This is a genomic window from Vibrio sp. AK197, assembly GCF_053903115.1.
Window position 1 is genome coordinate 2,766,220 of the sequence record NZ_CP096430.1, and the last position, 230,686, is coordinate 2,996,905.

General features: G+C 45.7%; 208 protein-coding genes, 10 tRNA genes and 1 riboswitch (1 of these 219 cut by a window edge). Of the genes, 88 read left to right on the top strand and 130 right to left on the bottom strand.

What is annotated here, in order from left to right:
• The 4 genes from thiP to mpl all read right to left on the bottom strand — a co-directional run.
• Positions 1–513, bottom strand: partial view of a thiamine/thiamine pyrophosphate ABC transporter permease ThiP gene (gene thiP / locus M1D72_RS19930; protein WP_456296291.1) — the beginning only. Its footprint begins 1,113 nt before the window's first position; 513 of the gene's 1,626 nt are visible here — the first part of the coding sequence; the start codon lies at positions 511–513; the stop codon falls past the left edge of the window.
• Between the two features lie 8 nt (positions 514–521).
• A complete protein-coding gene (gene thiB, locus M1D72_RS19935; protein ID WP_456296292.1) occupies positions 522–1,529 on the bottom strand; it encodes a thiamine ABC transporter substrate binding subunit in 1,008 nt (335 codons plus the stop codon).
• 53 nt (positions 1,530–1,582) lie between these two features.
• A riboswitch (TPP riboswitch) is annotated at positions 1,583–1,700 on the bottom strand.
• 46 nt (positions 1,701–1,746) lie between these two features.
• A complete protein-coding gene (locus tag M1D72_RS19940) occupies positions 1,747–2,367 on the bottom strand; it encodes a flavin prenyltransferase UbiX (RefSeq protein ID WP_456296293.1) in 621 nt (206 codons plus the stop codon).
• Between the two features lie 5 nt (positions 2,368–2,372).
• Entirely contained in the window at positions 2,373–3,734 is a 1,362-nt protein-coding gene (mpl, locus tag M1D72_RS19945) for a UDP-N-acetylmuramate:L-alanyl-gamma-D-glutamyl-meso-diaminopimelate ligase (RefSeq protein ID WP_456296294.1), read from the bottom strand.
• A 322-nt stretch (positions 3,735–4,056) separates the two neighbouring features.
• On the opposite strand from mpl, the gene fbp reads away from it, so the two are divergent.
• Together fbp and ppa are read left to right on the top strand one after the other, a co-directional pair.
• Complete coding sequence (fbp, locus tag M1D72_RS19950; protein WP_390197411.1) at positions 4,057–5,076, top strand: class 1 fructose-bisphosphatase; 1,020 nt, start codon at positions 4,057–4,059, stop codon at positions 5,074–5,076.
• Positions 5,077–5,257: 181 nt separating this feature from the next.
• The gene (ppa, locus tag M1D72_RS19955) at positions 5,258–5,785 is read left to right on the top strand and encodes an inorganic diphosphatase (protein ID WP_390197413.1); all 528 of its coding nucleotides are present in this window, start codon (positions 5,258–5,260) and stop codon (positions 5,783–5,785) included.
• Between the two features lie 76 nt (positions 5,786–5,861).
• Here ppa and M1D72_RS19960 read toward each other — a convergent pair whose 3' ends face one another.
• The 4 genes from M1D72_RS19960 to tamA all read right to left on the bottom strand — a co-directional run bounded on the left by M1D72_RS19960 (position 5,862) and on the right by tamA (position 12,186).
• Positions 5,862–6,197, bottom strand: a complete 336-nt coding sequence (locus M1D72_RS19960) for a DUF2799 domain-containing protein (protein ID WP_390197416.1) — start codon at positions 6,195–6,197, stop codon at positions 5,862–5,864.
• A gap of 108 nt (positions 6,198–6,305) precedes the next feature.
• Positions 6,306–6,653, bottom strand: a complete 348-nt coding sequence (locus tag M1D72_RS19965) for a gamma-glutamylcyclotransferase family protein (protein ID WP_456296295.1) — start codon at positions 6,651–6,653, stop codon at positions 6,306–6,308.
• 44 nt (positions 6,654–6,697) lie between these two features.
• Positions 6,698–10,474: an autotransporter assembly complex protein TamB gene (gene tamB / locus M1D72_RS19970; protein ID WP_456296296.1), complete on the bottom strand. Its 3,777-nt coding sequence runs from the start codon at positions 10,472–10,474 to the stop codon at positions 6,698–6,700.
• A complete protein-coding gene (gene tamA / locus M1D72_RS19975; RefSeq protein WP_456296297.1) occupies positions 10,471–12,186 on the bottom strand; it encodes an autotransporter assembly complex protein TamA in 1,716 nt (571 codons plus the stop codon). The genes tamB and tamA overlap by 4 nt, the downstream gene beginning before the upstream one ends.
• Before the next feature lie 119 nt (positions 12,187–12,305).
• Here tamA and msrA point away from each other — a divergent pair, with 119 nt between their 5' ends.
• The 8 genes from msrA to M1D72_RS20015 all read left to right on the top strand — a co-directional run bounded on the left by msrA (position 12,306) and on the right by M1D72_RS20015 (position 18,414).
• Positions 12,306–12,932 carry a peptide-methionine (S)-S-oxide reductase MsrA gene (gene msrA, locus M1D72_RS19980; RefSeq protein WP_456296298.1) on the top strand — a complete coding sequence of 209 codons (627 nt, stop codon included), beginning with the start codon at positions 12,306–12,308 and terminating at the stop codon, positions 12,930–12,932.
• Positions 12,933–13,077: 145 nt separating this feature from the next.
• Complete coding sequence (locus tag M1D72_RS19985) at positions 13,078–13,623, top strand: YtfJ family protein (protein ID WP_456296299.1); 546 nt, start codon at positions 13,078–13,080, stop codon at positions 13,621–13,623.
• An 82-nt stretch (positions 13,624–13,705) separates the two neighbouring features.
• Entirely contained in the window at positions 13,706–13,984 is a 279-nt protein-coding gene (locus tag M1D72_RS19990) for a DUF2607 family protein (protein WP_456296300.1), read from the top strand.
• 51 nt (positions 13,985–14,035) lie between these two features.
• Entirely contained in the window at positions 14,036–14,692 is a 657-nt protein-coding gene (gene zrgA, locus M1D72_RS19995; RefSeq protein ID WP_456296301.1) for a zinc uptake protein ZrgA, read from the top strand.
• Positions 14,693–14,748: 56 nt separating this feature from the next.
• Positions 14,749–15,456, top strand: a complete 708-nt coding sequence (locus M1D72_RS20000; RefSeq protein WP_456296302.1) for an ABC transporter ATP-binding protein — start codon at positions 14,749–14,751, stop codon at positions 15,454–15,456.
• Complete coding sequence (locus tag M1D72_RS20005; RefSeq protein ID WP_456296303.1) at positions 15,453–16,712, top strand: ABC transporter permease; 1,260 nt, start codon at positions 15,453–15,455, stop codon at positions 16,710–16,712. The genes M1D72_RS20000 and M1D72_RS20005 overlap by 4 nt, the downstream gene beginning before the upstream one ends.
• Positions 16,713–16,744: 32 nt before the next feature.
• The gene (locus M1D72_RS20010) at positions 16,745–17,218 is read left to right on the top strand and encodes a DUF3299 domain-containing protein (protein WP_456297437.1); all 474 of its coding nucleotides are present in this window, start codon (positions 16,745–16,747) and stop codon (positions 17,216–17,218) included.
• A gap of 299 nt (positions 17,219–17,517) precedes the next feature.
• Complete coding sequence (locus M1D72_RS20015; RefSeq protein WP_390197446.1) at positions 17,518–18,414, top strand: TIGR03899 family protein; 897 nt, start codon at positions 17,518–17,520, stop codon at positions 18,412–18,414.
• 73 nt (positions 18,415–18,487) lie between these two features.
• Here M1D72_RS20015 and pgi read toward each other — a convergent pair whose 3' ends face one another.
• Positions 18,488–20,143: a glucose-6-phosphate isomerase gene (pgi, locus tag M1D72_RS20020; RefSeq protein WP_456296304.1), complete on the bottom strand. Its 1,656-nt coding sequence runs from the start codon at positions 20,141–20,143 to the stop codon at positions 18,488–18,490.
• Positions 20,144–20,446: 303 nt separating this feature from the next.
• On the opposite strand from pgi, the gene M1D72_RS20025 reads away from it, so the two are divergent.
• Positions 20,447–20,866: a secondary thiamine-phosphate synthase enzyme YjbQ gene (locus M1D72_RS20025; RefSeq protein WP_390197454.1), complete on the top strand. Its 420-nt coding sequence runs from the start codon at positions 20,447–20,449 to the stop codon at positions 20,864–20,866.
• 41 nt (positions 20,867–20,907) lie between these two features.
• Here M1D72_RS20025 and alr read toward each other — a convergent pair whose 3' ends face one another.
• Together alr and M1D72_RS20035 are read right to left on the bottom strand one after the other, a co-directional pair.
• Positions 20,908–21,990, bottom strand: coding sequence for an alanine racemase (gene alr / locus M1D72_RS20030; RefSeq protein WP_456296305.1), 1,083 nt, complete (start codon positions 21,988–21,990; stop codon positions 20,908–20,910).
• A 5-nt stretch (positions 21,991–21,995) separates the two neighbouring features.
• A complete protein-coding gene (locus M1D72_RS20035) occupies positions 21,996–23,417 on the bottom strand; it encodes a replicative DNA helicase (RefSeq protein WP_456296306.1) in 1,422 nt (473 codons plus the stop codon).
• A 173-nt stretch (positions 23,418–23,590) separates the two neighbouring features.
• On the opposite strand from M1D72_RS20035, the gene M1D72_RS20040 reads away from it, so the two are divergent.
• Positions 23,591–24,358, top strand: a complete 768-nt coding sequence (locus M1D72_RS20040; protein WP_390197462.1) for a DUF481 domain-containing protein — start codon at positions 23,591–23,593, stop codon at positions 24,356–24,358.
• A 92-nt stretch (positions 24,359–24,450) separates the two neighbouring features.
• Here M1D72_RS20040 and rplI read toward each other — a convergent pair whose 3' ends face one another.
• The 15 genes from rplI to fkpA all read right to left on the bottom strand — a co-directional run bounded on the left by rplI (position 24,451) and on the right by fkpA (position 34,562).
• Positions 24,451–24,903: a 50S ribosomal protein L9 gene (rplI, locus tag M1D72_RS20045; RefSeq protein ID WP_456296307.1), complete on the bottom strand. Its 453-nt coding sequence runs from the start codon at positions 24,901–24,903 to the stop codon at positions 24,451–24,453.
• A gap of 33 nt (positions 24,904–24,936) precedes the next feature.
• Positions 24,937–25,164 (bottom strand): 30S ribosomal protein S18, encoded by a 228-nt coding sequence (gene rpsR, locus M1D72_RS20050; RefSeq protein WP_000090472.1) that lies wholly within the window; start codon positions 25,162–25,164, stop codon positions 24,937–24,939.
• 14 nt (positions 25,165–25,178) lie between these two features.
• Positions 25,179–25,481, bottom strand: coding sequence for a primosomal replication protein N (gene priB / locus M1D72_RS20055; protein WP_390197468.1), 303 nt, complete (start codon positions 25,479–25,481; stop codon positions 25,179–25,181).
• An 8-nt stretch (positions 25,482–25,489) separates the two neighbouring features.
• Positions 25,490–25,879 carry a 30S ribosomal protein S6 gene (gene rpsF, locus M1D72_RS20060; protein WP_390197472.1) on the bottom strand — a complete coding sequence of 130 codons (390 nt, stop codon included), beginning with the start codon at positions 25,877–25,879 and terminating at the stop codon, positions 25,490–25,492.
• A 197-nt stretch (positions 25,880–26,076) separates the two neighbouring features.
• Positions 26,077–26,553, bottom strand: coding sequence for a bacterioferritin (gene bfr, locus M1D72_RS20065; protein WP_390197474.1), 477 nt, complete (start codon positions 26,551–26,553; stop codon positions 26,077–26,079).
• 85 nt (positions 26,554–26,638) lie between these two features.
• The gene (locus tag M1D72_RS20070; protein WP_456296308.1) at positions 26,639–26,827 is read right to left on the bottom strand and encodes a (2Fe-2S)-binding protein; all 189 of its coding nucleotides are present in this window, start codon (positions 26,825–26,827) and stop codon (positions 26,639–26,641) included.
• A gap of 329 nt (positions 26,828–27,156) precedes the next feature.
• Complete coding sequence (tuf, locus tag M1D72_RS20075; RefSeq protein ID WP_456296309.1) at positions 27,157–28,341, bottom strand: elongation factor Tu; 1,185 nt, start codon at positions 28,339–28,341, stop codon at positions 27,157–27,159.
• A 153-nt stretch (positions 28,342–28,494) separates the two neighbouring features.
• Positions 28,495–30,594 (bottom strand): elongation factor G, encoded by a 2,100-nt coding sequence (gene fusA, locus M1D72_RS20080; RefSeq protein WP_390197796.1) that lies wholly within the window; start codon positions 30,592–30,594, stop codon positions 28,495–28,497.
• A gap of 77 nt (positions 30,595–30,671) precedes the next feature.
• Positions 30,672–31,142, bottom strand: coding sequence for a 30S ribosomal protein S7 (rpsG, locus tag M1D72_RS20085; protein WP_390197793.1), 471 nt, complete (start codon positions 31,140–31,142; stop codon positions 30,672–30,674).
• A gap of 97 nt (positions 31,143–31,239) precedes the next feature.
• The gene (gene rpsL, locus M1D72_RS20090; RefSeq protein WP_004399892.1) at positions 31,240–31,614 is read right to left on the bottom strand and encodes a 30S ribosomal protein S12; all 375 of its coding nucleotides are present in this window, start codon (positions 31,612–31,614) and stop codon (positions 31,240–31,242) included.
• Positions 31,615–31,819: 205 nt separating this feature from the next.
• A complete protein-coding gene (tusB, locus tag M1D72_RS20095; RefSeq protein WP_456296310.1) occupies positions 31,820–32,107 on the bottom strand; it encodes a sulfurtransferase complex subunit TusB in 288 nt (95 codons plus the stop codon).
• Between the two features lie 11 nt (positions 32,108–32,118).
• Entirely contained in the window at positions 32,119–32,475 is a 357-nt protein-coding gene (gene tusC, locus M1D72_RS20100) for a sulfurtransferase complex subunit TusC (protein WP_390197786.1), read from the bottom strand.
• Complete coding sequence (gene tusD / locus M1D72_RS20105) at positions 32,472–32,867, bottom strand: sulfurtransferase complex subunit TusD (protein WP_390197783.1); 396 nt, start codon at positions 32,865–32,867, stop codon at positions 32,472–32,474. The genes tusC and tusD overlap by 4 nt, the downstream gene beginning before the upstream one ends.
• Positions 32,864–33,586, bottom strand: a complete 723-nt coding sequence (locus M1D72_RS20110) for a helix-turn-helix transcriptional regulator (protein ID WP_390197781.1) — start codon at positions 33,584–33,586, stop codon at positions 32,864–32,866. The genes tusD and M1D72_RS20110 overlap by 4 nt, the downstream gene beginning before the upstream one ends.
• A 178-nt stretch (positions 33,587–33,764) precedes the next feature.
• A complete protein-coding gene (gene fkpA, locus M1D72_RS20115; protein ID WP_456296311.1) occupies positions 33,765–34,562 on the bottom strand; it encodes an FKBP-type peptidyl-prolyl cis-trans isomerase in 798 nt (265 codons plus the stop codon).
• A gap of 142 nt (positions 34,563–34,704) precedes the next feature.
• Between fkpA and M1D72_RS20120 the strand changes: the two genes are divergently transcribed.
• Entirely contained in the window at positions 34,705–35,685 is a 981-nt protein-coding gene (locus M1D72_RS20120; protein WP_390197776.1) for a WD40 repeat domain-containing protein, read from the top strand.
• A 2-nt stretch (positions 35,686–35,687) separates the two neighbouring features.
• Entirely contained in the window at positions 35,688–35,915 is a 228-nt protein-coding gene (locus M1D72_RS20125) for a SlyX family protein (protein WP_390197773.1), read from the top strand.
• Positions 35,916–35,972: 57 nt separating this feature from the next.
• Here M1D72_RS20125 and M1D72_RS20130 read toward each other — a convergent pair whose 3' ends face one another.
• The 9 genes from M1D72_RS20130 to tsaE all read right to left on the bottom strand — a co-directional run bounded on the left by M1D72_RS20130 (position 35,973) and on the right by tsaE (position 45,516).
• Positions 35,973–36,158: a DUF2065 domain-containing protein gene (locus M1D72_RS20130; RefSeq protein WP_390197771.1), complete on the bottom strand. Its 186-nt coding sequence runs from the start codon at positions 36,156–36,158 to the stop codon at positions 35,973–35,975.
• Between the two features lie 85 nt (positions 36,159–36,243).
• Positions 36,244–37,224, bottom strand: coding sequence for a protease modulator HflC (gene hflC / locus M1D72_RS20135; protein WP_390197768.1), 981 nt, complete (start codon positions 37,222–37,224; stop codon positions 36,244–36,246).
• Between the two features lie 2 nt (positions 37,225–37,226).
• Positions 37,227–38,420: an FtsH protease activity modulator HflK gene (gene hflK / locus M1D72_RS20140; protein WP_390197765.1), complete on the bottom strand. Its 1,194-nt coding sequence runs from the start codon at positions 38,418–38,420 to the stop codon at positions 37,227–37,229.
• 44 nt (positions 38,421–38,464) lie between these two features.
• Positions 38,465–39,754, bottom strand: a complete 1,290-nt coding sequence (gene hflX / locus M1D72_RS20145; RefSeq protein WP_390197761.1) for a ribosome rescue GTPase HflX — start codon at positions 39,752–39,754, stop codon at positions 38,465–38,467.
• A 44-nt stretch (positions 39,755–39,798) separates the two neighbouring features.
• A complete protein-coding gene (gene hfq, locus M1D72_RS20150) occupies positions 39,799–40,062 on the bottom strand; it encodes an RNA chaperone Hfq (RefSeq protein WP_390197758.1) in 264 nt (87 codons plus the stop codon).
• Between the two features lie 184 nt (positions 40,063–40,246).
• Positions 40,247–41,194, bottom strand: coding sequence for a tRNA (adenosine(37)-N6)-dimethylallyltransferase MiaA (miaA, locus tag M1D72_RS20155; RefSeq protein ID WP_456296312.1), 948 nt, complete (start codon positions 41,192–41,194; stop codon positions 40,247–40,249).
• Positions 41,187–43,214, bottom strand: coding sequence for a DNA mismatch repair endonuclease MutL (gene mutL, locus M1D72_RS20160; protein ID WP_456296313.1), 2,028 nt, complete (start codon positions 43,212–43,214; stop codon positions 41,187–41,189). The genes miaA and mutL overlap by 8 nt, the downstream gene beginning before the upstream one ends.
• Before the next feature lie 116 nt (positions 43,215–43,330).
• Positions 43,331–45,058, bottom strand: coding sequence for a LysM peptidoglycan-binding domain-containing protein (locus M1D72_RS20165; protein ID WP_390197748.1), 1,728 nt, complete (start codon positions 45,056–45,058; stop codon positions 43,331–43,333).
• Positions 45,052–45,516 carry a tRNA (adenosine(37)-N6)-threonylcarbamoyltransferase complex ATPase subunit type 1 TsaE gene (gene tsaE, locus M1D72_RS20170; RefSeq protein WP_390197744.1) on the bottom strand — a complete coding sequence of 155 codons (465 nt, stop codon included), beginning with the start codon at positions 45,514–45,516 and terminating at the stop codon, positions 45,052–45,054. Before tsaE ends, M1D72_RS20165 begins: the two co-directional genes overlap by 7 nt.
• Before the next feature lie 205 nt (positions 45,517–45,721).
• Here tsaE and queG point away from each other — a divergent pair, with 205 nt between their 5' ends.
• Positions 45,722–46,843, top strand: coding sequence for a tRNA epoxyqueuosine(34) reductase QueG (gene queG, locus M1D72_RS20175; RefSeq protein ID WP_390197740.1), 1,122 nt, complete (start codon positions 45,722–45,724; stop codon positions 46,841–46,843).
• A gap of 731 nt (positions 46,844–47,574) precedes the next feature.
• Here queG and M1D72_RS20180 read toward each other — a convergent pair.
• The 7 genes from M1D72_RS20180 to orn form a co-directional block, all read right to left on the bottom strand.
• Positions 47,575–47,651: transfer RNA gene (locus M1D72_RS20180), tRNA-Met, on the bottom strand.
• Positions 47,652–47,814: 163 nt separating this feature from the next.
• Positions 47,815–47,890, bottom strand: a tRNA-Gly gene (locus tag M1D72_RS20185).
• Between the two features lie 34 nt (positions 47,891–47,924).
• Positions 47,925–48,001: transfer RNA gene (locus M1D72_RS20190), tRNA-Met, on the bottom strand.
• A gap of 163 nt (positions 48,002–48,164) precedes the next feature.
• Positions 48,165–48,240, bottom strand: a tRNA-Gly gene (locus M1D72_RS20195).
• Between the two features lie 33 nt (positions 48,241–48,273).
• Positions 48,274–48,350 (bottom strand) — tRNA-Met (locus M1D72_RS20200).
• A gap of 55 nt (positions 48,351–48,405) precedes the next feature.
• Positions 48,406–48,481, bottom strand: a tRNA-Gly gene (locus M1D72_RS20205).
• Between the two features lie 161 nt (positions 48,482–48,642).
• Entirely contained in the window at positions 48,643–49,188 is a 546-nt protein-coding gene (orn, locus tag M1D72_RS20210) for an oligoribonuclease (protein WP_456296314.1), read from the bottom strand.
• Positions 49,189–49,318: 130 nt separating this feature from the next.
• On the opposite strand from orn, the gene rsgA reads away from it, so the two are divergent.
• The 5 genes from rsgA (at position 49,319) to M1D72_RS20235 (ending at position 55,500) form a co-directional block, all read left to right on the top strand.
• Complete coding sequence (rsgA, locus tag M1D72_RS20215; protein WP_456296315.1) at positions 49,319–50,374, top strand: small ribosomal subunit biogenesis GTPase RsgA; 1,056 nt, start codon at positions 49,319–49,321, stop codon at positions 50,372–50,374.
• 107 nt (positions 50,375–50,481) lie between these two features.
• Positions 50,482–51,339, top strand: a complete 858-nt coding sequence (gene asd / locus M1D72_RS20220) for an archaetidylserine decarboxylase (RefSeq protein ID WP_390197730.1) — start codon at positions 50,482–50,484, stop codon at positions 51,337–51,339.
• Positions 51,340–51,490: 151 nt separating this feature from the next.
• Positions 51,491–52,378 (top strand): DMT family transporter, encoded by an 888-nt coding sequence (locus M1D72_RS20225; RefSeq protein ID WP_390197727.1) that lies wholly within the window; start codon positions 51,491–51,493, stop codon positions 52,376–52,378.
• Between the two features lie 297 nt (positions 52,379–52,675).
• Positions 52,676–54,208 carry a 2,3-bisphosphoglycerate-independent phosphoglycerate mutase gene (gpmM, locus tag M1D72_RS20230; RefSeq protein WP_456296316.1) on the top strand — a complete coding sequence of 511 codons (1,533 nt, stop codon included), beginning with the start codon at positions 52,676–52,678 and terminating at the stop codon, positions 54,206–54,208.
• A 149-nt stretch (positions 54,209–54,357) separates the two neighbouring features.
• Positions 54,358–55,500 (top strand): murein hydrolase activator EnvC family protein, encoded by a 1,143-nt coding sequence (locus M1D72_RS20235; RefSeq protein ID WP_456296317.1) that lies wholly within the window; start codon positions 54,358–54,360, stop codon positions 55,498–55,500.
• Between the two features lie 4 nt (positions 55,501–55,504).
• Here the strand turns inward: M1D72_RS20235 and M1D72_RS20240 are convergent, their stop codons facing one another.
• The 4 genes from M1D72_RS20240 to nudC form a co-directional block, all read right to left on the bottom strand.
• On the bottom strand, positions 55,505–56,461 hold the full coding sequence (locus M1D72_RS20240) for a DHH family phosphoesterase (RefSeq protein ID WP_456296318.1): 957 nt from the start codon (positions 56,459–56,461) through the stop codon (positions 55,505–55,507).
• An 80-nt stretch (positions 56,462–56,541) separates the two neighbouring features.
• Positions 56,542–57,177, bottom strand: a complete 636-nt coding sequence (locus M1D72_RS20245) for a TetR/AcrR family transcriptional regulator (RefSeq protein WP_456296319.1) — start codon at positions 57,175–57,177, stop codon at positions 56,542–56,544.
• 102 nt (positions 57,178–57,279) lie between these two features.
• Complete coding sequence (hemE, locus tag M1D72_RS20250) at positions 57,280–58,347, bottom strand: uroporphyrinogen decarboxylase (protein ID WP_456296320.1); 1,068 nt, start codon at positions 58,345–58,347, stop codon at positions 57,280–57,282.
• Positions 58,348–58,597: 250 nt separating this feature from the next.
• Complete coding sequence (gene nudC, locus M1D72_RS20255) at positions 58,598–59,401, bottom strand: NAD(+) diphosphatase (RefSeq protein ID WP_456296321.1); 804 nt, start codon at positions 59,399–59,401, stop codon at positions 58,598–58,600.
• Between the two features lie 179 nt (positions 59,402–59,580).
• On the opposite strand from nudC, the gene rsd reads away from it, so the two are divergent.
• Positions 59,581–60,075 (top strand): sigma D regulator, encoded by a 495-nt coding sequence (gene rsd / locus M1D72_RS20260; RefSeq protein ID WP_390197705.1) that lies wholly within the window; start codon positions 59,581–59,583, stop codon positions 60,073–60,075.
• 114 nt (positions 60,076–60,189) lie between these two features.
• On the opposite strand, the gene rpoC is transcribed toward rsd, so the two are convergent.
• The 13 genes from rpoC to M1D72_RS20325 form a co-directional block, all read right to left on the bottom strand.
• Positions 60,190–64,392 (bottom strand): DNA-directed RNA polymerase subunit beta', encoded by a 4,203-nt coding sequence (gene rpoC / locus M1D72_RS20265; RefSeq protein WP_456296322.1) that lies wholly within the window; start codon positions 64,390–64,392, stop codon positions 60,190–60,192.
• A 76-nt stretch (positions 64,393–64,468) separates the two neighbouring features.
• On the bottom strand, positions 64,469–68,497 hold the full coding sequence (gene rpoB / locus M1D72_RS20270; protein ID WP_456296323.1) for a DNA-directed RNA polymerase subunit beta: 4,029 nt from the start codon (positions 68,495–68,497) through the stop codon (positions 64,469–64,471).
• A 231-nt stretch (positions 68,498–68,728) separates the two neighbouring features.
• A complete protein-coding gene (gene rplL / locus M1D72_RS20275) occupies positions 68,729–69,097 on the bottom strand; it encodes a 50S ribosomal protein L7/L12 (RefSeq protein ID WP_390197696.1) in 369 nt (122 codons plus the stop codon).
• 60 nt (positions 69,098–69,157) lie between these two features.
• A complete protein-coding gene (gene rplJ, locus M1D72_RS20280; RefSeq protein ID WP_390197693.1) occupies positions 69,158–69,649 on the bottom strand; it encodes a 50S ribosomal protein L10 in 492 nt (163 codons plus the stop codon).
• A 296-nt stretch (positions 69,650–69,945) separates the two neighbouring features.
• Entirely contained in the window at positions 69,946–70,647 is a 702-nt protein-coding gene (gene rplA / locus M1D72_RS20285; protein WP_390197690.1) for a 50S ribosomal protein L1, read from the bottom strand.
• Between the two features lie 4 nt (positions 70,648–70,651).
• Positions 70,652–71,080 carry a 50S ribosomal protein L11 gene (gene rplK / locus M1D72_RS20290; protein ID WP_334555692.1) on the bottom strand — a complete coding sequence of 143 codons (429 nt, stop codon included), beginning with the start codon at positions 71,078–71,080 and terminating at the stop codon, positions 70,652–70,654.
• A gap of 167 nt (positions 71,081–71,247) precedes the next feature.
• Positions 71,248–71,796 (bottom strand): transcription termination/antitermination protein NusG, encoded by a 549-nt coding sequence (gene nusG / locus M1D72_RS20295; protein WP_390197686.1) that lies wholly within the window; start codon positions 71,794–71,796, stop codon positions 71,248–71,250.
• A gap of 13 nt (positions 71,797–71,809) precedes the next feature.
• Positions 71,810–72,223, bottom strand: coding sequence for a preprotein translocase subunit SecE (gene secE / locus M1D72_RS20300; RefSeq protein WP_390197683.1), 414 nt, complete (start codon positions 72,221–72,223; stop codon positions 71,810–71,812).
• Between the two features lie 234 nt (positions 72,224–72,457).
• Positions 72,458–73,642, bottom strand: coding sequence for an elongation factor Tu (tuf, locus tag M1D72_RS20305; protein WP_456296324.1), 1,185 nt, complete (start codon positions 73,640–73,642; stop codon positions 72,458–72,460).
• A 136-nt stretch (positions 73,643–73,778) separates the two neighbouring features.
• A tRNA-Thr gene (locus tag M1D72_RS20310) sits at positions 73,779–73,854 on the bottom strand.
• 12 nt (positions 73,855–73,866) lie between these two features.
• A tRNA-Gly gene (locus M1D72_RS20315) sits at positions 73,867–73,941 on the bottom strand.
• Between the two features lie 34 nt (positions 73,942–73,975).
• Positions 73,976–74,060 (bottom strand) — tRNA-Tyr (locus M1D72_RS20320).
• 55 nt (positions 74,061–74,115) lie between these two features.
• Positions 74,116–74,191 (bottom strand) — tRNA-Thr (locus M1D72_RS20325).
• Between the two features lie 208 nt (positions 74,192–74,399).
• Here M1D72_RS20325 and coaA point away from each other — a divergent pair.
• The gene (gene coaA / locus M1D72_RS20330) at positions 74,400–75,323 is read left to right on the top strand and encodes a type I pantothenate kinase (protein WP_390194686.1); all 924 of its coding nucleotides are present in this window, start codon (positions 74,400–74,402) and stop codon (positions 75,321–75,323) included.
• A gap of 9 nt (positions 75,324–75,332) precedes the next feature.
• Here coaA and M1D72_RS20335 read toward each other — a convergent pair whose 3' ends face one another.
• Both M1D72_RS20335 and M1D72_RS20340 read right to left on the bottom strand, forming a co-directional pair.
• The gene (locus M1D72_RS20335; RefSeq protein WP_456296325.1) at positions 75,333–75,767 is read right to left on the bottom strand and encodes a DUF805 domain-containing protein; all 435 of its coding nucleotides are present in this window, start codon (positions 75,765–75,767) and stop codon (positions 75,333–75,335) included.
• Positions 75,768–75,804: 37 nt separating this feature from the next.
• Positions 75,805–76,152, bottom strand: a complete 348-nt coding sequence (locus M1D72_RS20340) for a 5-carboxymethyl-2-hydroxymuconate Delta-isomerase (protein WP_456296326.1) — start codon at positions 76,150–76,152, stop codon at positions 75,805–75,807.
• A gap of 231 nt (positions 76,153–76,383) precedes the next feature.
• Here M1D72_RS20340 and tpiA point away from each other — a divergent pair, with 231 nt between their 5' ends.
• Together tpiA and M1D72_RS20350 are read left to right on the top strand one after the other, a co-directional pair.
• On the top strand, positions 76,384–77,154 hold the full coding sequence (gene tpiA, locus M1D72_RS20345; RefSeq protein ID WP_456296327.1) for a triose-phosphate isomerase: 771 nt from the start codon (positions 76,384–76,386) through the stop codon (positions 77,152–77,154).
• Positions 77,155–77,268: 114 nt separating this feature from the next.
• Positions 77,269–78,615: an MATE family efflux transporter gene (locus M1D72_RS20350; RefSeq protein ID WP_456296328.1), complete on the top strand. Its 1,347-nt coding sequence runs from the start codon at positions 77,269–77,271 to the stop codon at positions 78,613–78,615.
• Positions 78,616–78,672: 57 nt separating this feature from the next.
• Here the strand turns inward: M1D72_RS20350 and rraA are convergent, their stop codons facing one another.
• From rraA to efp, 3 genes are all read right to left on the bottom strand, one after another.
• Positions 78,673–79,209 (bottom strand): ribonuclease E activity regulator RraA, encoded by a 537-nt coding sequence (gene rraA / locus M1D72_RS20355; RefSeq protein ID WP_456296329.1) that lies wholly within the window; start codon positions 79,207–79,209, stop codon positions 78,673–78,675.
• Positions 79,210–79,288: 79 nt separating this feature from the next.
• On the bottom strand, positions 79,289–80,206 hold the full coding sequence (locus M1D72_RS20360; protein WP_456296330.1) for a 1,4-dihydroxy-2-naphthoate polyprenyltransferase: 918 nt from the start codon (positions 80,204–80,206) through the stop codon (positions 79,289–79,291).
• Between the two features lie 108 nt (positions 80,207–80,314).
• On the bottom strand, positions 80,315–80,881 hold the full coding sequence (gene efp, locus M1D72_RS20365) for an elongation factor P (RefSeq protein ID WP_390194669.1): 567 nt from the start codon (positions 80,879–80,881) through the stop codon (positions 80,315–80,317).
• A 33-nt stretch (positions 80,882–80,914) separates the two neighbouring features.
• On the opposite strand from efp, the gene epmB reads away from it, so the two are divergent.
• Positions 80,915–81,937, top strand: coding sequence for an EF-P beta-lysylation protein EpmB (gene epmB / locus M1D72_RS20370; protein WP_456296331.1), 1,023 nt, complete (start codon positions 80,915–80,917; stop codon positions 81,935–81,937).
• 82 nt (positions 81,938–82,019) lie between these two features.
• Complete coding sequence (locus tag M1D72_RS20375; protein WP_456296332.1) at positions 82,020–82,538, top strand: MgtC/SapB family protein; 519 nt, start codon at positions 82,020–82,022, stop codon at positions 82,536–82,538.
• A 56-nt stretch (positions 82,539–82,594) separates the two neighbouring features.
• Here M1D72_RS20375 and pfkA read toward each other — a convergent pair whose 3' ends face one another.
• The 3 genes from pfkA to M1D72_RS20390 all read right to left on the bottom strand — a co-directional run bounded on the left by pfkA (position 82,595) and on the right by M1D72_RS20390 (position 85,394).
• On the bottom strand, positions 82,595–83,557 hold the full coding sequence (pfkA, locus tag M1D72_RS20380) for a 6-phosphofructokinase (protein ID WP_456296333.1): 963 nt from the start codon (positions 83,555–83,557) through the stop codon (positions 82,595–82,597).
• 256 nt (positions 83,558–83,813) lie between these two features.
• Complete coding sequence (gene fieF, locus M1D72_RS20385) at positions 83,814–84,734, bottom strand: CDF family cation-efflux transporter FieF (RefSeq protein ID WP_456296334.1); 921 nt, start codon at positions 84,732–84,734, stop codon at positions 83,814–83,816.
• Positions 84,735–84,854: 120 nt separating this feature from the next.
• Positions 84,855–85,394 carry a CpxP family protein gene (locus tag M1D72_RS20390; protein WP_456296335.1) on the bottom strand — a complete coding sequence of 180 codons (540 nt, stop codon included), beginning with the start codon at positions 85,392–85,394 and terminating at the stop codon, positions 84,855–84,857.
• A gap of 171 nt (positions 85,395–85,565) precedes the next feature.
• Here M1D72_RS20390 and M1D72_RS20395 point away from each other — a divergent pair, with 171 nt between their 5' ends.
• The 4 genes from M1D72_RS20395 (at position 85,566) to M1D72_RS20410 (ending at position 88,929) form a co-directional block, all read left to right on the top strand.
• Positions 85,566–86,261: a response regulator gene (locus tag M1D72_RS20395; RefSeq protein ID WP_456296336.1), complete on the top strand. Its 696-nt coding sequence runs from the start codon at positions 85,566–85,568 to the stop codon at positions 86,259–86,261.
• Positions 86,261–87,643, top strand: coding sequence for an envelope stress sensor histidine kinase CpxA (gene cpxA / locus M1D72_RS20400; protein ID WP_456296337.1), 1,383 nt, complete (start codon positions 86,261–86,263; stop codon positions 87,641–87,643). Before M1D72_RS20395 ends, cpxA begins: the two co-directional genes overlap by 1 nt.
• A gap of 113 nt (positions 87,644–87,756) precedes the next feature.
• Positions 87,757–88,362, top strand: coding sequence for a superoxide dismutase (locus M1D72_RS20405; protein WP_456296338.1), 606 nt, complete (start codon positions 87,757–87,759; stop codon positions 88,360–88,362).
• A 90-nt stretch (positions 88,363–88,452) separates the two neighbouring features.
• The gene (locus tag M1D72_RS20410) at positions 88,453–88,929 is read left to right on the top strand and encodes a tRNA (cytidine(34)-2'-O)-methyltransferase (protein WP_456297438.1); all 477 of its coding nucleotides are present in this window, start codon (positions 88,453–88,455) and stop codon (positions 88,927–88,929) included.
• 43 nt (positions 88,930–88,972) lie between these two features.
• On the opposite strand, the gene M1D72_RS20415 is transcribed toward M1D72_RS20410, so the two are convergent.
• A complete protein-coding gene (locus tag M1D72_RS20415) occupies positions 88,973–89,491 on the bottom strand; it encodes an FxsA family protein (protein ID WP_456296339.1) in 519 nt (172 codons plus the stop codon).
• A 209-nt stretch (positions 89,492–89,700) separates the two neighbouring features.
• Between M1D72_RS20415 and M1D72_RS20420 the strand changes: the two genes are divergently transcribed.
• From M1D72_RS20420 to M1D72_RS20460, 9 genes are all read left to right on the top strand, one after another.
• Positions 89,701–91,620 carry a diguanylate cyclase gene (locus M1D72_RS20420; protein ID WP_456296340.1) on the top strand — a complete coding sequence of 640 codons (1,920 nt, stop codon included), beginning with the start codon at positions 89,701–89,703 and terminating at the stop codon, positions 91,618–91,620.
• A 180-nt stretch (positions 91,621–91,800) separates the two neighbouring features.
• Positions 91,801–93,249 (top strand): aspartate ammonia-lyase, encoded by a 1,449-nt coding sequence (aspA, locus tag M1D72_RS20425; protein WP_456296341.1) that lies wholly within the window; start codon positions 91,801–91,803, stop codon positions 93,247–93,249.
• A gap of 119 nt (positions 93,250–93,368) precedes the next feature.
• Positions 93,369–94,676: an anaerobic C4-dicarboxylate transporter gene (locus tag M1D72_RS20430; RefSeq protein ID WP_456296342.1), complete on the top strand. Its 1,308-nt coding sequence runs from the start codon at positions 93,369–93,371 to the stop codon at positions 94,674–94,676.
• A gap of 163 nt (positions 94,677–94,839) precedes the next feature.
• The gene (locus M1D72_RS20435) at positions 94,840–96,636 is read left to right on the top strand and encodes a protein-disulfide reductase DsbD (protein WP_456296343.1); all 1,797 of its coding nucleotides are present in this window, start codon (positions 94,840–94,842) and stop codon (positions 96,634–96,636) included.
• A gap of 155 nt (positions 96,637–96,791) precedes the next feature.
• On the top strand, positions 96,792–97,427 hold the full coding sequence (locus M1D72_RS20440; protein ID WP_390194634.1) for a response regulator: 636 nt from the start codon (positions 96,792–96,794) through the stop codon (positions 97,425–97,427).
• A gap of 186 nt (positions 97,428–97,613) precedes the next feature.
• Positions 97,614–98,243: a MarC family protein gene (locus M1D72_RS20445; RefSeq protein ID WP_456297439.1), complete on the top strand. Its 630-nt coding sequence runs from the start codon at positions 97,614–97,616 to the stop codon at positions 98,241–98,243.
• 201 nt (positions 98,244–98,444) lie between these two features.
• Positions 98,445–98,708, top strand: coding sequence for a DUF4212 domain-containing protein (locus M1D72_RS20450; protein ID WP_390194632.1), 264 nt, complete (start codon positions 98,445–98,447; stop codon positions 98,706–98,708).
• A 12-nt stretch (positions 98,709–98,720) separates the two neighbouring features.
• On the top strand, positions 98,721–100,448 hold the full coding sequence (locus M1D72_RS20455) for a sodium:solute symporter family protein (RefSeq protein ID WP_390194629.1): 1,728 nt from the start codon (positions 98,721–98,723) through the stop codon (positions 100,446–100,448).
• 98 nt (positions 100,449–100,546) lie between these two features.
• Positions 100,547–101,029: a hypothetical protein gene (locus M1D72_RS20460; RefSeq protein ID WP_456296344.1), complete on the top strand. Its 483-nt coding sequence runs from the start codon at positions 100,547–100,549 to the stop codon at positions 101,027–101,029.
• A gap of 27 nt (positions 101,030–101,056) precedes the next feature.
• On the opposite strand, the gene M1D72_RS20465 is transcribed toward M1D72_RS20460, so the two are convergent.
• Both M1D72_RS20465 and M1D72_RS20470 read right to left on the bottom strand, forming a co-directional pair.
• On the bottom strand, positions 101,057–104,500 hold the full coding sequence (locus M1D72_RS20465; RefSeq protein WP_456296345.1) for a hybrid sensor histidine kinase/response regulator: 3,444 nt from the start codon (positions 104,498–104,500) through the stop codon (positions 101,057–101,059).
• Positions 104,501–104,589: 89 nt separating this feature from the next.
• Positions 104,590–105,783 carry a 3-phenylpropionate MFS transporter gene (locus tag M1D72_RS20470; protein ID WP_390194622.1) on the bottom strand — a complete coding sequence of 398 codons (1,194 nt, stop codon included), beginning with the start codon at positions 105,781–105,783 and terminating at the stop codon, positions 104,590–104,592.
• A 184-nt stretch (positions 105,784–105,967) separates the two neighbouring features.
• Between M1D72_RS20470 and M1D72_RS20475 the strand changes: the two genes are divergently transcribed.
• The 3 genes from M1D72_RS20475 to acs all read left to right on the top strand — a co-directional run bounded on the left by M1D72_RS20475 (position 105,968) and on the right by acs (position 110,596).
• Positions 105,968–107,794 carry a DUF294 nucleotidyltransferase-like domain-containing protein gene (locus tag M1D72_RS20475; RefSeq protein ID WP_456296346.1) on the top strand — a complete coding sequence of 609 codons (1,827 nt, stop codon included), beginning with the start codon at positions 105,968–105,970 and terminating at the stop codon, positions 107,792–107,794.
• 10 nt (positions 107,795–107,804) lie between these two features.
• Positions 107,805–108,440, top strand: a complete 636-nt coding sequence (locus M1D72_RS20480) for a 3'-5' exonuclease (protein WP_390194617.1) — start codon at positions 107,805–107,807, stop codon at positions 108,438–108,440.
• A gap of 206 nt (positions 108,441–108,646) precedes the next feature.
• Positions 108,647–110,596: an acetate--CoA ligase gene (gene acs / locus M1D72_RS20485; RefSeq protein ID WP_456296347.1), complete on the top strand. Its 1,950-nt coding sequence runs from the start codon at positions 108,647–108,649 to the stop codon at positions 110,594–110,596.
• A 91-nt stretch (positions 110,597–110,687) separates the two neighbouring features.
• Here acs and M1D72_RS20490 read toward each other — a convergent pair whose 3' ends face one another.
• On the bottom strand, positions 110,688–111,473 hold the full coding sequence (locus M1D72_RS20490; protein WP_456296348.1) for a hypothetical protein: 786 nt from the start codon (positions 111,471–111,473) through the stop codon (positions 110,688–110,690).
• Between the two features lie 459 nt (positions 111,474–111,932).
• Here M1D72_RS20490 and aroQ point away from each other — a divergent pair, with 459 nt between their 5' ends.
• The 11 genes from aroQ (at position 111,933) to M1D72_RS20545 (ending at position 122,853) form a co-directional block, all read left to right on the top strand.
• Entirely contained in the window at positions 111,933–112,385 is a 453-nt protein-coding gene (aroQ, locus tag M1D72_RS20495) for a type II 3-dehydroquinate dehydratase (RefSeq protein WP_390194611.1), read from the top strand.
• 62 nt (positions 112,386–112,447) lie between these two features.
• Positions 112,448–112,906 carry an acetyl-CoA carboxylase biotin carboxyl carrier protein gene (gene accB, locus M1D72_RS20500; protein ID WP_390194609.1) on the top strand — a complete coding sequence of 153 codons (459 nt, stop codon included), beginning with the start codon at positions 112,448–112,450 and terminating at the stop codon, positions 112,904–112,906.
• Positions 112,907–112,920: 14 nt separating this feature from the next.
• Entirely contained in the window at positions 112,921–114,264 is a 1,344-nt protein-coding gene (gene accC, locus M1D72_RS20505; RefSeq protein ID WP_456296349.1) for an acetyl-CoA carboxylase biotin carboxylase subunit, read from the top strand.
• Between the two features lie 145 nt (positions 114,265–114,409).
• Positions 114,410–115,297 (top strand): 50S ribosomal protein L11 methyltransferase, encoded by an 888-nt coding sequence (gene prmA, locus M1D72_RS20510; RefSeq protein WP_456296350.1) that lies wholly within the window; start codon positions 114,410–114,412, stop codon positions 115,295–115,297.
• A 139-nt stretch (positions 115,298–115,436) separates the two neighbouring features.
• Positions 115,437–116,405: a tRNA dihydrouridine synthase DusB gene (dusB, locus tag M1D72_RS20515; RefSeq protein ID WP_390194604.1), complete on the top strand. Its 969-nt coding sequence runs from the start codon at positions 115,437–115,439 to the stop codon at positions 116,403–116,405.
• Positions 116,406–116,428: 23 nt separating this feature from the next.
• Positions 116,429–116,725: a DNA-binding transcriptional regulator Fis gene (fis, locus tag M1D72_RS20520; RefSeq protein WP_000462885.1), complete on the top strand. Its 297-nt coding sequence runs from the start codon at positions 116,429–116,431 to the stop codon at positions 116,723–116,725.
• 164 nt (positions 116,726–116,889) lie between these two features.
• The gene (locus tag M1D72_RS20525; protein ID WP_456296351.1) at positions 116,890–117,738 is read left to right on the top strand and encodes a GNAT family N-acetyltransferase; all 849 of its coding nucleotides are present in this window, start codon (positions 116,890–116,892) and stop codon (positions 117,736–117,738) included.
• Positions 117,739–117,882: 144 nt separating this feature from the next.
• The gene (locus tag M1D72_RS20530) at positions 117,883–118,725 is read left to right on the top strand and encodes an ATP-binding cassette domain-containing protein (RefSeq protein WP_456296352.1); all 843 of its coding nucleotides are present in this window, start codon (positions 117,883–117,885) and stop codon (positions 118,723–118,725) included.
• 8 nt (positions 118,726–118,733) lie between these two features.
• The gene (locus tag M1D72_RS20535) at positions 118,734–119,510 is read left to right on the top strand and encodes an ABC transporter ATP-binding protein (protein ID WP_456296353.1); all 777 of its coding nucleotides are present in this window, start codon (positions 118,734–118,736) and stop codon (positions 119,508–119,510) included.
• A gap of 24 nt (positions 119,511–119,534) precedes the next feature.
• Positions 119,535–121,061 carry an ABC transporter substrate-binding protein gene (locus tag M1D72_RS20540; protein WP_456296354.1) on the top strand — a complete coding sequence of 509 codons (1,527 nt, stop codon included), beginning with the start codon at positions 119,535–119,537 and terminating at the stop codon, positions 121,059–121,061.
• 13 nt (positions 121,062–121,074) lie between these two features.
• The gene (locus M1D72_RS20545) at positions 121,075–122,853 is read left to right on the top strand and encodes an ABC transporter permease subunit (RefSeq protein ID WP_456296355.1); all 1,779 of its coding nucleotides are present in this window, start codon (positions 121,075–121,077) and stop codon (positions 122,851–122,853) included.
• A 73-nt stretch (positions 122,854–122,926) separates the two neighbouring features.
• Here M1D72_RS20545 and nhaA read toward each other — a convergent pair whose 3' ends face one another.
• The 7 genes from nhaA to M1D72_RS20580 form a co-directional block, all read right to left on the bottom strand.
• Positions 122,927–124,339, bottom strand: a complete 1,413-nt coding sequence (gene nhaA, locus M1D72_RS20550; protein WP_390194598.1) for a Na+/H+ antiporter NhaA — start codon at positions 124,337–124,339, stop codon at positions 122,927–122,929.
• A gap of 245 nt (positions 124,340–124,584) precedes the next feature.
• A complete protein-coding gene (locus M1D72_RS20555) occupies positions 124,585–125,727 on the bottom strand; it encodes an iron-containing alcohol dehydrogenase (RefSeq protein WP_456296356.1) in 1,143 nt (380 codons plus the stop codon).
• A 10-nt stretch (positions 125,728–125,737) separates the two neighbouring features.
• Positions 125,738–126,538, bottom strand: coding sequence for a rhamnulose-1-phosphate aldolase (gene rhaD / locus M1D72_RS20560; RefSeq protein ID WP_456296357.1), 801 nt, complete (start codon positions 126,536–126,538; stop codon positions 125,738–125,740).
• 103 nt (positions 126,539–126,641) lie between these two features.
• Positions 126,642–127,901, bottom strand: a complete 1,260-nt coding sequence (locus M1D72_RS20565; protein WP_456296358.1) for an L-rhamnose isomerase — start codon at positions 127,899–127,901, stop codon at positions 126,642–126,644.
• 9 nt (positions 127,902–127,910) lie between these two features.
• Complete coding sequence (gene rhaB, locus M1D72_RS20570) at positions 127,911–129,353, bottom strand: rhamnulokinase (protein WP_456296359.1); 1,443 nt, start codon at positions 129,351–129,353, stop codon at positions 127,911–127,913.
• Positions 129,354–129,573: 220 nt separating this feature from the next.
• Positions 129,574–129,897, bottom strand: a complete 324-nt coding sequence (rhaM, locus tag M1D72_RS20575) for an L-rhamnose mutarotase (protein WP_390194593.1) — start codon at positions 129,895–129,897, stop codon at positions 129,574–129,576.
• 13 nt (positions 129,898–129,910) lie between these two features.
• A complete protein-coding gene (locus tag M1D72_RS20580) occupies positions 129,911–131,632 on the bottom strand; it encodes a purine-cytosine permease family protein (RefSeq protein ID WP_456296360.1) in 1,722 nt (573 codons plus the stop codon).
• A gap of 353 nt (positions 131,633–131,985) precedes the next feature.
• On the opposite strand from M1D72_RS20580, the gene M1D72_RS20585 reads away from it, so the two are divergent.
• Positions 131,986–132,792: a helix-turn-helix domain-containing protein gene (locus tag M1D72_RS20585; protein WP_456296361.1), complete on the top strand. Its 807-nt coding sequence runs from the start codon at positions 131,986–131,988 to the stop codon at positions 132,790–132,792.
• Positions 132,793–132,841: 49 nt separating this feature from the next.
• Here M1D72_RS20585 and M1D72_RS20590 read toward each other — a convergent pair whose 3' ends face one another.
• The 13 genes from M1D72_RS20590 to pilM all read right to left on the bottom strand — a co-directional run bounded on the left by M1D72_RS20590 (position 132,842) and on the right by pilM (position 147,055).
• Positions 132,842–135,484, bottom strand: coding sequence for an ExeM/NucH family extracellular endonuclease (locus M1D72_RS20590; protein WP_456296362.1), 2,643 nt, complete (start codon positions 135,482–135,484; stop codon positions 132,842–132,844).
• A gap of 336 nt (positions 135,485–135,820) precedes the next feature.
• Positions 135,821–136,837 (bottom strand): tryptophan--tRNA ligase, encoded by a 1,017-nt coding sequence (gene trpS / locus M1D72_RS20595; protein ID WP_456296363.1) that lies wholly within the window; start codon positions 136,835–136,837, stop codon positions 135,821–135,823.
• A gap of 108 nt (positions 136,838–136,945) precedes the next feature.
• Positions 136,946–137,638, bottom strand: a complete 693-nt coding sequence (locus M1D72_RS20600; RefSeq protein ID WP_390194588.1) for a phosphoglycolate phosphatase — start codon at positions 137,636–137,638, stop codon at positions 136,946–136,948.
• Between the two features lie 27 nt (positions 137,639–137,665).
• Entirely contained in the window at positions 137,666–138,337 is a 672-nt protein-coding gene (gene rpe, locus M1D72_RS20605; protein ID WP_456296364.1) for a ribulose-phosphate 3-epimerase, read from the bottom strand.
• A 93-nt stretch (positions 138,338–138,430) separates the two neighbouring features.
• Entirely contained in the window at positions 138,431–139,285 is an 855-nt protein-coding gene (locus M1D72_RS20610) for a Dam family site-specific DNA-(adenine-N6)-methyltransferase (RefSeq protein ID WP_390194586.1), read from the bottom strand.
• A gap of 70 nt (positions 139,286–139,355) precedes the next feature.
• Positions 139,356–140,903 carry an SPOR domain-containing protein gene (locus M1D72_RS20615; protein WP_456296365.1) on the bottom strand — a complete coding sequence of 516 codons (1,548 nt, stop codon included), beginning with the start codon at positions 140,901–140,903 and terminating at the stop codon, positions 139,356–139,358.
• Positions 140,904–140,942: 39 nt separating this feature from the next.
• Positions 140,943–142,031, bottom strand: a complete 1,089-nt coding sequence (gene aroB / locus M1D72_RS20620) for a 3-dehydroquinate synthase (RefSeq protein ID WP_456296366.1) — start codon at positions 142,029–142,031, stop codon at positions 140,943–140,945.
• Positions 142,032–142,063: 32 nt separating this feature from the next.
• The gene (gene aroK / locus M1D72_RS20625; RefSeq protein WP_390194583.1) at positions 142,064–142,582 is read right to left on the bottom strand and encodes a shikimate kinase AroK; all 519 of its coding nucleotides are present in this window, start codon (positions 142,580–142,582) and stop codon (positions 142,064–142,066) included.
• A gap of 173 nt (positions 142,583–142,755) precedes the next feature.
• On the bottom strand, positions 142,756–144,399 hold the full coding sequence (locus M1D72_RS20630) for a type IV pilus secretin PilQ (RefSeq protein WP_456296367.1): 1,644 nt from the start codon (positions 144,397–144,399) through the stop codon (positions 142,756–142,758).
• A complete protein-coding gene (locus M1D72_RS20635) occupies positions 144,389–144,919 on the bottom strand; it encodes a pilus assembly protein PilP (protein WP_456296368.1) in 531 nt (176 codons plus the stop codon). Before M1D72_RS20635 ends, M1D72_RS20630 begins: the two co-directional genes overlap by 11 nt.
• The gene (locus M1D72_RS20640; RefSeq protein ID WP_456296369.1) at positions 144,906–145,508 is read right to left on the bottom strand and encodes a type 4a pilus biogenesis protein PilO; all 603 of its coding nucleotides are present in this window, start codon (positions 145,506–145,508) and stop codon (positions 144,906–144,908) included. Before M1D72_RS20640 ends, M1D72_RS20635 begins: the two co-directional genes overlap by 14 nt.
• The gene (locus M1D72_RS20645) at positions 145,498–146,073 is read right to left on the bottom strand and encodes a PilN domain-containing protein (protein WP_456296370.1); all 576 of its coding nucleotides are present in this window, start codon (positions 146,071–146,073) and stop codon (positions 145,498–145,500) included. The genes M1D72_RS20640 and M1D72_RS20645 overlap by 11 nt, the downstream gene beginning before the upstream one ends.
• Positions 146,063–147,055 (bottom strand): type IV pilus assembly protein PilM, encoded by a 993-nt coding sequence (pilM, locus tag M1D72_RS20650; protein WP_456296371.1) that lies wholly within the window; start codon positions 147,053–147,055, stop codon positions 146,063–146,065. Before pilM ends, M1D72_RS20645 begins: the two co-directional genes overlap by 11 nt.
• Positions 147,056–147,196: 141 nt before the next feature.
• Here pilM and M1D72_RS20655 point away from each other — a divergent pair, with 141 nt between their 5' ends.
• A complete protein-coding gene (locus M1D72_RS20655) occupies positions 147,197–149,779 on the top strand; it encodes a penicillin-binding protein 1A (protein WP_456296372.1) in 2,583 nt (860 codons plus the stop codon).
• Positions 149,780–149,833: 54 nt separating this feature from the next.
• On the opposite strand, the gene oxyR is transcribed toward M1D72_RS20655, so the two are convergent.
• Positions 149,834–150,721 carry a DNA-binding transcriptional regulator OxyR gene (gene oxyR / locus M1D72_RS20660; RefSeq protein ID WP_390194576.1) on the bottom strand — a complete coding sequence of 296 codons (888 nt, stop codon included), beginning with the start codon at positions 150,719–150,721 and terminating at the stop codon, positions 149,834–149,836.
• 167 nt (positions 150,722–150,888) lie between these two features.
• Here oxyR and M1D72_RS20665 point away from each other — a divergent pair, with 167 nt between their 5' ends.
• Positions 150,889–151,620, top strand: coding sequence for a glutathione peroxidase (locus M1D72_RS20665; RefSeq protein ID WP_390194575.1), 732 nt, complete (start codon positions 150,889–150,891; stop codon positions 151,618–151,620).
• A 313-nt stretch (positions 151,621–151,933) separates the two neighbouring features.
• Positions 151,934–152,203 (top strand): DUF3624 domain-containing protein, encoded by a 270-nt coding sequence (locus M1D72_RS20670; protein WP_390194574.1) that lies wholly within the window; start codon positions 151,934–151,936, stop codon positions 152,201–152,203.
• Between the two features lie 170 nt (positions 152,204–152,373).
• Here M1D72_RS20670 and argH read toward each other — a convergent pair whose 3' ends face one another.
• The 4 genes from argH to argC form a co-directional block, all read right to left on the bottom strand.
• Positions 152,374–154,248: an argininosuccinate lyase gene (gene argH / locus M1D72_RS20675; RefSeq protein ID WP_390194573.1), complete on the bottom strand. Its 1,875-nt coding sequence runs from the start codon at positions 154,246–154,248 to the stop codon at positions 152,374–152,376.
• A 150-nt stretch (positions 154,249–154,398) separates the two neighbouring features.
• Positions 154,399–155,613: an argininosuccinate synthase gene (locus M1D72_RS20680; protein ID WP_456296373.1), complete on the bottom strand. Its 1,215-nt coding sequence runs from the start codon at positions 155,611–155,613 to the stop codon at positions 154,399–154,401.
• Between the two features lie 90 nt (positions 155,614–155,703).
• On the bottom strand, positions 155,704–156,492 hold the full coding sequence (gene argB / locus M1D72_RS20685; protein WP_456296374.1) for an acetylglutamate kinase: 789 nt from the start codon (positions 156,490–156,492) through the stop codon (positions 155,704–155,706).
• A gap of 29 nt (positions 156,493–156,521) precedes the next feature.
• Positions 156,522–157,523 carry an N-acetyl-gamma-glutamyl-phosphate reductase gene (gene argC, locus M1D72_RS20690; protein ID WP_390194570.1) on the bottom strand — a complete coding sequence of 334 codons (1,002 nt, stop codon included), beginning with the start codon at positions 157,521–157,523 and terminating at the stop codon, positions 156,522–156,524.
• 156 nt (positions 157,524–157,679) lie between these two features.
• Here argC and argE point away from each other — a divergent pair, with 156 nt between their 5' ends.
• From argE to M1D72_RS20705, 3 genes are all read left to right on the top strand, one after another.
• Entirely contained in the window at positions 157,680–158,819 is a 1,140-nt protein-coding gene (gene argE, locus M1D72_RS20695) for an acetylornithine deacetylase (protein ID WP_456296375.1), read from the top strand.
• Positions 158,820–159,056: 237 nt separating this feature from the next.
• Positions 159,057–161,690 (top strand): phosphoenolpyruvate carboxylase, encoded by a 2,634-nt coding sequence (gene ppc, locus M1D72_RS20700; protein WP_390194568.1) that lies wholly within the window; start codon positions 159,057–159,059, stop codon positions 161,688–161,690.
• A gap of 415 nt (positions 161,691–162,105) precedes the next feature.
• Positions 162,106–162,648 carry a PadR family transcriptional regulator gene (locus M1D72_RS20705; RefSeq protein ID WP_390194567.1) on the top strand — a complete coding sequence of 181 codons (543 nt, stop codon included), beginning with the start codon at positions 162,106–162,108 and terminating at the stop codon, positions 162,646–162,648.
• Positions 162,649–162,730: 82 nt separating this feature from the next.
• Here M1D72_RS20705 and cysE read toward each other — a convergent pair whose 3' ends face one another.
• From cysE to M1D72_RS20740, 7 genes are all read right to left on the bottom strand, one after another.
• On the bottom strand, positions 162,731–163,552 hold the full coding sequence (gene cysE / locus M1D72_RS20710; protein WP_390194566.1) for a serine O-acetyltransferase: 822 nt from the start codon (positions 163,550–163,552) through the stop codon (positions 162,731–162,733).
• A gap of 85 nt (positions 163,553–163,637) precedes the next feature.
• Entirely contained in the window at positions 163,638–164,675 is a 1,038-nt protein-coding gene (gene gpsA / locus M1D72_RS20715; RefSeq protein ID WP_456296376.1) for an NAD(P)H-dependent glycerol-3-phosphate dehydrogenase, read from the bottom strand.
• 117 nt (positions 164,676–164,792) lie between these two features.
• Positions 164,793–165,263 carry a protein-export chaperone SecB gene (gene secB, locus M1D72_RS20720; protein WP_390194564.1) on the bottom strand — a complete coding sequence of 157 codons (471 nt, stop codon included), beginning with the start codon at positions 165,261–165,263 and terminating at the stop codon, positions 164,793–164,795.
• 153 nt (positions 165,264–165,416) lie between these two features.
• Entirely contained in the window at positions 165,417–165,851 is a 435-nt protein-coding gene (locus tag M1D72_RS20725; RefSeq protein ID WP_390194563.1) for a rhodanese-like domain-containing protein, read from the bottom strand.
• A 125-nt stretch (positions 165,852–165,976) separates the two neighbouring features.
• Entirely contained in the window at positions 165,977–166,936 is a 960-nt protein-coding gene (locus M1D72_RS20730; RefSeq protein WP_456296377.1) for a Wzz/FepE/Etk N-terminal domain-containing protein, read from the bottom strand.
• A gap of 58 nt (positions 166,937–166,994) precedes the next feature.
• A complete protein-coding gene (locus M1D72_RS20735; RefSeq protein WP_456296378.1) occupies positions 166,995–169,607 on the bottom strand; it encodes an SLBB domain-containing protein in 2,613 nt (870 codons plus the stop codon).
• A 24-nt stretch (positions 169,608–169,631) separates the two neighbouring features.
• On the bottom strand, positions 169,632–170,834 hold the full coding sequence (locus tag M1D72_RS20740) for a hypothetical protein (protein ID WP_456296379.1): 1,203 nt from the start codon (positions 170,832–170,834) through the stop codon (positions 169,632–169,634).
• Between the two features lie 397 nt (positions 170,835–171,231).
• Between M1D72_RS20740 and M1D72_RS20745 the strand changes: the two genes are divergently transcribed.
• From M1D72_RS20745 to M1D72_RS20760, 4 genes are all read left to right on the top strand, one after another.
• On the top strand, positions 171,232–171,480 hold the full coding sequence (locus tag M1D72_RS20745; protein WP_390194559.1) for a hypothetical protein: 249 nt from the start codon (positions 171,232–171,234) through the stop codon (positions 171,478–171,480).
• Between the two features lie 70 nt (positions 171,481–171,550).
• Positions 171,551–172,219: a YjbF family lipoprotein gene (locus tag M1D72_RS20750; protein ID WP_456296380.1), complete on the top strand. Its 669-nt coding sequence runs from the start codon at positions 171,551–171,553 to the stop codon at positions 172,217–172,219.
• 13 nt (positions 172,220–172,232) lie between these two features.
• Positions 172,233–172,982, top strand: coding sequence for a capsule biosynthesis GfcC family protein (locus tag M1D72_RS20755; RefSeq protein ID WP_456296381.1), 750 nt, complete (start codon positions 172,233–172,235; stop codon positions 172,980–172,982).
• Positions 172,979–175,162: a YjbH domain-containing protein gene (locus M1D72_RS20760; RefSeq protein ID WP_456296382.1), complete on the top strand. Its 2,184-nt coding sequence runs from the start codon at positions 172,979–172,981 to the stop codon at positions 175,160–175,162. The genes M1D72_RS20755 and M1D72_RS20760 overlap by 4 nt, the downstream gene beginning before the upstream one ends.
• A 49-nt stretch (positions 175,163–175,211) precedes the next feature.
• Here M1D72_RS20760 and epmA read toward each other — a convergent pair whose 3' ends face one another.
• Complete coding sequence (gene epmA / locus M1D72_RS20765; RefSeq protein WP_456296383.1) at positions 175,212–176,183, bottom strand: elongation factor P--(R)-beta-lysine ligase; 972 nt, start codon at positions 176,181–176,183, stop codon at positions 175,212–175,214.
• Between the two features lie 348 nt (positions 176,184–176,531).
• On the opposite strand from epmA, the gene frdA reads away from it, so the two are divergent.
• Genes frdA through frdD form a run of 4 tightly spaced genes read left to right on the top strand, consistent with a single transcriptional unit; the run spans position 176,532 to position 179,877 of the window.
• Positions 176,532–178,334, top strand: a complete 1,803-nt coding sequence (frdA, locus tag M1D72_RS20770; RefSeq protein ID WP_456296384.1) for a fumarate reductase (quinol) flavoprotein subunit — start codon at positions 176,532–176,534, stop codon at positions 178,332–178,334.
• Positions 178,335–178,339: 5 nt separating this feature from the next.
• Positions 178,340–179,098: a succinate dehydrogenase/fumarate reductase iron-sulfur subunit gene (locus M1D72_RS20775; RefSeq protein ID WP_456296385.1), complete on the top strand. Its 759-nt coding sequence runs from the start codon at positions 178,340–178,342 to the stop codon at positions 179,096–179,098.
• 1 nt (position 179,099) lies between these two features.
• Positions 179,100–179,483 (top strand): fumarate reductase subunit FrdC, encoded by a 384-nt coding sequence (gene frdC / locus M1D72_RS20780; protein WP_456296386.1) that lies wholly within the window; start codon positions 179,100–179,102, stop codon positions 179,481–179,483.
• A gap of 10 nt (positions 179,484–179,493) precedes the next feature.
• Positions 179,494–179,877, top strand: a complete 384-nt coding sequence (frdD, locus tag M1D72_RS20785; RefSeq protein ID WP_456296387.1) for a fumarate reductase subunit FrdD — start codon at positions 179,494–179,496, stop codon at positions 179,875–179,877.
• 71 nt (positions 179,878–179,948) lie between these two features.
• Here the strand turns inward: frdD and hslU are convergent, their stop codons facing one another.
• From hslU to priA, 5 genes are all read right to left on the bottom strand, one after another.
• A complete protein-coding gene (hslU, locus tag M1D72_RS20790; RefSeq protein ID WP_456296388.1) occupies positions 179,949–181,280 on the bottom strand; it encodes an HslU--HslV peptidase ATPase subunit in 1,332 nt (443 codons plus the stop codon).
• A gap of 56 nt (positions 181,281–181,336) precedes the next feature.
• A complete protein-coding gene (hslV, locus tag M1D72_RS20795; protein WP_390194550.1) occupies positions 181,337–181,882 on the bottom strand; it encodes an ATP-dependent protease subunit HslV in 546 nt (181 codons plus the stop codon).
• A 131-nt stretch (positions 181,883–182,013) separates the two neighbouring features.
• Positions 182,014–182,571, bottom strand: a complete 558-nt coding sequence (gene ftsN / locus M1D72_RS20800) for a cell division protein FtsN (protein ID WP_456296389.1) — start codon at positions 182,569–182,571, stop codon at positions 182,014–182,016.
• Between the two features lie 113 nt (positions 182,572–182,684).
• A complete protein-coding gene (cytR, locus tag M1D72_RS20805; protein WP_456296390.1) occupies positions 182,685–183,692 on the bottom strand; it encodes a DNA-binding transcriptional regulator CytR in 1,008 nt (335 codons plus the stop codon).
• A 307-nt stretch (positions 183,693–183,999) separates the two neighbouring features.
• Positions 184,000–186,201 carry a primosomal protein N' gene (gene priA, locus M1D72_RS20810; protein ID WP_456296391.1) on the bottom strand — a complete coding sequence of 734 codons (2,202 nt, stop codon included), beginning with the start codon at positions 186,199–186,201 and terminating at the stop codon, positions 184,000–184,002.
• A 304-nt stretch (positions 186,202–186,505) separates the two neighbouring features.
• Between priA and rpmE the strand changes: the two genes are divergently transcribed.
• Together rpmE and M1D72_RS20820 are read left to right on the top strand one after the other, a co-directional pair.
• On the top strand, positions 186,506–186,721 hold the full coding sequence (gene rpmE / locus M1D72_RS20815) for a 50S ribosomal protein L31 (protein WP_390194546.1): 216 nt from the start codon (positions 186,506–186,508) through the stop codon (positions 186,719–186,721).
• Positions 186,722–186,959: 238 nt separating this feature from the next.
• Positions 186,960–188,234, top strand: coding sequence for a malic enzyme-like NAD(P)-binding protein (locus M1D72_RS20820; protein ID WP_390194545.1), 1,275 nt, complete (start codon positions 186,960–186,962; stop codon positions 188,232–188,234).
• Positions 188,235–188,413: 179 nt separating this feature from the next.
• Here the strand turns inward: M1D72_RS20820 and metJ are convergent, their stop codons facing one another.
• Positions 188,414–188,734, bottom strand: coding sequence for a met regulon transcriptional regulator MetJ (metJ, locus tag M1D72_RS20825; protein ID WP_390194544.1), 321 nt, complete (start codon positions 188,732–188,734; stop codon positions 188,414–188,416).
• A gap of 250 nt (positions 188,735–188,984) precedes the next feature.
• Here metJ and M1D72_RS20830 point away from each other — a divergent pair, with 250 nt between their 5' ends.
• From M1D72_RS20830 to metF, 3 genes are all read left to right on the top strand, one after another.
• Positions 188,985–190,139 carry an O-succinylhomoserine (thiol)-lyase gene (locus M1D72_RS20830; RefSeq protein ID WP_390194543.1) on the top strand — a complete coding sequence of 385 codons (1,155 nt, stop codon included), beginning with the start codon at positions 188,985–188,987 and terminating at the stop codon, positions 190,137–190,139.
• Positions 190,140–190,151: 12 nt separating this feature from the next.
• Positions 190,152–192,563 carry a bifunctional aspartate kinase/homoserine dehydrogenase II gene (locus M1D72_RS20835; protein WP_456296392.1) on the top strand — a complete coding sequence of 804 codons (2,412 nt, stop codon included), beginning with the start codon at positions 190,152–190,154 and terminating at the stop codon, positions 192,561–192,563.
• 305 nt (positions 192,564–192,868) lie between these two features.
• Positions 192,869–193,759 carry a methylenetetrahydrofolate reductase gene (gene metF, locus M1D72_RS20840; protein ID WP_456296393.1) on the top strand — a complete coding sequence of 297 codons (891 nt, stop codon included), beginning with the start codon at positions 192,869–192,871 and terminating at the stop codon, positions 193,757–193,759.
• Between the two features lie 105 nt (positions 193,760–193,864).
• Here the strand turns inward: metF and zapB are convergent, their stop codons facing one another.
• Positions 193,865–194,107 (bottom strand): cell division protein ZapB, encoded by a 243-nt coding sequence (zapB, locus tag M1D72_RS20845; protein WP_390194540.1) that lies wholly within the window; start codon positions 194,105–194,107, stop codon positions 193,865–193,867.
• 297 nt (positions 194,108–194,404) lie between these two features.
• Here zapB and glpX point away from each other — a divergent pair, with 297 nt between their 5' ends.
• Entirely contained in the window at positions 194,405–195,412 is a 1,008-nt protein-coding gene (gene glpX / locus M1D72_RS20850) for a class II fructose-bisphosphatase (RefSeq protein WP_390194539.1), read from the top strand.
• Positions 195,413–195,631: 219 nt separating this feature from the next.
• On the opposite strand, the gene M1D72_RS20855 is transcribed toward glpX, so the two are convergent.
• Entirely contained in the window at positions 195,632–197,068 is a 1,437-nt protein-coding gene (locus M1D72_RS20855; RefSeq protein ID WP_456296394.1) for an ATP-binding cassette domain-containing protein, read from the bottom strand.
• Between the two features lie 208 nt (positions 197,069–197,276).
• Between M1D72_RS20855 and M1D72_RS20860 the strand changes: the two genes are divergently transcribed.
• Positions 197,277–197,720, top strand: a complete 444-nt coding sequence (locus M1D72_RS20860; RefSeq protein WP_390194537.1) for a hypothetical protein — start codon at positions 197,277–197,279, stop codon at positions 197,718–197,720.
• A 74-nt stretch (positions 197,721–197,794) separates the two neighbouring features.
• On the opposite strand, the gene groL is transcribed toward M1D72_RS20860, so the two are convergent.
• The 4 genes from groL to M1D72_RS20880 form a co-directional block, all read right to left on the bottom strand.
• On the bottom strand, positions 197,795–199,441 hold the full coding sequence (groL, locus tag M1D72_RS20865) for a chaperonin GroEL (RefSeq protein WP_390194536.1): 1,647 nt from the start codon (positions 199,439–199,441) through the stop codon (positions 197,795–197,797).
• A gap of 71 nt (positions 199,442–199,512) precedes the next feature.
• A complete protein-coding gene (locus tag M1D72_RS20870; protein ID WP_390194535.1) occupies positions 199,513–199,803 on the bottom strand; it encodes a co-chaperone GroES in 291 nt (96 codons plus the stop codon).
• Positions 199,804–200,046: 243 nt separating this feature from the next.
• Entirely contained in the window at positions 200,047–201,174 is a 1,128-nt protein-coding gene (locus M1D72_RS20875; protein WP_456297440.1) for an LPS O-antigen chain length determinant protein WzzB, read from the bottom strand.
• 297 nt (positions 201,175–201,471) lie between these two features.
• Positions 201,472–202,527 (bottom strand): Wzz/FepE/Etk N-terminal domain-containing protein, encoded by a 1,056-nt coding sequence (locus M1D72_RS20880; protein WP_456296395.1) that lies wholly within the window; start codon positions 202,525–202,527, stop codon positions 201,472–201,474.
• Between the two features lie 286 nt (positions 202,528–202,813).
• On the opposite strand from M1D72_RS20880, the gene M1D72_RS20885 reads away from it, so the two are divergent.
• Together M1D72_RS20885 and M1D72_RS20890 are read left to right on the top strand one after the other, a co-directional pair.
• Positions 202,814–203,431 carry a helix-turn-helix transcriptional regulator gene (locus M1D72_RS20885; RefSeq protein WP_456296396.1) on the top strand — a complete coding sequence of 206 codons (618 nt, stop codon included), beginning with the start codon at positions 202,814–202,816 and terminating at the stop codon, positions 203,429–203,431.
• Positions 203,432–203,660: 229 nt separating this feature from the next.
• Positions 203,661–204,005: a DUF3135 domain-containing protein gene (locus M1D72_RS20890; protein WP_390194532.1), complete on the top strand. Its 345-nt coding sequence runs from the start codon at positions 203,661–203,663 to the stop codon at positions 204,003–204,005.
• A 63-nt stretch (positions 204,006–204,068) separates the two neighbouring features.
• Here the strand turns inward: M1D72_RS20890 and birA are convergent, their stop codons facing one another.
• Positions 204,069–205,031 (bottom strand): bifunctional biotin--[acetyl-CoA-carboxylase] ligase/biotin operon repressor BirA, encoded by a 963-nt coding sequence (gene birA, locus M1D72_RS20895; protein ID WP_456296397.1) that lies wholly within the window; start codon positions 205,029–205,031, stop codon positions 204,069–204,071.
• Entirely contained in the window at positions 205,028–206,074 is a 1,047-nt protein-coding gene (gene murB, locus M1D72_RS20900) for a UDP-N-acetylmuramate dehydrogenase (protein ID WP_456297441.1), read from the bottom strand. The genes birA and murB overlap by 4 nt, the downstream gene beginning before the upstream one ends.
• 16 nt (positions 206,075–206,090) lie before the next feature.
• On the opposite strand from murB, the gene M1D72_RS20905 reads away from it, so the two are divergent.
• The 3 genes from M1D72_RS20905 to pssA all read left to right on the top strand — a co-directional run bounded on the left by M1D72_RS20905 (position 206,091) and on the right by pssA (position 208,148).
• Positions 206,091–206,273 carry a hypothetical protein gene (locus M1D72_RS20905; protein WP_390194530.1) on the top strand — a complete coding sequence of 61 codons (183 nt, stop codon included), beginning with the start codon at positions 206,091–206,093 and terminating at the stop codon, positions 206,271–206,273.
• Positions 206,274–206,283: 10 nt separating this feature from the next.
• Positions 206,284–206,718 (top strand): GNAT family N-acetyltransferase, encoded by a 435-nt coding sequence (locus M1D72_RS20910; RefSeq protein ID WP_456296398.1) that lies wholly within the window; start codon positions 206,284–206,286, stop codon positions 206,716–206,718.
• Positions 206,719–206,807: 89 nt separating this feature from the next.
• Positions 206,808–208,148, top strand: a complete 1,341-nt coding sequence (gene pssA / locus M1D72_RS20915; protein WP_456296399.1) for a CDP-diacylglycerol--serine O-phosphatidyltransferase — start codon at positions 206,808–206,810, stop codon at positions 208,146–208,148.
• Between the two features lie 198 nt (positions 208,149–208,346).
• Here pssA and M1D72_RS20920 read toward each other — a convergent pair whose 3' ends face one another.
• A complete protein-coding gene (locus M1D72_RS20920; RefSeq protein ID WP_456296400.1) occupies positions 208,347–209,663 on the bottom strand; it encodes an MBL fold metallo-hydrolase RNA specificity domain-containing protein in 1,317 nt (438 codons plus the stop codon).
• 146 nt (positions 209,664–209,809) lie between these two features.
• Between M1D72_RS20920 and rfbB the strand changes: the two genes are divergently transcribed.
• Together rfbB and M1D72_RS20930 are read left to right on the top strand one after the other, a co-directional pair.
• Positions 209,810–210,808: a dTDP-glucose 4,6-dehydratase gene (rfbB, locus tag M1D72_RS20925; protein ID WP_456296401.1), complete on the top strand. Its 999-nt coding sequence runs from the start codon at positions 209,810–209,812 to the stop codon at positions 210,806–210,808.
• A gap of 99 nt (positions 210,809–210,907) precedes the next feature.
• Positions 210,908–212,140: an exopolysaccharide biosynthesis polyprenyl glycosylphosphotransferase gene (locus M1D72_RS20930; protein WP_456296402.1), complete on the top strand. Its 1,233-nt coding sequence runs from the start codon at positions 210,908–210,910 to the stop codon at positions 212,138–212,140.
• 4 nt (positions 212,141–212,144) lie between these two features.
• Here M1D72_RS20930 and M1D72_RS20935 read toward each other — a convergent pair whose 3' ends face one another.
• The 11 genes from M1D72_RS20935 to M1D72_RS20985 all read right to left on the bottom strand — a co-directional run bounded on the left by M1D72_RS20935 (position 212,145) and on the right by M1D72_RS20985 (position 222,729).
• Complete coding sequence (locus M1D72_RS20935) at positions 212,145–212,888, bottom strand: glycosyltransferase family 2 protein (RefSeq protein ID WP_456296403.1); 744 nt, start codon at positions 212,886–212,888, stop codon at positions 212,145–212,147.
• 8 nt (positions 212,889–212,896) lie between these two features.
• The gene (locus M1D72_RS20940; RefSeq protein WP_456296404.1) at positions 212,897–213,754 is read right to left on the bottom strand and encodes a hypothetical protein; all 858 of its coding nucleotides are present in this window, start codon (positions 213,752–213,754) and stop codon (positions 212,897–212,899) included.
• Complete coding sequence (locus M1D72_RS20945) at positions 213,738–214,535, bottom strand: glycosyltransferase (protein WP_456296405.1); 798 nt, start codon at positions 214,533–214,535, stop codon at positions 213,738–213,740. The genes M1D72_RS20940 and M1D72_RS20945 overlap by 17 nt, the downstream gene beginning before the upstream one ends.
• Positions 214,510–215,289, bottom strand: a complete 780-nt coding sequence (locus M1D72_RS20950; protein ID WP_456296406.1) for a hypothetical protein — start codon at positions 215,287–215,289, stop codon at positions 214,510–214,512. Before M1D72_RS20950 ends, M1D72_RS20945 begins: the two co-directional genes overlap by 26 nt.
• A complete protein-coding gene (locus M1D72_RS20955) occupies positions 215,286–216,305 on the bottom strand; it encodes a glycosyltransferase (RefSeq protein ID WP_456296407.1) in 1,020 nt (339 codons plus the stop codon). Before M1D72_RS20955 ends, M1D72_RS20950 begins: the two co-directional genes overlap by 4 nt.
• 1,125 nt (positions 216,306–217,430) lie before the next feature.
• Complete coding sequence (locus tag M1D72_RS20960; RefSeq protein ID WP_456296408.1) at positions 217,431–218,537, bottom strand: hypothetical protein; 1,107 nt, start codon at positions 218,535–218,537, stop codon at positions 217,431–217,433.
• A gap of 71 nt (positions 218,538–218,608) precedes the next feature.
• Positions 218,609–219,541, bottom strand: coding sequence for a phosphoglycerate dehydrogenase (locus tag M1D72_RS20965; protein WP_456296409.1), 933 nt, complete (start codon positions 219,539–219,541; stop codon positions 218,609–218,611).
• 3 nt (positions 219,542–219,544) lie between these two features.
• Positions 219,545–220,222 (bottom strand): acylneuraminate cytidylyltransferase family protein, encoded by a 678-nt coding sequence (locus M1D72_RS20970; protein WP_456296410.1) that lies wholly within the window; start codon positions 220,220–220,222, stop codon positions 219,545–219,547.
• Between the two features lie 3 nt (positions 220,223–220,225).
• Positions 220,226–221,155 carry a glycosyltransferase gene (locus M1D72_RS20975; RefSeq protein ID WP_456296411.1) on the bottom strand — a complete coding sequence of 310 codons (930 nt, stop codon included), beginning with the start codon at positions 221,153–221,155 and terminating at the stop codon, positions 220,226–220,228.
• Complete coding sequence (locus M1D72_RS20980; protein WP_456296412.1) at positions 221,145–221,963, bottom strand: SMP-30/gluconolactonase/LRE family protein; 819 nt, start codon at positions 221,961–221,963, stop codon at positions 221,145–221,147. The genes M1D72_RS20975 and M1D72_RS20980 overlap by 11 nt, the downstream gene beginning before the upstream one ends.
• A 16-nt stretch (positions 221,964–221,979) precedes the next feature.
• Positions 221,980–222,729 carry an SDR family NAD(P)-dependent oxidoreductase gene (locus M1D72_RS20985; protein WP_456296413.1) on the bottom strand — a complete coding sequence of 250 codons (750 nt, stop codon included), beginning with the start codon at positions 222,727–222,729 and terminating at the stop codon, positions 221,980–221,982.
• Positions 222,730–222,969: 240 nt separating this feature from the next.
• Between M1D72_RS20985 and rfaD the strand changes: the two genes are divergently transcribed.
• The 6 genes from rfaD to waaA all read left to right on the top strand — a co-directional run bounded on the left by rfaD (position 222,970) and on the right by waaA (position 230,336).
• Positions 222,970–223,911: an ADP-glyceromanno-heptose 6-epimerase gene (gene rfaD / locus M1D72_RS20990; RefSeq protein WP_456296414.1), complete on the top strand. Its 942-nt coding sequence runs from the start codon at positions 222,970–222,972 to the stop codon at positions 223,909–223,911.
• A gap of 337 nt (positions 223,912–224,248) precedes the next feature.
• Entirely contained in the window at positions 224,249–225,415 is a 1,167-nt protein-coding gene (locus tag M1D72_RS20995; RefSeq protein ID WP_390194510.1) for a nucleotide sugar dehydrogenase, read from the top strand.
• 213 nt (positions 225,416–225,628) lie between these two features.
• Positions 225,629–226,609, top strand: coding sequence for a lauroyl-Kdo(2)-lipid IV(A) myristoyltransferase (gene lpxM / locus M1D72_RS21000; RefSeq protein ID WP_456296415.1), 981 nt, complete (start codon positions 225,629–225,631; stop codon positions 226,607–226,609).
• Between the two features lie 147 nt (positions 226,610–226,756).
• Positions 226,757–228,034, top strand: coding sequence for an O-antigen ligase family protein (locus M1D72_RS21005; protein WP_456296416.1), 1,278 nt, complete (start codon positions 226,757–226,759; stop codon positions 228,032–228,034).
• The gene (gene waaF, locus M1D72_RS21010; RefSeq protein WP_456296417.1) at positions 228,031–229,071 is read left to right on the top strand and encodes a lipopolysaccharide heptosyltransferase II; all 1,041 of its coding nucleotides are present in this window, start codon (positions 228,031–228,033) and stop codon (positions 229,069–229,071) included. The genes M1D72_RS21005 and waaF overlap by 4 nt, the downstream gene beginning before the upstream one ends.
• 8 nt (positions 229,072–229,079) lie before the next feature.
• The gene (gene waaA, locus M1D72_RS21015) at positions 229,080–230,336 is read left to right on the top strand and encodes a lipid IV(A) 3-deoxy-D-manno-octulosonic acid transferase (protein WP_456297442.1); all 1,257 of its coding nucleotides are present in this window, start codon (positions 229,080–229,082) and stop codon (positions 230,334–230,336) included.
• Positions 230,337–230,686: the final 350 nt, after the last annotated feature.

Below are 230,686 nucleotides of genomic sequence, written 5' to 3' on the forward strand. Positions count from 1 at the left end.
TGACATGCCCAAATGCGCGCATAACTTATGCTGTTCACCGGGTATGGTTTCCAACGATTGATATAACAGGCGCGTCGCGTAGGGCAAATTAAAAAACACATGGGCGAGTAGAATCCCACCGAGGCCATAAATAGAAAAAGGCAGAGTGAAATCGAAACGCTCAAGCCACTTGGCCACAAGACCACTATTGCCGTAAATCGCTAATAGACCAAAAACGCCAACCAACACAGGCATGACCAACGTGGTGCCGAATATTTTTATGATCCAGCTCTTCGCCGCGAAGTGACGCCGTGATAACGCCAAAGCAACAGGCAAGGCCCCGCCCACACTAAGTAGCATCGAGAGGAAAGCTTGATAGAAACTGAATTGCGTCACGTGGCGATAATAGCTGTCTTGCCATAAGAAGCTAATATCGCCGAGCGGTGCGTGCATTAACAGCGCACTAAGCGCAGCGATCACCAGCGCTGCAATGACAAAAGCAACGCCGATACCGGTTTTAGGTGTTGAGTTCAAAGCGACGCCTATTGAGTGAGCGCATTACGCCATTCACGAATCCAAGCTTTACGTTTTTCTGCAACTTGCTGATCACTGAAACTCAGCGCTTTGCTCGGTATCGTTAAGCTCGAAAATCCTTCGGGTAACGCAACATCCATCGCGGGATACATCCAGTTGGTCGTAGGAATCACATCTTGAAATTCAGGGCTGAGAATAAACGCCATAAATTGATCGGCAAGCTGTGGATGTGCACTGCTCGCCACCTTCGCTGCCACTTCAACTTGAATGTAATGTCCTTCACTAAAATTTGCGGCAGCGTAATGATCATCTTGCTCAGCGATTAGATGATAAGCTGGTGAGGTGGTATAGGAAAGCACCATATCCGCCTCGCCCTCTAAAAACATAGAGTAAGCTTCAGACCAGCCTTTGGTTACTGTTACGGTTTTTTGAGCAAGTTGCTGCCAAGCCGCCGGGGCTTGATCTCCATAAACCGATTTCATCCATAAAAGCAGCCCCTGTCCTGGTGTTGACGTTCGCGGATCTTGATAAATGATCTTGAGATCATCACGCTTTTCGACCAATTCTTTGAGGCTAGTAGGCGGATTGGAGAGCTGAGTTTTATTGTACACAAACGCGAAGTAACCATAATCATAGGGAACGAACACCTCGTCATTCCAACCATTTGGAACCGTAACAGCTTGAGTATCAACTGAGTGTTTAGCTAGCAATCCTGTCGATTTGGCTTCACTCATTAAATTATTATCGAGCCCCAACACAATATCCGCTTTAGTACTGCTACCTTCAAGGCGTAATCGGTTGAGAATCGAGACCCCATCATCCAGCGTGACAAAGTTAACATCACACCCGCATTTAGCCTCAAATGCTTGTTCGATTTTAGGCCCTGGTCCCCAATCTGAAGCAAAGGAATCATAGGTATAAATGGTTAATGTGTTATCCGCTGCGTTCGCAGAATTAGACACGGCAGCAGTCGCCACCAAGATACTAGTAAGAAGGGTATATTTTGCGTGTTTCACGGCTCGCTCTCTTGTTTGAGCGGCACAGGCTTGAGGTTGGCTTGCGTTACTTGCAGGTATCCAGACTCAATTCCTACGCCAGCATTATCTGGTTCAGGTTTACGGGTCCCAAAGCAAGCTTTGATCTCAGCGTCATTCATCTTTGAATGATGAGCCCCCCGATGAGTTGAAACGGCATTGTAAAGGTTAATATCTGAAATGGCTATAAGTGCAGCCATTAACTGCGTTGATCATACCCCCAACGTGGTACGAGACCTTGCTCAATACCAAGATGGTCCAGCACTCGAGCCACCATAAAATCAACCAAGTCTTCGATACTGGTTGGCTGATGATAAAAACCAGGGGCGGCCGGCATAATGGTGACGCCAAGCTTTGCGAGTGTCAGCATGTTTTCAAGGTGAATCGCTGAAAATGGCGTTTCGCGCACAACCAGCACCAGCTGACCTTTCTCTTTAATCACGACATCAGCGGCGCGTTCAATCAAGTTATCGGACATGCCATGGGCGATTGAGGCCACACTACCCGCCGAACATGGGCATACCACCATCCGTTTTGGCGCCGCAGAGCCGGACGCTACAGGGGAGAACCAATCCTCTTTGCCACAAACCACCAATTGCTGAGCATCACACTGAAAATGGTCGACCAACAACTTTTGCGCGGCTTCAGGGTTAGCTGGCAATTGCAACTGATGCTCGGTGGCGAGCACGACTCGCGCAGCAGATGAAATCAGCAAGTAGACGGTATAATCAGCAGCGAGTAAGCTTTCAAGCAAGCGCAGACCATAAGGCGCACCGGATGCGCCTGTCCATGCCAAAGTGATGTGTTTTGAATCTGTCATAGAACTCATCCGTGTGCGGTTGCTAATTGCGTTAACAGCTTGTCATGAATACCTTCAAAACCACCGTTACTCATTACCAGTATTTGGTCCCCCGGATGAGCATGACGCACAATATCTGCAACAAAATCATCAATCTGGTGACCAACGAAGGCGGGCTGTAAGCAACTTTCAGCCACATCTTTCACAGACCACTCAATGTTATTAGGCTGGAATAAAAATACGCTATCCGCTTTAGCGAGCGAAGCGGCCAGCGTGTCTTTATGAACTCCACGCTTCATCGTTGCTGAGCGAGGCTCAACCACAGCAATGATTTTTTTATCTCCCACCTTGTTACGTAAACCATCCAAAGTCAGTTCAATGGCGGTTGGGTGATGGGCGAAATCATCGTACAAGGTAACCCCATTGACTTCCCCTTTCAGCTCAAGACGACGTTTAGTATTGATAAAGCGTCCAAGTGCGTCACACGCGAGTTCTGGCGTCACACCAACATGACGCGCCGCAGCGATCGCCATCAGCGCATTATCCACGTTATGATCCCCCACCAAATACCAATTCACCTGTCCCACTTTCTCATTACTGAGATAAACATCAAACTGCGAACCCTCTTTGGTGATCTTCTCGGCTCGCCAATCCCCTTGCTCACCACTGGTTTCGGTTTCACTCCAGCAACCACGACTTAAAACATCTTGCAACGCCACGTCTTTTTGCGGCATGAGAATGCGACCATTACCAGGAACAGTTCGAATTAAGTGGTGGAATTGCCGCTTGATCGCTTCAAGATCATCAAAAATGTCGGCATGATCGAACTCAAGGTTATTTGTCACAAGAGTGCGAGGGTGGTAGTGCACAAACTTAGACCGCTTATCGAAAAAAGCACTGTCATATTCATCCGCTTCCACCACAAAAAACATACTTTCGCCAAGACGCGCCGATACACCGAAGTTACCCAGTACCCCCCCGACTAAGAAACCGGGTTGATAACCGCAATCTTCTAAAATCCAAGCCAACATACTCGAGGTGGTGGTTTTACCATGGGTGCCTGCCACAGCCAGTACCCAGCGGTCATGGAGTAAAAATTCCTGCAGCCACTGCGGGCCAGAGGTGTAACGAATATTGGTATTGAGAACATGCTCAACACACGGATTTCCTCGGCTCATCGCATTACCAATGACGACAAGGTCCGGTTGAGGGTCGAGCTGAGAAGGATCAAACCCTTCAATAATTTCAATACCTTGAGACTCTAAAAGGGTACTCATGGGTGGATAAACATTGGCATCTGACCCTGTGACTTTATGCCCAAGCTGACGTGCTAGTACCGCCGCGCCCCCCATAAAAGTGCCACAAATACCCAAGATATGAATATGCATAGATTTAACCCTGTGAAAAGTCTCAATAACCTGCCCATTATCCCCATACACATCAGAAAAGCGAGTCGCTTTGATCACTCTATTGGCATTCCATGGAGCCATTGCACATTTCGTCAACATGGTGATAACAGCGACTTTTTTATGGCTCATTTTTACTGAAACGTATTTTCAAAAAAAATCAAAAACTGAGATCTCAGTCAGTTACTTCATTACCAATAAAAAGATTCGCCGCTTAAAATCGAATAGGAGGCCGAGCATAACATCCAGTAAGAGATGAGATTACGCCCCACTACCCCCACAATTGTTAATGAAAGGAAAAAACATGTCAGGATTGCGCACCCTTGGCGAGTTCATTGTCGAAAAGCAAGCGGACTTCCCCCACGCAAGCGGTGATCTTTCGTCTCTGTTAGCCTCCATTCGTTTGGCAGCCAAAATCGTCAACCGTGAAATCAATAAAGCAGGTTTGGTTGATGATATTACTGGCGCCGTCGGTACGGAGAATGTACAAGGCGAAGCTCAGCAAAAGCTCGATGTTTATGCAAACGACAAATTTAAATCCGCTTTAGAAGCTCGAGACCAAGTTTGTGGCGTTGCCAGTGAAGAGGAAGATGAAGCCGTTACGTTTAGTAAACAGCTCAACAAAAACGCCAAATACGTGGTATTGATGGATCCACTTGATGGCTCTTCCAACATTGATGTCAATGTCTCAGTTGGTACTATTTTCTCTATCTACCGCCGAGTGTCACCCATTGGAACTCCGCCAACGGAAGAAGACTTTCTTCAGCCAGGTAACAAGCAAGTCGCCGCGGGTTATGTCATTTATGGTTCGTCCACTATGTTGGTTTACACGACAGGAAATGGCGTGAATGGCTTTACTTACGACCCTTCAATGGGGACTTTCTGTTTATCTCATGAGAATATGATGGTGCCAGATGACGGCTACATCTATTCGATCAACGAAGGCAACTACATTCGTTTCCCTCAAGGCGTCAAAAAGTACATTAAGTATTGCCAAGAAAGCCAACCGGATGAGGGGCGTCCATACACTTCTCGCTATATCGGCTCGCTGGTTGCTGACTTCCATCGTAACCTTCTCAAAGGGGGTATCTACCTATACCCGAGCACCCAAAGCCATCCGCAAGGAAAGTTACGTCTGTTGTATGAATGTAACCCAATGGCATTTTTAATCGAGCAAGCAGGCGGTATTGCCTCAGACGGCAATATGCGCATTATGGACATCGACCCACAAGAGCTACACCAACGTGTGCCGTTTTTTGTCGGTTCGAAAAACATGGTTCGAAAAGTCGAAGAATTCTTGGTTAACTACCCAGATTCGGAATAAGTTCTGATTTTCTTAATACAATTCAAGTTGATCACTTGCAGCGCTTAGCTTCGTCTAAGCGCTTTTTACATAAAACTTGAAACAATTCTCGACATCGTTTATTTACACATCCTACTATTTACGGCTAAAGTGTGCGGTTGTAATTTCAGCCCAAAATAAATTTTCTAAAAGGAAACCTTCGATGAGCTTAAATAACGTACCTGCGGGTAAATCTCTGCCAGATGATATCTACGTTGTAATCGAAATCCCAGCAAACGCTGATCCAATCAAATATGAAGTCGATAAAGATTCTGGTGCGGTATTCGTAGACCGTTTCATGTCTGCTCCTATGTTCTACCCATGTAACTACGGTTACGTGAACCACACGTTATCACTTGATGGCGACCCAGTAGACGTATTAGTCCCTACTCCGCACCCATTGATGCCAGGCTCAGTGATCCGCTGCCGCCCTGTTGGCGTTCTTAAGATGACGGATGAATCAGGTGAAGATGCGAAAGTTGTTGCGGTTCCTCACACTAAGCTGTCTAAAGAATACGATCACATCAATGACGTTGATGATTTGCCAGAGCTACTGAAAGCGCAAATCAAGCACTTCTTCGAGCGCTACAAAGAGCTTGAATCCGGTAAGTGGGTGAAAGTTGACGGTTGGGAAAATGCAGAGTCTGCACGCCAAGAAATCCTAACTTCATACGAGCGTGCGCAAAAATAATTTGCTTCTCGCTTAACGATCAAAAAAGCCAGTCTTCAACGGACTGGCTTTTTTCATTGCGCTCAAAACGCGACGTTCAATCGAGACTCGCACCATCATCCCACCATAAGCCTTCTTGATATTCATCGTGGAACGCGGGATCACTGGCGCAAATGCCTTGATAACGATGACCTATCAAACCAAGATGGAAAGCATCCTGCTGGCAAAACTCGCTGCGTCCGAGCTCATAACCATCGCTGTATTCACCATAGGTTGATTGATCAACATCTAACGTGGCATTGATTTGCTTCGCCATGCCATCCATCGCTTGTTGGTAACCGAAGTCATGCCAGCTTTGCTGTGCCATTGGCATAGTCGCTTGAGTGCTACAGCCAGCAAGTACGAGTGCCGCTGCAATTAGTAATCCTTTCATTTTGTGTTCTCCCATTGATTAGACTTATACAGTATAGGTCTCGACATGTAAGAGATCACAAAACAAATGTAAATGTAATGAAAGGTAACGTAAATTAAGATAAGCAGATTACACTTTTTGCCGCCAATCTCCTGAATCAATGAGAGATTCCAGATTACTCGCATCTTGATAAAGATAAACCCATGCCAGCCCAAACGGTGTCTCTATCTGCTCACGTCGGTATTCAACCGGCACATCTTCAAGCTTATCAAGCTCAGAAAGCGTCTGATTATCGATAAGATAAACTTCGCCACGAATGGTTTGATGACCAGGAATCACCGCCGGATATGCCCCCAAATCATACAATGCGTATTCAGGGAGAGTTTGATGTGAACCAAGCAGTTCACTGTGCTCGAGTAAATGGTGATTGCTCTCTCCTTGACGCAATGTCCCATACACAAAAACCAAATGTTGCATAGCTATCCTTAAGAGCCGACTTGGCTTACTACTTGTTCTACACGTTAATCAAATTCAAACTGATATAGCAGGTCAACAGCACTGTCCAGCCCGGACACCGCTTCGACGTATAAATCTTGCATTAGACGATAACGTACCGTGAATTCACCGACGGAATCAAAAATGCCAACGCCATATTTGACCTGTAATCCCGGAAGAATATAACCGCTCACCGTCACTTGTGAATCGTCACCCGCGCCTTCAGTATCCAATTGTAAGTCTTGAACTCCAAAGGCTTCGCCGATTTCACCAACGACTTTACCACTTTGCGCCAAACTCAAACCAATCAATGCGGTTGTCATCGCGCTGCCGCCAGACTCGCTGTCGATATCCTGCCCCCGTAATAGATAAGATAGCGCATTCGCTTGCGGCATGGCGGGATCCGAGAAAATTGTCATCTGCGGTTCATCAGCAGGCCCAGTCACTTTGACGCCGGCAACCACATCATCTTGCGTTGTTTCAGGGTTACGCACCGCAGTGATGTCCACATAAGGCTGATCGACCGGACCATTCATCAAAATTTTCCCCTCACGAATCAACAAATCTTGCCCAAATGAGGTGTAGGACCCATCGACAATGTTGATTTCACCATTGACCAGCGGTCCACGATCTTTTTGCGCGACCTTAAGTGATCCTTTCAAACCGCTGTTGAGCCCAAACGCAGACAATTTAAAATCATCACCAATATTAATATCAATATTCGTTTCAATATCAAACGGCAGCTTGTCACTATCATTAATTGGCTGCAGTGACTCATCCAGCAAAACTTGATCTTTCGAGACACCTATTGCACTAGGCGGCAATTCTTCAACCGTAATCCGCCCCCAAGGAAGGTTGATTTTACCGTCAATCTTGGCATGTTGTGGCGTTACAGCAATCGTCATATCCGGTTGGACTTGTACTTTCACCATCGGCGGGTAGTCGACTTTAAGGTCATCAGCAAACACGTGAACTTGCGTATCCCAGTCGTTTAAATTTTGCCAATCGGCATCACCATCGACATTCAACTGACCGTCTGGTGTATTAATTTTAGCGCTTAGCTTGGCTTGATAGCCGCTTAAGTCTAAGACGATATCACCCGATTTCACTTCGACGGGAGCGACATCCCCTTCAAACAACAGATCTTCAATTTTGATTTGGCCGAGTACTTTGGGCTGCATCATCGGGCCGCTGATATCGACGTCCGCACTGAGCACCGAGTCCAATTGACTATACGGGCCCAATAATGGGCTGAGAAACGCCAAACTAAACCGCGATAGATTGAGTTCACCATCTAACTGCTTATTCTCAACTTTTAAGTCTGGAATAGTCAGTTTTCCGTTTAAATCCCCATTATCTGTCACTTGAATGTCCCAATCCGCCATCAGTTTGTTATTTTGGATTTGGGCATTAAATGCCATGCTATCCCAACCCAAGGTCACCGGTTTATCGGCTTTTTGGGTCACCTTTCCTTGTGGCAAGGTCACTTGCGCTTTAAGCTGCGGTGGATTTTGCGGCGTCCACTTAGCCCAAAGATTGGCATCGACACTGCCTTCAATCTTCGTGGTATCGGGAATGAACATCGCTAACTGATTAAAGTTAAACTGCTCAACGCGCAGAGTGGCTTGCCCTGAACTCCCTGCGGTTAAGTCTTTATCGAGACACAGCGCAGAATCGTCTTGACGCCAGCAGTGATGACCAACACTGACTTCAACTTTTTCGCCGTTATACGCCAGTGGCGTTGCGTGGTTTAAACGCCATTCTCCCTGTTTAGATTCGATTGTGGCGCGCTCTAATTCGCCTGACCACACTAAGTTCGGATCGAGTTGCAACTTACCGTTGAGTGCCAAGCTGGTCGACACTAAATTCGAAGCAAGGTCGAATCTCACTTGATGTTGACTCTGGCCTCCGTTGAAATCAAGGGTCGCCTCACTGACATCAATGTCTTCATACTTTGCGTTATCAATGGTTAGCGCTAACTTACCTTGTGGCGTTGGCATTGTTTTAACTAGACCGTTAAGCGTGATTTTTTCAACACTTGCTTGATTTTGCCAAGTAACGCTTTCAACCGCTAAGTTCAGCCCGACATCGGGCTCCTGCATTGCGCCTTCAAGCTTAATATCACCGGCCACTTGACCGGTTAAATCCGGAACTGTTTTTGCGAGATCGGGGAAATTCACATTCACATCCATTTGCCACTGATGATCTAATTTCCCTTTGGCTATCAACTGGTTTGGGCCGTGAGCGAGCACTAACTTCGGAGTGTCGATCTCAATGTTACCGTTGCCTTTAAGGTCTTGAGCGTGTGCTTCTCCTTGAATCGTCAAGGGGTAATCACGAAGCACACCTTGAATATTCAGTTCAGGTAAAGACACCTGCCACCCATTGTCCGCTGTAAGATGCCCTTGGGTGCGCAGTTGACCACTGATTGAACCTTCGGCTTGAGGCCACTGTAATCCTGGCTGAATATCGGTTAACTCAAGTTGCGCTTGCCAATTGACCAACTTGGCCCAATCCGCTTTTGCGCTGCCTTTAAGATGCCCCCCTAGGCTATCCACATTCAGTTCAGAAAGCGCAATATGCTGGTCATCGCCCTGTCCATTTAATTTGGCCTTGATGGCTGGAATAGCGGCGCCATCAATCTCACTGTTAAGCGAGAGTTGGTAACCATCCAAATTGCCTTGAATCTGAGCTTGAGTCCGTTGGAGTTGATACTCGCTTTCGCCAACAAGCGGCCATTGAGCATTTACATCACGCAGCGATAACTCAAAGGGTACATTCGCTTTCAGTGCTTCAACATGCCCATTGAGTTTAGCGTGAGCAGGACCCAAAAGATCAGCATTAAGCGTTAAGTCCGCGACACTTCCTGTTGCACTCACAGCAAGCTTTTGACCTTTGGCCATCGGATCTTCAATCTTTGCATTTATCTGTAGGTTGAGTGGGTAATCGCCCTTGAGGGTCGCGTTACCTTTCACTGACGCTGTCCCTTGCGGCATAGTGACATCGAGCTGTTTGAGATTGATCGATTGCTGTTTCGCGCTGACGGCTAACTTCAGCTGATTAATCTCAAGCGGCGAAGGGTCTTGCTCCAAACGGAATGACTCAATCACAAAACTAGGTACTTCAACTTGTAGCGGTAACGTCACCTCCGGCAGTACGAGAGGTTGGCGTGGCGACGTCGAAGTTGGAGGATTTACCGCAGGCGTCTCCTTGCTCTCGGCGTCACTAGGTGCCAAGCGTAATGCAATATCCCGCCACTCTGTCGGTTTTAAGCGCAGTAAGTTTCCGGAGAATTCAGCTCCTGTGACCAATTGCTTCCAACTCACCTGATTGCCCAGTAGATTAAGATTAATGTTGGCTAGGGCTAAACGTTGAACCCGCACAGGCAATGGTGCCGTAATCGAACCCAGAGGTTCATCACTTTGCGCCTGATCACTGTCTTCATCAATCACCGGCAGCTCGGGTAAATTTACGTCAAGACCACGTAGTGAAAGATTATCCACACACAGTGACGGTTCGGTAAGACAGGACAGATTAAGCGCCAGAGATAAGCGCTCAACCTTGGCATCTAAGTTTAGATCTGAGTTGTGATATTCGACGTTATGCAGCGAAAATCTTGGTAGTAGAGCGCCTTGCGCCTCACCAATCGAGAGTTCTGGTAACGCTTTATGGGCACCCCACACCGCCAGCTTTAAGCCGGGAGAAGTAAATATCAGTATCGCGACCAACACCACCAGCACAACGCACAGTGATAATAGACAAAGCGATAGCCACTTCGACCATTTGAGAACCACTTTGGTCATAGTTCAGGCCCTAAAGAGAAGTGAATTTGAAACTCGTCGCCTGAGTCAGCATCCAGCCCCCAGGCAAAGTCTAAAGCAATCGGCCCGACGGGTGAGCCCCAGCGAATCCCCATACCAACGCCATCTTTCAAAATCGGCTCATCATTAAATGCGTCACCCGTGTCATAAAATAGCGCCGCCCACCAGTTTCCTCCGAGACAATATTGATACTCTAAGGAGTTAGTTAGTAAGTACTTCGCCCCTGTCAACGCGCCACTTGAGTCTCTTGGTGAAATCGATTCGTAACCGTAACCTCGTAAGCTATTGTCACCACCAGCGAAAAAACGCAGCGATGGGGGCAGCTTATCAAACTCTTCAGTTAAGTTTACCCCACCACTAATACGCCATAATCCGCGATGATTTTCGTTCAAACTGCGAATCCACGAACTGCTACCAATAATACGCAATACTGATGTTTCCGATAATGCATAGCGGTCACCGTATTCAAAAGTGACACTCTGTTTATCCCCCCAATACGGCATGGCACTACCACGGGTTCTTGTTCGGCTAAAAGAGAGCCCCGGCATAACAAATTGCCCGGCATCATCTTGCAAACCTTGCTCATAGTTTTCGACCAAGTACCGAATATAAGCGGTCGTGTGCCAACCGGTCTCTTTCACCCAATGACGTTCAAACTGGAGATTCGACTCCAAGCTATTGGTGTCGCGATTATCGACTTTTTTCATTCCGTATTGAATGCGATAGTACTGATGAAGCACGTCATCAAGCGGAATACGATACCCTGCGGTAATGGTCTGCTCTGGCTTGGACAGTGAAAAGCTACTATCAAAACTATGCCCACGTGAATTAACCCAAGGTTTGTTCCACTTCAGGGAACCTCTTACCCCAACATCGGTGGAATAACCAATACCCGTTTCCAGTTGATTGCGGGATTGCGGTGCAAGCGAGACATTGATGGGTAATTCACGATCATCGCCGAGATCACTGAGATCGGGTTCAACCACTATCGACGAGAACCAGTCGGTGTTGGAAAGGTTTGAGTTAAATTTCCCCACTTTGGAGACCAAATAGGGTTCACCCCGTTTGTAGGGTTGTAGAGAGTGCACTCGATCCAATTCAATTTGGCTACCATCGATATGCGTTTGCCCAAAGTGATAGCGCATGCCGCTGTCAAAATGAAGACGCACAAAAGCTTGGTTACGCTGCGGAGAGACCTCCAAGCGACTGGCTGTATATTTGGCGTTAAAATAGCCCTTTTTCAACGCCATATTACGCAGTTGTGACTTCAAAGAATCATACTGGCTGTGGTTAAGCACCTCTCCCACTTGGAGTGGACTCCGTTCTATCGCCTGCGTAAAATCTTTGTCTGTTTGGGCTTCGCCAGTCAGTTCAATGTCCAACTCAGCAATACGCGTTGGCTCACCTAAGTCGATATTAACCGTCAGCGTTTGCTCGGCTTTAGAAAAAACAAAACTGAACGTCGCGTTGTAGTAACCCACAGCGTTGAGTGCTTCGTTAATGCTATCTTGAACTCGAGATTGAAAGCGCAAATCGGCCGAATAGTCTTTTTGCGGAATGGAGGACAGATATACGTCGACATTGCGCTGTACGCTGCCATCTAACCCGTTAACAACAAGGTCAATATCTTTCGCATGAGCCATAGTCGACAGACATGAAATCGCGATAAAAACTGGCAATGACTTTGTGAACATGCTTAATTAACGGCTATCCATAGTACGTACCCAAATGATAACGTTAGTCTAATGATAAGTCTGTACGAAAACAGTCAATTAACGTTGTAGATGTAAGAATTAAGAGTAAGGACAGTCACATGCACAAAAAACAAACAATGGTTTCGGCTGAAGAAGCCCTTCCTGGACGCACTACGCCTTTAGTTGTCGATGATACGCATTTTATTAACCAAAGTAGTTTAAGCGCACAGCATCAAGGTGAACAGCAACAAATCTTACTTGGCATGGGTTGCTTTTGGGGGGCAGAGCGTCTCTTTTGGCAACTTGATGGGGTGGTTAGCACCTCGGTTGGCTACGCTGGCGGTTACACACCAAACCCGACTTATGAAGAAGTATGTACAGGTCAAACTGGTCATGCTGAGGTTGTTCGGGTTGTTTTTGATCCTAAGACCATCTCTCTAGAGCAACTGCTGCATCACTTCTGGGAGCGTCACGATCCCACTCAAGGCATGCAGCAAGGCAACGATCTCGGTACTCAATATCGCTCAATCATCTTTACTTACAGCGAAGCGCAACACGAACAAGCACTGGCTTCAAAACAACAATATCAAACGCTACTGGGCGCAGATAAACCGATTACAACAGAAATCCTTCCCGCTGGGGACTATTACTACGCTGAAACCTACCACCAACAATATCTGGCTAAGAATCCAGAAGGCTATTGTGGTTTAGGTGGCACTGGTGTGTGTTTCCCACCAAACCTATAAGCGGCGAGAAGTAATGAAAAAGGAGCGCTTTGTGTGCTCCTTTTTTGATCCTCCTAGCAATCTGCCGGATTAAGCAGCCTGACAAAAACCGCTGTAATTCTTTTGTGGTTATACTTTGTGCGCTTATTCAAAAGGAAGCAACATAATGAAAATTAAAACACTACTCTCTCTTTTATTTATCTGCTCTCCCGTCCTAGCGCATAACATCGAACTTGGCCACAACGTACCAAGTGTTAATGTTGACCGCTATGGTGAAGTCATTTTGAAGGGAAAAGACACGGCTTATCAAACTTGGCAAAGCCAGCAGATGACAGGCAAAGTCCGCGTCATTCAGGCAATTGCTGGTCGCAGCAGTGCCAAAGAAATGAATGCACCACTCATGTCCGCGATTACCGACGCTGATTTTCCTAAGCAGGACTATCAAACCACCACCATAATCAATCAAGATGACGCAATGTGGGGGACTGGTTCATTTGTAAAGTCCTCGGCTGAAGACAGTAAACAAGAGTTTTCTTGGTCATCCATTGTGTTGGATGAAGATGGTATTGTTGCAAGTACTTGGCAACTCAAACCGGAATCATCAGCGATTGTCGTGCAGGACAAAAAGGGCCAAGTGTTATTTGTCAAAGAAGGTCCATTAAGCGATGCAGAGATTGAACACGTCATCAAACTAGTAAGGCAAAGCTTGTAATTTTATAGAAGTTTTTGCGGCAACCACTAAGCTGTTATAGTATAACAGCTTAGTGTCTAGCGTATGGCGATGGTTTGATAAAGTGAAATTAAAAACAGTAAAGCTGCTTAGCGTTTGTGCAGTACTACTTACACTGTGGCTTAATTTCGCTGCTATTGAGCATAACTTAGACCTCGTGGCTGAGCATCATCTTCACCACGATTGTCAGCTGTTTGCTAACGCGCAACATGCCACCTGTAACGGCAGTTTCATCTGGCATGACAACTCTGTTCCCGAGCGTCACTCCCATACACAAGAAACCCTCTCAGCATTTGCCACCTACTTTAACTACCAACCCCGCTCTCCTCCGTTATCTGTTTGACATCTTAACTTGCTATAACCACTTTAAAATACAAACAAATAAGGAAATGATATGTCTTCGTACACATCACTAGCACTGGCAATTGGGCTGGTAGTAAGCACCAGCGCCCTGGCCAACGAAGAATACCGCCAGCATGAAGCTCATGTACATGGTCACGTCGAATTGAACATTGCGCAAGATGGCAACGAACTTTTAGTTGAAATTACCGCGCCGGGTGCTGATGTTGTTGGGTTTGAACACCAGCCAAACACCGATGAGCAACAGCAGCAACTCGAGCAAGCCATTGCGCTGTTAAATAAACCGAACAATGTCTTGCAACTGAGCCAGCAAGCTGACTGCCAGCTTGAACATCACGAAGTAAGGCATACACTTGGTGGTGAAGCACATCACGACGAAGACCATGATCATGATGAGCACCATGACCATGATGAGCACCATGACCATGATGAGCTCCATGAAGAAGAGCATGATTCTCATCATCACGATGACGCACATGAGCATGAGCATGAGCATGAGCATCATGGTAGTCACGGTTCATTTAGTGTGGAATACCATTATCAATGTGGTGATTTTAATCAACTCAAACAGATTAATACTTCATGGTTTACGCACTTCACACACACAGAAAAACTTGACGTTAATCTGCTCACCGATTCGCTACAAACAGCCCTGTCTCTAACCCCAGACAATACGGTGATTAAGTTGTAATTGGATAAACACCAACCTCTTCTGAGGTTGGTGTGTTGTGAAGGACCCCACTTGTTATGAGTATTTCAACTAACGCCAAGGTGATTGAACTCGAAAACGTACGTTTTGCATGGCAAGCCAATAGTGAACCGACCCTAATCATTGATGAACTGGCTATCGAACGAGGTGAGCACGTGTTTATCAAAGGACCTAGCGGCTGCGGTAAATCGACACTACTGAGCTTGCTGACGGGCATCAACCACACACAAAGCGGAAACGTAACCGTTCTTGGTCACGATCTCACTGGTTTAAATGGCCGTCAGCGCGATCTGTTTCGTGCTGAACATATTGGCTATATCTTTCAGCAATTCAATTTGCTGCCATACCTCAACGTGCTTGAAAACGTTACGCTACCTTGTCAATTTTCGGCAAAGCGCAGACAACGAGTCGATGGCGACCTCAATCACCAAGCCAGGCAGTTGCTTAAGCGCTTACATCTGCCTGAAACTTGTATTGATAAACCCGTGGTGACACTCAGTATTGGTCAGCAGCAACGTGTGGCAGCAGCGCGTGCCTTGATTGGTCAGCCACCGCTGATTATCGCCGATGAACCCACGTCATCACTCGATTACGACAACCGCAGTGCATTTATTGAATTACTGCAAGAGCAGGTCTCGCAAGCCGACGCCACTTTGCTCTTTGTTAGCCATGATCCAACGCTCGAACCTCTCTTTGATCGCACGATTGCCCTTGCCGATATCAACCAAGCAGGGAGAGTGTCATGAAAACGACGTTAAACTTGGCATGGAAAAGCGTGGCTAACCGTAAAGCCACTGCAATGCTCACCATCTTGACCGTGGCGATCTCCGTGGTCTTACTGATGGGGGTTGAACGAATTCGTACGCAAGCGAAAAGCAGTTTTGCCAATACGATTTCAAGCACTGACTTAATTGTTGGCGGGCGTTCAGGACAAGTAAACTTGCTGCTTTACTCGGTATTTCGCATTGGTAATGCCACCAATAACATCGACTGGAAAAGCTACCAAGAGTTCGCACAAAACCCAGCCGTCAAATGGGCAATTCCAATTTCATTGGGCGACTCCCACCGTGGCTTTCGCGTCATGGGTACCAATCATAGCTATTTCGAGCATTACCGTTATGGTCAAAAACAGCCATTAGAATTCACTCAAGGTCATGAGTTTAATGGTTTATTTGATACGGTTATTGGCTCTGATGTCGCTAAATCTTTGGGCTATCATGTAGGCAGTGAAATCATCATTGCTCACGGTATTAGTGACGTCGCCTTTAGTCGTCACGATACATTACCGTTTAAAGTGGTGGGAATTCTGGCACCAACCGGAACCCCGGTAGACAAAACTGTGCATGTCTCGCTTGAAGCCATTGAAGCCATTCATGTTGGCTGGGAATCTGGGGCGCACTTAGGCAACACGCCAGATGCCAAGACCTTGCGTGAGCGCGACTTTACACCCAATCAGATTACCGCCATGTTATTGGGACTTAAATCGAAAATTCAGACATTTTCACTGCAGCGACAAATTAATACCTATCCCAAAGAACCGCTCAGTGCGATTATTCCAGGCGTAGCTCTTCAGGAGTTATGGGGCATGATGTCAGTAGCTGAACAGGCGTTGATGGCGGTTTCCATCTTTGTGGTGGTCTCCGGCCTACTTGGCATGCTAAGTAGCCTCTTAACCAGTCTCCAAGAGCGACGCCGAGAGATGGCAATTCTGCGAGCCATGGGGGCTCGACCAAGGCATGTCTTTACTCTATTAGTTCTGGAAGCAAGTGTTCTCACCAGCATTGGTATTGTCGTTGGCATTGCCCTGCTCTACGCACTGTTGGCGGTTGCACATCCGTTAATTCAGCATCAATACGGAATTAACGTCGCCATGACCTCTATTACCTCACATGAGTGGCTGCTTATCGGCTGCGTTCAATTGGCAGGTATGGTTATTGGCTTTATTCCGGCTTTTCGAGCCTATCGCCAATCACTCAGTGATGGCATGACAATTAGGATTTAATCATTATGCTCAAACCGTTTTTTACTCGGCTTATGACCATCATCAGCTTAACCATGGTCACGACATTTGCCCAAGCTGAGGTTCTAGACCTCAACTGGATCGATTTGATTCCACAAAATGAACGCAACCAATTTGACGCTAACGGAATGCCTATGCCCAACCATGACGGTGGCGCGGCGAAACAGTCTCAAATCGGTGGGACGCGCTCTGAACTCAATGGTAGCCAAATCAAAATACCTGGATTTGTGATTCCGCTAGAAGGGGATGAAAACACAGTCACTGAATTCTTGTTAGTCCCTTACTTTGGTGCCTGTATTCATGTTCCGCCACCGCCACCGAACCAAATTATCTATGTTAAGTTCCCACAGGGCGCTCCCGTTCAGCAACTTTGGGATGTTATTTATTTGGTGGGAACATTGAAAACAGAATCCATCAGTACCGACTTGGCAACAACCGCTTATGTGGTTGAAGGCCAACGTATTGAAGTCTATGAGGATGGCGAATAAGGTTTTCGTTCAAAAGTGTGCAATAAGCGCCTGTTGAGCGCCTGAGTTATTGAATATAATCTGAGAGGTAAGCTAATGCCCCAACATAGATTGAAAATACTAGGGCAATCGACAGGTGTTTTTTTATTTTACTCATAGTCGTATTTCATCGATTACTAAAATAATAATAACAATTTTAACAAGTTATTATCATTTATGGTAGCGTATTTTTCGAAACAACATCACACGCTTTCGATGGCGAGTTACTCAATGACTCGCTAGAGTAAAATTTCTCATAGCCAGCAAACTGAGTAGAGTGCATGACAGATCCCAAACAACCGGTGATCATCGATCATCAAGCCGATGAATCCCCTCGTTACGAAAAAAAATCCAATTACATCAAAGAGAGTGGAGACCGGATTGAAAGCATCGCACGTCATCACGGCTTAGACGCCCTGCTCTCGTCGCAGAAACCAGAAAAAACGACGCTCGAACGGGCGCTCGTTCGCGAACGCAAACGGAAAGAACAGCAACAAAAAAACCTCGAAAAGATTCTGAAAGTCGCTTATGCCTCGTGCAAAAAAGAAACCGCTGGTGATCCCGACCAAGATTGGCTCCAGCGTTTTTTTGACATGGCAAAAGACATTCACAACACCTCAATGCAAAAGTTGTGGGCGCAAGTGCTCAAACGCGAAGTGACCAATCCTGGCTCAACCTCAATGAAGGCGCTGCAGATTCTCAAAGACATGACGCCAAAAGAAGCACAAATTCTTCAACGCGTCGCCTCTCTTTCGTGTCATTTTGGCGCCGATAGCAGCTTAAAGTTCCTCATTGGTTTACGTGCGCAAGGCGGTATTTTCAGCTTTGGTAAACGCAACTTAACCAATAACCTCAATCTTGGTCATTTTCAGTTGAATTACTCCAGCCTGTTGGTGTTGTTTGAACTTGGTATCATGCATGCTACAGAACTCGAGTCAGGTGAAATTGGGCTTGAAACACCCCTCTCCCTAGGTTACCAAGGAAAAAATCTATCACTGCAGGCGCAAAACCGTGGCGTTCATCTGCTGTATTATCGCTTTACACCCACGGGAAACGAGCTGTGTAAACTGCTGGGTAACAAACCCAACATGCAATACTACGATGAAATGGTGGCTCTACTGAGCCAGAAATTCTCCGTACATACCGATGTGCAATCCACGATTCACCACACCGTTTAGTCACGGCACATCGTGATTTACACCGATAAAAAAAGAGCGCTCATGGAGCGCTCTTTTCTATACAAACGTCAACTTATTGCGCTTTATACGCTTTAAATGCGTTGATAAGGCCGTTGGTTGAACTATCGTGGCTCGTCACTTTCGCATCATCAGCCAGTTCAGGAAGAATTTGGTTTGCTAGCTGCTTACCAAGTTCAACACCCCATTGGTCAAAAGTGAAGATATTCCAAATCACACCTTGAACAAAGATTTTATGCTCATACATAGCAATCAAGTTACCTAGTGTGCGAGGCGTAATCTCTTTAACCAAAATTGAGTTGGTTGGACGGTTACCTTCAAATACTTTAAATGGAACCAGCTCTGCCACTTCTTCAGCCGATTTACCTGCCGCTTCCAATTCAGCTTTTACGGTTTCAGCCGATTTACCAAACGCTAATGCTTCGGTTTGAGCAAAGAAGTTAGACATCAGTTTTTGATGATGATCGCCCGTTGGGTTGTGGCTGATAGCCGGTGCGATAAAGTCACAAGGAATCAGTTTTGTACCTTGGTGAATTAACTGATAGAACGCATGTTGGCCATTGGTGCCTGGCTCACCCCAGATAATTGGGCCAGTTTGATAAGTCACTGGGTTACCATCACGGTCCATAAACTTACCATTCGATTCCATATTGCCTTGTTGGAAGTAGGCAGCAAAGCGATGCATGTATTGGTCGTAAGGAAGAATCGCTTCTGACTCAGCACCGTGGAAGTTATTGTACCAAATACCAATCAACGCCAGAATCACCGGAATGTTGCTTTCAAGCTCAGTGGTCGCGAAATGCTTATCCATCTGATGAGCGCCATCAAGTAACTCAACGAAGTTATCAAAGCCAATAGAAAGCGCAATAGAAAGACCGATTGCAGACCATAGAGAATAGCGACCACCAACCCAGTCCCAGAATTCAAACATGTTGTCAGTATCGATGCCAAATTCAGATACCGCAGTGGCGTTAGTTGAAAGCGCAGCAAAGTGCTTAGCCACGTGTGCTTGGTCACCTGCGGTGGCCAAGAACCAATCACGAGCCGTGTGGGCATTCGTCATCGTTTCTTGAGTAGTAAATGTTTTAGAGGCGATCAAAAACAGGGTTGTTTCCGGGTTTAATGGCTTCAATGTTTCAACAATATGAGTACCATCAACGTTAGACACAAAATGCATGTTCAGATGGTTGGTGTAAGGAGCAAGCGCTTCAGTCACCATATATGGGCCAAGGTCAGAACCACCGATACCAATATTCACAACGTCAGTAATTGCTTTACCTGTATACCCCTTCCATTCACCGCCGATCACGCGATCTGTAAACGATTTGATTTTATCCAACACAGCGTTAACTGCTGGCATAACATCTTCACTATCAACCACGATTGGCGTGTTGCTGCGATTGCGAAGCGCCGTATGCAGCACAGCACGACCTTCCGTACGGTTGATTTTCTCACCGCTGAACATCGCTTCAATGGCTGACTTTAGCTCTGACTCTTTTGCCAAAGCAAAAAGGTGAGTCAAGGTCTCTTCATTGATTAGGTTCTTAGAGTAATCAACTAGAATGTCAGAACCAAACTGAGCAGAATACTGCTCAAAACGCTGTGGGTTTTGGGCAAACAGGTCTTGTAAATCCATGTCCTGTGCCGATTCAAAGTGGGCAGTCAGCGCTTTCCAAGCTTGAGTCTGAGTTGGATTGATGTTTTTCAGCATAATATGCGTCCCGAAGTTACAGTGGTCTCATTCTAAGCCAAGCATAAATCATCGCTACACTTGGTAGAACTCCCGATTTTTAGAATAGAAAAAAGTTTGGTCTCTGCGACGTTAAGTGTCAGCAAAAACTTTGTAATTAATTTTCAATGTGCAATTATGACCCAGCTATGTTGCACCATCATTGAGATATATCACGATAACTTAGATAGGCGTTACTAAGCAATGTCACTGAGTAATATAGGCAAGTGGACTCAACATAGCGTCTAACGATTGATTTGCCAAATGAATTATCAAGGATTCAATATGTGGAAACAGAAAAGCATTCAACTTAGGGCTCGTTCTCGCGGTTTTCACCTAGTCACTGATGAAATTGAACAACAAATTCCCGAGATTTCTGACTACTCTGTCGGAATATTACACCTATTCATTCAGCACACATCCGCCAGTTTGACCATCAATGAAAACGCCGATCCCACGGTACGCTCGGATATGGAAAAACACTTCAACCATTCGGTTCCAGAACGTGCACCTTATTACCAACACACTTATGAAGGCGACGATGATATGCCGGCCCATATAAAGACGTCGACCCTTGGCTGCAGTCTCACGATTCCTATAGCCAATGGACGTCTCGCTTTAGGTACTTGGCAAGGGATCTACTTAGGTGAGCATCGCGACTACGGTGGTCAGCGCCGCTTAATCGCGACGTTACAAGGGGAATAACCGTCGTCAAAAAAGAGGCTTGAAGCCTCTTTTTATCGAATCTAACTATATTGCATCTCAACGCGCGGCGTTAGCTTAGTCACTAACTCATAAGCGATCGTACCGATGTGCTGAGCCACCTCTTCAACAGGAAGAGCCTCTCCCCATAAAATCGCTTCATCACCCACCACGTCGCTGGCATTCGGGCCTAAATCGACCGTCAACATATCCATCGAAACACGCCCAGCAATCGGCACCTTACGACCATTGACCATCACTGGTGTGCCATTCGGAGCCATTCTCGGGTAACCATCACCATAACCTATCGCGATGACACCCACTTTGGTATCACGTTGACTGGTCCACGCTGCGCCGTAACCGACGCTTTCTCCCGTTTTCACTTCTCGAACTGCGATGAGATGTGATTTCAGGGTCATGACGGGCTTATAACCCAGCTCACCAGCAGTTTTATCACCAAACGGCGATACACCATACATGATAATGCCCGGCCTCACCCATTCAAGGTGACTATCCGGCCACGCTAACAAGCCTGCAGAAGCGGCTAAAGAACGTTCACCTTGCGAGCCTTGAGTTAACGATAAGAACTGGTCAATCTGCTGGGGAGTGGTCGAGCTCTCGAGTTCATCGGCGCAGCCAAAGTGACTAATATACCGCAATGGCTTTGCCACATTTTCACACGCGTCTAAACGCGCAGCAAAAGAGGAAAACTGTTCAGGACGCACACCAAGACGATGCATACCACTATCAATTTTGAGCCAAACCACAACTGGCGCATCCAACGATGCTTGCTCTAAGGCCGCCAACTGCTCCTCGCAATGGACAACTGTTTGAATATTATTGGTCACCAGCACCGGCAGATCAGAGGCGTTATAGAACCCTTCCAACAATAAGATAGGTTTAACCACACCGCAGGCTCTAAGCTGAAGAGCTTCTTCAATACGCGCTACACCAAAACTATCTGCGTTGGGGACATGAGTCGCGACATGTCGTAGCCCGTGCCCATACCCGTTCGCTTTCACCACCGCCATGAGTTTGCTATTGGGCGCTTTAGCCTGAAGTAATTGAAAATTATGTTGCAATGCACTCAAGTCAACACAAGCGGTTGCAGCTTTCATATAACTCATACGGCTTACTCATCGTCATCAAACGCAGGTCCTGCGTAATTATCAAAGCGGGAATATTGTCCTTGGAAGGTTAAACGTACTGAGCCGATAGGACCGTTACGTTGTTTACCTAAGATGATCTCGGCGGTGCCTTTCATCGTGCTGTCTGGGTGATAAACTTCATCACGGTAAATGAACATGATCAAGTCGGCATCTTGCTCGATAGAGCCAGACTCACGTAAGTCAGAGTTTACTGGGCGTTTGTCCGCACGTTGCTCCAACGAGCGGTTAAGCTGAGAAAGCGCAACAACAGGAACGTTTAACTCTTTCGCCAAAGCTTTTAGTGAGCGAGAAATTTCCGCAATCTCTAGCGTTCGGTTGTCAGACATTGACGGCACACGCATAAGCTGCAGATAGTCGACCATGATCAAGGATAACCCACCGTGATCGCGCGCGATACGTCGAGCACGTGAACGCACTTCCGTTGGAGTCAGGCCGGAGCTGTCATCGATATACATATTTTTCTTCTCCATGAGGATCCCCATGGTCGAAGAGATACGCGCCCAATCTTCGTCATCAAGCTGACCGGTACGGATTTTTGTTTGGTCAACGCGTGATAAAGAGGCCAACATCCTCATCATGATCTGCTCTGCTGGCATCTCCAGCGAGAAAATCAAAACTGGCTTTTCTTGCTCCATCGCCGCGTTTTCACACAAGTTCATCGCAAAGGTGGTTTTACCCATCGACGGACGCGCAGCAACAATCACCAAATCGGAACCTTGTAATCCCGCCGTTTTCTTATTGAGATCGGTAAACCCAGTGCTCACCCCTGTCACACCGTCTTGCGGTGTTTTATACAATAACTCTATGCGTTCGAGCGTCTTCTCAAGAATATTATCAACATTCTGCGGGCCCTCATTCTCGTTAGTGCGAGATTCGGCAATGGCGAACACTTTACTCTCGGCAAGGTCAAGCAGATCTTCTGAGTCGCGCCCCTGCGGATCATACCCAGCATCGGCAATCTCATTGGCAACACCGATTAACTGACGAACCAATGCACGCTCAGCAACGATATCGGCGTAAGCATTAATGTTGGCCGCACTCGGCGTATTTTTCACTAAGTCAGCCAGGTAGGCGAAGCCGCCAACATCATCCAACTGCTCGCGCTGCTCTAAGAACTCAGAGAGAGTGATAAGGTCAAGAGGCTTACTATCTTCAAGAATCGATTGAACCGCTTCAAAAACTAAGCGATGAGGACGGCTATAAAAATCGCTTGAACGAACACGCTCAGCAACCGTATCCCAACGTTCGTTATCCAGTAACAGGCCCCCGATCACTGACTGCTCAGCCTCCAAAGAATGTGGTGGCACTTTGATAGCTTCAACTTGCGCATCTTTATATTGGCGCTGTCGATTGTCTTTTTTAAAATCTGATCTGCTGTCTGGCATCTTGTTACTCAATCACGTCTCAATAACGCACCATTATAACCAGAATATAAGATTTGTAATTATCTCTGGCGGCTTTGTTTTTTCTCATGCAGAATTAACCGTCTGTTGACGGTTCTGCGAACTGAGTTCTTTATTATTCGCCCATTCATCTTATCAATACCATGAGGATTTTCGTGTCGAAACTTTGGCTAGTTGGAACAAGTCTATTATTTGTTTCACTTGCGCACGCTCAAGAAACCGAACAAAGTAAACCCAACGACATCGAAGTCCCATCACCTTGGGAAAGTGAGGTTGAATTCGGCTACCAGTCTCACAGCGGTAACTCCGATTCCGAATCACTGAACGCGCGCTTAAACGCAGAATATGTTTCTGGTCGCCACCGAACCAGCGGTGAGTGGAAGTTTTACTTACTGTATAAAAATGGTAAGGAGAACAAACGCCAGTCGACTTATACCTTACAAAGCGACTACAAGCTCGGCGCGAAAACCTACTTCTATACTAGCTTTAAAGGCATTGACTCTCGCTACAGTGCTTATTTCAAAGATTACACGCTCTCTGGTGGTTTAGGTTATCAGGTGACGAATACTGAGAAGTTCTTGTTAGAAGTGGAGGCAGGCCCAGGTTTCCGTTATCAGGAACCAAACCTTGATGAAATTGATGATGATGACATTATCTTCCCTGAAACCGTTCAGGAAGGGATTTTTCGAGGTAACATCAACGCTCGCTGGAAACCGCTCAAGGTACTGACATTAACCGGTAACCTGACGGTGGTAACAGGTAACAGCAACACACGTACAGACATCGACCTGAGCACCATCAATAACATCACTGAAGATATTGCCTTGAAGTTAACCTACTCTCGTACTTCGCATGATAAGGTCCCTGATGGACTGTATGATTCAGATTCGGTGTTTTCAGCCAACTTGTTGTTCGTTTTCTAACTGCTGTTCGCGTTTCCTTAAGACATAAAAAAACACCAGCCGAAGCTGGTGTTTTTCATTTCTTCAAAGAAGAATTCGTCTGATACTGAGTATTAGTCAGCAGCAACAACCTGTAGGTTTACAGTTGCGAATACTTCAGAGTGTAGCTGAACGCTCACTTCGAACTCACCAGTAGTACGTAGAGCACCTTCTGGAAGACGAACTTCACTTTTCGCTACTTCAACGCCAGCTGCAGTAATTGCATCAGCGATGTCACGAGTACCGATAGAACCGAACAGTTTACCTTCATCACCCGCTTTAGATGCGACAACAACCGCTTCTAGTGCTTCAACTTTTTCAGCACGAGCTTGAGCAGCTTGAAGCTGTTCAGCAACTTTTGCTTCAAGTTCAGCGCGACGAGCTTCGAACATTTCAACGTTAGCTTTGGTTGCCATAACCGCTTTACCCTGAGGGATAAGGAAGTTACGAGCGTAACCAGATTTAACAGTTACTGAATCGCCAAGACCACCTAGGTTACCGATTTTATCAAGTAGAATAACTTGCATTGTTTAATCCTCTTTCTTAATAAACCGAACCGATTACTGATGCTTGTCAGTGTACGGAAGTAGAGCTAGGTAGCGAGAACGTTTGATCGCGCGAGCTAGTTGACGCTGGTATTTAGCACTTGTGCCAGTGATACGGCTAGGTACGATTTTACCAGCTTCAGTGATGTAGTTTTTAAGAGTTGCTACGTCTTTGTAATCAATCTCTTGTACGCCTTCTGCAGTAAAACGGCAGAATTTACGACGACGGAAGAAACGAGCCATGGGCTATCTCCTGATTAAATATGAGTAATGTTGTCAGCATGAAGCACTAATTTTCCCACACCATTTCGGCCGGTCTGGTAAGTAACAAAGCCACTTACCTTAATGCTACTGCCTTGCACTAATTCTTGAGTTAACAATGATGACCCTTTACCACTAACCACGACTGGCATACGACAATAAACTTGTCTTAGAAGCTCTGCCTCCATCATCGTTGAGCGATGCTCAAGCCAGAATCGGCAGTGCTCTATACCGCTAGGGCTTTGGCTTCGAATCGGAGGCTTAGCAACAACGCCACTCAGCTCCATTCGATTGGTCATTTAATTGATTACTCAGCTGCTTCTGAGTTAGCTTCTGGCTTAGCTTCAGAACGCTCTTCACGACGTGGCGCGCGCTCTTCTTTTTGCTTAAGCATGATAGAAGGTTCAGTGATTGCAGCTTTAGTACGCATGATCATGTTACGTAGAACTGCATCGTTGAAACGGAAAGCAGTTTCCAGTTCATCGATTACAGCTTGGTCAGCTTCAACGTTCATTAGAACGTAGTGCGCTTTGTGAAGCTTGTTGATTGGGTAAGCCAGTTGACGACGACCCCAGTCTTCTAGACGGTGTACAGTACCGCCAGCTTCAGTGATAGAACCAGTGTAACGCTCGATCATGCCAGCAACTTGCTCGCTTTGATCAGGGTGCACCATGAATACGATTTCGTAATGACGCATTGGTTGCTCCTTACGGATTATTCAGCTTCCACAGTTGGCTCGGTCGTCCAGAGGAAGCAAGGAACGATTAAAATAGACCGAGAATTAAGGAGCCCGAATAGTACAGAAAGGGAGCAGATTAAGCAAGGGGAATTATTGTGCGGGAGAGCGAAAGGGGCCAAAAAGAAAACTGGACAGTTTACCCCCTAGAAATTCGATTATTCTTCGTCGACAAACTGCGCTTGGAGATAATTTTCGATACCGGTTTTTTCAATCAAGCCAAGTTGGGTTTCCAACCAGTCAACATGGTCTTCTTCGTCTTCGAGGATCTCTTGAAACAAGTCTCGAGAGACATAGTCGCGAATATCTTCCGCATAAGCAATGGCGTCTTTTAAATCCGGAATCGCTGCCATTTCCAATTTAAGATCGCATTCGAGCATCTCTTTGGTGTCTTCACCGATCATCAGTTTACCGAGATCTTGAAGATTTGGAGTTCCTTCAAGAAACAGGACTCGCTCGATAAGATGATCCGCGTGTTTCATCTCGTCGATAGACTCGTGATATTCTTTGTCTGCTAGGTGCTTTAGACCCCAGTCTTTATACATCCTTGCATGAAGGAAATATTGGTTTATCGCAACCAGCTCATTGCCTAAAATTTTATTCAAATGTTGAATTATTATTGGATCGCCTTTCATGACAAAACCCTCCTCATTGGTTCTCCCTTAATATGAGAGATAAATGAGAAGGTGTCAAAATTTGGCGATAAATTAATCGCTTTAATTAACTCGCTTGTTGATATTGAACTTCAATCGTTTCGTTAATAATACTCTTCGCTTGCTTGACACATTTGCCGCATTGAGAACCTAACGCTGTACACTTCTTGATACCTCGAACATCAGTGATACCCTCGTTTAGAACGAGCTTTTTGATCTTCTTATCCGAGACACCATGACATAAACAGACATACATAAAAGCAACCTACTCAATACAACTTTAACCAACAACGTTTACTCGAATATAAACAAGAATTATTCTTGTTACCAGTTAAGTTTGGGTGAAATTTAGAAGAATTGGTTATAAAAAACAGCTAAAAAGCGGAAGATTTAGAAAAATTATCGCGAGGCTTTAGAAAGGTCTAAGCTAACAGGTTGTTTTATTAATGAAACTTATTTTCAGCTAAAAAGATAAGGCATGCTATCTCTTATAACCAAAATCAACTCTACTTAGAATAACACCAATAAAAAAGGGAAGCCGAAGCTTCCCTTTTACATAGCTAACAAAGATTAATTCATTAAGAATTAAGCGATGATTTTAGCTACAACACCAGCGCCTACTGTACGGCCACCTTCGCGGATTGCGAAACGTAGACCTTCATCCATTGCGATTGGAGCGATTAGCTCTACAGTCATTTGGATGTTGTCGCCTGGCATTACCATTTCTACGCCTTCTGGTAGTGAGATATCACCAGTTACGTCAGTTGTACGGAAGTAGAACTGTGGACGGTAGCCTTTGAAGAATGGTGTGTGACGACCACCTTCATCTTTAGACAGTACGTAGACTTCTGATTCGAATTTAGTGTGTGGAGTGATTGAACCTGGTTTCGCTAGTACTTGACCACGTTCAACTTCATCACGCTTAGTACCACGTAGAAGTGCACCAACGTTCTCACCCGCACGACCTTCGTCTAGAAGCTTACGGAACATTTCAACACCAGTACAAGTAGTAGTGATGGTGTCTTTGATACCTACGATAGCAACTTCGTCACCAACGGTTAGGATACCTTGCTCGATACGACCAGTTACTACTGTACCACGACCTTGGATCGAGAACACGTCTTCGATTGGCATGATGAACGGTAGGTCTACTGCACGCTCTGGCTCTGGGATGTAGCTATCTAGCGCTTCTGCTAGTTCTACAATTTTCGCTTCCCATTGCTCTTCGCCGTTTAGGGCACCTAGCGCTGAACCTTGGATTACTGGTAGGTCATCACCTGGGAAATCGTACTCAGATAGAAGTTCACGTACTTCCATTTCTACTAGTTCTAGTAGCTCTTCATCATCTACCATGTCACATTTGTTCATGAATACGATGATGTATGGGATACCAACCTGACGACCTAGAAGGATGTGCTCACGAGTTTGTGGCATTGGGCCATCTGTCGCAGCTACTACTAGGATACCACCGTCCATTTGCGCAGCACCAGTGATCATGTTTTTAACATAGTCAGCGTGTCCTGGGCAGTCTACGTGTGCGTAGTGACGAGTTGGAGTGTCGTACTCAACGTGTGAAGTCGCGATAGTGATACCACGTTCACGTTCTTCTGGAGCGTTATCGATAGATGCGAAGTCTTTAGCTACACCGCCGTAAACTTTCGCAAGAGTAGTACAGATAGCTGCAGTTAGAGTTGTTTTACCGTGGTCAACGTGGCCGATAGTACCAACGTTTACGTGCGGTTTCGTACGTTCAAATTTTTCTTTAGACACGATCGTGTTCCTTCCTAGTTATGATTCGCCGCAGCCTTTATTGACCACGACGCGCCAGAAATTGCTATTTTATGCGCCAACGCTTGTCAGCGCAATATTTCAGCGTATCGATCTCGCAAAAACTCAAAGGTTTTTACCGAACGATACAGATGATCAATACCCTCGAGCAGCAATGATTTTATCTGCAAAGTTTTTCGGTACTTCTGCGTACTCATGGAACTCCATTGAGTAAGAAGCACGACCTTGCGTTGCTGAACGAAGATCGGTTGCATAACCGAACATCTCTGAAAGTGGTACCAAAGCACGGATGATTTTCAGGCCAACAACGCCTTCATCCATACCTTCGATCATGCCGCGGCGACGGTTCAGATCACCAACAACATCACCCATCCAATCTTCCGGAGTGGTTACTTCAACCTTCATCATTGGTTCAAGAATGACAGGCTGAGCTTCAAGAGCGCCTTTCTTAAACGCCATCGAACCGGCAATCTTAAACGCCATTTCGCTGGAGTCAACATCATGGTAAGAGCCGTCAAACAAGGTTGCTTTGATATCCATAACAGGGAAACCAGCAAGCACACCGCTGTTCATTTGCTCTTCGATACCTTTCGATACCGAATTGATGTATTCCTTAGGAACCACACCACCCACGATTTCATCGACAAAAACAAAGCCTTCGCCAGGTTCTGAAGGTTCCAGTTTGATCCAGACATGACCGTATTGACCACGACCGCCTGATTGGCGAACAAACTTACCTTCTACCTCAGCTTTACCACGAATGGTTTCACGGTACGCTACTTGAGGTTTACCAACGTTACAATCAACGCTGAATTCACGCTTCATACGGTCAACGATAATGTCGAGGTGAAGCTCACCCATACCAGAAATTAGAGTCTGGCCACTTTCGTCATCCGTCTCAACGCGAAACGATGGATCTTCCGCTGCGAGTTTACCCAGCGCAATACCCATTTTCTCTTGGTCAGCCTTAGAACGAGGCTCTACCGCAATTTGAATCACAGGAGCCGGGAATTCCATGCGTTCAAGAACCACTTTGTGGTTTGGATCGCACAGGGTATCCCCAGTGGTAACGTCTTTAAGACCTACCGCTGCAGCAATGTCTCCTGCGTAAATTTCTTTTAACTCTTCACGCTTGTTTGAGTGCATCTGAACGATACGCCCAAAACGCTCTTTCTTCTGTTTTACTGAGTTGAAAACAGCATCACCGGATTTTACAACACCGGAATAAACGCGCATAAAGGTTAGCGTACCAACAAATGGGTCTGTCGCAATTTTGAACGCCAATGCAGCAAAGGGTTCATTGTCATCCGCGTGGCGTTCGATTTCGTTTTCGTCTTCGTCCACACCTTTGATTGACATAACATCCGTTGGTGAAGGCAAGAAATCAATTACCGCATCCAACACTGCTTGTACACCTTTGTTTTTGAATGCACTACCACAAGTGGCCAGAACAATTTCGTTTTTCAGTGTACGAGCACGAAGACCCGCTTTGATGTCTTGTTCGGACAGTTCCCCTTCTTCAAGGTACTTATCCATTAACTCTTCATTGGCTTCTGCTGCTGACTCAACCATGTGGTTACGCCATTCTTCAGCAAGTTCCTGCATATCAGCTGGAATATCTTCATAAGTGAAGGTCATGCCCATATCGGCTTCATTCCAGTTGATCGCTTTCATCTTGATAAGGTCGATGACACCTTTGAACTCATCTTCCGCACCAATGTTTAATTGGATAGGAACAGGAGTCGCACCAAGACGATTTTTAATTTGGTCCACAACGCGTAGGAAGTCTGCGCCTGCACGGTCCATCTTATTCACAAATACCATACGAGGAACGTGATATTTGTCAGCTTGACGCCATACAGTCTCAGACTGAGGTTCAACACCAGATGATCCACAGAATACGACCACAGCACCATCAAGCACACGAAGAGAACGCTCTACTTCGATCGTAAAGTCAACGTGTCCAGGGGTATCAATGATGTTGATGCGATGATCTTGGAATTGCGCTTCCATACCACGCCAGAAGGTAGTCGTAGCAGCTGAGGTGATAGTGATACCACGCTCCTGCTCTTGCTCCATCCAGTCCATGGTGGCAGCACCATCGTGAACTTCGCCGATTTTGTGAGAGAGGCCAGTGTAGAACAGAATACGCTCAGTTGTGGTTGTTTTTCCTGCATCTACGTGAGCACAGATACCGATGTTACGGTAGCGCTCAATAGGAGTTTTACGAGCCACGATTGTATCCTCTTACTAAGGTGTACCTTAGAGTAAAGAAAAGTGCTGCGAGAGAAACTCGCAGCACTGAAGGTCCATTACCAGCGGTAATGAGCAAACGCTTTGTTTGCATCTGCCATACGGTGAACGTCTTCACGTTTCTTAACAGCAGTACCTTTGTTTTCTGATGCGTCTAGCATTTCTGCAGCTAGACGACCAGCCATAGATTTTTCACCACGCTTACGCGCAGCTTCAACTAACCAACGCATAGCAAGTGCGTTACGGCGAACCGGACGAACTTCTACAGGCACTTGGTAAGTAGAACCACCTACACGGCGAGATTTAACCTCTACCGCTGGGCGAACATTTTCAAGAGCTTCTTCAAAAATAGCCAAGTGATCTTTACCAGATTTCTCAGCCATAGTGTCTAGTGCAGTGTAAACAATTTTCTCTGCAGTAGATTTTTTACCGTCAACCATTAGGATGTTGACAAATTTTGCCAGCAGCTCAGATTTGAACTTAGGATCTGGAAGGATCTTACGCTGACCAATTACGCGACGACGTGGCATGGATATTCTCCGTTGTCTTCTTCAGGTTATCCAAAACTTTTCAGTTTCTTCAAAAATTAAAAATAATTTAGTGTTTGGCCTTACTTAACGGAATCCATTAAGACTTAGGACGCTTCACACCGTACTTAGAACGACCTTGTTTACGGTCATTTACGCCTGCACAGTCAAGTGCACCGCGAACAGTGTGGTAACGCACACCTGGAAGGTCTTTAACACGACCACCACGGATTAGAACAACTGAGTGCTCTTGAAGGTTGTGACCTTCACCGCCGATGTACGAAGTTACTTCGAAACCGTTCGTTAGACGAACACGGCAAACCTTACGAAGTGCTGAGTTAGGTTTTTTAGGTGTAGTAGTGTAAACACGAGTACATACACCACGTTTTTGTGGGCACGCTTCTAGTGCTGGCACGTTGCTTTTAACAACTTGCTTTGCACGTGGTTTGCGTACCAACTGGTTAATAGTTGCCATTAACTAGCTCCTGATTTACTTGAAAGTAAGCTTTGTGAAAAATCTAGTCCCAATAAGCAAATGCAAATTGGGGACGCAAAATTCTATGCAGCAGTGGGATGTGTGTCAAGAAATATACAGATCTTTTTTCAACCGTTCCTGAGAGTGGCGGCATTTATTCCGCCTGTATGGGATTGAACGGTGGGGCAGCGGGGTTTGTCGGGCGTTAATCCCATGTCATCGAGTGAGTGTGCTCTGCGGTCAAATCAACAAATCCGGCATAATCGACTAAATGAGTAGTATCGTCTATAACGCCGCTCACCCCACGAGCGAGGACGTCTTCTTTTAGTACATACACCCTCGTTTGTGATAGGGCGGTATTCATCAAAGTGTAAGCAAAATGCTGAGGATTGGCAGCATACACCGCATCTTCGACCAACAGTAAGCTATCACTTGCGGCCATGTATCGCTGTACATCGTGTAGCGCGGACGGAGTTTTAATAATGTGAAGCATGAACCCTTACTCTAAAAGGACAAGATTTTATCGGCTTGCTGAAGGCGGCGCTGAATATCTTCATGTTCCACCAGTTGAACCTCTGTTATCAACGCTTGCTCAGTAATCCCCCGTTCAATTAAGGATTGCTGACAAACCAAGACTTGCTCGATATCGTAAAGATCAAACAACTTAAACATTGGTGCATAATCCTTACTTAAAATACTACTTGGCTGTTGCTCAGGCAAAAGTTGCAAGACGCCATCACCAACAAAAAGTACGTGCAGATTTTCGCAATAGGCAGAGGCCGCAAGAAGTGCATCGAGCCCCTCTCGACCTGACGCGCTGCCGTGGGGTGCATGGCGGAAGACAAAAGTAAGTTGACTCAAAATTGCACCACTCGATCTTGACTGAGCAGCGCTTCGGCTAAACGACCAAGCCCTGCTTGCTCAAACCCTGTCGCCAAGTTACTGCTTGGCAAGTCATGTTGCTGAGCTTCCTGCTCACTCACGATGCCTCGGCGCAGCGCCGCGGCTACACAAGTTTCGAGAGCGATGTCATGCTCACTTGCTAATGCTTGCCAAGCTTTGGTGATATCAAACTCATCATTGGCAGGAACCGCAAGCTGGCTGCCATTAGTAACCCCATCGCGATAAAAGAACACGCTATTAAGCTGATGCCCTTTGGCAAGCAATGCACAAGCAAATAGATACGCCGATCGTGAAGACTGCTGGCCATAGTTGGCACCATTCACTACCAAGGTGTAGCTCAACGCATTCACTTCTCATCTTCCTCAGTTTTACGCTGACGAATATAGAGATAAACCGTGTGCTTGGAGATATTCAGTCGATCAGCGACACGGTTGATGGCATCCTTAATATCAAAAATGCCTTTATCAAACAGTTCCATGACGATCTGACGATTCTTGGTATTATTGGATACCGACTTATTGGCATTGATCTCTTCAATGGTGCGTTCTACCGTTTGATCCACCAGCTCTTCGACATCACTTGCGAAGTTAACCGACGAAGCCGCTTGTTTCGCTTCTTCATTGGGCATAAACGACTGTAAAACTTGCGAGAAAGGCGCATCAAGATTGACGTTGATACACAACAGTCCAATCACACGATTATCACCATTTCGAATCGCCACAGTGATTGACTTCATCAACACGCCACCCTTGGCACGCGTGAAATAAGAACGCGAAAAATTGCGCTCAGAACCTTCGATATCTTTCAGCATCTTCAATGCCATATCGGTGATCGGCGACCCCACTTGGCGTCCGGTGTTTTCACCATTGGCAATTTTTATCGCTGAGGTATTAAGGTCTTCAAGCGAGTGCAGAACAATTTCACAAAACGGACCGATCAGACTGGCTATCCCGTCGACTACCGCTTCATAAGATTTGAGAATAATTTTGTCGTGCTCGCTAAATGGCATCACATGGATGGATTCCATTTCGAGCAACTCATCGATATTAACCGTCTCTGTAGTCGTCACTTCTTTCGCCTTCGAGTGAAAAATCAACAAATTGACGTAAGTTTATCAGAAAATTTGAAATGAACCCTCAACTAACTGACGTTCTAGTGATTTAAAACAAATAATAGTGCACAAAATCAGCATAAAAAAAGGCCTGACAAAGTCAGACCTTTCAGGTTATCGATTTAAAATCAGTCAATTAACCTTGCGTATCTTGCGCTTCATCCCCATTGTCAATTTTTAGTAATTCTACTTCAAAGACAAGGGTCGAGTTAGCAGGGATGGTTGGCGTATCTTGCTCACCATAGGCCAACTCTGGCGGAATCACAAACTTGAATTTAGAACCAACTGGCATTAATTGAACACCTTCGGTCCAGCCAGGAATCACACGATTAAGAGGGAAAGTGGCAGGCTCACCACGGTCGTATGAGCTGTCAAATTGCGTACCATCGATCAAAGTACCTTTATAGTGAACTTGAACGGTATCGGTTTCTTGTGGTTTTTCACCATCACCTTCCGTCATCACTTGGTACATTAAGCCCGATTCTGTTTTCTCTACGCCATCTTGCTTTTCAAACTCAGCACGGAATTCATCACCCGCTTTTTTGTTTGTCGCCGCTTTCTCTGCGGTTTGCTTTTGCATAGTCTCAGCTACGCGCTTATCTAAGCTTTCAAGCGCCGCTCGAGTTTCTTCTTCACTCAATTCTGGGTTACCAGAGAAAACATGTTCAATGCCTTTTAGCACTAAATCTTTGTTAAGATGGATACCAATCTCACTTGGTTTATCCAGACTGGTGTTTAGATAGTTCGCGAAAGATACACCAATCGCGTACGCGGCTTTTTCATCTTCGTTTTTAAAGTTAACTGCTTTTCCAGTTTCAGCTTGAACCTGTTCGGCAGCAGGCTGAGTGTCCGCTTTTGGCTCTTCTTCTTTCTGACAGCCAACTGCTAACATAACGGTTGCGGCAAGCAGTGACACTTTAAACATTGATTTCATTGAATTCTCCACGTTTTGATGGATTTACTGTTTTGGGGTTGTGCACAAAAATATTCGAAATACTGGTATGCACAAATATGTTGTACCAATATAGCTAATATGTGTTCCTATTGTCGGAAAACCAAGTGGATAGTTAGACTTAATGCGGATAATTTTTCATACAGCCCTACTTTTACTTACCACATTACTGCTCAGTGGTTGCTTCTTTACTTCGCACGAAGTAAAGCGCTGGCCACTTGAGCCGCAAGGTGCAACCAGTTTTGCACTTAGCCGTGATGCACGCTTTGCTCTACTGTATTCGAAACAAAGCCAACTCAGATTATGGGATCTGGAAGAAAGCAAAGAATTAGCCGCACTCGGTGAACATGACGCACAAGGCAGCACCGTATCTCACATTCGAATTTCTGACAATGGTCGCTACGCAGTCACCGCCAGTCAGATGCATTTCGCTGTCTGGGATCTGGCTTGGACCCAATCAAATGGGCTTTGGTCGATCTCCGATGGATTAATCCGTGACGTCGATATTGCCAGCAACGGCGAACAAGTCGTGCTTGGTCTTTCCAATGGCAAAGCCATTTACGTCAATTTAGTCACTGGAAGACGCTTAGAGTTCCTCGCACACCAAGAAAAAGTCAATTCTGTTGCAATTTCACCGAATGGACGCTTCGCGCTTACGGGCGGAAACGACTATCACGCATTTTTGTGGGATACCTCTAGCGGACAAATTCTTCATGATTTTGAACTAGAACAACGTGTTAATCGTGTTGCTCTGCAGCGGGATGGGCTATACGCCTTTACATCAGATGGGGGAAACCAAGCGGTAATATGGGACTTATCGAATGGTGAAAAAATAAGTGAGTTACGCAGCTACTATCGCCAATTGATCTTCTCGAGTGCTCGCTTTTCTGACGATGGCAACCGCTTAATTACTGGCACACCGTCAGGAAGAGTTAGCGTTTGGAATACCGAGAACGGGAAAAAAATTGATCAATTTGAAGCCGAGCCCTTAAAAGATACTCGCCCACCTAGCGCGGTAGTGTATGATGCGGCTTTTGATAAACACCAACGAGTGATTTCCGTAACCTCAGCCGGGATCGCTCAAGCTTGGAAGCTGGAGCCGTAACTATGACTGACAAAACGAACGAGCAGCTAGAACAGCGCATTAACGATTTAGAGTGCCAAATTGCTTTTCAAGAGCAAACCATTGATGCATTGAACGAAGCACTGAGTGAACAACAATTAATGATCACTAAAATGCAAGATCAGATGAAGTATGTGGTCGGTAAAGTAAAAAATATCGATTCATCAAACATGGCGAGTGAAAAAGAAGAAACGCCACCACCCCATTATTGATACCAAGTAGGAGCCCCCTCCTACTTCCACCTGTCATTTCGAAGCAATAACACGCAATCAGCTAAACACCCACGCCATCACCACACCGGCTACCACGAGGCATCCCCCGATACGACGCAGTTGGTTATCAGGTTGAGCACTAAGCTGCGCCACCATTTGCCTCCACCCCTTAGGGGTAATTAACGGCCCAATGCCCTCAGCAATTAAAACTAAACCTAAAGCCAACCATAGCGCGTTTGACATTGTGTGCTCCGATAAATCGTTACAAAAAAGAAAAGCTCCTCAAAGAGGAGCCTTTATATCATGTTACACCGTCAACAATAATCACTTATTGCGCGGGGGCACCCTTTGAGTCTTTCATGTATTTGAAGAACTCGCTGTTTGGATCCAGCACAAGAATGTCACTCTTATCGCTAAACGATTTTTCGTAAGCTTTTAATGAGCGTAAGAAGCCAAAGAATTCAGGCTCTTTGCTGTAAGCATCAGAATAGATTTTCGCTGCGCGAGCATCTGCTTCACCACGCGTGACACGTGCGGTTTTATCCGCTTCAGCGAGAATCGTTGCCACTTCTAGCTCAGCTTGAGCTTTGATGACTTCTGCTTTTTCACGACCTTGCGAGCGGTGCTTACGAGCAACTGACTCACGTTCTGCACGCATACGACGATAAATTGATTCACTAATTTCATCAGGTAGGTTGATTTTCTTCATACGGAAATCGACCACATACACACCGATATCTTTCGCTGCACTTTCGCGAGTATCGTTAAGTACGTTTTCCATGATTTGGTCACGCTGCCCATCCACTTCGAGCGCTTCTTTTGCCGCTTCAGTGGTAACCACTTCAGCATCGGCGCTGTCTGGCAGGATGTCTTGGTTGCGAGGGCCTGAAACAATTTGCTTGATTTCGCGAGAACCGATCTCTGAGCGCAGCACGTCCGTTACTTTACGTTCAAGCAGATTTTCTGCTGTCAACGTGTTACCACCACCTGTTGCCAGATAGTATTGACCGAAATCTTTGATACGCCATTTCACGTAAGAGTCAATGATGACGTCTTTTTTCTCCGACGTGACGAAACGGTCAGAACGACCATCCATCGTTTGGATACGTGCATCGAGCGTTTTCACGCGATCAAACAATGGTAATTTGAAATGCAAACCTGGCTCGTAGATACGAGAAACATTCGTGTCATCTTTCAATACTCGACCAAAGCGAATCACAATGCCTCGTTCACCTTCAGGGATCACGAACAAGCTCATTAGCAAGATCACCAATAGAACAATCAGTAGAGGGATCGTTAACTTACGCATTCTTAGTATCTCCCTTGACGTGAGTCATTGGTGCGAGTTTGAGAGTCTGAACTGGAGTCATCACGTTGTGATTCAAGCTCGATTTGGTCATAGCTCGCAGACGATTTTTGGCTACGTTTCGTCGGGGCACCTTCTTGTCCTGCCAACTTATCAATCGGTAGGTACAGCAAGTTGCCACTGGATTTCGAATCGATCAGCACTTTAGACGATTTTGAATACACTTCTTGCATTGAATCCAAGTACAAACGGTCACGCGTTACTTTTGGTGCAGCTAAGTATTCAGGAAGTAGCTTTTCAAACTGCGCAACTTGACCGAGAGCTTCGTTTACTGTGCGCTCAGTGTAACCTTGTGCTTCTTTCTTCAAGCGTTCAGCACGACCCGTTGCTTTCGGCAAAATTTCGTTTTTGTACGCTTCCGCTTCGCGGATGAAACGCTCTTCATCTTCTCGTGCAGCAATGGCGTCATCAAACGCATCTTTCACTTGCTCTGGCGGACGAGCTGATTGGAAGTTCACATCAACGACGTAAATACCCATGTCGTAGCTGTCGATAATGTCATTTAGCGTCTCTTGAGTGCTTTGACGAATCTGTTGACGACCACTGGTCAAAATGCTGTCCATCAATGAGTCACCCACAACAGCACGTAACGCAGAGTCGGTCGCTTGACGTAAGCTGTCGTCGGCATTCGTTACCACATACAAATATTTGTATGGGTCAGAAACGCGATACTGGACATCCATGCTCACGGTGACGACATTTTCGTCTTTAGTTAGCATAAGACCAGAGGCACGCAGTGAGCGAATCGCTTGTACGTTAACCGGAGTGACTTCATCAATAAATTGAGGCCGCCAGTTCAGACCAGGCTCAACAATACGGTCATATTTGCCTAAACGAAGTACGACGCCTCGCTCGGCTTCGCCAATGGTGTAAAAACCAGCGAAAAACCAGACTGCAATCGCGATGACAGCGATGATACCGAACCCGATAGCGCTACCGCCACCAAATGAAGGTCCTTTACCACCTTTGCCTTTACCACCAAACTTTCCACCCAGCTTCTGACTCAGTTTGTTGAAGACTTCGTCTAAGTCTGGCGGACCTTGATCACGGCCACCTTTATTACCACGATTATTATTACCCCATGGGTCATTGTCGCGGCCATTGTCGCCGTTGTTATTTCCAGGCTCATTCCACGCCATTAGAAAGCTCCATCATTGATATGACGTTATACTGTAGCAGTCATTTAAGTAACTATAAAGTCACGTAAAACTGCCCCTTCTCTTTTTTCAAGTCTAGACCAATCTACCTGCTGCATACGAACATTAATCAGTAAACAGCCCTCTTGGTCATATTCTTCTTGTTGAATACAATTCATTCGAAAGAATATACTGCGAATACGCCCCTGATACTGTGGTGGTATCCGCAAACGGTGATCGACCATCTGACTCGCTAACCGAGCAGTTAACGCTTCAAATAGTAGGTCAATCCCTTCTCCTTCCATGGCTGATACCCAAACCATTCTGGGCATGCCTTCCTCATCATATTCAATACGAGGTTTCTGTCCTTCGAGGTTATCGATCTTGTTCATGACCAACAAAGTTGGAACTTCGTGTGCGTCAATCTCTTCAAGAACATCGTTCACCGCTTGAATATTCTCACGAAAACGGTCATCACTGGCATCAACAACATGTAACAAAATGTCAGCTTCTTGTGTTTCTTGTAAGGTCGCTTTAAACGCGGCGACAAGATCATGAGGTAAATGGCGTATAAAACCAACCGTATCCGCGAGAATCGCTGACCCCACATCAGCAAGCTCAATCTTTCTTAACGTCGGATCCAAGGTTGCAAATAATTGGTCTGCGGCGTATACCCCAGCTTCCGTAATACGGTTAAACAAGGTTGATTTACCCGCATTGGTATAACCAACAAGTGAAATAGTAGGAATTTCAGCACGATGACGAGCACGGCGCCCTTGTTCACGTTGCTTAGCGACTTTTTCAAGACGTCGCAGAATCGCTTTAATACGGTCACGCAATAAACGTCGGTCAGTTTCTAACTGTGTTTCCCCTGGTCCGCGTAGACCGATACCACCTTTTTGTCGTTCAAGGTGAGTCCAGCCTCGGATTAAGCGAGTTGAGATATGGCGTAGCTGCGCAAGTTCAACTTGCAGCTTACCTTCGTGAGTTCGTGCTCTTTGCGCAAAAATATCCAGAATCAGACCTGTGCGATCTAATACGCGACATTTGCAAAGAGTTTCGAGATTTCGCTCTTGGGCAGGAGAAAGGGCGTGATTAAAAATCACAATATCAGCGCCATTTAATTGCACCGCTTGGGCAATCTCCTGGGCTTTACCCTCTCCGACATAATATTTAGGGTGTGGAGATTGACGACTACCAGTAACGACTTGTAGCGTCGATACTCCAGCGGAGGAGACCAGCATTTCAAACTCGCTTAAGTCTTCCCACTCACCCTCTTGCGTGAAGTTGATATGAACAAGTACGGCTCGCTCACCGGCTTCATAACGGTCAAACAAGCAATCAACTCCTTAGTGTATTGCCGATAGAAATGTTCAGAGGATTACTCTTCTGATTTCTCTGGACGATCAGATTGTTGAGGACGATCGTTACTGTGATGGCTCACTGGACGAGCCGGAACCACAGTCGAAATCGCATGTTTATAAACCATTTGATTGACTGTGTTTTTCAATAGAATAACGAACTGGTCAAAAGATTCGATCTGGCCTTGTAACTTAATACCATTAACAAGGTAGATAGACACTGGAATACGTTCACGACGTAGTGCATTTAAGAACGGGTCTTGTAAAGATTGCCCCTTAGCCATTTTATTTTCCTTATTTGTAATTTTGTTTTAGTTAGTTAGCTAGCGGTGCACTGCAAAAGTAAGTGCCTTTGCATCAGAGCTAAACGAATAAAAAACACCCTACCGCTTCTTGTTATGACGGCTTTACACCAAAATATCAAGTCACAGTTCCTTGACAGGGCAAATTCACGCAAAAGCGATCACATTATACACAGCTATAACCCTCTGATGCTAATGCATTTGAAACGGTTTCTAGTGCTTGATCAATGTGTTCGCTATCCAACCAAGTTAAATTATCCCAGCTGCGCAACCAGGTAATTTGTCGCTTGGCCAATTGACGAGTTGCACAGATTCCGCGAAAAATCGCGTCATCAAGCGTGCAGTTCCCATCCAAGTAGTCCCACATCTGCCGATAACCGACACATCGAATTGATGGAAGATCAGAGTGAAGATCATCTCGGGCGTACAATCGTTTCATCTCTTGCTCAAAACCCATCTCGATCATTTTGTCGAATCGCAGTTCGATACGGCGATGGAGCTCAGCCCTTTCCTTGGGAGCGATCGCAAACTGTTTCACTCTAAACGGAAGATCTTCACCTTTGGTTTGAGTTAGCTCTGTTAGAGTTTTACCTGAAATTCGATAAACTTCCAATGCCCGCGATAAACGCTGCGGATCATTTGGGTGAATTCTTGCCGCTGAAACAGGGTCGATCACTTTTAACTGATCGTGCAGTACCTCCCAGCCATTAGTCAATGATTCTTCTTCAATTTGTTTACGAATTTCGGCATTGGCAGCAGGAAGTGGCGACAATCCTTCTAGTAGAGCCTTGTAATACAACATAGTTCCGCCCACCAGCAAAGGAATTTTTCCTTGAGAAACAATGTCGTTCATCTCATTAATTGCGTCTCGGCGAAAATCCGCGGCGGAATAAGCTTCACTGGGATCTAAAATATCGATCAAACGATGAGGCGCCAGAGCTTGCTCGGTCGCATCGGGTTTGGCCGTGCCAATGTCCATTCCCCGATAAATCAAAGCAGAATCGACAGAAATGATCTCTACCGGGTATTTCTGGCGGAGGCGAATAGCCAGATCAGTTTTGCCGGATGCGGTCGGCCCCATCAAAAACAGGGCTAAAGGTAATGGTTTATTCATAACGGTTTAATGCTGCGATCGTCGCTGTAAAATCGATGGGACGAACCAAAGCGTGATCGTCCAAAGGTAATGCTCCCTGCCAAACTTGTTCCGCTTCAGCCACAAGTTGAATGGCGTCTGATAAAGTGTAGTCGCTTTTGTATTTGACCACTTGATTGGCCAGCCAATCGGCTAAAATAGAAACGGTGGTCTCCTCAGCTTTCTGCACCTGTTGTAAATAAACCAGCATGTCAGGGATTAAGACTTGTAAATTGTGTTGTCTGAGCGGCTGCGGTACCCCCATGACCATCACGGCGTGCTGCCCACGAGCCTTTAGCTCAATCCCAAATTGCGCCAATAAGTTCTCCTGTTGCTGGGCAACCTCAATCAGCGCGTGATCAAGCTTCAATCCCAGTGGTACCAACAAAGGTTGGCTTTTTAAAGGTTGATCGTGAAGCTGTAATTGCCCTCGAGTGCGGTACCACTCTGCTCGGAGCAGCGAGACTAACACACACCCTTGCTTATCTGCCATCATCAAATATTGCGAGTCGACGACACAAATCGCTTTGCCCAACGTTTCAACGGGAACAGTGAATTGGGTACTTGGAGCCGTGAATGCTCTTTCTTCAAGCGTCACCGGTGTATTGGGTTTTGATATCCTCTGAGTTTCAGATGTAGGCACTTCCGCGGTTTCGGGCGTTTCGAGTAACGCTTGATATGCTTTTAATTCTGCCGAAGTTGGCGAACCCTCGACATGACGAGCTTTACCATAGCCACCACTTTTTCCACCGGAATTCGCATTTTTAGTGGCTGGTTGCCAAGGTTGTGACTGTTCTTGAACTTGGTAGCTACCGTCGTGTTGCCGAGTCGATTTGCTTGGATAAGCAGGAGTTTGCTCAACAGCTTGATAAACGTGCTCTGGCACGCTCGGTGAAACGACGTCTTCGGGTGTTGGCTCTGTATCGACCGCGGGCTGATCACTATATGCTGCCGATTGAGGATGGTGAAAAGCAGAAGCAGTATGAGCCACTTTATCAATGTGTTCACCTTGCGCCAAAGCATCACTCAAGGCTTGGTAGATAAAATCATGCACCAAGCGACCTTGATGGAAACGAACTTCATGCTTCGCTGGGTGAACATTTACATCAACTTGATGGGGATCGACATCAATATACAATACATAGGCAGCATATTGATCGGCTTTTAGGCTGGCCTCATAACTCTGTCGAATCGCATGATTAATCAATTTGTCACGCATCATTCGACCATTAACGTAACAGTACTGAAGATCGTTTTGCGCACGAGCGCCTTGAGGCGTGGTTATCCAACCATGCAGTGTCAGCCCTTGATGCTCTAACTCGATATTGAGCATATGGCGAACAAACGGTGCACCACATACCGCTGCAATACGTTTTTCTCGCTGCATCTGATTTTGTGCTGCGCGATATTGACGCACTACTTTACCGTTATGTTTGAGCTGAATCGTCACATCAAATCGACTTAAGGCGATGCGTTTAATTAACTCATCAATATGCGTAAACTCTGTCTTTTCGGTACGCAGAAACTTACGGCGGGCGGGGGTATTGAAAAATAAATCGAGCACTTCGATGGACGTACCAATCGGATGGGCAGCGGGTTGAAGCTTCACCTCCATTTCGCGCCCTTCAGCATGCGCAGACCAAGCTTGCTCTTGTGTCGCCGTTCTAGAAGTCAGTGTCAGCCTTGAAACTGCGCTGATACTCGCCAATGCCTCCCCTCGAAACCCTAAACTCATGATCGCTTCCAGATCATCGAGGCTATGAATCTTAGAGGTGGCATGTCGGCTTAAGGCTAAACCCAGCTGATCTTTTTCGATCCCTTTACCGTTATCTCGAACACGAATCAGTTTGGCGCCACCTTTATCAATATCGATATCAATACGGGTTGATCCAGCATCAAGACTGTTTTCCACCAACTCTTTCACCACAGAGGCCGGTCTTTCTACCACCTCTCCAGCAGCAATTTGGTTGGCAAGACGCGCTGGCAGGATTTTAATAGTCATGGCTCGATTTAACTCCGTTTAGAACGCGGGCGACTTCAACGACAAATCGCCCGACTTAACCATAAATCGGGCGATTGTTGATAGATAATTGGGGATAACTCTTCGTTCTTCAACGGTCAGTTATTGGGAATAATCAGTTCTTGCCCTATGGCCAAACTATCTGAACGCAGTTTATTTGCACTGCGCAGACTACTCACCGAGACCCCATATTGACTGGCTATCTTACCTAAAAACTCCCCACGCTTCACGGTATGTTTTCTCACCGGACGATCTTTCATGCTCACCGTGATTTTCAGTTTTTGGCCAAGTTTCAGGGTGTCAGACCTTAAATTATTCTCTCGCTTAATACTGGATACTGACACTTTGTATTTATTGGCAATAAGGCCTAGATACTCGCCTCGTTGAACAGCATGCGTAATTACACGTGTTTCAACAGGGTTATTGATAACAGGCACCGGAATATCTTTTGAGCCCCCCGCCGGAATCGTTAACTGTTGACCAATACGCAATGATGAACTTGAGAGATTATTGGCGCTCATTATCGCTTTCATAGACACGCCATAGCGCTGAGCAAGGCGAGATAACGATTCGCCACTGCTGACTTTATGTTTAATCGCTTTACCACGATTGGCAAACAGCGTTCCTTCTGGTGGATTTTCTTCAAAATACTGTACAACGGCTTTTGTCAGAGCGCGCGCCAGTTTGTCTTGGTGGCTACGCTGAAACAATAAACGCTCTTCCGTTGGGTTAGAAATGAACCCCGTCTCTACGAGTACCGAGGGAATATCTGGCGACTTTAGTACCGCCAAACTGGCATTCACTGGTTTTTTCTTATGCAAATACGCCACTTTCCCCATTTCACCGAGAATCTTGGTGGCCACTTTATAACCTTCTTTTTGCGAATGGCTAAATTGTAGATCCAGCAGCGTTTGACTGATGTTTTTATCGCTGTTGTTTTTAGCCAAGACTTCACCCGCACCGCCCAACAGCTGAGATTGCTGCTCATGATTTTCTACCCAGCGACCAATCTCGGTATTCGCACGGCGAGTATTAAGAACAAACACTGACGCTCCACGAGGTTTAGGAGACGAAAAGGCATCCGCATGAATCGACACTAACAAGTGGGCTTTATTCTTACGCGCAATTTCAGAACGTTTATTAAGATTGACGTAGTAGTCTCCACCGCGAGTAAGGACCGCTTTCATACCAGGGACCGCATCAATTTGCGCGGCTATCTTTTTCGCAATGGCTAACGTTGCCCGTTTTTCGTATTTACGCGTTGGGCCGATCGAACCAGGATCTTCACCGCCATGGCCAGCATCAATGGCAACTACAATATCCGCATTGCCATGCAGAGAAGATGCGTCTCGACTGACTTGCGTGCTGCTCGATGACGAGGAGGTAGCAGAACTATCACTACTTTGCGTTCCGTGGGATAAATCAATCACCAAACGATGCCCGTACTGGCCGCCAGGTGTGGGCGCGAGAGTAAACAAATTGGCAGAAACACGCTTGGAGAGTTCAAACACTAAGCGATAAGTGCCCTTCTCTGGTGGTGAGCTTTTGCGTACTTTTTTTAATACCGGACTGTCAGTAACAGAAACAGGTAGCTTAGTTGCCAAGGAAGTGTCTTTAAGATCGACCACCAAACGGTCAGGACCTGTCAGGCTGAAATAACTGTATGTTGCCTGCTGTTTTAAATCGATCACTACTCGGGTTTCATCTGGCGAAGGCCAAACACGAATCCCTTCTAACGCGTTTGCCCAAACCAGTTTGGGCAACAAAACAAGCGTTAATAAGCAGGAAAAAAAAGCGGCTTTAAACGACAAAGGACTTTTTAACATAGTTCCAATTTACTTAATAAGGTCGATCCATATTCGCTGTTTGCAGTGAACTCAGCAATGCGTTGTTCTCCCTGATAACGTAATACCAGATCCAGATCCGCTTGAGGAAGAAGCCCTTGGCCTTTCTCTGGCCATTCAACAAGACAGATCGCATCCGCAGAGAAATAATCTCGAATACCCATGAATTCGAGTTCTTCAGGATCTGCAAGGCGATAAAGATCAAAGTGGTAGACTTGCCATTGGTCTAGTTGATAAGGCTCAACCAAGGTGTAAGTTGGGCTTTTAACATTACCGTTATGGCCAAGAGCGCGAATAAAGCCACGACTGAATGTCGTTTTTCCTGCACCGAGATCACCGTGGAGATAGATCGTGGTTTGCTCAGAGCAACATTGAGCCAATGCGCTCCCTAAGGCAACGGTGGCATGTTCATCGATTAAGGAAAAAGTTTTCGTGCTCATGAATGCATTCTCTAAAGAGTCTGAGTGACTATATAAAAATCAAAAGAATACGAATAGTAAACTGGGATCGATTTGAGAGACAAGATCTCTTCTGTAAGTAATTAGAAAATAATTGCTAAGATCTTGCTCCCAAAGTTAGAGACAAACTAGATCGTAACGCTAAGATCCGTTAAGATCCGCCCCCCATTTTAACCGATAAGCCCTCATGGATTATTCACAACTTGCCACGCAAATCAAAGCTTGGGCTGCAGAGCTTGGCTTTCAAAAAGTTGGAATTTGTGACATCGACTTATCCGAGCACGAAGCAGAGCTACAAAAGTGGCTGGATGCTGGCTATCACGGTGAAATGGATTGGATGGCTCGACATGGCATGATGCGAGCACGTCCAGCAGAGTTACTGCCCGGAACATTACGCGTAATCAGTGTCAGGATGGATTACCTACCGCAAGATGCTTTGTTTGCCGCCGACTTGAGCAATCGGCGCCATGCATACATCAGCCGCTACGCGCTCGGTCGGGATTATCACAAACTGCTGCGTAACCAATTGAAAAAATTAGGACAGAAGATCGAGCAACAAGTCGGTCAATTAGGCTACCGACCTTTTGTCGATTCGGCGCCAATCTTAGAACGCCCGCTTGCTGAAAAGGCAGGACTAGGTTGGACAGGCAAGCATTCGCTGATACTCGATAAAGAGGCTGGTTCATGGTTTTTCCTTGGCGAACTTCTGGTCGATATTCCTCTTCCGATTGATGAACCACAAAGCAATCAATGCGGAAAATGTCAGGCCTGTATTACGTCATGCCCAACCAATGCGATTGTTGAAGATGGCGTTGTGGATGCAAGACGCTGCATCTCCTATCTCACCATAGAATATGATGGGGTGATAGCGGAAGAATTTCGTCGAGCAATTGGTAACCGAATATATGGCTGTGATGATTGCCAACTCGTGTGCCCATGGAACCGATTTGCGCCTCTCAGCGAACAAGATGATTTTCAGCGTAGAGAAATATTGAAAAATCCCGATCTTGTGTCACTCTTTCTATGGAGTGAAGAACAATTTCTCAACAATATGCAGGGATCGGCAATTCGCCGCATAGGGCATATACAATGGCTTAGAAACATCGCGATTGCATTAGGTAACGCAGATTACTCAAGTGATATCGTTGATGTATTGCAACGTCGGAAAGGGATAAACGACATGTTAGACATTCACATTCAGTGGGCGTTAGAACAACAATTCAATCAAATACCCATTCAAGGGACCATCGATACCAAACAGCAGCGTTTGATTCGTATCGTGCAAAAAGGTCTGCCTAGAGATGCATAATACTTGCCTGATTTACCTTTACAGAGTTTGATTTAGCTCTAAAAAACACAATGTGGAAAAAGTCAAATTTACACAGCGTTTTCGTCTGTGTATTGAGAGTTAATCACACTAACTTCCAATGACAAAGATCAAAGAATGATAAGGTAATGATCTTCAAAACACGAAGAAACAAGTCATCCCAAGACGGAAAAAGCCTTATATTACAGTTAATTACTGTAAACTCTTTAAAAAGAGGAAACCCGTTTTAATAAAAAGATCTTAAATATTAAACGCTTATACAGAGGTCAATTTCAGGTTACTCACCAACTTATCCACAAAACACAACCTGTGGATAACTCTGTTGACTAAATACACAAACCTCGACTCAACCAATCTGGTCAGTCAAGCAGTATTTTCTATGCTTTAGGCATGAATTTAGAGTAGAAAAATCATCTCGTGACGATTTCTTATTTGGGGGTTAATGCTTCTCAGCATTATTAAAAGAGCGGTCATCAAACAATGATGAAACTTTGGCAGGGAAGTGTCATAACAACCCCGAGATAGATACCTCACTCATCGTGAATATCCATCGAATTTGAACTACGTTATCAGAATTTTTTCCAACATTGTAGTGTTTGTCCGTAAAGACACAAAACAGCTTCCAATCTTTTTCACACTGTTATCATCATGAGCTAACTCACGATAAAAAAGATAAAGGGGATAATGAATAAGATGTATATGCTATTTAAAGTTGGTTGCGGGGGCCGGATTTGAACCGACGACCTTCGGGTTATGAGCCCGACGAGCTACCAGGCTGCTCCACCCCGCGTCCGTATCATCATTCAAAGCATGATGAGCACTTGAACCTTTCGAAAAAGGTAATTTGGAGCGACACACGAGGTTCCCGTTCTCTTCGTAAAGAGGCGTGACCCCAACCTGAGCAAGGTTGCGCTCTAATGAGCGGTGACGCTATACCTTCCAAAGAAGGAAATTGGAGCGACACACGAGGTTCGAACTCGTGACCTCAACCTTGGCAAGGTTGCGCTCTACCAACTGAGCTAGTGTCGCATATTACAAGAAACTGCGTTCTCATAATTAAATTTGGTTGCGGGGGCCGGATTTGAACCGACGACCTTCGGGTTATGAGCCCGACGAGCTACCAGGCTGCTCCACCCCGCGTCCGTATCATCATTCAAAGCATGATGAGCGCTTGAACCTTTCGAAAAAGGCAATTTGAAGCGACACACGAGGTTCCCGATCTCTTCGTAAAGAGGCGTGACCTCAACCTTAGCAAGGTTGCGCTCTAATGAGCGGTGACGCTATACCTTCCAAAGAAGGAAATTGGAGCGACACACGAGGTTCGAACTCGTGACCTCAACCTTGGCAAGGTTGCGCTCTACCAACTGAGCTAGTGTCGCATATTACAAGAACTGCATTCTTATAATTAAATTTGGTTGCGGGGGCCGGATTTGAACCGACGACCTTCGGGTTATGAGCCCGACGAGCTACCAGGCTGCTCCACCCCGCGTCCGTATCATCATTCAAAGCATGATGAGCGCTTGAACCTTCCTAAGAAGGAAATTTGGAGCGACACACGAGGTTCGAACTCGTGACCTCAACCTTGGCAAGGTTGCGCTCTACCAACTGAGCTAGTGTCGCCTTACAACGTTTACGTCGTTTAGGGCTGCGAATTATAAGAGCATTTTTTTGTGATGCAAGTCCTTATTGAAAAAAATCTGTTTTTTTTTTCTTAACTGATGAAAAACCCAGCAAAATGTTAGCTTTTGGTTAGTTTTCATCCTGATAACGCAGCCCTGTGCTTAGATAGTAAAAATGGTTTGACGGTAATACTGCAACTCCGCAATAGACTCACGGATATCGTCTAGCGCGAGGTGGCTGCCTTTTTTACTGAAGCCATCAAGCACTTCTGGTTTCCAACGGCGCGTCAACTCTTTTAAGGTGCTCACATCGATGTAGCGGTAATGGAAATAGCTTTCAAGCTTGGGCATATGTTTGTAGAGAAAACGGCGGTCTTGGCCAATACTGTTTCCACAAATCGGCGAAACGCCAGCAGGTACCCATTGTTTCAAAAACTCAATGGTTTGTTCAATCGCTTGCTGCTCATCAACCGTACTTGCTTTTACACGCTCCACTAAACCACTGTTGGTGTGGGTTGTCGTGCACCAATCATCCATCTTTTGTAACTCAGATTCATTTTGATGAATCGCTAATACAGGGCCTTCTGCCAAGATATTTAGCTGTGCATCAGTAACAATCGTGGCGATTTCGATGATTTTATGCGTTTCAGGATCGAGCCCTGTCATTTCCAAATCGATCCAAATTAAGTTTTGATCGCTAAAGGACATACATCATTGCCTATTTGTTTAGTCGTAAAAAAGGTACTATACCCAAATTCAAATACCCAAGATAGTTTTGGCCAATAAAGCGTTCCACGCTTTTATTGGACTGACAGCAGAAAACAGAAAGTAGAGTGTTGTGGCAAAGAAGAAAAAGCTAACCAAGAGTCAAGTTAGACGAGTTCGAAATAATCAACATCGAAAACTCAAGCAAGAAAAAAATGACCAATGGGACGAAAACTCGTTAGGCCCGCAAAAAAGTGGTTTGGTGATTACGCGCTTTGGTCAACATGCTGATATCGAAGACCTGCAGACCAAAGAGGTTCATCGTTGTAACTTACGCCGAGGCGTTGAGAGCTTGGTCTCTGGCGATCTCGTTATGTGGCGTGCTGGCGCAGAAACCATGGATGGCATTTCAGGTGTAGTCGAAGCGGTGGAGCCTCGTCGCTCTATCCTAACTCGCCCTGACTATTACGATGGCTTAAAACCAGTAGCAGCCAATGTTGATCAGATGGTCATCGTCTCTTCGGTGTTGCCTGAGCTATCACTCAATATCATCGATCGCTATTTAATTGCCTCTGAAACTCTGAAAATTGCGCCTCTGTTGGTTCTTAACAAAGTCGACTTGCTTGACGTTCAGCAACGCGAACAATACCAACAATGGCTCAATGAATACCAAAAAATCGGATACAAGGTGCTACTGGTCAGTAAAGAGTCCGGCGAAGGTATCGCTGCTCTTGAAGCCGAGCTCGGTGGGCGTGTCAATATCTTCGTCGGCCAGTCAGGGGTAGGAAAATCGAGTCTCGTCAATGCATTAATGCCTGGCCTTGATGTAGAAGAAGGGGATGTTTCTGAAACCTCTGGGCTTGGTCAACACACCACGACGGCGGCGCGGTTATATCACATTCCATCAGGGGGCGACCTCATCGATTCGCCCGGAGTCCGCGAATTCGGTCTATGGCATTTGGAAGCGGAAGAAATCACTCAAGCGTTTGTGGAATTTCGACCGTATCTCGGTGGATGTAAGTTCCGTGACTGTAAACACTTAGATGATCCCGGTTGTATTCTCCGTGAAGCGGTTGAAAAAGGGGAAATTAGCGATCTTCGTTATCAAAATTATCATCGCATTATCGAAAGTATGTCGGAGAACAAGGCGAATCGTCAGTTCTCACGTAGCAAGAAAGCTGACTTGTAACCAAGTTAGCGATTTAAGTATATGAATGCTGACTTTCATTTATGATTTGATTAGTATCGCACGCCCTAAATGACATTGAACTTTGATTGAAATTGGAATCACATCCTATGGATAAATTGAAAGTTAGACTCCAGTACTGGATACCACAACACGGTTTGACTCGTGTGATGGGCAAATTAGCTTCAGCCAAAGCTGGCAGTCTGACCACCGCGGTCATTCGTTGGTTTATTAAACACTACAAGGTCAATATGGATGAAGCGTTACATCCAGACCCTACGCACTACAAAAGTTTTAACCAATTTTTTGTCCGAGAACTAAAACCCGGTGTTCGTCCTATTGCAGATGGTGACGAAGTCATCACCCATCCTGCAGACGCATGTGTGAGCCAATTTGGCCCTATTGATGATGGCCAACTTATTCAGGCAAAGGGGCACCGCTATTCAGCGTTAGAACTATTGGGTGGCGATGAAGCGCTTGCTCAAGAATTCGATCAAGGGGCGTTTGCGACGCTTTACTTGTCTCCACGTGACTATCACCGTGTGCACATGCCTTGTGATGGAACCTTGCGTCAAATGATTTACGTGCCGGGTGATCTATTTTCGGTTAATCCGTTAACGGCCGAGAATGTACCAAACCTGTTTGCGCGCAATGAACGCGTCGTGTGCATCTTCGATACCGAGTTTGGCCCTATGGCTCAAGTCCTCGTCGGCGCAACGATCGTGGGTAGTATTGAACTCGTTTGGGCGGGCACCGTCACTCCACCACGTGGAAACACGGTTTATCGCTGGGATTATCCCGCGCAAGGCGATAAATCTGTCGTGCTGAAAAAAGGTGAGGAAATGGGGCGCTTTAAACTAGGCTCAACCGTTATCAACCTGTTTGCTAAGGATCGTATCCGCTTTGATGATTCAATGCTTCATGAAGTCCCAACCGTGATGGGCAGCGCTTACGCCCATAAACAATAATTAAAGTGCTGCATTCACTTCTCTAAGCCTCAGGAAACTGAGGCTTTTTTATTATCAATAAATTTACCAGCTCATTGGTTTAACAGTTTGTTTTTGATAAAAACTCGGGCATATTATTCGCCTATTTTCACCGCATATTGATAGGTAATTTATGGGCTACGAATGGCTCGCTTTGGCAGCAGCATTTCTTTGGGCTATTGCGGGCCTAATGTCCGTTATTCCCGCTCAGCACCTTGGGACCTTTGCCTATAGCCGCTGGCGTATGGGTTGTACATCGCTCATGCTCTCATGTATGGCCTTATTCACTGGCGGATGGTGGAGCCTTGAATGGACGACGCTATCGGCAATGATGCTCTCCGGTCTGGTTGGTATTTTTATTGGCGACACCGCGCTCTTTGCGTGTTTAAACCGAATGGGGCCTCGTCAATCTGGGTTGCTTTTTTCTTGTCACGCGGTCTTTTCTGCTGTGATTGGTTATTTCCTGTTTAGTGAAACCATGACCAATATGGAACTACTTGGTTCCGCATTGGTATTTACTGGTGTTTTGACAGCGATCTTTTTTGGGCGACGCAAACAAACGACACCGAGTCTGGATGACATTAAGGGGAATATTTGGCTGGGCATTGGGTTAGGAATTCTCGCTGCGCTGTGTCAGGCCATGGGCGGAATTATTGCGAAACCCGTGATGCAGACCGACATCGACCCCGTGGCCGCTTCTGCCATTCGTATGATTTCTGCCTTCATCGCTCATTCTGTGCTGTGGTTGTTTGGCGCAAAAGTCGCGAAGGCACGTAAAGCGATGACTTCTCGCATTTTTATTATTACTGCCGTCAACGCGTTTTTAGCCATGGCTTTGGGCATGACGCTCATTCTTTACGCTTTACGTGAAGGAAATGTGGGAATGGTCGCCTTACTCTCTTCGACGACACCCATTATGCTACTGCCGATATTATGGATTTACACGAAACAACGCCCGAACCGTTTTGCATGGATTGGCGCGGTTGTCGCAGTCATTGGGACTGGAATTTTAGTGCAATAATCGATGAAGGCACCAAGATAGCTTAAAGGTGTCTAATAACTGCTATCTATGAGCATGATAGTCATTTTCATCTTTCAATTTGTTACGAGTTCGCTGAAAATAGACTCAATAGAAATGCATTGTGGCGAGATGAAGTCGATACGAAAAACGGTCAAAATTGAAAGAGAGCAACACGCCATCACAAACAATATTTGATCTTAACCTACAGTTTTGGTTAAAAAGTGTAGTAAAGTTACGCTAGTTTTGTATTGAGGTCATCAAGACCCACAGTTACTAATATTTGACGAGGTCATAACTATGTCTGCTAAGAAGCCAATCGCTCTAGTGATTCTTGACGGCTACGGTCACCGAGAAGATTCCGCAAGCAATGCCATTGCTAACGCTAAAACTCCGGTTATGGATAGCCTATTAAGCAGCCGCCCTAACACCCTTATCTCAGCCTCTGGGTTGGATGTGGGTCTACCTGATGGTCAGATGGGTAACTCAGAAGTTGGCCACACCAACATCGGTGCAGGTCGTGTTGTTTATCAAGATCTTACCCGTATCACCAAATCCATCGCGGATGGAGAGTTCGCATCAACTCCAGCTCTAGTTGACGCTATTGATAAAGCCGTTGCGGATAACAAAGCCGTTCATATCATGGGCTTGATGTCTCCAGGTGGTGTTCACTCTCACGAAGATCATATCTACGCAGCAGTGGAAATGGCGGCAGCACGTGGCGCTGAAAAGATCTACCTACACTGTTTCCTTGATGGTCGTGATACACCACCACGCAGTGCAGAAAATTCATTAAAACGTTTTGATGCGCTATTTGCGAAACTTGGTAAAGGTCGCATCGCATCATTGGTTGGTCGCTACTATGCTATGGACCGTGATAACAACTGGGATCGCGTTCAATTTGCCTATGACTTATTGACTCAAGCAAAAGGCGAATACACCTTTGACTCTGCTGTAGCAGGCCTTGAAGCCGCTTATGGTCGAGAAGAAAACGATGAGTTTGTTAAAGCCACTGTCATCAAAGCTGACGGCCAAGAAGATGCGGCGATGCAAGATGGCGATGCGGTTATCTTTATGAACTACCGTGCGGACCGTGCTCGTCAAATCACTCGTACTTTTGTACCTGACTTTGATGGATTTGAGCGTGAAGTATTCCCTGCAGTCAACTTCGTTATGCTGACTCAGTATGCAGCGGATATTCCTCTAACAACCGCTTTCCCACCAGCCTCGCTAGAAAACACATACGGTGAATGGCTATCGAAGAAAGGTCAAACTCAGCTACGTATTTCAGAAACAGAAAAATACGCGCACGTCACTTTCTTCTTTAATGGTGGCGTTGAAAACGAGTTTGATGGTGAAGAACGTCAACTGGTGGCATCACCAAAAGTCGCGACCTATGATCTTCAACCTGAGATGAGCTCTACCGAACTGACCGATAAACTGGTTTCTGCGATCAAATCAGGTAACTACGACACCATCATTTGTAACTACCCGAACGCTGACATGGTTGGCCACACAGGGGTTTACGAAGCAGCAGAAAAAGCAATTGAGGCATTGGATCAATGTTTAGGTCGCGTCATTGAAGCCATCGAAGAAGTGGACGGTCAGTTACTGATCACTGCTGACCACGGTAATGCTGAAATGATGGTAGACCCAGAAACTGGTGGCACTCACACGGCACATACTAACTTGCCTGTACCATTAGTTTATGTAGGCAGTAAAGACGTTGAACTTGTGTCTGGAGGTAAACTCTCTGATTTGGCACCAACGATGTTGTCACTGTCAGGTTTGGACATTCCACAAGAAATGACTGGTCAAGTCCTGGTAAAATAAGGCTCTGACACTGTAGAAAAAGCCCAGCATTCTCGCTGGGCTTTTTGTTTCTCAAACCAAGGTCACAGCTAAGTTTTTACATTCCTCTTTCTTCTTATAAAAATCTTTGGGTATACTGAGTGCCCAGCAATACTAAGGAAAAGCAAGGAATGACAGCCACTTCGGTCTCTTTTCAACACACCAACCGTCTCTCCACTCTGTTATTGACCGCGGTTTGTTCAATGTCATTCTTTAGCATGAATAGTGGTGCCGCTTCCCAAGCAGAGCTCAAAGGCGTCTCTGGTGAAATCAGTCGCCAACAAAAATCCTTAAGCCAACAAAAACAGCAGCTTGATAGCTTACAAAAACAACTCAAGCAACAAGAGCTTGGAATCAGTAATGTCGAAAAAGAGATTCGTCAAACTCGTAGTGCCTTGGCTAAGACGGAAGACAATATCAAGCAACTCGAAGCCAACGTCACCGAACTCGAACAGCAACAAACCCAGCAAAGCAAACAACTCGAAGAACTACTCAAAACCTATTATGTAACCAAACGAGCCAAAGCCACCTCAAACCTTCTCAATAACGATGCAGAAGCGGATCGTATCAGCCAGTACTTTCAATACCTTGCAAAACAGCGAGCCAACGTTATCAAAGAGTTGGAACAGACAGTCACCAAGTTGGATGACAATCGCCGCCAACTTGATTTACAGAAGCAGCAAACGACTGCGCTGCTGGAAAAGCAAACTCGTAAGCGTGATCAATTAGCCAAGGGACAATCTGAGCGGCAAAGCACCGTCAGCAAAATTAAGAAAAGCATTTCTGGTGATCAAGTTTACCTCTCCGAACTACGTCGCAACGAAACTCGTCTCAAAGCAGAAATTGCCAAAGCCGCCAAGCGTAATAATGTCCCTATGGATGGCCTCGCCCGCCATAAAGGAAAACTGCCATGGCCAGTAAAAGGACGCATTTTACATCGTTATGGTTCAGCTCAAACCGGCCAACTAAATTGGAAAGGCCTGGTTATCGATGCGAACTACGGTGAAGCCGTCAAAGCCGTCTATTCTGGCCGAGTGGTATTTGCCGATTACCTGCGCGGATATGGTTTAGTGGTTCTGCTTGACCATGGTAAGGGGGATATGACGTTGTATGGGTTTAACCAAAGCCTACTCAAAAAAGAGGGTGATAAGGTCAAAGCCGGTGACACGATTGCGCGCGCAGGCAATACCGGTGGACAAAGCCAAGCCTCACTGTATTTTGAAATTCGCCGAAACAGCGTAACCCAAAACCCAACATCTTGGCTTCGTCGCTAGATAACTAAGCGTAGTAGTTGGCTACGCGCTGAATAAACTCATCTAACTGCGACTTAGGCAAAGCATTAATGCCCGCCGCGGCTTCTCGTCCGCCCCCCGTCGTAAACTCGCTACACAGTGCGCCAGCACCTTGCTTGTTCGTCAACGGTGCACGCAATGACACTGTATAAGTATCATCGGCATTATCAGTAACCACCGCATGTGCGCTCTCAGGATGTTGGTTGGCCAGTAAATTCCCATACACGCCGCTAATTCGTCGTGACGCTTTACTATTCGGTAAACAGAAAACGCTCAGCGCCGCATTTTGGAAATATGGCTGACATGCGAGCGCTTGATTCAAATCGTCTTCGTACGCTTGTTTAAGCGTGGAGTAAGGGGACTTTGGGTCCTTGATGACATCAAATGGTGAGGCGTAGACTAAAAGCGCTTGATAAAGCTCTGCAGGATGATAGTGAAGGTCATCCAGTTGTTCACCATACCCGTTGTAATTAATCAGTGTTCCTAACGCTTTGAGCTGCTCACATTGTATTTCGGTTAAACCAGCCTGCATTGCCAGTTGGTCAGCACGGGCGATCATGTTATCCCCATACGCCGCCGTAATTGCCCATAAATGATATTCTCCATGCAGGTAACGGTCGATAATCAGCGCCGTACATGCATTCGCATCGAGATCGATATGGGCTTCAAGCTGCGCATGTTGAGGAATCTCTCCCGCTTGATGATGATCGGCGTAAAACACCGATGCGCCAGACTCAAGAACATTGCGCAACGCGTCAGCGTTCTTAGCCATGGAGATATCCAAAACCGTCACACTGTCTTGAGCCGTCGCCTCAACTTGCTTGAGTAACTGAATATCTCGTTTAACACCAGTAATAAGCTTGGTATTTTTGGGAGACTTAAGACGCAGCTGAAGAAGCGCAATGATGCCATCAGCATCGCCATTAAACACGTCATAATGCATTACGGTTTGACCTTAAAAGAAAAAAGCAGACTTCACTTTACTGATAAGTCTGCTTGGTAGGAAATGAGGTTTGGTTATATCTAAGCGTGAATCGCTTTTACACCATCGGCTAACAGGTCAAGTTGGTCCACGCCTTGCTCAGTCGCTTTCGGTTTAAGTACCGAAATCATTTGTAACATGCCGCGATGAATGACCTCTTCAGTGATATCCGTTTTTAACGACATAGCGGATTGATAGCCTAACCAACTCGATGCCATCATATGCAAGGTCGTCGTAAGGCTTAGCATCTCATCATCTTCAAGTTCAAGGAGTTCTAGGCGAACGAATTCGCGCATGATATTTTTCAAATTGCCCTGCAACTTATCTTGGACTTGAATGTATTCTTCATGCAACTGTTCATCACGCTGAAGAATTTCCGGTAAATTGGCGTAAAAGAAGCGATATTTCCACATCAAAGTAAAAATAGAATCGAGATAATGCTTAAGTAAAACCAAGCTTTCACTTTGTTCGTGTATCGGAGTAAACCGCTCTAATAACTCACCAGAATAGAGCGCAAAAATCTCACGGACAATTTCTTGCTTGTTTCGAAAGTGGTAGTAAAGGTTCCCAGGGCTAATTTCGATATGAGCCGCTATATGGTTGGTGGTGATATTTCGTTCGCCTTTTTGATTAAAAAGCTCCAATGCAGCGGAAACGATTTTATCGCGCGTTTTCATTTAGTAGCCAAGCCTATTTATTGAATAACAAAAGTATAATGTGGACCCTGTGAATAACAAAAGGCGCTCTCAGATGAAAGCGCCTTTTGGGTCAAAAATGCATTATTTGTGATATGGCTTAGAGAGTTGGTGTACCGCATCAACAAAAACACCCGCGTTTTCCGGCGGCACATCGAGATGAATACCATGACCCAAGTTAAATACATGGCCAGTATTGTCATGCCCGTAACCCTCTAAAATACTCGCAACTTCTTCGCGAATACGCTCTGGTGACGCATAGAGCATTGATGGGTCCATGTTCCCTTGCAGTGCAACCTTATCACCAATACGAGCTTTAGCCTCAGCGATATTGATCGTCCAATCTAACCCCACCCCATCGCAACCTGTCGCGGCAATTTTTTCTAGCCACATACCGCCATTCTTAGTAAACAGCGTAACAGGAACACGGCGTCCGTCATTCTCACGAATTAACCCATCGACGATTTTATGCATGTACTGTAGGGAGAATAAGTTGTAATCACGAGGTGTAAGAACACCACCCCAAGTATCAAAAACCATCACCGACTGGGCTCCGGCTTTAATCTGGGCATTGAGATATTCAATGACGCTATCCGCCAATTTATCAAGCAGTGCATGCAGTGTCTGAGGCTCGGCGTACATCATTTTTTTGATTTTAGTGAACGCCTTGGAACTTCCCCCCTCAACCATGTAGGTAGCGAGAGTCCAAGGGCTGCCAGAGAAACCAATCAGTGGAACTTCACCTTGCAAATCTTTACGAATTTGGCGCACCGCATTCATCACATATTGCAACTCACCTTCTGGGTCAGGTAAACCAATCTTATCGACATCAGCTTTGCAGGTAATAGGACGTTGAAACTTTGGGCCTTCTCCTGCTTCAAAATACAAACCTAACCCCATCGCATCTGGAATGGTCAGGATATCGGAAAATAGAATCGCAGCATCTAAAGGAAAGCGACGTAATGGCTGAAGAGTCACCTCTGATGCGAGTTCAGCATTACGGCATAGAGACATAAAATCCCCTGCTTGAGCGCGAGTCTCACGATATTCAGGTAGATAACGCCCCGCTTGACGCATCATCCATACTGGCGTGCAATCGACAGGCTGCTTTAGCAGTGCACGAAGATAACGGTCATTTTTTAATTCACTCATTACGATTCTCAACTCTTTTTTACGTCTTTGTCTGGACTGTATCCTAACATCGTTTTGATCGCAAAAAGCGAGCCGTTTGCAATCTGGATCATGTTATTAACTTTTAAATCAATGCGTCATTTGCAACCAGTCGGTAACGGTGTTAAAAATTTGATCGCTAGCGAAAATTACAATTACAAACACTGAGTAGTCACTACTCAGGATCTCATAACGACATCTTACTTACCCCCTCCCTCTCGGAGGGTTTTTTTTAATTTTCCGTTTCTGAACGAATCTGTGCCACCGTATGTTCGATAAGTTCTCTCGCGATGGTCCCCTTCGGTGCTAATTCTGGTAATTCATCCGGAGAATACCAGCGAGCATCACTGAGCTCAGTGTAATCAGGCTTCACCGTTCCACTCTCATAATCCGCCAAATAAGCCATCATCATACTGGATGGAAACGCCCAGGGCTGGCTACCATAGTAACGAATATTGGTCACTGTAATTCCGGTTTCTTCCATAACTTCACGAGCGACACATTGCTCGAGTGTTTCTCCAATCTCGACGAAACCCGCAATAACGGTATACATACCAGTTTTATGCCGTGGATGCTGAGCCAACAGAATTTGTCCTTGTTTACGCACTGCTACAATGATGCAAGGAAAAATCCTCGGATAATGTAGCGTTCGGCAGTCGTTACACTGCATTGCCAATTGATTATGGTTGAGATGATTGCGCCCACCGCATTGAGGGCAAAAACGTTCACTTTGAATCATATGACCAAATTGCACCGCTCGGCTTAAAAGCAGAAACTCTTGCTCAGTGAATTCAAGGCAGTCACGTAGCGATACCATATTCCGCGGAGTCAACGCTGAATCAGAGGTAAGTGATTCATCGACCCAAAGTACAGGCGCCCCTTTATGCTCCCCAATCTGTACAGCATGCTCTAACGGCAGTTGAAAGCTCTCCGAACTCCCATACGGTATAACACCATCGTCTAACCAAATTGTACTTCCTGACACAACACACCAGTAACTTAGCGTCTGATGGTTAAGGTGTTTGTTGTTTAACATTCCAGATCCTCGTCGCTTGAAGTTCACCCATTTTACTGGCAATCTAAATTCACGCCAGAGTTTGTAGTTTATGATTTTTATGACTATAAATTCTAGTAAGGACAAGAGTTTGTATCTCTATATTTCGCTTTAATGACAAAGCTTTCTGATCACCGGAGATGTGATCCGATCATGAGGGCATGATCATGCTAAATAAATTTAAAAGAACACAAGAACAGTGGGGTGGCTCGAGTGAAGTCATCGATCACTGGCTCGATAAACGCCAAGCGCTGCTCGTAGAATACTGCAAATTAGCCTCTGGCAAACCGTGTAATAATAAGCACTCTATACCTCGTTTACCTAAAGTCACCGAAATCGGCTATTTCTGCGAACACCTCGTTGACTACATCTCTGAAGGCCACTTCAAAATTTATAATATGGTGATGGACAAATGGCGCTCAACAGGATTTGAAGCGACCGACGAAATCAACCAAACCTATGGCAAAATCGTACTCACTACTGATCCATTGCTCAGTTTTACCGATAAATATGAAAATGTGCCGGAAGACGACGACTTGGAAGAGTTCAATAGCGATCTTTCGCTCATTGGTGAGATTCTAGAAGTCCGTTTTGAAGAAGAAGACGAACTGATACAGCAAATTGCGGATAGCTTAGCAATTCCACCCGGCGCTTAAAACCTTCATTGGCCATGTTGGATCAAATAGCCTCTTATCACTGACTATTTTATATGTGAATTAGAAAAGCAAAAAGGCACCCTAGGGTGCCTTTTTCATATTCACGTTAGTGAATTACTCTTCGGTAGAGAAACCTGCGTTCAATAGAGCCGCTAGGTTATCCGTTGCTTGTTCAGCAGATGGACCTTCTTGCTCTTTGTTACGTTGGTTTTGACGCTCTTGGTGATACGCGAAACCAGTACCTGCTGGAATCAAGCGACCCACAATAACGTTCTCTTTCAGGCCGCGTAGATCATCACGCTTACCTGATACCGCCGCCTCTGTCAGTACGCGAGTCGTTTCTTGGAACGACGCTGCTGAGATAAAGGATTCGGTTGCTAGAGACGCCTTAGTGATACCAAGCAGCTCACGCTCAAAGCGTGCTGGCTCTTTACCTTCCGCTTCTAGTTCACGGTTAGCAATCTTAACTTGTGAGTATTCAACTTGCTCACCAGCCAAGAATTCAGAGTCACCAGCATGAGTAATGATACATTTACGCAGCATTTGACGAACGATCGTTTCAATGTGCTTATCGTTAATCTTAACACCTTGTAGACGGTATACTTCTTGAACCTCATTGGCGATGTATTCAGTCACTGCGTGGATACCACGTAGACGCAAGATATCGTGTGGAGACTCAGGACCGTCGGCGATAACATCACCACGCTCAACCTTCTCACCTTCAAACACGTTAAGCTGACGGTGTTTCGGAATCATCTCTTCGTAATTCTCACCGTTTTCACGAGTGATAATTAGACGACGTTTACCTTTCGTCTCTTTACCGAAGCTCACAGCACCTGTGTGTTCAGCAAGGATTGCAGGCTCTTTTGGCTTACGAGCTTCAAACAAGTCAGCAACGCGTGGAAGACCACCGGTGATGTCTCGGTTTCCGCCTGATTTCTGAGGAATACGAGCAAGCGTATCACCCACACCAACTTCTGCGCCATCTTCGATGTTGACGATCGCTTTACCCGGTAGGAAGTAATGCGCTGGCATTTCAGTACCAGGAATCATTACATCGTTACCTTGCTCATCAATCAGTTTGATAGCTGGACGCATATCTTTACCGGCAGATGGACGGGCAGCAGGTTCTGTTACTTCGCTTGAAGAAAGACCCGTTAGATCATCAGTTTGACGAGATACAGTCACACCATCAATCATATCTACAAATTGGATACGACCTGCCACTTCAGTGATGATTGGCATCGTGTGCGCTTCCCAGTTTACAACGGTTTGACCCGCTTCAACCGTATCGCCATCACCTTTGCTCAACAAAGAGCCGTAAGGTAATTTGTGTTTCTCTTTGGTACGACCAAATTCATCGATAATCGTCAACTCAGCAGCACGTGATGTAATGACCAGCTTGCCGTCTTTGTTGGTTACGAATTTCGCATTGTGCAGCTTCATTGAACCATTGTTCTTAACTTGAACACTGTTCTCAGCCGCCGCTGTCGATGCCGCACCACCGATGTGGAACGTACGCATGGTTAGCTGTGTACCTGGTTCACCGATAGATTGTGCGGCGATAACACCCACAGATTCACCTTGGTTAACCAAGTGACCACGAGCAAGGTCACGACCGTAACATTGTGAACAACAACCGAAGTCAGAATCACAGGTTACAACAGAGCGAACTTTGATCTTATCAACCGAGTTCTCTTCCATGATCTGACACCACTTCTCATCAATCAGAGTGTTACGTGGAATCAGAACATCATCAGTACCTGGCTTAAGAATATCTTCAGCAACTACACGACCTAGTGCCAACTCTGTCAGTGGAACTTTAACATCACCACCTTCAATGTGCGGCATCATGTCCACACCTTCGTGTGTACCACAATCGTGTTCAGTAACCACAACGTCTTGAGCAACGTCAACCAGACGACGAGTTAGGTAACCCGAGTTTGCTGTTTTCAGTGCGGTATCCGCAAGACCCTTACGTGCACCGTGGGTTGAGATAAAGTACTGAAGTACGTTTAGACCTTCTTTAAAGTTCGCAGTGATTGGCGTTTCGATGATTGAACCATCTGGACGCGCCATCAGACCACGCATACCTGCTAGCTGACGAATCTGTGCAGCAGAACCACGAGCGCCCGAGTCAGCCATCATGTAGATGCTGTTAAACGACTCTTGTTGTTCTTCTTCACCATCACGGTTAACCACGGTTTCAGATGATAGGTTTTCCATCATCGCTTTCGCTACGCGATCGTTGGTTGATGCCCAAATATCGATCACTTTGTTGTAGCGCTCACCCGCAGTCACCAGACCAGATTGGTACTGCTCTTGGATTTCGCGAACTTCTTCTTCTGCTTCCGAAATTTCAGTGTATTTCGCTGCAGGTACAACCATATCGTCGATACCAACAGAAACACCAGAAAGTGCTGCGTAAGCGAAACCGGTGTACATGATTTGGTCAGCAAAGATAACGGTATCTTTCAGACCAAGTTTACGGTACGCCTCGTTAAGCAGGTTAGAAATCTGTTTCTTACCTAGCTTTTGGTTAACGATGCTAAATGGCAGACCTTTCGGTACGATTTGCCACAACATTGCACGACCAACGGTAGTGTCTACCATTTTGGTCTCTGTTGTGCTGTTGCCATCTTCGTCAACAACGGTTTCAGTAATACGAACTTTTACACGAGCGTGCAATTCAGCCGTCTTGGTGCGGTATGCCTTCTCAGCCTCTTCTGGGCCAGCAAGGTACATGCCTTCACCTTTCACGTTGATCTTTTCACGTGTCATGTAGTAAAGACCCAATACAACGTCCTGAGAAGGTACGATGATCGGATCGCCTGACGCTGGCGACAGAATGTTATTTGTCGACATCATCAGTGTACGAGCTTCTAGCTGTGCTTCTAGCGTTAGAGGCACGTGTACCGCCATTTGGTCACCATCGAAGTCCGCGTTATATGCCGCACACACTAGTGGGTGTAGCTGAATCGCTTTACCTTCGATAAGTACAGGTTCAAATGCCTGAATACCAAGACGGTGAAGTGTTGGTGCACGGTTAAGTAGCACTGGGTGTTCACGGATAACTTCATCCAGAATATCCCATACAACCGCTTCTTCACGCTCTACCATTTTCTTAGCCGCTTTGATCGTAGTCGCAAGACCACGAGTTTCTAGCTTGCTGTAGATAAATGGTTTAAATAGCTCAAGTGCCATCTTCTTAGGAAGACCACACTGGTGTAGACGAAGGTATGGACCTACTGTGATTACAGAACGGCCTGAGTAGTCTACACGTTTACCAAGTAGGTTCTGACGGAAACGACCTTGTTTACCCTTGATCATATCAGCAAGAGATTTCAGAGGACGTTTGTTAGAACCTGTGATCGCACGACCACGACGACCGTTATCAAGAAGCGCATCAACAGACTCTTGCAGCATACGTTTTTCGTTACGTACGATGATGTCCGGAGCCGCTAGCTCTAGAAGACGTTTCAAACGGTTGTTACGGTTGATCACACGACGGTATAGATCGTTCAAATCAGATGTCGCAAAACGACCGCCATCTAGTGGTACTAGAGGACGTAGATCTGGCGGAAGAACAGGAAGAACGGTTAGGATCATCCATTCTGGATTGTTACCAGACGCCACAAATGCTTCAACTAACTTAAGACGTTTCGTGATCTTCTTACGTTTCGTTTCAGAGTTTGTTGACTCTAATTCTTCACGCATTTGCTCAGCTTCAGCCTGAAGATCCATTGCCGCTAGAAGATCTTTGATGGCTTCAGCACCCATCTTAGCAGTGAATTCATCACCCCATTCTTCTAGACGATCTAGGTATTCTTCTTCAGTTAGCATCTGACCTTTTTCAAGATCAGTCATACCTGGCTCAGTCACGACGTACATTTCAAAGTAAAGTACGCGTTCGATATCACGCAGTGGGATATCCATCAACAAACCGATACGAGACGGCAGTGATTTGAGGAACCAGATGTGAGCAACAGGAGAAGCTAGCTCGATGTGGCCCATGCGGTCACGGCGAACTTTAGTTTGCGTGACTTCAACGCCACACTTCTCACAGATAACACCACGGTGTTTCAGGCGCTTGTATTTACCACAAAGACATTCGTAATCTTTTACTGGACCAAAAATACGCGCACAGAAAAGACCATCGCGCTCAGGCTTGAACGTACGATAGTTGATCGTTTCAGGTTTTTTAACTTCACCAAAAGACCATGAACGGATCATGTCTGGTGAAGATAGACCGATTTTGATTGCATCAAATTCTTCGGTCTTATGCTGTGCTTTTAGAAAGTTTAATAAGTCTTTCACAATCAGCTCCTGTAAGGAGTTAAAAAGGAGCCCACCGCAACAGTGAGCACCTTTCTACCAGATAATCCCGTGGGGATTACTCTTCGTCTTCTAGCTCGATGTTGATACCTAGCGAGCGAATCTCTTTCAACAATACGTTGAACGATTCTGGCATACCAGGTTCCATCGAATGGTTTCCGTCGACGATGTTCTTATACATCTTCGTACGGCCGTTAACGTCATCAGACTTAACGGTTAGCATTTCTTGTAGAGTGTAAGCCGCACCGTATGCTTCCAGTGCCCATACTTCCATCTCACCGAAGCGCTGACCACCAAACTGAGCTTTACCACCAAGCGGTTGTTGAGTAACCAAGCTGTAAGAGCCGGTTGAACGCGCGTGCATCTTATCATCAACCAAGTGGTTCAGTTTGAGCATGTACATGTAACCAACGGTAACCGGGCGCTCAAATGCATCACCAGTACGACCATCAAACAAGGTTAACTGACCTGATTCTGGCAAGTCTGCCAATTTCAGTAGGTTCTTGATTTCTGGTTCAGTCGCACCGTCAAAGACAGGCGTTGCTACTGGCAGACCACCACGTAGGTTAGAGATCAGTGTACGAACTTCATCATCCGTTAGGCTTGCCACATCGATCTTCTGACGTGTCTCACCAAGATTGTACACTTGTTGCAAGAAGTCACGGAACTTCGCTAACTCTTGCTGCTCTTTGACCATTTGGTTGATCTTGTCACCGATACCTTTCGCTGCCAGACCTAAGTGAACTTCTAGGATCTGACCGATGTTCATACGCGACGGTACACCCAGTGGGTTTAGCACGATATCAACAGGTTGACCTTTTTCATCATAAGGCATGTCTTCAACAGGGTTAATCTTAGAGATAACACCCTTGTTACCGTGACGACCCGCCATCTTATCACCAGGTTGAATGCGACGTTTAACCGCTAAGTAAACTTTAACGATCTTCAGTACGCCTGGTGCAAGATCATCACCTTGAGTGATCTTACGACGCTTGGTTTCAAATTTCTTATCGAATTCCGCTTTTAGCTCATCGTTTTGCTCTGCTAGTTGTTCTAGCTGAGATTGAAGTGCATCATCTTCAAGCGTTAGCTCAAGCCACTTCTTACGGTCGATGCTGTCAAGCTTCGCTTCAGAATATCCACCTTCAAGCAGAACAGACTTAACGCGAGCCAGTAGACCACCTTCCAGAATCTGGAATTCTTCGGTCAAATCTTTCTTCGCTTCTTTAAGCTGCATTTGCTCGATTTCAAGCGCACGCTTGTCTTTCTCTACGCCATCGCGAGTAAAGACTTGAACGTCGATGATGGTACCTGAAACTGAGTTTGGTACACGCAGTGAAGTGTCTTTCACATCCGATGCTTTTTCACCGAAGATCGCACGTAGTAGCTTCTCTTCTGGCGTTAGCTGAGTTTCACCTTTTGGTGTTACTTTACCAACTAGGATGTCGCCACCCTTAACTTCAGCACCAATGTAAACGATACCTGACTCGTCCAATTTAGACAGAGCCGATTCACCTACGTTTGGAATATCCGCTGTGATCTCTTCTGCGCCAAGCTTAGTATCACGCGCCACACAAGAAAGCTCTTGAATGTGGATAGTCGTGAAACGGTCTTCTTGAACAACACGTTCAGAAACAAGGATCGAGTCCTCGAAGTTGTAACCGTTCCAAGGCATGAATGCGATACGCATGTTTTGGCCAAGCGCCAACTCACCAAGGTCAGTTGAAGGACCATCTGCAAGAACATCACCACGCAACACTAGTTCACCAGGCATCACACAAGGACGTTGGTTAATACAAGTGTTTTGGTTCGAACGTGTGTATTTAGTCAGATTGTAGATATCGATACCCGCTTCACCAGGAATCAATTCATCATCATTGACCTTCACGACGATACGTGATGCGTCAACAGACTGAATCACACCACCACGTTTAGCAACTGCCGTAACACCAGAGTCAACAGCGATATTGCGTTCAATACCGGTACCAACAAGTGGTTTCTCTGCTTTCAGAGTCGGTACTGCCTGACGTTGCATGTTCGCACCCATCAAGGCACGGTTCGCATCATCGTGTTCTAGGAACGGGATAAGCGATGCCGCGATAGATACAACTTGGTTCGTTGCAACGTCCATGTAGTTAACATGGTCACGTGGGTGAAGACCGGATTCACCTTTTTGACGTGCTGTGATCAACTCGTCTGCAAATGTGCCGTCTTCGTTTAATTTTGTGTTCGCCTGCGCGATAACAAATTGGCCTTCTTCGATAGCAGATAGGTAATCTACTTCGTCAGTCACCACGTTATCGACAACGCGACGGTATGGGGTTTCTAGGAAACCAAACTCATTACAACGAGCAAACGCTGATAGTGAGTTAATCAAACCGATGTTTGGACCTTCCGGCGTTTCGATAGGACATAGACGACCGTAGTGAGTTACGTGTACATCACGTACTTCGAAACCAGCACGTTCACGAGTTAGACCGCCAGGACCCAATGCAGAAATACGACGTTTGTGCGTGACTTCTGAAAGCGGGTTGTTTTGGTCCATAAATTGTGAAAGCTGAGAAGAACCAAAGAATTCTTTAACAGCCGCTGAAATCGGCTTAGCATTGATCAAGTCTTGAGGCATGATCGCATCAAGATCACCAAGGCTTAGGCGCTCTTTCACAGCACGCTCAACACGAACCAGACCAACACGGAATTGGTTCTCGGCCATTTCACCAACGCTACGGATACGACGGTTACCTAGGTGGTCGATATCATCAACCTCACCTTTACCGTTACGAATCGCGATAAGCTTCTTCATCACTTCGATGATGTCGGTTTCGTCTAGCGTACCTTGATCTTGTGCATCTTCACGACCGATAGAGCTGTTGAACTTCATACGGCCAACAGTCGATAGATCGTAACGCTCTTCAGAGAAGAACAAACTTTCAAACAACGCTTCAGCCGCTTCTTTCGTTGGCGGCTCGCCAGGGCGCATCATGCGATAGATTTCAACTAGCGCAGAAATGCGGTCAACAGTGCTATCAATACGCACCGTTTCCGAGATAAACGGACCATGGTCAAGGTCGTTAGTGAACAACGTTTGCAGTGCTTTATGACCAGCTTGAGACAAGTTCGCTAGAGCTTCTAACGTGATCTCTTGGTTCGCAGCAATGATAACTTCGCCAGTTGCTTCGTTGATATAATCTTTAGAAGAAACTTTACCTACGATGTACTCAACAGGTACTTCGATATGTTCAACGTTGTCTTTTTCAAGTTGGCGAATGTGACGCGCAGTCACACGACGACCTTGCTCAACGTAAACTTTACCGTCTGCTTCAATATCAAACGTTGCCGTTTCACCACGTAGACGCTCAGGTACCAACTCCATCAATAGAGTTTGGTCTTTAACTTGGAAGTTCACTTTTTCGAAGAAAGTATCCAAAATTTCTTCGGTAGACTTACCAAGTGCGCGCATGATGATTGACGCTGGCAGTTTACGACGACGGTCAATACGTACGTATAAGTTGTCTTTAGGGTCAAATTCGAAATCTAACCATGAACCACGGTAAGGAATAATACGCGCGTTATACAGTACTTTACCTGATGAGTGGGTCTTACCCTTATCGCTGTCGAAGAATACGCCAGGGCTTCTGTGCAGCTGGGATACGATAACCCTCTCGGTACCATTAATTACGAAGGTACCATTGTCTGTCATGAGTGGAATTTCACCCATGTAGACTTCTTGTTCTTTAATGTCTTTTACAGTACCTGCTGGCGCGTCTTTATCAAAAATAACCAAGCGCAGTTTTACGCGTAGTGGTTTTGAATAAGTTACACCGCGAATTTGACATTCTTTAACGTCAAAAACTGGCTCACCAAGACGGTAGCTAACGTATTGCAGCTCAGAGTTGCCGTTGTAGCTCTGAATTGGAAATACAGAACGGAAAGCAGCCTCAAGACCATATTGCCCTTCAGGATCCTGTTCGATGAACTTGTCGAACGAATCGAGCTGGATCGATAGCAGGTATGGAATGTCCAACACTTGTGGACGAGTACCAAAGTCCTTACGGATGCGCTTTTTCTCGGTATAAGAGTAAACCATGGGGTTCCTCAGCTCGCTGATAAGTGACCCAAACTGTCTCTCATTCTTTATGAGACAGTGACTAACAACTGTTTTTATGTAGTGACACTTCATTGTGTAGAAACGAAATGTTTTTTGCTGGATAAAGGCGCTTAAACAGCGGGAAAAATCGCCTATACCCTACAGCGCAAAAAGGCCGGTGGTCAATAAACCACCAGCCATTAGCCGTTAGGCTAAGAGATTAAGTATAAATTACTTGATCTCAACAGATGCACCAGCTTCTTCTAGTTGAGCTTTAAGAGCTTCAGCTTCTGCTTTCTCAATACCTTCTTTAAGAGGTGCTGGAGCGCCGTCAACTAGAGCTTTAGCTTCTTTAAGACCTAGGCCAGTTGCGCCACGTACTGCTTTGATAACAGCAACTTTGTTACCGCCAGCAGCAGTAAGAACTACGTCAAACTCAGTTTGCTCAGCAGCAGCTTCGCCGCCAGCAGCGCCGCCAGCTACAACAGCAGCAGCAGCAGAAACGCCGAATTTTTCTTCCATCGCTTCGATAAGTTCAACAACTTGCATTACAGACATTTCTGCAACTGCGTCTAGGATTTGCTCGTTAGTAATAGACATAACAATTCTCTTTTAAGTCAACAATAATTTTATTTTGCAACCAGTAAAAAGCAAGCTTTATTAAGCAGCTTCTTGTTTTTGATCGCGGACAGCAGCGATAGTACGTACCAGCTTGCCAGCAGAAGCTTCTTTCATGCACATCATTAGGCGTGCAATTGCTTCATCGTAAGTTGGTAGTGTCGCTAGTACGTTAGCGTCAGTAACTGCGCCTTCAAATGCAGCAGCTTTAACCTCGAATGTGTCGTTCTCTTTAGCGAAGTCTTTGAAAAGACGCGCTGCAGCACCTGGGTGCTCGTTAGAGAACGCAATCAAAGTAGGACCAGTGAAAGTGTCAGTTAGACACTCGTAGTCAGTACCTTGAACCGCACGGCGTGCTAGAGTGTTACGCACAACTCGCATGTAAACGCCCGCTTCACGCGCTTGTTTACGTAGAGCTGTCATTGCGCTTACTTCAACGCCACGAGAGTCAGCTACAACTGCAGAAAGTGCACCACTGGCTGCTTCGTTGACTTCAGCAACAATTGCTTTTTTGTCTTGAAGATTTAAAGCCATCTTGGATTTACTCCTGGTTGTCGATACACCACTCACTATTATCACAACAGTGAGAGCTATTGAGGTGCGTCCCAGAAGAAAGGAAACCCATTCTTTAATATAAAAAATGAAATCTTTCTGTCAGGTTCGGGCACCATCTACGTAGGACAATTAAGTTAATCAAAATTGAATAACACCTACGGTCTTGGACGGAGACTGGGTCATCATCAGCAAACGAATTTGCTCATCAAAGTTCAGCCCCAACCACAAATATTAGGCGCGAAATTATACATGAATTTCGCGCCTAGGCAAACAAATTAAGCTTGAGTGTTCAGAGTAGCCTGATCCACTGCAACGCCAGCACCCATAGTTGTAGAGATGCTAACTTTCTTCAGGAAAGTACCTTTCGCTGAAGATGGTTTTGCTTTCTTGATTGCAATAAGAAGAGCTTCTAGGTTCTCTTTCAATTGGTCAGTTTCGAAAGAAACTTTACCAATTGTAGTGTGAACGATGCCGTTCTTGTCGTTACGGTAACGAACCTGACCCGCTTTAGCGTTCTTAACTGCTTCAGCAACGTTAGGAGTTACAGTACCAACTTTAGGGTTTGGCATAAGACCACGAGGACCAAGAATAGTACCTAATTGACCGACAACGCGCATTGCATCTGGAGAAGCAACAACAACGTCAAAGTCCATTACGCCTTTCTTAACTTGCTCAGCTAGATCTTCCATACCCACTAGGTCAGCGCCAGCTTCTTTCGCAGCTTCAGCGTTTGCACCTTGAGTGAATACAGCAACGCGGATTTCACGACCAGTACCGTGAGGTAGTACAGTTGCACCACGTACGTTTTGGTCAGATTTACGAGCGTCGATACCTAGGTTTACAGCAACGTCCACAGACTCAACGAATTTTGCAGTTGCAAGTTCTTTAAGAAGAGCAACAGCTTCGTTGATTTCGTATTCTTTAGTCACTTCCACTTTTTCGCGGATAGTGCGCATGCGCTTAGTTAGTTTTGCCATGATCTTAACCCTCTACCACTAGGCCCATTGAACGAGCAGTACCTGCGATAGAACGTTTCATCGCTTCGATGTCAGCACCAGTCATATCCGCAGCTTTAGTTTCTGCGATTTCTTGGATTTGCGCGTCAGTCACAGTACCCACTTTTTCAGTGTTTGGACGACCAGAACCAGACTTAACGCCTGCTGCTTTCTTAAGAAGAACGGCTGCAGGTGGAGTCTTAGTGATGAACGTGAAAGAACGGTCGCTGTATACAGTGATAACAACTGGAGTCGGTAGACCTTTCTCTAGAGATTCTGTTTTTGCGTTGAACGCTTTACAGAATTCCATGATGTTAACACCGTGTTGACCTAGAGCAGGACCAACTGGTGGACTTGGGTTTGCCATACCCGCTGCAACTTGCAGCTTGATATAAGCTTCAACTTTCTTAGCCATGATATATCCTAATTTATGGGTTCAGACGCTTATCAACCGATAAGCTCCCCGCTTTTACATAAGAACTTTTCACTTCAATAGAAGCAAAAAGGCGCGAAATTATAGTCATAATTCACGCCTTATACAACCCTAAAAAGGTGATTTTTTATACTCTTTACGGGAGAGTATTAGTCGAGTTTTTCAACCTGACCAAATTCGAGTTCAACCGGTGTCGCACGACCAAAGATCGATACAGACACTTTAACGCGGCTCTTCTCGTAATCCACTTCTTCGACTGTACCGTTAAAGTCAGCAAATGGTCCTTCGTTAACACGAACCACTTCACCCGCCTCAAACATCGTTTTAGGACGCGGTGCTTCATTTGCTTTCTCAAGACGGTTCAGAATCGCATCGGCTTCCTTATCGGTGATAGGTGCCGGACGATCAGAGGTACCACCAATGAAGCCCATGACACGTGGCACACTGCGTACTAGGTGCCATGATTCATCGTTCATGATCATCTGTACCAATACGTAGCCAGGGAAGAATTTACGTTCTGACTTACGACGTTGACCTGCACGCATTTCAACGACTTCTTCAGTAGGAACTAATACTTCACCGAACAGCTCTTCCATGCCGTGCATTTTAATATGCTCACGCAGAGATTGAGCCACACGACCTTCAAATCCAGAAAAGGCTTGAACCACGTACCAGCGTTTTTTTGGAGCTTCACTCATGAATAAGAACCCTCTATACCCCAGTCACTAATGCCACTAAACGAACCATCAGCCCGTCAATGCCCCATAGTGCTAGAGCCATTACAATACTTACAGCCAAAACGATAAAAGTCGTTTGCGTTGTTTCTTGGCGAGTAGGCCAAACCACTTTACGAACTTCCATACGTGCTTCGCGAGCGAACGTGATCGCAGCTTTACCTTTAACAGTAGTAGCTAACACACCCAGCGCAGCTACAACCAGTACTACTGCACCAGCAGCACGGGCAACCACGTTTAGGTTATAATACGTAAAGTCTGAATTTGGACCACTTCCACCCAAAAGTGCGTTTCCCACAACAGCGGCAGCTAGCAGAACAAAAGCGACGATCCACTTAAATGTATCTGCGGCACTTGAGCTATCAGGAGTTTCAGCATTATTTGCTTTCATAAAACCAACCTGTCACAAGTCTTACTATAGACGACAACAACCCCGCTGTTGCAGGGCAAATCCATAAAGCACCAAGTATAATCACTTGATGCACGCTTTTATTGGCTCAGAGCAAATTCTCAACCAAAAAATTCCTGCTTTGTTGCTTTCTTGTTCAAGAAAACAACAACAATTATATGCAGTGCATAAAAAGGGCATCAAATGATGCCCTTTTTGGTGTTACTTCGTCAAATATTATTCAACGATTTTAGCTACAACACCAGCGCCTACTGTACGGCCACCTTCGCGGATTGCGAAACGTAGACCTTCATCCATTGCGATTGGAGCGATTAGCTCTACAGTCATTTGGATGTTGTCGCCTGGCATTACCATTTCTACGCCTTCTGGTAGTGAGATATCACCAGTTACGTCAGTTGTACGGAAGTAGAACTGTGGACGGTAGCCTTTGAAGAATGGTGTGTGACGACCACCTTCATCTTTAGACAGTACGTAAACTTCTGATTCGAATTTAGTGTGTGGAGTGATTGAACCTGGTTTCGCTAGTACTTGACCACGTTCAACTTCATCACGCTTAGTACCACGTAGTAGTGCACCAACGTTCTCACCCGCACGACCTTCGTCTAGAAGCTTACGGAACATTTCAACACCAGTACAAGTAGTAGTGATGGTGTCTTTGATACCTACGATAGCAACTTCGTCACCAACGGTTAGGATACCTTGCTCGATACGACCAGTTACTACTGTACCACGACCTTGGATCGAGAACACGTCTTCGATTGGCATGATGAACGGTAGGTCTACTGCACGCTCTGGCTCTGGGATGTAAGTATCTAGCGCTTCTGCTAGTTCTACAATTTTCGCTTCCCATTGCTCTTCGCCGTTTAGGGCACCTAGCGCTGAACCTTGGATTACTGGTAGGTCATCACCTGGGAAATCGTACTCAGATAGAAGTTCACGTACTTCCATTTCTACTAGTTCTAGTAGCTCTTCATCATCTACCATGTCACATTTGTTCATGAATACGATGATGTATGGGATACCAACCTGACGACCTAGAAGGATGTGCTCACGAGTTTGTGGCATTGGGCCATCTGTCGCAGCTACTACTAGGATACCACCGTCCATTTGCGCAGCACCAGTGATCATGTTTTTAACATAGTCAGCGTGTCCTGGGCAGTCTACGTGTGCGTAGTGACGAGTTGGAGTGTCGTACTCAACGTGTGAAGTCGCGATAGTGATACCACGTTCACGTTCTTCTGGAGCGTTATCGATAGATGCGAAGTCTTTAGCTACACCGCCGTAAACTTTCGCAAGAGTAGTACAGATAGCTGCAGTTAGAGTTGTTTTACCGTGGTCAACGTGGCCGATAGTACCAACGTTTACGTGCGGTTTCGTACGTTCAAATTTTTCTTTAGACATGAGTTGTCCCTCTAGGTACGGATTTAGGTGGCTTGAATGACCACGCAACCAAAAATTATTGGTAATAAACTTACTCTCAATCACTAAACTTAGTTTAGTCGAAAGAAAGTATCAAAAGGAAAACTTTGCTTAGAGCTGGTGCTGATAGGCAGACTCGAACTGCCGACCTCATCCTTACCAAGGATGCGCTCTACCACCTGAGCTATATCAGCACTCTAAATGAGTGGAGCGGGCAGCGGGAATCGAACCCGCATCATCAGCTTGGAAGGCTGAGGTAATAGCCATTATACGATGCCCGCACACGTAACTCTGAGAGCTATTTCCTTTGGAATATGGTGGAGGGGGACGGATTCGAACCATCGAAGGCAGTGCCGGCAGATTTACAGTCTGCTCCCTTTGGCCACTCGGGAACCCCTCCAAATTTTCAAAGCCATTCTCATTACTCGGTTGATTTACAACCAAAAGCAGGAAAATGGTGCCGACTACCGGAATCGAACTGGTGACCTACTGATTACAAGTCAGTTGCTCTACCTACTGAGCTAAGTCGGCATAAGTGGTGCGCATTCTATTGAATGATTTTGCCCCTTGCAATAGCTAAATTAAAAAAAAATGCTTTTTTAAAATTTTTACGCTTATTTGCTGTTTTTTCGTGCAAATTTACCGTGTTAGAGCAAATATCTCAGCTTAGTCATTTGCAATCGTCTGAGCATGATGTATGTTCGCTGCTCCCAGCTTTGCAATCAACACGAGTAAATTGATGACGCCATATCTTTCATTTAGTCGCCAAAAATGGGCAGAATTACGTAATTCTGTTGCGATGACATTGTCTGAAGACGACCTGAAAGAGCTACAAGGTGTTAATGAAAAACTCACGATGAGTGAAGCGGTTGAAATCTACCTTCCCTTAGCGCGTTTACTCAACCTCTATATCGAAGCTCGTCAAAGCCGCAATTCTGTGCTTCAGCAATTTCTGCACAATGAAGAAAAAGCTCCGCCGTTCATTATCGGTATTGCAGGCAGTGTTGCTGTTGGGAAAAGCACCACCGCTCGATTGCTGCAAGCCTTGCTATCTCGTTGGGAAAACCATCCAAAAGTCGAACTGGTGACGACCGATGGTTTTCTGTATCCGAAACGGGTTCTCGACGAGCGTGGTATCATGCAGCGCAAAGGGTTTCCAGAATCTTATGACATTCGTCGCTTGGTGGATTTTGTGTCTGACGTCAAGGCGGGTAAGCCTCACTTAACCGTCCCCGTCTATTCTCATGTCACTTACGATATTACCGATCAAGAGAAAGTGGTTGATCGCCCAGATGTGCTGATTATCGAAGGGTTGAATGTTCTACAAAGTGGGATGGATTACCCTCATGACCCACTGCGCGTTTTTGTTTCTGACTTCCTTGATTTTTCACTGTATGTCGACGCACAGAGCGACATCATTGAACAATGGTATATCGAACGTTTCTTAAAATTTAGAAAAGGCGCATTTAAAAAGCCAGGCTCCTATTTTAGCCATTACACCAAGCTGCCCGAAAGTGAGGCGATTGAAAAAGCGCGGGATATCTGGCGCTCAATCAATGGTGTCAATCTAAAACACAATATTCTGCCTACTCGTGAGCGAGCCCAGCTAATTTTGAAGAAAGGCGTCAATCACTTAGTGGAAGAGGTTCTACTCCGTAAATAGACGCTCATCTCAAGACGACGAAACCACAGCAGGGCCAAAACGATTTTCGCCCGGGGTGCCTTTGAGAAAACCACATTCCACCAGAATCCATACACCGCAAAACAGCGCAACAAACGAAATGGTCGTCTGCCAAGTCATCATCGGCTCGTCCGCCGTTGATGCAGCCACTGGCGCCGCTAAGCGACCAATCAATAATGGAACATTGAGCAATAGCCACCAACTGGATTTATTGCGATCGTGCCAACGTTTCGCTGTCATCGCTAAATCAGGGTACAACAGCACCAAAAGAATCACTGGGACTAACAAATGTGCCCACAACGGAACTAAAGTGTTCGCCAGTGAAATCAATATAATGATGGCAGCGTAATAGCACACGTTCCAAACCCAAAAGGTCTTACGCCCAATCCTTCCTTCAAAAGAAAACAGCAATGATTGAAAGTTCATAATACTCCTCTACTGACAGCTTGAATTCCAAGCTTGCTTATTGTGCTCGACGTTGAAAGGTACTTTTGTCCATATCACGAATATCGACCGTCAAGCTTTCAATCTGACCAGCACTTGCAGCCAGCAGCGCCATCAATTGGGTCGAGAGCCAAGCTTTTTGTTCCTCACTGCGACCTTCAAGTAATGAAAACGTAATATGAATAAAGTCGATACTATCCGCGGACTCCCCTACCAACCAATGGTGACAGCGTACTGCTCGGGATTTCACCGATGGAACATCAAACAGCTGACTGTCCAATGCAACCTGATGTAAATCTTCCAATAAGCCGGGAATATTCAACCGCTCTTCAACCGAATTAGAGTACTCCATGACTAAATGTGGCATAGTGTTGCTCCTTGCAACGCAGCGGATAACCAAAGTTAAGAGTGTCTCGACTAAAGTGCGTTTCGGCAACCAAAACCGACACTAGTGCTATGATTCTGTTTACTGGATCACTCACGCTGAGATCTTAGCTTTCTCGTTAGACATGATTAGAATCATGATCTAACGAATTTATTCTGTTATATTCGTTCGCAATCAATTTTGTTTTACATTTAATGAAACGGAGAAATTCCTATGCGTCGTCCTGTAGTGATGGGTAACTGGAAACTAAACGGTAGCAAAGCCATGGTCACTGAGCTGCTAACTGGTCTTAATAAGGAACTTGAAGGTGTTTCAGGTGTTGACGTTGCTGTTGCACCACCAGCACTTTACCTCGATCTTGCTGAACGCCTAATTAAAGAAGGTGGCAACAAAATTATTCTTGGTGCTCAAAACACTGATGTAAACAACAGCGGCGCATTCACTGGCGACATGTCTCCTGAAATGCTAAAAGACTTTGGCGCGACTCACATCATCATCGGTCACTCAGAGCGTCGTGATTACCACAATGAATCTGACGAGTTTGTTGCTAAAAAATTCTCTTTCCTAAAAGAAAATGGTCTAAAACCTGTTTTCTGTATCGGTGAAACGGAAGCACAAAACGAAGCGGGCGAAACTGAAGCAGTATGTGCACGTCAAATCAACGCAGTGATCGACGCTTACGGCGTTGAAGCGCTAAACGGTGCAATCATCGCTTACGAACCAATCTGGGCTATCGGTACTGGTAAAGCTGCAACAGCAGACGATGCACAGCGCATCCACGCTTCTATTCGTGCACTGATTGCAGCGAAAGACGCAGCAGTCGCTGAGCAAGTTATCATCCAATACGGTGGTAGCGTTAAGCCAGAAAACGCAGAAGCTTACTTCTCACAACCAGACATCGATGGTGCTCTTGTTGGTGGCGCATCTCTTGATGCGAAAAGCTTCGCTGCGATTGCAAAAGCAGCGGCAGCAGCAAAAGCTTAATTCGTTTAAGTATTTGTCGATAAAAGGCCAGCATTGCTGGCCTTTTTGTTTTGCGCTATCCCCCTTCTCGATGATCGAGTATCCTAACGTTTTTCCCTGCAAGCGACTCGATTTATGAAGGACAAACACGGCCTGCTGACTGGCTCCATTCCCAACGTTCTGCGTCAAATGACGATTCCGATGACGTTTGGATTAGTCTCTGTGCTGATGTTTAATCTTGTCGATACCTTCTTTATTTCGTTATTAGGCACAGATGCCTTAGCCGCCATCAGTTATACCTTTCCAGTCACTTTTGCAGTTAACTGCATTACCATGGGGATGGGGATTGGTATCTCGACAAGCATTGGACGCCTACTGGGACAAAATCAGCCTCAAGATGCCGCTCGTTTGGCAACGCATGGCTTGTTACTGGCGTTTATCTTAGTCTCTCTCGCTTCGCTGCTGGGTCTGGCCACCATAACGCCACTGTTTAATCGGCTTGGCGCAGATGCCAACCTCCTGCCGCTTATCGAGCAATATATGCAGGTTTGGTATTTAACGGTGCCGCTGTTGGTTCTTCCCATGGCGGGTAACAGTGCGATTCGCGCCACGGGTGACACCAAAACGCCAGCCAAACTGATGATGCTATCCGGGCTTATTAACGGTGTACTCGATCCTCTACTCATTTTTGGCCTAGGTCCCTTTCCTGAGCTGGGGATTCAAGGCGCAGCGATAGCCAGCGCTTTCAGTTGGTTAGGGGCGCTGCTCGGCTCCGCCTACATGTTGATTTATCGAGATAAGTTACTGGCGATGCCGTCTTTACGACGCTTGACTCAAGATTGGGGACTCATCCTTCGCATAGGCACACCTGCTGCTTTTTCTAATGCGATGACGCCATTGTCTGGCGCTCTACTTATGGTGATGATTTCAGAGAGTGGAAAAACCGCGGTGGCAGCCTATGGCGCAGCGCAGCGCGTCGAATCCATTTTGATCTTGGTATTGATGTCGCTCACCTCGGCATTAACACCCTTTATGGCGCAAAATCTCGGCGCAGAAAACCCGCAGCGCAGCTTCGCCGGGCTGTTTCTGAGTATGCGTTTTTCAGTACTGTTTCAAATCATGATCTTTGTGATGATGGTGCCTTTGAGTATTCCACTCTCCGCGCTATTTTCTCAGGAGCAAAGTGTTCGTGACCTGCTCTGGCACTATCTGTTAGTGGTTCCAGTGAGCTACGGCTTTCAAGGCATTGTGATGATGCTAGTGTCTGCGCTCAATGCCCTGCACCAGCCGCTACGTGCTTTTCAATGGAACTTTATGCGCTTATTTCTCTTTGTGCTCCCGTGCGCTTGGATGGGAAGCCAGCTCTATGCCATTGAAGGCCTGTTCATTGGAATAGGCGTCGGTAACATTGCGGCCGGAGTGTTTGGGTACCTGTATGCATTGCGCTTACGACGCCAACATTGCTCTCCGTTGCCAGTTTAATCACCCAGAAACAAAAACAGCTGGCATCTAGCCAGCTGTTCACCGAGCGGATTGGCATTACACTAATTCGTCATCTTCCTCTTCATCCAACTCATCGTCGACAATATTCATATCGACATCAAGTGGCTCTTGAGAGAGTATAATGCCGGTATTATCGGCATAAAGGTAATCTTCCGGTAGAAACGTTACGCCACCGAAATTGACTGGAATATCCACATCACCGACGCCTTGAGCGGTTGCACCAACCGGAATCGATGCTAATGCCTGAATTCCAATATTCATATCTTCAAGCTCATCGACTTCTCGCACACAGCCGTATACAACGATACCTTCCCAGTCATTTTCCTCAGCGATTGAGGCGATTTCAGCGTCGACCAGCGCGCGGCGCAAAGAGCCACCACCGTCAATCAGTAGCACGCGGCCTTCACCGTCCTGCTCCAGAACTTCTCGAATGACACTATTATCTTCGAAGCACTTAAGAGTGGTTATTTGCCCAGCAAACGACGCACTGCCGCCGAAATTACTGAACATAGGTTCTACTACATCGACTTGTTCGAGATAAATATCGCATAGAGCTGAGGTATTGTATTCCATAGCGTCTCTTCTTTATTACCGATCGTCACGTCTTTCGAGTATATCGAGTCATTGTGTCTTTGCAATGACAATACGCAAATTAACTGACGAGAGTTTGCGCTATAACCACGCCTGCAAACAACAGGTTAGTGACAACAGAGCACTTAACAACCACTGGTAGCATTGGCGCAATTTGCGCTGGCTGAGTGGCAACCCATACTGCTTTACCATGGCGAAAAAGCACCACAATACTGAGTAAGAACGGTAGACAAATCCAGACAGGACTTGGCTGTAACAGCAGATACGCGAGGAACGTGATTAACGCGCCTGACAGCAACGCAAAGTGATACTGCTTGGCTCGTTTTTGGCCAAGACGAACTGCAACGGTACGTTTACCGCATACCAGATCATTTTCGATATCACGCAGATTATTGATGTTAAGTACCGCAACGGCTAAGAACCCACAGCCAAGTGCAGGCAAAATCAACGAGTAGTCAACGATTCCGGTATGCAGAAAATAGGTGCCAGCCACTCCCAATAAACCAAAAAAGACAAACACCGAAACATCGCCCAACCCAACATACCCATAGGGCTTACTGCCCATGGTATAAGCAATCGCCGCGAAAATAGCGAGTAATCCGAGGCAAATGAAGGTTAAGATACTTTGCAAGGAATCCAACGCATAAAAGACGAGCGCTAACCCAGCAAGAATCGTTAATACAATATTAAAGCCAATGGCTTGCTTCATGACTCTTGGCGTGACCATCCCCGTTTGCATGGCGCGAACAGGGCCGATACGTGATTCATTATCGGTGCCTTGCACTGAGTCCCCATAGTCATTCGCGAGATTGGAAAGGATTTGCAGTAATGTCGCGGTCAAAAACGACAGCCCCGCGATCATCCAAGAGAAATGATCAGAAGCAAACGCAAGGACACTTCCCGTGGTGATTGAAATCAAAGCCAATGGAAGCGTTTTCGGTCTGGCCGCTTCATACCAGATACGGATCGAATCTTTCATAACTTGAATACTAGCGGCTTATCGATAAGTGAGAATTGTGTCACATCATATTTTGTGTCACAAAAATAAAAAAGACCACCGAAGTGGTCTTTTTCAACAATATTTCAATTACTTCACACGGCTCACATATTCCGCGCTACGCGTATCAACTTTGATAACTTCGCCAATTGCAATAAATAGTGGAACACGTACCACAGCGCCAGTGCTTAATGTCGCCGGCTTACCACCTGTACCTTGCGTGTCACCTTTCAGACCAGGGTCGGTTTCTACCACTTCTAGCTCAACAAAGTTTGGTGGCGTCACCGCGATTGGGTTACCGTTCCAAAGCGTTAGCATACAAGTATTGTTTTCTACCAACCATTTCGCATTGTCACCAATCGCTTTCATGTCTGCAGCGATTTGTTCAAACGTTTCTGCGTTCATGAAGTGGTAGAATTCACCATCGTTGTACAAGTAATCTAGGTCGATATCCATGACATCGGCAGTTTCAACCGTCTCACCAGACTTAAAGGTTTTTTCCAATACTTTACCAGAAAGCAGTTTACGGATTTTTACACGGTTGAACGCTTGACCTTTACCCGGTTTCACATACTCGTTTTCGAGAATGACACACGGCTCATTATCAAGCATAATTTTAAGACCGCCTTTAAATTCATTCGTGCTAACAGTAGCCATTATTTCCTCTTACCATCTTCGAGTTAATTTTAAATGCCGCATATCATAACCCGAAAAGTCGACGCTGTTGAGCAAAACTGGCTCAAACAGTTAGCGAATGGGATCTCTGATCCTGAAACCTTGCTCAAATCTTTGAACATTGATCCTTCGCCATGGCAACACGGATTTGAAGCTCGAAAGCTTTTTGCGCAGCGTGTGCCGCAAAGTTTTATCGATCGCATGGAAAAAGGCAATCCCAAAGACCCTTTATTACGTCAGGTCTTACCGCTAAGCGAAGAATTTGAGGTTCATGACGGTTATTCGGCGGATCCCCTTGAGGAGCAAGACAATGCTGTACCTGGATTGCTGCACAAGTATCGCAATCGTGCGCTAATGATCGTCAAAGGGGGCTGTGCGATTAATTGTCGTTATTGTTTTCGCCGCCATTTCCCATATCAAGATAACCCGGGAAACAAACTCGGCTGGCAACAGTCACTCAACTACATTGAACATCACTCAGAGTTGAATGAAGTGATCCTCTCTGGAGGCGACCCGTTAATGGCAAAAGATACCGAACTCAGTTGGCTGGTTGAACGCTTGGCGACGATTCCCCACCTTAAGCGGCTGCGCATTCATTCCCGATTACCTGTCGTCATTCCCGCTCGCGTTACCGAAGCGTTACTCAAACTACTTGCAAGCACGCGGTTACAAGTCATCTTTGTTACGCACATTAACCATGCGAATGAGATTGATGAAACCCTTCGTCATGCGATGACCAAACTCAAGCAAGCGGGCGTAACCCTACTTAATCAAAGTGTGCTGCTCAAAGGCGTGAATGATAACGTGGAAGCGCAGGTCGCTTTGAGTGAAGCGCTGTTCGATGCAGGAATCCAACCCTATTACCTTCACGTTCTCGACAAGGTTCAGGGCGCGGCGCATTTTTATGTCAGTGATGATAAAGCACGTCAATTGATGGCTGGATTAATCACTCAAGTATCAGGGTACTTAGTACCGAAACTAACTCGTGAAATCGGCGGTCGGCCAAGTAAAACGCCACTTGATCTCCACCTTGAATAATTAATCGTCACCATAGAAATATTTTGTTCGCCTCACCCTTAGGGTGTATGCATACTTCGCCCATTCTATGGGGAAGATAACAATGAATAACGAACTTTCATCTTGGTTCGATCTCGGACCATTTAGCTGGTCAGCACTACTTTGCTGCGCAATCAACGGCGTACTGATCGGTGCAGAGCGTCAAACACGTGGTAAACCTGTGGGCATTCGCACCGCCATTTTGATCATATCCGGTACCTATTTATTTATGTCGATGGCGGTGTCTTTATCACCGAATACTTTGGATCAAGCACGAGTGCTCGGGCAAATCATTACCGGCGTGGGCTTTTTGGGCGCCGGGGTCATGATGACTCAAGATGGAAAAATTCATGGTGTCACATCCGCTGCTGTCATTTGGGTATTGGCCGCGCTCGGTATGATGATTGGGCTTGGTCATATGCAGCAATCGGTGCTGTTAACCGTACTGGCGTTAGCGGTGTTGCTTGGTGTAGATAAAGCGGAGAATCGGATTCACGCCTTACGACGTGGTGTACATCAACGTATCAAACGGCGTAAACGTCCGCGCCGCGGTACGGCGGAAGAACTTCCTGACCTAAAATAAGATGAAAAAAACCACCTTCTAACAGGTGGTTTTTTGTTTTACTTTTTACTCGTGGATTAGAACAATTCTTGAGCCACTTGATATAAGTCATCACGTACAGGGCGTTTCATATTTTCAATCGCATCAATGATATCGTGGTGCACAAGCTGCTCTTTCACGATACCCACACAGCGACCGCCATGACCTTCAAGTAACAAATGCACCGCGTAGTTGCCCATTCGAGAAGCCAAAACACGGTCAAATGCCGTTGGTCGACCACCACGCTGAATATGACCAAGTACAGTGGCGCGTGTTTCACGGCCCGTTGCCATTTCAATTTCTTTTGCCAGTACGTTTGCGTCCATCATCAACTCAGTCAGAGCAATGATGGCATGCTTCTTACCTTTCTTGATGCCATCTTGTACATTGGCAATCAACTTCTCTTTATCAAGGCCGGTTTCAGGGCTGATAATGTACTCACAACCACCAGCAATCGCTGACATTAAGGTCAAATCACCACAGTGACGTCCCATGATCTCAACAATAGAAATACGTTGGTGTGAAGAGGAGGTATCACGCAGACGATCAATGGCATCAATAACCGTATTTAGCGCCGTTAGATAACCAATAGTGTAATCCGTACCAGCGATGTCGTTATCAATCGTGCCAGGTAGACCGATACATGGATAGCCCATTTCTGTTAGCTTTTTCGCGCCCATGTATGAGCCATCACCACCAATCACAACCAGTGCGTCAATGTCATGCTTTTTCAGGTTCTCGATCGCTTGCTGACGAACAGCTTCTTCTTTGAACTCAGGAAAACGAGCAGAACCTAAAAAGGTACCGCCTTTGTTAATCACATCAGAAACACTAGAGCGATCAAGCTTTACGATACGATCTTCATACAGACCTAGATAACCGTCATAAACACCGTACACTTCTAGGCCTTCAGATAACGCAGTACGAACAACACCGCGAACTGCTGCGTTCATGCCTGGTGCGTCACCACCACTCGTTAAGACACCGATTTTCTTAATCATGCTCACCCTCGATTATATGGGAATCAAATTTCAAAAAAAGTTGCGTCATTCGCTTTAAGCCAATGATCAATAATTGTTTAGTTTGTTGATTATGTTACTCGTACTGGATAGGAATACTACTGATATTTATCCAGATGTACGTAACTTTTTTACTTCTGTAATTGTATTACAGCTCACTGCCTCACTTTGTTGATAAATGTCAGTATCCATCGATTTATCGCTCACTAACAACGTAGACAATAACTGTGTATTTGTCCTAATCCAACCCATCACCATTGTTGAGAATAGTCGGTGTCTCTTGCTCATGAACCAAAGAGTAAGGGTCTTGGTGGATTAAGATGTCGGAGTCGGGAAATGCCGAAAATAAGAGAGCCTCGACTCTATCGGCAATTTGATGGGCTTCAAGTAATGAAATCCTATCTTCCATTTCTAGGTGCAACTGAATAAAACGAATCGGCCCTGACATACGCGTCCGAATATCGTGGACACCAAGAACCCCTTGTACCGACACGCTGATATCACGAATTTGTGCCACTTCATGTTCAGGAAGCTGACGGTCGAGCAAGGTTTGAATCGCAAGGTAGACCATTTTTGCTGCGCTATAAAGAATGTACCCACCAATTCCAATCGCAAATATCGCATCAGCTTGTTTGAGCCCAAACCAACTGAGAATCAGTGCCACCATGATGGCCGCGTTCATATAAAGATCGGATTGATAATGTAATGAGTCCGCCTCTATCGCTTGACTGCCCGTTTTTCTCACCACGTATTTTTGAAAACGCACAAGGCTGAAGGTGACCAAAATCGAAAACAGACTGACATAAACACCATACTGAGGAGACTGCAACTCATGGGGCCGAAAGAAGCGATCAATCCCGTTCAAAATCAAAAACATCGCGGAGCCAGAAATAAACATAGCTTGAGCCAGTGCCGCTAAGGATTCGGCCTTGCCATGACCAAATGAGTGTTCTTGATCGGCCGGCTGCAAGGCGTAGCGTAACACCACCAAATTGACCAAAGACGCAGCAATATCCAACATCGAATCAATCAATGAAGCCAATAGGCTGACCGACCCGGTGACCCACCATGCGGCTAACTTGACCACCAAAAGAAGCGTAGCAACGACGGTCGCTGTCCAAGCGGCCAAAGATACCAAGCGTGCATATTCTTGTTTCATATATAGATTTCAGTTTCCATTATTGTCGCCAAGTATAACCTGAGTTAAAAATAAAAGCGTACCAAACACAAAAAGCGACCACTTGGGTCGCTTTTTGAATGCTCTTCAAACAATGGAGCATTAATCGTTATTGGCTTTTTGTTGGCGCTTTTGTCTATGCTCAGCCATTTTCTGCGCGCACTCTTGTTGCTGCGCCTCGACGAGCGTCTCGTACTGCTGTTTTTGCTCATCGCTCAATACACTCAGCATATCATGACGATGATTCATCATTTTTACTCGCATTTGCGCTTGTTTCTCTGCCATTTCCAATGCCAATGCATTGGCCGCTTGTGCATCGAAATTATCCGCTAGCACCAATTGTTGCTCCTTGGCATGAAAGGCTTTCATTTCGGCCTGACGCTCAGCAAACTGACCTTGCATTTCCTCTTTCATCGCTTGACGAGATTGTTCACGCATCTGTTTAAGCTGCGATTTTTGTTCATCACTCAAGTTGAGTTGTTTCATCACACCACGCTCACCACCACCGCGGCACTGTTGATCAAAACCACGATGCTCAGGACCATGCCCACCTTTACCGCCGCCAAACGCCAATACACTAGCAGAACCTAACGCGATTGGTGCAATCAATGCCATCAGTACAAGTTTTTTTGTTGCTTTCATATTCATACCCTTATATTTATTGGTCAGGACTGTTTTACAGTGCTTGAGGGTAGAATACAGGGCACGACGTAAAGCAACGTGGGTGAACAGTAAATGTTCGTAAAGAGCGGATTACTGTCACCGAATTTCGCACTATTATAAGGCTACGCACATAGACGCTAAGGTATTTTTATGGCCCACATTTTACTGATCGACGATGACACCGAACTTACCAGCTTACTTAAGGAGGTCCTGACCTTCGAAGGGTTTACTATCTCTGAAGCAAATGATGGCCAGAGTGGTTTAGCGTTGATCGATGACACTGTGGACCTCATTTTACTTGATGTCATGATGCCCAAGCTTAATGGCACCGAAACGCTAAAACGTTTACGTGCCGACTGGGAAACCCCGGTCCTTATGCTCACCGCCAAAGGCGAAGAGATTGACCGCGTCATTGGGTTAGAGTTAGGCGCTGATGATTACTTACCAAAGCCTTTTAGCGATCGAGAGTTGCTGGCTCGCATTCGCGCGATTTTGCGCCGAACCCAAAGCCATAATGAACCTCACCCAGAAAAAAGCAGTGATTGCCTGCAATACCAAGATCTCAAAATCTATCCGGGCCGCTTGGAGGCCTATTGCCAAGACCAACTGTTAGAATTAACCACCACAGAATTTTCTCTGTTGAGTTATTTTGTCGAACACCCCGGAGAAACACTGACCAAAGAAATACTGAGCCTTGAAGTGCTTGGTAAGCACTTAGCGGCGTTTGATCGTGCTATCGATATGCATGTTTCCAATTTGCGTAAAAAGTTACCGGAACGTGCCGACGGCAAACCACGAATAAAAACACTGCGTGGGCGGGGTTACTTACTGGTTGAGGAAGAGTGATGCGTTTACCTAGAATCACCAGCCTCTATGGGCGTATTTTTGCTATTTTTTGGTTTACGATGTTTCTGGTCTTGATGGTTGCTTTGTCACTGCCTCATTTTGACCCCCGCAAGGCCAAAGATATCTCTTCAGATCATCTTCAACACCTTAAGGAGATTCGCGATGGCATTGAACAGCAGTTTGACGATGAGAGCGACCTTGGCCGTATTCTATTTGCTTTAGATGATCCTCGTGGCCGCTCACCAGATCGTAAAATGCGTATTTTCATTACCGACCAAGAAGGTCAGCCTCTCTCTGTCCGTAACCAACATAACTTTCCAGAACGAGCACTACAAAACTTTATTACTACCTCTGAATCACCAGAAACACCGCAACAAAAGCTCTATGGCCGCTTTATGATCGCCGGTCCACTGCCCGTGCAGTTAGCCAAGCAAAATTTATTGCTTTATGTCGGCGTCAAATGGGATCGACCACCGCCATTCCTACTGACCATATTGGATAAACCTTTCACCTTATTACTCGCCGTCATGCTAACCAGCACCCCATTACTGCTATGGCTTGCTTGGGCATTAAGCCAACCAGCGCGTAAGTTAGAGCGTGCTGCACAGCGCGTTGCAAAAGGCGAATTTGTGGTGGATCCACAACTTGAAAAAGGCACATCGGAGTTTCGCCAAGCGGGCGCCAGCTTTAATCAAATGGTTGAGGCTGTCAACCAGATGATTTCGGGCCAGCAGCGTCTGCTGTCTGATATTTCCCATGAGTTACGCTCCCCTCTCACACGGCTAAGAATGGCGACAGGTCTGGCAGCTCGTAAACAAGGAGAGAGCCAAGAACTAACCCGTATTGATACCGAAGCACAGCGGTTAGAGCAGATGATAGGCGAGCTGCTTGCGTTGTCACGCATTCAAGCCGACAGTCACCTCACACGTGAAATTCAGCCTCTGCAAAGCTTATGGGAAGAAATTCTTAGCGATGCGCAGTTTGAGGCCGAACAAGTCGCCAAAAGCTTAACGTTCACCGCCATTCCACAACGTGAGATTTCAGGTAATCCCAAACTATTGATGAGCGCAGTCGATAACGTGGTCCGTAACGCGATTTATTACAGTAAAGATCAGGTTCAAGTAGCGCTTTCAGATCAGAATGATCAACTATTTATTCGCGTGGAAGACAATGGTGACGGTGTCCCAGATGATGAACTGGACGCCATTTTCCGTCCATTTTATCGAGTTTCCACCGCACGCGATCGCCACAGTGGAGGGACAGGCCTCGGGCTGGCCATCACCCAAAATGCGATTCGCCAGCATAATGGTTCCATCGTCGCTAGCCGAAGTGAGTTAGGTGGCCTGAGGATTGATATGACATTGCCCCTCATCGCGAAGTAAGCGTTAGTCACTCTTTTATCAATAATTCAGTGAGTAATACCCTTACAAACTCAAATGTTGATAATAAGAACGATTATCATTACAGTAAATTCTCCAACTAAGGAGGATTTACCATGTCACATGTTTTTCCAGAATTGCCTTACGCCTATGATGCGCTAGAACCCTATATCGATGCGAAAACAATGGAAGTGCACTACAGCAAGCACCACCGTACCTACTTCGATAAATTCACCGCCGCGATCAAAGGCTCAGAACTTGAATCAACAAGTCTAAAAGATATTTTTGCTAATATTTCCAAGTTGTCGCCAGCCATACGTAACAACGGCGGCGGTTACTACAACCATATTGTTTATTGGAATTGCATGTCTCCTAATGGTGGCGGCGAACCGAAAGGCGCGCTTGGCGACGCCATTACCCGCACATTTGGCAGCTTCGAGGCATTTAAAGACCAATTTGCACAAGCGGCGATCAATACCTTTGGCTCTGGTTTTGCTTGGCTTGTGGTCAAAGATGGAGAGTTAAAGATAGTCTCGACCAGCAACCAAGATAACCCGCTGATGGACATTGCCAGCGAACAAGGCGAACCCATTCTAGCGCTAGATGTCTGGGAACACGCCTACTACATCAGTTATCAGAACCGCCGCCCAGAATATATTGACGCTTGGTGGAATGTCGTTGATTGGGATGCAGTAAGCGATAATTACCACGCCGCACTTTAAACACTGACGACGAAATGAACAGGCGGCTTGGCGTATTCGCTTCGCCGCCTTATACTGCTTGCCATTCTTAGCTCACCACCCGCTTTAACTATGTTTGATATCGCCCTTTACGAACCTGAAATAGCCCCGAATACCGGAAACATCATTCGCTTATGCGCTAACTGCGGCGCCAACCTTCACCTTATCGAGCCATTGGGGTTTGATTTAGAAGAAAAGAAAGTTCGTCGTGCGGGCTTGGATTACCACGACTTAGCGCGAGTGACACGCCATGAAAACTATCAAGCTTTTGTCGACTTCTTGAATGCTCGCGCGCAGCCATATCGAATTTTTGCTTGTACAACAAAAACCACAGGCCATCATGTTGACCCAAGTTATCAAGCGGGGGACGTATTGCTATTTGGCCCGGAGACACGAGGTTTACCTGCGGAGTTGATTGAAAGCATGCCGATGGAACAGCGTATTCGCATTCCAATGATGCCCGAAGCACGAAGCCTAAACTTATCCAATGCCGTTGCCATCATTGCCTTTGAAGCATGGCGACAAATGGGGTTTGACGGCGCGCAGTAACCCATACAAAAACACTGGCTTGAGCCAGTGTTTTACCTATTCGTTAACGAAGGCGATTATGGTGGTCGTCGGAGTCGTCTTTTTTATCTTCGTCTTTACGCTCGTATTCACCTTCGAACGTGTCGCCTTGTTCAGAGCGCTGAGAACCAAATGGATTATTGTCTTGTTGGCCATAAAAGCTGCCTTGCTGGAACGCATTCGCCCCTTTCACCACGACTTTACTCATAACGTATTTCGCGAGCAACGCACGCGGCGCAGGAAGTAGAACCACCATCCCTAAAGCATCCGTCATAAAGCCTGGCGTCAACAGTAAGACTCCAGATACCGCCAACATAACACCTTCAACGATTTGTTGTGCAGGCAGTTCACCTCGCTGCACACGTTGTTGTACGTTAATCAGAGTACGAATACCTTGGCTACGTACTAAAGATGCACCAACGAATGCGGTGAGCAAAACTAACCCAATGGTCGGCCATAAGCCAAGAAAACCACCGACTTGGATAAACAGTCCAATCTCTATAATTGGCACAAAAATAAATAACAGTAGCAATAGTGGGAACACGTCGCCTCCTCAGTTGGCTACCACATTAGACGTATCCCTCGACAACTTCAAGCACAGCACATCACGAGCAAAATTCTCTCACAATTTAAGTCAATATTGGTCGCTAAACCCCACCTCACAATATGCAATAAGTTGCTAGAATTTTAGTTGCAATTGATCGATGAGTAACTACATTTTAAGTAGTAGTTAACTTCGAACTTGATCATGAGATGAGACGCATCACCACGGTTATTAACAAAATAGTGATCATATGGCTAGGATGCTCATTAATTATTGGCGGTGTTTATCTTCATCTTTCAGATAAATCATACCAGTCGTTATTAGCGAAGCTAACCAGTGAAAACCTGCAATTGCTATCGTACATTGATACGAGGGCGACTCGTGTTCAAAATCATCTCGATAATATCTATCGCGCACTCTACTCGTCATCATTACTGCTCGATTACGCTCAAACTCAGGATGCGAATCTCAAACACTACATCGAAAACCAATGGTCCTTAGTCAGCGCCAACTCTGATTACTTCTATCAACTTCGCTTCCTTGATGCGCAAGGCAAGGAAAAAATTCGTGTCGAACGCAACAACAGTAACCCTAAGCCATATGTTGTTGCGAATGAGGAACTTCAAGATAAGAGCCACCGTGACTATGTTGCCTATGCCAAATCCCTACCCAATAATACAACAGGGCATGTGGGCGTCGATATTGAATATGAACATGGCCGCCCTGTCATACCATACCTTCCTGGCTATCGTATTATCCGCCCCATCAGCGACAACAATACGCGCTATGGCTACCTAATTGCGAATCTTGCGGTTCTTAAAATTGTACGCCTACTGACAGCATCAAACGTTGAAACCAATCAAGCGATCGATTTCGTTAATGAACTCGGTTTCTATCGTCTTAGCCAGCAAAGCGATAAACTGTTTGGTGACCTCATCGCCGATAGATATCACTATAATCTTCGTAACGAAAACATCGATTTATGGCGACAAATTCAAGCAAGCGATGCCCGTAGAGGGAATTATATGAGTCCCAATGGCTTATATGTTTTCAAGCCGATGGAGTCAAAGCTGTTCGTTTCCAAAAGCCCACTCATCATGTTGACTCATATACCAGCGGCTGACATCGCAGCACAATTTGATGCTCTGTCGACGGATATTCAACAAGAGTTGGTCATAATCTGGTTATTCTCCGGCATCCTCAGTGGTATTCTGGCGTTGATTTGGGATGCCAAACAGCGCGAATTACTCGATCAAAAATTTGCTGAGCTGGTGCTCTCCAGTGGCACCGCTATCGTGATTACGGACAGTCACCATCGTATTACTCGCGCCACGCGTCGTTTCTGTGAGTTAGTCGACCAAGAAACATCTGACGTTTTAAACGCCAATATTTTCAAATTTACCCTCGATCCCAAACAAGCAAAATCCATCGAGCACGATTTATATTTAGCGGATAGTTGGAAAGGTCAGCTCACCTTTCTCGCCAAAAGTGGCCAACAGCGTATTTGCCAAGCCGAAGTTACCACCTCTTCCTCAAGTTGGAATCGTAATCGTCATTATCTATATTCGATTAGCGACATCTCTGAACAATATGAACGAATCAAACAACTTAAGAGTCAAACAGAACGTGACCCAGCAACGGAACTGTGGAACAAAAGTAAATTTAATCATGTCTTGGAGCATTACTCCAAGTTATATCAGCGCTACCCAGAGCAGCCGCCAAGCTGCCTCGCGATTATCGACATTGATAACTTCAAACAAATTAATGATTCTCTCGGTCACTCCTTTGGCGACCGAATCATTTTATATGTCGCTGATAAGTTAGCCGCGTTACTACGCGAAACCGACTTTATCGCCCGCATTGGCGGCGATGAGTTTGCCGTAATCATTCAACATGCCGATACCGATAAAGCAGCACTGCTCATGCGTCGTGTATGCCAAACGATTGAAACCTCACAAGCTTATTCCCTCACCATCAGTGTCGGCATTGCTCAAATTGAGCTTGAGCCCGAACACTCGTTCAGCCACGCTGATGAGGCACTTTACCGCTCTAAAGCCAAAGGCAAAAACTGCGTAACCATCCATGGCAAAGAACAGCTTCACATTATAAAAAGCCACTCTCACGACTGATATTTATCACACGATGATAAAAAACCCGTCTTTTCCTCTATATTTCAGTGTCGATAACAGTATTATGTAGCGGCTAAGTCGGGAGCGATTTACCGCCACATATTCTAACGAACGGATTCTTAATTTTAGATTGGCAAACGATTCATCTTAAATACAAAATAATTATCTAAGGATCCTGTTATGTCGACTTTTACTGACGCTCCAGCAGCAGCCAGCAACGCGACTCGCATCGAAGAAGACTTGCTTGGTCAGCGCCACGTTCCAACCGATGCTTACTACGGTATTCATACCCTACGCGCCATCGAAAACTTTAATATTTCCAACGTCACCATCTCTGATGTGCCCGAATTTGTTCGTGGCATGATCATGACGAAAAAAGCGGCAGCTTTAGCCAATAAAGAACTTGGCGTCATTCCTAGTGAAGTCGCTCACTACATCATTCAAGCTTGTGACCTGATTTTGGACACAGGAAAATGTATGGATCAATTCCCTTCTGATGTGTTCCAAGGTGGGGCCGGCACATCAGTCAACATGAACACCAATGAAGTGGTTGCCAACGTTGCTTTAGAGTTGATGGGAAAAGAGAAAGGGCAATATCAGTTCGTTAACCCTAACGATCATGTCAATCGTAGCCAATCAACCAACTGTGCTTACCCAACCGGTTTCCGTATCGCGGTGTATAACTCCGTGCACAAACTGATTGAAGCCATCGAGTACTTAAAAGGCGCTTTTGACCTTAAAAGCCAAGAGTTCGGAAGTATTTTGAAAATGGGCCGTACTCAATTGCAAGATGCCGTGCCGATGACGGTTGGCCAAGAGTTCCACGCTTGGTCTGTGACCTTGAATGAGGAAATTCGCGCACTTGAATACACATCAAAACTGTTACTTGAAATCAACCTTGGTGCCACAGCCATTGGTACCGGCCTCAACGCCGCTGAAGGTTATCAAGAACTTGCTATCAAACATTTAGCAGCCGTAACGGGATTAGATGTGGTCGCTGCCGAAGATTTGATTGAGGCAACCTCTGATTGTGGTGCTTACGTTATGACTCATGGCGCTCTTAAGCGCCTCGCCGTTAAGCTCTCCAAAATCTGTAATGACTTGCGCTTGCTATCTTCAGGACCACGCGCGGGTCTCAATGAGCTCAACTTACCTGAACTGCAAGCTGGCTCATCAATCATGCCCGCTAAAGTCAACCCTGTGGTACCGGAAGTGGTTAACCAAGTGTGCTTTAAAGTTCTCGGTAACGACAACACGGTCTCGTTTGCAGCCGAGGGTGGGCAACTTCAATTAAACGTGATGGAACCGGTCATCGCACAAAGTATGTTTGAATCAATTTCTCTACTTTCAAATGCCTGCGTTAACTTGCGTGACAAATGTATTGATGGCATCACCGTCAACAAAGAGGTGTGTGAGAATTACGTCTACAACTCGATTGGTATCGTCACTTACCTCAACCCATACATTGGTCATCATGAAGGCGACATCGTCGGAAAGATCTGTGCAGAGACAGGCAAAAGCGTACGCGAGGTCGTCCTTGAGCGTGGCTTGCTTAGCGAAGAGGAAATTGACGATATTTTATGTGTCGATAACTTCCTGCATCCGAAATACAAAGCCAAACGCTACTAACCAATAAATCGCTAACCAAAGGGCCGATCCGTCGAGCCCTTTTTGTTGGCCTTTATTGGTACGCCATTCCCATTATTTATCCAATCATGTTTGGTATTACTCATTATTAAGGTTTATTCATGATCACACTTGAGTTACTTATCGTCCTGCTGTTTATCTATCTGGGCGCCCGAATGGGTGGCATCGGGATTGGGCTTGCGGGAGGCGCGGGCGTCATTGCGCTATCAATAGTGCTGGGCGTTCCCACCAGCCAAAGTTTTATTCCGGTTGACGTCATTTTAATTATTATGTCCGTCATTACGGCAATTGCCGCTATGCAAGTGGCTGGAGGTATGGATTGGTTGGTACAATTAGCCGAAAACTTTCTACGAAAACACCCCGAGCGTATTACCTTCTATGCGCCCATTGTGACTTTCCTAATGACCTTGATGGCAGGCACCGGGCATACCGCGTTTTCCACCTTACCCGTCATTGCCGAAGTGGCCAAAGGGCAAGGCGTTAGGCCTTCTCGTCCTCTATCTATCGCCGTCGTGGCTTCTCAAGTCGCTATCACAGCATCGCCCATTTCTGCCGCGGTCGTTGCATTTGCAGCGATGCTAGCGCCACAAGGCGTGGATTACATCATGCTGCTCGCTGTCTGCATTCCAAGCACTTTCATTGCTTGCATGATCGGTGCGTTTGTTGCCAACTTTATGGGCTGTGAGCTAAAAGATGACACGATTTATCAGCAGCGTTTAAATGATGGTCAAATCAAACTCGAACGTCAGCAACAACGCCAGATTCTGCCAACAGCCAAAACGGCTACCTTCATTTTTCTTGGCGCGATCTTATTGGTTGTGTGCTATGCCGCTGCAATTTCAAACTCAATTGGATTAATCACCGATCCGGCGTTAGGGCGCAATGAAGCCATTATCGCGGTCATGCTCGCAGCAGCAGGTATTATTGCCTTCACCACCAAAGTGGACGCTTCAAAAATTCCAAGCGCCGCAACTTTTCGCTCTGGCATGACCGCTTGTGTGTGTGTCCTCGGCGTCGCATGGCTAGGATCAACTTTTGTGAATGCCCATGTCGAAGACATCAAACACGTTGCGGGTTCTTTACTATCACAACACCCTTGGATGCTTGCCTTAGTGCTGTTTTTAGCGTCAATGCTGCTGTATTCCCAGGGTGCAACAACCGTGGCTTTGATGCCTGCCGCATTAGCGATTGGTGTTGCACCGCTGACCGCCGTGGCGTCATTTTCAGCAGTGAGTGCGCTATTTGTACTGCCGACCTACCCAACACTACTGGCCGCGGTCGAAATGGATGATACAGGCTCAACCCGAATTGGTCGTTATGTCTTTAACCACCCCTTTTTAATTCCTGGTGTGGTGACCATTGCCAGTTCAGTGATTTTAGGCTTTGGTTTTGGCAGCCTAATTCTGTAATCATTCCCATTTAATGGCGGCCAATGTGCCGCCATGCGTGTTTTATTTTGTGACATACAATCCGCGTAAGCCGCAAAATATTGGTATTGATGAAACTTGTTAGCGATCAAACGGGTCTGATTGAGTTACACTAGCCCACAGAACGTCCAAATTTGATTCCATTATGCAGCGTGTTACCCGTCAAATTTTATTGATATTCATTACTTTATTGGCTTCATGGTCAGCAATTGCTGACTTTAACCCTCCCGCCAGTTCTACGATTAACAGCTTAGGCTCAAGCAGTAATCAATTCGTGACTGTCGATGAAGCGTTTGTCTTCAATGCTTATCAACAAGGTGATCGCGTCTATATCGACTGGCAAATTAAGCCGGGTTATTACCTGTATCAAGAGCGCCTTAATTTTAGCGCTGAAAATGCACAGCTTGGCGAGGTTCAATATCCAGACGGTACGCCCTACCATGACGAATTTTTTGGTGACGTGCATATCTATACAGAACCTTTATTAGCCGAAGTTCCGCTGACTCAAGTGGGCGAAAACGGCCGCCTTTTGATTCAATATCAAGGCTGCGCGCAAGCCGGTTTTTGTTATCCACCAGAAACGCGTGAGCTGGCTTTGATGCCAATGAAAGAAGTAGGTAGCGCACGACCGTTAGCATCTACATCTCAACCTCAACAGCCACAATCCATTTCTACATCACAAGCGCCAGCTTCCCAACAAAGTGGGCTTGCTCACCAACTTGCGGAGCAATGGTGGACACCCTTGCTGTTTTTACTGCTCGGTGTCGGCCTCGCTTTTACGCCTTGCGTGCTACCGATGTACCCCATTTTAACCAGTATTGTGCTTGGCAGCGGGAAACTCAGCCATAAGCGTGCTTTAGGCTTAGCGTTTGTCTACGTGCAAGGCATGGCGCTCACTTATACTTTACTCGGCTTAGTCGTCGCGTCAGCAGGGTTACAGTTCCAAGCAGCATTGCAGCACCCATATGTGCTAATCACCTTAAGCGTTTTATTTATTGCTTTGGCATTATCGATGTTTGGCGTGTATACCATTCAACTGCCAAACCGAGTTCAAACTTGGCTTAGCCACTTAAGTAATCAACAGCAAGGCGGCAAATTATGGGGCGTCTTTGCTATGGGCGCGATCTCGGGATTGGTATGCTCCCCGTGCACGACTGCACCGCTTTCCGGCGCTCTACTTTACGTCGCACAAAGCGGTGATTTGCTGACCGGCGGGGTTGCACTGTATGCGTTAGCACTGGGTATGGGAATTCCACTGATCATCGCGGCGGTGTTTGGTAATAAGCTCCTCCCACAAGCTGGTGAATGGATGAATCGAGTAAAAACCTTGTTTGGCTTCATTCTCCTCGCCGCACCGATTTTCTTACTGGAGCGAATCCTCCCTGAAAGCTGGTCTCTCACTTTATGGTCGTTACTGGGTATTGCAGCATTTGGTTGGTTATATCACGCCAAAAACAGCCTCCCCTTTGGTGGCTGGAAACAGAGTGTCGTCGCCATTATTGCAGTATTGGGGTTGGTCGCATCCGCTCAGCCACTAATCAGTTACTGGGTATCAGCGCCAACTCAAGCCACACATACCATTGCTTTCAAGCGAATCAGCACGTTAGATGAACTCAAACAACAACTCGCCGATGCAAAAAAGGTAGGAAAACCGGTGATGTTTGATTTCTACGCGGATTGGTGTGTTGCCTGTAAAGAGTTTGAAAAATACACCTTTCACCAGCCAGACGTTGAAAACAAGCTAAAAGACTTTGTTTTGATTCAAGCTGATGTCACCAAAAGCATGCCCAATGACATTGAGCTAATGACCTACATGAAAGTCCTCGGATTACCCACGATCGAATTCTGGGATAGTCAAGGAAACCATGTTCCAGCAGCTCGCCTAACCGGTTTTGTTAAAGCGCAGCCGTTCCTTTCCCATCTCGAGGCTCACGGTTTATAAATATACGATGCTGGCCATAGCGTTGGCATCGTCATTTATATGCAAATTTACTAATAAAAGTCGATTTAGTTCAGACTTTTAATGGTTCAATATTGTTCATTCGCCTAAAGCTGACAATAATTTCATTAACGATTTAGTTAAAAGAAATTAACGTCATGGATTCCACTTACACCATCATCATCGCAGACGACCATCCTTTGTTTCGTAATGCCCTGTTTCAATCAGTGCATATGGCGATTAGTGGAGCGAATCTTCTTGAAGCGGATTCCCTTGAAGCGTTACTTGAATTGTTAAAAAAAGAGCCAGAACCTGACTTATTGCTGCTTGACCTAAAAATGCCTGGCGCCAATGGCATGTCAGGGTTAATTCAATTACGTACCGAGTACCCTGAACTGCCGATCGTGGTTATTTCTGCCAGTGAAGAACCGGCAGTAGTCACTCAAGTCAAACATCATGGTGCATTTGGGTTTATTCCCAAATCCAGTGATATGCGTGAATTGGTCAATGCCCTGCACACCGTGTTAAACGGTGAACCGTTTTTCCCTGAAGGATTGATCATTAACGATCCTAAATGTCAGCAATTGACCGAAAAACTCGCCACGTTAACACCGCAGCAATATAAAGTTCTTGGTATGTTGTCCGATGGCCTACTCAACAAGCAAATCGCTTATGAGCTTAACGTCTCAGAAGCCACCATTAAGGCCCATATGACTGCGATTTTCCGTAAGTTAGATGTAAAAAACCGTACTCAAGCTGTGATTTTACTCCAACAACTGGAAACTCAACTTTAAGCCCTGCCCATGCCCCTTAACTGTAGGGGGGATTTTGTTGCAATTTTATCCATCTTATCTATTCACACTTAGGACTCCAGACCTGATAAACTATTCAACAATGTCATGTTATTGACTGAATAAACGTCAGCGAGCAATTCATCATACGCGGCGACCAACTCACTTATAGAATCAGGGGATTCGATGTTGTTGAGCGTACTCCTTACTCAGTTTGTTGTGCTTTGGGCGGTCATTGACCCTATCGGCACTGTTCCAGTATTTCTATCACAGACAACGCATTTAGCCGCAAAACAGCGTCGACTGGTGGCGTTAAAAGCCGTCGCTATCTCAACGGGCGTGTTGTTGTTTTTCCTGGTCGCAGGTCAGTTTTTACTTGAGGCCATGCAAATCCCACTTCCTGCTTTTCAAGCCGCAGGAGGTTTAGTTCTATTGCTGTTTGCGTTGACGATGATTTTCGGCGAAAGCAAACCCGGCACAGAAAGCAAGTTATCCAAGGAGCTTAAGCGATCTGAATTAGCCAATTTAGCCGTGTACCCTCTCGCGATTCCATCGATTGCATCTCCTGGCGCAATGATGGCGATTGTGATGCTAACGGATAACCATCGCTATGCCGTGATGGATCAGCTGATGACCGCCGGCATCATGATTCTAGTGCTTCTGATTACCTTATTCTTGCTGTTCGGCGCGAGCAAAATTCATAAACTGATTGGCGACGTTGGCGCAGAAATTATTAGCCGCGTAATGGGGCTTATTTTGGCAGCCGTAGCCGTCAACAATTTGTTGATGGGAATAAAAGATTTTTATTTAGCGGTTTAGATCATGCAAACGACTTAGACCTTTGGCTAAGTTGACGACATATTAACATTCCACTTTCTGAGTTCGACTCACATAAACGCCCGTAAATCGGGCGTTTTTCGTTTTTTACGCCCGACTAAAGTTGAAAAGCGGCATTGCATATCCCTTGCTATTGTATTTCTCGAAACATTTTATTAACAACAAACAACTAAGGAGACGGCAATGGCGTTTGAAAGTCAGGAAAAAGCCAAAGCCTACTGGGAGAAGAACGTGAAGCTCATGGTGACCTTAATGGTTATCTGGTTTGTCGTGTCTTTCGGTTGCGGCATTTTGTTTGTCGATGAGCTTAATCAATTTCAACTTGGCGGATACAAACTCGGATTTTGGTTCGCTCAACAAGGTTCAATCTATGCATTTTTAGCCATTATTTTCTACTACGCGTGGAAAATGCGCCAGATTGACCGCGAATTCAATGTCGATGAGTAAGGAGTCTCAGCAATGGATTTAAAAACCATCACCTATATCGTCGTTGGTGCGACCTTCTTACTCTATATCGGCATTGCGATATGGGCGCGAGCGGGTTCAACCAAAGAGTTCTATGTTGCTGGCGGCGGGGTAAACCCAATCGCTAACGGCATGGCCACCGCTGCAGACTGGATGTCAGCAGCTTCGTTTATTTCCATGGCTGGTCTGATTGCCTTTATGGGGTATGGCGGCTCGGTATTTTTAATGGGCTGGACCGGCGGTTACGTTCTGTTAGCTCTCCTCCTTGCGCCTTACTTACGTAAGTTTGGTAAATTCACCGTACCTGAGTTTGTCGGTGAACGCTTCTACTCAAACGCGGCTCGCGTCGTCGCCGTAGCGTGTTTGATCATTGCATCCGTGACTTACGTTATCGGGCAGATGAAAGGCGTCGGTGTCGCGTTTGGTCGCTTCCTCGAAGTGGATTACGCGACAGGCCTTGGCATTGGGATGTGTATCGTCTTTATCTATGCGGTTATGGGCGGCATGAAAGGCATCACTTATACTCAGATTGCTCAATATTGCGTCCTCATTCTTGCTTACACTATTCCAGCAATATTTATCTCTCTGCAACTCACCGGCAACCCTTTACCACAGATTGGCTTGGGAAGCACAATGGCCGGAACCGACCAGTACTTGCTTGATAGGCTCGATCAAGTGGTGACAGAACTCGGGTTTAGTGAATACACCACCCAAGTGCGGGGCGACACACTCAATATGTTCGCTTACACCATGTCACTAATGATTGGTACCGCTGGCTTGCCACACGTTATTATTCGCTTCTTCACCGTACCAAAAGTACGTGACGCACGTACCTCTGCGGGCTGGGCACTGTTCTTTATTGCCATTCTTTACACCACAGCGCCAGCTGTTGCGGCAATGGCACGCTTAAACTTGATGGATACCGTCAACCCAACACCAACCACCAACTTGGTGTATGACGAGCGTCCAGATTGGTTCAAGAACTGGGAAAAGACTGGCCTGCTTGGCTTTGAAGACAAAAACGGTGACGGCGCAATTCAATATACGTCGAATGCCGAAACCAATGAGCTTAAAGTTGACCGCGATATCATGGTGTTAGCGAACCCAGAGATTGCCAAATTACCGAACTGGGTGATTGCTTTGGTTGCAGCCGGTGGTTTAGCCGCGGCGCTCTCCACAGCAGCAGGCTTATTGCTCGCCATCTCCTCGGCGATATCCCACGACTTAATTAAAGGGGTGATAAACCCGAATATTTCTGAGAAGAAAGAGCTGCTCGCCAGTCGAATATCCATGGCGGTTGCAATTGCCGTCGCAGGTTATCTCGGCCTTAACCCTCCTGGTTTTGCCGCAGGGACCGTTGCGCTGGCCTTTGGACTTGCTGCCTCATCGATTTTCCCTGCGTTAATGATGGGTATCTTCAGCAAATCTATCAATAAAGAAGGCGCAATAGCGGGGATGATCACAGGTATCAGCATCACACTATTCTATGTATTCCAACACAAAGGGATTCTATTTATCTCAGACTGGACATACTTAGAAAGCTGGGGCAGCAACTGGTTCCTAGGCATTGAGCCAAACGCGTTTGGTGTCGTCGGTGCGGTGTTTAACTTCATCGTTGCATTTTTAGTCTCTCGCGTCACGGCAGAAACACCACAAGAAGTTAAAGATTTGGTTGAGCACGTTCGCGTTCCTGCAGGTGCAGGCGAAGCGCAATCACATTAATACACTACCTAAACCACAAAAGCCCCCACGGGGGCTTTTTTATTCAATCAATTGCTGTAATTTAGCCATCATTAAGCTGTTGTTGTAAGGAGCTAAATATGTTCAAAAATAAGCACTTTATCCTTGCCCTTCTCATTGCTCCCATTCTTTCTATTATTGCGTATATCGGAACTGATCTCGCGGTGAGTGAGAAGCCAAGTAGCGCAGAACCAGGGGAAAGTTACAAATTAGCCAGCCAATCGAACTGCCGTTACACCAGTGGTTTATGCAATATGGAGAATGGTGACTTTAAATTGAAGTTTCGTAGTGAAGACCTGACTGCTGAACATTTGGTATTAAGCCTCGATTCTCAATTTCCATTACAACACGCCAAGCTATCACTGGTCAGCGATAAACAGCAAGCAGGGCAACCTCTCGACATGCAGCCCAATGACGACTCGATGCAGCATTGGCAATTATCCCTACCAGCACCGAAAACTGAAAGTGACTGGTTACGCGTCGTGGTTCAGTCCAACGACACTCTGTATTATGGTGAAACCCAAACCAAGTTTGTCACTTACAAAACCTTATTTGATGAATAAGGTCTAATTTTTTCGAGCTCGGCAGACTTACGCCTCTGCCGTAGCACGATTGAGTAACGCACGCAGTTTCAATGGTTTAACGGGTTTTGCAATAAAGTGAAAGTGTCGCGTATTGATTTCTGCCAATAGATCATCGGTGCGATCTGCACTAATAATCACCCCAATAAACGGTTCTTCAAGCTCCGCTCGACAGCGCTCCAGCACCTCAATTCCAGTGCGTCCATGGTCCAATCGATAGTCAGAAAGCACCACCTTGGGACGCCAATCATCGTCGATGCATTGCACGCTTTCCTCGAGGTCATTGGCCAGCCTAACATCACATCCCCAGCGCGAGAGCAGATTTTCCATTCCAACTAAAATATCCGGCTCATTGTCCACGCACAAAACCTTGAGGTCATTGAGATCAAAACTTGGAGCGGGCGCACTGGTTGTTGAGACTGGTGGCTCAATATGATCGACGCGAGGTAACGTAATCGAAAACACGCTTCCCTGCTTTGGCCATGAGCGCATCGTAATGGTGTGGTTAAGCACTCGAGCAATCCCTTTCGAAATCGCTAAACCAAGTCCAAGACCTTGATCGCTTCGCTGCTGATCACCGCGATTGAACTCTTCAAAAATCTCTTGCTGCTTGTCGTGCTCAATCCCTAACCCATTATCCCAAACATCGATACGCACCTCGCCATTGACTCGTCTGGCGCCAAGGATGACTTTGCCTTTCGGGTTATAGCGAAAGGCGTTAGTGAGAAAGTTTTGCACCACTCGGCGTAATAACTTCGGATCCGAATAAACCATTAAGGACGAACTGACCATATGGAAATCAATCTCTTGCTCTTTGGCAAGTGCACTGAATTCCGCATTCAGATTAGCCAATACATCTCTAAGGGCAAACTGACTCATGTTGACATCTAACTTGCCAGATTCAAGACGTGAAATATCCAGCAGGTCGCCAATTAAGTCTTCTGCTGCACCAAGCGCACTCTCAATATGGTGGGCCAATGTCTTGGTTTGTTCATTGGGTGCCACTTCGGTAAATGATGAAGAAAAGAGCCGCGCAGCATTCAACGGTTGCATCAAGTCATGGCTAACCGCAGCCAAAAATCGTGACTTAGACTGCGATTCAAATTCCGAACGCTGGTTGGCTTCGACCAGTTGCTTATTCAAAGCTTCGAGTTTCTGAGTGCGGTCTTTGACCCGCTCTTCCAAGGTTTCATTAGCTTGTTGTAATGCACGCTCTGCATCTCTGAACACGGTGATATCGGTAAAACTCATCACAAATCCACCGCCAGGCATCGGATTGCCCTGCACCTCGATCACTCGTCCATCAGGGCGTACGCGAGAGGAGGTATGGCGTGTGCCTTGTTCAAGGTGGTAAATACGCCGACGAACGTGATCTTCAGGGTCACCAGGCCCACACAACCCTTGCTGAGCATTGTGACGTATCACATCGGCAATTGGTCGCCCAACCTGAATCAACCCAGGTGGAAAGTCAAATAACTCCAAGTATCGTTGATTCCATGCCACCAAACGCAACTGTTTGTCGACCACCGCAATACCTTGTCCAATATGTTCAATCGCACCTTGTAATAAGCCACGACTAAAGTCGTATAATTCAGAGGCTTCATCGACAATTGTCGCCACCTCTTCAAGCTGCATATTGCGCCCTTGCAGCGCAGAACTCAGCACCAACTTCGCCGACGAGGCACCAAACACTCCTGCCAATACTCGCTCGGTATGACGAATCAACGAAGAAGGCGCTTGTTGATTAGGCAATAAGGTATTCCGTTGCTGACTCCAATATTGATTAAACGCCATCCGTACTCGCGAACGGCCTACAAACCGAGAGGCCAGCATTTCCAATTCACCCACCGTGACCCGATTTTGATATAGGCTGATGTTTTCACCTTCCGGTAAAGGCGTTCCAACAAACGCCGCTGATTGCAACCGCTCACTCAAACTCGAGCGCGTGATCAAAGAGACACCAATGTAAAAGATCGCATTGAGCACAACGCTAAACATCATCCCCCAATCTGCACGCTCAATGCCCCATGCGGTCAGTAGTTCAGGTGGCGTAATTACCCACAGTAATGGGTTGGTTTGTTCATCCCCCGCTAACATGCCGGTTTGCGACATCAATGTAATCAGCCATACCGCAAACCCAAAACCTAACCCGACATATACGCCTTTGCGGTTGCCCAATCGCCAGTACATCCCGCCAAGTAATGCAGGAGCAAATTGAGTGATCGCCGCAAACGATAAAAAGCCGATAGCGGATAACGAATGAATATTGTCGAGCACCTGAAAAAACAGCCAGGCCCCGAGCAAAATCAAGAGAATCAAAGCACGGCGTATCATCAGCAAAAAGCGCGAAAAATGACGATGATTTCGCTGTGATAAACGCATTCGCCTCAATAACAGCGGCATGACCATGTCATTGGAAACCATAATCGCCAGCGCGATGGTCGAGACAATCACCATCCCACTAGCAGCAGAGGTGCCGCCTAAAAAAGCCAATAAAGCAATTTCCTCGGCGCCGACGCTCATCGGGACACTAAGGACATAGGTATCACTGCTGACACCAGGCATTAACCCTTGGCCGACCCAAGCAATCGGCAAAACAAACAAGCCCATCAACACAAGATACAAAGGAAAAACCCAGCGCGCCGTATGCAGATCTTGAGGACGCTCATTTTCGACAATCATGGTATGAAACTGCCGAGGTAAGCAGACTAAAGCCATCATAGTCAGTGCGGTATGTATCAAAAGCGTTGGAAAATTCGGCGCTTGATAAGTGGCTGGAATGACTTGGTCAAAATGAAAGTTTGGCTCTGAAAAACCAATCATCACAATAAACCCACCGACGGTTAGGAACGCAACCAATTTCACGATCGATTCAAAGGCGATGGCCATCATCATGCCGCGGTGATGTTCGGTGTTATCAATATGGCGAGTACCAAATAAGATGGTAAATACCGCCAGCGCGGCAACCACAAACAGAGAGACATCAACACCATCGGTGCCCACTCGCTGAGTAAAGTCGGGAGCAATCACATTAAGCCCCATCGAAATCCCCCGCAATTGCAAGGCGATATAAGGCAAAATACCAATGACGGCGATGAAAGTAATCACCACCGCCAAGCCTTGAGATTTCCCGTAGCGAGCGGCAATGAAATCCGCAATCGATGTAATATGCTCGCGCTTGGCGATCAAAATTAAACGCGCCAACACTCGCCAGCCTAAAGTGAAGACAATGATCGGCGCAAGATAGATAGGTAGAAATGACCAGGGGTTAGTGCTGGCTTGTCCCACCGTGCCAAAGAAAGTCCATGACGTGCAATAAACCGCAATCGATAAGCTGTACATCCAAGGCCGCCAATGTGCGAGCCAACCTTTACGTTTATCACCATACCAAGCGATGAGAAACAGCACCCCAAGGTAGATAATCGAAACCGGAATGACGAACCATCCTTGCATTGAACATCCTCTGTTTTGGCATAAAAAAACTCCCGACAAGGGGAGTTTTCATTTAACAAAGGAGCTCGAATAAACTCAACGTAGCAAGGCTAATTCTGTGCTTCAACCTTCGCTTTAATCTGAGTATCCGTGACCGGTGACGAGGTTTTTGTCGGCGTGACCTTAATAAATAACGCCACCACGCCCATCGCAGCCATGGCCCAAAAGACGTTCGCGCCCCAATGCTCGTATCCCCAACCGCTGAAAGTGGTCATCAAGGCAGTAAAAGCACCAAGTGCAATGGCATTATACAGGGCTTGTAATGCCACCATACGGCTCGGTTGCGACTTTTGAATATATTGAATCGCGGCCACATGGGATAGCGCAAAGGTAATCCCATGCAACAGTTGTATCACCACCAGCGCAGCGAGGAAGGTGGTTGACGCGGTTAAACCCCAACGCATAATCACTCCGCAGGCGGCGATCAAAAATAGAGTCCGTAATGACAGCCCGATAAACAGCCGTTTACTCATAGCAAAAATAAACACTTCCGCTGCCACACCCAAGCTCCATAGATAACCAATAATATCTTCTGAATATCCCGCCTGCTTCCAATAGATGGTGCTAAAGCCATAATACGCCGCATGGCTGCCTTGAATCAGGGCCGCCAGAGCCAAAAATTTCACGACCTCACTATCGCGCAGCAATTCGGTCAATTTTGGACGCGGTACCTTAGAGTCTTGCTCGGTCACTGGCATCGGGTTGGTTGCGCGCAATGAAAATAAAACCGCAACAGTAAACCCTGCCAGAGCGGTGAATAAAATCATATCAGTGCCAAAATGCGTGACGAGGAAACCGACAACAGTTGAACCCGCAATAAACGCCACAGACCCCCACAACCGGGCTCGCCCATAATCCAACAGTTTTAGGCGATTGTAATAATTGGCGACCGAGTCAGAGAGCGGCAAAATAGGGCCACAGCAAATATTAAACAGCACCGTGGCGAGCGCCATTAACCAAAAACTTCCGCCAGTAAAAAAGTGAAAACCAATAAAAAGTAGACCAGCAAATGTGATGAGTCGTAGCGCAGGCATTAACTGTTCTGCGCGATGCACACGCGGCGTCAACACTAAGTTCGCCACACAGCGCGTAGCCAAGCCAATTCCTACTAATAAACCGATGTCTGTCGGCGAGACTCCCTGCCCTTCAAACCACAACGCCCAAAATGGCAAGTACACACCATAAGCAAAGAAGAAACCTAATAAATACTGGGAGATCCAGCCATAGGGAGAGGGCTTAAACATTCACGATCCTTGATTGAAATAACGATGAAAACGCGGGCTATTATCTACTGGAAGTGTCTCTTGAAAAAGGGAATTATCAGACAAACAGCGTTTCCCATTTTGCACCAGTACGACCAAAGTCGTCTGGAGCTTAGACAAAGATTTGCCACACTAAAACAACGTAAGGGATCTATGAGTCACACGAATGCCGGACAAATTCAACACCCAATCACCGCCTTTTGACCGATTAAGCGAACCACAACAGAAAAAATTACGCGCATCGCTAGATGTCGCTTACTTTCGCCAGCGAGAAAAAATTCTGCAAACGGGGGCGGATAGTCGTCATTTGCATGTCGTGATTAAAGGTGCGGTTGAGGAACGTTCTGCTGATGGCCACGAAGTGTACGCTCACTATGCGAATGATGATTTATTTGATGTTCGCTCGCTGTTTGAAGGCAGCTGCAAACATCACTATGTGGCCTTGGAGGACACCCTAACTTACCAGTTGCCAAAAGAACTCTTTCTCGAGCTCTATAATGAAAATGGGGAATTTGCGGCGTACTTTGATAATAACCTCGCGAAACGCCAAGCTTTGCTTGATGCTGCCCATCAGCAACAAAACTTAGCCGAATTCATCCTGACCAAAGTCACTGACGACATCTATCATCCACCACTTATTTTGGAACCCAATCAACCGTTAAAGACCGTTACTCAAATCCTTAAAGACAATGGTCGCGACGCGGCGTTGATTCAGCTCAGTGCGGATGACCCTAGACTCAACAAGGCGCTTAGCCCTCTTCCATACGCGATTGTCACCCGAACCAATCTGCTTCACGCAGTGATGCTAGAAGGGGTTGGCCTTGACGTACCAGTGCACCAGGTCGCTTCATACCCTGTGTTTCATGTTGAACGCGATGACTTCCTGTTTAATGCTATGATCACCATGACGCGCCACCGCATGAAACGGCTTATGGTTTGCGATGGAAAACAAGCCATTGGCATGCTGGATATGACGCAAATCCTCAGCGCCTTTTCCACCCATTCTCATGTCCTGACATTGAGCATTGCTCGAGCGTCGTCGATTGAAGAGTTAGCCCTGGCGTCAAATCGGCAACGTAATCTGGTTGAAGTCTTACTCCGAAACGGCATTCGAACCCGTTTTATTATGGAGCTAATTTCTGCCGTCAACGAACACATCATCGAAAAAGCGTTTGAATTGGTCGTGCCCCCAGCGCTGCATGATCACTGCTGCCTTCTGGTACTTGGCTCCGAAGGACGCGGTGAACAAGTACTGAAAACCGATCAAGACAACGCGCTGATTATCAAAGATGGTTTGGAGTGGCATCAATGTGAAAGCGTGATGCAGACACTGACTCATACCCTGCAACAGCTGGGTTATCCGCTGTGCCCGGGCAACGTGATGGTCAACAATCGCAAATGGGTGAAGAACCAAACCGACTGGAAGCAGACAATTAGCCGTTGGGTGGAACAAGCCCAGCCCGAAGAGATGCTCGATCTCGCGATCATGGCCGATGCCACCGCCGTGGCAGGAAACCGAGCCCTGCTCAAGCCCGTCAGTTTACATCTGTCGTCACTCATGGCGAACCGCATGTTGGTGTTGCAAACCTTCACTCAACCTGCATTGCAATTTTCAACACCGCTCACTCTGTTCGGCAACGTCAAAGACGACAAACAAGGACTTGATGTTAAAAGTGGGGGAATTTTTCCAATTGTGCATGGAATTCGTGCCTTAGCTCTTGAATACGCCCTCATACCCAAAAACACCTTTGACCGTATCGATGCCTTACACCATAAGCAGATTCTCGATGAAGAAACTGCCGATAACCTCACCGAAGCACTTAAGCTCTTTTTTAAGTTACGCCTGACCCAACAGTTAAGCCAGCAACATTCTCACAACCGTATTGATCTCAAGCAGCTTGAGCGCTCGGAGCGAGATCTGCTGCGCCATGCTTTCCACGTGGTTAAGAAATTCAAGCAACTGCTTGCCCACCACTTTCAAATTCGCGATTGAAGAGAGATAGATGAACTGGCTGGCAAGGAAATATTGGCATTACAAGCTGCGAGGCTCTCCTTATCAGGCGCTGTTTTCAGGCGTGACGGCTGGTCAATTTGTCTCTGTCGATTGTGAAACCACCAGCCTTGATCCCAAGCGAGCTGAACTGGTGACCATCGCTGCCACCAAAATCATCGATAATCGCATCATCACCAGTGCGCCATTTGAGGTGCACTTACGAGCCCCGCAATCTCTCGATTCCGGGTCGGTAAAAATCCATCGAATTCGTCATCAAGATCTTGCTGATGGCCTTGATGAAAAAACCGCACTTCTCAAACTCATTGCCTTTATTGGCCAGTGCCCACTCGTTGGTTATCACATTCGCTACGACAAAAAAATTCTCGACCTCGCGTGCCTGCGTCATTTGGGGTTTCCATTACCCAACCCCGTGATTGAAGTGAGCCAAATCTACCACGACAAATTGGAAAAACACCTGCCTAATGCCTATTTTGACCTTAGCTTAGAAGCCATTTGTCGCCATCTCGACTTGCCGATGCAAGAAGATAAACATGATGCTTTAGAGGATGCCATCGCTGCCGCGATGGTGTTTGTGCGCCTAACCAAAGGCGACTTACCTAATTTTAATGTCCCAAATTCTTCGTAATTCGACCCAAGCGAACCACCAAAATGAGAGCAGTTTCACCCAATTCACTTTTTCTCCATCTCCTTAATCCTAAAGTCTAATTGTCGAATCACGGCCGGTAGATGACAGTTATAGGCACACCCTTCGCAGAGCAAGTGATGACAAGTAACAACAATTTCAACTTTGCCAGACGAATGAGCACTTGCTGAATTCACAAGGAGACAACCATGAGTGAAGCCCATATCTATCCGGTTCAAGATAATATTAAAGCCAATACACACGCGGATAACGACACTTATCAGAACATGTATCAGCAATCCGTCAGTAATCCTGAAGGCTTTTGGAGTGAACACGGTAAGATCGTTGACTGGATTAAACCCTTCTCTAAAGTGAAACATACCTCGTTTGATACTGGGCATGTGGATATTCGTTGGTTTGAAGATGGCACACTCAATGTCTCCGCCAACTGCATCGACCGCCATCTGTCCTCGAGAGGGGATGAAGTCGCGATTATTTGGGAAGGCGATGATCCTGCCGAAGACAAAACACTCACGTTTAAGCAACTGCATCAGCAAGTATGTCGCTTCTCTAATGCTCTCAAACAGCAAGGGGTCAAAAAGGGCGACGTGGTGTGCCTCTATATGCCAATGGTCCCGGAAGCCGCGGTTGCCATGCTGGCTTGTACGCGTATTGGCGCCGTTCACACCGTGGTGTTTGGGGGCTTTTCACCCGATGCGCTTGCTGGGCGTATTATCGACTCCAACGCAAAATTAGTGATCACCGCAGATGAAGGAGTTCGCGGTGGACGCGCGGTCCCTTTAAAGAAAAATGTCGATCAAGCACTTACCAATCCTGACGTCAGTGATAACACCAAAGTCGTGGTGCTCAAGCGCACAGGCGGTGACGTCGCTTGGCATGGCGAACGTGATGTCTGGTGGCATGAAGCCACTGCTGCGGTATCGGATGACTGTCCACCCGAAGAAATGAACGCAGAAGACCCTCTTTTTATCCTTTATACCTCAGGGTCAACTGGCAAGCCTAAGGGAGTACTTCACACCACTGGTGGCTATCTGGTATACGCAACAATGACGTTCAAATACGTTTTTGACTACCAACCGGGAGAGACTTTCTGGTGTACAGCCGATGTGGGTTGGATTACGGGCCACACTTACTTAGTTTATGGTCCTCTCGCCAATGGCGCTAAATCCATTCTGTTTGAAGGCGTCCCCAACTATCCAAACACCAGCCGCATGAGTGAGGTGGTCGATAAGCATCAAGTCAATATCCTCTATACTGCGCCCACGGCAATTCGTGCGTTAATGGCTAAAGGGGACGAAGCCATCAAAGGTACAAACCGCAGTAGCCTGCGCATCATGGGGTCGGTGGGTGAACCGATCAACCCAGAAGCATGGGAGTGGTATTACAAAACCATCGGTAACAGCCAATCACCGATTGTCGATACCTGGTGGCAAACCGAAACGGGCGGTATTTTGATTACGCCGCTACCAGGCGCAACAGCACTCAAACCAGGTTCCGCGACTCGGCCTTTCTTTGGCGTTCAACCGGCGCTGGTTGATAACGTAGGTAATGTCATTGAAGGTGCAACTGAAGGTAACTTAGTGATTCTAGACTCTTGGCCGGGCCAAATGCGTACTGTGTATGGTGATCATGACCGCTTCGAACAAACCTACTTCTCAACCTTCAAAGGTATGTATTTTACCGGTGATGGTGCCCGCCGAGATGAGGATGGCTACTACTGGATTACCGGACGCGTCGATGATGTCTTGAACGTTTCAGGACACCGCATGGGAACAGCTGAAATAGAATCGGCTTTAGTGGCTCACGATAAAATCGCTGAAGCAGCGATTGTCGGCATTCCACACGATATCAAAGGCCAAGCCATTTATGCTTATATCACCTTGATCGACGGTGAAGTGCCGAGTGCCGAGCTGCACAAAGAAGTGAAAGATTGGGTGCGTAAAGAAATTGGCCCCATCGCGACACCCGATGTCTTACACTGGACCGATTCACTGCCTAAAACACGCTCAGGCAAAATTATGCGTCGCATTTTACGTAAAATTGCGACGGGCGATACCAGTAACTTAGGTGATACGTCGACCCTTGCAGATCCGAGTGTGGTCGACAAGCTCATTGCCGAGCAAGCCGAGCTTTGCTAACCACTCGAATCAACCAACTTTGAACTTGCCAGTATCGAGCTAGCTGGCGCAATCACTGATAGAAAAGGCACCAATGGGTGCTTTTTCTATTTTAATCAAACTGATAGGTATAAGAAGCGACAATACGCTTATCCGCATCATCGAGATAGGTATTGTTGTCTTGCATAAACACAAATGCGTTCATCGAATTATTTCTGTTGAAACGGTAGCCACTACCTAAGCCACCAAAGGCCCCTTTGTAATTCTCACCCTCTTCGTTTTTTGAACCATAAGACCCTGCGGCAAATGCAATTAACGTCAATTGAGGCGTTAACGATTTCAGGCTGAACGCGCCAACATAGGCACTGTGACTACCAGAACTGACCGTGGTAAACCCGTTTTCAGGCGACGGCATTCCGATAAAAGAGTCATCACTACATTTAGCATCAGACGCTCCAGAACAATCTAAGTACTCCCCATCATTGTAGGTGTAGCCCGCCATCGGAAAAATTTGAAAACCTGCAGGTTCAAATCCAAAGTAACTCAGTGGCATGAAGGTACCGACACTATAGTTGGTCTGCGTCGCGCCATTCGAGTACTCGTTCTTACCAAAGTTAAAATTCACAATGCCGACAGGGAACAACCATGAGCCGCCAATTCGCCATTCATGGGCATCTTCGTTGACTCGAGCATTCAGTTTACGGGCCTCATCAATGGCCAACGATCCAGAGAACGCCACGTTGCTATCGTCAAAATCAAAATTGTTTGCGTAAGAGATACCAACTTTGGTGATCACTTTGGTCGGGTCATCGTCCAACTTTTCCTGATTGGATTTCACCTCACCTTGAGCACAAGCCAGCATTGGAATAAAGAGTGTTGCCAATAGTGTTTTTTTCATAATATGAATCCTTATGATTGTAGCCACCATCGATCGCATAACGCCTCGATGCCTCACTATGTGGCCAACGAACAAAAAATGGTCGCACAATATATAGGGGTTTATACCGCGAATAAAGCGCTATAAATTTCCGTCATCGGCTTGAATTAAGGACGTGTCTGTGTCGCTATTTCGCATTCAAATGAATGAACAGCCAATCATCGAAAGAATGAACGTGAAGTGCCGACTTCAATTTCCGAACCCAGTTCAAAGATCAGAAAATTGATTTACCAAAAATAGGGAACATTGGGGAAGAAAGCAGGTCATTAGACCAGTAAATTGCTGCGATTTGCCGTGAATTAGCTATAATCTTATTCAATTTCTAAAAATCGGTACATTTTTCATTTAAAACTGATGCTGATTTGATAAAAATGTGGGAATATCGGTAATTAACTCACAATAAGGGAAGATAGCTGCAATATGTCTACAAAGTTAAGCATTCTAATTCTAAACGGGCCAAACCTTAACCTTTTAGGATTACGCGAACCAGGCCACTATGGAAAACAGACCTTAGACTCAATTGTAGAGACCCTATCTTCGCAAGCCAAGCAAGCCGGCATAGAGCTCGAACATCTTCAGTCTAATCGTGAATACGAGTTGATTGAAGCCATTCACGCCGCTCACGGAAAGGTCGATTTTATCATCATCAACCCTGCCGCATTTACTCATACAAGCGTAGCACTTCGCGACGCTTTACTTGGCGTGTCGATCCCATTTATTGAAGTGCATTTATCGAACGTCCACGCTCGCGAACCATTTCGCCACCACTCCTACCTATCTGATAAAGCGGAAGGGGTGATTTGCGGATTAGGGGCGCAAGGTTACGAATTCGCTTTAACTGCCGCCATTACTAAATTGACGCAGTCGAAGTAAACACAGACACTCCCAGCCCTTCTTGGGGCTGTCTTACTCACAAGATAAAAGAGAAAGAAAAGATGGATATCCGTAAAATTAAAAAGCTTATCGAATTAGTTGAAGAGTCTGGCATTGCTGAGCTAGAAATCTCCGAAGGTGAAGAATCGGTACGCATTAGCCGTAATGGCGTTCCTGCTCCAGCAGCACCGATTCAATACGCTGCGGCTCCAGCGCCTGCTGCACCAGCGGCGGCTCCAGCAGCACCTGTAGCAGAAGCGGCACCAGCAGCCCCTGCCGCACCGGCGGGTCACCAAGTTCTTTCTCCAATGGTAGGTACGTTCTACCGTGCGTCTAGCCCTGATGCAAAACCATTCATCGAAGTTGGTCAATCAATCCAAGCTGGCGACACGCTCTGCATTGTTGAAGCAATGAAAATGATGAACCAAATCGAAGCAGACAAATCTGGTGTGATTACTGCCATCCTAGTTGAAGACGGCCAACCAGTTGAATTCGACCAACCACTCGTTGTTATCGAATAAGCGGGGCTCGCCTTATGCTAGATAAAGTAGTCATCGCGAACCGAGGTGAAATCGCACTTCGTATCCTTCGCGCTTGTAAAGAACTCGGAATCAAAACCGTAGCTGTCCACTCAACCGCTGACCGCGATTTAAAACACGTATTGCTTGCAGATGAATCTATCTGTATCGGTCCAGCACGCGGTATCGACAGCTACCTAAATATTCCTCGTATTATTTCAGCAGCAGAAGTAACGGGCGCGGTGGCCATCCACCCAGGTTACGGCTTCCTGTCTGAAAACGCTGATTTTGCAGAACAAGTTGAGCAGAGTGGCTTCATCTTTGTTGGACCAAAAGCGGAAACTATTCGCATCATGGGCGACAAAGTCGCGGCCATCAATGCGATGAAGAAAGCGGGTGTTCCTTGTGTACCAGGCTCTGACGGTCCTTTGGATGACGATGATGCCAAAAACAAAGCGCACGCAAAACGCATTGGTTACCCAGTCATCATCAAGGCGTCTGGCGGCGGCGGCGGTCGTGGTATGCGTGTAGTACGCTCTGAGAAAGATCTGATCCAAGCGATTGCCATGACCCGCGCAGAAGCAAAAGCAGCGTTCAACAACGACATGGTTTACATGGAGAAATTCCTAGAAAACCCTCGCCACGTTGAAGTTCAGGTTATTGCTGATGGTCAAGGCGGTGCAATCCATCTTGGTGAACGTGACTGCTCAATGCAACGCCGTCACCAAAAAGTGGTTGAAGAAGCTCCTGCACCAGGCATTACGGAAGAAATGCGTAAATACATCGGTGAACGTTGTACTCGCGCATGTCTTGAAATTAACTACCGCGGTGCCGGTACCTTTGAATTCTTGTACGAAAACGGCGAGTTCTACTTCATTGAGATGAACACCCGTATTCAGGTAGAGCACCCAGTAACGGAAATGGTGACAGGTGTCGACCTTATCAAAGAGCAGCTGCGTGTTGCGGCAGGTCAACCGCTGTCTTTCACTCAAGACGATATCAAGATTCGCGGCCATGCCGTTGAGTGTCGTATTAACGCGGAAGATCCAGAACGTTTCCTTCCTTGCCCTGGTAAGATCGAACGTTTCCACTCACCAGGCGGCATGGGCGTTCGTTGGGAATCGCACATCTACTCTGGCTACAGTGTACCGCCACACTACGATTCAATGATTGGTAAGCTTATCACTTACGGTGAAAACCGTGATGTAGCAATTGCTCGTATGCGCAATGCGCTGGGTGAAATGATCATTGAAGGCATCAAAACCAACATTCCTCTTCAGGAAGAGATCATGAAAGATGAAAACTTCCAACACGGTGGCACCAACATCCACTATCTAGAGAAGAAGCTGGGTTTACAATAAGCCTGATTCGTAAAATACCGCGAATTACTCATTTCTTAATGCCCACTTCGGTGGGCATTTTTTATTTGCGCGCGATATAAGCTCAAACTCACCGGTGAGTTCTGCTACACTTTGCGCCAATTCAATCATTGAAAGAGCAAATGCTATGCCTTGGATTCAAATCAAGCTCAATGCCACCAACCAAAACGCCGAACAGATCGGTGATATGTTGATGGAAGAAACCGGAGCACTTTCCGTGACGTTTCTCGACGCTCATGACACGCCTGTATTTGAACCGCTTCCGGGAGAAACCCGCCTGTGGGGAGATACCGACATCCTCGCGCTGTATGACGCCGAATGCGATAGCAATTGGGTTATCGAGCAAATTAAAACCAGCCAAATGCTAGCCCAAGACTTTGCCTATAAAGTGGAGCAACTTGAAGACAAAGACTGGGAACGCGAGTGGATGGATAACTTCCACCCAATGAAATTCGGCGAACGTCTGTGGATTTGCCCGAGCTGGCGCGATATTCCAGAGCCAGATGCGATCAATGTTATGCTTGACCCCGGCCTCGCCTTTGGCACTGGTACCCACCCAACGACAGCGCTATGTCTAGAATGGTTAGAAGGTCTCGACCTTGCTGGTAAGACCGTCATCGACTTTGGCTGTGGTTCCGGAATTTTGGCGATTGCCGCAATCAAACTCGGCGCTGAGCGCGTGATTGGTATCGACATTGATCCACAAGCATTGCACGCGTCTAAAGATAATGCTGAACGTAACGGAGTTGCTGATCAGCTCAACGTATTCCTGCCTCAAGACCAGCCACAAGACCTAGTCGCAGATGTCGTCGTCGCTAACATTTTGGCCGGGCCTTTGCGTGAGCTTTCACCCGTTATCAGCGGATTAGTGAAACCACATGGTGTCCTTGCCATGTCGGGAGTTTTAGATACTCAAGCGCAAGATGTCGCGAGTTACTACCAAGAACAATTCTCATTAGATGCGATTAAAGAGCAAAATGAGTGGTGCCGAATCTCTGGCGCGAAGCGAGATTAAACAAGAGTTTGCGCGTTAATTGTTTGAAAAACATACAGTTTACAAAAACAAATTGTAAATGCTCAAATAATAGTCTTTTCACGCACCGAAAAAATGCGTAAAATGCGCGCCCTTACTGCTACACAACTGTGATGACGTTTTGAAAATCGGAAATTACCAACTTAACAACAATCTGATCGTTGCTCCCATGGCGGGTGTCACCGATAGACCGTTTAGAGAGTTGTGTCTTCGATATGGTGCAGGTATGGCGGTCAGTGAAATGATGTCGTCAAATCCCAAACTATGGAAAACGTCAAAGTCAAAACAGCGCATGGTACATGAAGGCGAATCGGGCATTCGCTCTGTACAAATTGCCGGTTCTGATCCGCAGTTGATGGCAGAGGCAGCGCAATTCAGTGTTGAAAACGGTGCGCAAATCATCGACATCAACATGGGTTGCCCTGCTAAAAAAGTGAACAAGAAGCTAGCCGGCTCTGCGCTGCTGAAGTTTCCAGAATTAATCGAAGATATTCTGAAAACCGTGGTGGAGGCAGTCGATGTTCCCGTAACATTGAAAACCCGCACTGGCTGGGACACAGACAATAAAAACTGTGTTCATATCGCTAAATTAGCCGAAGACTGCGGCATTCAAGCTCTTGCTCTGCATGGCAGAACAAAAGCGTGTATGTACAAAGGTGAGGCCGAATACGACAGCATTAAAGCGGTCAAGCAAGCCATTTCAATTCCGGTTATCGCTAACGGTGATATCGATAGCCCAGAAAAGGCAAAGCAGGTTCTAGAGTACACTGGTGCCGACGCTTTAATGATTGGTCGTCCTGCCCAAGGACGTCCGTGGATTTTTCAAGAAATCCACCACTATTTGGAAAACGGCACCACGATGCCTGAACTTCCAGTTGCGGAAGTGAAAGACATCCTGCTTGGTCATGTTCATGCTCTTCATCAATTTTATGGAGAGTTCTTAGGCCCTCGCATCGCTCGTAAGCATGTGGGTTGGTACCTAAAAGAACACGAACAAGCGAGTGAGTTTCGCCGTACCTTCAACGCTCTCGAAGCTGCGAATGAGCAACTCGAGGTGTTGGAAGGTTATTTTGATAACGTTGCATCATAATTAAGAGAAGAGCTAGACCGAATATGTTCGAACAAAATCTGACTTCAGAAGCATTAACAGTAACGACAGTAACGTCACAAGATCAAATTACGCAGAAGCCTTTACGTGACTCTGTTAAAGCATCTCTTAAAAACTACTTGGCACAATTGAATGGCCAAGAAGTTACAGAGCTATATGAGCTAGTTCTCGCTGAAGTTGAACAGCCACTACTAGATACCATCATGCAATACACTCGCGGTAACCAAACTCGCGCAGCAACGATGATGGGCATCAACCGCGGTACTCTTCGCAAGAAACTTAAAAAATACGGCATGAACTAATTCAATTAGTTAAGTCATTGATTCAAAAGCCACTGCTCTTCCGAGTTAGTGGCTTTTTTCATTTTATGTGCCCCGATATGTACCCTAAAAACTAGGTCACTTATTCTTGACTCTTACCGCTGCTTTTAGAAAATAGCTCACACACAGATTAACAAGAGCGTGGCATGCAATACTCGATTCTCCCACTCACCTCCACTGATTTGCCTCAGGCTCATGCGATGACCCAGGCTTTGGGCTGGCCGCATCGCCAGCAAGACTGGCAACACATTCTCGACTTAGGAGACGCTATCGCGCTCAAAGATGACTCAAAGCTCATCGGGACTGGGGCGGTGTTACCTCAAGGTGACTACGCAAGCATAGGACTTGTGGTCATTGACCAAAAGTATCAGCAACAAGGACTTGGGCGAACGATTGTCGAGCAGTTAATCAATCACTCCCCTCTCGTGGATTGGTATTTAACCGCGACACTGGCTGGCGAGCCACTGTATCGAAAATTAGGGTTTCGTCACTATCAACGTGTACACCAATATCAAGCCAAGGTGAAACCACTCACTCCTGTTCCTGAAAACCGCCCATCACAGCATACGATTGATGACTATCGACCTAACGATAGCGCTTCATTACAGCAACTTATGCAAAGCGCAACACAGATGAACCGCGACAAAATTGTTGATTGGTTGTGCCAAACCTCTCAGCGCATCATCGTACTCAAACACCTGCAGCAAATCACTGGCTACGCATGCTTACGCGAGTTTGGGCGCGGCTTATGTATTGGCCCAGTGATCGCACAAACGGAGGATCAAGCCTGCTATCTGATTCGTGAGCTTTTAGCCGGAGTATCGGGGCAATTTGTGCGTATCGATATCCCCAGTCAGTATCGAATGATTGCAGCGACGCTGACAACCTTTGGACTCACGCAAGTGGACGATGTGAGTCAAATGGTCAAAGGCGCTACACCAACCATAAACCCGGACTGCACTCAGTTTGCACTGGTCACTCAAGCCATCGGTTAATCGAAGCCCTATGAGAACCAGTGCCTAACGTACTGGTTTATCGAGTTTTCTATATATCCTCAACGAAGTCGTCAAATTAGTCTTTACTCGGATAATGACTATTTGTTATGTTATAACAAATTACAAGTTATAGTATAACATTGCATGAGTTCCCGTTTTTCTCTGTTGCCGCCAGTGCTTGAAGTTAAGGACTTAAGCCTCACAATCCAAGGCCATAGCTTGGTTAATGACATCAACTTCTCATTATCCGCTGGTGAACGAGTGTGTCTGATCGGTGCTTCCGGGTCAGGAAAATCACTCACCGCAAGAGCGATCAGCGGCGTTTTACCTTGGTATTGCCAGCGTAGCGGCACCATCAAGGTAAATGGACAAGAAGTGAGTCATAAACCAGTACTCGCCCGCCCATCAACAGCTCGTGTCGCCACGATTTTTCAAGATTCATTCAGTGCATTAAATCCGTTAATGCCGGTGGGCAAGCAGTTGGCATTAAGCGTCAATGCTGGCTCTGAGCGTGCGCTATATCAGTTACTTGAACAGATGGAATTGGACAATATCGAGCAGATGATGAACCGCTTACCGAGCGAGCTATCGGGTGGGCAGCGTCAACGAATTTGTATCGCGTTTGCTTTGCTCAGTGGCGCCAATATATTGATTGCCGATGAACCGACGACAGCTCTTGATGTGATTAACCAACAACAAGTGGTGAAGCTATTAAAGCAATGCAGCGGACACCACTGCTCCCACAATGAACAATTGCATGGTAATCCGTTAGCGTTACTGTTTATCACTCATGATATCAGCGTTGCAGCTCAGCTCTGTGAACGCGCCTTAGTGATGGAAAATGGGCGCATTGTCGAATCAGCAACAATGGCTCAGCTTCTGAGTGCACCTCAACACCCTTATACCCAGCAGTTAGTTCACGCGGCGTATCAAACCAACACCGCGCGAGTGACCCAGCCCCCTTTTCAAAACGTTGCCAACGGATAAATCACGCGATGTCTTTTTTACAGTTAGAACAGGTCTATTATGCCTGGCGTTCAAGTACAACGCCGAGCGTCAACGGTGTATCACTCTCTTTAGACCCTCTCGAGTGCGTAGGGCTGGTTGGCGGCTCTGGTAGCGGTAAATCCACCCTCATCAAACTCATTCTTGGGCTTGCTAAGCCACAAAATGGTCACGTGTACTGGCAACAACAAGCGCTGCAACAGGCGTCGGCTCGTCAACTCAAGGATTACCGCCAAGCGGTACAATATATTCCTCAAGAGCCCCATACCTCGTTACCACCAAACCAAAACGTGGCTCAAGTGCTGAGCACCCCGTTAAAACACTTAAAAGGCCTTCGTGCTTCGTACCGTCAATTATGCCAAGCCGTCAACCAAGTTGAGCTACCGAAGGCAATATTAGACCGAAACATTACCGAATTGTCCGGCGGGCAGGCTCAGCGTATCGCGTTGGCCAGAGCTTTGATTGTACAGCCTCAGTTTCTCCTCGCAGATGAACCGACCAGCGGTCTTGATCTGCCGTTACGTGAGCAAATAAAACAACTGCTGATCAACGTCTGCCAACAGAACAACATGGGATTGCTGTTAGTCACTCACGATATCTCACTCGCCAGTGGGCTGTGCTCACGGTTATTGGTCATGAACAACGGCAGCGTTATCGAAGACCGCCCCACAGATCTGCTGCTCGCGTCTCCGCAGCACAGCTATACCCAACAATTACTGCAAGCGGTGCCAAGTCTGCCCGCCGCTCAACACGCTTACAAAGCCTAATAACACCAAAAAGGAAATGACTCCATGATTCAACCAAAGCAGTGGCCATGGCTTGGTCTTATTGCCTCACTCTCTCTGCTCACCGGCTGCTTTGACCGTTCGTCATCCACAGCCGAACAACAAAAAGCGCAACAGAGCGAATCATCTCAACGCATCAAGTTGGCCATGTTATTGCCACCTCGTTCCGCGTTGAACCCGCTCAGTGATGACGCATTTAAACTCTCCCGTTGGAGCACGGCAGAAACCTTGGTCAAACTTGACCAGCAAGCCAACCTACTTCCTTCACTGGCGACCAGTTGGGAGCAGTTAAACGCGACCGAATGGCGATTTGAGATCCGTCCTGAGGTCATATTTCACGACAACACCGCCCTCACCTCTCAGGCGGTAGTTAATGCTTTAAATGTGGCGATATCTGCTTCGCCAAAGCCTCGTATTTTGGATGGCGTTGAACTCTCGGTACAGGCTGACGGTGAGCATGCGGTCATCATCCGTACTCAAGTTCGCGATCCGCTATTACCACAACGGTTATCAAGCCCTCAGCTTTCTATATTATCTCTCAATGCTTACGGTGAAAACGGGGTGATCAGCCCGGTTAAAGCAGGAACCGGACCATTTGTCCTTACGGCTCTCCATGGCACTAGCTCTGCCACGTTAGAACGTTTCGATGATTACTGGGGAGAAAAGGCACAAGCACCGGGTATCGATGTCAGCTTTGTACCTGACGGCATGGCAAGAGCGGCGGCACTGCGTACTGGAAGCGCCGATATTGTCGAAGCAATACCCGTTTCTCAGGCACCTCTTGTTGATCAAAACTTAGTGCATGAAGTTCCGATGCCGCGCACCAATACGTTATATCTCAACACTCGTCGCGGAGTGATGAGTGATCCAGCGATGCGTGCCGCTGTGCGCCAAGCACTTAACCGTGAGCAACTTGTCAACAATGTTTATGAACAGCGCGCTGATATCGCCAAAGGTCTGCTTGGGCCAGCAGTCGCTTGGGCTGAACAATGGCGACAACCGGTTAATTACCCTGTGCAAGCAGCGCAGCCAAAAGGGCAAACCATTACTTTAGCCACATTTACCGACCGAACGGAATTACCAGAAGTGGCGGTCTACCTTGCACAGCAACTCACTGATGCTGGCTTTAACGTCAAGCAAGATGTACGCGAGTATTCACAGATAGAATCCGATGCATTAGCCGGCAAGTTTGATGCGTTTATTTTATCACGTGCGACGGTACTCGACTCTGGAGATCCCGTTGCTTATTTATACAGTGATTTTAGCTGCGAAGGTTCATTCAATATCGCACAGCTATGCGACCCCAATATTGATCAAGCATTAAAAGAGGCTGCTCAACTCACTGGTGTTGAACGTCAAAAAGCGATTATCGCTGCCGAAAATGCCATTCTGGCAAGTGATGCGGCAATTCCAATGCTCCATGAACGTGTGATTCAAGGAGAAGCGGCTCATGTTCGTGGGGTGCTGCGTGATCCACGAGAGCGTGAGCTGATTGATAACCACACCTACATCGCCCGCGATGAAGCGCTGTAAAGGTTAAACCACTATGCTTGTCGCTCTGATGAAATCTAAGCAGCGCATAATATCATGGGGCCAAACGAGACCTTACGCTTGGCTTCCGGCATTATCTCGTTTGGTCACGTTGGCCGCGGTGGTATGGTTAGTTGCCATGCTGCCTTGGCTATCGGGACAAGATCCCGCACTGGCCATTTTGCGAGCGCGTTCAGCGGAACAAAATCCAAGTCTCGAAGCGTTGGAAGCGATACGCCAGTCATTAGGGCTCGACCAAGGGCCAATCGCCCTCATGTGGCAGTGGCTAGGTGGCATCATACAAGGTGATGCGGGGATCTCTTGGGTATCGGGGCGCCCCATTCTCCAAGGCATGCTGCAAGCGAGCGGCGTCTCTCTGACTTTGATGAGCTTTGCGCTTGTTGGCGCTTTGCTGATCGCATTTGCGCTGACGTTACCTACATTACGCCGCGGATTACAGGGCCAAGCCTATCGTAGCAGCGGAATGCTTGCGGTCACCTTAACCGCGCTGCCTGAATTTCTGCTTGCCTCTTTGCTGTTGCTGATTGGCGCAGTATGGTTACGCTGGTTTCCGCCCTTTGGTTGGGGGCAGCCAATACAGGTTGTGTTGCCTGCACTGGCATTAGCGATTCCTGCTGGCGGTTATTTGGGACGTCTACTCTCCGATACCGTAGCCCAAGTATTCAGTGAGGCGTGGATTACCACATGGAGCGTTGCTGGCGTCAGTCGTCTTGCTATCGTTCGCGCGGTATTAAAGCGAGCACTGGCAACCACACTGCCTTTAATTGGCTTAGTATTAGTGTCTCTGGTTGGCGGAGCAATTGCGGTAGAAAAAGTGTTTGCGATTCCCGGGCTTGGCCGTGCAACTCTTGGCGCGGCGATTGCCAAAGATGTGCCTAGCTTGCAACTGGGTGTGCTGCTCATTTTGCTGCTGGCCTTTGCGGTAGGGGTTTGCGTCAATATGCTGCGCAGCATGCTCGTTGGCAAGGCTCTGCGTCAAGGTGCGATGCCAACCCCCAAAGAGAGCAGCATCACCACTGGAAAAGTCACGCGCTGGATGGCCATTTTCTGCGCGCTATTTCTTGGTGGTATCGTTGCCTTGGGTTTATTTCGGGACCCGTTTGCCATTGAGTATGCTCGCTTACAAGCCCCTTCGCTCACCCTGCCGTTTGGTGCAGATGCGATGGGTCGTGATTTACTGGCTCGCGTGGCTCACGGCAGCCTACATACTTGCTTTGTCGCATTGTGCGTCGCTGTCGTGTGTTTATTGATTGGCTTTATTATCGGTCAATTTCCACGTTTAATGGCTGGGCCGATTGAAGTTGCTAATGCGCTGCCTCCGGTTCTCACTGGATTGATCATTGCCGCGACTTTGGGCCCTAGTGGATTTGGCGCAGCCTTAGCGGTTGTGATTGTCAGTTGGGCACCGCTGGCGGCCCATGCGGCAAGTTTAATCAGTGATGTCAAAGCGCGTCCTTACATTCAGATGTTGCCGCTGCTCGGTATTAACGCGTTACACGCAAATGTATTTTACGTGTTCCCAGCGGTGTTTCCGTCTCTGCTGAGGCATGCGATGCTACGTATACCAGGCATTGCACTCGCACTGGCGTCGCTGGGTTTTTTAGGGCTTGGCTCACCACCACCTAGCCCAGAGTGGGGGAGAATTCTTGCTGAGGGAATGCCTTATATTGAACGCGGCTATTGGGGCGTGTTGGCACCAGCGCTGTCACTGATTGTCTTATCGGTGTTTGCCGTGAGCGCAGCCAGCCTAAAGCCAACCACCTCACCCTCCTAATAAAACCCCGCGCTATTGACAGCCACGGCGCGGGGCTTTGCTTAATCGATAAGCCTGAATCGATAAACCTGAGTTAAGAAGACTCACCTTGGTAAGGCGTAACAAAGCGCAGCCATAAATAGCCTAGGATGCCCGCGATTAAGGTCGCAAGCATAATCCCAAGCTTGGCGTCCAGAAGCTGCTGCTGACTGTCATCGAAACTCAAAAGCGCAATAAACATCGACATGGTAAAGCCCATTCCAGCGAGGATCGACAAACCAAATATCTCTTTGAAGTTTAGCGAGCTGTTGATTTCACCGACACCGGTTTTGACCGACAACCAAGTTAAGCTGAAGATGCCGAGCGGTTTGCCCACCAGCAGACCAAATACAATCCCCCAGGCAATCGGCGCATGCAGCATATTATTCAGCGCTTGCTGAGTCACTTCCGTTCCGGCATTGAGAAACGCAAAGATTGGCACAATCAATAAACTCACTGGTTTATCAAGCAGGTTTTCCCATATACGCAGTGGCGTACGGGTTAAACTGGCTTTGCGTTGAATTTCTCCAAGAGCTGAATCTTTACTTTCATCACTTAACACTTCGCGATGCTCTTCGTCTGTGGATTGCTGAGGGTCGCTAAGCCGCTGGTAAATCGCACCTGCGGTATTTTTCATGGAGTGCGCTAAATGCCCTGGGTGCATTTTCGGTCTAGCGGGAATCGCCAACGCCGCCAATACCCCGGCAATGGTGGCATGAACCCCAGATTGCAAAATGAAATACCACAGCCCGAGCGCCAAGACCACATACCAAAACGGGCCGCGAATACCAAAACGATTTAATGCCAATAAACCAACGAAGAACCCGGCGGCGATATAGAGCGCATTCCACACAATTTGGTCAGTATAAAACAGCGCAATGACGATCACCGCGCCAATATCATCAACAATAGCAAGGGCGACCAAAAACACTTTTAAACTTGGATTCACTTTGCTGCCAAGTAGCGCCATGATCCCTAACGCAAACGCGGTATCGGTTGCCATCGGCACACCCCAACCACTACTGCCCTCTCCGCCGTAGTTAATCGCGTAGTAAATCAGTGCGGGAAACATCATGCCGCCCACCGCGGCTAAAATCACCGCCGCCGAGTTTTTAATCGAACTCAACTCTCCGGCAATAAATTCACGCTTTACTTCCAGCCCGAGAATGAAAAAGAACAGCACCATCAAGCCATCATTGACCCACTCATGGAGATCCATTTCAAGACGAAAGTCATCAACAAATAAGCCTAGAGTGACTTTTTCAAATTGGTGATAAAACGAGGCGTAGTCTGAGTTAGCAAGAAACAGAGCGATAAATGTTGAAGCGAGAAGAATAATCGCCCCTGTGGTCTGATTATCGACAAACTCGTTAAAAGGTTGTTTTACATAACGGCTAAAAGAGCGCTCAAGAGGAGGGCGAATATCTTGAGATTGAGCGTCAGATTCATGGTCATTCGATTGCGTCATCGCGAGAAGTCCTTAATCTTAATTTGCGGTGCGCCAGCACCGATTTGAATTTACAGCATCACGGTTTACTCATTTATAACTCATTGATTACAAAATCATCCTATCACCAAAATGTGACGCATGACAAAGTTTTGACTCGATTTGACGAAAATTTCACCATAATTAAAATACACAAAAGCCAACCTCAATATTGAGATTGGCTTTTATTGCTTTTAGGTTACGGGTGACCAAAAGCTCTCAAAGCACTACAACGCTTTATGATAAAGCTCAATCACTTGCTCACGAGTCATTGGCGCAGGGTTACCGCCAGCGCAAGGATCGGCCAATGCATCATCCACCCAAGTGAGAATATCTTCTTCACTCACCCCCAATTCAGCAAATCCACGAGGAATTCCCACTCGGCGATTTAAAGCATTGAGTGCATCGATGGCTGCAACACTGGCTTGCTCGCTGTCCATATCGGACGTATCTACCCCCAACGCTTTGGCAACTTGAGCAAATTTCTCGACTCGATATGGGCGATTAAACTCACTGACGATCGGCAGCAAAATGGCATTGCATACCCCGTGAGGTAAGTCTTTGTGCGCGCCGGCGGGATGCGCCATGGCGTGTACCATGCCCAGGCCAGCACTGTTAAACGACAAGCCAGCGATAAACTGACCATACGCCATCATTTCACGCGCGTTAATGTCAGAGCCGTCATCGACCGCGTGTGGCAAACTTTGGGCGATGGTACTGATGGCCTCAAGAGAAATGTAATCCGTCAGCTTATGAGCGCCCACCGAAACGTAGGACTCTAAGGCATGGGTTAACGCATCAATACCGGTTGCTGCAGTGGTCGCGCTCGGAATGCCAAGCATCACACTGGGGTCATTCACTGAAATATCCGGAATAATTTTATCCGAGATGATGACATGCTTAACATGAGTCGCGGTATCGGTGATCACCGCGTTACTGGTGACCTCTGCTGCAGTGCCGGCAGTGGTATTAATCGCATACAGTGGCGCCCCCAGCTTGGAGACTTTTTCTACCCCATTGTAGTTGGCTATCGGCGCTGGATTCGCGGAAAGAATACGAATCGCTTTTGCGGTATCAATCGAGCTGCCGCCTCCAAAACCAATAATGTAGCGAGCGTCACTCTTTTGGTACATCGCCAACGCTTGGTTGACGGTATTGGTATCTGGATTAGGACGAACATCCTTAAACAGCGTGAGTTCGAGTTCACTTTCCATCAGTTTGTTGGCAAATCCGAGTTCAACTAAGGTCGGGTCGCAAATCAACAACCCTTTATCACCGGCATGCTCCGCTGTCAGACGCTCGATCAATGCATCAATCGAACCGACACCAGATAAGTTAATTTTTGGAAACGCTAGTTTAAACACACTCATGTTGTTTACCTCATAGATTAAATTCTTGTTTGAGAATTTCCATGTTCTCTTTGGTGACCCCTTCAGGCTCATAACCTGCTGATGTACACATCAGATACAGCTTGGCCCCTTTGTTAGCCACATCAATAAAATCAAAAGCTTGTAGAACATCAGCGCCGGAGGCCGTTGCGCCATGCTTTTCCCATACCGCCACATCATTGACCAGCAAAGACGCCGTGGTTCCATCGGCCAACTCTTCAGAAGACGGCAAGCAGTAAGGAATCATGCCGACACCGCGTGGCACAAATGCCCGTACCTCGGGCAGCATTTTCCAGCAGGTATACGTGAACAGTTCGCTACTTTTAGAGATATCCGGATGATGAGAGAGTGCAATCAACTCCAGGGGATGGGTGTGAACCACAGATTTATGATCAGAACCTGCTTGACGCTTCGCGACTAATATTTTGATATGACTGATAAATTCTGATGTCGGTGCAAAGTTGTCACTCGCCTTACCCCCCCATAAAATATGGTAACCATTCGCTTGGTCATTAATGCGTAGAATGCAACCAGCGTAATCAGGGTCTCGCAGCTCACGAATACGCTGCCCCGTGCCTTTGACGTAATAAATACGCCCTGCGCTTTCCATGGGTAGTTGTAATGGCAGTGCTTTTTCTGGGCTATTCACCTCACCAACATCGCCGTAAATATCGGTTAAATCCACGGAAATATTACCGCCATTGCGCTCGGCCCACTCACGCAGCCAAAGGTATTGGGACACTTCGCTGACTTTGGCGATTTCGTTTTTTACTGCGTCATTTAACTGAGTCATAACTAAACCTTTTAAAATTCGATAGGGTGAAAACACGTTATCGAGTAAGCAAGAAAGCGCATCAGGAGCCCGCACTCTCTTACTTACTCGACATTCAGGGGAATTAACGTGTTTCGTTGATGGTGGCTTCGTAATCTTTAATGTCTTTCATCCAGTCAAAGCCCACCGGTACTTGGTTTTGCGCGCAGTAGTAATCCCACACCGCAGCCCATGGCAATGAGTGCGCTTCTTCCATCAAACCCAAACGTGTTGTGAAATCAAACTCGGCTTCTGCTGCTTTAAGCTGTGCGGTCGGCTCTAATAGCGCTTTAAGCAGTGCTTTTTGCGCATTACGTGTCCCGATCACCCATGCCGCCACTCGGTTGATCGACGCATCAAAGAAATCCAAACCGATTGAGACACGGTCTTGCAGTTGGTTACGTACGATTTCACGCATGATGGCTTGCGTTTCATCATCAAACGAAACCACATGGTCAGAATCCCAACGAACAGGGCGCGTCACGTGTAGCAGCAAATCTTGAACGTAGAGCGAACAGGCGCTGATTTTGTCACTGATCATCTCTGTGGGATGGAAATGGCCAGCATCCAAACACAGCGCGGTGTTGCGAGTTGACGCGTATGCCAAATAAAACTCGTTGCTGCCCACGGTGTATGCTTCTGCGCCGATGCCAAATAATTTACTTTCAACGGCGTCCTTGTGGTAAGCCGGGTCAATCTTTTCTGCCAACGCGTCATCCAGCGCATCCAATAGACGTTGACGCGGTGCAAGGCGGTCAACAGGCATGTCTTTCATACCATCGGGAATCCAGATATTCATTACTGACGGCGACCCCAATTCACGACCGAAATACTCTGAGACCTTGCGTGAGGCTTTCACATGCTCCACCCAGAACTGACGAACGTCTTCGCTGGGGTGTGAAAGCGTTAAGCCATCATCCGCTTTAGGATGAGAGAAAAGAGTTGGATTAAAATCGAGCCCCAGATCGTGTTGTTTTGCCCACTCAACCCAGCGAGTAAAGTGCTCAGGCTTAATTTGGTCACGCTCGACATGCTCATCACTATCGAGGTAAATGGCATGTAAGTTGACGCGCTTTTTGCCTGGAATCAATGAGAAGGCTTTTTCCATATCCGCGCGCAGTTCGGCAGGCGTGCTTGCGGCACCTGGATAATTACCTGTAGTTTGAATACCGCCGCTTAGCGCCACATCAGGAGATTCAAACCCTCGCACATCATCGCCCTGCCAGCAGTGAATGGAGATCGGCGTGGTTTTTAGTTCGGCTAACGCTTGCTCGGTGTCGACACCGTAACGGGCAAACACTTGTTTGGCGTTTTGATATGCAGTTGTAATGTGTTCGTTGCTCATGTTGGGTACCTATTTTTTGATCTGTTGGTAGCGGGATTTGATTTGGGCTAATCCCTCGACGTTATTGGGTTGGAAATAGTGAACATCAGAAGACGCATCAATGATTTGTCGCGCTTCTTCAAGCGAGGTAATGATGTCCGAGGCAATGAATTGATTTACCACGTTGCCTAGCGCAGAGGCTTCTGTTGGTTCGGTGGAGACCGTGATTTGGCAGACATCCGCGCACAGCTGATTAAGCAGTTTGTCTTGTGTTCCGCCACCGACAATACGCAGTTCACGAATCGGCTTTGCCGTGACTTCACTGAGCTGAGCAAGTACCTCGTCATACGCCAGGGCTAAACTGTCATACACGCAGCGCAGCACTTGAGACAGCGTGTCTGGTGCAGGTTGACCACGTTTGATAAACCACTGCTTGATGGCAGTCGTCATCGAATCAGGGTTAAGAAAGTCGTTGTCATTGGGATTAAGCACAAACTCAAATGGCGTCGCTTGGCGCGCCAGCATGGCAACGTCGCTAAACATCAAAGAAGGATTCTCTGCTTTAATACGCTGAATAAGCCACAAACCCATGATGTTTTTCAGCACGCGATAGCGGCCATCAACGCCACCTTCATTGGTGAGGTTGTATTGATAAGCCAATTCGCTGGTGTAAGGCTGATCGCTTTCCACGCCAACCAAAGACCAAGTGCCCGAACTTAAATACGCCATGTTGTCGCCGGCGATAGGCGTGGCAGCAACAGCAGAAGCTGTATCATGACTGGCGACAGAGCACACAGGAATGTGCACATCCGCAATTTGGTATTGACCAATAATGCGATTTGGCATTCTAGGCTCAAGCAGCCAATCCATTTTTGCTCCGCACGCTTCAACCAATGCCTTATTCCAGGTTTTGGCTTCGCAGTTGAGCATCTGGCTAGTCGATGCATTGGTGTATTCGCAATGCTTTACACCACACAGCTTGTAGTTGAGGTAATCTGGAATAAATAGCAAGGTATCGATATCAGCAAACCATGACGGCTGCTGATCAGCGATGGCTTTAAGTTGATAAAGGGTATTGAACGGCAGAAACTGAATGCCCGTGGTCGCATAAATCTCTTCGCGAGTGAGTTGGCTATCGACCAATAGCTGGTCAAGAACGCCTTGCGTACGTTTATCTCGATAACTGACAAACTCCCCCAAATGCTTGCCAAACTTATCCAGCAGTACGAAATCTACACCCCAAGTATCTATACCCAGCGAGCACACAGGAATATCTGCCGCCAACACCTTATTGATACCCACTTTGATCTCTTCGAGGATCGAGTACAGCGCCCAGCAGGATTCTCCCTCTGTCATCACCTGCTGATTTTGAAATCGATGGAACTCTTGAAGTTCGATCTTTTTATCTTTCAGATAACCGACCATCACGCGCCCACTGGACGCACCTAGGTCTATTGCTATTACCGCTTTCATCGTCAATAACACCTCTTGTTCTTTACAGGTATTAAAGCGTTTTCAGCCAGCAAATAACTTCAAATATCGTCCTTTAAAAACGCAAATGCTGCGTTTTTTTCAAGAAGCTTATGCGGCATTTCAAATTTTTGTGACCCAGCTGAACCTCATACCAATTTGGCACGTTGCAATGCAAAAAGCCCCACCGAAGTGGGGCTTTGACACCAAATAATCGCCATCGTTATGCGAGATAAAACACCGACTCTAACTCCAACGATTGTGGTGAGTTATCAGCGTTCGTCGCCATAATGTCTTGCATAAAGGCCCACCATTCTTGGCAGGCAGGAGTCTCAGCAACCTGCTGCCAGAGAGCCTCATCTTCGATTTCCACATAGCCAAATAGCTGGTGAGTCGCTTGATGGAAAAAGATCGAATAATTGTGCCCACCATGCGCTTTCAGTTCTTTGACTAACTCTGGCCATATTTCGTTATGGCGTTTCTGATATTCTGCTTTACAACCTTGATTCAGTTGCATCACAAAGGCTTTACGAATTAACTCACTCACAAAAAACTCCTTACTACGATTTATCACGCTGGGTGATCCAAGTGGTGGCCGCAATGAAATAAAGGATGGTTGGGTAGATGACAAACGCTTTGAACGAGTCAAATGCCGCTTGATAATCGGCTCCAGCCCCCCACACTTTCATCGCCGATAACACCATCGCCGCTAAACAAGCGAGAGCGATCGCGCCGCTGACTTTCTCAAGTGTCCCTGCGGGTTTATGTACCGGTTGCTGTTGATGTTCCTGTTTCGCTTGTTGTTGATGACGCTGAGCTTCTCGCTCTAGGCTTTGCTCGTACTCGGCTTGTTGTACGCGGTAATCGTCGCCCGCTCCCATCGATTTCGCGAGTAGGATGTACACCACCATGGATAACAGATACGTTGGCACAAATAAGAAGAACAGGTGCAAAATACCCAACTGCTCACAACTCACCGCAAACACCACGCCAATTGCCCATGCCAACAGTGCCGCCTTATTCAAGCTATTACCTTGATACTGAGACCACAGTGGCGTTAAGCCGATTTTTTTAAAGACCCAATGCTCAGACACCACGATTGCGCCAACGGGAGCCAGTAACAGTCCCATATAACCGACAAAGTCTAAAAGACGAGTAAACACAAATGGAAAACACGCAATGATTGCTGTCACGATGCCAACAATGGTGGTGATATACGCTCGAGATTTACTGGGGAAAATACTTTGAATCGCGAGACCGGCGCGGTAAATCGTCGGATTAGAGGTTGTCCAGCCTGCAATGATCACTGCAATAATGCCAGTTGCTCCTAACGCTGCGTAAGCAATGCCGCCCGCATCAAGGTTAGACATAGTGGTTTGCAATAACAGCATCGCACCGGCCCCCATAATTCCGGCACAAATCCATGCGATATAATGGCCAAAGAACATGCCAAAGGCAGAGAAATAACCGTATTTCGGGCTCTTAGCAAAACGCAGCAGAGCCATGTCGCCCAGGGAACCATGCATAGCGAGGTTACAGACCCAAGCGAATGCTGCGATCTGCCAAAATGTCATTGAAGGAGAGCCATCTGGTGTTTGCCCCGTCCAGATATATTGATCCGCCAATGCCGTAAACTGACCAAATCCAGTAAACGCTTCACCGTTGCCAAGGTTACTTAACGCAGGCAAACACACCATGCCACCGGTCACAAATACCACCAGCAACCAAGGTGAGCATACCGTGGCAAATTGCGCACACTTTTTAAATCCAAGCACCGCAATCGCCACCACAATCGCACCCACGGCTAACGCCACCGCAATGAACGCCCCACTGTTTGGGTACCAATGGGTCTGGGCTGGAATATTAAATAGGATTCGTACCGCTGATGCTGAAACCGTGATCATGGCTCCACCCAACGCGCAAAACAGTACCGCGTTGACCACGTTATACACTTTATTGAAACCTGGGCCTGCAATACGTCTCAAATATTCGTACACCGTTAACCGTGATTGGGTCGCAATCGGCGCGGTGATCAGCGCCCACGTCAGCACGGCCATAACGTTGCCGACTAACAGCCCCATTAAAATATCAAAAGTACTGGCGCCCCATGCCACAAAGGCCGCGCCAATCACAAATTCAGTTCCGGCAACGTGCTCACCAGAATAGGTCCCGAGAAAGTGCCTCCATCCTAACAACTTATGCTGCGGCACTCGTTCTTGTTCGTACTCATTGAGCTCAGTCTTACTGTGCTCAGTCGTCGTAGAGGTAATAGTTGTAGACATTATCGTCTCCTTGCTATTCATAAGCTTTTGTTTCAACCGTCATTTTTTCCAGCGGCTTTTTATTGTTGTGACTCATCGCTCTCGCTAAGGTAGGGTGAAGTGAAAACGTGAGTTTTTGCGCTGTTAGCTTACGAAGTTGAGCAATTTAAACCTTGGCGATTTGGCGCTTCTCGAGGCGTAATTCGGTCAGTTTATTAAGGTGGGTGACGCGTTGTTCACACTTTTAACATTCTTAAAATCTAAAGAAAAAAAGTGGGAGACTTTGAAGAGAAAAATCGTCGATATGCTTCTAAAATCGGGTATCTGATGAGGAGGCTGATGTCATGATTTATCTAAAATCGAACGAGTTTTTCATGAATTCTCACAGTTCTGTGACCACGGAACTACGAGCGCCACAAGAACCGTATCCAGAACATGCCCATAACTTTGAAGAGTTGATTATTGTTGCCCACGGCAGCGGGACGCATGTCATGAATGATGTGCCGATGAACATCAGTAAAAACTACGTGTGTTTTGTCGCTCGTCAAGACCGTCACTTATTTGATCACGTCGATAATCTGTTTTTGAGCAATGTATTATTCGAGCGCGATAAACTCCCCTTGAGTGCCGAATTACAAAAGTTCATTCCGCAAAGTGATGATGATCAGCATGGTTGGTTTATCAGTGAAGAAACAGCGCATCGTGCTAACCAAATTATTCAGCGATTGGATGTCGAATCACACATCGACAGTGATGAATCACAGATCATTGCCCAGGCCCTGTTTCAGCAATTGATTGTCGAGTTATGGCGAGGAAAAGTGACCGAAATAGACACCCTTAGCCACGACGATAAAATCTGTTACGCCCTGGCAAAGATTCAGCGTGGTTACTCTCAATTGCATGATATTGATGCGCTTGCCGAGGAAGTTAAACTCTCTCCACGTCAACTGACAAATAGCATCAAAAAATACACCGGCATGAGCTTTAACCAATATCTCCATTACACACGGGCTTGCCGTGCATTATCAGCCATTCTCTATACCGAACAGTCAATTACCGACATCGCGTTTGATGTTGGCTACCAAGATAGCAACTACTTTTCGACCAAGTTTAAACAAGTCTTTCATACCACGCCGCGTGATGCTCGGCTGAGAGGAGAGATGCAGCCAGCGCTGCGTTAGACATAAAAAAGCCAAGCATGATGCTTGGCTTTTAGTTACGAATCAGCGATTACGCTTGGCCACGCCGACGACGCCATAAGCCAACGCTCGCAAGGCTCACAATCAAGCCCAAACCAAATGAACCGACCTCTTCTTCCTCATCTGGGTCGCTATCACTAAAGCGCAGTTCCAACACCGCGGGATCGTGGTCTGATGCTCGGAATTGATCACGGTATTTAGGAAATCCATCCCCCTTGTAATCATCGCTGTAGTCAAACACCGTAGATTCCGCCGCATTGATATGCCAATCCCCTGCATCAACCACAAATGCCTCTAAGCTTGGGCTGATCAACAAGTGATCGAGTGTGCCGACTTCGTCATTGTATGAATAACTCCAACTGTCATCATGGAAGAGCTCAACCGCATTAATGTAGCCGTAGTTTTGGCTGATGACGGCACCTTCGTCACCAAACTGCTCTTGGTCATCGATCGAAGTATTGCGCGCTGCGCGAATCTCTTTGCCATATTTTTCAGCGCTGTAATCGGTAAGCACCAAAATAGGGTCTTCTTTGGCATAGGCGTTCATATCGCCAAGTAGCACCTTGTAACCATCGATATTCGCCAGTGCGTCACCTAACGCCACCGCCCCTGCGACACGGAAGTTCTCACATGAGCCTTGGAAGTCGGGGTCCTCCCCTCCTTGTCCGCCTTCACTTTCCGGCGCGGCATCTTCCCAACAGGTTGAACCTTTGGATTTTAGGTGATTCACCGCCACGGTGATGGTTTGGCTTCCATCAGCCAACGTAAAGCTTGGGGCAAGCGTGTCACGTTGGTAGTTAACGCCATCTTCGATAACATCACCATCGCTATCCACCACGGCGGGCGCATGCTGCTCAGGCATTGCAATCACACGAGATTCACTTAAGCTCACCACGCTACTGCGATAAATCACGCCAACAGAAATCGCATCCGTACCAACAGAGTCCTCCTCGTTGGTCACCCCATCGCCATTTGAGTCAACCGCCACGAATTGATATTGCTTCTCAGGGTCATCAATCACAGCGTTCAATTGCTCAACTAGCTGACGAATCGCTCCGCTGTCACCAAAGCCGTTGTTTTCAATTTCCATCAAGCCGATAATATCAGCATCGAGCGCGGCAATCGCCGCCACGATCTTGGCTTGTTGCACTTCAAACTCTTCGTAACTTTCCGCTCCGCGATTACTACCAAACTGGTTGCTGTCTCCACCAAATGGCGAATTAAAGTAGTTAAGAACATTGAAGCTGGCAATGCGTAAATCGCCGTCATCAGACACAGTCGGCGCCTCTGTGCGCGGTGAGTTATGCACAAAATAACTGCTATCCAATTGATTGGTCACAATCAAACGATACTCATCATAGCTATATGAAATCACACCTTCAGCACCCACCAAGGTATCATCAACACGGATATGATCTTCTGTCGAACCATCTTGATCGGCATCGGTTAACCCGAAATCTGGGTAGTAAGGAATGGTGGCGTTAGACGTTCTTTGGTCGGACTCAACAAACAGGCGACGATCGGCATTATCTGCACTCGCCTGCAACGACTCAGCAGAACCGGCTGCAAAGTGCTGGTTTGGTTGATAGTTCAGCTGACCTTGCGCGACCACCATATTATTGCGGCTGGCGTCATAGTCGTAGCTGAAGGTTCGAGTGACACGCATGTCCAAGCTTTGTGGTAATGAAACCAACATGCCCTCGTAGCGTTCGAGCGTATCGGCAAAGCTTTGATCGCTCTCTATTACCTCGATGGGTTGAGCTTGTGGTGCAGATTGCTGAGACTCAACAACCCACTGATTGTTGCCAACCGACAGTTGAGTCAGGTTGTAGTATTCTTGCACCTGACCTTTCGCGCACACCACATCACCAGGCTCGAGATCGGAGGTGGTTTGCCCGGTGTATACAAACAAGCCTTCAGAAGTCAAAGGGTTGCCGTCATCCGACAAAGCCTGCAGGTAGAAACCACGAGTCAGTCCGGTCGTTACCGCACTCACCACGCCTTCGACAAAATATTCTTCATCCGTAATGTAAACACCATCAGGAATCAAAGGCGACGTAGCGCCTTCACCTTGAATGTCTTGAATCGCGGTAAAGCTTGGCGCACTGCCATCGAGAGTACAGGTAAAGGCTTCCGGTGCTTCCACGTCATCGAGTGAGCCCAAACCATCAATATTATTTTGTGCTAGGCTCGCCCACTGTGAGGCATCAAACACTGGGGTAGGTGTCAACGCATCACGATAGCGGACTAAGGTTTGATTCTCCCCCCAGCTCTCGTCGCTATCGACCACACCCACCACATCAACCAGCTCATCATTAAGGTACAAACCAATGGCATCATTGCCGTTGAAATTGGCTACTGAGTTGTCTTGTAAATCGGTGACGGCCAAAATATCACTATTGGCACCTGAGTGGGCAATGACATACACATCGCCAGCGGAGATCGTAACACTCTCTAACGAAGTGGCAGCTTGCCAAGTGCCACCATTTGACTGACGAGCAATGGAATAACCATTTAGCGTTACGGTTTCGCTGCCAGTATTGGCAATCTCGACTGCTTTATTGTAACTTGAGCCTTCCACATATTGTGAGATAACAATCTCGGCGTGGGCCGACATTGCCATCAGTGAGCCGATGGCCGCAGCCAACACGCTCTTAGTTCGTTTACTTTCCATAAGTCCCTCATCACCTTTTCAGCTTTGTTGTTGTGATTACTGAAAAGGCCTTCCATGTCTCAATGTTGTTATTTGCAACCTAGTGTTGCGCGTACAGTGTTCAAGTTTTTTATGCAAATTCAAACCATTCACTCAACCTATCGAGAGATAAATCTCATACAAAGGACAGATATTTATAGATTGCGCATGATTTCAACAAACAAAGTAAGATAGGAAAAAGACATTAATATTACGTATTGATTTAAATAAACTTTTTTACTAGATATCAAATTTTAGGTATAAAAAAACCTTCGCTATATACGAAGGTTTTTAGAAGTTTATTGATGAAATTAGCAATTAGGCACGAGAAACAAAACCAATCGCTTTAAATACTTGCTCGAGGGTCTTACTTGCTTCTGCAGACGCCTTTTCTGCGCCGGCTTTCATTACTGAATCGAGGTAGGCGCGGTCATCACGAATACGTCGATATTCCGCTTGTACCGGCTCAAGCATGGCGACCAAAGCCTCACCCACATCTTTCTTAAACGGACCGTACATTTCAACGCCTTGATACTTAGCTTCAATCTCAGCAAAGCTCATATTGGTCGCTGCAGCGTACAAACCCATCAAGTTCGAAATGCCCGCTTTGTTTTCAATATCGTGAGCAATACGTGGCGGAGTTTCAGTATCGGTTTGTGCTTTATTGATTTTCTTGAGGATCGATTTCGGATCTTCAAGCAACGTAATCACGTTCTTACGGTTATCATCCGATTTCGACATTTTCTTGGTCGCATCTTGTAAGCTCATGACACGCGCATTCACTTGAGGAATGTAAGGCTCAGGCACGGTAAAAATAGGCTGCTCTGGGCTATAAATATTATTAAAGCGTGTTGCAATATCGCGAGCCAATTCAAGATGTTGCTTCTGATCACTTCCCACCGGTACTTGGTTGGCTTGATACAGTAAAATATCGGCCGCCATCAATACAGGGTAATCAAATAAACCGACATTCACATCATTCGCATAACGGGCAGATTTATCTTTAAACTGGGTCATGCGATTGAGTTCACCCATTTGGGTATAACAGTTAAGAAGCCAACCTAGTTGAGCATGCTCTGGGACGTGTGACTGAACAAATAGCGTGCTCTTTTTAGGATCAACACCAACCGCAAGACAGATCGCCAGCGCATCTAATGTTGCTTCATGCAGCGCTTGCGGATCTTGGCGAACCGTAATTGCGTGCAGGTCAACAACGCAGTAGTGGCAGTCGTAGTCATCTTGCATTTGTTGCCATTGACGTAGAGCACCCAAGTAGTTACCAATACTTAGTTCACCAGAGGGTTGAACACCACTCAATACGATGGGTTTGCTCATGAGAATGATTCCTTTGACTTCTTAATAGTTAAATGAAAACCGCACATGCTTTGTGCGGCTTTAGCAGTGTACTCATTGATGAGTATTTTACTAGCCCTTTTCAGTCATTTATGCTGATACAGGCACAAGCTCGAGCAATTGCGCGATGTTGTCAGCCACAAAGCTCGGCTCAGATTGGGCGATCGGTTCACCATGGTTGTAGCCGTAGGTTAAGCCGAATGAGGCACAGCCTGCGTTTTTCGCCGCAAGAATATCGTTCTTAGAGTCCCCAACCATCAACATTTGCTGCGCCGTTAATTGATGCTTTTCTAATAACCAATTCAGCGCCACAGGATTTGGCTTTTTCTCAGCAAATGCGTCACCGCCTAATACATCGCTAAACAAATGCGCTATACCATGCTGAGCCAAAATATCAGGCACAAACTGTGACGGCTTATTCGTGACCACCGCGAGAGTATACCCCGCTTGATGCAGAGTATTCAGTGTTGAAGCCACATTGGCGTATAGGTGGCTAAGCTTGTGTTCGGTTTCAGCGTAATATTGGTCAAACAGCTGACGCGCCTGCGCTCTGAGTTCATCGCTCAAGCTTGGATCAACCGTCAGGCTCTGACTTAACGCACGGCCAATAAGGATATCGGCTCCGTTGCCAACGTAGTCACGTACTTGGTCTTCACTCACCGCTGGGTACCCCAACTGTTGAGCGGCTTTGTCAGCAGCGACCGCAAGGTCTGGCACGCTGTCGAGTAAAGTACCATCAAGATCGAAAGCAATTAGCTTTATCTGGTCTAAATTTGGGCTCAAAATGGTTTCCTAATTAAGGGAGTATCGTTACTGAACATCTGAGAGCTGCGCGCGCATCTCATCAATCACGGCTTTGTAGTCCGGTTGACCAAAGATGGCCGAACCAGCGACAAACATATCCGCGCCCGCTTCGGCGATTTCCCGAATGTTGTCAACTTTAACACCACCGTCGATTTCCAAACGAATATCACGTCCTGAAGCATCAATGAGTTTACGAACGGCGCGCAGTTTATCCAACGTATGGGGAATAAAGGATTGGCCACCAAAACCAGGATTCACGGACATCAACAAAATCATATCGACTTTATCAAGAATATAATCAAGGCAGCTTAATGGTGTGGCCGGATTTAAGACCACGCCCGCTTTACAGCCATGCTCTTTAATCAGTTGTAGAGTGCGATCGACATGTTCAGAGGCTTCGACATGAAACGTGATCATTGAAGCACCCGCTTTGGCAAAATCGGGAATAATGCGGTCAACCGGCTTTACCATCAAATGCACGTCAATCGGCGCAGTAATACCGTAGTTGCGTAGCGCCTTACAGATTGGGGCACCAAACGTTAGGTTAGGCACATAATGGTTATCCATTACGTCAAAATGCACCACATCGGCGCCAGCCGCGAGGACATTTTCAACCTCTTCACCTAAGCGCGCAAAGTCGGCGGATAAAATGGATGGAGCAATAAGAAAATCTTTCATACCTGACCTCAATGGCTAACAAATCGCATCAATGCTTATCACACTTTTCGTGCGTTAATTTACATCGATTCTACCTAAGCCAGCGCTGAGATCCTAGCGTTGCTTTGAGTTGGTTAGCATCGCTTCAATCGTATGCGGGTTGAACAGTGCCAATAGTTCATCAACCTTGTTACGCCCAGCGCCATTACGACTGATGGTGCGTTTGACTTTCACAACATTAAGCTCCGCACCATGGTAGAGACGGCGGGTTAAGGTGGTATCGTGATTCGAAATAAGGACGGGTATGCCACGTTCTTTCGCTAAACGCTCGGCCACATCAGCCAAGGCCGCTTGATCATCCAGCGAGAAACCGTTACCTGCGTACGAAGTAAAATTAGCGGTCGTTGAAAGCGGCGCGTATGGCGGGTCACAATACACCACACAGCCCTTACGAGCTCGTTTGAATGTCTCGGGATAACTTTCGCAGACAAACGTTGCTTTCTTAGCTTTTTCAGCAAAAAACTCCAGTTCTTGCTCTGGGAAGTACGGTTTTTTGTAGGAACCAAACGGTACATTAAAACCGCCTTTTTTGTTGTAACGGCATAGACCGTTAAAACCAAATCGGTTCATATAAAGAAAAGCCAAGGAACGATAGAAGGTATCTTCCGTACGATTGAACTGCAGTCGCACATCAAGGTAAACCTCTTTGCGGTTATTTTCCGCAACAAACCAACGCTTGGCTTCCGTGATGTACTGCTCTGGATGCTCTTTCAATAAGTTGTAGAGATTGATCAGATCCGGATTGATGTCGGCCAGCAAGTAGTGCTCATAATCGGTATTAAGAAAGATAGAGCCAGCCCCAACAAAGGGTTCCACCAGCTTCTTTGCTGCTGGTAAGTGACGCTGAATATCTTCAACTAAGCCGTATTTTCCACCCGCCCACTTTAGGAACGCCCGCTGCTTCTTCATCAACTGTTCTTATCTTTCAACCACAAATTAAGGCTGCGAAATGTAACATATTTTATCGCTAAGCTCAGCGTTATTTCACTCGGTCAATCTCACGATGGACCTGGCTGAGCGATTTTGCCCAAGGCTCCAACTGTTGAACATTACTTGGTAAGGTCGAGACCGCATCACGTGCCAACTGAATGGTTGGATAGTTGCCGTAAGAGACGATAAACCAATCTCTTTCATTGCGCACTGTTGGGTAGATATACACATCACCGTCGAGGTTATGGCGATCCAAAAACTCTTGAACCTCCGACACTGAACTGAGTGCGGCCAATTGCAGAGTATAACTGCGTGGCGAGAACGCCTTTAGCGCTTCACGTGTATACGAGAAAGTAATGACTGGCTGAGCGGACTCAGCGTCTGCAGTACTGGATGCCTCTGCAGTTTGAGGCGCTGGGTCACTCAACGTTTGAGATTGTGCTGCCTGTTCAGATTCTGAGCTGGAGACCTGGTTTTGGCCATCGTCATCCTGCGCTTGCAGTTTAGCCGCATCAATCGCTTGAATCATCGCTGAGGTATCGACCTCTTGCGGTTTGCCATCCAGTAATGCATCCACCACATCAGAGGTGATCACGACGCGCTGCTCACCGGAATCTTGGCTATCAACGCTGGTGGTATTCTGTGTGACATCGGGTGGCAAAGCTGATGAGTCATCCTCAGCAGCATCATCGGCAGCAGGAGGCACTGGCACTTCAACATTTTCCATGTTGCGCTCTTGTGGCTCTGATTCCAAGGTCGGAATCACGGTTTGTTCCATCTGCGTTTCCAACTGCTGCGCTTTTTGTTGAGCGGTTGGCTGATTCATCATCCACCAATAGCCGCCGCCGATGAGCAGCAACAAAATCAACACAATCAGAGTAATCATCAGTGGCGATCCAACAATCGAACGGATCACGATACGTTTTTCTGGCTTGTGGTCACCCAAGGCCATAATCTCTCCCGGTAGTCGTCCTGCTTTACGATAGGCGTTTCTGACTCGCTTCTCGGCACTGTCTTCGACAAAGCGTATCACGAGTTGTTCAAAGAATCTGTCGGCATCATCTCGACTTAGAGGTTCTATTTCTAAATCAATCGGCTTTTGCTCTTGACCATAACTGAGACGAGTGAGTAGTGGTTCAAGGCTATTTTCCTGCGCAAACATCACTACGCTAATGTCCCACTTCGGGGTATTTTGCGCTTCAAGGACGAGCATCCACAGCTCAGAGACAAATGTTTCACTTAGGAGATGGGCATCATCAATGACGATCACAATATTGCAGTTATCATCACTTTTCAGACGAGAAAAGCTGTCGACAAGGCTGTCGTGAGGGTTAAATAAAGGCTCAGAGAGCAGTTGAGTCAAGACGGTTGTACGGCGAGATTCGTCATCTTGACTTGGGTGACACATCAAAAGTGACTGATTTTTATCTTGAGCCCAAGCTTCAAGAAAGCGCTGAGCGAGCCAAGTCTTACCTGAACCAAACGCACCGCCCACGGTGACAAAATTGGAACCATAATTGGTTAACAACTGTAAGCGTTCTAGCAGATCAATCTGCGTATCAAGCTCCAACACACGTGGTTGATGCGTTACATTCATGTAATTGTCGTCCTACTGACCATTGACTGGCAAAATAAATCAGAGGGTGCGGCAGTAATCGATAGCTTGTTCAATGATCGAGTCTGGCACTCCTTTCACCACTTCAGCGCGCCCAATGTCTGTCGGCAACACTAATCTCAGTTCACCAGAAAGGACTTTTTTGTCGCGCATCATGTGACGCATGAAATCATCAAACGACATGCTCTCTGGTGTATGAACTGGCAGGTGAGCTCTTTTCAGTATAGAGACAATTTTTTCGACTTGCTCTTCGCTGATAAGACCTTGAAGCTGAGCAGTTTTTGCCGCCATCGCCGTCCCCGATGAGACTGCCTCACCGTGTAGCCAATTACCATACCCCAACTCGGCCTCAATGGCATGACCAAATGTATGACCTAGGTTCAGCAATGCGCGAATACCTGATTCTTTTTCATCCTGTGCAACCACTTCCGCTTTGATTTCACAACAGCGTGCAATGGCGTAAGTCAGCGCTTGTTCATCCAAGGCATATAAGGCATCAAGGTTATCATCCAACCAATCAAAGAAAGGACGGTCGTAAATGATGCCGTATTTGATCACTTCGGCCATGCCCGCAGCAAACTCGCGGTCTGGCAAAGACTTCAAACAATCGGTGTCAATAATGACCGATTTAGGCTGATAAAAAGCCCCAATCATGTTTTTACCCAACGGGTGATTGACGGCCGTTTTCCCCCCCACGGAAGAGTCGACTTGTGATAACAAGGTCGTGGGCACTTGGATAAAATCAACGCCTCGCTGATAACATGCCGCGGCAAAACCAACAAGATCGCCAATCACACCACCGCCGAGCGCAACAATCACCACATCTCGACTGTAGTTACCTTCAAGCAGGAAGTTCATCACCAGATTAAAAGTATCTAGGGATTTGTATTTTTCACCGTCCGGCAATTCGAGTAACGAAGGTTGGCAACCTTGCTGCTCAAGCTGCTGAATAATTTTCTGCGCATACAAAGGCGCCACTGTCACATTACTGATGACAACGACTTTTTGTTTTGCAGGAAGAAAAGAAAAGTGGGCCGGATCATTAAATAATCCGGCACCAATTGAAATTGGGTAGCTACGTTCGCCTAAGCTGACCGTAATCCGTTCCATGGCAATCTCCAAAAAAGCTAGATAAAAATGATTTAGCTTTCTTCTAGCATTTTTACGATCTGGTTGGCTACCACTTTTGCACTTTGATCGTCAGTACGGACCGTATAGTCCGCAATTTCTTCGTATAGAGGGTTGCGCTCTGCCGCTAACGATTCCAGCACTTCACGAGGGCTGTCAGTCTGTAGCAGAGGACGTTTCTTGTCACGGTTAGTACGTGCAAGTTGTTTTTCGATGGTTGTTTCTAGGTAGACCACTATGCCGCGAGCAGAAAGACGATTACGGTTTTCTTTGCTTTTGATTGAACCACCGCCTGTTGCGAGAACAATACCTTGTTCTTCCGTCAGATCGTTGATCACTCTTTCCTCGCGAATGCGAAAGCCTTCTTCACCTTCAACATCAAATACCCATGCGATATCCGCACCTGTGCGCTCTTCGATCACTGTGTCGGAGTCGACAAAGTCCATATGAAGTTGTTGAGCAAGGTGTCTACCAATTGTGCTTTTGCCGGCACCCATAGGGCCAACAAGGAAAATATTGCGTTTCTCAGCCATGTTAAGCAGTAATTTACAACGTTAATTCAATGACATCGCCACAAGTTTGTCGGGGTTTAGCCGACGATAAAAAGTGCTTGTGGCACCAATTCCTCACAGATAATTCGTGATAAGACCCGAAATTATCTAGATAAGGTGTCACTAATGCAAATTTATTTTCGATTTTATTATATTTACTGAATGACAACCTTCGGTGTAACAAAGATAAGTAGTTCACTTTTACCCATTTTTTGATAGCTACGGCGAAATAAAGCGCCAACTAATGGTAAATCCCCTAATAACGGAACTTTATCCACGGTATCGCTCACACTATGTTGATAAATACCACCGAGCACAACGGTTTCCCCACTCGCCACTAACACTTGCGTTCCGATACGCTGAGTTTGAATAGCAACCGCTTCTCCCGTCCCGGTTTTTACCACTTCACCGGGCCTATCTTGCGTGACATTAAGATCCAATATTAGCTTGTTGTTCGGCGTAATTTGCGGCGTGACTTTGAGACTGAGCACCGCTTTCTTAAATTTAACCGCCGTGGCGCCACTCGACGCGGCTTCAACATACGGAATCTCAGTACCTTGCTCAATGTAAGCAGGCTGTTTATTGGTGGTCAGCAAACTTGGACTGGAAATAATTTCGGCCTTGGACTCACTTTGCAGCGCCGAAAGCTCTAAATCCAACAGCGTATTACTGCCTAACGTGGCAATTTGAAATGCGATTGACGAAGTATTGGCTGCTGTCGCGCCTAAATTAACGTTTAACCGTTGGTCAAATGCCAGGTTTTCTCCTGAAGATGGGGATTGATTGGCTTCAATCGAGCCTGCAATCGAATAATCTTGCTGCTGTGACATAACGCCCCAACGTACGCCCAGTTCCTCCAAACTGCCCTGATTGAGTGACACAATCCGCGCCTCAATCTGTACCTGCTTCACCGCCACATCCAAAGCATCAACCATTTTTTGAATCTCAGCTCGTTGTTGCGGATAGTCGTGTACGACCAGCGTATTGGTACGTTCATCAAACGCCAATGAACCTTGATCCGACAGTAAACCAGAGTGCTCGCCGTTAATCATGTTCGCAAGGTCAGTGACTTTAGCGTATTGCACCTCAATGACCTGTGACCCAAGTTGTGAGCGATTGAGTAACCCCGAAGCGGGCAATTCGTCACGCGGGGCAATAACCATCACATTGCCCTCAACCTGCTTGGAGAGTTGTTTAAGTTGCAAAATGACGTCCAAGACTTGGCTCCACGGGACCGACTGCAAGCGTAAGCTCAAACGGCCTTGTACATTATCAGAAAGCACTAAGTTGATGTCGCTAAACTCGGCAAGCCAATACAAGGCACGACGTAAATCAATATCTTGAAAATTCATCGACAGCTGTGAGTGATTGTCTTGCTGTTTTGTGGCTTGTTCATCAGGCTCTAGCGTTATCACGATCATTCCGTCCCGCAGTTGATGGTGATACTCATATTTCCCCTCAATTGCTAACAGAAAGCCGACGCCCTGAGAGGTGGGCTGCACATCAATGTGACTGACTAATGTACCAAACTCTTTGACATCCAGTCGCAGAGCATCACTCTCTACCATGGTGATATTGGTGAGTTCAATCCATAGTTTCTCATCTTGACGTTCGCTCTTAATCACCACATTCCGAGTATCCAGCTTAATCAAGAGCTTGGCATCACGGTCCGCATCGACTTGAAAATCCAACATTTCAGCCACATTCAACACCTGCGAGCTTTCGGCCGCGGTGGGGATGACCAATAACGCGATGAGCACGACATGACTCATCACTTCCCTGAGTAGTTTATGGCTCATGGCGTTCCTTTTCTAAAGCGTAATTTGAGGTTAAAACCAGCGACGATACCTCTCCACAAGAGGAACGTAGCTCGATGTGATTGGGGGTGATATCGGTAATTTGATATTGCTCAGCGCCGATATAACTGTGCTTTCTCGCGCTGTAAATCGATTGGTTTGGCAGTTCAAATAGCGCCAATTGTTGATCTTGGCTGCTTACAATACCCGATAAGGTCAGCGTCGAGAGTGGATACTGGAGTAATGGCGCCGCTTGATGAGCCTCGAATAAAGGACGGCAAGGCGTATTGAGGTTCACTGCAGACGCTACGTTGCCTGTCGGTAATGACTGCGGCAAAGAGAACGGGGAGCGATATTGATGTCCTCGGTAGTCAGTCACTTGCCAATATGCCTCACTCACCTTTGACGAGAGCTCGGTCGCGGGTTCAGTTGGCAGAGGCGGAATATTGAGCGGCGAAGATTCATTGCCGCACGCAGTGAGCACAAGCGCAACCCCACTGAGGATGAGTTTATAACAATCCATTGCGCTCACCCTGCCAATAGAAATGAATGTTGGCGGTGACCCTCACGCTATCGTCAGTGGGGCTATGTTGTTGCCAGATCATGTGTTCGAATGTCATGACTTGTTCCATTTGCGCTAATTGAGCCATGAACTCACCGATAGCGTGATATTGACCATGGAGCTCGACATGCAAAGGCATGCGCAGAAATGGTTCAATCGTTTGTTTGCTTCCCCATTTGAGATGCGTGACTCCCAACCCAAAACGCTGAGCGAGCTTGTCGACGTCACTCACAATCGTCGCCTGTTCCAGTTGAAACGGAATACGCTGAGTAAAGTCATCAACCAGATGCTCGACGGCTCGATAACTCACTTGCGTTTCGCCCCTCTCGATTACTTGCGAACGAGACTCAAGCAAGCTGAACGCTTGCTCGGTTTCACGCATGATTAAGCGTTCAAGTGTCATCAACTTAGCCGAAAAATAACCAACATAGCTTGAGATGCCCAAACACAATGCCAGTAAGATTGTCGTTAACCACTGTATGTAACGTGGTGACTCAGCAAAAGTTTCCAGCGACTCAAAATGCTGCCACCAAGCGTTTTCATGGCTCATAACCAAAAGCCTCCAGCCCTCGTGGTCGAAGAGTGAATGAAAGATGAAATTGACTCATTGAGCGTTGCGATGACAATGAAGAGTTGGTCAACGCATGAAGCGTTACCTTAGAAATTCGCTCTGTCGCTTCCATACGAGTCAGGGCTTGTGTCAACGCTTGGGTTGTCGCGGTTTCACCTTTTGCCGTTACAACGCCGCTTCGTAATTCGAGATGAGAGAACACCACTTCCTCGCTCACCTGCTTGGCCAGCATATTCATCAGTTCCACTGGTTGATTACGGTATTGATGCCACTCGGCATACTGAGCAAAGCGCTTTAACTCGATTTGATGGGCTATTTCACGCTTTTCTTGCTGGGCTGAGCGAGCATTTAACCGCTCGTACTCAAGATTGAGATCAGTCAACCGCTGCTGCTGAATCTCAATCTGGCGGTCGATAAAATAACCGCCTAGGCCACTAGCAATCAGAAACAGTCCAAAGGTGAAACCCAATAAACACTGCACGCGGCGTTGATTAGCTGCTCTTCTCGTCGCTCGCCATGCCAGTAAATTGATCTCATGCAACATGTGATTGCCCTTGCCAGCAAAGTGCTCGCATCGCTAACCCCGTTGCAATCGCATACGAGGAGTGAGCAACAGGATCGCCTTGAGAGCTTTTGGTCACCAGTAGGTCAAAAGGGTCAAAAAGCTCACAGATGATGCCAAGGTGATGCTCTATCTGTTCAGCACTGAACGGCGATGCGCCTCGCCCGCACAACCAAATCCCCTCAATATGACACTCATGCAGTGTCAAAAGCTGCTGTCGACAGCGCTGCAATTCACCAATAACAAACCGCAGAGACTCGTTCTCGTTACGGGCCGTCTCCTCCATACTCTGAACCACCTCTGGCGAAGAGCGGCCGTTATGAGGCAAAGGCATACTGCGCGTAAATGGATCAACCTCTAAAAAATCAATGACCATCTGAACCCCATCCGCATCAACGTTGACCAATAACCATTGGCGGCTGTGCGTTCTCTGGACCTTGATATGCCAAAGCTGGAGCAAAGTGTGGGCGTGAATCGTGATAAAAACAGGCGATAATTTGGCGGCTTGTAGCGGATGACAGTGGTTTTCGATCACTTCTTTCTTGGTCGCATAAACTTGGTAATCCACCAGAGAATGTGAATGAGCAACATGATGGAACGGAACAAAATCGAGCTGAATGTCGTCCATATTCAACGCCATTTGAGCACAAAATGCCTGAGCGATAATAAACTCAATGTCGGGGTCTGAAGGTTGGCTATCTAGTTGTAATACTTTACTAATTACCGAATTATCCGGAATCGCCAGTGCCACTCGACGCTGAAGAAAAGGCAAGCTCTTCCTTAGTTCTTTGAGTTTCTTTACAATTTCCTGATAATTCGTCTTATGGTTATCGGAGAAAATACCCGTTTCTATTGGCAATTCTTGATAGTCCATAAGCATAAAATGGTCGTCGATTGGTTTCACTGTGACCGCCTTTACGCCGTCATGACCAATGTCTATGCCAGTAATGATAGATTTACCCATTTAGCTCAGCTCCATACTATTCGCTTGGCTCTTGTGTTTAAATGGGCGCACCATTTAGCACAAAACAAATTTTGAGCTAAGTTTTAGCTTAGAGTACAAGGGTTTGCCTATAGCAGACCGAAACTAATCAGGGATTCTCCGGTGAAGTTCATAAAGCGTTTTTTTATTTTCATACTGATTTGCATGATTCTTGGAGTCGGTGCAATTTTTGGCCTCTACTACTATGTCAAAGCCGATCTACCCGATGTCGCGACATTACGAGAAGTCAAACTGCAAACACCAATGCAGGTTTTTAGCCAAGATGGTCAATTGATCTCCCAATTTGGTGAAAAGCGTCGTATCCCCGTCAAATATGAAGATATACCTCAACATCTTATTGATGCGCTGATCGCCACCGAAGATAGCCGTTTCTACGAACACCCAGGTATCGACCCTATTGGTATTACTCGTGCCGCCGTGGTTGTTTTGCTATCTGGCTCAGCGAAGCAAGGGGCCAGTACCATTACTCAACAGCTGGCTCGTAACTTCTTCCTCTCTAACGAGAAGAAGTTAATGCGAAAAATCAAAGAAGTGTTTATTGCGATTCATATCGAGCAGTTACTCTCCAAGCAAGAGATCATGGAGCTGTACGTCAATAAGATCTTCTTGGGCTATCGCTCTTATGGCTTTGGCGCGGCGGCTCGTGTTTACTTTGGTAAAGATCTTCAAGACTTAAGCCTCAGTGAGATTGCCACCCTCGCGGGTATGCCAAAAGCGCCCTCAACTATGAATCCTCTGTACTCGATTGAACGTGCAACCAATCGCCGCAATGTGGTGTTAGCACGTATGCTGGATGAAAAGTACATTACCGAGCAAGAGTATCAACAGGCGCGTTCTGAAACTTTAGTTTCCCGTTACCATGGTGCAGAGATCAAACTCAATGCACCGTATGTGGCAGAGCTTGCTCGAGCATGGGCGGTTGAGCACTACGGGGATGATGTTTACGACAGCGGTATCAATATTTACACCACGGTCGACTCCAAACTTCAGCGTGCAGCAAACCAAGCCGCGGTGAATAACTTAATTGGCTACGATGAGCGTCACGGCTACCGCGGTGCAGAAAAAGTACTGTGGCAACCAGACCAAGCGCCAATGTCTAAAGATGACATTGAAGAACACCTTAAAACCGTACCAACGTATGGCAAATTGGTACCTGCTGTGGTCGTCGCTCGCGGAGAGAAAACCGCGCAAGTTGTCGTTAAAAATCACGGCACACAATCTCTCGATTGGGATGGAATGAAGTGGGCACGTAAATACTTAACCGATGAACGTCAGGGGTCTGCACCACAAAGCACTGATGACATTCTTGCCGTCGGTGAGCAAATTTGGGTGCGCGGTGAAACCATTAACCTTGATGACAACAATCAACAGCAAGTCACTGACGTTGAAGAGGAAGATCTCGAGCAACAGGAACAAGATAATACCGAACCTACTACACCCATTCATTGGCGACTGGCTCAAGTTCCAAACGCAAATACCGCGTTTGTTGCAATGAACCCAGAGAATGGTGCTATCGAAGCGCTGGTTGGCGGCTTTAACTTTGTTCATAACAAATTTAACCGTGCAACCCAATCTGTACGTCAAGTCGGGTCAAGCATTAAGCCGTTTATCTACTCAGCAGCACTGGATAACGGCATGACTCTCGCGAGCTTGATTAACGATGCTCCTATTAACCAATGGGATAAAAGCCAAGGTACTGCATGGCGTCCGAAAAACTCGCCACCGACTTATGGCGGCCCAACGCGTCTGCGCATTGGTTTAGCGCAATCGAAAAACGTAATGGCGGTGCGTGTCTTGCGTGAGGTCGGGCTCGATAAAACGCGCGATTACCTAACACGTTTTGGCTTTGATAAAGATCACCTGCCGCGTTCAGAAACCATAGCACTCGGTGCTGGCAGCCTCACCCCCGTGAAAATGGCGCAAGGTATATCGGTTTTTGCCAACGGTGGTTACTACGTTGAACCTTACTACATCAGCAAAGTGGAAGATCCATTTGGTCAACTTGATTACCAAGCGCCAAGTCAGCTGATTTGTCGTGAAAACTGTCAGCCGACTTCGACAGTCGAGAGTGAGTTTAACGAGCAAGATGTTGCTAGCGACGAGCAACAGCCTCAACAAGCGAAGCAAGTCATTTCTGAACAAACCGCATTCTTGGTGCGTGAAATGATGTACAGCAATGTTTGGGGTGGCGGTAACTGGGGTCAAGGTACTGGCTGGAATGGAACAGGTTGGCGTGCACAGGTTCTTGATCGTCGTGATATTGGTGGTAAAACCGGGACGACCAATGATTCCAAAGACACTTGGTATAGCGGTTATGGTCCTGGCATTGTCGCAACAGCATGGGTCGGGTTTGATAACCACAATCGCGCTTTAGGCCGCACTGCCCCCAACCCGAACCTTGGTAAAGATCAAGTTTCTGGCGTAGAAGCTGGCGCGAAAACCGCGCAGCCTGCGTGGATAGACTTTATGCGCGTCGCTCTTGAAAACACGCCGCCGCAACAAAAACAAGTCCCGCCACATATTGTGCGCGCGCGCATCGACCGTGACTCGGGGCTGCTGAGCAACAAGTCTGATGCCAGCTCGATGTTTGAATACTTCAAAGAGGGGACAGAACCGACGGAATACCAAAGTGATGATATTACTGACAGTATTTACTCGGAGTCACCGTCACAAGAGCTGTTCTAAACCGCAGAAAACAAAAAGGGTTGGCCAACGCCAACCCTTTTTTCTATCTCGTTGTTACTGGACTAAGCGACTTTGAATCACCGAGGCCAATTGCTCATAACGCGAACGCAATGGTGAACCAGGACGATACACCAAGACAATATTACGCGAAGGCTCCGGATTATAGGCTTCTAAGTAGCATACGCCATCTTTGCGCTTTTCATGCGGCAGTGACAATTTAGGAAGCAAGGTAATTCCGGCTCCGGCTGCTACCATGTTGCGCAGCGTTTCCAAACTGGTCGCTTTAAAGCGCTCATCATCTTTGGCTCCAGCAGCAAAGCAGTAACCCAGCGCTTGGTCTCGTAAGCAATGCCCATCCCCCAACGACAGCACCGTGCGGCCCTTGAGCTGGTCCATATTAATCCGCTCAAGCTCGGCCCATTCATGATCGCAAGGCACAGCAACACTTAAAGGTTCATCATAAATCGGAATTTCTTTAAATGCCTCAGTCTCAGCGACCGACGCCAACACCACACAATCGAGCTTGCCATCTTCCAATTCGCGCATCAGTTGTTTGGTTTGCGCTTCATGGAGAAATAACTCTAATTGCGGAAAATGCTCTTTTAGATAAGGAATGATCAGCGGCAAAATATACGGCCCAAGCGTTGGAATAAAGCCAATATGAATGGGGCCCGTCATTTCACCACTTTGCCCACTGGCCATATCTTTAAAGGTTTTCACTTCGGTAAGAATACGTTTTGCTTGATCAACTAACTGCAAGCCAGACTCGGTAAATAGAACACGACGACTGCTGCGCTCAAGCAGAGCGGTACCCAATTCATCCTCAAGTTTTCTCACCTGTCCGCTCAATGTTGGCTGGCTAACAAAACAGGCTTCCGCAGCTTTCCTAAAATGCTTATGTTCCGCAAGCGCAACCAAGTACTCAAAATCTCGAATATTCATCGCTTTACCCATAGAAAAAAACTATCAAAACCATAGCACCAAACGATTAGAGCTATCAAAGCTTTTTTTCAATAATGTCACCAACTAGGCAGAAGGTAAAAGCGGATTGTCGTTACACTGAAGACGCCATCAAACACATTTAATTCATTCATTTAAGGATTGTAACTATGTTTGCATCGAAAGAAGGCCAACCGGTACCACAAGTCACTTTTCCCGTTCGCCAAGGCGACAGTTGGTCAGAGCTTACGACCGATCAACTATTCAAAGATAAAACCGTGATTGTGTTTAGTTTGCCCGGCGCATTCACGCCGACATGTTCGTCAAGCCATTTACCACGCTATAACGAGCTATTTCCAGTATTTAAAGAACACGGTGTGGACGCTATTTTATGCGTATCGGTCAATGACACGTTCGTCATGAACGCTTGGAAACAAGACCAAGAAGCCGACAACATTACTTTTATTCCTGATGGTAACGGTGAATTTACCGAGGGAATGGGTCTCTTAGTCGACAAAAAAGATCTGGGCTTTGGTAAACGTTCATGGCGTTACAGTATGCTCGTGAAAAACGGCATTATTGAAAAAATGTTCATTGAACCTGACGAGCCAGGCGACCCGTTCAAAGTGTCTGATGCCGATACCATGCTCAGCTACATCGCACCTGACTTTAAAACCCAAGAATCAATCACGGTATTCAGTAAACCCGGCTGCCCATTTTGCGCTAAGGCCAAACAAGCGCTGATCGATCATGATCTTCAGTATGAAGAAGTTATTTTAGGAAAAGATGCCACAACCGTGAGTTTGCGTGCGATTTCTGGTCGTACAACGGTGCCGCAAATTTTCATTGGTGGTCGACATATTGGTGGTAGCGAAGAGTTGGATACCTATCTTAACCAGTAACGATTATACCGAGTTATTAGGTGGGGCTTTTCGAGTGTTACTGGTTTGTCTTGGTTAAGCCCCCCTTCTAACAATAGTGTCAGCACTACACTATTGAGCCCATGGTGCTTGAGTTAGCCGCTTATCGTAACGCGCACTACTGAGTGGCTAAACTGTCCCTCAGGTCTATGGGTAAGGTCCCCAAAGTCAGTTACTCTCTCCTCTGACTTTGGGGATTCTTTTAATCACTGCGCAAAAACCAGCGCCATAAGCTGCCTGTTTTTCCTATCTCTGCTAGCATTCCAGTAATCTTCTTTTATTTTCGGAGAAGCCTATGAGTTGCCCTTACTGCCAATCCGATTGGTTTTGGAAAAAGCTTGGTCGTTGTCAACGGTGTATGGATCAACTGACGGTGTTGTCAGTGGTATGTTGGTTAGTATGGTGGTTTGCCTTTCGCCAAGAGCCGACGTCAATCCAATCCATCGCCTTGATTGTCTCGGGTTTCGCCTTTAATGGCTTGCTGTTTCTACATCTCGGCATGCGCTTCGTCATCCTGCCTTGGCAACAACGGCACAAATCTCATCAGCACAACCACAAACGCTAGATACAAAAAAGCCCCAAAACCAATAACAGGTTTGGGGCTCTCTTAGAGAACTTTCTAAGAAAAAGCAGTGGTACTTTAATAGACCCTCACCTTTCTTGATAGTTCCACGAAGTAACGATCTTTTTTGATCATTTTTCGCTGATTTTTTACTTCATTTAGAAATCAGTCTCTTATGCAACACTGACCTTAGTAATAACTTGTTCAACCAAGTTAATCTCTAACGCCACCTCATCGCACGCGTGTTGACGAGGACACTGATCACAATCTTTAAGAACCTTCTCGGGCAGCAAGGACTTCGAGGTGGGCAAAAAGCTCTGCTTCATAAAGAACTCTGGAGTCCGAGTTAAAACGAATACTTTTTTGATTGCCATTTGCCGAGCTTTTTCCACCAGATGATGAACAATTGCGCTGCCTTGGCCTTGACCTTGCCATCCTGGTTCAATACCTAATGAACGAATCTCGGCCAATCCAGAATCGTAGACATACAACGAAGCACAGCCCGTGACTTCGCCGTTATTTTCGGTCACTGCAAACGATCCAATATCACGAATCAACTCATTCCGTGAACGGGGCAAGTTCTCACCAAGGTTAGCCCAGTAGGCAACCATACCTTCTAGCGACTCAACATCGGTTAAACGTGCAGGACGCACTTTGACGGTAGAAATGTCACGCTTTAGCACCCGTTTATCCGCTTGTTCGACCGCGTACGCGACTTGTTGAGGCGACACCCCACCCAATGCACTGCGCTTCTCAAGACAGGACTCGATGGTGAGAATGGCGTAAACATCTTCTTCAATCACAGGAGAGAAGGTTTTGAGCTGCTCAAGACTTAGCTCTTCTAATGCACAACCTTGCTGAATAGCACCGACGACCGCAACCCCAACAATATGGTGAGCTTCACGAAATGGAATCCCTTTCGCCACCAAGTAGTCCGCTAATTCTGTGGCGTTCGCATAACCTTGCTTCGCAGCTTCAAGCGTACGTTCACCGTTCACTTTGATGCCATCAAAGCACAGAGCGGCCATTTCCATACAGTCATTCCAAGTATCGAGCGCATCAAACAGCCCTTCCTTGTCTTCCTGCATGTCTTTGTTGTAAGCCAACGGCAGCGCTTTCACCGTCATCATCATCGCGGATAGTGCGCCATACACACGGCCTGTCTTACCACGAATCAACTCTAGCGCATCTGGGTTTTTCTTCTGCGGCATCAGTGAAGAGCCTGACGTCACAGTGTCGGCCAACTCAATAAAGCCAGATTCACCCGAATTGTAGAAAATCATATCTTCAGACAGGCGAGACAAATGCAGCATAGAAATCGACGCCACAGACATCAGCTCCATCACGTGGTCACGGTCAGATACCGAATCTAGAGAGTTACGAGTTGCACGACGAAAGCCAAGATTATGAGCAAGTTGCTCACGGTCAATCGAGTAGGCGGTGCCCGCCAATGCGCCAGAGCCTAATGGACAGGTATCAAGACGTGTTAGTGCATCAGACAGACGCGAATAGTCACGCTCAAACATTTCAACATAAGCCAAACACCAGTGAGCAAATGTGACTGGCTGGGCGCGTTGAAGGTGAGTATAACCCGGTAGCACGGTATTTTGGTGCTGTTTGGCCACGTTTACCATCTGCTTTTGCAAGCGATCAAGGGTAAGCAGCAATTGTTGCCCTTGCTGGCGACACCACAACTTTAAATCTGTTGCGACTTGGTCATTACGTGAACGTCCCGTGTGGAGTTTTTTACCAAGATCACCCACTTTACTGATCAGCTGCTGTTCAACCCAAGAGTGAATATCTTCCGCATCTGAGCGTAGAATTTGGTTGGGCGCTTCCATCACTTCAAGCTTAAGCTCGTTTAATGCTAACTCCAGCTTCTGTTGCTCTTCTTCGCTAAGCACGTCAACTGAGCGTAGGGCTTTTGACCAAGCAATCGAACCAACAATATCTTGTTCAGCCAATCGGTAATCAAAGCGAAGCGAGTCATTAAAGTCTTTGAACCTAGTATCTGCTGCTTGGGAAAATCTTCCGCCCCATAATGCCATTGCGTCTCTCCTACGACTTCCAGCCACAAGTTACCTTCTTGCTTATGACTCGAATTTGATTGCAGCAAAGACCGCGACATCGCGATCTTTGCTTAGCTTCTAGTGATGGTGTGAGCCGAGTTCTTTGCCCGACTCATCAGCTGTGCTTGGTTATTTCTTAGCTTCGTTCAAAGCACGAATGCGGCTTGAGAGAGAGTAAAGACGGATAAAGCCGCCAGCGTGGCTTTGGTCGTAAACTTCGTCTGCGCCGAATGTCGCGAACTCTTCAGAATATAGACTGTTTTCAGAACGTTTTTGCGTTACTGTTGCTTGGCCTTTATACAGCTTAATCACAACTTCGCCGTTCACGTCTACTGCTAAAGATTCTGCCGCTGCCATGATCGATTTGCAAAGCGGCGTAAACCAGCGACCATCGTATACAAGGTGCGACGCTTTTACACCTAGTTCTTCACGGAATTCGAACGAAGTTTTATCTAATACCAGTTGTTCAACGGCACGTAGTGCTTCCATCATGATGGTGCCTCCTGGTGTTTCATAACAGCCACGAGATTTCATGCCAACAAGACGGTTTTCGACGATATCGATACGGCCAACACCATGCTTCGCGCCTTTTTCATTTAGCGTAACCAGCGCTTGGTAAGGGCTAAGCGCTTGACCATCAACCGATACGACTTCACCATTTTTTACACCGACAGTCACATATTCAGCTTCATTCGGTGCTTGCTCTGGGTCAACAGTCCATACCCAGCAATCTTCGTTTGGTGCATTCCAAGTGCTTTCCAACACGCCACCCTCTGTAGAGATGTGCCATGCGTTTGCATCACGTGAATAAATTTTCGTCAATGACGCAGTACAAGGGATGTTGCGCTCAGCTAGGTAATCTAGACACTCTTCACGGCTAACAAGATCCCATTCACGCCAAGGGGCAATCACTTTTAAATCAGGGGCAAGCGCTGCAAAGGCACCTTCAAAACGCACTTGGTCATTTCCTTTACCTGTACAACCGTGGCAAAGCGCATCAGCACCAACTTTACGGGCAACTTCCACTTGAGCTTTCGCAATAATAGGGCGTGCCATGGACGTACCAAGTAGGTATTTTCCTTCATAATAGGCGCCCGTTTTAAGCGTTGGGTAGATGTATTCCGCCACCATCTCTTCTTTAAGGTCAACGACGTAGCACTCTGAAGCACCAGACGCTTTGGCTTTGGCTTCAACCCCTTCAAGCTCTTCGGCGCCTTGGCCAACATCAGCCACAAAGGCAACCACTTCACAATCGTAGTTTTCTTTTAGCCATGGAATGATCACGGATGTATCTAGACCGCCTGAATACGCGACAACAACTTTATTTACGTCAACTTTGCTCATGTTAATTCTCCTAACACTTAGCTCTGCTCTCGGCGGTCAGGCTAAGGATTTAATTCTAAATTCGTGGTGTAATCGTTAGTGGTTTAGCCACTAAGGTAAAAATCGTGTGCCAATGCTTTGGCCGCTAAATAAGGTCGCGAGCTTTTCTGGATAACGCCAAGTCGCCACTTCGATCGCTTGTCCAAGCTCTTTCGCCGCTTCCAAAGCTGCGTTGACTTTAACAATCATGCCATCGGTAATAACTTTGCCATCGATAAGCTTTTTCGCTTGCTCGGCATCTAGGCTATGCAGTAAATGGCCTTTGCCGTCCAGCACACCGCTCACATCGGAAAGCAGGACTAATTCAGCGTTTAATGCCCCCGCAACAGCCACTGCCGCTTGGTCTGCATTGACGTTCATCATTTGACCGTCTTGCGTCAAACCAATGGAACTAATGATCGGTAGAGCGCCAGTGGCCAAAATCGCTTCGACAACCGTGGCGTTGCCCGGTGTCGCTTTGCCCACCGCGCCCAGCTCCGGGTCAAGTTCTTCAACCACACACAGCCCGCCATCCGCCAAGCTCAATCCCACAGCATTCAAACCATCTTTGATCGCTTGACCTTGCAGCATCTTGTTTGCTGTCCCTGCAAGAGCGCCAGCAATCACTGGAATCTGCTCATAAGGCGTTACACGTAAGCCATCTTTTTTGACCGACTTAAGTTGTAATTTCGCCATAAGATCGTCCACTAGGTAGCCTCCACCGTGAACGACCACAATTCGTCGCTGAGCTTGCTGCTGGTAAGTGGCAATCGCCCCAAATACTTGACTTAGGGTTTCACTATTCGACAGTGCCGCGCCACCTAACTTGATGACAAGCGGAGATTGAGTTGTCTCTGTCATAACATTTCCTTGCACTACGCTATGCCTAACTAAAGTAAGGCAGTAAGCTCAGGGTAACCAAAGTGGATATTGACGCACTGCATCGCTTGACTTGATGCGCCTTTTAATAAGTTGTCGATGGCCGAACCAACGATGATATGCTCGCCTTGGACTTTCCAGCCGATATCGCAAAATGGCGTTTTCTGCACATCTTGCAGTTGTGGCATCGCGGACTTAACTCGCACCAGCGGTTTATCTGCATACGCCTCTTGCATCGCTTTCGCCACTTGCTGCTCAGTGACACCGGAAGCCAGTTTCATGGTTATCGTTGCAAGAATGCCTCGTTTGAAGTTGCCAAGGTGCGGCGTAAAAATAACGTCACAGCCGAGATGACTGGCAATTTCAGGTTGATGGCGGTGGGTAAACACACCATACGAGTGAAGGCTGACCTCACAAAAACTGTTGGTCATGGTCGCTTTACGCCCTGCACCCGTCACACCACTTACCGCGTTAATTACTGGCCATTGCTGCGTATCGATAAGGCCAGCCTCAATAAGTGGTTTCATCGCCAATTGTGAGGCCGTAGGATAGCAACCAGGAACCGCAATTAGCTGCGCCTGTTTGATCTGTTGCACGTTCCATTCGGCTAAGCCATAAGCCGCATTTTCTAGCCAACTGCCGTGTTGATGTTCGAACCCATAAAATGTTGGATAAAATTCACCGTCATTGACACGATAAGCGCCTGAGAGGTCAAAGACCTTACAACCCGCCGCCAAAAACTGCGGAGCAAGATCATGGCTCACTTCATGAGCGGTGGCTAAAAACACCACATCTGACGCTTGTGCAACAGCTTCTACGTCTGTCAAAGGCAAAATAGCGTCATCCACAATGCCCGCCAACTGTCCGTGCAATTGAGAAATCGGCTTTCCTGCATCTAAACTGTTGGCGGAAACATACAAACCTGATAGCGTGAGCGACGGATGTTTATTAACCATTATGGCCAGTTCCGCGCCGGTGTAACCGCTAGCTCCGATTATTGTGGTTTTTAACATGTTTTAGCATCCAAAATTCGGGGTAAAAAACCAACCTGAATACTGATTATAAATTTAGAAATTTTCAGGTTTATTGATTTTTTATTCATAAAAAATGATTTAATATGTCTTTTACCTTTTAAGTGAATCTCTGTCAACAGCTAAGGCGAGAATATTATGCAAATACCAGGATTTATTGAGATATATCGCGACCTCATTTCAACCTCTTCCATCAGCTCTACAGACCCAAGCTGGGATGAAGGCAATGAGCAAGTGATCAACAAACTCGCAGGCTGGTTGCAAGACTTAGGCTTTGAGCTGCACATTACCGAACAAGAGAAAGGTAAATTCAATTTATTGGCTAAGAAGGGGCAAGGAGAAGGCGGCCTGCTTCTCTCTGGGCACAGCGATACAGTGCCATTTGATGAAGGTAAGTGGAATTACAACCCGCACGCGCTAACAGAAGACAACAACCGCTTTTACGGTCTTGGCACGGCAGATATGAAAGGTTTCTTTGCGTTTATTCTTGAAGCCGTTAAAAGTATTGATTGGTCGAAGCAAAATAAACCACTTTATATTCTCGCGACATGTGATGAAGAAACCACTATGCTGGGCGCGCGCCGCTTCACTGATGAAGCGCCGATCAAACCCGATTACTGCATTATTGGCGAACCCACAAGTCTGGTTCCGGTACGTGGGCATAAAGGTCACGTAGCAAACGCGATTCGTGTCACTGGACGTTCAGGACATTCTTCCGATCCCTCTCTTGGCATTAATGCCATCGAAATCATGCATGAAATCTTATTTGCGATGATGCAACTGCGTGACAAACTGGTCAAAGAGTACCATCACCCAGGCTTTGCCATTCCAAATCCGACTATGAATCTGGGCCATATCCATGGCGGTGATAGCCCGAACCGCATCTGTGGCTGCTGTGAACTGCATTATGATGTTCGACCGTTGCCAGGCATTTCCTTAGACGGATTGGATAACATGCTACGCGGCGCTCTAAAAGAAGTCGAAGCCAAGTGGCCAGGACTGATCGACATTCGCCCGCTGCACGATGCGATTCCAGGCTATGAATGCGATCATAACCACCCGTTTATCCACGAAATGGAAACCATCTGTGACACACCATCACAGACCGTCAATTACTGTACTGAAGCGCCGTTTTTACAAGAACTTTGCCCAACGCTCGTGCTGGGGCCCGGCTCAATAGACCAAGCTCATCAGCCCGACGAATTCTTGGCGTTTGAGTTTATCAACCCAACGGTGAGAATATTAACTGACTCTATTCGCAAATATTGTTTTCAATAATTCACACATCACGTGATGGTGTGATTGGCGATAAAGACAGACAGGACGTTATTTTCACCTAAATTTGTAATTTTTTTTCAGTACGTCAACCGGAAATATTTGAACAATTTCGCAGTTTTGGTGCGCTATCACAGGCAAGTTAACCTATCAAAATTTGCTCAGCATTCCATTTTTCGCTAGATTGTTCTCTTGAATAAAAGAACATTGGATGTAATTTTTTTACAAGGCAGGACGACAATGAACGAGAAATATTCTGCGCTCAAAAGCAACGTTAGTATGCTTGGGCATCTGCTAGGGAATACTATCCGTGATGCTCACGGAGATGAAATCCTTGCGAAAGTGGAGACCATTCGTAAGCTTTCCAAATCCGCCCGCGCAGGCAATCAATCGGACCGAAACAATCTGATTGAAGAAATAAAAAACCTTCCAGATGAACACCTAACGCCAGTAGCACGCGCGTTTAACCAGTTTTTGAATCTGACCAATATTGCCGAGCAGTACCACACTATCTCACGCCACTGTGAATCTCATATAAATGAGCCTGATGCCCTCAATAGCCTATTTACAAAACTACAAGAAAACAGCGTCAGTAAACTCGACGCCGCACAGGCTATTCGTGATCTTAACATCGAGCTCGTACTCACAGCGCACCCAACCGAGATCACTCGTCGCACCATGATTAATAAATTGGTGAAAATTAACGAGTGTCTTTCTAAGCTAGAACACAGCGATTTAGTGCCTAAAGAACGCCAAAAAACCGAGCGTCGTCTTGAGCAGCTGATCGCACAAAGCTGGCACTCTGATGTGATTCGTAAGCAACGCCCAACCCCGCTTGATGAAGCGAAATGGGGATTTGCCGTTGTCGAAAACTCGCTATGGGAAGCGGTTCCTGAGTTTCTGCGCGAACTCAATGACAAACTTAAAGAACACCTAGATGAAGGGCTGCCTATTGACGCACGCCCTGTTCACTTCTCTTCATGGATGGGGGGAGACCGTGATGGTAACCCATTTGTGACTCATACCATTACTCGCGAAGTGTTATTGCTTTCTCGTTGGAAAGCCGCTGATCTCTACTTAAACGACATCAACGAGTTGATCAGTGAGTTATCGATCACGAAGTGTAACGATGCCGTTCGTCAGTTAGCGGGTGAAGATGAGCATGAACCCTATCGTGCGGTATTAAAACAGCTGCGTAGCATACTGGTTGAAACCAAAGAAATTTTAGACGCTAAACTGCACGGACAAGAACTGTCGGTTAAAGCGCCGCTGCGACATCTTGACCAGCTTTGGGAACCATTGTACGCGTGTTATCAATCCCTTCATGAGTGTGGCATGGGCGTTATCGCTGACGGTTCTCTGCTGGATACCTTACGCCGCGTCAAAGCATTTGGTGTTCACTTAGTACGCTTAGATATTCGTCAAGAGAGCACTCGCCACTCGGACGTTCTTTCTGAACTGACTCGTTACCTTGGTCTTGGTGATTATGATCAGTGGAGCGAGCAAGATAAAATTGCCTTCTTAACCAATGAACTGAGCTCAAAACGCCCATTACTACCGCGTGACTGGCAGCCATCAGAACCGGTTAAGGAAGTTCTCGATACCTGTCGTATTATCGCGGCGCAGCCTCGTGAATCGTTTGGTGCGTATGTCATCTCGATGGCACGCACAGCCTCGGATGTCCTCGCTGTTCATTTACTTCTCCAAGAAGCCGGCTGTCCATACCGTATGGACGTGTGCCCACTGTTTGAAACGCTTGATGATTTGAACAATGCAGAAGCCGTCATTAAACAGTTGATGAGTATCGACTTGTATCGTGGCTTTATTCAGAACCATCAAATGGTGATGATCGGTTATTCCGATTCGGCGAAAGATGCCGGTGTGATGGCGGCAGGCTGGGCACAATATAGCGCGATGGAAAAACTGGTGGCAGTTGCAGAAGGTGAAGGCATTGAGCTAACACTGTTCCATGGCCGTGGTGGTACCGTTGGACGCGGCGGCGCACCTGCACACGCGGCGCTACTTTCTCAACCACCAAAAAGCTTGAAGAGTGGCCTGCGCGTAACAGAACAAGGCGAGATGATTCGCTTTAAGCTCGGCTTGCCAGACGTTGCTGTCAATAGCTTCAACCTCTATGCAAGTGCGATTCTGGAAGCCAATCTACTGCCGCCTCCGGAACCAAAGCAAGATTGGCGCGACCTCATGGAAACGCTGTCTGATGTCAGCTGTGAAGCTTATCGTAACATCGTTCGTGGCGAGCCAGACTTTGTACCTTACTTCCGCCAAGCCACCCCTGAGCTAGAACTAGGTAAGTTGCCACTCGGTTCTCGCCCATCAAAACGTAACCCGAATGGTGGCGTGGAAAGCTTACGTGCGATTCCGTGGATTTTCTCATGGAGCCAAAACCGTTTAGTACTGCCAGCTTGGCTAGGGGCAGGTGAAGCCATTCAATTCTCGGTCGATAAAGGCCATCAAGCCCTACTTGAGGAGATGTGTCGCGAATGGCCATTTTTCTCCACTCGTCTCGGCATGTTAGAGATGGTGTTCTCTAAATGTAATATCGATATCTCTCGTGACTATGATCAGCGCTTGGTGGATGCCAACTTACTTCCTCTTGGTGAGCGTTTGCGTAAGCAACTACAAAGCGACATCAAAGCGGTGCTTAACGTCGAAAACAACGAGAACTTAATGCAGAGCGATCCATGGGGACTGGAATCTATTCGTTTACGGAATATTTATGTCGAACCATTGAATATGCTACAGGCTGAGCTTCTCTACCGTACACGAAGTACTGAGCAAGCCTCTCCGGACCTCGAAGAGGCATTGATGGTGACGATCGCCGGCATCGCTGCCGGTATGCGTAACACCGGCTAATACTACTAAAAGGGGAAAGCGTAATTGGCTTTCCCCTTTTTTCTGTCTTTTTCCTATCTATCATTTAGCACAAAAATCCATCTATCCTGAATATATAAATACTAATGATACATTCCTCTGCTAAATGTAAATATTGAGTGAATTATCATTTTTTTTATAAATCACTCGTATCTATTCTACCTAATGCTTATTATTTAGATATACTACTCATCCTAGCGAAACAGAATAAAATTTATATTCGCTCCTTTCGGGCTTTCTAGCCTCGATTTCATCTAGGTGATAAACGGCTTTTCTGAGGTGACATTGCCAACACAGTGTTGGCCACTATCGAATAGAACTGAATAAATGTGCCAAAGAAGCACACCAGTGTTCACGATAGTGAGTTTGAAGTTTATTGACTATTTGGATTGAAGACATGTCATTACCGCACGTTATCTTGACCGTACTCAGCACTCGTGATGCAACGGGTTACGATATTACTAAAGAGTTTTCCTCTACCATTGGTTATTTTTGGAAAGCAAGCCATCAACAGGTCTACCGCGAACTCAACAAAATGGCTCAAAACGAGCTCGTCACTTGTGTCCTTGAGCCACAAGAAGGCAAACCAGATCGTAAAGTTTACTCGATCACCGACGCAGGACGAAAAGCGTTAGGCGAATGGTTTGAACAGCCAACAGCTCATCCAACCGTACGCGATGAGTTTTCAGCAAAATTAATGGCATGCGCCGTACAACCATCAGAACTGTTCCGTGTACAACTGGCAGAATTGATTGAAGAATCGAAGAAGTTAATCGCGCACTATAAAGAGATTGAAGCGGCCTACTATCCAACGCCTTCTCTGTTAGATACTCAGCAACGCTTGGAACGTTTAACGCTCCGTCGCAACTTATTTAGCCGCCAAGCGTGGCTTGATTGGGCGCAAGAGACACTGGCTGAGTTAAACGCACTATCACAATAAATCAGTGCAAAGGCAGCATTGAATGATCAGTGAAAAAAGGCGACCAGAAGGTCGCCTTTTTGTGTATTGAATCGTCTGGGCTTTAAATCCCATCACCATTAATGAACGTTTGATTTTTACCGTTAAACTGTTGGTCCATATCAAATGAAGGGCGCTCAGACTTCGGTCGACCGACAATTTTAGCGGGTACCCCAGCAACGGTTGTATGCGGCGGGACAGGTTGCAGAACCACAGAGCAAGAGCCAATTTTCGCCCCCTCACCGACTTCAATGTTGCCGAGGATCTTGGCCCCTGCGCCAATCATCACCCCTTCACGAATTTTCGGATGACGGTCACCGCTCTCTTTGCCTGTGCCCCCTAAGGTCACGTCTTGCAGAATCGATACATCATCCTCAATCACAGCAGTCTCACCGATCACAATACCCGTTGCGTGGTCAAGCATGATGCCGCGTCCAACCTTTGCTGCCGGATGGATATCGACCTGACACGCCACCGAAATTTGGTTTTGCAGATACGTCGCTAACGCTAGACGCCCTTGTTTCCATAACCAATTTGCAACTCGGTAACCTTGTAGCGCGTGATAACCTTTCAAATACAGCAATGGCATCGAATACATTGACACCGCAGGATCTCGATTCACCGTCGCGCAAATATCGCACGCGGCAGATTCGGTGATCGTACAATCGGCGGCGAACGCCTCTTCAATCACTTCTCGAATCGCCATCGCCGGCATGGATGGGGTATTCAATTTATTCGCAAGAATGTAGCTAAGTGCGGACGATAAGCTATCGTGCTTGATGATTGTTGCATGGTAGAAGCTGGCGAGCATCGGCTCTTGCTCGGTTAAGTCACGAGCTTCTCGAACCACCTTCTGCCATACATTCTGTTTTTGACAATGTTTCATTTTCTTTCCTAGGTGGCAAATCCTTCCTGCCTAACGAACCGTTATCTTTCTCAGCGTCAAAGCATCGACCTAATCACACGATTCATTACTGGTTTTCGGTCTTTTTATCACGAGCAAGAAGATCTTGAGCAGCCATTTTGGCATCTTTGCCCTGATATAAAACTTGGTAAATTTGTTCAACGATGGGCATTTCAACTCCCTTACGTTGAGCAAGCATCCACACTTCTTTGGTGTTGCGATAACCCTCAACCACTTGTCCGATATCATCCTGAGCGGTATCAACATCTTTACCTTGGCCCAAGGCCAAACCAAAACGACGGTTTCGCGATTGGTTATCCGTGCAGGTTAACACTAAATCCCCTAACCCTGCCATGCCCATAAAGGTATCAGGTTGGGCGCCTAAAGTAACACCCAGACGAGTCATCTCCGCCAAACCTCGAGTAATCAATGCGGTACGCGCATTCGCGCCAAATCCGATACCATCAGAAATACCAGCACCAATCGCAATAACGTTTTTCACAGCACCGCCAAGTTGCATGCCCGTAAAATCTTTATTGGCGTAGACGCGAAATGTTTTGCTGCAATGAATCTTTTCTTGAAGGTCACGGACAAACTCATCATCCGGCGAGGCCACCGAGATAGCCGTCGGCATACCAACCGCAAGCTCTTTAGCAAAAGTTGGCCCTGACAAGACCGCCAATGAATACTGTTCGCCAAGCACATCATGCGCGACGTCTTGAAGTAGACGCCCCGTTTCTGGCTCGAGCCCTTTGGTGGCCCAACACAAACGTGAATTCGCATGTAAGTAAGGTTTCAGGCTGGTTAGCACGAGACCAAATACGTGGCTTGGTACCACCACAAGTAAGTCTCGGCTAGCGCTGACAGCGCGTTCAATATCCGCTTCAATAATCAGTGACTCAGGAAAACTCACGCCAGGCAAAAACGCCTGATTTTCTCGGTCAGCTTGTAGGCGAGCCATATGTTCAGGTTCATGCCCCCACAACACGACGTTCGCGCCATTACGAGCCAGTGAAATCGCCAAAGAAGTCCCGTAGGAGCCCGCACCAATCACGGTCATAGCAATCTCTTTACCGTAGGCATTATCGATTTTTTCGTTTGTCATTATTCCGCCTGAAAATGAGAGTGAGTGATTATTGTAAACAAAAAATGCACAAGGCAGATCTGAAAATCAGGTGCATTGTGCATTTTTTCATTATTTTGGAGTCAAGCTCCACCGCAATTACGCTTCGGTAGAGGCTTCGCCTTGCGCAGCTTGCTGTTGTAGGTAGTTCATAAACAACGCGTCAAAGTTAACTGGCGCCAAGTTTAGTTGTGGGAAAGTCCCTTTTACAACCAGGCTAGAAATCGTTTCACGTGCGTATGGGAACAAGATGTTCGGGCAGAACGCGCCAAGACAATGAGCAAGTTGGCCTTGCTCCATGCTTTCAGCTGTAAAGATACCACCTTGTTGTACTTCACATAGAAATGCCGTTTCTTCTTCGTTTTTCACTGTCACAGTCAAACGCAAAACAACCTCATAAACACCTTCACCGAGTTCACGGCTTTGCGTATCAAGGTCAAGTTTTACATCTGGATTCCAATCTTTTTGGAACATTTGCGGTGAGTTTGGTGCTTCAAAAGAGACGTCTTTTAAGAAAATACGTTGAATCGCAAAGTTTTGTTGCGCTTCTTGAGGTGCTGCTTCAGCCATATCTAAATCCTTTATTTCAAAATTCAAAGTCTCTCATGAGACTACCCTGAGAAGATGATTTGTGAAGACGTGATGTACGCTTTCTCGTCATAGTCACATTTCTCAGACGCAGCCGCTAAACGAGATTAGCCGCTGCCGAAAAACCGTCGAGAATTATTTTTTCCCGGTTACTAATGGCAAGTTCGCTTCGCTCCAAGCGACCAAGCCGTTTTTAAGCAGGTTAACGTTTTCGAAGCCTGCTTTTGCCAACAGATTGGCACTTTCTTGAGCCGTTTGACCTGTTTTGCATACCACAATGATGGGGTCAGATTTATGGCTTTCAAGGCTACCCAAGTTACCTTGTTTAATATCAGACGGCAAAATGTGAACTGCATCAGTAATGTGGCCTTTGCGGAATTCATCTTTGGTGCGAATATCCACCACAACGCCATTTTCACGGTTCATCAACTGAGTCACTTGCGCCGCACTGATTTGCTTATAAGCTGCAGTGGAAGATTTAAAAATACTGACTAGCAGGGCAATAAACACCCCAACCCAAACCAAACAAAGAATCATATTCTGTTGGAAAAATTCTACATACTCTTGCATATTCTTGCTCTTCACAGATGAGATGAAGGGAGGAAAAGCCTCCCTAATAAAAATTCAGATTGGAGTATAACTGGGATACCGTGCTGAGGCGAGTGTTGGCTTCAATGATTTGAGCCAGAGCGAGTTTATGGCTTTAAGGCAAAACGCACCAAGACAATAGCCGTACCTAGCATGCCACCGAGTAAGGTTGCCAAAATACAAATGAGGGCACGTTTCGGCCCAACTTTTTCTTCAGGCACGACGGCAGGATCGACCGTTTTGAATGCATATTCATCTCGCACTTCCGCCAGCATTAATGACTTCGTTTGATCTTCAATTAACTGGTAAAATACAGATTGCATATCAACAACATTGGTTTTTTCCAACTGCTGCTGCAGGTAGCTAATATTAGTGCGTGATTCGTTGAGAGCATCATTTTTGACTTTACTGTTGAGCTCATCCACCAGCCACGCGACCCATTGCTGCGCAACATACGGTGAAAAGTGAGTAATACTGACCGTCACTAACCCTGTCTCTTTATCTTCAGCGACCGAGAGTAAATCCTTAAAACGCTTGTACGCCTCCCAGTAACTCGGTTTAAGGGAATCCCCCTCTTCATCTTCCTGCCAGGCTTGAGTATCTGAGTTATACAGATCTTGGTTAATGGCCAATTTATTGTGTTTGGCATCCCAATCTTCTGCGGCCATAAGTGGAACCCAAAGGTCATATTTATCAATGAAGGCATTAATAAACTTACGTGATTTGAGTTCAGCCAGTGCCAGCGTTTTATTATCGGTAGAAGAGTCTTTTAGTGAGACGCCCGCCAAAGACGCTAAACCACCAAACTGGCTGGCAACGGCGGCGAGTGACCCAGCTTGCTCACCCTGAGCAGAAACCAGAGTCGCACTGGATTGATAAGTATTCGGTTTTGATAAAGCAAACGCCACACCGAGAATCATAAATAGCGCGGTGACAGCAATAATGATTTTTTTGCCATTCCAAAGGGCAATGATCAACTCTTTTAGGTCGATTTCATCGCTCTCTTTATACAGAGGAATACTCTGTACCTGAGAGATGGATGGCTCGTGAAGAGCAGGGTTACTCATAATTAGCCTCTAAACGACAGTGCCCATTGTTGAGCACTGGAGTAGTTGTATACAAAAGTTATTTAATTGCGCTCCACGCAACACCAATTTGGTACAGAATTTGGGTGGCGGAGGTTAAGGTACTTAAACCATCAAGGTAATCGGTATCGATTGGCACGATGATGGTGTCGCCCGGCTCTAACGGCGTTGATTGGCGACTAAACCAGAACGAGTTGTTCGGAAGATAGACAGATCCATCCGCCCGCACAACATAGATTCTGTCGACATCGGCTTGCTTCTTGGTGCCACCTGCTGCAGAGATATAATCTTCGACAGACATGGCTTGATCGAAGGTATGATTCGAGGCAAATTGCACCTCGCCCATGACACTCACCACTGGACGTTTGGCTGGAATATAGAGCTTGTCGCCTTTTTCCAACATCAGATCCGCGGTTGGGTCTTGCGCTAACGCATCCGGTAAATCAATCACCAAACGCCCCACAGCTTCAGCCTTCGCTAATTGGTTAGCCACCGCCATCGCCTCATTGGGACTCGAAGTGTAACTGGCATTCGCGGTCTGACGTCTTAAGGCCAAGCTACCAATTTCCTGTTTGAGCTTGAGGTTAAGCATTTTTAAGCGCTCTTGCTCTTGGCGTTTCAAGCTATCACGACTAAACACCGCCCCTTGAGGGTAGGCAAAAGAGGTCAAGCCGCCCGCTCTCGTAATGACATCACTAAGGGTTTCCCCACGCTGAAATGCGTAAGTGCCAGGGAACACTACTTCTCCTTGTAGCTCAATGGTGTTGCCTTTTTGCCAATCGGGCTGTGTTTTAATGATGATGTTGTCTTGCGGTTCAATGTTCAGTGCGCTTTGCCCTGCCAATACTTGTTGAGGCGAAAAGCTCTGATGCAACACATTAAAGCTGTCACGCGTTTTTTGATAACGGCTCAATTCCGCTTTATAGAGGTAAGCTTGCTCGGTTAACCCCCCAGCAGCCTCAATAACCGAAGCGAACGTACTGTTTTGGGCAAGTGGATATACCCCAGGGAATTTCACCGCGCCGGTAATTTCTATTAACTTCGCAGGGTCATGAATACTTGCTTGAGCTTTGATCCGTTCAATGATCGGTTTAAGAAGTACTGCACGACTTGATTGCTTAACCACTTCGGCTTTAGCGACCTGTTCCATATCTTCAGAACCAACAGGCTCAGATTCCCGAGTCACCATGGCGCCCGTTTCACGGTCTAGCACTTCAACTTGCTTTGGCGCGATGTTGTTGGCGGACACTTTCCCGTTGCTTTGCCGCTGGTACCAGTAATGGCTATCAATGCCGTTATCAAACACAAACACTTGATCGCCTTCTTGCAGCGCAATGTCATCGGAAGATTGTGGGTGTTGAATGGCTGAAGAAAGATTAAATTGGATCACTCGAATATGACCACTAAGCGGATTTTCACGCACCACGAGAGCGTATTCCAAGTCAGCAGTTTGTTTTAGGTCACGACGAGCATTCGAGACTAAGTCGGTAATTCGCATACCGCGTTTAAAGTTATAAGCCCCCTGACGTACCACTTCACCGCGCAGCGCCACCGCCTGATTCAGTCGATCGCTCATGGCTAAAATCGTCACTTGGTCGCCATTGTGTAACTCAAAGTCCCAATTTTGTGGCTTGGTTAAATCCAGCGTGATCTGGGTTTTCCCTTCGGGGGTATAACGAACAACATTCACTTGCGAAAGAAACGCATTGGCTTGAGTACCACCTGCATATTCAATCAAGGTTTTTATTGTTTTGTGCTGGTTGAGTTCATAGTGTGCAGGACGAAGAACATGTCCGCGAACCACTACGTCATTGGTTTTAAGCGGAACGAAAAGCGTATCGCCCGCCATCAAACGCACATCTTGCGAAGCATCGCCATTCAGCAGCATGTCATAAACATCAAATTCACTCACCACTTTACCGCGGCGTTTTAACTGGATAGCTCGCAAACTGCCGGTATGCTTTATACCTCCAGAAGCGGTGAGTAACTGTGAAATGGTGGTAATGCCATTCACATTATAAGCGCCTGGCTGCTCAACATCTCCAGCCACAAATACCTGCATGGCTCGCAGCGAGCCGAGTGACACTTCGGTTTCCACCCCAATTACTTTGCGCTTTACTAAACCTTTAATGTGCTGGCGAACTTCTTCAAAGCTTTTGCCGGCAACATATTCAGGACCAAGCTCCGGAAAGGTAATTTTACCTTCACGATCCACCTTCAAGCGGTAGTTTTTTTCGGTTTTACCAAACAACATCACCTGAATTTCATCACCAGGGCCGATGACATAATCAAGTGGTACAGGCATATTATCAATCGCCGAAAAATCTCTCGCTTTACCAGCAAACAGGTCATAACCAAACCAAGGTACAGAAGCAGAGCCAGAGACTCCACTACCTTGCGCAATTTGAACCTTAGTGGTCGCACGCTTAGGCGCTTTTACAGGCTCAACCTTCGCCGGTGCTTCCAAGCTTATGCTTGGTGCTGACATATCAACACCTAACTGCTGCGCTACCGCCCGCTGCTGACTTGGCGATAATGACTGAAACTGTGCCACTTGCGCGGCTGTCGGCGTCGCCGCATGCGCTAAATGACCAGTAATTAAAAAAGACAAAATTGCACTATATCGAGCAACTTTGCGAATTAAGCTAGGCATAAATAAACCAATTCCAAACAAAAACTAAAATCTAAACTGATAACGAGACCAAATACTTTGGTCATCAAATGATGAAAACCCCGCGCCAATATTAAAACGGCCACTAAGCAGTGGTAGCTGGTAATTCACCTCAAGGTTCCTTTCGTCTTCTATATAGCCATCGTATTGTTTTGATAAAATAAAACTCAATTGATGGTCGTTACTTAATTGCAGGTAACTGGCGAAAGACATACTGTGCTGATATTGATATCTCCGCGAGACGCTCATCGAATCCGCGACTTTCTCTAATGATAATTGAGACTCATCAGCCACCGTTTGCGACTCAATCACCAAACGCAGCGCATGGTGCTCAAAGCCAATTTGTCCACTCCACCCCAACACATAGGCACCAAGGTCATGCCCCTCTAGTTGCGTTGTTGCCTCGCCGTAAACGCGCTGAGACCAACCCGCCACATTCGGTAAAGCAATTTGAATATCGGCAGATTGCTGAAAGTCGTCTTGTAAACTGGATGGTTGATTTTGCTTATCAAACCAATAATGAGCGCTGTACCCAACTTCAAGCCAAGAGGCCGGTTTGATTTGCGCTCTGTTGGACCAGCGATAGTGGTACCCATCACGGTCTACATCCGTTAACACACTGGTGATATGCCATGCACCCAGTAAGTTTCGCCCACCAGAAGTGAGGTCAACACTGACATCATCGCCACTCGCATCCATAGTCAAGTTATGTTGCCAACTCGGGCCCCACCAACGCGGTAAGTAACCGAGAGTAACGGTCGTGGTATTAAAAACCTGCCATGCTAAATAGCTGCCTTGCCACTGATAGTCATAATCGCTTTGGTCATAAATCGCCTGAGTTGCAATACGATATGCCCAGCGTCTACTGGCATGCTCATAACTGACGCCAAGTGAGGCTTGTTCGTCATCTGGTGCAGCAAAATAACCTTGTCGACAATCGTCACAGCCCGACAAGGTCAATGCACGGTTTCCACGGTTTAATTGCGCACTTGAGCGCTGATATAACACATGCGATCGCGCCATTGTTAGATCATCGCTGTTCGCATCAAGAGCAATGACACCCACCGATGACCAAGGTAATGGGAAAGCATTAACCGGGTTTTCAATCATCCCTGAATCAGCTAATGCTAAAATATCAGAACGCAAAAATGGGTCATTCACTTCCGCCCAAGGAGACGCCACCCCGTTAGCAGAAACAAATAAAAGCACTAGGACTTTTTTATTTTTTACAAAACCCTCACACACCAACGTATTTCAAAACCTATTAAATAATTTGAGTTGGCTAAATCATATTGGAGCCAAATTTTGGAAGCGAAATTATAATAATCTGTTTGTTATTTCAACGAATAATTAACTTGTCTATCAAGTTAATTACATTACAGAACGAGGTACTATTTAATAATCCTTTCTTTACATAGAGATAAAAATAAACATCAATATCTTTCGCAATAAATAACTTATAGATAAAATACTCAAAACATACAGAACAACATGCCAATTAAAATATTTTTTTTGTTTGTACAATAGTTGAGTTGTGAAATAGAATTTTATTGAGGTTTATCTGATATGCCTTAATGGTTATTTTATAAATGAAAGGGAATAGGTAATGAAAAATATTTTTCTAGCCATGCTGATGGTACTAGGCGTTTCTTCTAATGCCTTTGCTGTTGGTGAACAAGCGGCAGCCGCAAGCGCAACAACCAGTGGTACTGCCGCGGGTGCAGGTGCTGCGACAGCGGCGGCTGCTGGCTCAGCAACAGCTGGAGCGGTCGCCGTTGGCGCTGCCGCTGCCGCTGCGGTTGCAGTCGCGTCATCTTCATCAAACGATGGCACAACAGACGGCACTACAAATTAATTTAATATAAATACAGCACCCTAAAGAAGGGATCTTTAGGGTGCTTTTTTATGTAGCTAACGGCAGAACCATGACATTCCCTATACAAAAAAAATACCTGCTTATTTTTATTTTAAGCCTACTCACAGGGTGCTCACAAAAAGCAGCAATTACTGGTGAGACAATTCAACAAGCCCTGTGGGGAACAGACGATATAAATTTAGACCGTCAGCATATCAGTGATCTTCCATACGCCAGTAGCTACGTAAAAATAAATAACTCTGCACGTATATTTATGGTGTTAGCCTTTGCTGAAGAAAACCCACATAGTGGCGACATGCAATTAAAATGGATGTCGGCAGACAACGCAATGATCGTGACTGAAAATGGCCGAGTGATAAAAACCCTCAACCTTCCTCAGCATAATCTTTCAGCTGTCACGCCAAGGTTTGGATTATTTAACTTTAGCAGTAGTCAAAAACAGTGGCGTGCCATTTATGATTGGCAACCTGACTACAATTATGACCACACCGCGCTCATCAATAGCTATCAAAACGGCCAGCAATGGGTACGTTCCACCTTATGGAAAAAACGCCTAAATGTATGGCAGGAAGACATCAAGTTTGTAGGGTCTTCACAGCACATGCAAAACGTATTTTGGGCCGATGACCAAGGTCAGGTTTTGAAATCTCAGCAATGGCTAATTCCAAACCAGCTCTATATCGAGCAAGAAATCCTCAAACCGTATTCATCTAATTAGTGGCAATGTAACCATGTTTCGCATTTATGCCTTAGTCGCCAGTTTATTAACGTCCAGTGCATGCTTTTCAGCCGCACCACTTGTGATTGATTATCCTCAGCTCAATCTAAGCCTGCAGTATCCGCAAGCGGTACGTCTAGAAAAAGCGCTCGACGATGCACAAACTCAACTCAGTAAAAACGCGTATTCACTGCAAGACTACGCAATCGCTAACCGTTTATTTAATCATCAAAAACAATCTCAGGCAGAACAGCTCCAACGGCGCACTGCCTCGACGTTGCGTGTGCTTGGACGCGGCCAAACCGCTTTAAGTCCGTTGTTGGATCTTGCAGATCAAGTAGCAAGTTGGAACGTCGGTTATCGAGAACGATTAAGCCTTGATATTGATGAAGTGCGAATCACCCCAGCCAGAAACCCTATGCTCCACGGGCACTTTTCGCTGATCGCACCACCACGCTCGAAGACCATCACTATCGCTGGTTTGATCCACTCGCCATCACAAACTCAAGTCAAAGCAGGGAATACCGCCGCAGACTATCTCAATAATGCGCTTCTGCTTCCCGGTGCCAACAAGAGCTTCGCTTGGCTGATTTACCCAGATGGTGAAAATCGTCGAATTGGCTACGCCTATTGGAATGATGAACGTACTCCCGTTCCGCCAGGCTCCACACTCTATATCGGCTTTGACGCGCCCTCAGCCAAACTGCAACAGCTCGAGCAAGACATTGTTTTACTTATCGGATGGAAGAAAGACATCAAATGAATATCCCTCGCCTCACTACTTTTGCCTTTGCGCTCTCGATGATGCCTTTCTCCCATGCCGCCGAAGCCCCTTTTAAAGTTTCTCAATCTGATTTTGGCGGAACCGGGCTGATGCAAACCCCAAGCGGCCGAATGGCAGAACCTGGGGAATTTAATCTTGGCGCCACCATCAACGACGACTATCAACATTATATGGCGTCACTCCAACTGTTGGACTGGTTAGAAACGACGGTCCGCTATACCCGTGTCCCGGATGTCAAATTCAGTAATGACAGCGAATACAGTGGCGATAATCTCTATACCGACAAAGGTATTGATGTCAAAGCGCGCATCCTAAACGAGAGTTACTGGCTCCCAGAAACGTCTATTGGTATTCGTGACCTTGGCGGAACTGGGTTGTTTGATGGGGAGTTTATCGCCGCAACAAAACGCTTTGGTAACCTTGATGTTACCTTAGGCCTCGGGTGGGGATATTTGGGACAGAGAGGCAACATCAGCAATCCTATTTGTCATTTTAAAGCTAGCTTTTGCTCGCGCCCCAACGGCTATAAAGGAACAGGTGGGAGCATCGATTCCGAGCGATGGTTTAAAGACCCGGCCTCGGTATTTGGTGGCATTGAATATCAAACGCCTTATGAGCCGCTACGAATAAAAGTTGAATACGAAGGCAATGATTACAGCCAAGACTTTCCTTATGTTCAAGGCGGGAAAGCCATGCCTCAAGCCACCCCCTGGAATCTGGGCGTGCATTACCGAGTTAGCGATTGGATAGATACTCGCCTCAGCTATCAACGTGGTAATACCTTAACCGTTGGCTTTAACTTCTATACTTACTTTAACCATATGCAAGCGACATGGCTTGATGACCCAAAACCGACACTCAGCCAGCGTCCCTCTCAAGATTGGTCCTCAGCAGCAAACCAACTCGCCGCTAACGCCGGTTATACCCAAAACCATGTTTATCAAGATGGTCGTGGGATTGTGGTCACCGCAACGGCGAAAAAGTATCGTGACCGAAATGAATCGCTAGAACGTGCCGCGACGATTTTACACAATACATCTGGGGATAATATTGATCACTTTACGATTATTGAACAAAACCAAGGGTTAGCAGTTAGCCAGACTCATATTGATCGCCGCGCTTTTGTTAGCGCAGCCACCTATCAAGACATCGATAGTGATCCCAAGCAAACCTTCGTAGATCAAGATCCTGAAAACGTATCGGGCCGAGAACTGGCCAAACAATATCATGCGTTTTCTTATGGTATTGAGCCGGTACTGTCACAAAGCGTTGGCGCACCAGAGTCTTTTTACTTGTATTCATTTGGCGTCAATGCGATATCGCGTTACTGGCTCACAAATCAATTGGAATTGAGCGGCTCGGTATATTTCAACCTCTTTGATAACTATGACAAATTTAACTATGTTGAAAACTCACCGCACGTCCAAAACCATGCCGTACCTCGCGTTCGTACCATGTTCCGAGCTTACGTCAGTGATAACCCCGTACGCCTCAATAACCTCCAGCTCACTTGGTTTAACCGGCCAAGTAACAATATCTACACTCAAGCGTATGCTGGCTATCTTGAAACCATGTTTGCGGGTATTGGCGGCGAGGTTCTCTATCGACCAAACAACAAAAACTGGGCGGTTGGTCTTGATGCGAACTTAGTCTCTCAGCGTGACCCTGACTCTTGGTTTGGCCTCTACAGCGATGATTACTTCTTTTATGACGCATCAAGCTGCAGCGAGACAACTGCCGAATGCCAAGCCTATGTTTTAAGCCAAGGCACCACGGGACATCTCACTGGTTATTACATGCCGAAATGGTCACTTTTGGAAAATACGCTATTTAAGGTTAGCGTCGGTGAATTTTTAGGTGGCGACAAAGGCGCGCGTATCGACTTTTCTAAGCAGTTTGATTCTGGTGTGATTGTGGGAGCGTACGCGACAATTACCGATCTGACAGCCGAAGATTATGGCGAAGGCAGTTACAACAAAGGCTTTTACATCTCGCTGCCTCTCGACATCATGACCGTGAAACCAAGCACCGATCGCGCGGCCATTAACTGGCAACCGATCACGCGTGATGGTGGGCAGATGCTCAATAAGAAATATCAGTTATTTGACGTCACCGATCCACGTTCGCCATGGTCACAACGCCCAAACCACTTCCAATAAGCCATAACGCCCAGTGCCAATCCATTGGGCGTCATGTTCTTACTCGCGGCTATGCTCGCGGAAAGGGAAAGGCGGTAATATGATCAATATGCTCGGCGCCAAGCGCCAGCATGATTAAGCGGTCAACCCCTAAAGCAACCCCAGCGCAGTCAGGCAACCCCGAACTTAGCGCCGCCAGTAAATGATGATCTATCGGCTGTGGCTTTAACCCCATCTGTTGCCGCTTTTGGTTGTCCGCCTCAAACCGATTTTGCTGTTCAACGGCATCATCCAATTCGTAAAACCCATTCGCCAACTCAATACCTTGAAAATAGACTTCAAAACGCTGAGCAACGCGTGAATCATCAGGATTAATTTTGGCTAACGCCGCTTGCGAGGCAGGAAAGTCATACACAAATGCAGGCGCTTTTTGGCCAATTTTACTCTCCACACCGATACTGAATAACAGCTGCAATAAGGTATCACGGTCTTGCTCAGGGTCAGCGATATCACTCAACCCCAACTGAGCCGCCACCGCTTTTAGGCGGTCCATACTTGCTTGCAACGGACAAACGCCAAGTACCTCAAGAAATACCTGCTGATACGTCAGACGAGTGGCTGCTTCACAATCCAAAACCTGCTGTAATAATTCATCCATCTCATCCATCAATTGATGATGATCGTACCCCACTCGGTACCATTCAAGCATGGTAAATTCTGGATTATGAAAACGCCCATTTTCCTCATTGCGAAACGCTTTGCACAGTTGATAAATACTGCCACTTCCCGCCGCTAAAAGACGCTTCATGTGAAATTCTGGGCTGGTCATCAAATACAGCTCGCGGCCATCTGCATAACCCGGACCAATAAACTGAGTCTTAAAGGTATCTAAATGTACATCGGTCACCGTGGCATGGCTCATGGCTGGCGTATCCACTTCCAAAACACCGCGCTGAAAAAAGAACTCTCGAATTGAACGTACAATCGTTGCTCGTTGTTGAAGTTGGTTAATGGTGGCGGTCGGTTGCCAATCAGTCGACATAGCAAGAGGCTCTATGGTAATCGCAAAGCTGGCATTTTATCGTGCGAACCTCAGCCTGCCTAGCGCTTTCAAAACGTGGGTCAATGACTCTAATAACAGCAATATCGTTAACAACCCAGCTATCCGTGATAATTCTCACATAAGACATAAAAACCAATCCAATCTTTGTACTACTCAAACAAAAACCTAAATAAATCAATATATCCCCAAAACACCTCTCCTAAACTAGCAGCAGCACTCAAGAGAGTGCACGGTAGCGAAAGTCATCTTCATCCAAGACGGTCGCGGCTAGGACGAATAAGCCAAACTCAATTGGCTTCAAAATAATAAAATCACTGGAGGATAACTGTGCAAACGATCACCACAGATATCGCAGTCATCGGCGCCGGCGGCGCTGGTCTTCGCACTGCCATTGCGGCAGCTGAAGCAAACCCTGAGCTCAAAATCGCTCTGATTTCCAAAGTGTACCCAATGCGCTCTCATACCGTCGCAGCAGAAGGGGGCTCAGCCGCAGTTATCAAGGAAGAAGACAGTTTAGATAATCACTTTAACGACACCGTCGGGGGTGGGGATTGGCTTTGTGAACAGGACGTTGTTGAGTATTTCGTAGAAAATTCCACACGCGAAATGATTCAAATGGAGCAATGGGGTTGCCCTTGGAGCCGCAAAGAAAACGGTGAAGTCAATGTGCGCCGTTTTGGTGGCATGAAGGTCGAACGTACTTGGTTTGCGGCTGACAAAACGGGCTTTCATATGCTGCATACCTTGTTTCAAACCTCAATGAAATACACCAATATCAAACGCTTTGATGAGTATTTTGTGGTGGATTTATTGATCGTCGATGACCAAGTTCAAGGCTTAATTGCGATTCATATGTCGGAAGGCGAATTGGTCACCATCAAAGCCAAGTCCGTCGTATTAGCGACTGGCGGCGCTGGACGTGTTTACCACTGCAATACCAATGGCGGTATTGTCACTGGCGATGGAATGGCGATGGCCTATCGTCATGGCGTTCCTCTGCGTGATATGGAATTTGTGCAGTATCACCCAACGGGCCTACCCGGAACCGGAATTCTGATGACTGAAGGTTGCCGCGGAGAAGGCGGTATTATCGTCAACAAAGATGGCTACCGCTATTTGCAAGATTATGGCATGGGACCAGAAACCCCTGTGGGCCAACCCAAGAACAAATACATGGAGCTCGGCCCACGAGACAAAGTATCTCAAGCCTTCTGGCACGAGCAGCAAAAAGGCAACACCATCAAGCATCCACTTGGCGACGTCGTCCACCTCGACCTGCGCCACTTAGGTGAAGAATATTTACATGAACGCTTGCCGTTTATCTGCGAATTGGCGAAAGCCTATGTCAACGTAGACCCAGCCAAGGAACCGATTCCTATTCGTCCAACCGTGCATTACACCATGGGGGGCATTGAAACCAATAAGGATTGTGAAACACGCATTAATGGCCTGTTTGCAGTCGGAGAGTGCGCCTCTGTCGGCCTTCATGGTGCGAATCGTCTCGGTTCAAATTCGCTGGCTGAATTTGTGGTCTTTGGTCGCGTTGCCGGAGAGAACGCCGTCAAACGCGCCGCCGAATTTACTGGCTGGAATGACGCCGAAATTGAGCAACAAGTCCAAGCCACACAAGCACGTATCCAAGCCTTGATGGCGCAAGAAGGCGATGAAAACTGGGCGGACATTCGAACGGAGATGGGTCACACCATGGAAGCAGGTTGCGGCATCTATCGTGAACAACACTTGATGCAGCAAACCATCGACAAACTCAGTGAACTCAAACAGCGCTACAAAAAAGTCAGCATTAAAGATAAAGGTAAAGTCTTTAACACTGATCTTTTGTATGCGATTGAAGTTGGCTACGGCCTTGAAGTCGCCGAGGCCATGGTGCACTCAGCCATTTTACGCAAAGAATCGCGAGGGGCGCATCAACGTCTTGATGAACAATGCACCGAGCGTGATGACATCCATTTTCTCAAACACTCACTGGCCTTTTATCAGCCAGATGCGGCGCCGACGATTGACTACAGTGATGTCACCATCACCAAATCGCAACCCAAAGCACGCCTCTACGGCGAAGCCGCCGAGCAAGCTGCAGCGCAAGAAGCTGCGCAAACCGGTTCACAGGAGTAAGTTCTATGTCATCCACTCGTATTCAAAAAGTCGATATTTTGCGTTACGACCCAGAGCGTGATTCTGAACCACACTTCCAGCGCTTTGATGTTCCGTGCGACGAGACCATGTCGGTACTCGACGCTCTGGGGTATGTCAAAGACAACTTAGACAAAGACCTCGCCTACCGCTGGTCTTGCCGCATGGCGATATGTGGTTCATGTGGCATGATGGTCAACGGTGTCCCCAAACTGGCCTGTAAAAGCTTTCTGCGTGATTACCCAGACGGCATTAAGATTGAACCCCTGGCAAACTTCCCTATCGAGAAAGACTTAATCGTCGATATGACGCCGTTCATTGAGCGTTTAGAAGCCATTAAGCCATACATCATCGGTAACGACCGCAAACCAGAAGATGGCACCAACATACAAACACCGGAGCAAATGGCGCGCTATAAGCAATTCGCCGCCTGTATTAACTGCGGTTTGTGTTATGCCGCATGTCCGCAATTTGGGCTTAATCCAGAGTTTGTTGGCCCTGCCGCGTTGACGCTGGCTCATCGCTATAACCTTGATAGCCGTGATCATGGCCAAGCTGAACGCATGCCAATCATCAATGGTGAAAATGGGGTTTGGGGCTGTACGTTCGTCGGTTACTGCTCAGAAGTGTGTCCAAAAAATGTCGACCCAGCAGCAGCAGTCAACCAAGGCAAAGTGGCCTCAAGTACGGACTTTGTCATCGCCATGTTTAAGCCTGATGGTCAATCAGCTCAAAAGGAGGGCTAAGATGAGTAACCGTAAGCCTTATGTTCGTGAAGTCAAAGCGACATGGTGGAAAAGCCATCCGTTTTATCGCTTTTACATGCTACGCGAAGCAACGGTATTGCCACTGATTCTGTTTACACTATTTTTGACCGTAGGCTTAGCGGCTTTGGTCAAAGGTGCCGATGCGTGGCAAACATGGCTCAACTTTATGGCTCACCCTATCGTGATTGCAATTAACTTCGTCGCTTTAGCCGGTAGCTTATTCCATGCTCACACCTTCTTTAAGATGTTTCCTCAAGTCATGCCGATTCGTTTCAAAGGCAAAACCGTGGATACGAAAGTGCTGGTTCTCGGGCAATGGGCCGCTGTGGCGTTCATTTCTTTGGTTGTATTAATTATTGTCTAAGGGGCGTGTTATGAGTAATCACAACGATCGCGTAGATCGCAACCCGGCTCGCTCTGATGAGCCGATTTGGTGGGGGTTATTTGGCGCTGGCGGTAGCTGGTTTGCCATGATAAGCCCAGTAACGATTCTAGTACTCGGTATTTTAGTACCGCTGGGTATTATTGACATCGAAGCGTTAAGCTATGATCGAGTTCAGGCCTTTGCCACCAGCATTATCGGCGCACTCTTTATTATCGCAACACTGGCCCTGCCTATGTGGCATGGCATGCACCGTGTGTATCATGGTATGCATGACCTTAAGCTGCATACTGGGGTCGTTGGCAAAGTGTTGTGTTATGGCGTCGCAGGCGGTATTTCACTGCTGGCTATCGTATTTATCATTATGCTGTTCTAACCAGCGATTGCGATCAAAAAAGGCGAGGAATTTCCTCGCCTTTTTACTGCTTCAACGAAATAACGCCAACATTACAGAATAAAGCGGCTCAGATCTTCATCTTCAATAAAGCCACCTAAACGCTCTTTAACGTAAGCGGCATCAATTTCAAAGGTCGAACCCGCTTTATCAGTGGCATCAAACGAGATTTCATCCATCAAACGTTCCATCACCGTATGCAAACGACGGGCACCGATGTTTTCCGTGGTTTCGTTAACTTGCCATGCTGCGTCAGCAATTTGCTGAATACCATCATCCGTAAAGCTGATTGTCACATCTTCGGTTTTCATCAAGGCCATGTATTGCTCGGTCAGCGATGCTTTTGGCTCGGTGAGAATACGTTTGAAATCGCTCGAAGAGAGCGCTTCAAGTTCAACTCGAATCGGTAAGCGACCTTGCAATTCAGGAATCAAATCCGATGGGCTGGCAACTTGGAAAGCCCCTGAGGCGATAAACAGAATATGGTCCGTGCGCACCATACCATGTTTGGTTGACACTGTGCTGCCTTCAATCAATGGCAGTAAGTCACGCTGAACCCCTTCGCGAGACACATCGGGGCCAGAACTCTCACCGCGCTTACAGATTTTATCAATCTCATCGACAAACACGATGCCGTTGTTCTCAACGTTATAAATCGCCTGCTCTTTCAGCTCTTCTTGGTTAACCAGCTTAGCCGCTTCTTCTTCAGTCAAGGCTTTAAACGCATCCGAAATTTTCATCTTACGTTTTTTCTTGGTATCACCAGCGAGATTAGCGAACATACCTTGTAGCTGGTTGGTCATCTCTTCCATGCCTGGAGGCGCCATAATTTCAACGCCCATTTGCGGCGCGGCAACTTCGATATCTATCTCTTTATCATCGAGCTTACCTTCGCGCAATTTCTTGCGGAAAGACTGGCGAGTGCTTGATTGCTCTTCACTCTGCTCATTTTGTCCCCAAGCATCACGTGCCGGCGGCAACAACGCATCAAGAATGCGCTCTTCTGCTTGCTCTTCGGCGCGGAATTTTACTTTTTCCATCGCTTGTTGATGCGTCATTTTGACCGCTACGTCGGTAAGGTCACGAATGATGGTTTCGACTTCCTTGCCCACATAACCGACTTCAGTAAACTTGGTGGCTTCGACTTTCATAAATGGCGCATTGGCCAATTTCGCTAAGCGGCGAGCAATTTCAGTTTTACCCACACCGGTCGGGCCAATCATCAAAATATTTTTTGGTGAAACTTCAACACGTAAGCTCTCTTCAAGCTGCATACGACGCCAGCGGTTACGTAGCGCAATCGCGACTGCGCGCTTGGCTTTATCTTGGCCAATGATATGGCGATTTAATTCATGAACAATTTCGCGGGGAGTCATTTCAGACATAGGGAATTCCTTAATTTGATGCGTTTACCACTATCTATTTATGTTGCGTACTCGGCTTACTCAGCTTCGGTATTCGCGTCAATTTCTAGTTCTTCGACAGTGTGGAATTGGTTGGTGAACACACAAATATCGCCAGCAATTTTTAGCGATTTTTCTGCAATTTCACGAGCGTCTAATTCGGTATTTTCAAGTAAAGCAATGGCCGCCGATTGAGCAAAGTTACCGCCTGAACCAATCGCAATCAGATCATTTTCTGGCTGAACCACATCACCATTACCCGTAATGATCAGCGACGCCGTTTCATCGGCTACCGCCAACAAAGCTTCGAGTTTGCGAAGTGCGCGATCGCTACGCCAATCTTTAGCCAATTCAACTGCCGCTTTGGTCAAATGACCTTGGTGCATTTGCAGCTTGCTTTCAAAACGTTCAAACAGCGTGAACGCATCGGCGGTACCACCAGCAAACCCGGCCAACACTTTGTTGTTGTATAGACGACGCACTTTACGGGCATTGCCCTTCATTACGGTATTACCCAGCGACACTTGGCCATCTCCGGCGATGACAACTTTATTATTACGACGAACGGATACGATAGTAGTCACGTGTAGGGCCTCTTAATTCTTTTCACTTGGAAGATAACGAATATATGAGGATCACATTAAAAAAAATCAAGTGACCACGGCGGGATCAAAAAGCACAAAGGCTAACCGAGTGGCTAGCCTTTGTGAGGAAATTACTGATTATCTTTCCAGATGGCGCAAGGTTCAATCTTGGCGCGCTGCAGTTTATGCTTGTCTCGTTCGGCATCCCGTTTAAATTTATAAGGGCCTAAGGTGACACGATACCAACTGCTGGTCTCTTTTTTGCGAATCTTGCTGCTGAGCCCTTGAAACGCGATATTGGCTTTGCGCTCTTCCGCTTGTTGCATGGTTTTAAACGCACCGCACTGCATCACATAAGGGATCTCAGACACCACTTGCTCTTTGGCCTGAACTTCAATTTCGCGCTTTGGTAGCGACTCAACGTAGTCCCATTTCTCTTCCGGTGGAGGTGGAAGCGTCTGTTTTGGTGCTTTCGGCTTAACGATCGGCTGAGTATCAACCTCTTGAACCACCGGCTTTGGCGGCTCAGGATCGTTACTGAGAATATACAATCCATAACCAAATGCGCCAGCTAACACCAAAGCGATCAGCCCACTACGCCATGGTTTACGCGGCGGCGTATTTTTTCTGGCTGGCTTTTTTGCAGCACTGGCTCCACGGCCACGCTTTACATAATCTTTATTTGCCACGGTCAAACATCAACAATTAAGTACATAGCCCGATATGGTAATGCAGAATACGAAAGGATGACAGCATTGAAATGGAAGCGGCACGTCAAATCATCACCCGCCGCAACCTTTCTTTAAACAAGACGCGGTGGCGCAGCACTTTCTCGAACAATCAGCTGCGTTTCAAGCAGACGAGACCCTGCACGCACATCATGCCCTCGCAGCAGTTCCAGCATCATCAACATCGCTTGACGACCAATCTCATACCTCGGTTGAGAAATCGTCGTCAACGGCGGATCACAATACTGAGCATACTGAATGTCATCAAAACCCACGATCGATAAGTCTTGAGGAATACGTAACCCCAATTTCTTCGCCTCTTGAATCGCGCCAATTGCCATCGAGTCGTTGTGACAGAAGATGGCCGTTGGTGGCTCAGGTAAAGCCAATAACTGACGCACCGCTTTAGCGCCGTCTTCAAAACCAAAATGGCCGTAATAGGTATAGCTAGGATTCATTGCTATTCCAGCTCGGCGTAGAGCTTGCTGATAACCTTGATAGCGGAACTGACACAAAACCGCACTTTCCGGACCGGAGATCTGCGCAATGCGTTTGTGGCCCATTTGCGTCAAGTAGTTCACCGCTTCAAACGCTGAGGTCAAGTTATCGATATGTACAGTGGGCAGTTCAAGCTCAGGTGCGAACTCACATGCCATCACCATCGGTGGGAGGTTTTTCTGTTCGGGCTTACTGACATCAAATGGCAAATCGGTCCCAAGCAGCAGCATGCCATCAGCTTGCTTGGTAAACACTAAGTTCACAAACGAACTTTCGCGCTTACGCTGCTGACCACTGTCGCCAAGTAATACGATGTAACCATGTTCCATCGCCGCATCTTCAATACCTCGAATGATCTCGGTGAAGTACGGATCGCAAATATCAGGAACGATCGCGATAATTGTTTTTGATTCGTTACGGCGCAGATTGCGCGCCAAAGAATTTGGTGAATATCCAGCTTCCAGCACGGCATCTTCAACCCGTTTTCGTGTGGCTGACGAGACTTTTTCAGGGTTCATCAACGCCCTAGATACGGTTGCGGTTGAGACGCCTGCGAGCTGGGCAACATCCTTCATTGTCGCCATAAAAAATTAACCCTCTCAATTCCTTTCCAAGTAGCCAAGACGCCACTTCTTTTAGATTTATGATTTTTGGTGATGAACTAAAGCTCATTTCTTATATTAACTTGATTGCATTACGCAATCGTTTACCTTATTCATAAGAATGAATAAAAAAGTATACAGGACTTAGTTTATTCATTTCGAAACATAAAGTTACGGCTAGATTAACAAAAAAGGCAGTTTGTTGGTGATTTTCGTCACAGATAAATGAAAAATGATGACAATTCTTTTAATTGATACGCAGCCAGTGACGTATTAACAAACTTCCCACTTAACTCAAATCTTGAGGCTCAATATCCAGAGACCAACGGACTTTCTTGGCACTTGGCAGCATCTGGATCGCTGGTTTTGCGCTATTGAGTAATTTCTGCATCACCGGACGCGATTGCGTTTGCAGTAATAGCTGCCAGCGAAATTTACCTGCCCGCTTCGCAATCGGTGATGGGGTTGGCCCCAGTACCATACAATATTCATCAAATAGAGGATTGGCCTCCAATGTTTGCCTGACTTGACGTAAAAAGTCTTCCACCATTGCTGAGTGATTGGCTTCTGCTTTGAATAAGGTCAGATAGGAAAATGGGGGCAATATGGCCAACTTGCGCTCAGCCAGCGCGCTCTGCGCAAAGTGGCGGTAATCTTTTTCAAGTAATGCTTGAAGTAGGCTGTGTTCAGGATGATGGGTTTGCAGGACCACTTCACCAGGTTTACTCGCTCGCCCTGCTCGTCCAGCCACTTGAATAAATAGCTGTGCTAAGCGCTCCGATGCGCGGAAGTCACTGCTATAAAGCGATCCATCAACGTCCAGCAGAGCCACCAGCGTAACATTAGGGAAATGATGCCCTTTCGCCAGCATTTGCGTACCGATGAGAATTTGGTACTCCCCTTTACGAATCGCTTCTAATGCCGACTCCAAGCTGCCTTTGCGCCGTGTGCTGTCTCGGTCAATTCGAATCGCCTTAAACTCAGGAAACAGCTCTGCCAGTTTGTTTTCCAATTGCTCAGTCCCTACGCCGACGGTGACAAGGTGTGTCGAGCCACATCCCTGACACTGATGGATGACGGGCTGCTGTGAACCACAATGATGGCAGCGTATTTCGCTGCTACTTTGATGATAGGTGTAATAAGCATCACAGCGCTTGCATTCGGCAATCCAGCCACATTCATGGCACATAAGAGCAGGAGAAAAACCACGGCGATTCAAAAACAACATCACTTGGTTGCCAGCCGCTAAATGGCGACGCATTTCAGCAATCAAAGGGGCAGACAGTCCACTATCTAAATATAACCCTTTAATATCCAATACTTTATTGGTTGTTGGCAGCGCATTCCCCGCACGCTTTGATAAAATTAAGTGGTGATACTTACCGCTTAGCGCGTTATGCAGTGTCTCTAATGCCGGGGTCGCCGAACCCAACACTATCGGAATGTTCTCTTGGTTTGCGCGCATCACCGCGACATCTCGCGCATGATAACGCAGGCTGTCTTGCTGCTTGTAGGAACCATCATGCTCTTCATCGACAATAATGATGCCCAAGTTGGCAAACGGGGTCATCAAAGCAGAGCGCGTTCCAATAATGATTCCAGCCGAGCGATCCTTTGCCGCAAGCCAAGCATTAAGACGCTCCGTATCATTCAGTCCCGAGTGAACCACTTCCACTGGAACATTAAAGCGTTTTTTAAACCGATTGATGGTTTGGGGAGTGAGGCCAATTTCCGGCACTAACACTAATGCCTGAGCTCCTCGTTCCAGCACGGGTTTAATCAGGTTTAAATACACTTCTGTTTTGCCAGAACCGGTCACCCCTTCTAGTAGGTAACAGCCGAACTCTTGGCGTGAATTCACTGCCGCAATGGCAACTGCTTGCTCTTGGTTAAGCTTGGGTTTATCAACCTCGGCCTCAATCGCTTGTGGCCAAGCGGTGCGGTGAGGCGTTTTATCAACGCTGACAATCCACCCTTTTTCTCTCAGGTTTTTCAGCACCGAACTCGACACATCCGCATCGATAAACGCTTGCTGAGAAAGCGATCCCGATGACAACATGTTCATCACTTTCGCCTGCTGTACTGCTCGCCCTAGCCCTTGCATTAATTGATTCTTACCCGCTTCGGTAAGCTGCCACTCCACGACTTTTGCCCACTCGGCTGGCTTACCTTTACGCAAAGCACTCGGCATCGCATTACTGAGCGTTTCGCCAAGAGGATATTGATAATACTGACTGCACCACATTAATAGCTTATAGAGCGGCGCAGCCCATAGCGGCTGATGATCCAGAACTTGGTACAATGCTTTAAGCTGCTCACGAGCAAAACTCGACTGATCCGTTAACTCAATAACAATACCAACCAAGGTTTGACGACCAAAAGGGACAGACACACGCCCTCCAACCACCGGGTAAGCACCATTTGGTATCAAATAATCAAACAGTTTATCTAGAGGAACAGGAAGCGCGACACGCGCAATCGCAGGCTGCATAAATAAGCGGGTAACTCTCAGTTTGCTAAGACGAAACCCAGTTTAATCGATCACTTCATGAGTTGATAGTTTCGTGGTGATTGCGGTGACTGTCGATGAACAACAATAACATGGTGAAAAAAGTAGCAATCAATTGAGGCAAAACTATTGATTCACGCTCAGGGAAACATTACTATACTGCGCCTTGACCATATGGCTTGCTTCGACGAGTTCGATTCAGCGGTATGTCATTTCTATATTATTAACTACGTGTGGTGTCCGGCTTTGAATCGGATGGCGACACGGCCTAAATTGAGGTTCTCCCATGAAAACTGGTATCCACCCAGAATACAAAGCCGTTAAAGCAAACTGTTCTTGCGGTAACACTTTTGAGTTCAACTCAACTCTTGGTAAAGAAGAAATCCACCTAGACGTGTGTGACAAATGTCACCCATTCTACACTGGTAAACAACGTATCGTTGATACCGGTGGTCGTGTTGATCGCTTCAACAAGCGTTTCGGCAACCTATCAAGCAAATAATCCATTTCGATTATTGATTGATACAAAAAGGGCGCTACGGCGTCCTTTTTTGATCCTGTTGATTTAACCTTTCCGCTACAACCTCTCTAACCTCAAATAATACCGATACAAAACGTTATCTGGTCTTATCTCTTCGATATTTAGTCATTTTGACTGATCTAAGTCAGCCTAGTGTCTAGGCAGCCTCGGTACCATAGATTAAAATTATCTTTCCCCCATCAAATGAGCACCTAAACATATGTCTGATGACAACCAAACGCTCTCTGCGGAAGAGCAATTTCGCCAACAAGCCCTGGATTACCATGCCAAACCAACCGCTGGTAAAATTTCAGTTGAGTTAACCAAACCTGCTGACTCAGCCCTTGATCTTGCTCTCGCATATAGCCCAGGCGTTGCCGAACCGGTTCGTGAAATCGCACAAAATCCAGACACGGTGTATCGCTATACAGCAAAGGGCAACATGGTAGCGGTGATTTCAAACGGTACCGCTATTTTAGGTCTAGGGAATTTAGGACCGCTGGCATCAAAACCAGTGATGGAAGGGAAAGCGCTGTTATTCAAGCGATTCGCAGGGTTGGATTCCATTGATATTGAAGTAAAACATCGCACCATTGACGAATTCGTTGATACCGTTGCAAATATTGCGGACACCTTTGGCGGCATTAACCTTGAAGATATCAAGGCCCCTGACTGCTTTGAAATCGAAAAACGCCTCATTGAACGTTGTGATGTGCCCGTTTTTCACGATGATCAACATGGTACCGCCATCGTCACCGCCGCAGGTATGCTTAATGCGATTGAGCTACAGGGTAAGAAACTTGAAGAGTCAACCATCGTGTGTCTAGGCGCTGGCGCGGCCGCAGTCGCCTGTATGGAACTGCTAATTAAATGCGGCGCAATGCGTGAAAAAATCTACATGCTTGACCGCAAAGGCGTCATCCATACTCGCCGTGATGATCTTAACGAATACAAGCAGTTGTTTGCCAACAACACCGATAAACGTACCTTAGAAGATGTGATTGAAGGCGCCGATCTTTTCCTTGGTGTTTCTGGTCCAAACCTTCTTTCTGCTGACGCGCTAAAATTGATGGCAGATAAGCCAGTGGTCTTTGCGTGTTCTAACCCTGATCCTGAAATCAAACCATCGATTGCTCACGAAGTGCGTAATGATTTGATTATGGGAACCGGACGCAGTGACTACCCAAACCAGGTCAATAACGTTCTGTGTTTCCCATTTATTTTCCGTGGCGCACTGGATGTGCGTGCTAGCGAAATTAATGATCAAATGAAATTGGCGGCGGTTGAAGCCATACGCCAACTCGCCAAAGAAGACGTTCCTGCCGAGGTACTTAACGCCGCAGGTGTGGAATCACTGCAGTTTGGTCCTGAATACATTATTCCCAAACCAATGGATAAGCGATTGCTCCCTCGAGTGGCCCGTGCCGTTGCTGAAGCGGCGGTTGAATCGGGTGTGGCGCGTATCGATATGCCAGAAAACTATATGCAAGACTAAGCATCATGAGAGGCCTGAATCGAGTGCAAAGCGGTGAAAACCCAAAGCGCGCATTGAGGCTCTTTAGATGTGGTTCTTGATAGAAAAAAGGTTGGCAAATGCCAACCTTTTTTTGTGTAAACACAGCGCTATCAATTTGGAAAAGTGGAATCTAAGTAGCACTATTTCTTACAGCAGACTTACTCATCATTGTAAGATTCAAACTCAATACCCATTTCTGTCATCAGTCTTTTCACTTCAGCAGGAATATCGTCTGGGCGATCTTTGCGCAAATCTTCATCCGTTGGCAGGGGTTGCCCGGTATACGCATGCAGAAACGCCTCACACAACAGCTCACTATTGGTGGCATGACGCAGGTTGTTGATTTGACGACGAGTACGCTCATCAGTCAAAACTTTCAATACTTTCAATGGAATAGATACGGTAATTTTTTTTACTTGCTCACTCTTTTTGCCATGTTCAGCATATGGGCTTATGTATTCCCCATTCCAGTCTGCCATTGCGCACCTTCGTAAAAGTTTAGGAATTAGTTTTAGACCCACAATTTTAGCGGCTTTTAAGTCTATAAGCAAAGACATATAGACGTCTAGAAGTGTTGACGTCTCATTTTTAGCAAAGTAAAGTGGCGGGGTATGGAATGGAAATGAATGGATCGATGTTTTTTGAGCAGTTTGTTCACTCTATAACCGATTCACTCCCCATATATAGCGCATTCCAATTAACAAGTCATTCTCTTCGCAAGGAAATCTTATGAGTACTCACAAACCTGCCACAATAGCGGTAAGAACTGGGATTGAATCTGACACACAACATCACGCGGTTGTGCCACCGATTTATCTATCAACCAACTATGGTTTCCCTGCGTTTGGTGATGTGCCTAAGTATGACTATACGCGCTCAGGAAACCCAAACCGCGGGCTATTAGAACAAGCGCTTTACGAATTGGAATCCGGTCAGGGAGCCGTTGTCACCAACTGTGGCACCTCTGCTCTGAACTTATGGGTATCAGCCTTTATTGGCCCTGATGACCTGATTATTGCTCCCCATGACTGTTATGGCGGCACTTACCGCTTGTTTAATACCCGCTCACAAAAAGGTGATTTCAAGGTCGAATTTGTTGACCAATCCGACCAAGCCGCCTTTGATGCGGCGATTGCGAAAAAACCAAAACTGATTTTGCTAGAAACCCCGTCTAACCCTTTGGTACGCGTGGTCGATATCGAAAAAACGTGCCAAAAAGCCAAACAAGTCGGCGCTCTGGTTGCTGTCGACAACACCTTTTTGACACCGGTGTACCAAAAGCCTTTAGAACTCGGTGCGGACTTTGTTATTCACTCCACCACTAAATTTATTAATGGTCACTCTGATGTGATTGGTGGGGTAGTCATTGCTAAACAGCAAGAGCACGCTGAGCAACTCGCTTGGTGGGGTAATTGCATTGGCGCAACCGGCACGCCATTTGATAGCTACCTAACACTGCGCGGAATTCGTACCTTGGGCGCAAGAATGCGTGTGCATGAAGAGAGCTCATTGAGCATTCTTGATTACCTCAAAACCCAACCTTTGGTTGGCGCTATTTTTCATCCAAGCTTGCCTGAACATCCAGGCCATGAGATCGCTAAAAAACAGCAATCAGGATTTGGCTCGATGCTCAGCTTTGAGTTTGCTGGCAGTTATGAGCAGCTCCAAACCTTTGTAACCGGCTTAAAACTGTTTTCACTTGCCGAGTCCCTTGGTGGCGTCGAAAGCCTGATTTGCCATCCGGCGACCATGACTCATCGTGCTATGGGCGAAGCCGCTTTAGCGGAAGCTGGCGTCTCACATCAACTGCTTCGACTTTCAGTTGGCCTTGAAGATGCACAAGACTTAATTGCCGATCTCGACCAAGCTTTCAATCTCGTTTAAGGAGAGGTGGTGATGACTCACCCTCGACAACTACATAAATTCGGTGGCAGCAGCCTAGCAGACCCCGAATGCTACCGCCGTGTAGCCAACATTTTAAAGCAGTACTCAAATGCCGATGACTTGATTGTGGTCTCGGCGGCGGGCAAAACCACCAACCGCTTAATTGAGTTTACTGACGCCCTGCATAAAGATGGCCGAGTGGCCCATGAAGTTTTGCAAGCGCTGCGCCAGTTTCAGACCGATTTGGTCTGTGAACTATTAGAAGAAGATGCACAAACACCGCTACTCTCAGCGCTGCAAGATGAATTTACCACATTGGGTGAACTCAATGCGCCGCTTACTGCAGAGCAGCGCGCGGCGGTGCTCGGTCATGGCGAAACGTGGTCAGCGCGCTTGCTTGCTGCGCTTTTAACACAACTTGAACTGAACAGTGTCTCTCAAGACTCACGGGCTTTCTTACGGGCACAAACGGGCACTCAACCCGAAATTGACCAAGGTGCTTCATACCCTCTATTACAAGCGATTTTGGCGCAGCATTCTGGGCATCGCATCGTGGTAACAGGTTTCATGGCGCAAAACGATCAAGGGCATACGGTACTTCTTGGACGCAACGGTTCAGATTACTCGGCAACCATAATTGGCGCATTGGCTCAAGTCAGCCAAGTCACGATTTGGAGTGACGTTGCTGGCGTATTCAGTGCTGACCCAAGAATCGTCTCTGAGGCGTGTTTATTGCCATTGATCCGCCTTGATGAAGCCAGTGAATTAGCAAGGCTAGCCGCACCAGTATTACACAGCCGAACCTTGCAGCCCGTGGCGCAAAGTGCGATGGATCTTCACCTACGCTGCAGCTATCAACCGGAGTCTGGCTCAACTCGTATTGAACGTGTCCTCGCCTCGGGTCGCGGTGCAAAGATCATTACCTCACTGGACGATGTCCTACTGATTGAGCTCAGTTTCGCCTCAGGTCACGATTTTAAGCGCTTGCAAACCAATGTGTTAGAGACCTTGAAGCGAGCCCAGCTCCAACCCTTAGCCTATGAAGTACAAAGTGACCAACATGTTCTTCAGTTGGCATACACGGCGGAAATCGCCACGGGCGCGCTGAGCTTTCTTCAAGACATGGCAACCGAAGCCGATCTCAAACTTAAAGAAGGGTATTGTTTAGTCGCCGCGGTGGGGGCCGGAGTCACCAAAAACCCAAATCACTGTTATGGTTTCTATCAACAACTGAAAAACGCCCCGGTCGAATTTATTTCTGAGACCGACTCTGCGCTCAGTTTGGTGGCGGTACTGCGCTCAACGGAAACTCAAAGTCTGGTTGAAGGCATTCATACTCAGCTATTTCAAGCGCAAAAGCGCGTGGCCATCGTATTGTGTGGTAAAGGCAATATCGGAACCAGTTGGCTTAAATTATTTGCTGAACAAAAACCGGAAATCGAAAAACGTCACGGCATGAGTTTCGAGCTAATTGCAGTGGTCGATAGCCAGACGTATTGGTTTGATGAACAAGGGATCGATCCCAATACCGTCGATGCTCGATTCGCCGATGAAGCAATCTCCTACCAAGATAACGAGTGGATCCAACGCATTGGGGCAATTCAAAGTTTTGATGATGCCGTGGTGCTGGATGTCACCGCCAGCAAAGAACTTGCTGCGCGCTATCTAGAAATCGCAGAGCAAGGCATGCACCTAATCTCGGCGAATAAAGTCGCGGGCTCTGCATCGGGTGATTATTATCATCAAGTGCAAGACGCGTTCTTTAAAATCAACCGTCATTGGTTATATAACGCAACCGTTGGTGCTGGGTTACCGATTAATCATACCGTTCGCGACTTGCGCGAAAGCGGCGATGAAATCGTCGCCCTATCCGGTATTTTCTCCGGTACTCTGTCATGGCTTTTCCAGCAATATGATGGCAGCGTCCCGTTTATCGAACTGGTGGATCTTGCTTGGCAGCAAGGCTTGACCGAGCCGGACCCTCGTAGCGACCTAGATGGCTCAGATGTCATGCGTAAATTAGTGATTTTGGCCCGTGAATCAGGGCTTCAGCTTGAACCCGAACAGGTTAAAGTCGAGTCTTTAGTCCCTGCAGAACTACGCGAGATGACACTGGACGACTTCCTAGATAACGGCAACCTTCTGAGCGAACGTTTAGCGGAACGCTTAGAGAAAGCGCAGCGGGAAGAGAAAGTGCTGCGCTACGTGGCTCGCCTTGAGAAAAATGGTCAAGCTAGCGTGTGTGTCGAAGCCTTGAATAAAGAACATGCGCTCGCCAACTTACTGCCTTGCGATAATATCTTCGCGATTGAGAGTAAGTGGTACAAAGACAACCCGCTGGTGATTCGCGGCCCAGGAGCAGGGCGTGAAGTCACCGCTGGCGCGATTCAATCAGACTTGAACCTTCTGGCCAGCATGCTGTGATTAAAGGCCGCCACTTGCATAATGTAAGTGGCGGCTTTGTTGTGTTCACTTCCCTTCTTCCCCATCCGCACCGCTGTTTCACCTCACAGTTTCGCAACTTGCTCAAACCCCGATATGCTTAAATAGCCACCAGAACGCTTGATACAGCGAATGATTGAGAAACCCTCATTATTAACTTGAGAAAAATTCATAATGAGACAGTTGACATTAAAAGCTATTCATTACATTCTTTGGACATATAGACGTCTAAACGTAAAAATAATTTTTAGTTGATGGATGTGGCTGGTCACCACAGGAGAAAACACATGGGATATACGCACGCTGGGCACATTGACGCCTTAAACCAGAACATTGCTGAACTGTCAGACAACATCAATGTGTCATTTGAATTCTTTCCGCCAAGCAGCGAAAAGATGGAGGAAACATTGTGGAATTCGGTACATCGCCTAAAAACACTGCAACCGAAGTTTGTCTCGGTGACGTATGGCGCGAACTCTGGCGAGCGTGATCGCACGCATTCGATCATCAAAGAAATTAAATCTCAAACTGGCTTGGTCGCCACACCCCACCTCACCTGTATTGACGCCAGCCGCGAAGAGCTGACAAAAATTGCCGATGACTACTGGGCCAATGGCATTGAGAGCATTGTTGCTCTGCGTGGCGATATTCCACCGGGTGGCGGCGCACCACAAATGTATGCGTCCGATCTAGTTGAATTATTGAAGTCGCGCCACGATTTTGATATTTCGGTTGCTGCATTTCCTGAAGTTCACCCAGAAGCGAAAAGTGCGCAAGCCGATCTTTTGAACCTGAAACGCAAAGTAGATGCGGGCGCCAATCGCGCGATTACTCAGTTCTTTTTCGATGTGGAAAGTTATCTGCGTTTTCGTGATCGCTGCGTAGCCGCTGGTATTGATGTCGAAATCGTCCCTGGCATCCTACCGGTCTCCAACTTTAAGCAGGCCTCCCGCTTTGCGGCGCAAAACAACGTCAAAGTACCCGGTTGGATGGCACGTCAATTTGAAGGATTGGACGACGATCCAACCACTCGCCAACTGGTCGGAGCGAGCCAAGCGATCGATATGATCCGCGTGCTTAGCCGTGAAGGGGTGAAAGACTTCCACTTCTACACCCTGAACCGAGCTGAGATGACTTACGCCCTTTGTCATACGCTAGGTGTGCGCCCAAAAGCGTAACGGGACACCCAACATGAAGGGTTGACCGCCTCCATGTTTATCCCATAAAAAAACGCCAACTTCATGTTGGCGTTTTTCGTTCAAGTATCACTTTGCAGCAAAGGCTTATTCCACTTCATCCATTTTGCCAAGCAAGTTACGAATACGCTCTTGCCATGCTTGATGCTCTTGCTGCATCTGTTGTGATTTTTGCTCTAACTCTTCACGGCTGCTGCGTAACTCTTCAGCTTCAGTCGTCAGTTTCGCTTTTTCTTCTTTTAGTTCTTCAACTTCCATTTGCAATAGTGCAATGGTATCGACTGCGGTTTGAATTTTTGCTTCTAGTTGCTCTAGTACTTCAAAAGACATGTTTGCCTACCCTTAATATCATTCGGTTTAGTGTCACCCTGCGTTCATTCTACTCAGCCACATCCCTAGACACACGCGCTATATTTGCAAATGTGGTCTATTCGGCTAAAAAATCAGCGTGATTTAACACAGATCTGACCTGAACGCGTATTTGTTCTTAAACTACCCCACTTTAAAAGCTTGCTTTGATGCAGTTCAAGTTACATCACCACAAAAAAATCAATCTCAAACCATTGATATGCTAAAATCTCGCCAGTTTATTTTCCCTTTCGATCAATCAATTTTGGGAGTCTTCACATGAAGCGCGATTTAGCAATGGCCTTTTCTCGAGTCACAGAAGGGGCAGCATTAGCAGGATATAAATGGTTGGGACGCGGTGATAAAAATGCCGCAGATGGTGCCGCAGTGGAAGTGATGCGAACCTTGCTCAATAAAACCGAGATCCAAGGAGAAATCGTGATTGGCGAAGGCGAAATCGATGATGCGCCTATGCTGTATATCGGTGAGAAAGTGGGGCTTGGCGGTGACGAAGTAGACATCGCTGTCGATCCAATTGAAGGCACACGTATGACGGCCATGGGCCAATCCAACGCGCTTGCCGTCTTGGCCGCTGGTGAAAAAGGCAGCTTCCTCAAAGCGCCCGACATGTATATGGAAAAACTGGTGGTAGGCCCTGGAGCGAAAGGCTGCATCGACCTCAATAAGCCACTCAAAGAAAATCTAGAAAATGTCGCCAAGGCATTGAATAAAACGTTAGATACGTTAGTCGTTGTTACATTGGCAAAACCGCGTCATGACAAAGTCATTGCTGACATGCAAGCCATGGGAGTTCGCGTATTTGCCGTGCCGGACGGCGATGTGGCCGCCTCTATTTTGACCTGTATGCCAGACAGTGAAGTGGATATGATGTATTGCATTGGCGGCGCACCTGAAGGTGTCGTGTCGGCTGCCGTGATTCGTGCTCTCGATGGTGATATGCACGGGCGTTTGCTGCCTCGCCATAAAGTCAAAGGTGAAACTGAGGATAACCGTATTCTTGGCGCTAATGAAGTACGACGCTGCCAAGAAATGGGCGTAACACCAGAAGTGGTTCTTACCATGCAAGACATGGCACGCAGTGACAATGTGGTGTTTGCCGCAACCGGCATCACCAAAGGCGATCTTCTTGATGGTATCACCCGCCAAGGAAACATCGCCACCACAGAAACCTTATTGGTGCGTGGACGCTGCCGCACTATTCGTCGTATCAAATCAACCCATTATTTGGATCGTAAAGACCCAGAAGTCTTGGATCTTATTCTTTAGGTAATAAAGGGGGACGCTGACACAACATCGTCCCCTGAGCACCAAAACCGCCGCTCAACACAACGGTCACTCTAATCCAGCACTACCGTCAACCTAAGCAAGCATAATCTTCATCTTGAACAAGCGTCACCCTCAACTTGATTCAGAGTCTATCCCTCACTCACCCAACTCAAAAACCAGATTCTGAATCGGCGCTTCGCTGGTTCAGAATGACGGCGGTTAAGTTCGCCGAATAATCACTCTGTGCCCTTGTTCAGCAGGTTCAAAGTCGACAAAGTTGGTCACCGCATCTAACGCGTCATCTTGATGATGTGTTACATACAAAAGCTGCGTCAAGTTAGCACTGGCAATACGACTCAGCGCAAAGAACATCAGCTTACGGTTCAAGTAATCCAACCCTTGATAGGGCTCGTCTAAAATTAGCAAGGCAGGCTGCTTGATAAGCGCACGAGCAATCAGCAATAATCGCTGCTGCCCATAGCCGAGCGACTTAAACCCTACCCGTTCTAACTCACTCATCTCCAATACCGACAGCCATTGACGTGCCAACTGAATTTGCTGCGTACTTGGCTTTTCATATAAGCCAATCGAATCAAAAAAGCCCGATAGCACGACATCCAGAGCGCTACATCCTACTCGGTATTGTAAATGCAACGCTGACGACACAATGCCAATACGCTTTTTCACATCCCAAATACTTTCACCACTGCCGCGTTTCATACCGAGGACACGGATATCATTGCTATAACACTGTGGATGATCACCCATAATCAATCCGAGCAGCGTGCTCTTGCCACAACCATTGGGACCTCTAATTTGCCAATGTTCACCACGCTTAATTTGCCAATCAAGATCTTGAAAAATCAGCCCATCGACATATTCCACTTTGACGCTGTTCATCTCAACTAATGGGTCAGGGACTGGCTGAGTATCGCTTTGCAGTTCCACTAAATCGACAATCGCATCGCTTTGCTGTGATGAGAGCGCTTGCAATTGCTGCATCAGAGGATGCTTAATAAACTGTGCCTTTTCCATGGTTTGCTCAAGTTGGTCCTGCACAAATAATGCAACATGAGTCATGCAATCTGGCATTTCATCATCCCGCGATGTGATAACGATAATTTGCATGGTTTGGGCACATTCATTGAGTAACGCCGAGAGCGCGGCACGATGGGCAGTATCAAGCCCAGAATACGGCTCATCGAGAATCAGTAATTCGGGCTTATTTGCCAGCGCACGAGCCAGCATCACCCGCCGAGTTTCCCCCGTCGAAAGCTGACGAAATGGACGGTGGCGTAGGGTAAGAAGATCGGTTTGAGCCAGTAATTTTTCTAACTCTTGCGATGAAGACACATTTTCCATCACCAGTTGCTCAACACTTGAACCATAATCAATATGATCTTGGAAATCCGTTTCGTCATTGGCAAGTTCTCGCTCCAACAACTGCTGCTGCATCGCTAGCGACACGCAGCCTATACGCGCAGGACGTTCTGAGATGGCTGCGCTCTCAACCTCACCACATAAAATGTTCACCAATTCAGCAAGACACTGGCTTTGCGAACTAAACACTGTCCAGTGCTGTTGAGGCTCGATATTCCAGTGGGCAACTTTCAGAGTGTAGAGGCCGGCTTGATGCTCTAGCGCGTTGATCTTCATATGCTTTCCCTGTCGATAATGAGATAAACCATAGTGCAATAAGCTTGGGGAGATTTCCATCGTTAAACCGATATCAGGTTTGGCCGTGAACCCAAGAGAATTTACACGATACTGGAATATTTGTTAAAAACGTTAGAAACACGCTGACACAAAATCCTTGGCATTTGTCAGACTAATAGGAAGTTATTCAACCAACGGAATTTTATCTATGCTATTGACGATGCAGAAACTCTTCGCTCGCGCCTTTGCTTATCTTTTTTATATCTTCTCCGGCGTCATCGTAATCAGCAGTATCTATTCTGCGATTATCAGTTATCACACTCATCCGGAGTTTATTGACGCCATCATCAAATTAATCAATTCCAATATTATTGCGCTTGCCGTCTTTGAACTCGCGATGGTGATCCATAAAGAGTATGGAAATGAAGATCAGCATGATGTCATTATGCTGCTGCGACGTACTCTCCCTCGCTTTATCGGTACTGTATGTGTCGCTTTAGCTTTAGAAGGGCTGATTATGGTGATTAAATACAGCCAAATGGATATGGCAGGGAACTTAATTTATCCGGTCGGCATTATTGCCAGTGCGGGCGTGCTGCTGTTGTCACTCAGTTTCTTTCTGAAATACGTGCCAAAACCAAAGGAAGAGTAGGCATTAGGTATAAAAAAGCCCGCGAACTCTCCGCGGGCTTTTTATTGTGCGTTATGGATAACGTAGCAGCGGGATTACATCATACCGCCCATGCCACCCATACCGCCCATGCCACCCATATCAGGCATTGCAGGGGCATCTTTTTGCGGTAAGTCAGTTACCATCGCTTCCGTTGTGATCATTAGACCAGCAACAGAGGCAGCAAATTGCAGTGCACTGCGCGTTACTTTCGTTGGGTCTAGGATACCCATTTCTAGCATATCACCGTATTCACCCGTTGCCGCGTTGTAGCCGTAGCTGCCTTCACCCGCTTTCACGTTGTTGGCAACCACTGAGTCTTCATCACCTGCGTTTTTAGTGATTTGACGGATTGGTGCTTCCATCGCGCGTAGCGCAACACGAATACCGACATTTTGCTCTTCGTTGTCGCCAGTCAGCTCGGTGAGTTTAGAAGCCGCGCGGATCAGTGCAACACCACCACCAGCAACCACGCCTTCTTCAACCGCTGCGCGAGTTGCGTGTAGAGCATCTTCAACACGGTCTTTTTTCTCTTTCATTTCAACTTCAGTTGCCGCGCCGACTTTGATCACAGCAACACCGCCTGCCAGTTTAGCAACGCGCTCTTGAAGTTTTTCTTTGTCGTAGTCAGACGTTGCTTCTTCAATCTGTTGACGAATTTGGCCAACACGACCTTGAATCATTTCTTCTTCGCCAGCACCGTCAATCACTGTAGTATTTTCTTTAGTGATGGTAACGCGCTTCGCTTGGCCAAGTTCTTCTAGAGCCACTTTTTCAAGCTCAAGGCCAATCTCTTCAGAAATCACCGTACCGCCAGTCAGAATCGCGATATCTTGTAGCATCGCTTTACGACGGTCACCAAAACCAGGCGCTTTTACCGCTGCCACTTTAACGATACCACGCATGTTGTTCACAACCAGTGTCGCCAGTGCTTCACCTTCAACATCTTCGGCAATAATCAGCAGAGGACGAGACGCTTTAGCAACCGCTTCAAGGGTAGGAAGCAACTCACGGATGTTAGAGATTTTCTTATCAACCAATAGGATGAATGGGTTTTCTAAATCAACACTACCCGCTTCTTGGTTGTTGATGAAGTATGGTGATAGGTAACCGCGATCAAACTGCATACCTTCAACCACATCAAGTTCATCTTGTAGAGCTTGACCTTCTTCAACCGTAATGACGCCATCGCGGCCCACTTTTTCCATCGCTTCTGCGATGATGTTACCAACAGTTGAGTCAGAGTTTGCTGAGATAGTTCCTACCTGAGCAATCGCTTTGTTGTCGTTGCATTCAACAGACAATTTCTTCAGCTCTTCCACCGCCGCAGTGACCGCTTTATCGATACCACGTTTAAGATCCATTGGGTTCATGCCTGCAGCAACCGCTTTTAGACCTTCATTGACGATAGATTGTGCAAGTACTGTTGCTGTCGTTGTACCGTCACCCGCCGCATCGTTGGCTTGCGATGCAACTTCTTTCACCATCTGCGCACCCATGTTTTGGAACTTGTCTTCAAGCTCAATTTCACGTGCAACAGAGACACCATCTTTAGTGATGGTTGGTGCGCCGAACGATTTGTCCAGTACAACATTGCGGCCTTTAGGGCCAAGGGTTACTTTTACTGCGTCAGCTAGAACGTTCACACCTTCTAGCATTTTTACTCGTGCGTCATTACCAAATTTAACGTCTTTAGCAGCCATGTTTTCTTTCCTTTCTAAATTCGATTTTGATAGTCGTTGTTTTTCAGAATTGAACTACTCAACGATTGCTTTTATTCAACGATAGCCATGATGTCATTTTCAGACATGATCAGAACTTCTTTACCGTCGATCTTTTCTGTTTTTGTGCCGTAGCTTTCAGCAAAGATAACAGTATCGCCAACTTGAACGTCCAACGGCTGTACGGAGCCGTTTTCTAGGATGCGGCCCTTGCCTACAGCCAGAATCACACCGCGAGTTGACTTTTCCGCAGCAGAACCGGTAAGCACAATGCCACCTGCTGATTTAGATTCAACTTCTTGGCGCTCTACGATAACTCGGTCGTGTAATGGACGAATGTTCATCGGTCGTCTCTCCTGAATATTCCATGTTGTTTTTGATTAATGCGCGATACCACAGAGGTATCAAAGCCTTGTGGTTCATATGTGGGGGAGTGTGATCAGGTTTCCAAGGGGGAGAGGATAAAAATTTGTGATTTGTTTAACGAAAATGAGTAGATTCCAACTTTTCTAAAATGATCGCAATACGCGTCATTGCAGAAAATACCGAAGCATGTCTTTGGAATCTACTCTCAACAACAAGGCGGCTTAATCAGGCTGCTTACGAAAAGCAAAGCGAATCAGCACAATCGCCACACCTAACATACCACCAAGCAACGTACCTAAAATGGCAATTAATGCGCGCTTTGGTTTGTCTCGCGAAACCGGCTTTTCAATATCTTCCAAGATTTTATAAGTTTGAAAGTTAATGTTGGTATCGACCTTTAAATTATCCAACATCGACAATTTGGCATTAATCTGCTCAAGACGCGGTTCAATAATACTCAAATTCTTAATGGAATTGAGCGCTTTTACTTTGGCATCCAGTGCTTTTGAGCCCATATCGATTGAAAATAACTCACTGCCATCACCGCTTTGAATCGGCTGGCGAATATCAGCGGCTTCGGCAATACCTAATGCGTACTCGGCTTTTTCTGCTTCCACACTAAGCCGCGCTTTGGCCTGCGCCATCAAAATATTCTTTTGCTGAGCCAATTCGTTTTTCTTGGCACTCACTACGGCTTTCAGGTTATTCAGCGCATCCTCATGGGTTTGCACATCAATCATTTCTAAATAGCCAGTGAGCAGATCATAACTGCTATTTTTACCAATCGATTGCAAAGACAGCGTGTAGGGAGAAATTTCATCTTTGGGGTTTAACTTGGTTGCAGAAATGCGATCAAACCATTCTGAATACAGTTTGCGAATCGCATCTTGCGCTTGCTCTGAATCATCCCCATCAGCGATCTCAAGATCCGCTTTAAATTCCTTAAACTCCGTACTCGAATTCAAATAACGACGCTTGTTATTGGTTGAGTTAAACGCCGACACAAACTGCTCAAACAAAATTTCTGGGTCAACTAAATCATCAAGTTCTTCACTGACCAATACGGTACCGTCATCTTGATAGATGTCGAACACTGGCTGAAATTGTTTTACCTGCTGACGATATTGCGCCACATCTTGCTGTTGCGGCATCGCCACCAGCGCTTTAGAACTCCACCACTGCTGCGCGGTCAAGGCATAAGTAATCGCCAATGCGGCGCCCAAAATGGTAAAACCGATGACCCACCACTTACCTTGCCACAAAGCGGTAAACAGCTCTTTTAAGTCAATTTCATCATTTGATTGAGGATGAACATTTTCACTATGGGATGAAGAAGAGTGAACATTCATTGGGGTGTAATTTGGGCTCGCCACTGACATTCCTTAACGCTAAAACTCACAACGCAGATGAGAAAGTGCTCTCAACTATTTAAAATCCTTCAACAAAAAACAGTGTACCGTAACCAGCAGTATTAAACAGGGTTGCAGGTCATTGTCGTAACCTTGGTCACGGAAACGGTCATCTGTGATTGAATGGACTCACTTTAATTGAATGTTAGTACAAGTGGCTGTCGCCACCTCACCAAAAGGTGAGGGATTCGTTAACTTTAAGAAAAATCTTACCTTTTTCTAATACAAGACACAGCGTCATTGTTTAAAAAGTGATTTTACGAGTAGCCACACTCCAGCAATGAAGCCGCCAACCAAGCATCCTAGAAGCAACAACAGTGTCAATGAGGCTCGGTCTTGCTGGCTCGCCGCCAAGGGATCACTTAAATTATGAAAGCCATTAAACCTACTAATGGGTGCTGTGGACAACTGTTGCAACGCCGCGAGCTTCGCGTCAATCCCATTAAGCTCCGGTGAGACAAGCGCATAATTGGTTAAGTTTTTCAACTGATTCAGATGGTGGGTATAGCGCTGAGTATCCACGTTCTGTGTTTGTGCGACCAATCGCTGCGCCTCAGTACGATTTATTTCAGCATCGATACGACTTTGAGCCTGTATTTCGAGCAATTTTTGTCGTTGAAGTAGCTCATTGCGCTTGGCACTGACTAAGGCTTCCAGATTCGCTTTCGCAGCCTCTTGAGTGCGCTTGACGCTAAATTCAACATACTGAGTGAGTAAATGTTGGCTCTGCTGCGCACTACTGGCTTGCAACCGAAGTTGATAATCTGGAAGCGCAATCTGGCTCACATCCGCACCTTGCTTAATTAAGCTTTGGTACTCTTTACGGTCTTGTTCATCGGCAGTTGCTGTAATTTGGCCAATCCACGGTGCTTGTTCCCCCAATGAAGCTCGAAAACGAGCTTTATTATCGGCAGAGTTAAACGTCTCAATAAACTGGCGGTAAAGCTGGTTAGGCTGAGTCAATGCGCTAAGTTCTGGTGAACTATCCCCAAAACGATAGCTAAATATAGGTTGATAAGCCTGCACATGTTGACGATAACCCATAATATCAGAGGCATGAGGCGCCGAGATTTGCGCATAAGATGACCAATGAGGTGCTCGAGTTTGAGCGTAGAACAGCGTTACCGCGCCAGCAAACAACACACAAGCCACAATTAGCCACTTGCCTTGCCATAGCGTAAGCAGCAGCTCTCGCAGATCAATCTCTTCATTATGCGAAGCTGAATGAGGAGAAGACGACGAGGAAATCTTCACAAAGGACTCGTCCCAAACTGGCTTACGTACTACGTTCATCTTGACACCTTCACTCCTCAACTTATCTACCCTGACAAGTTGTTTTGTCGACCAATTACTCGATGCATAAGCATCAGTTTTCATTAAACAAAATAATCCAAATGCATTATATGATTTATAAAACGAATGGTTAACTTTTTCGTAATAGAAATGAACAAAGATCTTGGTTTGACAAAATGTGATGAACGTCATGGCATATGCAAGCCACGGCGTCTGCTAAAATTGTAAATACTTTTCTTTATTAACTGGATCCGACATAATGAAATAGTGAATAAAAGAGGACATTATGAAAACCGTTGATAAGATTTTGCAGTCGATCAAACGTGATGGTGCGGTGACAGCAAAACAATTAGCAGAAGAATTTAACATGACCACGATGGGCGCTCGTCAGCATCTTCAGGCTCTGGAAGATGATGGCGTGCTTGCATTTCATGATGTCAAAGTCAAAGTCGGTAGACCGACTCGACATTGGTCCCTCACCCAAAAAGGTCACGCTCAATTTGCTGATCGCCATGGTGAATTAACTATTCAGATGATCGATGCCGTAGAGTCCGTTTTCGGACAAGACGGAATCGCCAAAGTCACAGCAGAACGAGAAAGCAAAACCATTGAACACTACCAACACGCGCTGTCTGACTGTCATCTTTTAGAACAAAAACTAGCGGCATTAGTCACCCTACGTGAACAAGAAGGGTATATGGCTGAACTGCATCATATCGAAGATGGCTATTTGTTGGTTGAGAATCATTGCCCGATTTGTAAAGCAGCGACTCGCTGCCCAAGCTTATGCCAATCTGAGCTCAACGTGTTTCAATCCTTACTCGGCGAGCAATGCACAGTTGAACGCCAAGAGCATATTGTACTTGGGCAACGACGCTGCACTTATAAGATTCAAGAGAAGTAACCACTCACACCCAGCCATCATTTCTGGCCAGCTAGTCGCCCACTGAGCATATTGCAACTTTCCTTGCGTAAGAAAATGACATCGCTCCCTAATTCAGTCTTACTTTTGAGATTGTATAAATCCTCACCAATAAAGTTTGGTAACTGGAGTATGCTTGATAATAGTTGACCAATTTGTTTGGTCATTTATTCGCTTAGCAATTTGTGTGTTTTTGAGTAAGGAAAGCTCCATGCGTCAAGCCAGCCCTGATCAGCAGTTACCACCATTTGATGAATTGGTAGAACTGGCCGAGAAAAACCCCGCCGCCTTTGAGCAATTTAAACGTGATATGTGTGAAGAGATGATTTTGTCAGCATCCACTGCGATGCGTGATAGGTTATGGGCTCAGCAAAGCCATATTGATTTGGTAGTAAAGAAATGCAAAAACCCAAATCAAGCGAACGTCCTTTTGATGACTGAATTGACTCAGCAGATGTCTAAATTCCAAAGTGCGTTAGAAGGAGAAATCAGCCCATCCCACCCAGACAGTCGCCAAGACAACATTATTCCGTTTCCGCAATCACAATGGCGTTAACTACGGCCTTAAAAACTCTGGAATCAAAAGATATGATTAGGGAGCCATCTGCTCCCAGTCGACTTACGCTTGACCACGCAGAGAGATCTCTCCGCCAATAAAGGCCTCGATGCCCTGTTCGGTTTCCAGCAATACCGCACCTTGCTCATTAATTCCGCGTTCAATACCTTCGATTTCTCGATTCCCCATGATCAACTTCACTTTGCGACCGAGGTAGTTGTCTAGCGGGTTCCAACGTTCGACAAAGTGAGACATACCATGCAGCTCATAATCATCAAGGGCTTGATGAATCGCGTTAACCAGTTCAACCGCCAGTAAATTACGGTCGAAGTTTTGTTCACCAAGGATCTCGCCAATGGAGGTCCATGGCTGGGTGATCCCCGCCGTTTGCTCAGCCATACGTAGGTTTATCCCCATACCAATGACTAAATTTGCCGCGCCGCCAGCTTGGCCCGACATTTCAACTAAAATGCCTGCTAACTTGCGGTCTTGATAATACAAGTCATTCGGCCATTTCAGTTTGACGCCTTGAATGCCAAACGCTTGAAGCGCTTCAACAATTGCCACGCCGACAACAATGCTCAAGCCCATTGCCGCCGCCATACCTGCATCTAAACGCCAAAATACCGATAGGTACAAATTAGAACCAAATGGCGAAATCCATTCACGGCCACGACGCCCCCGCCCTTTCCCTTGATATTCAGCAATGCAGACCGTTCCCGATTCAAGTTGCTCCGTTCGCTCTAAGAGATACTGGTTAGTCGAATCAATAATCGGGATCAATTCAAGCGGCTTGTGCGTTTTTGCTTTGAGGATGCTTTCATCGAGCAACTGCATTGGCGCCGCCAGTTGATAGCCTTTGCCCTGTATTCGAAAGATATCCACGCCCCATTGCTGAATGCCTTTAATGTGCTTACTGATGGCCGCGCGAGAAACACCAAACTCCTGGCCTAGCTCCTCTCCCGAATGGAAACCACCCGCGGATAACTGTTTGAGGATGGCCAATTTCACTTTATGTTCTTTCATGCTTGTCTTTCCACCAGCTGATCCAAATAGGTTTCGTCGGTAGCGCCGATAAAACGCACTTCATGCTCCAAATGAATTTGATACGTTTCCCACACGGTGTCTCTAACTTTCGCTGCCAGTTGAATCACATCATTGGCACTGGCCTTAGCCACATTCACAATCACTAACGCTTGATTGGGATGAATCTGAGCACCGCCGAGCTTAAAGCCTTTCAATCCACAGTGGTCGATCAACCAACCCGCAGCAACCTTCACACCGCCTTCCACCGAGAACCCGACTATGTCTGGAAAACGCGGCTTCAGGGCCTGAAACTGTTGCTCGCTAATTACTGGGTTTTTAAAAAAGCTTCCCGCATTCCCTTGCCGCTCTGGGTCGGGCAATTTCTCACGCCTCACAGAACACACTTGGTCAAAAATCATATTGGCGGTGAGAGCGCGTTGAGGCAACGCTTTGAGCGGCCCGTATTCAGCCTTTGGCTGCCACTGCTTATCAAGCTTAATGCCGACCGCAGTAATCATCACTTGTTGATACAGCTGATGTTTGAAGATGGAATCTCGATAGCCAAACAGACATTGCTCGCGAGTTAAACGCTGAGTTTGAAAGGTGGTTAAATCAAGAAACTCAACGTATTCGCAAACGTCTTTAAATTCCATACCATAGGCACCGATATTTTGAATCGGTGCAGAACCCGCACAGCCAGGGATTAACGCGAGGTTCTCTAAACCGCTAAACCCTTGTTCCAAGCTCCACGCCACCAATGACGGCCAATCTTCTCCCGCTTGAACATGAAGATGCCAAGCATCCGTAGACTCAGTCACCGTTTTCCCGAGCAGTTGGTTCACTAACACTACACCTTGATAGGGTTGAGTAAACAGCATATTGCTGCCTTTACCAAGAATGAGTTTGGGCAGGGTTTGCCACTCACGATGCTGATAGACATCAATAATGTCTTGAACACTTTGAACGTGAACTAAATGCTGACACGTTTGGTCAATACCAAACGTGTGATAAGCGGATAAATTGGCTTGAGTTTGTGATTGCATCGTCTTGGCTAATGTCATGAAACTGTGGCTTATTCTACAGGATAGCCAAAGCTGCGAACAACATACGCGTGTCAGAGAAACCGGCTATCGACTCAATATCACATCACAAAGCGTCGTTTTAGGGCTGAAAAACACGGCAAGACACTTTATTATCGCCTGCCTGCACCCGTATGAAGGTGTGGTTCGTTCATTTCAATAAGGAAAATACGATGCCAACGCTTACCATTTCTCGTTTAGACCCGATTAAAATGCCGTTGGTTACGCGTTTTTATAAATCTAATTACCCATCGACCAAAGCCAAGCGAGATGAGTTAACCTATGTTGGCTACCATCAGCAGCAACTCGTTAGCGTTGTACGTTTTCGAACAGTCGACACATTTCGGCTGTTAACCGGCATGGTGACCGCAGAATCATCTCGAGGGCAGGGCTTTGCTCATCAATTAATGACCTATTGTCAAAACCAAGTATTAACCACAACCGACTACTGTTTTGCGTATGCCCATTTGAGCAACTTCTATGCCCAGTATGGATTTAAAGCCATAGAAGTCGACCAATTGCCCAATTCGTTAAAAAATTTGTTTCTCCGCTATACAAATAGCGGTAAAAATTTGATTCCGATGCATTACTTGATCGACACTCACTGAATTGATGGGGATTTCTGGTAATCGTCAAATGAGATTTGATACTATGCGGAGTCTGCAATTTTGCACACAGTTAAGGTATACCATCGCACATGATAAGCAATAGGAACTTATTCAATCAGCTACCAACCATTGCCCAAGATCCTGCTCAGTTTGAGACGCTATTTACCGCGCGTGATTTTAGAGAGCGTTTGATCAAAGCAATTCGGGAGGCCAGCAAACGAATCTACCTTGTTGCGCTTTACCTCGAAGACGATGAAGCAGGCCGAGAAATTCTTTCTGAGTTGTACGCCGCGAAGCAGCGTATCCCCGATTTAGAAGTTAAAATTTGCGTTGATTGGCATCGAGCACAGCGCGGCCTCATTGGCTCAGCTCCGGGCGATACCAATGCCACCATGTACCAAGAGTTCGCCGATACGCATCAACACAAAATACCGGTTTATGGTGTGCCCGTACGTGGGCGTGAAGTGTTTGGTGTTTTACACTTAAAAGGCTTTATCATCGATGATAGCGTGATTTATAGCGGCGCAAGCTTGAATAACATCTATCTGAATTATAAAGAGCGTTACCGTTTTGACCGCTACCAAGTGATTGGTAACTCAACGCTGGCCGATAGCATGGCTAACTTTGTCGACCAAGAGATGATTGCCCACCAAGCGGTGCACAATCTCGCGAATGCAGAAAAGCCAAGCACCAAAGACATTAAACTCGATATCCGGCAGTTTAGAACGTTACTGGGTAAAGCGATGTATCAGTTCGACTCTCAGCCTGTGTCTGACCAGCAAGTCGCCCTGACACCGATGGTTGGTGTTGGTAAAAAACGTAATCGACTGAATCAGGGAATTAATCACCTGCTGTCGATTGCGCGTGATGAGATTTTCATCTGCACGCCATATTTTAATTTCCCACGCAGTGTGGCTAAGGAAGTGCGCCGAGCCCTACGTCGCGGCGTAAAAGTCACCATTGTGGTGGGTGATAAAACCGCGAATGATTTTTATATTCCCCCAACTCAGCCGTTTAAAACCATTGGTGGTCTGCCATATTTATATGAGCGCAACTTACGTCAATTTGCCAAAAATAATGAAGCGAATATTGCCAGCCGCAAGCTCTCTATTCACCTTTGGAAGCATAATGACAACAGCTTTCACCTCAAGGGGATTTGGGTCGATAAACGCTACATGCTGCTAACGGGGAATAACCTCAACCCTCGAGCTTGGAAGTTGGATCTTGAAAACGCCATTTTGATTCAAGACCATTATCATCACCTTACTCCGCAGTTTGAGAAAGAAGCGGAGAATATTCTTCAGCACACTCAGCTCATTTGCACCTACAAGCAGCTCGAGAAAGTCGAAAATTACCCTGAACCAGTACAAAAACTGATTCGAAAAATTACCAGAGTAAAAGCAGACCGCGTCCTGAAACAAATTCTATAAACGATAAAGGCCAGCATCATGCTGGCCTTTTTACTCACTCACGACGCTATAAGGCCGTCCCCCTACCAACAAAAAGAGGCGTATTCCTGCCCACAAAAAGATCGTCACCCTGAACTTGATTCAGGGTCTAATCAAACCATCAATCAGATTCTGAATCTACGCTGCGCTACGCTTGTTTAGAATGACGGAATACAGGCACTACTTAGTAACAGAGAACCCTAACTCCGTCAGTTGCGCATAAAGTGAGCCTTTACTCTCTTGCTCTCCATGGATCAGGTGAATCTGCCTTGGTTTGTGTTTAATCCCACTGACAAACCTTATTAAGTCACTTTTATCAGCATGCGCACTATAGCCAGACATCGAGTGAATTTGCGCATTCACTTTTACTGGCTGATCATCTATATCAACTGACCTTGCGCCTTCTTGTAATAGCCTTCCTAACGTCCCTTCGGCTTGGTAACCGGAAAAAATCACATCGGTGCGTTTATCAGGAAGTAGCGCTTGTAAGTAAGCCATCACTCGTCCGCCCTGGCACATGCCAGAAGCCGCAACAATAATGCTTACTTCACCAGTGGATACTAAGCGATTCACTAACTTCTGATGGCTACGGTAATCTTCAACAGTGATGCACTGCTCAAACTCGAATGGATGCCGATGAGCTTCTAATCGAGCTTTGGCTTCACTCCCCCATAACTGCTTAAACCGTTGATAAGAGCGTGTCACTTCTTGCGCCATTGGGGAATCCAAGATAATCGGAATGTCTCCGTCTAATTGAGAGGCATGGATAAGTTGCTCTATATCAAACAGCAATTCTTGGGTTCGGCCAACGCTAAATGCGGGAATAATAATGCTGCCACCATCAACTAACGAGCGCTCTATAATTCGCTGTAAGCGCTGGCTACGTTGAGCAATCGATTCATGCTGTTTATTGCCGTAAGTAGATTCAAGGAAAAGGATATCAGCGCGAGGAGGCGAGATGGGGTCAGGAAGAAGCGGTGTATCACAAGGGCCGAGATCGCCAGAAAATACCACGACCTCATGATTAGGAAGCTCGAACTCAATGAAAGCAGATCCAAGAATATGCCCAGCGGGATTAAATCGAATACGATAGCTTTGCTCAAACTGAGCAAGCGGATGCCAAACTCCATATTCCAAAGGGACGATTAAGCGGCGAATGGTATTTAGCACCTGTTGACGATAAGCCCGCTGCATTCCTAAGTGCAATCGCAGGCCATCATCTAACATTAACGGCATCAACTCGGCTGTTGCAGCAGTGCAATAAATAGGGCCTTTAAAACCCGCTGCAAGCAGCCAAGGAATGCGCCCGATGTGATCAATATGAGCGTGCGTCACCACTAACGCTTGCACTTGGTCGACAGGAAAATCGATATCTAACGGCTTTGCATCACGCCCTTGAAACTGACCACAATCGATTAATAGACTTCCGCCCTCAAGAACCAGTTCGTGGCAAGAACCTGTGACGGTATCCTTACCGCCGTGGTGAATGACTTGCATAGGTTTAATCCGTTAACTTAGAATATGCACACTTTAAAGCCTTCAGCTCTGATTGAGACATCCGAACACAAGTTTTGAGAGTTAGTTAAGGATAATTATGAAAGTCACTAACATAACAAATTACTATTCCCATTGTGAGGCGCTAATTGAAAGTTTTGGTTACCGGAGGTAGTGGATTTATTGGTTCAGCATTAGTACGTTATTTGCTTGACAACACTCCGCATCAGGTTATTAATCTCGATAAGCTCACTTATGCTGCTAACCCTAAAGCTTTATTAGGGTACGAAAAACACCCTAATTACGTTTTTATAAAAGGTGATATCTGTGACCGAGAGCTTCTGGAAACCACTTTTGAAACCCACAAACCGGATTGGGTTGTACATCTCGCAGCAGAAAGTCACGTAGACAAATCTATTTATGCACCTGCAGAATTTATTAATACGAATATTGTTGGCACCTACCATATATTAGAACAATGCTTAGCCTATTGGCATGTACTAAAAAAAAGCAAACAACAGCAATTTCGCTTCTTGCATATTTCAACTGATGAAGTATTTGGCGATTTGTCTCCAGAAGAAAACCCCTTTGACGAATCATCCCCTTATAATCCAAGCAGCCCGTATTCAGCATCAAAAGCTTCAAGCGATCATTTGGTTAGAGCCTGGCATAGAACCTATCAACTCCCTGTACTGATTACCAATTGCTCCAACAATTATGGGCCTTACCAAAATGATGAAAAGCTAATACCAAAAATGATCAAAAATGGAATCGAAGGAAAACCTCTTCCAATCTATGGTAATGGTCAACAGGTCAGAGACTGGTTACATGTCAAAGATCATGCTGAAGCCTTAGTGTGTGTATTAGAGAAAGGAAAAATAGGCGAAACTTATTGTATAGGTGGAAACAGAGAAGTCCGAAATTTAGATTTAGTCCACATAATCTGTAAAAAACTGGATCTATTGATACCAGAAAATGCACCCCATCAAAAACTTATCACCTATGTTAACGACAGAGAAGGACATGATTTTAGATACGCCATCAATACAAATAAAGTAACTCGTCTATCCTGGTACCAGAAACGTGACCTCGATACGACAATCGAAAAGCTTATATTGTTCTATTATAAACATAATGATAGTGAATAACAGATAGTATTATATAATAAAACCGTATCATCTTAATAGCTGAACATCATTCCATTTGGTGCTATCATCAATATTTTAAAACTTACAACATAAACGATCGTGAAGAATATTTTATCAAACTCATATATTGCTCACGGAATTGGTAGTATTTTGTTAGTTGTCGCTTTAGTAGCAACAATGCAATACCCAGCAACCAACATTCCTGTAACAATAGAAAATAGCATCATTTTGGGAGTATTTTCTTACTTAGCCTGTGCTTTGATCTTACCTCAGATAACAAAGCATCTGCTTGTTGAAAGAAAATACTATATATTACCAGTTTTAGTGTCGGTATATGCAATAGCAATTGGATTGATTGTTATGCTTCGGTTTGATTACTCGAGATCAATACTAATACATAGTTTTATTATAACTCTATTTTGGCTATATTTTATTGGATTTATTCGTAAAGGTCATAAAACTTTGAAGCTATCTGCAATCCCTAACTTTGATTATCAGTCGTTAGGGAAACATAAAAATATCGAAATAACACCTATGGCTTCTCTTAATGACATATATTCGATAAAAAGCGGGCTTGTAGTCGACCTCCATAAACCTCTAAAACCTGAGCAGTCAAAATTTGTAGCTGACTGTAGCATCAATAATATCCCAGTGTTTCACTGTGATAGCATTCGAGAAATGGTCGAAGGAAAAGTTCAGACGATACATTTAACAGAGAATGCAATCGGTTCATTACAGCCAAATCCAATCTACTCAAATATAAAACGAGTATGGGAAAGTGCTATGATCGTAGTTAGTTTCCCTATAACTATCCCGATAATGATCGTAACTGCTTTACTAATAAAAATAGAAAATCCAGGCCCAGCTATGTTTATACAACAACGAGTAGGACAGGGTGGGAAGGTTTTCAATATTTATAAATTTAGAAGTATGACAGTAAGATCTAAAGGTGCAGAGTCAAAATTTGCAACAGAAGAACAATCTCGTGTAACACGTGTAGGAAAAATAATAAGAAAGGTAAGAATCGATGAGCTCCCTCAATTTTTTAATGTTCTAAAAGGTGAAATGTCATTAATTGGTCCTAGACCAGAACAAGAAAGCTTTGTTAAACAATTTGAGCAAGAAATCCCGTTTTACGGTTATCGACATATGGTTAAGCCGGGTATCACAGGGTGGGCCCAAACTGTTCAGGGTTATGCTGATGATACCGACTCGACAAGAGAAAAACTTTCTCATGACCTTTACTATATAAAGCATTTTTCATTTTGGTTGGACATGAATATTGTAATCAAAACCATTAGAACAATGCTTACCGGTTTTGGTGCTAGATAGAAAGTCAAATCCTCTTTAATATATTATTTAAAGCATAGGAAATGAAAAAATATATACATTTAAAAAAAGGGATTTCTAAACTTCGATATAATAAACTAAAATGCCAATATGCTGACTTTAACTTATTTGCAGATACACTGTCTCCAGAAACAGTGTATCTGCCTAAAGACTTGGCAATTCCTTTCGATGGGGATATTTTGGTTATATGCAACCACATTAAATAATCCTCATGACCTACATCTTCCTGATAAAATTTACCGAGGGCAGATGCATCGTAAATACCTGTAAGATTCCCAATCTTATTACCACTAAGCATATCTTCGAAACGAACTAAATCATCCGCTACAACTTCATTTAGCTCTTTATCCTCTGGTGTGACACGGATATAAGAGGCATGGCTCACAAAATAGTCAGATGATTCGAGCAAGATCACTTGAGAAGATAGCTTGTCATAATACCACTTATCATCTGCATCCAAAAAACAAATATATTTCCCTTTCGCATGAGAAATACCTGAGTTCCTAGCTCCAGCTACACCCTTACCCAAATTGTTAGTTATTAACTTTATTCTTTCATCAGAAAATGAATTAATAATGGAATTACTACTATCCGAAGAATAGTCATCAACAACAATCAATTCCCAAGTTGCATAATCTTGACGCAACACAGAATCTATTGAATCTCGAATAGTATTTTCAGCATTAAAACAAGGCATAATTACTGAAACTAATGGGAGTTTTTTTTCCATTTTTATCTTTATTTTACCTTTAGTAATTTTAATACTCTCAAAATAATTCGTAATAATTCATTTTTTAATTCTGAGTAAATTGATACCAATTGTCTTTTAAAAAAACTCCCTTTAGAAAAGACACCATAAAATATAACATTATCGTTAAAGTCGAAGTTATCATAAACCTCAACAATAGATAATGGAGAAAAGTTTTTTACTGAAATTCCTTTATTCTTATATAAAATAGATAACCTATCGTGAACATGATGCATTCTGCAATTTTCTATATAACCTGACTTAATTCTCGCAAAGTAGGAACTACTATAATGATTGGGATCATTCTGCTTGCTTTTTGAAGTTGTTTTCCAACCCAAATCAACTCCACAATATTCGATATTTTTAACACCTATAGATAGCGCAATCTGTGACGCTAAGTTTAAAGATGTTCCAGATTTTGTATAATACTCATCAGGATAAATTACTGCGTTTTTTGAATAGAGTTTAGGCTCTTTAAGGCAGTTTATAACAATTATATTCCTAGACAAAATTACCTTTGATTGTGCGGAATCAGACTCTAAGAGATATTTATAGACTTCTTTTGATATAAGAGTGAACTCGGAACGTTCAGAACAAATAAATAAGCTGTTAAACCAATCTTCCCCCCAATTTTTATTTTCTATATTATCTGTAACAAAAATGTAAACTTTTAGGTATAAGTCATTTTGTAAGATAAAACTATCTATCCTGTTCATTCCTATCAATGTTTTCCCAATAAAAAAATCCTTAGGAGTACTCTTCAAGCTAGGACCATTACCTATAATTGTTATATCTTCGAATATTCCAATTATATTTTCCAACTCAGACGGCTTATTTAGTAAAAACATCTAATAACCTCAAAACTTTCAATCTATAATTTAATTTTTTATTACCCAATAATATATAATATCTTAAAGATTGGATTTGTTTATTTATAACTCTAGAAAAACTAATTTTTAATGAATCATTATCACCATGAATATTCCTAATTACTTTTAACGTTAGATACTTTCCTTCATAAAAACCCTGTGCAATCATATTTAATCTTGCATCTAACCATACATCAGAATATTGAGAAGAAAAATTAAAAATATAATCTTTTGATTCCAACAATGCGTTTCTACTAACTAAAATCGACGATGTCGGTTGAATAGTTGGCCATATACCTAGATTACAATTTACATCCCTTTTTAAAAAAACCTCTCGCTCAAATGAGTCTCCTTTATCAATCATTTTTAAAAAGTAAAAATTTTTTTCTTTTTTTGAAACGATATCGAAAAGTGGTCTAATATCTTTAAAATCAAAATAATCATCAACATCAAATGTCCAAATATAATCATAATTTTGAGACTCACTCGTAGATAGCCATCTATGTAGCCCTTCAATCTGACCAAAAGCAGGAAAATCTCTACCTCTATTTATGTTACCTGATATAGAATAAAAAAAGTTTTTTACGTCACTATTCTTTTTAAAATAATCCTTTAATATTTTAATACTATTATCTGTAGAACCATCATCTAAAATAAAAACTGATATATTCATATCATTTTTCAAAGGCTCTAATCGAGACAACATTAAAGATAAATGATTTTCATAATTCCAGTTAAATATTAATATTGCTAGTTTCATTTAATTTTTTCTTCAACTCGCTAACGGTATTAACTTTTGTTATTGGCATTTCACTCATTGGGCTCAAGTTGAAAACATTTATACCTTTAGTCTTAAGCCAATACTCTAGATAGTAAGAAGTACCTTTAGTAAAAAAGAATTCAAACTCATCTACGTTATATGATATTGCATGATCTTCATTATTTTTATCATAGAAATGATAATTTCCTTTAGAGTTCATATCTACACCACAAAGGACAATATTCTTACATTTGAATAACACAGGTAAAAAAATAGCCAATTCAAAAAATATCCCTACTCCCCAAGGTCTAAGAAATCTTTTTGATAACTCATTTTTTTCATATTGATTAGTTAAAAAAAGAGCTGAACTTCTCTTATATGACCTAATAGGGAAATGGATATGACTAAGGCTATTCTTTTGATACTCAGAAACACTAAACCTATAATTTCCTATTTCGTTAAAAACTGAATTATATCGAACCTCATTGAATAGATGAAAATTAGAAACATTAGAATAAATTTCACCAGCTTGCTTTATTGTTATAACTGGATGTTTTTCAAGTAATGATTGAAATTGTTCATCTTTATCAAAGATATTTAAAGATGGCCCACATGAAAGAATAAACCATGTATCCCCTTCCAGCTTTTCTATATTGTGATGACTGATAAATTTTTTATAGTTAAGATAATTCTTAAAAAGATTAGGGCTATTTAATAAGTCAATGTCTAATAATGGAAATTTTGATTGTATCATCTATTTATTATCCTATCTAAGTATAGTCTGGCTACAGGAGTATTAGTAAAATTTTCCACAGTATACTGTATACTTTTTCCTCTTTTATCCAAATCATATTTAGATAAAGCTTTTTCTATATTTTTTATATTATGTTCGAATGGTAGATAATCTCTATATTTCACTACTCCATATTCATTACAAGTATCTCTCAACCCTCCTAAAGCCGAGGATACAACTAGACTACCACATAACAGCGCTTCTACTTGAAATAGTCCAAATGTTTCCGGTGGAACACAATTAGTTAAACAAGCTGTAACAGATGCATATGTGTACAGATTTCTTAATTCACTAGAAGTTAAATTTCCTAGATAAATCACATCATCTAGAAAAGATTTTGCATAATGATCATCATGTATAGGACCAGCTAAAACACATTTTAAATTTAGCCTCTTCGCTATTTTCACGGCAAGATGTGTTCGCTTATTTTGACATATACGCCCAACACATAACAAATACTCACCTTCTACTAATCTACTTTGTTTAGTCGGAAAAAAATCATCTTTAGATGTAGGGTGAGGAATGACTACTCCTGATTTCAAGTGGATACTTTTATATAACTTTGATGGAAATACCAATTTTTTTCTCATTGCGGTATTTCTATAATGAACAATTTCGTGAAATCTAGCTTTCTTTTTTTCAATAGAAGGGATAAATACTTTTTGCTCAATATGGTTAAGAAATATAATATCATCTTCATTTACATAATTATCTATATAGCTTATTATATTATTAACATAGCTATCTGAATGATATCTGAAATTGTATTTGTTACTTTCTAAATCCCCTGCAGTTATCTTAGATAAATCAATAAGAAAGGGAAATTCATCCTTCACCCTATCATTAGTTTTACATAATACCTTGACATCACAATTTAAATTAATAAAACCTTGAGCTAAGTTAGTTACTACTCTTTCTATTCCTCCATAACTTTCCACTGGTAGTTCAATAAAATCAGGAGCTATAATATAAATCATGCTTGCTAGTTTCCTTTTTTATTATAAATGCCACAGACATCCAGAAAATCATATAGAGTTCATATTTTACCATTCCTGTGACTAAAAACTCACAAAAGAATAAAGGAAAAATAAATAAAAAATATTTAAAGAATATCCTTAAAGGGACAAAGTATAGCATTAGAATAAGTGGTAAAAAATAATAACCTATACTATTAATAAGACCAATAGAACTAATGATATAAAAAAATCCAATTTCTTGACCTAGAGACTTACTTGAACCAATGCCGAAAAATATAATCTCAAACGTATTATTGCTAAATAGATCGTAAAATTCACGAACAGAAGCAACCCTTTGAGCAAAAGAAGAATATTTTGAATAAATTATAGAATCTAAGTTCCCGCTGTGATAAACGTCGTATAGGTGACTATAAATAACTCGTATAGGGGCAAAATTTGTAGACAAATAGCTAAGTAATATTACAAAAGAAATGAGACAGAAAATTTTATAACGATATTCCAACTTTAAAAAAATCAACCATAAAGGAAAGAATATAGCACTTTTAGTGTTAGAAAAAAGTGAAAAAACAGAAAAGATTGTATACTTAAGCCTCCCGATATTAGAGTGCCAATTTATTGTAACAAGTAATATACAACTAAACTGTGTGAATATATAAAAGTGGGAAGTTAATCCTGAGGAACGGCTATATGGCCAGTCTGAATTTAATCCCTGAACACTCCCCCAGAGAAACATAAATATATTTCTCAAAACAGGTAACTGTTGAGAAAAGGCTATGAAAGAGCTTAAGATGTAAAAAATAATCCAATATTTTACGTTAAATTTCTCCTCGCTTTTTAAAATATAAAAAAACACTATAATCCCTGAACAGAATTTAATAAGTGTATATAAATTATCGACCATATAAATATAGCTTCCCGATAGCATTAAACTTATATGAAAGATAATTAATAAAACAACACCTACATTGTTTTTCTTTGAAAACTTTTTCCTTGCAACAAAGAGCATAAGAAAAAATAAAAATCCCGCATGTAAAACAACTTTCAAATTATACACATGGAAACCAAAATGTTGAAAATTTGGAATTAGCAAAAAAATCCAAAAAGAAATTTGAAAATATAGTCTCTTCATTGATTTTCACTACTATATTTTTTTACTACGAGTAAAGATAAAAAGTTTATACAGAAATATATAAAACTAAAAGTACTCAGATAGTAAACATTAAATAAATAAACATATAAAAATAAAGTCGTAATACTTAATCCTTTTCTTATTATGAGTATTCTAGATGACTTCCTATTTATGATAGACCCAGTTTCATAGTATCCAATAAAAATATTCGATAGAGCGTATAAAAATGCAGAAAAAAACATATCTAATGAAGTTTGAGGAAAGATTCCAACAACTCTATTTATATAAAAGGCGCTACCACCTCCAACTAAAACTAATAAAATTTGAAGAGGTAAAATTAGCCTCATTTCTCCCCAGCCATATTTATTTAATACAACCATAATAGTAGAGGTAGGCAGTATCATTAAAGGAATAGAAACAATCATGTAAGATATAACAAAATTAGTTAACGCACCGTCACCTAGACTACTAATAATATTTCTTTCTAAAAATGGCATCGCGCCTAAAATGAATATAGTAAAAAAATACTTATCTGCATGCAGACTTTTTAAAAGATCCTTCTTTTTTTGAATAAAAATTAAAAAAAATAAAATTATTATACTGGAAAATAAATAAATAAAATATATTCGTGATGATAGAAGATCAGCTTTAATAATTGAAAAAACTGTTAATGTCATTATTGCGGCAAAAAATACTTCTATTAAGCATGATAATCTAGAAGAAATATTAATCTTTAGATTTGTAACCAAGCCTTTATATAGTGAATATAATAAAACACCTAAAAATATTCCTAAAAAACCTATAAACCCAGTATTATAATAAGAGATAAAAATAAGGCTCAGCAAAAGAGACAATATAAAAAAAAGAATCAGATTGTAGCTATCATACTGTCTTATACTTTTATTATAAGAACACTCGATTTCCTCCCTCTTAATCGTAGAGTTAGCAAAAACCTCCATAAAACTTGCTACTAGGTAAAAACTATCACTTACCTGAGTATTTGTATAATTAGATATTAGATAATTTCTAAATACACCAAAAACCTTATCAACAAATTTACTTATACCTGTTGAAAGCAATATACTGGTTATATTATTTTTCATTTAAGCCTGAACTAGTTAATTATACATGTAAAAGTTACTGTGCTTATATTTTATATAAGCACAGGATACATTTAACAATTTAAATAGCCAGCTATCTCAGCCAGGGCTTTATGAGTAGCTCTCCGAACCCCTTCCTTAGTGTTACTTCCATTGTGCGTTCCAAAAATACATCTGGGGAACTTACGCAAACGAGAACTTTTACATAGAGGCTCAGATTCAAATACATCTAATCCCGCAGCATAAATTTTTTCACTTTCCAACGCATTTATAAGGGCTGCTTCATCAATTAATGGCCCACGTGCCACATTAATCACTATAGATCCATTTTTCATCATGCCTAAAACATTTTCGTCTAGCATATGATAATTATTTTTATTTAATGAACATGTAAATACTATGAAATCTAGTTCTTGGACTCTATCTGGGTAATTTGCTCGCTCTATAAAACTGTATCCTTTCTTACCGTCAACTGAAGGATCATAGACGACCACATCAACATCAAAGCCTTTTAGTCGTTTAACTAAATTTTCGCCAATATCTCCAAACCCAACAACTCCAACGCATTTCCCACTAACACTAATACCTGCAGGCTTAGGCCATGTGTGATTATTACGTATTTCACGATCGATATAGTGAGTCTGTCTTGCTAAGCCCAGCAAAAAGGACATCGCAACATCTGCAACTTCCCCACCAAACATGTTTGGTGTATTGGTGATGGGAATATTAAGGTCTTTACATGCAGAGAAGTCTACATTGTCAGTCCCTATACCCCACTTCACCGCAGCCTTTAGTTTACCAGACTTTCCAGCTTCAAATACTTCTCGAGTCGCTGGATCATCGCCTATAATCCAACCTTCATACTTCGGTACAAGTGCTACTAACTCATCAACTGATAACACTTGGGTTGTTTCTGCGGGTATTAATTCAATACCAAGTTTTTTAGCTGGTTCGAAAAATTCATCAATCATTCCCAGCATTGGGGGGCATGTAACTAATACTTTCATTTTCTATTTCTCTTCTTCAATTTTGTAGCTGGCCAAGGCCGAAACCATTTCCCAATCGTGTGGCTCGTCAATATCTAAAGACTCCAGTGGAGGTGTAACCATCATAGACGGTTTAGCCCCTATACGAGCATTAGTTGATTTGAAAGAGTCTTTAGAAAAATAGTAAAGGCATGAGTTTTCTTCATACCAAGGTTCAAGATCTTGGGTACGGATTAGATTATTTGGATCATGATTAACTGGGCTACCATCTTCTCTATAAAAACGAGTTTGAATTTTATTTACTGTAAATAAAGAATCACATTCTTCTTCATAAAATTGTTGCAAACCATTTTTTATAGTTTCTGATGAAATAAGAGGATTAGTAGTATGTGTCATGATATATGTCTCAGCATCAATATTATCTATATCATCAGATAGAATTAAGTTCATACTAACAAAGTCACCACACAGCTCCGACTTTCTTTCTCGAATTATCACTCGGTCGCTTTCTACTAATCCGTTAGCTTGAAGGATGTCCTTTGCATCTGTATTAATAACAACTAAATCGATATCTTCTACTGATAACAATGAATCTAAAATCCATTTAAACAATGGCTTTCCGGCTAAGTTTCTAAAATTTTTCCCTTTAACACGTTCGCTATTTGCTTTCATTGGTAGTAAAGCGACTACTTTATTAGTCATATCTTATCTATCCTTATCAGTTACATTCATATCGGAGATTCTGGGATAAAAATATTTATATTTCATTTTTTGAGAAATTATTCTGTGATTTTTGTTTCCTTTATATCCTCCCCAATATTGCATAGTCCTAAAAAAAATTATTGACTTAATTTCTCTAAATAAAACATTTTCTTTTAAAGCTTTATTAAAGTCCTTCGCTATACCAGCAAATATAAACTTCATTGTATCAAATATATTTACATGAATTTGAGGCATAATATGCTGTAAGGCGATGGCTTCTCTTTCATAACGAATTTTAACCTGCTCCCATGTTTCATCATGAATATGATACACTTCAGCATTAGAAACATAACCGATTTTTTTTCCAGAATCGACTAGGAGTCGAGCCAAATACATATCCTCACAACCAGTTAACTCTTCATTAAAACGATGAGCAAGCCAAGCATCTCTTCTAATCGCCGCGTTTGCGTTATTACAAAAAAAACCAACCTGAGGAATTCTTGATTCATTAGGAAAATACTTATTAAACAACTGACGTTCACTAAATTTAGTAGTATCTCGACCTAGCTGCCTACCATATGTATATACACACTCCTCTAATAGCGGAGAAACTAAATTATCTATCCAAAGATCATGAGCAGGAATGCAGTGCCCACTTATAAAAACAAAGTATTTACCTAATGAAAAATCACACCCATCATTCAATGATCTACCAAATGTAAAATCTTCTTTTTTAATACTAGTAATTCTACATCCAAACCTATTAGCAATATCCAACGTTCTATCAGTAGAACCTGAATCAATAATCACAGTTTCAATTTCAAATTTTTTGCTTTTTTGATTGTTTATTGCCGACAGTAGTTCTTCAAGATATCTTTCTTCGTTATAAGTTCTAATAACAACTGAAACTAATTCTTTATAGTCAGAAGTCATCTATAATTCCTCCTAAAGGCAATAAAATCGTTGAACCACTTGCAGCCTCATTAGTTAAAGCCGATGTTATCATAAGTCGACCATCGAGAGTAAACTTACAATTTGTAGGTCTTTTAAAGGGTAAACTTATACTAGAAATATAATCTGAATTTGAATCTAAAATAATTATTTTCCCACCATCCCACAGAGCCAGATAAATTAGTCCAGATTTAGAAACACAACCACCATCTGGGGTAAAATCATAACTAGAGAAGTCTTTCCAAATGGTTTTATTTGAGATGTGAAAACTAGAAACAAACACTTTGTAAACAATTTTTTTATATGAATCTGATATTAAAACCTCATCATTAAGTATGACAAAAGAATTTGGTATATGTATATTAAGGTCTAGGTCATAAATTTCATGCTTAAACTTATCATAAATATAAATTTTCCCTGTTTCACTTTCTGGATAATCGCACATAGTGCCATATATATATATATTGTCTTTCAGTTTGGTACCATCGTTAGCCCTAAACCTACTTGGATCGTGATTTGGGTGTTCAAAAATTCTTTGACTCGTTTCGCTAGTTAAGTCAAATTCATTTATTCCATATCTATCAATATAGAGTAATGTTTCATTTTCTACATCAATTATACTGCTTGGATTATCCCCGACATACATCACTCTGGAAATGCCTGATTCAAACTCATAAAGGTGAATATTTGATCTATCTATGTCTACCCAAAATGAACGTTTACTCTCATCATGATAATAGGCACCTTCACCTAACAGTGAGCGCTCCTTAGATATAACTTTATAATCCATTTTGTAATACCTATTATTATGCTGGGTCACTCAAGCAGCTTTGAATTCCACCACTTGCGCTAATACAGGCTCCTTGAATAAAACCTGCATCATCGGAACACAAAAATAAGGCTAATCTAGCAACTTCTTCAGGAAGCCCAATCCTTCTCATAGGATGAAAATGTTCTAGTTCTCTATATTTTTCCTCATTACCGAAGAAGCCAGCTTTCAACATTTTAGTAGCTATTGCTGCAGGCTCAATAGCATTAATTCTAACTGAGTCCCCAATATCTAGAACCATATTTCTCGTCATAGCACTTAATGCAGCTTTTGATGTTGCATATGCTACGAACTCTTTTTTTGTTTGAGTTGCGTGAATACTGCTTATATTAACAATTGCACCGTCATTAGCTTTTAAATCTTGGTAAAACATTTGAGATAGAAAGAAGGGTGCAAGTAAATTAGTATTTAACGTTTTGTTCCAAACAGATCTAGTTATTTGGCTTGTGTTAACGAGTATCTGCACTGCAGCATTGTTTATTAAGCAACTAATACCATCAGGCTGAGTTATTTTATGTACTTTTTTCTGAAAATTTTCTGCATATTTTTCATCAGAAACTAATAGTTCAAGATCGAGTTCATAGTTGATTACATTAGGCCTTTTATCTCTGTCACATTTTACTATGTCAGCAGCTATAACTTGGTAACCTTTATCAGAAAATTCAGAAACAATGGCTGAGCCGATCCCTCCTTGTGCACCTGTAATTAGAACCCATTTGCTATTCATATTATCTATTCCTCGTCTGAATCATTTCACAGTCTAGCTCAGGTACTATTAATAAAAAATAATTCGAGCCAAGCCAAATTATATCTACGCTACCGCCCTTGGGTGAAGCTCCCAAAATGCTTGTCTTATCTAGAGGTAACGCACAAAATCCGCTAAAATTCTATCGTAAAACACTAGTGATGGCGAATGCTTCGCGCCATGTTATATTTGCCTCAGATCTAATAATTCAAAGGAATACGTATGATTATCGTCACCGGCGGCGCTGGCATGATTGGCAGCAACATTGTTAAGGCTCTTAACGATAAAGGTATCAATGACATTCTCGTAGTCGACCACTTAAAAAATGGGAGAAAGTTCCAAAACTTGGTAGACCTTGATATCACCGACTACATGGACCGTGATGACTTCCTTACCCAAGTCATGGCGGGTGATGACTTTGGCCCCATTGAAGCGGTTTTTCACGAAGGTGCTTGCTCAGCAACCACTGAATGGGACGGTAAGTATATGATGCTCAATAACTATGAGTATTCAAAAGAGTTGCTTCATTACTGCTTAGAGCGTGATATTCCTTTCCTTTATGCTTCTTCAGCGGCAACTTATGGCGAAACTGAGACGTTTATTGAAGAAAAAGAGTATGAAGGCGCACTTAATGTGTATGGTTACTCGAAACAGCAGTTTGACAATTACGTACGCCGCGTTTGGGAAGATGCCAAAACTCATGGCGAAACCTTATCTCAAATTACTGGCTTTCGTTACTTCAATGTTTACGGTCCTCGTGAGCAGCATAAAGGGTCAATGGCCTCTGTTGCCTTTCACCTCAATAATCAAATGAATGCTGGGGAAAACCCGAAACTGTTTGCTGGTAGTGAAGACTTTAAACGTGATTTCGTTTACGTAGGCGATGTCGCCGCTGTTAACTTATGGTTTATGGAAAATGCGCAATCTGGCATTTTTAACTTAGGGACAGGTCATGCTGAATCATTTAATGAAGTGGCCAAGGCAGTGATTAAGCATCATGGTACAGGCCAAGTCGAAACCATCCCATTCCCAGATCACCTGAAAGGGGCTTACCAAGAGTATACACAGGCGGATCTTACTAAGTTACGTGCGGCAGGCTGCCAACATACGTTTAAAACTGTTGCTCAAGGTGTTGCAGAATACATGGCGATTATCAATAAGTAATCTCGCTCATTCTTAATAACGAGTCACGAGCTTCGAATAAAATCGAGTTAAATTATATAAAAGAGGTTGGCTCGTTGTTTATCTTTGATTAATAACGTTGTTGCGAAGCGTCAACTGCAAATTGTGTTTGGTCATTCTGGATTATAGAGGCTGCGTTGGCGGTCGAGATCCTGAATCAAGTTCAGGATGACGACAGTTGCAGTTGATATTGCTGATGCTCAATCTTTGGGTTCATGTTCACGCTGTTTGGCTATTGCAAAGCCATCAAAGATAGATAGAAATTAGGGCAACCACTTACCCGTTTTGATAAGAATTTTTAATAGATTGGAGTTTTATTTTGAAAATAGCAGTTGCAGGTACCGGCTATGTCGGCCTATCCAATGCGATGCTTTTAGCCCAGCATCACCAAGTTGTCGCGGTTGATATTATTGAAGAAAAAGTATCAATGCTAAATCAAGGGCAATCTCCGATAGTCGATGCGGAAATTGAAGATTTTCTTGCCAATAAATCTTTGAATTTCACGGCAACATTAGATGCCGTTGCTGCTTATCAAGACGCTGATTTTGTTATTATTGCGACACCAACGGATTACGATCCGCAAACCAATTACTTTAATACCTCCTCTGTTGAAGCGGTAATCAAGCAAGTACAAGAGATTAACCCACAAGCAGTAATGGTGATTAAATCAACTATTCCAGTCGGTTACACTGAAAAAGTAAAACAAGAGCTTGGTAGTGACAACATTATGTTCTCGCCTGAATTCTTGCGCGAAGGGAAAGCTCTGTATGATAACTTGTATCCGTCACGTATTATCGTCGGCGAGCAGTCTGAGCGTGCAGAGAAGTTCGCTAGCTTATTAGTTGAAGGCGCGAAAAAAGAAGACATCGCGGTTTTGTTCACTAACTCAACCGAAGCGGAAGCCGTTAAGCTGTTTTCTAACACCTATCTGGCCCTGCGTGTTGCCTACTTTAACGAGCTAGATTCATACGCAGAAACCCATGGTTTGAATAGCCGTCAAATCATTGAAGGCGTTGGTTTAGACCCACGAATTGGCAGCCATTACAACAACCCATCATTTGGCTATGGCGGCTATTGCTTACCCAAAGATACTAAGCAGCTGTTAGCTAACTACAAGAATGTGCCCAATAACATTATTGGTGCCATTGTTGATGCCAACACCACCCGTAAAGACTTCATTGCCGAGTCGATTCTTAAGAAACAACCGAAAGTCGTCGGTATCTATCGCCTAATAATGAAAGCAGGCTCGGATAACTTCCGCGCCTCTTCGATTCAAGGCATTATGAAACGCCTTAAAGCCAAAGGCATTGAAGTGATCGTGTATGAACCAGTGTTAAAAGAAGAAACCTTCTTTAACTCTCGCGTGATTACCGATTTTGATGCATTCAAACAAGAGTCAGATGTGATCGTTTCTAACCGTATGACCGCCGATCTCAAAGATGTTGAACAAAAAGTTTACACTCGCGATTTGTTCGGTAGTGACTAATCACTACTCATCACATTGAATACTAGAAGAGTCAATAGGTAGAGCTTGAATAAAGCTTTACCTATTTTTTTACCCAAATATTGTTATATTGAGCTCATAACCTACGCTTTCACGCCTTGTATACGCTGTTAACCCTAAATATTCACTGCTATACTTTCTGCCTGATATCTTCGACATTTATAACGGCGTCAAGCCTTTATGCTTTGGTAATTTATGTCTGCTTCCCAACGAAATGATTTTGATCCTCTTGCCTATAATCCCACGTTTCAGTGGCATTTTCTTAACCCCAAATATTGGGGAACGTGGCTAACGCTGATTTTACTGATTCCTGTCGCTTTGTTACCAATTCGCCTTCGCTACTGGCTATCATCCAAAGTTGCAGGTTGGTTAGCCAAGCAACGTAAGAGCACAGCACTTACCGCTTGGGTTAACTTGGAATTATGTTTTCCTGAAAAAAGCGAGCAAGAACGCGAAGAGATTTTGAAGCAAACGCTCACCACCGCAGGGGTATTTCTTACTGGCTTTAGCTTATTAACTCTACGTAGCAAACATTGGTTAACCCAACAGTGTGATATTCGCGGCTTAGAGAATATAGAAAATGTCCTATCGCAAGGGAAAAATGCCATTTTGTTGGTCCCGCACACTTGGGCCATTGATATCCCCGCCATACTTTTGGCATCGAAAGGGATGCCCGTTTCCGCGATGGCAAAAAAGCAGAGCAATGAAGTGATGGATTGGCTCATGCACCGCCAACGCGTTCAATATGGCGGCCGGGTTTATGAGCGTAGCGGCGGTGTGAAGCCGTTTATCAAATCTGTGCGTGATGGCTATCTGGGGTATTATCTCCCCGACCAAGATCATGGCCCCGAACACAGTATTTTTGTCGATTTTTTTGCCACCACAAAGGCAACATTGCCTGGTTTAGGTAAGCTTTCTAAAGTCAGTAAAGCGGTCATTGTCCCAGTTTATTCAATGATCGATGCCAAAACGGGTCGATATGTGGTAGAAATTTTTCCAGATTTTGAGAATTTTCCGACAGGAACTGAACAGCAAGATGCTCGTAAAATGAACGCCTTTATTGAGCAGCAGGCTGGTCAATACCCTGAACAATATATGTGGATTCTCAAACTGCTCAAAACTCAGCAAGACGGCAGTAATGTCTACAAGCTTGCGAAGCAAAAATTAAAGAAGTAACCATAGATGACAGATAACTTACCAATGTTGGGGCGGCATGAGGATGGCTTACCGCACGCCTTAACGGGTTTACTTGTATCCAATTTGGACCTAACGCTCAAGCGTCAGCAACTACAGATAATTTTGGCCTAGCTGGAGATTTTTGAAATGTGCTTTTCTTTCTTCCGTGGCCACTCTATTCGCGATCTTACGTTATCGCATTGGGTCACATTTCTTAGTGCAGCATTTTTTGCCACGCTGACAGTCACGCCAAACTCTTACAGTTTCGCTGCGATTACATTGAGTCTTTTAGCCATTGTTATGGTGGCAAAAACGTGGCGTGTTTATCTCGTGAATTCGGACATTAGGCTGATAACCTTTGCTTTATGCGGTTATTTTGTTGTCTATGTGCTAGAAATGGTTGTTTACCAACAACCATTTAGCACGATTGATATGCCAAGCCGTACATTATTGGCAGCATTAACTCTCGGTTTGTTATATCGATATCCTCCGCGGCTAAATACCATCATGGTCGCTATTGCTGTCGGTTCGATAGCCAGTGGTATTATCGCTATCTATTTTTCTTTTGGATTAGATAAACGCGCATTTTCAGATTACGGCTACATGGTGATCCAAATCGGCGGGATCTGTGCTTGGTTAGGCACACTTAGCCTAATCAGTTTTTTGCATTACGTGCATGAAAAGAAAAGCCACTATGCCATTATTTGTGGCTTTGGCGCGGCTTTTGCTTTATTAGCGACTCTTCTGTCGGGTGCTCGAGGCGCATGGCTCTTTACACCATTTATTATGGTACTGAGTTTGTGGGCCTATCGGCACTGTCTAAACAAGAAAAAACTAATGATTGCTTTGTGTGCTATTTTTTTAATATCCTCAACAGCTTACCCACAAATTAAGTCAAGAGTTAATTCTGTCATCCATGATTTAGTGCAATACACCAATAACAATGCCAACACCTCATCGGGTTATCGTCTCGAAATGTGGAAATCAGCACTGCACACTGGCATCGAGCACCCACTGTTTGGCGTTGGGCATGACGGTGTGCCGGCTGAAAAGCAAACTCAGATAGAACAAGGGTTAGTAACTCGTGGTGTTCTCAATTTTACGCGGGCGCATAACCAATATTTAGAGGAGTTGCAAACCAAAGGCCTCATCGGTGTTGTCGCATTGTTCGCTTTATTTCTTGTTCCCCTGCGTTTTTTCTACCGCAAACTGAAGGTAGGATGCCAACTAGAGAGTTCACAACTGAAGGCGGTAAGTATGATGGGCTGCATGCATATTTTGATGGTAATGGGGTTTAGCTTAACTCAACATTATCTCGCCCATCATTCTGGCATATTGGTCTTTTCATTTGGTTTGGTTATTTTATCGGCATTAGCCATTCGTCTGGAAGAAAAGTCGCAGCTTAATAAACAGGAGGCAGTGTGAAAATATTGATTATCGGCCCATCTTGGGTGGGCGATATGGTGATGTCTCAATCTCTTTATATTACGCTCAAACAGCAACATCCAGATTCAACCATCGATGTGATCGCCCCTGCTTGGTGTAAGCCTATTCTTGAGCGTATGCCGGAAGTCAATAAAGCACTAGAAATGCCTATCGGCCACGGTGAGTTTAATTTATGGGGGCGGCGTAAAATCGGCATGTCGCTACGTAACCAATACGACCATGCGTACATACTGCCCAACTCAGCGAAATCAGCGCTGATACCTTGGTTCGCGAATATTCCAACAAGAACGGGCTGGAAAGGAGAAAGTCGGTACATTCTACTCAATGACCTGCGTCCAAATAAAAAAGCCTTTCAATATATGGTTGAGCGTTATGTTGCTCTTGCTCATTCACGTACTGAAATGGAAAGTTCACAGTCTTTGGGTGGTATACACACTCTACCGAAACCAAAACTGACGATTGATATCCCAGTACAGCAAAAAACATTAGAAAAATTTCAACTGTCTTCAGAAGTTGACGCTATCGGGCTGTGTCCTGGTGCCGAGTTTGGCCCTGCGAAAAAGTGGCCAGAGGCTCACTACGCTGAAGTGGCCCAGTTTGCGGTCAACAATGGCAAACAAGTCTGGCTGTTTGGCTCACAAAAAGATGTTGAAACGTGTCAGTCGATCAAATCAAAAGTGTCATTAGAAGGCCAAGAGAACATCCACGTACTCGCTGGGCAGACCTCTCTAATTGAGGCGGTCGACTTACTGGCTGCCTGCTCCACCGTAGTGAGTAACGACTCTGGGCTCATGCACGTCGCCGCAGCCGTTGGGTGCAATGTTGTCGCAGTGTACGGCTCGACATCGCCTAAATACACTCCACCATTGGCCGAGAAAGTGGAAATCGTTCATACCGACATCGAGTGCCGTCCTTGCTTTCAGCGAGAGTGTCGATTTAAGCATCTAAAATGTTTAACCGAACTCTCTCCCCAACAAGTGATTAATGGCATTCAAAAAATGGATCGTATTATTTAACTGTTATGTTGATTGTTCGGCTGCTCTACACTCTAGTCTTACTCCTAGCTTCTCCCTTGTTGCTAATGTCCTTGTATAAGAAGAAGCCGGGCAAGCCCAGCATTGGTAAACGCTGGAAAGAACATTTTGGTCTCACACCGGAAATTACATCACAGCGTCCACTGTGGGTTCACGCGGTTTCGGTTGGAGAAGTGATTGCCGCAACGCCATTACTCAAAGCACTGAAGCAGCGCAACCCAAGTTTACCGATTGTGGTCACAACCACAACGTCCACGGGCGCTGAGCAAGTCGAAAAGCTCGGCGACTTAGTAGAACATCGTTATATGCCGATTGATTTCTGCTTCGCTGTCCGCGGGTTTCTTAAAGCAGTGAAGCCAAAGAAAATGGTGATTATAGAAACTGAGCTGTGGCCTAACACGCTATATTGTGTTGCTAAGTCGGGCGTTCCGATTACCGTCGTTAACGCACGTTTATCAGAGAAATCCCGACAAAATTATCAGCGCATTCAGCCAGTCTTTAATTTGGTGCATCCTTCACTGACTCAGATTTTATGTCAAAGCCAAGCTGATGCTGACCGCTTTGCTCAGCTTGGCGTAGAACCCAACAAACTGCATGCGACAGGTTCTATTAAGTTTGATATTCAAGTTCCTGATCAAGTTCGCCAACAAAGCCAGCAATTACGCCAGCAATTAGGCGTCAAGCGATCAGTATGGATAGCCGCGAGTACTCATAAGGGCGAGGACGAGCAAGTTCTTGAAGCGCATCAAGCACTATTAAAGCACCACCCCGAGACACTGCTGATTTTGGTACCCAGGCACCCAGAGCGTTTTGATGCGATGTATCAGCTCTGCGTAACTCAAGGCTTCAATACTCAACGTCGAACACAAAATGGAGCTCACGACATAAACTCCGATTGCCAAGTGTATCTTGGGGATACGATGGGAGAGATGCTCCTCCTGCTTGGTGCCGCCGATGTATGCTTTATGGGGGGAAGTTTGCTTGGCGATAAAGTGGGTGGGCACAACTTACTTGAACCGACAGCAATCAATATGCCGTCGATTACAGGCCCCAGCTACTATAACTTTAAGCAAATCACCGAGGAGCTCCTTGAGCTTGGAGTCGTGTCGGTTATCAATAATGCCAATGAGTTAGCTTTGGCGCTGGAAACGCAGTTGGCCGAGCCCCAAGACGATATCATTGCAAAGACGAAGCAGTTTATGGAGCGTAACTCGGGGGCATTACAACGCACGTTGGAGTGGCTTTAAGCGACTGAATTGGCTTGTTTGTCACTCTGGACCGATGGCGTTACGGTTTCTCATAAGCTTTTCGAAGAGATCCTGAATCAAGTTCAGGATGACGTCTGGAGTTGTCAGTTCAGGGATGACGAATGGAGTTGTCGAGTTCAGGGCATGCATTAAGGTATAAAATCAGGGATGTCTCGAAGTCATAAGATCCAGAATGTTTCGGAAGTCATAAATCAACGATGACGTATGAAATCATCGAAGCCAAGATGGTGCCAACAGACGTTCTTAGCACTACACTTTGCGTCATTCTGAACCAGCGAAGCACAGATTCAGAATCTCTACTTGGGTTATTTGATAAAGCGTTGAATCGC

What these genes read in the sequence shown, in the direction of transcription:
- M1D72_RS19940 (WP_456296293.1), bottom strand. Translation starts at nt 2,367, where the DNA reads ATGACAGATTCAAAACACATCACTTTGGCATGGACAGGCGCATCCGGT.
- mpl (WP_456296294.1), bottom strand. Translation starts at nt 3,734, where the DNA reads ATGCATATTCATATCTTGGGTATTTGTGGCACTTTTATGGGGGGCGCG.
- fbp (WP_390197411.1), top strand. Translation starts at nt 4,057, where the DNA reads ATGTCAGGATTGCGCACCCTTGGCGAGTTCATTGTCGAAAAGCAAGCG.
- ppa (WP_390197413.1), top strand. Translation starts at nt 5,258, where the DNA reads ATGAGCTTAAATAACGTACCTGCGGGTAAATCTCTGCCAGATGATATC.
- M1D72_RS19960 (WP_390197416.1), bottom strand. Translation starts at nt 6,197, where the DNA reads ATGAAAGGATTACTAATTGCAGCGGCACTCGTACTTGCTGGCTGTAGC.
- M1D72_RS19965 (WP_456296295.1), bottom strand. Translation starts at nt 6,653, where the DNA reads ATGCAACATTTGGTTTTTGTGTATGGGACATTGCGTCAAGGAGAGAGC.
- tamB (WP_456296296.1), bottom strand. Translation starts at nt 10,474, where the DNA reads ATGACCAAAGTGGTTCTCAAATGGTCGAAGTGGCTATCGCTTTGTCTA.
- tamA (WP_456296297.1), bottom strand. Translation starts at nt 12,186, where the DNA reads ATGTTCACAAAGTCATTGCCAGTTTTTATCGCGATTTCATGTCTGTCG.
- msrA (WP_456296298.1), top strand. Translation starts at nt 12,306, where the DNA reads ATGCACAAAAAACAAACAATGGTTTCGGCTGAAGAAGCCCTTCCTGGA.
- M1D72_RS19985 (WP_456296299.1), top strand. Translation starts at nt 13,078, where the DNA reads ATGAAAATTAAAACACTACTCTCTCTTTTATTTATCTGCTCTCCCGTC.
- zrgA (WP_456296301.1), top strand. Translation starts at nt 14,036, where the DNA reads ATGTCTTCGTACACATCACTAGCACTGGCAATTGGGCTGGTAGTAAGC.
- M1D72_RS20000 (WP_456296302.1), top strand. Translation starts at nt 14,749, where the DNA reads ATGAGTATTTCAACTAACGCCAAGGTGATTGAACTCGAAAACGTACGT.
- M1D72_RS20005 (WP_456296303.1), top strand. Translation starts at nt 15,453, where the DNA reads ATGAAAACGACGTTAAACTTGGCATGGAAAAGCGTGGCTAACCGTAAA.
- M1D72_RS20010 (WP_456297437.1), top strand. Translation starts at nt 16,745, where the DNA reads ATGACCATCATCAGCTTAACCATGGTCACGACATTTGCCCAAGCTGAG.
- M1D72_RS20015 (WP_390197446.1), top strand. Translation starts at nt 17,518, where the DNA reads ATGACAGATCCCAAACAACCGGTGATCATCGATCATCAAGCCGATGAA.
- pgi (WP_456296304.1), bottom strand. Translation starts at nt 20,143, where the DNA reads ATGCTGAAAAACATCAATCCAACTCAGACTCAAGCTTGGAAAGCGCTG.
- M1D72_RS20025 (WP_390197454.1), top strand. Translation starts at nt 20,447, where the DNA reads ATGTGGAAACAGAAAAGCATTCAACTTAGGGCTCGTTCTCGCGGTTTT.
- alr (WP_456296305.1), bottom strand. Translation starts at nt 21,990, where the DNA reads ATGAGTTATATGAAAGCTGCAACCGCTTGTGTTGACTTGAGTGCATTG.
- M1D72_RS20035 (WP_456296306.1), bottom strand. Translation starts at nt 23,417, where the DNA reads ATGCCAGACAGCAGATCAGATTTTAAAAAAGACAATCGACAGCGCCAA.
- rplI (WP_456296307.1), bottom strand. Translation starts at nt 24,903, where the DNA reads ATGCAAGTTATTCTACTTGATAAAATCGGTAACCTAGGTGGTCTTGGC.
- rpsR (WP_000090472.1), bottom strand. Translation starts at nt 25,164, where the DNA reads ATGGCTCGTTTCTTCCGTCGTCGTAAATTCTGCCGTTTTACTGCAGAA.
- priB (WP_390197468.1), bottom strand. Translation starts at nt 25,481, where the DNA reads ATGACCAATCGAATGGAGCTGAGTGGCGTTGTTGCTAAGCCTCCGATT.
- rpsF (WP_390197472.1), bottom strand. Translation starts at nt 25,879, where the DNA reads ATGCGTCATTACGAAATCGTATTCATGGTGCACCCTGATCAAAGCGAG.
- bfr (WP_390197474.1), bottom strand. Translation starts at nt 26,553, where the DNA reads ATGAAAGGCGATCCAATAATAATTCAACATTTGAATAAAATTTTAGGC.
- M1D72_RS20070 (WP_456296308.1), bottom strand. Translation starts at nt 26,827, where the DNA reads ATGTATGTCTGTTTATGTCATGGTGTCTCGGATAAGAAGATCAAAAAG.
- rpsG (WP_390197793.1), bottom strand. Translation starts at nt 31,142, where the DNA reads ATGCCACGTCGTCGCGTAATTGGTCAGCGTAAGATCCTTCCAGATCCT.
- rpsL (WP_004399892.1), bottom strand. Translation starts at nt 31,614, where the DNA reads ATGGCAACTATTAACCAGTTGGTACGCAAACCACGTGCAAAGCAAGTT.
- tusB (WP_456296310.1), bottom strand. Translation starts at nt 32,107, where the DNA reads ATGCTTCACATTATTAAAACTCCGTCCGCGCTACACGATGTACAGCGA.
- fkpA (WP_456296311.1), bottom strand. Translation starts at nt 34,562, where the DNA reads ATGAAATCAATGTTTAAAGTGTCACTGCTTGCCGCAACCGTTATGTTA.
- M1D72_RS20120 (WP_390197776.1), top strand. Translation starts at nt 34,705, where the DNA reads ATGCGGATAATTTTTCATACAGCCCTACTTTTACTTACCACATTACTG.
- M1D72_RS20125 (WP_390197773.1), top strand. Translation starts at nt 35,688, where the DNA reads ATGACTGACAAAACGAACGAGCAGCTAGAACAGCGCATTAACGATTTA.
- M1D72_RS20130 (WP_390197771.1), bottom strand. Translation starts at nt 36,158, where the DNA reads ATGTCAAACGCGCTATGGTTGGCTTTAGGTTTAGTTTTAATTGCTGAG.
- hflC (WP_390197768.1), bottom strand. Translation starts at nt 37,224, where the DNA reads ATGCGTAAGTTAACGATCCCTCTACTGATTGTTCTATTGGTGATCTTG.
- hflK (WP_390197765.1), bottom strand. Translation starts at nt 38,420, where the DNA reads ATGGCGTGGAATGAGCCTGGAAATAACAACGGCGACAATGGCCGCGAC.
- hfq (WP_390197758.1), bottom strand. Translation starts at nt 40,062, where the DNA reads ATGGCTAAGGGGCAATCTTTACAAGACCCGTTCTTAAATGCACTACGT.
- miaA (WP_456296312.1), bottom strand. Translation starts at nt 41,194, where the DNA reads ATGAATAAACCATTACCTTTAGCCCTGTTTTTGATGGGGCCGACCGCA.
- mutL (WP_456296313.1), bottom strand. Translation starts at nt 43,214, where the DNA reads ATGACTATTAAAATCCTGCCAGCGCGTCTTGCCAACCAAATTGCTGCT.
- M1D72_RS20165 (WP_390197748.1), bottom strand. Translation starts at nt 45,058, where the DNA reads ATGTTAAAAAGTCCTTTGTCGTTTAAAGCCGCTTTTTTTTCCTGCTTA.
- tsaE (WP_390197744.1), bottom strand. Translation starts at nt 45,516, where the DNA reads ATGAGCACGAAAACTTTTTCCTTAATCGATGAACATGCCACCGTTGCC.
- queG (WP_390197740.1), top strand. Translation starts at nt 45,722, where the DNA reads ATGGATTATTCACAACTTGCCACGCAAATCAAAGCTTGGGCTGCAGAG.
- orn (WP_456296314.1), bottom strand. Translation starts at nt 49,188, where the DNA reads ATGTCCTTTAGCGATCAAAACTTAATTTGGATCGATTTGGAAATGACA.
- asd (WP_390197730.1), top strand. Translation starts at nt 50,482, where the DNA reads ATGGATAAATTGAAAGTTAGACTCCAGTACTGGATACCACAACACGGT.
- M1D72_RS20225 (WP_390197727.1), top strand. Translation starts at nt 51,491, where the DNA reads ATGGGCTACGAATGGCTCGCTTTGGCAGCAGCATTTCTTTGGGCTATT.
- gpmM (WP_456296316.1), top strand. Translation starts at nt 52,676, where the DNA reads ATGTCTGCTAAGAAGCCAATCGCTCTAGTGATTCTTGACGGCTACGGT.
- M1D72_RS20235 (WP_456296317.1), top strand. Translation starts at nt 54,358, where the DNA reads ATGACAGCCACTTCGGTCTCTTTTCAACACACCAACCGTCTCTCCACT.
- M1D72_RS20240 (WP_456296318.1), bottom strand. Translation starts at nt 56,461, where the DNA reads ATGCATTATGACGTGTTTAATGGCGATGCTGATGGCATCATTGCGCTT.
- M1D72_RS20245 (WP_456296319.1), bottom strand. Translation starts at nt 57,177, where the DNA reads ATGAAAACGCGCGATAAAATCGTTTCCGCTGCATTGGAGCTTTTTAAT.
- hemE (WP_456296320.1), bottom strand. Translation starts at nt 58,347, where the DNA reads ATGAGTGAATTAAAAAATGACCGTTATCTTCGTGCACTGCTAAAGCAG.
- nudC (WP_456296321.1), bottom strand. Translation starts at nt 59,401, where the DNA reads ATGTTAAACAACAAACACCTTAACCATCAGACGCTAAGTTACTGGTGT.
- rsd (WP_390197705.1), top strand. Translation starts at nt 59,581, where the DNA reads ATGATCATGCTAAATAAATTTAAAAGAACACAAGAACAGTGGGGTGGC.
- rpoB (WP_456296323.1), bottom strand. Translation starts at nt 68,497, where the DNA reads ATGGTTTACTCTTATACCGAGAAAAAGCGCATCCGTAAGGACTTTGGT.
- rplL (WP_390197696.1), bottom strand. Translation starts at nt 69,097, where the DNA reads ATGTCTATTACTAACGAGCAAATCCTAGACGCAGTTGCAGAAATGTCT.
- rplJ (WP_390197693.1), bottom strand. Translation starts at nt 69,649, where the DNA reads ATGGCTTTAAATCTTCAAGACAAAAAAGCAATTGTTGCTGAAGTCAAC.
- rplA (WP_390197690.1), bottom strand. Translation starts at nt 70,647, where the DNA reads ATGGCAAAACTAACTAAGCGCATGCGCACTATCCGCGAAAAAGTGGAA.
- rplK (WP_334555692.1), bottom strand. Translation starts at nt 71,080, where the DNA reads ATGGCTAAGAAAGTTGAAGCTTATATCAAGCTGCAAGTTGCAGCGGGT.
- nusG (WP_390197686.1), bottom strand. Translation starts at nt 71,796, where the DNA reads ATGAGTGAAGCTCCAAAAAAACGCTGGTACGTGGTTCAAGCCTTTTCT.
- secE (WP_390197683.1), bottom strand. Translation starts at nt 72,223, where the DNA reads ATGAAAGCAAATAATGCTGAAACTCCTGATAGCTCAAGTGCCGCAGAT.
- tuf (WP_456296324.1), bottom strand. Translation starts at nt 73,642, where the DNA reads ATGTCTAAAGAAAAATTTGAACGTACGAAACCGCACGTAAACGTTGGT.
- coaA (WP_390194686.1), top strand. Translation starts at nt 74,400, where the DNA reads ATGACGCCATATCTTTCATTTAGTCGCCAAAAATGGGCAGAATTACGT.
- M1D72_RS20335 (WP_456296325.1), bottom strand. Translation starts at nt 75,767, where the DNA reads ATGAACTTTCAATCATTGCTGTTTTCTTTTGAAGGAAGGATTGGGCGT.
- M1D72_RS20340 (WP_456296326.1), bottom strand. Translation starts at nt 76,152, where the DNA reads ATGCCACATTTAGTCATGGAGTACTCTAATTCGGTTGAAGAGCGGTTG.
- tpiA (WP_456296327.1), top strand. Translation starts at nt 76,384, where the DNA reads ATGCGTCGTCCTGTAGTGATGGGTAACTGGAAACTAAACGGTAGCAAA.
- M1D72_RS20350 (WP_456296328.1), top strand. Translation starts at nt 77,269, where the DNA reads ATGAAGGACAAACACGGCCTGCTGACTGGCTCCATTCCCAACGTTCTG.
- rraA (WP_456296329.1), bottom strand. Translation starts at nt 79,209, where the DNA reads ATGGAATACAATACCTCAGCTCTATGCGATATTTATCTCGAACAAGTC.
- M1D72_RS20360 (WP_456296330.1), bottom strand. Translation starts at nt 80,206, where the DNA reads ATGAAAGATTCGATCCGTATCTGGTATGAAGCGGCCAGACCGAAAACG.
- efp (WP_390194669.1), bottom strand. Translation starts at nt 80,881, where the DNA reads ATGGCTACTGTTAGCACGAATGAATTTAAAGGCGGTCTTAAAATTATG.
- epmB (WP_456296331.1), top strand. Translation starts at nt 80,915, where the DNA reads ATGCCGCATATCATAACCCGAAAAGTCGACGCTGTTGAGCAAAACTGG.
- M1D72_RS20375 (WP_456296332.1), top strand. Translation starts at nt 82,020, where the DNA reads ATGAATAACGAACTTTCATCTTGGTTCGATCTCGGACCATTTAGCTGG.
- pfkA (WP_456296333.1), bottom strand. Translation starts at nt 83,557, where the DNA reads ATGATTAAGAAAATCGGTGTCTTAACGAGTGGTGGTGACGCACCAGGC.
- fieF (WP_456296334.1), bottom strand. Translation starts at nt 84,734, where the DNA reads ATGAAACAAGAATATGCACGCTTGGTATCTTTGGCCGCTTGGACAGCG.
- M1D72_RS20390 (WP_456296335.1), bottom strand. Translation starts at nt 85,394, where the DNA reads ATGAAAGCAACAAAAAAACTTGTACTGATGGCATTGATTGCACCAATC.
- M1D72_RS20395 (WP_456296336.1), top strand. Translation starts at nt 85,566, where the DNA reads ATGGCCCACATTTTACTGATCGACGATGACACCGAACTTACCAGCTTA.
- cpxA (WP_456296337.1), top strand. Translation starts at nt 86,261, where the DNA reads ATGCGTTTACCTAGAATCACCAGCCTCTATGGGCGTATTTTTGCTATT.
- M1D72_RS20405 (WP_456296338.1), top strand. Translation starts at nt 87,757, where the DNA reads ATGTCACATGTTTTTCCAGAATTGCCTTACGCCTATGATGCGCTAGAA.
- M1D72_RS20410 (WP_456297438.1), top strand. Translation starts at nt 88,453, where the DNA reads ATGTTTGATATCGCCCTTTACGAACCTGAAATAGCCCCGAATACCGGA.
- M1D72_RS20420 (WP_456296340.1), top strand. Translation starts at nt 89,701, where the DNA reads ATGAGACGCATCACCACGGTTATTAACAAAATAGTGATCATATGGCTA.
- aspA (WP_456296341.1), top strand. Translation starts at nt 91,801, where the DNA reads ATGTCGACTTTTACTGACGCTCCAGCAGCAGCCAGCAACGCGACTCGC.
- M1D72_RS20430 (WP_456296342.1), top strand. Translation starts at nt 93,369, where the DNA reads ATGATCACACTTGAGTTACTTATCGTCCTGCTGTTTATCTATCTGGGC.
- M1D72_RS20435 (WP_456296343.1), top strand. Translation starts at nt 94,840, where the DNA reads ATGCAGCGTGTTACCCGTCAAATTTTATTGATATTCATTACTTTATTG.
- M1D72_RS20440 (WP_390194634.1), top strand. Translation starts at nt 96,792, where the DNA reads ATGGATTCCACTTACACCATCATCATCGCAGACGACCATCCTTTGTTT.
- M1D72_RS20450 (WP_390194632.1), top strand. Translation starts at nt 98,445, where the DNA reads ATGGCGTTTGAAAGTCAGGAAAAAGCCAAAGCCTACTGGGAGAAGAAC.
- M1D72_RS20455 (WP_390194629.1), top strand. Translation starts at nt 98,721, where the DNA reads ATGGATTTAAAAACCATCACCTATATCGTCGTTGGTGCGACCTTCTTA.
- M1D72_RS20460 (WP_456296344.1), top strand. Translation starts at nt 100,547, where the DNA reads ATGTTCAAAAATAAGCACTTTATCCTTGCCCTTCTCATTGCTCCCATT.
- M1D72_RS20465 (WP_456296345.1), bottom strand. Translation starts at nt 104,500, where the DNA reads ATGCAAGGATGGTTCGTCATTCCGGTTTCGATTATCTACCTTGGGGTG.
- M1D72_RS20470 (WP_390194622.1), bottom strand. Translation starts at nt 105,783, where the DNA reads ATGTTTAAGCCCTCTCCCTATGGCTGGATCTCCCAGTATTTATTAGGT.
- M1D72_RS20475 (WP_456296346.1), top strand. Translation starts at nt 105,968, where the DNA reads ATGCCGGACAAATTCAACACCCAATCACCGCCTTTTGACCGATTAAGC.
- M1D72_RS20480 (WP_390194617.1), top strand. Translation starts at nt 107,805, where the DNA reads ATGAACTGGCTGGCAAGGAAATATTGGCATTACAAGCTGCGAGGCTCT.
- acs (WP_456296347.1), top strand. Translation starts at nt 108,647, where the DNA reads ATGAGTGAAGCCCATATCTATCCGGTTCAAGATAATATTAAAGCCAAT.
- M1D72_RS20490 (WP_456296348.1), bottom strand. Translation starts at nt 111,473, where the DNA reads ATGAAAAAAACACTATTGGCAACACTCTTTATTCCAATGCTGGCTTGT.
- aroQ (WP_390194611.1), top strand. Translation starts at nt 111,933, where the DNA reads ATGTCTACAAAGTTAAGCATTCTAATTCTAAACGGGCCAAACCTTAAC.
- accB (WP_390194609.1), top strand. Translation starts at nt 112,448, where the DNA reads ATGGATATCCGTAAAATTAAAAAGCTTATCGAATTAGTTGAAGAGTCT.
- accC (WP_456296349.1), top strand. Translation starts at nt 112,921, where the DNA reads ATGCTAGATAAAGTAGTCATCGCGAACCGAGGTGAAATCGCACTTCGT.
- prmA (WP_456296350.1), top strand. Translation starts at nt 114,410, where the DNA reads ATGCCTTGGATTCAAATCAAGCTCAATGCCACCAACCAAAACGCCGAA.
- fis (WP_000462885.1), top strand. Translation starts at nt 116,429, where the DNA reads ATGTTCGAACAAAATCTGACTTCAGAAGCATTAACAGTAACGACAGTA.
- M1D72_RS20525 (WP_456296351.1), top strand. Translation starts at nt 116,890, where the DNA reads ATGCAATACTCGATTCTCCCACTCACCTCCACTGATTTGCCTCAGGCT.
- M1D72_RS20530 (WP_456296352.1), top strand. Translation starts at nt 117,883, where the DNA reads ATGAGTTCCCGTTTTTCTCTGTTGCCGCCAGTGCTTGAAGTTAAGGAC.
- M1D72_RS20535 (WP_456296353.1), top strand. Translation starts at nt 118,734, where the DNA reads ATGTCTTTTTTACAGTTAGAACAGGTCTATTATGCCTGGCGTTCAAGT.
- M1D72_RS20540 (WP_456296354.1), top strand. Translation starts at nt 119,535, where the DNA reads ATGATTCAACCAAAGCAGTGGCCATGGCTTGGTCTTATTGCCTCACTC.
- M1D72_RS20545 (WP_456296355.1), top strand. Translation starts at nt 121,075, where the DNA reads ATGCTTGTCGCTCTGATGAAATCTAAGCAGCGCATAATATCATGGGGC.
- nhaA (WP_390194598.1), bottom strand. Translation starts at nt 124,339, where the DNA reads ATGACGCAATCGAATGACCATGAATCTGACGCTCAATCTCAAGATATT.
- M1D72_RS20555 (WP_456296356.1), bottom strand. Translation starts at nt 125,727, where the DNA reads ATGAGTGTGTTTAAACTAGCGTTTCCAAAAATTAACTTATCTGGTGTC.
- rhaD (WP_456296357.1), bottom strand. Translation starts at nt 126,538, where the DNA reads ATGACTCAGTTAAATGACGCAGTAAAAAACGAAATCGCCAAAGTCAGC.
- M1D72_RS20565 (WP_456296358.1), bottom strand. Translation starts at nt 127,901, where the DNA reads ATGAGCAACGAACACATTACAACTGCATATCAAAACGCCAAACAAGTG.
- rhaB (WP_456296359.1), bottom strand. Translation starts at nt 129,353, where the DNA reads ATGAAAGCGGTAATAGCAATAGACCTAGGTGCGTCCAGTGGGCGCGTG.
- M1D72_RS20580 (WP_456296360.1), bottom strand. Translation starts at nt 131,632, where the DNA reads ATGTCTACAACTATTACCTCTACGACGACTGAGCACAGTAAGACTGAG.
- M1D72_RS20585 (WP_456296361.1), top strand. Translation starts at nt 131,986, where the DNA reads ATGAATTCTCACAGTTCTGTGACCACGGAACTACGAGCGCCACAAGAA.
- M1D72_RS20590 (WP_456296362.1), bottom strand. Translation starts at nt 135,484, where the DNA reads ATGGAAAGTAAACGAACTAAGAGCGTGTTGGCTGCGGCCATCGGCTCA.
- trpS (WP_456296363.1), bottom strand. Translation starts at nt 136,837, where the DNA reads ATGAGCAAACCCATCGTATTGAGTGGTGTTCAACCCTCTGGTGAACTA.
- rpe (WP_456296364.1), bottom strand. Translation starts at nt 138,337, where the DNA reads ATGAAAGATTTTCTTATTGCTCCATCCATTTTATCCGCCGACTTTGCG.
- M1D72_RS20610 (WP_390194586.1), bottom strand. Translation starts at nt 139,285, where the DNA reads ATGAAGAAGCAGCGGGCGTTCCTAAAGTGGGCGGGTGGAAAATACGGC.
- M1D72_RS20615 (WP_456296365.1), bottom strand. Translation starts at nt 140,903, where the DNA reads ATGAATGTAACGCATCAACCACGTGTGTTGGAGCTTGATACGCAGATT.
- aroB (WP_456296366.1), bottom strand. Translation starts at nt 142,031, where the DNA reads ATGGAACGGATTACGGTCAGCTTAGGCGAACGTAGCTACCCAATTTCA.
- aroK (WP_390194583.1), bottom strand. Translation starts at nt 142,582, where the DNA reads ATGGCTGAGAAACGCAATATTTTCCTTGTTGGCCCTATGGGTGCCGGC.
- M1D72_RS20630 (WP_456296367.1), bottom strand. Translation starts at nt 144,399, where the DNA reads ATGAGCCATAAACTACTCAGGGAAGTGATGAGTCATGTCGTGCTCATC.
- M1D72_RS20635 (WP_456296368.1), bottom strand. Translation starts at nt 144,919, where the DNA reads ATGGATTGTTATAAACTCATCCTCAGTGGGGTTGCGCTTGTGCTCACT.
- M1D72_RS20640 (WP_456296369.1), bottom strand. Translation starts at nt 145,508, where the DNA reads ATGAGCCATGAAAACGCTTGGTGGCAGCATTTTGAGTCGCTGGAAACT.
- M1D72_RS20645 (WP_456296370.1), bottom strand. Translation starts at nt 146,073, where the DNA reads ATGTTGCATGAGATCAATTTACTGGCATGGCGAGCGACGAGAAGAGCA.
- pilM (WP_456296371.1), bottom strand. Translation starts at nt 147,055, where the DNA reads ATGGGTAAATCTATCATTACTGGCATAGACATTGGTCATGACGGCGTA.
- oxyR (WP_390194576.1), bottom strand. Translation starts at nt 150,721, where the DNA reads ATGAATATTCGAGATTTTGAGTACTTGGTTGCGCTTGCGGAACATAAG.
- M1D72_RS20665 (WP_390194575.1), top strand. Translation starts at nt 150,889, where the DNA reads ATGTTTGCATCGAAAGAAGGCCAACCGGTACCACAAGTCACTTTTCCC.
- M1D72_RS20670 (WP_390194574.1), top strand. Translation starts at nt 151,934, where the DNA reads ATGAGTTGCCCTTACTGCCAATCCGATTGGTTTTGGAAAAAGCTTGGT.
- argH (WP_390194573.1), bottom strand. Translation starts at nt 154,248, where the DNA reads ATGGCATTATGGGGCGGAAGATTTTCCCAAGCAGCAGATACTAGGTTC.
- M1D72_RS20680 (WP_456296373.1), bottom strand. Translation starts at nt 155,613, where the DNA reads ATGAGCAAAGTTGACGTAAATAAAGTTGTTGTCGCGTATTCAGGCGGT.
- argB (WP_456296374.1), bottom strand. Translation starts at nt 156,492, where the DNA reads ATGACAGAGACAACTCAATCTCCGCTTGTCATCAAGTTAGGTGGCGCG.
- argC (WP_390194570.1), bottom strand. Translation starts at nt 157,523, where the DNA reads ATGTTAAAAACCACAATAATCGGAGCTAGCGGTTACACCGGCGCGGAA.
- argE (WP_456296375.1), top strand. Translation starts at nt 157,680, where the DNA reads ATGCAAATACCAGGATTTATTGAGATATATCGCGACCTCATTTCAACC.
- ppc (WP_390194568.1), top strand. Translation starts at nt 159,057, where the DNA reads ATGAACGAGAAATATTCTGCGCTCAAAAGCAACGTTAGTATGCTTGGG.
- M1D72_RS20705 (WP_390194567.1), top strand. Translation starts at nt 162,106, where the DNA reads ATGTCATTACCGCACGTTATCTTGACCGTACTCAGCACTCGTGATGCA.
- cysE (WP_390194566.1), bottom strand. Translation starts at nt 163,552, where the DNA reads ATGAAACATTGTCAAAAACAGAATGTATGGCAGAAGGTGGTTCGAGAA.
- gpsA (WP_456296376.1), bottom strand. Translation starts at nt 164,675, where the DNA reads ATGACAAACGAAAAAATCGATAATGCCTACGGTAAAGAGATTGCTATG.
- secB (WP_390194564.1), bottom strand. Translation starts at nt 165,263, where the DNA reads ATGGCTGAAGCAGCACCTCAAGAAGCGCAACAAAACTTTGCGATTCAA.
- M1D72_RS20725 (WP_390194563.1), bottom strand. Translation starts at nt 165,851, where the DNA reads ATGCAAGAGTATGTAGAATTTTTCCAACAGAATATGATTCTTTGTTTG.
- M1D72_RS20730 (WP_456296377.1), bottom strand. Translation starts at nt 166,936, where the DNA reads ATGAGTAACCCTGCTCTTCACGAGCCATCCATCTCTCAGGTACAGAGT.
- M1D72_RS20735 (WP_456296378.1), bottom strand. Translation starts at nt 169,607, where the DNA reads ATGCCTAGCTTAATTCGCAAAGTTGCTCGATATAGTGCAATTTTGTCT.
- M1D72_RS20745 (WP_390194559.1), top strand. Translation starts at nt 171,232, where the DNA reads ATGAAAAATATTTTTCTAGCCATGCTGATGGTACTAGGCGTTTCTTCT.
- M1D72_RS20750 (WP_456296380.1), top strand. Translation starts at nt 171,551, where the DNA reads ATGACATTCCCTATACAAAAAAAATACCTGCTTATTTTTATTTTAAGC.
- M1D72_RS20755 (WP_456296381.1), top strand. Translation starts at nt 172,233, where the DNA reads ATGTTTCGCATTTATGCCTTAGTCGCCAGTTTATTAACGTCCAGTGCA.
- M1D72_RS20760 (WP_456296382.1), top strand. Translation starts at nt 172,979, where the DNA reads ATGAATATCCCTCGCCTCACTACTTTTGCCTTTGCGCTCTCGATGATG.
- epmA (WP_456296383.1), bottom strand. Translation starts at nt 176,183, where the DNA reads ATGTCGACTGATTGGCAACCGACCGCCACCATTAACCAACTTCAACAA.
- M1D72_RS20775 (WP_456296385.1), top strand. Translation starts at nt 178,340, where the DNA reads ATGTCATCCACTCGTATTCAAAAAGTCGATATTTTGCGTTACGACCCA.
- frdC (WP_456296386.1), top strand. Translation starts at nt 179,100, where the DNA reads ATGAGTAACCGTAAGCCTTATGTTCGTGAAGTCAAAGCGACATGGTGG.
- frdD (WP_456296387.1), top strand. Translation starts at nt 179,494, where the DNA reads ATGAGTAATCACAACGATCGCGTAGATCGCAACCCGGCTCGCTCTGAT.
- hslU (WP_456296388.1), bottom strand. Translation starts at nt 181,280, where the DNA reads ATGTCTGAAATGACTCCCCGCGAAATTGTTCATGAATTAAATCGCCAT.
- cytR (WP_456296390.1), bottom strand. Translation starts at nt 183,692, where the DNA reads ATGGCGACAATGAAGGATGTTGCCCAGCTCGCAGGCGTCTCAACCGCA.
- priA (WP_456296391.1), bottom strand. Translation starts at nt 186,201, where the DNA reads ATGCAGCCTGCGATTGCGCGTGTCGCGCTTCCTGTTCCTCTAGATAAA.
- rpmE (WP_390194546.1), top strand. Translation starts at nt 186,506, where the DNA reads ATGAAAACTGGTATCCACCCAGAATACAAAGCCGTTAAAGCAAACTGT.
- M1D72_RS20820 (WP_390194545.1), top strand. Translation starts at nt 186,960, where the DNA reads ATGTCTGATGACAACCAAACGCTCTCTGCGGAAGAGCAATTTCGCCAA.
- metJ (WP_390194544.1), bottom strand. Translation starts at nt 188,734, where the DNA reads ATGGCAGACTGGAATGGGGAATACATAAGCCCATATGCTGAACATGGC.
- M1D72_RS20830 (WP_390194543.1), top strand. Translation starts at nt 188,985, where the DNA reads ATGAGTACTCACAAACCTGCCACAATAGCGGTAAGAACTGGGATTGAA.
- M1D72_RS20835 (WP_456296392.1), top strand. Translation starts at nt 190,152, where the DNA reads ATGACTCACCCTCGACAACTACATAAATTCGGTGGCAGCAGCCTAGCA.
- metF (WP_456296393.1), top strand. Translation starts at nt 192,869, where the DNA reads ATGGGATATACGCACGCTGGGCACATTGACGCCTTAAACCAGAACATT.
- zapB (WP_390194540.1), bottom strand. Translation starts at nt 194,107, where the DNA reads ATGTCTTTTGAAGTACTAGAGCAACTAGAAGCAAAAATTCAAACCGCA.
- glpX (WP_390194539.1), top strand. Translation starts at nt 194,405, where the DNA reads ATGAAGCGCGATTTAGCAATGGCCTTTTCTCGAGTCACAGAAGGGGCA.
- M1D72_RS20855 (WP_456296394.1), bottom strand. Translation starts at nt 197,068, where the DNA reads ATGAAGATCAACGCGCTAGAGCATCAAGCCGGCCTCTACACTCTGAAA.
- M1D72_RS20860 (WP_390194537.1), top strand. Translation starts at nt 197,277, where the DNA reads ATGCTATTGACGATGCAGAAACTCTTCGCTCGCGCCTTTGCTTATCTT.
- groL (WP_390194536.1), bottom strand. Translation starts at nt 199,441, where the DNA reads ATGGCTGCTAAAGACGTTAAATTTGGTAATGACGCACGAGTAAAAATG.
- M1D72_RS20870 (WP_390194535.1), bottom strand. Translation starts at nt 199,803, where the DNA reads ATGAACATTCGTCCATTACACGACCGAGTTATCGTAGAGCGCCAAGAA.
- M1D72_RS20875 (WP_456297440.1), bottom strand. Translation starts at nt 201,174, where the DNA reads ATGAATGTTCACTCTTCTTCATCCCATAGTGAAAATGTTCATCCTCAA.
- M1D72_RS20880 (WP_456296395.1), bottom strand. Translation starts at nt 202,527, where the DNA reads ATGAACGTAGTACGTAAGCCAGTTTGGGACGAGTCCTTTGTGAAGATT.
- M1D72_RS20885 (WP_456296396.1), top strand. Translation starts at nt 202,814, where the DNA reads ATGAAAACCGTTGATAAGATTTTGCAGTCGATCAAACGTGATGGTGCG.
- M1D72_RS20890 (WP_390194532.1), top strand. Translation starts at nt 203,661, where the DNA reads ATGCGTCAAGCCAGCCCTGATCAGCAGTTACCACCATTTGATGAATTG.
- birA (WP_456296397.1), bottom strand. Translation starts at nt 205,031, where the DNA reads ATGAAAGAACATAAAGTGAAATTGGCCATCCTCAAACAGTTATCCGCG.
- murB (WP_456297441.1), bottom strand. Translation starts at nt 206,074, where the DNA reads ATGCAATCACAAACTCAAGCCAATTTATCCGCTTATCACACGTTTGGT.
- M1D72_RS20905 (WP_390194530.1), top strand. Translation starts at nt 206,091, where the DNA reads ATGAAACTGTGGCTTATTCTACAGGATAGCCAAAGCTGCGAACAACAT.
- M1D72_RS20910 (WP_456296398.1), top strand. Translation starts at nt 206,284, where the DNA reads ATGCCAACGCTTACCATTTCTCGTTTAGACCCGATTAAAATGCCGTTG.
- pssA (WP_456296399.1), top strand. Translation starts at nt 206,808, where the DNA reads ATGATAAGCAATAGGAACTTATTCAATCAGCTACCAACCATTGCCCAA.
- M1D72_RS20920 (WP_456296400.1), bottom strand. Translation starts at nt 209,663, where the DNA reads ATGCAAGTCATTCACCACGGCGGTAAGGATACCGTCACAGGTTCTTGC.
- M1D72_RS20935 (WP_456296403.1), bottom strand. Translation starts at nt 212,888, where the DNA reads ATGGAAAAAAAACTCCCATTAGTTTCAGTAATTATGCCTTGTTTTAAT.
- M1D72_RS20940 (WP_456296404.1), bottom strand. Translation starts at nt 213,754, where the DNA reads ATGTTTTTACTAAATAAGCCGTCTGAGTTGGAAAATATAATTGGAATA.
- M1D72_RS20945 (WP_456296405.1), bottom strand. Translation starts at nt 214,535, where the DNA reads ATGAAACTAGCAATATTAATATTTAACTGGAATTATGAAAATCATTTA.
- M1D72_RS20950 (WP_456296406.1), bottom strand. Translation starts at nt 215,289, where the DNA reads ATGATACAATCAAAATTTCCATTATTAGACATTGACTTATTAAATAGC.
- M1D72_RS20955 (WP_456296407.1), bottom strand. Translation starts at nt 216,305, where the DNA reads ATGATTTATATTATAGCTCCTGATTTTATTGAACTACCAGTGGAAAGT.
- M1D72_RS20960 (WP_456296408.1), bottom strand. Translation starts at nt 218,537, where the DNA reads ATGAAAAATAATATAACCAGTATATTGCTTTCAACAGGTATAAGTAAA.
- M1D72_RS20965 (WP_456296409.1), bottom strand. Translation starts at nt 219,541, where the DNA reads ATGAAAGTATTAGTTACATGCCCCCCAATGCTGGGAATGATTGATGAA.
- M1D72_RS20970 (WP_456296410.1), bottom strand. Translation starts at nt 220,222, where the DNA reads ATGACTAATAAAGTAGTCGCTTTACTACCAATGAAAGCAAATAGCGAA.
- M1D72_RS20975 (WP_456296411.1), bottom strand. Translation starts at nt 221,155, where the DNA reads ATGACTTCTGACTATAAAGAATTAGTTTCAGTTGTTATTAGAACTTAT.
- M1D72_RS20980 (WP_456296412.1), bottom strand. Translation starts at nt 221,963, where the DNA reads ATGGATTATAAAGTTATATCTAAGGAGCGCTCACTGTTAGGTGAAGGT.
- M1D72_RS20985 (WP_456296413.1), bottom strand. Translation starts at nt 222,729, where the DNA reads ATGAATAGCAAATGGGTTCTAATTACAGGTGCACAAGGAGGGATCGGC.
- rfaD (WP_456296414.1), top strand. Translation starts at nt 222,970, where the DNA reads ATGATTATCGTCACCGGCGGCGCTGGCATGATTGGCAGCAACATTGTT.
- lpxM (WP_456296415.1), top strand. Translation starts at nt 225,629, where the DNA reads ATGTCTGCTTCCCAACGAAATGATTTTGATCCTCTTGCCTATAATCCC.
- M1D72_RS21005 (WP_456296416.1), top strand. Translation starts at nt 226,757, where the DNA reads ATGTGCTTTTCTTTCTTCCGTGGCCACTCTATTCGCGATCTTACGTTA.